Here is a 225,101-nt window from a genome sequence, read left to right as displayed (position 1 = left end):
GTCAGTGACCGGGTTATAGTCCCCACCACTTCCTCAAGTCAACACCAACTTCGCAAAAATGTCATGTTTCGAAGCGGAAAAATGCGCATCCCCTGCGCCACAAGGGTTTCGCGGCCAATTTTTTTTCAAGACCCGCAATTGATCAAACAAAACAACATATCACAATGCGGGAAGCCGGAGCGCAAGGACACGCCCCGGCGGTATTTGCGATCGGAAACCGGTCTTATTTCTGCCAGCTCTTCACCAGTTCATCGTAATTGACAGTGATCGGCTTTTCCTTCTCGTTGGCGATCTTCAACTGTGGCGCCAGATTGCCCTTCGAGACGGCATCCTTGTTCCAATATTCAAGATCGTGCTCCTCGGCGAGTTTCGGGCCCATCTCCTTCTGGACACCGGCACGCTCCAAGCGCTGCAACACCTTCTCCTGCTCGGCGCATAACGAATCCATCGCTGCCTGCGCCGTCTTGGCACCCGACGACGCGTCACCGATCGCCTGCCACCACAGCTGCGCCAGTTTCGGATAGTCCGGAATGTTGGTGCCGGTCGGCGACCACTGGACACGGGCGGGTGAGCGATAGAACTCGATCAGGCCGCCGAGTTTCGGCGCACGATCCGTAAAGCTCTTGTGGTTGATCGAGCTATCGCGGATCAGCGTCAGGCCGACATGGCTCTTCTTGACGTCCACGGTCTTGGACACGACGAACTGCGCGTAAAGCCACGCGGCCTTGGCGCGATCGTCTGGCGTCGACTTGAGCAAGGTCCAGGAACCGACGTCCTGATAACCGAGCTTCATGCCTTCCTTCCAGTAGACGCCATGCGGGCTTGGTGCGAAACGCCATTTTGGCGTGCCGTCGTCATTGACCACCGGCAGCCCCTTTTTCACGAAGTCTGCCGTGAAGGCCGTATAGGTGAACATCTGCTGGGCCACTTCGCCCTGCCCCGGGACCGGCCCGGATTCGGAGAAGGTCATGCCGTTGGCCGCGGCTGGCGCATAGGCCTTCATCCAGTCGAGATATTTCTGGATGGAATAGACGGCGGCCGGACCATTGGTATCACCGCCACGGGCGACGCAGGAACCCACCGGCTGCGACTTTTCGTTGACCTTGATGCCCCATTCATCAACCGGCAGGCCGTTCGGCAGGCCCTTGTCGCCATTGCCGGCCATGGAGAGCCACGCATCGGTGAACCGCCAGCCGAGCGACGGGTCCTTCTTGCCATAGTCCATATGGCCATAGACCTTCTTGCCGCCCACTTCGCGGCCGGTGAAGAACTCGGCGATATCCTCATAGGCGGACCAGTTGACCGGAACGCCGAGGTCGTAACCATACTTGGCCTTGAAATCCGCCTTGTTCTTGGCGTCGTTGAACCAGTCGTAACGGAACCAGTAGAGGTTGGCGAACTGCTGGTCGGGCAACTGGTAGAGATCGCCATCCGGTGCGGTGGTGAATTTCAAGCCGATGAAATCATCGAGGTCGAGGCCGGGATTGGTGACATCCTTGCCTTCATTAGCCATCCACTTGGTCAGCGAGCGCGCCTGCTGGTAACGCCAATGGGTGCCGATCAGGTCTGAATCGTTGACATAGGCGTCATAGACGTTTTCGCCGGACTGCATCTGTGTCTGCAGTTTTTCCACCACATCACCTTCGCCGATCAGGTCGTGGGTGATCTTGATGCCGGTGATTTCAGAAAAAGCCTTGGCCAGAACCTTGGATTCATATTCATGCGTGGTGATGGTTTCGGAAACCACCTTGATATCCATGCCGGCAAAAGGTTTTGCCGCATCGATGAACCATTGCATTTCCTTTTCCTGCTCGGCGCGCGAAAGCGACGACTGATCGCCGATTTCCGCATCGAGGAATTTTGTGGCAGCCGCCATGTCGGCGAAAGCCGAACCCGTCATTGCCAGCAGCATGGCTGCCGTTGTCGTCATAAGATGCCGTCGCATATCTCGTCCTCCCGGTTGATGCGATGCAGTCACTTTGGCTTGCGACGACCGGATCTCCTCCCGTCGCCGTATGTCTTTGACCTCAGACGAAACGGAATACGCCGATTGCGTAAACCACCGACAAGGCCAGAGCCCACCACAGGCTGGGGCCTCCAAGACCCAGCCATGCAAGATGAATAAAGGCCGATCCGAGCAGTGACACGAACAGGCGGTCTCCGCGTGTCGTCTCGAACCGCAGGATGCCGACCCGCGGGCCACCGCCCGGCGAAAGATATTCCCAGACACCCATTGCCGCGATCAGCGCAAAGATGGTGATGAAGAACAGGGCCGTCGGCAGCGTCCAGGCCATCCATGAAAATGTCATCGGCTTCTCCCCTTCCCTAGACGCGGCCTAGGGCAAAGCCCTTGGCGATGTAGTTGCGGACAAAATAGATGACGAGCGCGCCGGGAATGATGGTGAGCACGCCAGCGGCCGCCAGCACGCCCCAGTCCATGCCGGAGGCCGATACCGTGCGGGTCATGGTGGCTGCGATCGGCTTGGCGTCGGTGGTCGTCAGTGTGCGGGCGATCAGCAGTTCCACCCATGAGAACATGAAGCAGAAGAAGGCGGCGACCCCGATGCCGGAGGCGATCAGCGGCATGAAGATTTTGACGAAGAACCGCGGGAAGGAATAACCGTCGATATAGGCGGTCTCGTCGATCTCCTTCGGCACGCCGGACATGAAACCTTCCAGGATCCACACCGCCAGCGGCACATTGAACAGGCAATGGGCGATGGCAACGGCGATATGGGTGTCGATCAGGCCGAAGGCGGAATAAAGCTGGAAGAAGGGCAGCGCGAAAACGGCGGGTGGCGCCATGCGGTTGGTCAGCAGCCAGAAGAAGAGGTGTTTGTCGCCCAGAAACCGGTAGCGCGAAAACGCATAGGCCGCAGGCAGCGCCGCAGCAACCGAGATCACGGTGTTCATCACCACATAGATGATCGAGTTCAGATACCCGTTATACCAGGCCGGATCGGTGAAGATGACGGTGTAGTTGCGAAGCGTCGGATTGGTCGGCCACAGCGTCAGCGGCCCCAGAATCTCGCCATTGGTCTTGAAGCTCATATTCACGAGCCAGTAGATCGGCAAAAGCAGAAAGAGAATGTAGAGCGTCGGAATGAGGAAACCGAAGCGGGCGCCGGAGCTGTTGTTGACCAGACTGTTGTTCATGGCGCTCTCCTTATCCTTGCTCGGCATCGCTCTGGGTCATGACGGTGTAGAACACCCATGACAGCAGAAGGATGATCAGGAAGTAGATGATCGACATCGCCGCCGCCGGCCCGAGATCGAACTGCCCGACGGCCATTTTCACGAGATCGATGGACAGGAAAGTCGTCGAATTGCCCGGCCCGCCGCCGGTGACGACAAAGGGTTCGGTATAGATCATGAAACTGTCCATGAAGCGCAGCAGTACGGCGATCAGCAGCACCCGCTTCATTTTCGGCAGCTGGATGAAACGGAAGACCGACCAGCGCGAGGCGCCATCGATGCGGGCAGCCTGATAATAGGCGTCGGGGATGGAGACGAGACCCGCATAACACAGCAGCACGACAAGGCTCGTCCAGTGCCAGACATCCATGACGATAACGGTTGCCCAGGCATGTGCCGGGTTCTGTGTATAATTGTAGGCAAAGCCGAGCCCGTTGAGAATGTATCCGAGCAGACCGATATCAACGCGGCCAAACACCTGCCAGATCGTGCCGACCACGTTCCAGGGGATGAGCAGCGGCAGGGCCATCAGCACGAGGCAGACCGGCACGCCGACGCCGTGTTTGGGCATGTTGAGCGCGATCAGGATGCCGAGCGGCACTTCGATGGCGAGAATGACGGCGGAAAAGATCAGGTTGCGCCAGAGGGCATCCCAGAAGCGCGGGGATGTGAGGATTTCGGTGAACCAGTCCGTTCCGGCCCAGAAGAATTCGTTGTTTCCAAACGTGTCCTGGACCGAATAATTCACCACCGTCATCAGCGGAATGACGGCGGAAAAGGCGACGAGCACCAGAACCGGCAGAACCAGAAACCAGGCCTTGTTATTCCAGGTCTTGTCCATGCTCAGCCCTCCTGCCCTTCAGTCACGGTTCTGGCGCGCCAGCTATCGACAAAAATGCCGATGGCCTGTTTGTCGAACGACACTTTTGCATCCGCTGGAATGTCGTCATCTTCGGCCAGCACGATCGATATCGGCTGGCCGCAGAACGTGGCGCGCACGATCTTCTGGCGGCCGATATCCTCCACCTTGTTGATGGTGACCGGCATGCCCTCGCGGCCAAGCCTGACGAATTCCGGGCGGATGCCGAGTTCGATCCGGCCCTGCCCCTCCAGCAACGGAGCGCCTGAGAGCGCAATCGTCTGGTCGCCGACGCGGGCCGTTGCCCCGTCGATTGTGGCCGGCATGATGTTCATGCCCGGCGAGCCGATGAAATAACCGACGAATGTGTGGCTTGGGCGCTCGAACAGTTCCGCCGGCGTGCCGATCTGGACGATCTGCCCGTCATGCATGACCACCACCTTGTCGGCAAAGGTCAGCGCCTCGGTCTGGTCGTGGGTGACATAGACCATGGTGACACGCGACTGCCGGTGCAGCCGTTTCAATTGCGAGCGCAGCACCCATTTCATATGCGGATCGATCACCGTCAGCGGCTCGTCGAACAGGATGGCGTTGACGCTTGGGCGCACCAGCCCGCGGCCGAGCGAGATCTTCTGTTTCTGGTCGGCCGTCAGCCGTTGCGCCCGGCGGTTTGCCATGCCGGCGAGATCGGTCATGTCGAGGATTTCGTTGACGCGTTTTGCGACCTCTGCCTCCGGCACCTTGCGATTGCGCAAGGGGAAAGCGAGATTGTCGAACACCGTCATCGTGTCGTAGACGACGGGGAACTGAAAGACCTGGGCGATATTGCGCTCTTCTGTCGAAAGCTGCGTGACATCCTTGCCGTCGAACAGGATACGGCCGTCAGACGGCTGCAGCAGGCCGGAAATGATGTTGAGAAGCGTGGTCTTGCCACAGCCGGAAGGTCCGAGCAGAGCATAAGCACCGCCATCTTCCCATTCATGATGCACTTCCTTCAGCGCATAATCTCCGGCAGCCTTGGCGCGCGGGCTGTAGGCGTGGCGGATATGTTCGAGTGTGATGCGTGCCATCCCGGTTCTCCTCACGCCGCCAGCGGCGCGGCGACAAGCGCCCGGCCGGTGTGCTGGTCGAATGCCATGAGATGGCGGCTGTCGAGATGGACCTCGATCTCGCGATCCTGCTCGATGTCGTGGATGCCATGCGCCAGCATCACCCAGCGACGGCCGGCGAAATCGAGATGAATGAAACTTTCCGAACCGGCGATTTCCGAGACCAGCGTGCGGGCTTTGAGCGGTGTGGTGTGGCCGTTTGCGGCATGCAAGAAAAGATGGTGCGGCTGGAAGGCCAGCACGATTGGTCCATCGGGCACAGACGACAGGTGCGGCGCCACCGGAATGACAGGTTGCCCTTCGAACAGGAAGGCATTGCCGGAACGCACAAGCTCGATCGTGTTAAGCGGCGGATCGGCAAAGATGCGCGCGGTAACGAGATCGGCAGGCTGACGGTACACGTCGACCGTCCTGCCGAACTGCGTCACGGCTCCCTCGTGCAGGGTGGCGGTATAACCGCCGAGCAGCAGTGCCTCGGACGGTTCGGTGGTGGCGTAAACGAAGATGGCGCCGGAGGCCGCGAAGAGTTTGGGCAGCTCCTCGCGCAATTCCTCGCGCAGCTTGTAATCGAGGTTTGCGAGCGGCTCATCGAGCAGGACGAGATTGGCGTTCTTGACGATGGCACGGGCGAGCGCCGTGCGCTGCTGCTGGCCGCCGGAAAGATTGAGCGGGGTGCGATCGAGATAGGGCGTGAGTTTCAGAAGGTCTGCCGCCTTCTTCACTTCGCGGTCGATTGTGGCGGCATCCTTGCCGGCAATGCGCATCGGCGAGGCGATGTTTTCATAAACGGACAGCGCCGGATAATTGATGAACTGCTGGTAGACCATGGCGACATTGCGCCTCTGCACCGGCAGACTGGTCACGTCGGCACCGTCGAAATGGATAGTGCCTTCAGTCGGCTTGTCGAGACCGGCCATCAGCCGCATCAGCGACGTCTTGCCGGCAAGCGTCGGTCCCAGCAGGACATTCAGCGTGCCCCGCTTTAATGTCAGGTCGGTCGGACGAATATGATATTCGCCCGCCACCGTCTTCGACACGTTGCGCAATTCCAGCATATGAACCTCGGGCCTCCCAACCCTCGGATACATGCGGTGATTTCGATGGCCTCAAGCGGCCCGGCGAACTCCCGCCATGTATTCCTCCAGTTCCCCGGCCTCCTCCGCCGTCAGGAACAATCCCTGCTTGGTGCGGCGCCAGAGCACATCCTCTGCCTTCAGCGCCCATTCCTTTTCGATCAAAAAGCGGACTTCCGCCTCATAAAGCGTGCCGCCGAAATGCTGGCCAAGTGCTTCCACTGTCTTGGCATCGGCAAGGATTGCCTTTGCATCAGTACCGTAACATTTCACCAGCCGTGCCGCGTGGCGCTTGGACAAGAACGGATAGGCCGACAGCAGTTTCCGCTCCTCACCGGCGGCACCCGTCACGGCGAAATCACCGCCCGGCAACCGGCTTTTTGCCGTCCACGGTGCGCCCTTGCTGCCGATCGCTTCGCCGATCTTTTCCAGCGCATGTTCCGAAAGCCGGCGGTAGGTCGTCAGCTTGCCGCCAAACACATTGAGCAGCGGCGCGCCATCGGCATCGACTTTCAGCACGTAATCACGCGTTGCTTCCTGCGCCTTGGAAGCGCCATCGTCGTAAAGCGGGCGCACGGCCGAATAGGTCCAGACGATATCATCCGCCTTCACGGGTTCGGCAAAATATTCGCTTGCCGCATTGCACAGATACTGGATCTCTTCCGCACTGATCTTAACGTTCTTCGGGTCCTCCGAATAGTCACGATCCGTGGTGCCGATCAGCGTGAAATCGGTCTCGTAAGGAATGGCGAAGAAGATGCGATTGTCCGGGTTCTGGAAGAAATAGGCGCGCGTATCATCGAACTTCTTCTTCACGATGATATGGCTGCCCTGCACGAGCCGGACATTATGGACATTGTTGCGGCCGATTGCGCCTGACAGGACCTGATCGACCCAGGGGCCACCGGCATTGACCAGCATGCGCGCCTGATGGTTCGTGGTGGCGCCGGAGACTTCGTCGCGAACCTCGATCTGCCACAACCCGGCCTCGCGACGCGCGGACACCACTTTCGCGCGGCTCATGATCTTTGCGCCGCGCTCGGCGGCATCGCGGGCATTCAGCACGACCATGCGCGCGTCATCCACCCAGCCGTCGGAATATTCGAAAGCCTTGCCGAACACCGGCTTCAACGGCCGGCCGGCCGGATCACTCTTCAGGTTCAGCGTTTTCGTCGCCGGCAGCAGCTTGCGGCCGCCGAGGTGATCATAAAGGAACAGGCCAAGCCGGATCAGCCAGGCCGGGCGCACGCCGCCCTTCTGGTAAGGCAGCACGAAACGCAGCGGCCAGATGACATGCGGCGCCATGGCCCACAGAACCTCACGCTCCATCAGCGCTTCGCGCACCAGACGGAATTCGTAATGTTCGAGATAACGCAGCCCGCCATGGATGAGCTTGGTGGCGCCGGAAGACGTGCCGGAGGCAAAATCGTTCATTTCCGCAAGTGCCACGGAATAACCACGGCCGGCAGCATCACGCGCAATGCCGCAGCCATTGATGCCGCCGCCAATCACGAAGAGATCGAAAACCGTATTGCCTGACATTGCCTTACCGATCTTGCGTCATCATTTTCGCATCGCACAAAATCACGCAGTTGCGAAACCAATGACAGTCTAAAATGAAAGAAAAACGAATGTCAAATGAAGATTGAGGAAAGCCAAAATACGGTGATTTCAGCCGGTCTCGACAAGTCGAACATCATTCTCATTGCAGATCCGCCTTATCTCAGGGGACGGACAGGAATCCGTTATAAAAGTATGGACCTGCGAGATATGCCCCATGCGAACCGGTGCGGTTCGCTCGAATTTGCTGGCATCGGAAACCAGGATGACATGACGCGCATTGGCCATGATCGCCTGCGCCACTTTCACCTCCCGAAAGTCGAAATCGAGAAGCGCGCCGTCAGCATCGATGGCGGATACACCGATGACCGCATAATCCACCTTGAACTGGCGGATGAAATCGACGGCGGCCTCGCCGACAATGCCACCATCGGACCCGCGCACCACGCCGCCGGCAATGATCACCTCGATCGACGGATAAACCCTCAAGCGATTGGCAACATTGATATTGTTGGTGATCACCATCAACTCTCGATGATCCACCAGCGCTTCGCCAACCGCTTCCGTCGTCGTGCCGATATTGATGAACAGCGAGGAATTGTCGGGGATGACATCGCCGGCTGCCTTGCCGATCGCCTGCTTCTGGGCGGCAGCCATCAGGCGGCGCGCATCATATTTAACATTCTCATTGCCGCTCGGGAAAACGGCGCCGCCATGGATGCGGTTCAGGGCCTTGCCGTCGCAGAGATCATTGAGGTCCTTGCGGATCGTCTGGGGCGTCACCTGGAAAAGGTTGGCCAGATCCTCGACCAGAACCTTCCCTTGCGCTTTCGCAATCGCCAGAATTTCCTCTTGCCGACCTGATAGCTGCATGACCTGCCCCGATTTTCGTTTTCCGCCATTTTAAAGAAAAACGAAACCGCAACAAGGAAATTCGAACGCATTTTTCAGCGCCGAAAATGCCTGCAACCCCCCCGTTGACAAGCCGTAGAATCAGGCGCATTTATCCTGTCATGATCACGAACCTATCCACCGCCCGCTCGTATTTTTGGTCGTACCTTTAAAGGGCGGCCAGACAGATCATATTGTCAAAAAAGCCGCCGTCAGGCGGCTTTTTGATGAAAACAGCGTCCTGATGGCAAACCTCTTAAAAGAAAAGCCAAGGACGAACACAATGCCCACCACTTCCGCCATCGCACTGGACCCGCTGAAATCAGCGGGCCATATCAATCTTGCCGAGGCAGTCATTGCCCGCCCGCCGGTCGTTGCCATTCGTGCCGCCCGCCGCGCCGACCTGCCGCAACTTGGCGAAATGATCACGGCTCTGGCCACGCACCACAACGATGCCGCCGCGATCACCCCTGAAATTCTCGAGCGCGATCTGTTTGGGCCCGTGCCATGGATCACCGCACTGGTGGCAGATGGCGGCGAAGGCCTGATCGGCTACGCCATTCTTGTGCCGCTCTACCGCGCCCAGGAAGGCCAGCGCGGCATGGACCTGCACCACCTGTTCGTGCGTGATGGCCACCGCGGCCATGGCATCGGCCACCATCTGGTCACGCGCGCACGCGATCTCGCTCGCAATGCCGGCTGCGATTACCTCTCGGTCGGCGCTGCCACCGGCAATTTTGCCGCGCATCGATTCTATGAACACATGGATTTCAAGCCGCGGCCGGTCACCGGCATGCGCTATACGCAGGCGCTGGCTTAAAGATTGCGCAACCGGCGATCCCTACCTTGGCTGGGATCGCCGGATGGCACCATCAGCGTGACGCGGCCTTGGCGAGAACTTCGCCGGCCCATTCGTTCAGGCTCTTTCCGGAAAGTTTGGCCGCCCGGGCGACATTGGCATGCACCTCGGGATCGATGCGAAACATGACGCGGCCGGAATAGGGCTTTTGCGGCTCTCGCCCGAGCTTTACACATGTTGCAAGATAGTCATCGACAGCTTCGTGGAATGCGGCTTTGAGATCACCAACATTATCTGCATGAAAGCCTATGACATCATTTATGCCTGCGATATGGCCAGTGAACAGCTCGTCGTCGGCATCGAACTCGATACGAGCGGCATAACCGTTGTAGTGCATGGCGTTCATGGCATTATACCCAGTTCTTTCAGAAACACTCTGGCGTCACGGACCTGATACCGCTTGGCCTCCTTGTCGGGATGCGGGCGATGAAAAGACGCAACCGCACCGTCCTTTTCAAAACGAACGCGTGAACCGCTGCCTTCGAGCAAGCGGCAACCAATAGAAATCAGCAGCGCTTCGATATTCGCCCACTCGATCGCAGGGGAAACCGGATCTCTGAAAATCGCCTCTAAAGTTTTCCGCTGTTTGGCGTTCATTCCGCAATATGGCCAACGCTAGCATTTTTTGCAAGCATCACTCTTTGCTCAAAACCTGACACTGTGCGCCTTTCCCCTCCCCCGCACCCACCTCAAGCTTGCCGAGCGCACGGCGAATATCGCGGCTGTTGAGATTGAGGCTGCGGCCCGGCGGGATCGACTGGCGATCGATCTTTTCCCATGCGGCCGCCTGAAAGGCGTGGGCGTGCTCTGCATGATAGGCAAGACAATCGGCACCGACAGGATCGGCGCCGATCAGAATGCGAAAGGCGCGGCGATGCACGAAGCAGGCCGCGCCATGGTCGTGACGACGGTCACGATCATCGGCAAGGACGGCGAAGCTGAGCGCATCGACATCATCACGCCAGATCGCCACCTCATCCATGACAACCTCAGGCCGACGGGCTGAGGCGTTTCAGGAATATGCCGCTGAGTGCGCCCAAGAGAGCCCAGAAGACAAAACTGGTGACGGTGGCGACAATGATGAAACGGCGCTCCAGTTCCAGCGGTGCCAACGGCTCTTCCCCGGCCGGCGGCAGCGGCGCGCCGATGACATGCGGGGCCGCGATCAGCACGATGGCCAGCACTGCTGCCCAAGGTTCGCGGCGCAGAAGCAGAAGTCCGATGCCTGCGGCGGTGGCCAGAGCCGTTGCAATCCACCATGTCTGGCGGGCGGCGAGTTCGGCAGCGGGGCTGCCCGGCAGTTCCGGTGGCAGGCCCACCATCGGCGCCAGCATCACCGAGGCAAAACCGGCAACGCCGAAAAACAGGCCGGTGCGCCAATTATGCTGGAGATTGGTCATCGACAGCAAAGCCGTCAGGACGAGCGAATAACCGATGGCGGTCAGCACATTGGCACCGAGCGTATAGGCTGTGCGCTCGAAACCGTCGGCAGGCGCCCAGCCATCGCCGTGGTCATGGCCTGCGGCTTCATCTGTCGTGGCGGCATGATCATGCGCGGCCACGCCGGGCGCGTGGGCATGCTCGGCAGGGGCAGCAGCTTCCGCCACGGCGGGAGCGGCATTTTCATAGGTTTCGGCCTTGAGGATCAGCGGTTCGGTCCCGACCATCTGCATCAGCGTGATGGCAATACCGGTTATGATCCCCACCGGGACGGCGGAGAAGACAATAGCTCTGAACATGTAAGATTGCTCCCCTTAGTGGCAGGGGAAAGCATTGGCATGACGGACGTCATGCGCAGCATTATGGACGACTTCCAGATGGGAAAAACCCACGAAGCCGATCACGAAAACCCCAAGGCAGGCTGCCATGGCGGACTGGACAAGATTGGAAGCCTTGGCGGAACCGGATGCCTTGGCCGCGGTCGTAGCGGTGTTATTCTGCATGGTGAAACCCCTCGTTGCACATGCGTTGCACATAGTCGCAATGGCAGGTCTCCTGGCTCGCAGGTCGTCGTCGCAGGGCGGGCCTTCCCGGTTTCCCAGTGGCCTTGATCGTCCGGACTCGCCGCTCACAGTTGCGGGGGCAGCCGCGAATGAGGAAAACTCCCTATCGCGTTCCCTTTTCATCCCCCAGCCTTCAAAGACAAAAACGAGGGGAACCATTGCGGGTGCAACTTGTGCGCCCGGCTTTTGCGAGTGTCAAGACACGGCTGCGCTGCAACCGCCGCGCAATACATGGTCATTTGCTGGCACCGTTCAGCGGCCCGGCACAGCCTTCAGATAAGCGGCGATCGCCTCAAGGTCGCTTTTCGGCAGATGCGCGATATTTTTCTGCACCTCGACCATCGAGCCGCCGACACTGTCGAAATCAGGCGTAAAACCGGTCTCGAGATAGTTGACGATCTCGTCTTCGCTCCAGGCACCGATCGCCTCCGAGCCAGAGGTGATGTCGGGTATGCGGCCCTCGCCTTCCGGGTTGGGACCGCCAGCCAGCCAGGCACCGGCCTCGAAACCGCCCAGAGCATTGCGTGGTGTGTGACATTCTCCGCAATGACCCGGCCCTTCGACCAGATATTGGCCACGCTTCACCTGCTCGGACGGATTGGCAAGAGCAACACGCGGGGTATCGTCGAAATAGAGAAACTTCCAGCCGCCGACGGCAAGCCGGATGTTGAAGGGGAACGGCAGATCATGAGCCGGCGCGACATTGGAACTCGCTGGCAGTGATTTCAGATATCCGAACAGGTCGTTGACGTCCTTCGGGGCGAGACGCGCATAGGAACCGTACGGGAAGGATGGATAAAGATGTTCGCCCTTTGGTCCGACGCCACGCGTTATCGCGTTGCCGAACTGAGCCAGGCTCCAGCTTCCTATCCCCGCCTGTGGGTCGGATGAAATATTGGGGATATGAAACGTGCCGAAATCACTCGGCAAAGCGCGTCCACCGGACATGATTTTCAGCGCATCGCCTTCGGCACCCGGTGCCGCATGGCAGCCGGCGCAACCACCTGCCCAGAACAGTTGTTCACCATTGGCGAGATCCGGATTGCCGAGATTGGCCCAATGGCTTTCCGGTTGCGGATCGGGCGCTGTCAGGGCGTAAGCCGCGCCAAGACCAGCCGCGCCTGCGACCACGACTGCCGCCACGATCTTCGTGAAGGTCGATGCCATTCCACTCTCCTGCCACAAGGCGTCACGGCAGCCGGACGAAAGACCGGCCGCCGTTTTACATCAACGCTTCAAACGGTAGGTCTGGTGGCACTGGCCGCATTCGGCACCCAGCGTCTGCATGGCGTTCATGACGCCGGCAACATTGGTGGGCGCAGAAGCCAGAACGGCATCCGCGTCAGCCGCGAGCTTCAATGCCTTTGCGCGAAAATCCGATGGATTTTCCCAGATCTTTGGCGAAGCCTCGGTGTCGTGACCGGTTTCACTGCCGACCGGGAACTGGTCCGGGAAAGCCTTGGCGGATGTGCTGATAGTGGTCAGCGCAGCCTTCACTGCTTCAGCATCGAACGGCTTCTGCTCCTTGGCGATGGCGGCAAGCGCGCCCATGGAGCCGCCGATGGCCTTCATACCGGCCTGACGGTCAACCTGCGGCTCGGCAGCAAAAGCCGAACCGAAGCCAAGACAGAGCGCCACGGCCGAAGCGGCCAGAATTTTGATACGCATTTGAAATCTCCCGGTTTTATCGGCCCGCATCACACGCAGCCGAAAGATCTGCGCCGGGAGAATGACAAGCTCAAGCGACGGAAAGAAGTCACGTTTCCGTCAGGTCTGCGCAGATACATGCCGTCTTCGACGACACTGCGTTCACCATCTGAATACGCCCAACCCACTCAAGTTAGCCGGTCAGCCGATTTCGACAGCCTCCCACAGCGTGAGGGCAGACACGACGACCAGCAGAAGACCGGAAATACGCCCGACCCAGATGGTGACGGCCGGATTGCCGACCAGCGCCGACTGCGCCCGGCCCGCAACAATGGCAAGCCCACCGTAAACGGCAAGCTGCGTTGCCGCCGTCATCGCCGCCATCACCGCGGCCTGTGGTGCCAACGGCCCGAAATCGGGACGAAGAAACTGCGGATAGATGGCCAGCATGAAAAGATAGGCCTTTGGGTTCATCAGGCAGGTGACGGCACCACGCCTGAAAGCCTCCCATTGCGAACGCGTATCGGCAGGACCGACATGGTCGACGGTGATGGCGCTGCGGATCAGAGTGAAGCCGATCCAGGCCATGTAGAGCGCGCCGACGATCAGCAGCGGCTTGAATAGCACAGGCAGCAGATTGGCCAGAAGCCCGACACCGAGCGCGCCATAAAGCGAGTGAACGAGGCCACCCAGCATGATGCCGGCCGTGGCCGCCAAGCCCGATGCCCTACCGCAGGTCAGCGAATTGGCAAGAACGAAGATCATATCCATGCCCGGCACGACGATAATGCCAAACAGAAGCGTGAAAAAGAGCCAGAGGTTTTCCGTATAGGTCATGTCAGTAGCCACCCTTGTACCTGTGCAGCAGAGGCTTTCAAAAGCCTTGTCTCACCGTGCGATTTTCGGCTCTATACGATTTCGCTCCTGACAGCGTTCTGTCAGGAGCGACGGGGAGAGGCAGAAAAATGCGCAAGGCGTCGCGCCTGTTCGAGATCATCCAGATCCTTCGGCTTGCCAAGGGACCGGTGACGGCGGCAACGATTGCCGAACAGCTGGAAGTGACGGTGCGCTCGATCTACCGGGACATCGCCGCATTGCAGGGCATGCGGGTGCCGATCGAGGGCGGACGCGGTATCGGCTACATCCTGCGACCCGGCTTCACTTTGCCGCCTTTGATGCTGTCGATCGAGGAAACCGAGGCGATCGTGGTGGCGCTTGCGCTGCTGGAGCGCACCGGCGACCAGGGATTGAGACAAGCGGCACGGCAGGTGAACCGCAAGATTTCGGCAGTCGTGCCGCAACCACTTGCCGGCACATTCACCACCAATGCGCTTCATGCCTGGGGCAGCTCCGCCCCTGCGCCGGAAGGAGTGGATCTGGCCCTGCTGCGGCAGGCCATTCGCACCGAACAGAAGCTGCATCTTTGCTATCGCGACGAGCACGGACAGCAAAGCGACCGGACGATCCAGCCGATTGCGCTGATCTATTATTCGCAAACCGCCAATATCGTTGCCTGGTGCGAGTTGCGCGCCGCGATCCGCAATTTTCGCACCGACCGGGTGGCGGAGTGTCGCCCGGTCGATGCTTTCTTTATCGGCGAAGGTGACCGCTTGCGAAAACTCTGGACCGATGGCTGGCAAAGCCAGTGATCCGTCGCAGGCGCCACGTCAGCGGTCGTGCCATCAATCCTTCGCGTGATTGTTCGGCATCATCGATTCGATCGTATCGTCCTTGTCGATGAAATGGTGCTTCAGCGCGAAGGCAAAGTGACCGGCGACGACGATCAGCAGCGCCCAGGACAGGAACCAGTGCGCCGTGACGAGGTAAGGCGTCAGCTCCGGATTTTTGCCGCCGAGGCCCGGAATGGTGAACAGGCCGGCGACCGGGATCGGATAACCTGCCGACGACGAATTCCACCAGCCGGAAAGCGGCACTGCCACCATCAGGAAATACAAGGACCAATGGCCCATATGCGTGGCGAGCTTCATGATCGACGGCATTTCGCCAAGTGGCGGCGGGCTGTGGAACAGCCGCCAGACGATGCGCAACGCGATGAGGAACAGCGTCGTGGTGGCAATATTCTTGTGCAGCGTAATCGCCCAGACTTTCTGTGCGGTCTCGATGTCGTTGACGCCGTAATGCAGCATGGCGCCGCCGTAATAGCCGATGACCCACGCGACGATGATGATCGCCGCCATCAGCCAATGAAAAAATTTCGAAGTCGGATTGAAGTTGCGGACCTTTGGAGCGCGGGCGGTCGCCGTTCTTTCGATGGTCCCCGTGTCTAGCGTGCTGGCCATATCATGCCTCTCGGACAGAGTGATAACGTCATCAATAAATCTCTTGCTCAGGCACCGCGAATGAATTGATCTTTGATAAAATTCACAAAAATCAATATTGATGCCATTTATTACTTACGAAATCAAAATAGCATTATATCTAGTCTCTCGACAACGGTGTCAAAAGGTCGCTGACATCTGTCAATTACATTAAAGAACGGTCGGAGGGCAGATTACATACACAAGCGATGACAGATCCGCTCATTCAGGCAGATGGAATCGGTCATTGCAGGCCAAAATCTGGCGTCATGAAGCGATAGCGAATGCGCTCGCCTGTTAGAGCGGCAGGATGCGGCTTTCTTCGCGGCCGTGGCCGATGATTTCGATGCGGTCGGCAAAAATTTCCATCACCGCAAACGCGTTTTCGTCAGGCGTGTCGACCATGCCCTTGAAATTGACGAACCAGCTTTTCCCGAGTTGACCGAGATTGCCGGTATGTTGATGGCCGTTCAGATAGGCCACGACATTGCTGTAGGACGCAATCAGCGCCGCCACTTCGGCACTGTCCCAGAGATTGTGGTCACCATCCGGGTAAAGCGGATAATGCCCCATGATCACGACCTTCTCGCCATCCCAGGCGGCATGATCGAGAACATTGCGCAGCCATTCGAACTGGGTGCGACTGATACCGGCATTCCAGTCCTTGGCATTGATCGCGCCATCTGCCTCAAGCCGCGCCAGACGATCACCTGCCTGCGCCCGCCGATCGGGATCATGCGCGGTGGCAAACAGACTTTCCTCGCAGCTATCGAGGATAACGAAACGAAAGCCATCGCGTGCAAAGTGGTGATACGGCGCTGGCATGCGCAGCTTCTCGTGAACCTTCGGCAGATGTTCCGGCTCGACAAGAAAATCGTGATTGCCGGGCAGGAAAATGCAGTCGTGTCGTGAATTGTCAAAAAGCGGCAGGACCTCGTCAAAATTCTCCCAGCCGCGATCGATCAGATCACCGAGTGTCACGATGAAGGCCAGATCCTCGCCATCCAGAACATCAAGCGCCTGCGCGATCTTGGCCTTGCTCGCCTGATAGTGGCGGTTCAGCGTGGGACGTGGCGGAAGCGGTGCATATTGGGGATCGGCCAGAACACCGAAGCGGATGAGAGGATTTTCACGGGACATGCGCGGGAGATATGACGAACGCATGACAGGCGTGTGACGGCGGCGATTTGCGGCCGGCAAGCGAACATCCCGACCAATAAAAAACACCCGGCACCTTGCGGCACCGGGTGTCCATGAAACTCAGAAATCCGAAAACTTACTTAGTGGCAGCTTCGTAACGCTCCAGGACGTAGTCCCAGTTGATCAGGCTGTCGACAAAAGCTTCGAGGTACTTCGGACGGGCGTTGCGGTAGTCGATGTAGTAGGAATGTTCCCACACGTCGACGCCGAGGATCGGCGCTGCGCCGTGAACCAGCGGGTTTTCGCCGTTCGGGGTTTTGGAGATTTCAAGCTTGCCATCCTTGACGGACAACCAGGCCCAGCCGGAGCCGAACTGCGTGGTGCCGGCAGCGATGAAATCAGCCTTGAACTTGTCGTAACCGCCGAGGTCGGAAGCGATCGCGCTTTCCAGCTTGCCGGGCAGCTTGTTGCCGCCGCCATCCTTCTTCATCCACTTCCAGAAATGGACGTGGTTGTAGTGCTGGGCCGCGTTGTTGAAGAGGCCGGCATTGGTGCCGAACGACTTCTTGACGACTTCTTCCAGCGAAAGGTCGGCAAGACCGGCTTCAGCGGCCAGCTTGTTGCCGTTATCGACATAGGCCTTGTGGTGCTTGTCGTGGTGATACTCGAGTGTTTCCTTCGACATGAAGGGCACGAGAGCCTCGTAATCATAAGGGAGTTCTGGAAGTTCAAAAGCCATGATCTTACTCCTTGGGCAAAAACAAGCTGGGTGAAGGTGAGCGGGAACATAGGTGTCTGGCGGCACCGTGGCAACGGTTGCGAGACCAAAATTCTGGCAAAAATCAATGCTCCGGCGGTGTATCGTTCTTTCGTAACGCCCGTTCGTGGAACATCGTTCCCGGCTTTGTCGGTGCGGCCGCAATCACCGCCAAAATCCTGCACGCCGCCACGTGATTGCCGCACAGTCATGGCAATGACGGCAACCCGAATGGAGGATGTGATTCGATGAAAATTGCCTTTTCGGCTTTGTCTGTTCTGGCCGCCACGCTGGCCTTCACCTCGCCCGTCCATGCCTCTTCTGACGGAGCCTGGGCCGAGTTTGCGGCCTCGGTCGAAAAGGCCTGCATCAAAACCGCCGCCAGCCAGATTGAAAAAGGCCGCGCCGTTGTCGATCCCTATGGCAGCGAGAAATACGGAATGGCCATCGTCACAGGCCGCCCCAGCGGCGTGCCGAAAACAAAGAAAATCGCCGATATCAGCGTCATTTGTGTCTACGACAAGAAGACAAAACTGGCCGAAGTCGGTGGTGAAATCGAGATCGGCAAGGTGACGGCAGCGCCCAAGTCGCGCTGACCGGCCTGTGATCAGCTGATCAGATGGCGCGGCATCTCGACGTACCGCTCTCCACGCGGTAGGTCGGATTGCATGATCGCCGCATATGAAAAAACCGCCAGACCACTCTTTTCCGCGTTCCTGTTCCCGGCGGCGCTGGCATTTTCCCAGCCAGCGTCGGCACAGGACGCAGAACACGGTCGACAGGTCTATCGCGTTTGTCTGCCCTGCCATGTGCCGGACGCCTATACCAACAAGCTCGGCCCCTCTCTGAAGGGCGTTTTTGGCCGCACAGCCGGCAGCGTCGCAGGGTTCCGCTATTCTCAGGCGATGCGCGACGCCGGTGCCGGCGGGCTTTTCTGGGACGAAAAAAACCTGTCGGAATTTCTATCAAGCCCGAAGGGAAAGGTGCCGGGCACCAGCATGCGTTTTTGGGGCTTTTGGAGTCAGTCGGAAATCGACGACGTCATCGCCTATCTGAAAACCATCCCCTGACGACCTTCAGCTTTTCGGCAAATCAAAAAAGGATTAGTAGTCAGCTTTGCGCATGGTTGCGCACTTATCAAAGGCATCATTGATTTTACGACTGGCGATTTGAATTCACGAAGGATATTTCAATGCTGGACGGAATGCATGATGACGCACATTTCCGAAGCGATCGTGCTGACGATCATTTCGATGACGCCGATGCGCTCCCCTCATCCGGATCGCTCGATGACCTTCTGGCCGAGTTGATCTCGCAAGCTCCGGAAATCTCGCTCTCCTCCATCACCCCGGCATTCGATAATCCGAGCGCAGGCTCGAATGATGCGGTCTTTCCCGAGGCCATGATTGTCGAGGCGGTGCGAACAGGCAGCGTATTGGCCGACGCAACCGTTGGTGAGCCGCTCGCAGCGGTGACACCGAAGCGCACGGAACCGGTAGCAATCGACGTTGCCGACACAGCTTTGCCTGAAGAACCGGAGCCGGTTTCGCAGGTGACCGCGGAGCCAATGCCAGTCCGCGTCTACAGCATCAGCGACCTGATGCTGTTCGAGCGCCTGACAAGCTATCGGCTGGTGGCACAGCGGCAGCTCTGGCGCTCGGTCGACAAGGAAGGCAACCGGGCAACGGCCGGCGACCGGCTTTTCACCGTTCTCGCCGAAGAAGCGTTTCAGCTGGCCGACAGACAGCGCCGCAACGGTCCCTCACCACATGCCGATCTGACTGTCAGGGATATTGCCGAGGCCATGAAGCCAATGCGCGCCATTGCTGCGCATCTGGGCGAACGCGGCCACCAGGCGGCTGACCGCCTTGAAGCCGTGCTGACGGCAGCGCTGAACTGGCACCGGCGCGCAGCCTGATCCTACTTCCGTGCCGCCGACGCTGAGCAGCCATCTTGAGCTGTTCGTTTGGCCTAAATTATTATATGCCTATTGCCTAATGTTTAAATTGTGCAACCTAGGATGTGGTTTCGTTCCGGGAGCATGGCACGGGCGACAAGGCGAATGAACATCCCTCCAGCGTGGCGACGCTGGCGGCTCTCGAAATGGCAATGGAGAATTTGCCGGTTGCCGTTGCGATCTTCGAGTTCGAAGGCAAGCCGGTTTACGCCAACCGTTGTTTTCGGCTGCTTCATGACATCGATAATCGCTGGGTCACCGGGCTTGAGACATTTACGGATCTGGTCGAAACAGACCGTATGTCCGACTGGAAGCAGGACCCCAAAACCTTCTTCGAAAACGTCCAGCGAGAACTGGCCGCGGGACGTAGCGTGCAGGCGCAGATCGAGGTTGGCGACAAGATCATCGCCGTGCATGACACGCTGCTCGATGGTCGCTACATACTGACCACGCAGCAGGATATTACCGCCCGCGTACAGGCGGAACAGCGCGTTTCCTATCTCGCGCATCACGATCCGCTCACCGATCTTCCGAACCGAACGCATTTTTCCGCGCGGCTGGCAAACCTGATCGAGGAAAGCCGGGTAACCCGGCGGAGCTTCGGCGTGTTGAGCTTCGACGTCGACCGTTTCAAGGATATCAACGATCTGTTCGGTCACAATGCCGGCGATATTGTCCTGACCGAACTGGCACTGCGGTTGAAACGCGTCCTTGGGCAGCAGGACATGGCAGCACGGCTGGGCGGTGACGAGTTTACGGTCATCAGCGCCGGCGAAGGCCAGCCGGAAGCGGTGACACGGCTGGCAGAAAATCTGGCGCAGGCGATGGAAGAAGAAATAGAGGTTGATGGCCGTTCGATTCGCGTGGGGTTGAGCATCGGCATCGCCATGTTTCCGCAGGATGGTGACGACGCCGTGACCCTGCTTGCCAATGCCGATGCAGCACTCTACCGCGCCAAGGCGGAAGGGCGTGGACGCTTCTGCGCCTTCAATTCCGGCATGGACCGGCGCATGCATGACCGCCGCGTCTTGCAGCAGGACCTGCGCCACGCCATAGGCCGCCGCGAACTGGCACTTCATTATCAGCCGCAGGCTTCGGTTTCAGGCGAAATTTTTGGCTTCGAGGCTCTTTTGCGTTGGCATCACCCGACCCGGGGTCTCATCACGCCAGACCATTTCGTGCCGTTGGCCGAAGAGAGCGGGCTGATCGTGGAAATTGGCCGCTGGGTGCTGCGCGAAGCCTGCCGGGAAGCCGCAAGCTGGCCGAACAGGCTGAAGATCGCCATCAACATTTCGCCGATCCAGTTCCGTCAGGAGGATCTTGTCAGCGATGTTCACACGGTTCTGCTGCAGACGGGCCTTGCGCCCGAGCGACTGGAACTGGAGGTGACGGAAGGGGTGCTGGTGCAGGATTTCGCCCGCGCCTTACAGATCCTGCGGGGCCTCAAAAGCCTCGGCGCACAGATCGCCATGGATGATTTCGGCACCGGTTATTCGTCGCTCTCCTACCTTCAGGCATTTCCCTTCGATACCATCAAGATCGACAAGTCCTTCACCGCAAAGCTCAACGCAGATTCGAGTGCCGATGAGATCGTTCGCGCGGTCATCGGGCTCGGCCGCGGGCTGAACATCCCGATCGTTGCCGAAGGCGTGGAAACGGAAGAACAGCGCGCCTTTCTGGAAGAGGCACAATGCCAGCACATCCAGGGTTATCTGATCGGCAAGGCCGAACCGATTGCCGAATATTCCGGGCTGACGGGCGCCGACCAGACCGCCGCTCCACCCGCTCCGCAGACGACATCGGCCACAATCACGCACCTGCGCCGTCGCTGAGCGCGGATCAGATCACCTCATGATGCGTTATCGTTGAACGGAGTGGTCACTGACCGCTCTCTATCGCGCGCCTTGCCTTTCATCGTAAACCACTGGTCAGGCAAGGTGCGGGTAGTCCGCCTCGACTGCACACAAGGTTTTATCATGACGGTTTCAAACAGCTCCTTCCTCGTCATCCTGCTGCATGGTGTCGGCTCCAACGGTGCCGACCTCGCACCACTCGGCAAAAGCTGGGCGCCGAGACTGCCCGGCGTCACCTTTGTTGCCCCGAATGCGCCCGAACCATCGAATTTCGGCTCCGGTTATCAATGGTTCAGCGTTGCCGGTGTGACCGAAGAAAACCGCCCTGCCCGCATCACATCAGCGCGCCCCTCTTTCGATGCGGTGATTTCCGGCATCGTTCAGGAACATGGCTTTGGCGACCGCCTTGATCGGGTCGTGCTGGTCGGTTTTTCGCAAGGAACGATCATGTCACTCGATGCCGTGGCGAGTGGCCGTTGGCCCGTTGCAGCCGTGATCGGCTTTTCCGGCAGGCTCGCAACCGAGAAGCCACTGACACCGGCAAAGGAAACAAAAATCCTGCTCGTGCACGGCACGTCGGACGGTGTCATCCCCTCATGGGAAACAGAGAAAGCGCAGACGGAACTGACTGCCGCGGGTCTCGACATAGAAACAGTGATCGAGCCCGGACTTGGACACACGATTTCGATCGGCGGTGCGGATCGCGCATGCGACTTCCTCGAAAAGCTGGTGAAGGGCTGAAGGCTGTCCGCTGACTTTCTGGTGTGACGAGATCGCAGCACGGAAATCAAAACATGACAAAAGCAGTAATATTTTGATTTTGCGAGATTGCCTTGGTCAAATCGGCCTGATAGTCGCTCGATCATGCAATCGGCCCTTACACCGGACCTGCTTGGCACTTTTCTAAGTCTGCGCAAGCGCCTGCTCTCCACCATTTCGCGGCTGGTGCATTCGCACGCGACCGCGGAAGATCTGGCACAGGATACGTTCCTGCGGCTATGGGAACGGCGCGCGGTATCCATCGATCCGGGGCATCTGCAGAATTACGTCCTGCGCACCGGCCGCAACCTCGCCATCGACTTCCAGCGCCGAGAACGGATCGCACCATTCGTGCACGGGATCGAGCATCTGGAGTTTGTCGCCGATACGGTGCCGACGCCTGAAGATACGGCAATAGCGCGACAGAAAGTGCAGGCGCTGTCTGCAGCCATCGAAGCTCTCCCCCCACGCGCGCGTCAGGTTTTCACCATGGCTCGTATCGATGGCCTGACCTATGTCGAAATCGGCAAGGCGCTTGGGATTTCACCTAAAACCGTGTTCAGCCATATGGTGACCGCCCTCGAAAAGCTGGATTCTTCCTGCCATCCGGATCAGGAATGACAAAGATCGGATAGCGACCAAGGTTTTTGGCATCGCTGATCGTATTACAGGCATGGATGGCTGCGGCGGGTGACGCACGGAGGCGCAATGGGCAACAGCACGCAGACGGAAATGCCGGACGGTGTCAGCGACAGCGTGGCGCACGAGGCCGCGACCTGGTTTGCACATCTGCTCGATCCGGCCACCCCGCAATCGGATTACGCCCGTTTTCGCCAGTGGCTGCAAGCGGACGAGCGCCACGCCATGGCCTATGCCCGGATAGAAAGCCTGTGGGGACAGGCGGCAGCGGAACCACGGCGGGCCAACGCCGGAGGCAATCGCCGTACATTCATAAAAACGGCCGGCGGGGTTCTGTTGCTGGCCGGTATCGGCACGGCCTGGACCTCGGGTGGCAGGCGGCCCGATTTTTCGACCGGAAAGGGTGAAATTCGCACCGTATCACTGCCCGACGGCTCAACCGCGGAACTGTCGGCCGGAAGTGCCATATCGCTGGATTTCCGCCCATCCGAACGCCATGTCATCCTGCATGCCGGCGAAGCCTATTTTACGGTGACACCGGACGCCGGGCGGCCTTTCGTCGTGGAAGCCGGCTCGCTGGAGGCAACCGCGCTTGGCACAGCCTATTCCGTTTCCATCGCGCCAGAACGGCTGAGCGTCGCCGTCACCGAGCACGATGTCCGCGTCGAGGCCGCCGGCCAGCGGCTGGAACTGCATGAAGGCGATGCCGTCGACTACGAAAACGGCAGGCTCGGCAAGGTCGTCAGGGAAGAGACGGAAGGGCGCCTCGGCTGGCGCAGCCGCCAGCTCGTTTTTCTGTCCCGCCCGCTCGGCGAGGTTATCGCGGAACTCAATCGCTGGCGTTCGGGACGCCTCATGGTGCTGGATCCGACACTTGCCAACCGACGCGTGACGGCGATCATCGACGTCAACGATATCAGCCGCATAGACCGCACGCTCGAACAGGGGCTGCCCATCACGCTGACGAGCTACACACCGCTGCTCACCGTCGTCTCCGAGCGCCGTTAGGGCATCTCATTTGACCTTCGGGGAATGAACCGCCGGCGAAATTTCCGCTGGAATTGGACATATATAGGCCTGTCCATCCGTCTTTTCCGCCCATTCCGCCTTGGCTGCCGCCAGAAGCTCCGGGGAAGTCATCAGCGAAAGGCCTGTCGTGGCAATCGCCTTGGCGGCATGCGCCATGGCCTTGTGAGCGCCGGCGCTTTTGCCCTGTGCCACCACCTGCCACGTATGCGGGTTGGTGCCGATCGCCCAGGTCGGCGTCCAGCATTGCGCCGTCGGCGTCACCCAGCTGACATCGCCGACATCCGTCGAGCCGGCACGAAAATGCGAATGGCCCTCGAACTCGCGCAGGCCCAGATGCAGCGGCGTCGCGCCATCGACCCTGGCATTGGAAAAGACGTCGCCCTTGATCTGGTAAAGCCGGATGCTGCTTTTGATCGCTTCTTCGGTAAACGTGTCCTGGATCGATTTGGCAAAATCGAGATCAGCCTCATCGAAAGCGATTGGTCCCAGCGCTACCATGTTTTCATGCATCGCGGTTTCGAGCGTGATGTTGGGCAAAAGATTGGTGGAAGCGGTGTCGAAGACGATCTCCACGTCCGTTTCGGTCATCATCGCGGCGCCGCGTGCCACCTTGTCGACGCGTTTGACGAGATCCAGTGCCTGCGGCATTTCAGGCGCCCGGATCAGATAGACCACTTCCGCCTGGGCCTGCACGACATTGGCGGCGCGTCCACCGGTATCGGTAATCGCGTAATGGACGCGGCAATCCTGCGGCATGTGCTCGCGCAGAAAATTGACGCCAACATTCATCAGTTCCACCGCGTCGAGTGCCGAGCGCCCGAGATGGGCCGCGTTCGACGCATGGGCGGCAACACCCTTGAAGCGGTAGAAATATTCGAGAACCGCAAGATTGTTGGTGGAGCGTACGCCGTTGAACGGGGCGGGATGCCAGGTCAGTGCCGTATCGACATCATCGAACAGGCCAGCGCGCACCATGAATGTCTTGCCGGAGCCGCCCTCTTCGCCGGGGCAGCCGTAATAACGCACGGTGCCGGCAATGCTGTTATCCTTCAGGTGGCGGGCAAGGGCGATGGCCGCCATCAGCGAGCCGACGCCCAGAAGATTATGGCCGCAGCCATGGCCGGTGCCACCGGAGGCAAGCGGCCGATGTTCGGCAATGCCGGCTGCCTGGCTCATGCCGGCCAGCGCATCGAACTCGCCGAGAATGGCGATCACCGGCTGGCCTTGGCCGAATTCGCCGATGAAGGCGGTCTCCATGCCGGCAACGCCACGCGTTACAGCAAAACCGTTGGCCTCCAGAGTTTCCGCCAGAAGACCGGAGGATTGTTTTTCGTCGAATTTCAGTTCGGCGAAATCCCAGATACTGTCGCTGAGGCTGGTAAATTGCGGTTTCATCTTCTCGATCGCCTCGGCGATCGAGGTCACGGCGTCGCGGTTCATGGGCGTCCTCGCGGTCTGTTTGCGCCCGTTTCAAGGCGCGTTTTTCCTGCCGGCAGTCAAACGGCCGGATCAGATATCGATTTGGGTTTGTGTGCCGCGCCGGCATTCACCGCCGGCGCGGTAAAAGCGATCAGTTGTCGACCGAAACTTCCCAAAGACGGGCGTTGGACTGCCAGACAGGCTGGCCTTTCAGCTTCTTCGTCGCGCCCCAGACATCGACCATGTCGTAAAGGAAGATGCCCGGCATTTCCTTCAGCATCAGTTCGTGAAACTCGTCAAAGATCTTCTGGCGCTTTTCCTGATCGGCCTCCGCGTAAGCGGCATTCATCAGCTCGACGGCCTTCGGATCGTCCCACATCAGCGAGGCGTTCTTGTCCTTGTTGCCGACATAGAAAGCATACATCAGGGCCGGATCGAGACGCGGCGCGACCGACTGCGAGATCACCTGATAATTGCCGAAGCGACGGCGATCGACCTGCGTGGCATAATCCAGCACTTCGATCTGCACGTTAAGGCCCGCCTGCTGCATCATCGCCTGCGCCATGACGGCAGCCGGGAAGCTCGGCACGTTGCCGCGCTTGTTGGCGATGATCGAGATCGGCTCGCCCTTATAACCGGCAGCCGCCAGTTCCTTCTTGGCCGCTTCGATATCGTAAGGCAGGCGCGTCTTCTGGGTGTCGTTGAAATAGACACTGTCCTGCGAAACCATCGAGCCATTCGCCTCGCCGGTGCCGTTGGATGCGGCAGCGACCAGTTCATCGAGATCAAGCGCCATAGCCATGGCGCGACGGACGCCCGGATTGCTGAGCAACTTGTCGCGCGTCTGGATGTAGAAGAGGTTCTTGCCGTTGTTGCGCGACACGATCAGCTGCGTCTTGTCGTTCGACTTGAATTCGGGGATCAGATCCGGCGAGATTTCGGCCGTATCGAGCACGCCGGATTCGAGACCGGCCTTCACGGTCGAGGCATCCGGGATGACCATGAACTTGATGCCGTCGGCCAGCGGCCGTTTCGAACCGACCATGCCATCCGGCTTGCCATCGTTTTGCGGAGAAACGTAATCAGCGAATTTTGCGAGGTGGATATATTCGCCCTTCTTCCATTCGTCCCACTGGAACGGGCCGGTGCCGATCGGCTTGACGAAGCTGCCATCGGCGGCAATCGAGTCCGGCGAGATCATGCCGGTATAACCGCATTCAGGCCGCGACATCAGGCCAAGGAAAACGGCGGAGGGCTTTTCCAGTGTAATAGAAACCGTTGACGCATCGACAGCCTTCACCTCCGATACCGGTGCAGCGCCGCCCTTGGCGAAATCGTTGAGGCAGGTCCATTTGGTCTCAGGCTTGAGATAACGCGTCCAGTTCCAGACGACGTCATCAGCCGTCAAAGTCTTGCCGTTGTGGAATTTCACATCCGTGCGCAGCTTGAACGTATAGGTCAGGCCATCGGCAGAGGTTTCGAAACTTGCGGCCAGAAGCGGTTTCACCTCACCGCTGTTGTTGTAGCCGACCAGACCTTCAACGATGTGCAGGATGACGCCATCGGTATTGCCGTCGCGGTTCACTCCGGGATTGGCGCTGCGCAGGTCGGAACTCTGCGCGATGGTGATGTCGCGCGCAGCAGAAATACTGGTCATAACAAGCAGAGCGGTGCCTGCCAGAAGAAGCTTTTTCATTGTTCTACCCTCTTTTGCTATTGTTGATTTTTATGACTGGAAACCGTTCCAGCAGGCCTGCGCCAGCCGGCCGATCGTTTCGAGCGAAACCGTATATCCCGGCGTACCATCGGCCATGACCTGCGGCACATCATCGGTATAGGCGGTGATGATGAAAAACGGCGCGCCCTTGTTGTAGACGATGCCCGCATCCATGCGCCCACGCTTGCCGCGACCGCTCTTGCTGGCAACGACAGCCTCGAATGGCAGGCGCGAGCGGATGCCGTATCGCAGAATCTGATGCTTCAACGTTTCCATGGCAAAGGCACACAGTTGCGCGCTGCATCCGAGTTTGTTCTGCGCCTCGGCGGAGGATTGCGCATCGAGAATGGTCTGCAGCAGAAGCACCTGATCGGCAGCAGAGGTGGTCGTCACCGTCGTCAGCGCATGATCGGCCGGCAGGGCAAGCGGCGGAATGAGAAAACGGTGATGGGTGTTGGCCATGCCAAGCGCCTTGCAGTAGCCGTCCACCTCTTCCAGTGTCAGCCGCTCCAGCACCATTTTCGTGCAGACATTGTCGCTCAGCGTCATCATGCCGGTGATCGCGTCGCGCAGCGAAATGACGATGCCCGGCGTCATGTAGCGGAACATGCCGCTGGCGACTTCCTTGGACAACCGCTCCTCATAGGTGACCGGCTCGTCCAGATTAAGCCGCCCTTCATGAGCCGCCTTGAGTGCAGCCATCATGATCGACGTCTTGCGCGTGCTGCCGGAGGGGGTCTCCTCATCTGCGCCGCGGCGAATTTCCTCGCCGGTCAGCAGATTGCGCACCATAAAGCGGGTGACAAAGGGCTGTGCATCGCAGATCGCGTACAGTTGCTCGGAAATGCTCATCGTGTTCATCCTGTTAAATGTCCTTTTCCAGACGCCATTTGAGCGTCACGCCACCACGCTCGTTCTGGTCGAGCGCCGGGATGGCCGAGAGGAGACGGCGGGTATAATCCTGTTGCGGATTGTCGAAGATCGCATCGCGATCCCCCTCTTCGATGATGCGACCGTCCTGCATGACAACGACACGATCGGCCACCTGCTCGACGACGCCGAGGTCGTGACTGATGAACAGGCAGGAAAAGCCGTAACGCTTCTGCAGATCGGAAAAGAGATCGAGCACTTGCGCGCGTACCGTCACATCGAGCGCCGATACCGGTTCGTCGGCGATCAGGAAACGCGGCCGGCGGGCGATCGCACGGGCAATGGCCACGCGCTGCCGCTGGCCGCCGGACAGTTCGTGCGGATAACGGCTGGCATAATCGGCGTTAAGGCCGACCTCCTCCAGCGTTTCCAAGGCACGTTTGCGCTTGGCGGCGCCATCCAGATCCGGCACGAGACGCAGGGCTTCCTCGACCAGCGCAAGGATGGTCATGCGCGGATCGAGCGAGGAATACGGATCCTGAAACACCATCTGGCAGTTCATCCGGTAATCCTGCCAGTCCTCGTCACGCGCGCGGCCCTGGAAACGGATCTGGCCTTCGTTTTCCTTCACCAGTCCTGCGATGGTGCGGCCAAGCGTCGTCTTGCCCGAGCCGGACCCGCCGACAAGCGCAACGACCTCGCCTTCATGGATATCGATGCTGACGCCGTGCAAAGCGCGCTTGGGCTTGGCCTTCTTCAGCAGCGACTTGCGGCCCGCATAATCGACGACGATGTTCTGGGCCGAGACCATGGGCTGTTTCGACATGTCGAGCGCACGGGCTTCACCGCGGAAGGGCAGCGAGGAGAGCAGCTTCTTCGTATAAGGGTGCTGCGGGGCATCCAGCAGATCTTCGGTGCGCCCCTGTTCGACGATCGCGCCTTTTTCCATCACGACGATGCGGCTGGTATAACGTGCCACCATCGGCAGGTCGTGGCTGATCAGCAGCACGGCTGTGCCTTCGGCGCGCGTCAGCTCCACCATCAGTTCCATGACATCGCGCTGGATGACGGCATCAAGCGCGGTGGTCGGTTCGTCGGCAATCAGCAGCGCCGGCTTCAAAAGCATGACGGAAGCCAGCATGATACGCTGGCGCATGCCGCCGGAAAACTCGTGCGGATAGGCGGCAAGCGCGCCTTCCGGCTCGCGGATGCCGACACGTTTGAGCATGTCGAGAATACGGGCGCGACGCTCCTCGGGCGAAAATTTCGTGTGGAGGATCAGTCCTTCCTCCAACTGCCGGCCGATCGTCATCGATGGGTTGAGCGAGGTCATCGGCTCCTGAAAGACCACCCCGACCTCGGCTCCGCGCAGGCGGCGCAAGTCCCTGTCCTTCATCTTGAGGACATCCTGCCCCTTGTAACTGACCGCTCCGCCGGTGACCTTGATGGCGGGCGGCAGAAGCGAAATCAGGGCGCGGGTGGCCAGCGTCTTGCCAGAGCCGCTTTCGCCGACGATCCCGAAAATTTCGCCCGCCGCGATGTCGAAGGAAATGCCTTTGACCACTTCGAGGCCTGTGTGGGCGACTTCGAGCGAGAGACCGCGAACGCTCAGCAGTGTATTGTCTGTCATTTCAGGCCTCTCATGCGCGGGTCGAGGCGGTCGCGAAGGGCGTCGCCGAGGAGGTTGATGCCGAGCAGGGTCAGCGCGATGCAGATGCCGGGGAAAAGGCCGAGCCAGACGGCCTGCTGGATGAACGGCCGGCCGGCGGCCAGCATGTTGCCCCATGTGGGCGCCGGCGGCGGCACGCCGAGACCGAGGAAGGAAAGCGCGCTTTCCGACAGGATGGCCCAGCCGAACATAGATGTGGCCAGCACCGTGATCGGCGCGAGGCAGTTGGGCAGGACATGACGGAACAGCGTGAACAGTTCGCCATTGCCCATGACCCGCGAGGCTTCGATGAACTCGCGCTCCCGCAGCGAGAGCACGGCACCGCGCACCACGCGGGCCATCGACGGCGTGTAGGCGATGCCGAGCGCAAAAATGATGCCGTACTGGTTGGCGCCGAAGACGGCGAGCAGGCCAAGCGCCAGAAGAATGCCCGGAAAGGCCAGAAGCGCGTTGTTGATGGCCATGATGACGCCATCGATCCAGCCGCGTGCATAACCGCTGACAAGGCCGATGAGTGTGCCGAAGATAGTGGCGAAACTGACGGTCAGAAAGCCGATCCAGACGCTGGCCTGCGCGCCGACCATCAGGCGGCTCAGCACATCCCGACCGAATTCGTCGGTTCCGAGCAGATGCAGGGCGCTCGGTGCGGCAAGACGGGCGGTGAAGGACAGCTTCATCGGATCGAACGGTGTCCAGACGAGGCCGAGGGCGGCACTGGCCAAAAGCACGGCGATCAGAATGCCGCCGATGAGGCCATTGAGACTGATCTTTTTCATTCGGCAACCACACGCGGATCAAAGAGAGGATAGAGCAGGTCGACAAGGAGATTGACCAGCACGTAGGACAGGGCCACGAACAGCAGGCAGCCCTGGATCACCGGGTAGTCGCGGGCAAAAATGCTGTCGACCATCAGGCGGCCGAGACCCGGTATGGTGAAGACCGTTTCGATCACCGCGATACCGCCCAGCAGATTGCCGAGGATCAGGCCGATCATCGTCCATGTCGGTCCAAAGGCGTTCTTGAAGGCATGCCGCCACAAAACGGCGCTTTCCGAAAGGCCCTTGGCGCGCGCGTGGGTGATATAGTCGAGCCGCAGCACTTCCAACGTTGAGGCGCGCGCCATGCGGATCAGCACGCCCGCCTCATGGATGACCAGCGTCATTACCGGCAACACGAGATAAAGCAGACCACCGACAACATTGTCCCCGATCGAGACATAGCCGAGAACGGGTAGCCAACCGAGCTTCAAGCCGAATAACAGCAGCAGCAACAGGCCGAGCCAGAAGGTGGGGATAGACAGGAGCACCGTTGCGGTGCCCACCAGCGCCAAGTCCGTCGCACTGTTCTGGCGCCACGCGGCGATGACACCGGCAGGCACGGCGATCAGGCTGGCCAGCAGCACGGCAATCACGACGATTTCGGCGCTGACCATGAAACGCGAGACGACGAGCGGCAAGACCTCCTCGTCATTGACGATGGAACGCCCGAAATCACCCTGCAGGACGTTACCGGCCCAGATGACGAATTGCTGCGGCATCGACTTGTCGAGACCGAGTTCGGTGCGCATTGCGGTAATCTGCTCCGGCTGCGCCATATCGCCCAGCATCAGGGCTGCGGGATCACCGGGAATGAAGCGGATCAGCGCAAAAACCGTGATCGAGACAAGCACGATCGTCGGCAGCGCCATCACAAGACGGCTCAGGATAAATCTCAGCATGTTTTCCCCACGATTGAAGGCGGACTTTCCATTTCCGCCAGCATCGGTTTCGTTATGCGAGACTATGATTGGATGACGACTGAAGCGCAATACTATGCGTTTTCGTCATACATCTATGCGCATCGAGAGATATGAAAGCACAATGAAAAATCGCATTCTCTAGGCTTAGATATCTGTTATTATTCGATTTTTTGCGAAAGCAGAATTTGCCGCTGGAGAGCATCACTCAAGGCCTGCGCCGCAATGGACAGCGGAACCCCGGCCGCTCGTGCCAGACCGAAATCCTGAGTGGCTTGCGGAACGAACGGCCTTTGCACGACCGGAAGATGCCGATAGAGATTGGCGTAAAAACTGCTGATGATGGACACACCCAACCCTTGCGCAACATAGGCGCAGGCCGAGCTGTTGGTATGAGTCTCGATCTTCACCATCTGTTTCACGCCCGCACGCGCAAATGTCTGGTCGAGCGCCATGCGGTTTGGCCTCTGCCGACCGATCAGCACCAGCGGCACATTGCGAAGATCCTTTGCGGAAATTTCATCGCGTTCCGCCAGCGGGTGATCCTTCGGCACGACGCAGACGCTTTTGCCGCTCGCGACCTTTTCCACCACGATGCCCGGTCCCGTCTCTCCCTCCATACGAAGGAAGCCGATATCGATCACCCGCTCGCCGACCAATTTGTTGATTGCAGTCGTCGTTTCGAAAAAGGTTTCGATGCGCACACCGGGGAAATCGCGGATGTAATCGACCAGCATGGCCGGGGCAAAGTTTTCCCACATGCTGCTCGGCAGGCCGATACGCACGATTTCCGGCCCCGACGCACCGCTGCGCAGGTCTTCCGCATGGCCGGACATGCGGTCGACGGCAAGCAGGATGTTTTCCGCATCACGACCGAGCGCAAGTGCTTCCGGCGTGGCGATAAGGCGTCCCTTGTCGCGCGCAAACAGCGTGATCGAGAGGTCCTGCTCCAGCTGCTGTAACATACGGCTGACACCGGACTGGCTCAACCCCATAGCCTTTGCCGTTGCGATCGTCGAGCCGGTGGCCAAAAGCGTGCGCAGCACTTCGAGTTGCTTGATGTTCATGTGGCGGATGCTCTTGCAGGGGTGGGCATTGGCCGGAGAGAGTAGTGCCGGGCGACGACGTCCTCAAGCCCGGCAATACGCTCTTCTCGCCCCCCCTATGCCCGCCACGCTTCAGGCATCGACGGCAGTTCGCGCCAGAAATTCGCGAATGGCGCCAATAACCTGTTCATGCGCTTCCACATGGACTGCATGATTGGCGCCAGGCACTTCGAAAAACTCACCCTTCGGAACGCTTTCGGCAATCAGCCTCGAATGATTTGGCGGGCAGATCCAGTCTTCGGCGCCGCAGACGACCAGCGTCGGTACCGGAATATCCTTCAGCCGGTCGCGCAGATCATAGAGCCGTTCCTTGAAAAGCGCATTATGCGTTTCGGCATGCAGGTGCATGGTGCGGGTGCGCTCAAGTGCTGCATCGGGATCGAATTTTTCGTAATAGAGCGGCTGCAAGGCCAGCCAGATCAGCCGCAATTCGGTATCGTCGATCACCTTGTCGGAAAACATCTTGTCGAGCATGCCCAGCGACGCGCTCGGTGCCTTATGGATGCGCTCCTTGAAGACGACCATGGCATCGTCCTCGTGGTGATAGCTGGCCGCCGTGCCGCGCAGGATGAGACGCGAGAGATTGTGCCCGTATTTGACCGCATAGGTGAGCGCGATCATGCCGCCGAAGGAACCGCCTTCGAGGATGATCTTCTTCCCCCCGCAGAGATTGACGCGAAAGGCCTCGACGTCATCGGCCAGCTGCTCGAACGTATAGGGCGGCGTCAGGCTCGTCTCACCGCAGCCGCGCTGATCATAAGCGATCACCCGATATCTGTCCGACAGCACCTTGTAGGCGTTAAACTCGCCCTTGCGATCGCCGATGCCGCGGCCGCCATGCAGGGCGATGATGGTTTCGGCGGCCGGATCGCCGGCCTCGTCGTAGACAAAGGTTGCGTCGTTGAGGGTCACTGTCGGCATGGGATGCGTCCTCTTTGTGCTGTCATGCGAGTTTGGATTGAGCGTCGAGCTGTTCGGCGATCATCTGGTCGATACTGTTTTCGACCACCGTCATCGGAACCGGGCCGAGTGCCAGAATGCGGTCATGGAAAGCGCGGATATCGAAGGCCGGTCCAAGCAGTTTCTCGGCTTTTTCGCGGGCACGCTCGATCGCCATCATGCCGAGATAATAACCCAGCGCCTGACCGGGCCAGCTGATATAACGCTTCAGTTCGGCTTCGATGACCGGCAGCGGCAGGCCGGTCTTCTCAGTCATGTAATCGCGGGCGCGGTCATAATCCCACCCCTTAGCATGAACGCCGACATCGACGACCATCCGCACCGCGCGCAGGGTCAGCAGGCTCCACATGCCGAACAGATCATAAGGCGTCTCGTAGATGCCCATCTCGACGCCGAGCCGCTTTTCGCAATAAAGCGCCCAGGCATTGCCATAGGCGATGGCGTAGGTCTGCGAGCGGAAGGCCGGCCGTGCATCGTTTTCGGCGGCAAGCGACATCTGGAAGCAATGGCCGGGCACCGCCTCGTGCAGGGTCAGCACCGGCAGGATGTAAAGCGGCCGGGCGGCAAGATTGTGGGTGTTGAGCAGGTAAAGGCCCGGCGCGCCGGTGCCCATCGGATAGGTCGGTGCAATACTGTCCGGCACCGGCTCGATGGCAAAACGGCGACGCGGCAGAAGGCCGAAAAATCGGTCGAGTTTTGCCTCGACCTTCTTGGTGATCCAGGCGGCCCGCATCAGCAGATCCTGCGCCGAGACCGGATAAAATTGCGGATCGTTCTTCAAGAAGGCCAGAAATTCTGGCAGCGTTCCGTCGAAACCGCTGGCGCGCATTGCCTGCAGCATCTGGGCACTGCAGGTTTCGACTTCGGCAAGCCCGAGGTCGTAGATATCGTCCGCCTGCATGTCGAGCGTGGTGAACTCGCGCACCTTGGCGTCATAATAGGCCTGTCCATCCGGCAGTTCTGTCGCGGCGATCGGCGTGACTGCACCAGCCGCATAGACATCGCGCATGAAAACCAGAAGCCGCGCATAGGCGGGCAGAACGGCGTCGGCTATCGCGACGCTGGCCTGCTGCGCGAGGTCATCCCGCACAGCGACCGGCACGGACTGAGGAAATGCACGGAATGGCTGAAAATAATCGGTGTCATCCAGGGCCTGCGCGAGCACCGCCTCGATCGTTCGGATGGCCGCCGGCAGGATGATCGCCGGTTGGCTGAAACCACGCGCCAGCCCGGCCTGCATATTGGCGATCGCCTCGTCGAAATAGCGCGGCATGTCGCGCATCAGGCCAATCGCGTCCCGATATTTGCGCTCGCTGTCAAAAGCCTCCTCGCGGATGGAGGCAGCGGTATCGTCCCAGAAACTGGTAGAACCGTTGAACGGCCGCTCGTAATCGCGAAACACCTGAGACAGCCGCAGGGCTTCCACCTGCTGGCGCAGCACAAGCCGGTCCTCGCGACCGGTCGGCGACAGTGCATCCGCGTCCAGTTCATGCAGCTCGCAGAGAACCGACGTCCAGAATGCCAGCTTTTCCGCTTGGCTTGCCGGATCAATGTTTGGAAGCACGCCCCTCAGTGGGACATATGCACCGAGTTCACGCACCACATGCTGACGCCGGAACGACCATTCGCGCGCTGCAATATCGGCAAGCATCCGGTCGGCGGGAAAATCGACAGTCGGCATGGCATTCTCGGAAGTGATGGAATGGCCGCCCAAATATTGACGGCAGAGAGGCACTCCGCGCCACTAGGCGCGAAGTGCCGGTTCCGTTAGTTGGCAGCCGGCTTCATGTCGAAGGCACGAACCCAGTCGTCGCCACGCGCCGCCCAGGTGATCTTCTTCGACAGGCCATAGGTGGTCGGCTGGGTGTAGAGGAAGAGCGCCGGCGCATCATCGCACATGATTTCGGTTGCCTTCTTGTAGGCGTCCTGACGCTTGGCCTTGTCCATGGTCGAACGGCCATCGGCAAGCGCTTTGCCGAAATCGGCATTGTCCCAATAGGCATACATGTTGCCCGGTGCGAACAGGGTCAGCAGGCCATCGGCATCGATGGTCGGCCATGCCTGGCTGAGCAGGCTCATGCGGCCAAGATCCTTCGCCTTCAGATACTTGTCCATATAGGTGCTGAACTGCATCTCGGTGATCTTGGTTTTTACACCGATCTCTTCCAGCTGGCTGGCAACCGCCTGAACGACTTCCTCCCCGTTGAGATAGGTGCCGGTCGGCACTTCGATCTCGATCGGATCCTTCGGCGCGCCACCAGCCTGTTCGAGAAGTTCGATGGCCTTGTCGGGATCGTAAGAATAGGCCTTCAGATCCGGGTTGAAGCCAAAGTAGCTCTTCGACGTGACCTGGCAATGCGCCACTTCCGCCTGATCGTTGAAGATCGCCTTGACGATGCCTTCCTTGTCGACCGCATAGTTCAGCGCCTGACGCAGCAGCTTGTTGTCGAGCGGCGCCTTCTGCGTGTTGAACTTGATGAACACGGTGCGCGTGCTCGGCACGGCGCCAGCCTGTGCCTGGCCGCTGGTCTTGATGCGCTCGATTTCGGTGGTCGGGATCGAGTTGATGAAATCGACTTCGCCGGCCAGAAGGGCCGCAACGCGGCTCGCCGCATCCGGAATGACGCGGATGACATATTTGTCGAAGGCCGGCTTTTCACCCCAGTATTTTGGGTTGGCTTCAAGCGTGACGCTGTCGCCCGCCTTGACCGACGAGATCACATAGGGTCCGCCCGAGGTGGTTTCGGTGGCCGGCTTGTGTTCGGCGGCCCATTTCGGCGGCAGCAGGAAGAACATCGACATCTGGTCGATCAGCGCCGGATAAGGCGAGCTGGTCTTGATCTCGATTTCCGTCGGGCTGACGACCTTGACGTCGCTGATCAGCGTGAACCATGCCTTGATTCGGGCATTGACCGCCGGATCGCGGACGCGGTCGAAATTCCACTTCACTGCTTCCGCGTCGATCTTTTCGCCGTCGTTGAATGTCGCGTCGGAACGCAGCTTGATGCGCCATGTCAGGTCATCGACATTGCTCCATTCGGTGGCAAGCGACGGCGCGATCTTGAGGTCCGGGCCGCGCAGGACGAGCGACGGATAGATGTGGCTGAGCAGGCTCAGATCCGTGCCGACCGAGGCGGTCATATGCGGATCGAACGTGTTCATCATGTTGGTGACGGCAATCGTCAGGGTCTTTTCCTGCGCCAGCGCCGTGGAAGAAATCAGTGTGCCGATCGACAAGGCGGCAATTGCCGCCAAAGGCAGTTTACGTGTCATGTTTCGTCTCCTAATGACCCTGAATTGTCTTGTCTTTTCATGCTCTTGTATGCACTCGCAAGGAACGGACTTCCCTCTTTTCCGCCCCCTTGAGAATAAGCATTTCGCAATTGCCGATATCGTGGAAGCGGTTGTGGCGCTTCCACGATATTTCCATCACTTGGTGTCCACCGGCTCCGCGTGGCCGAGCGTATGCATCAACCGGTTGGCCCAGCCGAAGATGGCCGCCGAATGGATGAGGTCGACGATGTCAGCCTTAGACATGCCGTGGTCGCGCAGTGTCTGAACCTGCTCCTTCGTCACCTGCGACGGCGTCTGCGACAGCGTCTTGCAGAAATCGACGATGGCTTTCGTCTTCTCGTCGAAGCTGCCTTCGAGACCGCGGACATAGATTTCCTCGACCACCTCGTCACGGCCGGAAAGCTCGACATACCGGCGCGCATGCACAGATGCGCAGTAGACGCAGCGATTGACCGCCGAGGCCACCAGCGCACCCAGTTCCCGTTCCGCCCGGTCGAGACCACCCTTGGCATACATGATGGCATTGAACAGTTTTGTCCGCGCCACATAGGATTCCGGGTCGTGCGCCAGAGTGCGCACATAGGGCGAAACCTTTGTGTTGGACGGTGTCACCTGCATGGCGGCAAGCTGTTCTTCCGTCGCGGTCGTCACGTCGACAGGCTCGATATAAGGCGACCACGAGAGAGCCTTGACCTTGAAACGCGCGCCGCTCATGCGACCTCTCCCAGAGCAGCCAGACCAACGATGACGCGGGCCTCGAAATTGACGAAGGCGATCAGTTCGGACAGCGCGATGATCTGCGGATTGCTGAGGCCCGCCGCTTCCAAGGCCTCGATATCCGCCTTGGTGTTTTCGCGTGGTGTCTTGGTGACGAGGTCTGCATGGCGCAGGATGGTGCGCAGAAAACTGTCTGCCTCGGCAGGCAGTTCACCGCCAGCAGCGATACCGGAGAGAAGCGGCGTCGCGCCGGCCTGCGCCAGCATCTCGTCATAAGTTTTCGCCAGTTCCTCGTGACCGAGAAACCGCGCCATACGGGCGGCAAGCGCCGCGCGCAAATCGTGGCCGAGATCGAACCCATGGGTCGGCGTCAGAACCGTCTGGCGGCAAAGCTCTGTGCCATCGACGAAATCCGGCCTTTGTCGCCGGATGTCGTAGAGTTCGGAACCCGGCGCGATGCCGGAAAGACGGTCGATCTGGTCCATATCCTTTGTCCTCATGCTGCCTGCTGGCCGATCCGTCTCCACAGACGAACCGAGACCAGACAGGAATTGGGGGCCGTCGCCTGCGACAGTGTCGAGGCCGGCGCGATATCGGTGAGCGTGTTGGGGTTGCCGCCGTGGTCCAGACCCTCGGCATCGGGAGAAAACCAGCCGCCCGCCGCCAGCACGGCCACGCCCGGCATCAGGCCGGCATCGATGGCCAACGCCGCGATCGCCCGGCCGCGATCGTTGTAGATCTCGCAGAGGTCGCCATCACCCAAGCCGAGGCGCGTGGCATCGGCGGTGCTCAGCGAAAACTGTTCGGCCCCGTGGCGTTTTGCATTCTGGCTGGCCGGTCCATATTCAAGCTGGCCATGCAGGCGGTGCGCCGGTTGCGGCGACAGCAGATGCAGACCGTGTTTTGCTGAAAGCGGTGCACCCAGCCATTCGGCGGGCGGCATCCACACCGGATGGCCGGGCATGTCGCCATATCCGAATGCCGCAATCGCGGCTGAGCCGATCTCGATACGACCACTCGGCGTCTTCAGCGGTGCGGCGTCAGGGTCACCCACAAAACGGCGGAAATGGTCGGCCGGCGCCGGCGCATCCTCGCCTTCGTCCAGCGCCGCGAAACCACGCAACCGAAACCGCTGGAAATCCGGCAGTTCCGGATAACGGTCGCGATAACCCTCGTAGATTTTCGCCAGCCACTCATCGGTGGTCAGTCCGCCATCGAACTGAGCGCGACAACCCAACCGGTCGGCGACGAGGCAATAAAATTCATGATCGCTGAGAATACCGCCCAGTGGCTCCATCGCCCGGCGGCTATAGACCAGCCAGTTATCGCGCGAGGATGCGGCGATATCGTCGCGCTCGAACGGAAAGGCGGAGGGCAGAACGATATCGGCCATCTTCGCCGTTGCCGTCCACATCGGCTCGGCGACGATGATCGTTTCCGGCCGCCGAAAAGCATCTCTCAGCCGGTTGAGATCCTGATGATGATGGAAGGGATTGCCACCCGCCCACCAGATCAGCCGGATATCCGGCAGGCTCAGTACCTGTCCGTCATAATCGATCGTGCCGCCGGGATTTTCGAGAAGCTCGGTAATCCGCGCCACGGGAATATAGTGCTCGACCGGGTTGCGGCCCTGCTCGAAAGCCGGTCCCTTCAGACGCCGCACCGGCTGGCCGACGGAGTTGACCGCCGTCAGACCGAAAGCGAAACCGCAGCCTGCCTTGCCGACATGGCCGGCCATGCAGGCAAGCGCGATGGCCGCCCAGAACGGCTGCTCGCCGAACTGCGCCCGCTGCAGCGACCATGCGACATTGATTAGGCTCGGCATGTCATGCAGGTTTTCGGCGATCTCGATGATCGTCCTGGCCGGCACGCCGGATATCCTCGAAGCCCATTTGGCATCCTTGGGGATGCCATCGATTTCGCCGATCAGATAGGTTTCGAGTTCCGAAAAACCGACCGTGCAGCGCCTGAGGAAAGCACAGTCGAACAGGCCCTGTGTCAGCAGCGTGTGGCACATGCCGAGCATGACCGCCGCATCCGTATTGGGACGCAGCGGGATATGCCGCACATTGTCGCCGGGAGGTGCATCGCTGCCTGCGGGGCTGAAGACGACGATCTCGACGCCCTTCTGCTGGCAGCGTTTCAGCCATTCCGTGGCGCGGTGACTGCCGGTGCCGCCGGCTTCAACCTGCGCATTGCTCAATCGAAAACCACCGAAGGCGACGAGCATTCGGCAATGATCGGCGACGTCATTCCAGGATGGCGACGTATCGCAGGCATCCTTGTAATCGGCACCAAGCACATGCGGCAGCAGCACGCCGGCCGCGCCGTAGGAATAGGTATTGACCGAAGAGGTGAAACCGCCGGCGAGATTGAGCAGACGCTTGAGCTGGCTTTGCGCGTGGTGGAAACGGCCGGCACTCGCCCAGCCGTAGGAGCCGCCAAAGATCGCCTGATTGCCATGGATGGAGGACACGCGCCTGACTTCGCCGGCAATCAGATCCGCCGCTTCATCCCAGCTGACACTGACGAATTCATCGTCACCACGCAGCCGGCCGGTGCCGGCCAGCGGGCCGTTTTCCAGCCACGACTTTCGTATCATCGGCGTGCGAACCCGCTCAGGATGATCGGCAAGCGCCAGATATCCGAGCCCCATCTGTGATGGATCCGGGTCATGCCGAAACGGCAGAAGGCAGGGTTTTCCGTTCGCGTCCGCGCCGACTTCATAGGTACCGAAATGCGTGGCGAACAGGTGCATCGCTCAGGCCCTTAACACGAAGTGACCACCACCGAGCGGCTGCAATTGCGCCGTCTCGGGGGGCAGGTTTGCATTGACGTCAAAAAGCATCGGCTTGCGGTCGCGCTCGATATCGGGATCCGGCACCGGGATGGCCGAGAGCAGTGCCTGCGTATAGGGGTGTTGCGGGTTTTCGAAAATCGCCTCACAGGGTCCGATCTCGACAATGCGGCCGCGCAGCATGACGGCGACGCGGTGGCAGAGATAACGGATCATCGACAGGTCATGGGCGATGAACAGGTAGGTCAGCCCCAGCTCGTCCTGCAGGTCCTGGAACAGGTTGACGATTTGCGCCTGGATCGACACGTCGAGCGCGGTGATCGGCTCGTCGGCGACGATGAAGGCCGGATCAAGCGCAATCGCACGGGCGATGTTGACCCGCTGGCGCTGTCCGCCGGAAAACTCATGCGGATAACGCTTCATGAAGGACGGATCGAGCCCGACTTTTCTGAGAAGGCCGGCTACCCGATCCTGCCGTTCGCTGCGATTGCCGCTGAGGCCATGTACGTCCAGCGGTTCGGCGACGAATTCACCCACCGTCATGCGCGGATTGAGCGAGGCATACGGATCCTGAAAAATGATCTGCATGTCGCGCCGATACGGTTTCAGCAGCGATTTCGAGAGGCCGGTGATGTTCTGGCCCTTGAATAGAATGTCACCGCCGCTCGGCGCTTCCAGCTGCAGCAGAACGCGACCGGTCGTGCTTTTGCCGGAGCCGGATTCGCCAACGAGACCGAGCGTTTCACCCGGCGCGATGTCGAAGCTGACATTGTTGACGGCCTTCAGCACCGGCGCATTGCCGCCGAGAAAACGCTTCTCGCCACCATAGATCTTGCTCAGGTTCTGAACGGAAACGAGGGGTGGTACACCGGCAGAGGAAACCTGCATGTCGCTCATGGCTGGGCCTCCTGTTTGGCAAGTTCCGCTTTCAGATCGTACCAGGCGGCAACCTTGTGGCCGGGTATGCTGCCGGCGACATCGACCAGCGGCGGCACCTCATCCAGGCAGCGCGGCGTGGCAAACGGATTGCGTGGCGCAAACGGATCGCCGACCGGCGGCTTGCTCATGTCGGGCGGATTGCCGGGGATCTGGTAAAGGCGGGTGACGCCGCGCTTGCCGCCATGCGGCAGCGATTTCAGAAGGCCCCAGGTATAGGCGCTGCGCGGATCGTGGAAGACAGGGCGCACGGGGCCGCGCTCCATGATACGGCCGCCATACATGACCTGAACCGTATCGGCGAGACCGGCGACCACACCCATGTCATGGGTGATCCAGATCACGGTCGTGCCGATGCGGCGCTTGAGATCACGCACCAGATCGAGGATCTGCGCCTGCACGGTGACGTCGAGTGCGGTGGTCGCCTCGTCAGCGATCAGCAGTTTGGGATTGCAGGAAATGCCAATGGCGATCATCACCCGCTGGCGCATGCCGCCGGAAAACTCGTGCGGATATTGTTTGGAACGGCGGGCGGCATCGGGAATGCCGACCAGTTCCAGCAGTTCGACCACCCGGTCGCGTGCTGCCGTGGCGGACATGCCGAAATGCCGGCGCAGCGGCTCGGCGATCTGCCGCTCGATGGTCAGCACCGGGTTGAGCGAGGTCATCGGGTCCTGAAACACGAAGCCGATCTCCTTGCCGCGCACTTCGAACAGTTCGCGTTGCGACAGAGCCAGCAGGTTGCGGCCCTGAAACAAAACCTCGCCTGCGACGACACGGCCCGGCGGCGAGGCGATCAGCCCGACCATGGACAAGGCATGCACGCTCTTGCCCGAACCGGACTCGCCGACAATGCCCAGCGTCTCGCCTTCTTCCAGCGTATAGGAGACGTCATTGACGGCATGCACCGTGCCGGACGGTGTGTCGAATGCGACGGTCAGATTGCGGACTTCGAGCAAGGGCGCCATGTGTGCCTTCAGACCTCCAGATAACCGCCGGCCGAGCGCGTCAGATATTCGCGGCCGTCCTGCGTGATGAGTACGGTGTCGGAAATCTGGGTGGCGCAGACGCCGGGAACGCGAATATTCGGCTCGAAGGTGAACAGCATGCCGGGTTCCAGAACCAGCGTCGAAGCGGCATCGAGCGAGGAATGCTCATGCGCGCCAAGGCCGATACCGTGGCCAATGCGGCCCGGAATATTGGCGCCGTAACCGCGCGCCTGCAGGCCCACACGGGTCTTTTCGAACAGGTCCTTGTAGGGTGTGCCGGGCTTGATCAGCTGGTCGACCTCGTCGCGGATTTCCAGAATGGCATCGAGTGCGCGGCGGTTGGCATCCGGCAGCGGACCCATGGCGATGGTGCGCTCGTTTTCCGCATGAATGCCGTTGGCGATCGTCCAGATCAGCACCGACACGGCCTCGCCGCGCTGCGGCTTGCGCTGGGTGGGGTTGTCGCAATTGAAGAACATGCGCGGGCCGGACAGGACCCAGGTGGCCATGCCGTTCTGCACGCCGCCTTCCAGCGAACCGAAATCGGCCACTTCCACATCGGGATATTCTGCCGCCCAAAGCTTGTTCATCTCGTGCATGGAGGCGATCGCGACTTCGCGCTCGTTGCCACCGGCAGCGAGGGTTGCAACAGCCGTATCCATGCCGAGATCGGCGACGCGCGCGGCAATGCGGGCATGCGCAATCTCATCCGGATCCTTGATCAGGCGGCAATGGTCGACCAGGTGGCTGGCATCAGTAAACTTTGCATCGGGAAGCGCTGCCTGCAGCTGCTTCATGCGCTGGATCGAGATGAATTCCTCCTCGAGGCCGATGGTTTTGCCGGCAAGGCCGAGATCACCGAGAATGGAGGCAAGCGCGCCCTGCCAGTTCGGTCCCATCGTCACCTTGGTCGACCAGGAACCGTAAAGACGGATATCCGGCACCCAGGCGCTGGCGCGGCCATGGTCATCGCGCAGCGCATGTACGAGCATGATCGGATCATGATCGCGCGTCAGAATGGCGATGACCGGGTGCGAATAGATGATCGGGTTGAAACCGGTGAAATAAAAACTGTTTTCCGGCTTGAAGGAGACGATCACGTCGATGTCGCGTTTCGCCATGCCGGCTTTCAGACGGCCGACACGCGGAGGCAGGGAGGAAATCTGGGTCATCGCATGGTCCTCAATTTTGGATCGAAATAGTCGCGCAGCCAGTCACCTAAAAGGTTGACGCTGAGCACGGTCAGCACGATGGCGACACCGGGGAAGGTGACGATCCACCAGGCCGTCGAGATATAGACGCGGCCATCGGCCAGCATGCGACCCCAGCTCGGATTGGGCGGCTGCACGCCAAGGCCGAGGAAGGACAGCGCCGCATCCATGATGATGATGCGCGCGAGTTCCAGCGTGGCAATCACCAGCGCCGGCGTCATGACGTTGGGCAGAAGATGCTTGAGCATGATCCGCCAGGTGCCGGCACCGATCGCGTGGGCGGACAGGATGAACTCGCGTTCCCTGAGCGCCAGAACCTGCCCGCGGATGATGCGGGCGTAACGAAGCCAGCTGGTCAGCGCCAGAACGATGATGAGGTTGCGCGTCGAGGGGCCGAGGGCTGCCACGACCAGCAGAGCGAGCAGCATCAGCGGCAGCGCCAGCTGGATATCGACGACGCGCATCAGCACGCGATCGACGACGCCACGGTAATAACCGGCGACGATGCCGAGCAGCGTGCCGACGATACCGCCGAGGATCACCGAGGCCGCGGCAATCGCCAGTGTGATGCGGCTACCGTGGACGATGCGCGAGAGAATATCGCGGCCGAGTTCATCGGTGCCGAGCGGATGCGCGCCGGGCGAGAACAATCCTGTCCATGTCGGCGCCGCCATGCGGGCAACGAGGTTGGAACGGGTCGGCGACGGCAGGCCTAGATAGGGCGCAAACAGCGCGGCCAGCACGAAAACGAGGACCAGCAGGAAGCCGAACAGGCCGGCGCGGCTTTTGATAAGTGCGAGGAAAAAGGATTTCATGGCATCGCCCCTATCGCCGACGGATGCGCGGATCGAGCACGCCGTAAAGCAGATCGACCAGCAGGTTGACGACGATGAAGATCGCGGCGATCAGCGCCACACCGGCCTGTATCACCGGAAAATCCTGAGACTGGATCGCCTGCATGATGACGCGGCCGACACCCGGCCATGCAAACACCGTTTCGATGACGACCGAACCACCGAGCAGTTCGCCGGCAATGATGCCGATCATGGTGACGACCGGGATCAGCGCGTTGCGGGCGATATGCCAGAAGAACACGGTGCGCGGCAGAAGCCCTTTCGCGCGGGCGGTGCGGACATAATCCTCGCGCATGATATCGAGCAGCGAGGAGCGCAGCAGGCGCGCGATCGAAGCGGACACGAAGACGGACAGCGTCAGGCCCGGCAGAATCAGATGCGCCCATGTTCCGGCGCCACCGGTGGGCAGCCAGCCGAGATCGACCGAAAAGATGAGGATCAGCATGATGCCGAGCCAGAAGACAGGCGTTGCCTGCCCCAAGAGAGCGGCGACCATGACGATGAATTCGGAGACGGTGCCGCGCTTCAGGGCCGCGATTGCACCGCAGACGGCACCGATGATGGAGCCGAACAGCAGGGCCGTGCCCGCCAGAAGCGCCGTATCGGGCATACGCTCCAGCACGATGTCCATGGCAGGCCGGCCCTGTTGGAACGACATGCCGAAATCACCGCGCAGCGTGGACACAAGCGAAACGACATATTGTTCAAGGATCGGCCGGTCGAGGCCGAGCGAGGCGCGGATCGTATCGATATCCTGCTGGCTGGCGCCGACCGGCACCAGAAGCACTGCGGGATCGCCAAGCACACGGCTGACGAAAAACACGATCGTCACCACGCCCCAGATGGCCAGCGCGGATTCGCCAAGTTTGCCGAGAAGGTAACGGCTCATGGCGTCCCTCCTGCCGCTACTGCTGCGGTTGCGGCCAATCTCATTCCGCGGCACCTTTCATCAGGGTCGGGATCAGATCGGCAGAATCGGTCCATTCGTCGCCCTGCAGTTCCGGCGTCTCATAGGCGACGAGATTGTCGAAATGGATCTGTCGATCGGCAACGAACAGGCTGCGGGCAATGCCGCGCGCCAGCCGGCGTCCGCCATCGCTGACGGCGGGGATATCGCCCGACAGTTTGCCGTGGCTGAGCGAGGCAGGGTAGTTGAAGCAGTGGATCAGCCGCAGCGCCGGGCTGCTGCCGGGCACTTTTTCGGTGAACTCGAAATCCGGACCGAGATAGGGCGAGGTCGCCAGTTCACCGTTTTCCATCCCCTCCTCCGGGCGATAAACATCGCTCCAGAAGCGGATCTCAGAGGCAAAATTCTTCAGTTCCGGCCGCTCGGCCAGATCGACATTGAAGCCGGTGGCAAAAATTACGAAATCATAGGCCATGTCGCCGCGCGCCGTTTCGAGAACGACGCGATCGCCCTCTTCGCGAACGCCGTTGACGCCAGTGCCGAGGAAGAAGCGGCCATTCGGATGACGCGACACGCGCAACGTCGAATCGCGCGGCGGCGGCGTCTGGGCGCCCAGCGTGTGCTGCAAAAATTTCCACTTCCAGTCATCGCTCAGGCCGGCAAAGCCGTGCACGACACCGTGGCTGGAAATGCCGGTGAACTTGTTGATGCGCGGCAGATCCTTGCGGCGGATGATCATGTCGACACCGGCGGCACCGGCTTCGAGCGCGGTCGCGGCATTGTCCATGGCCGAGGCACCTGCGCCGACGACGGCCACACGTTTGCCCTTCAGGGCGGCAAAATCGATATCGTCGGCGGAATGCGCCCAGAAGCGGCGATCGAGCTTTTCGACAAAGGGCGGCACGTAACCGCTGCCGAGACCGTCACGGCCGGTCGCCAGCACCACATGCCGCGCGTAAAGACGCTCATTCGAACCGTTTTCAAGATCGGCCGCCGTCAGCGCGATCAGATCATCGCTGACCGCTTCGAGGTCGGTGACGGCAACGCGGTTGCGCACCGGAAGGTCGAGCGCCTTGCGGTACCAGACCAGATAATCCATCCACTGGCCCTTGGGAATTTTTCCAAGCGCCTCCCAAGCCTGCGCGCCGAACTGCGCGACGTACCAGGCACGGAATGTCAGAGACGGCAGGCCAAGCGCCGGCCCGGTCAGTATTTTCGGAGACCGGAGCGTTTCCATGCGGGCATAGGTGACCCACGGCCCTTCCAGTCCCCGCGGCGCGCGATCCAGGCACAGCACATTGCGAATGCCGAGCATTTTCAGCGAAGCAGTCGCCACCAGACCACACATGCCGGCACCGATCACCACCGCATCGTAAACGCGCTGACCGTAATGCTCGCTGACCGGCACCCATTCCTTGGGCGGCAGTTCAAGCAAGGACAGGTCTTCGGCGAGCCTCTGCTCGAGATTGGCAAGACCGGCGGCCGACAGGGTGGGCTGGGCGTTCACGTCAAGGCTCCTGTGCATGCTTGTCGACACCGAATGTGGCATCGGCGACCCGTTCGATATGCCGCGGATCGTGCGCAACGAAACCGGGCATGCGGGCGGATGAAATGCGGATAATCAACTGGATCAGTTCCCGCGCGCTTTCGGGCAGCGGCTTGGAAGCCGCCGAAAAAATGCCCCATAGAAACGGGATATCGACATCGAGCGGCCGGATCTCGATGTTCTTCAGCTGCACGCCATAAGCCGTCGCCGGCTCGACGATGGCGACACCAAATCCCGTCGAAGCCAGTTGCAGCGCATTGATGGCGGCATTGGTATCGACCAGCCGGGCGGCCCGGACATTCGCGGCAGCCAGCGCCTGATTGACACGGCGGCGCAGCCGGAACGGGTTCGCCATGGTGATGACGTTACGGCCCGCCAGATCGCCGATGGAGATCGTCCGGCGTTGCGCCAGCGGATCATCCGATGAAACGGCAGCGACGCATGGTGCCTGGAAAAGCCCGTGAATCTCGAGGCCGGGGTGCTCGACGGGAAGCGACGCAACGCAGAAATCGGCGGTGCGACCGAGAACCGATTGCACCGCAGCCTCGGCCGAAACACTGCGCAGGTGGACACTGCGCGGCACGATATCCTCCGGCATTTCCGCGAGCGCCAATGGCACAAGACCGCTGGCAAAGGCAGGAATGGCGGCGATCTCAATCGGCGCGGCCTCCTCGGAAAGGATCGTCTTGGCCCGCTCCTGCAGCTGGCCGATGCCACTCAAGAACCGCTCTGCCTCGGAGTGAAAGGAAATCGCCTTGGCGGTTGGCGTGATCCGTGGCCCATTGCGTTCGAACAGCGCAAATCCGACCGATGCTTCCAGTTCCTGGATCAGCCGCGTGACCTGTGACTGCGAACGATCCATCAGCCGGGCGGCCGCAGTGATGCTGCCTGCCGACATGACGGCGAGGAACACTTCGAGCTGCTTTATTTCCATGGCGCCGGCCTATGATGCATATTTTGCAGGATTGGCATTTATCAATTCAAATATTGCATGATTTAGAAAATGCGCAATAGCTGCCCATGCTCATAAATTGAGCTATATTAGCCGATTTTTCTTTGTGACGGCATTTCTTTGGAAAGTCGTTCCCGGTCGCTAGATCGAGCGACCGTATGGCTTCCGGAACGACGGGGCGTCTCGCTTCGGCGAGAGCATTGTCGGTAACGAACTGGCGCAAAACACAGACGGCACCCGTGGGCGCCGTCGTCGTTATCTCATTCGGTAGGCTACACTCAGGCAGCAGCCTTGCGGCCGGCATTGGCCCAATCCATGTAAAGCTCGAGCGCCTTGGCTGCGACCGGACCCGGCTGCAGTTCGCGATCCTCGAACTTGTTGACCGGAACGATCTTGGAATAATTGCCGGATGTGAAGATCTCGTCGGCATTGGCAACGTCTTCGACCGTGACAGTTGCCTCACGCACATCGTAACCGTCCTGCCGCAGCAGGCCGATGACGCGCGAGCGGGTGATGCCAGCAAGGAAGGTGCCGTTGGCGATCGGCGTGAAGACAACGCCGTCCTTGACGATGAAGATGTTGGACGAGGCGGTTTCGGCAACATTGCCGTTCATGTCGCGCGCCAGCGCATTGTCGAAGCCGCGGTTGCGGGCTTCGATGATCATGCGGCCGCTATTGGGGTAGAGGCTGCCGGCCTTGGCGGCGGTCATGGCGACTTCCGGGTTCGGGCGGCGGTAGGGCGAAACCGTCAGCGACGACGGCATGGCGGTGTTCATCGGTGCTTCGAACAGGCAAATCGCAAAACGGGTCGATTCCGGATCGGGGGCAACAACGCTGTAGGACGTGCCGTGCTCGGACCAGTACATCGGCTTGATGTAGATGGCGGTCTTGCCGTCGAACTTCTTCACGCCTTCGAGCGCCAGAGCCTCGATCTCTTCCGCGGTCTTGGTGGGCTTCATGCCCATGTTGACGGCCGAGCGGTTGATGCGCTGGCAATGCAGGTCGAGGTCGGGCGAAATGCCATCGAACCAACGCGCACCATCGAACACGGTGGAGCCAAGCCACATGGCATGCGAGGTGGGGCCGATCAGCTTAGGGTTGCCGGAAAGCCACTCGCCATCGACGAAGGTCCAGGTGGTGCTTTTTGGCGATGTATCAACAGACATGGCATTCTCCTTGCAAATTTCGTGCGCGGAGTGAAGGCGCGCTGAGGCGCCGAGGTCAAGGACATTTTTGCCGAAAAAAGCCTTCCAATACCAAAAATCGCACACCTGTGACGACATGCGCAGCAATCCAGTTCCGACATAAATGGGTGCATCAGCTTCTGTGATAGAAAGTCCGCTCTGCCGGAGAAAACGGGATCAAAGGCCTTGTCCCCGTTTTCCATACCGTGTCCAATACTGGCTTTCGTGAAAGGAAGACGACATGGCATGGTCCTCGCAGCAATACCTGAAATTCGAGGATGAACGCACCCGCCCTGCCCGAGATCTGATGGCGCAGGTGCCGCTTGCCACCGCCAGCCGAGCCTTCGATCTCGGTTGTGGACCGGGCAATTCCACCGAGCTTCTGATTGAGCGTTTTGGCGCGGGCAACGTCACCGGGCTCGACAGCGATGACAACATGCTGGCCGCCGCACGCCAACGCCTGCCGGCCGTGACATTCGACAAGGCCGACCTCGGCAACTGGGTGCCGGAAACGCCGGTGGACCTGCTTTATGCCAATGCCGTGTTCCAGTGGGTGCCGGACCATATTTCAGTACTGGCAAAGCTGATGGACCATTTGAAACCGGGAGGCGTTCTGGCCGTGCAGATGCCCGACAATCTTTCCGAACCTTCCCACCTGATGATGGAGGAAAGCGGACTTGCCGGACCATGGTCGCAAGCGTTCGAAGGCGGCAAGGTGCGGCGCAAGCCACTGCCGGCACCCGCCGCCTATCTCGACAGGCTGTCATCCAAATCCTTGCTCGTCGATGTCTGGCATACGGTCTATTACCACCCGATGGCGGATGCGGCGGCGATCGTCGAATGGGTGAAGGGTACCGGCCTTCGCCCCTATCTCGACGCCGCCGGTGCTGACCACAGGGAGGCTTTTCTGGCCGATTACGAAGCCCGCATCGACAAGGCCTATCCGCCGATGGCGGATGGCCGAAGGTTGCTGGCCTTTCCTCGCTTCTTTCTGGTCGCGGTCAAAGGGCAGGACTGAAACGTCATTGTTGCGCAGGCGGCGGCGCCAGCGGGTTGGCCGGAGCCGGCTCGGTCTGGCCCGGCTGCACACCCATCGGCGCCGGCTGACGCGTGTCGATCAGCAGAATACTCAAAACCATGGCCACAAGAATGGCCACCAACAGAAACCATGTTATCCGCATTTCCCCAACCTCCAGTCAGCATCGACCGCCTGCCGGCGGTTCATTCAAATCTGCTTTAATATGAGACAGAGACTTGGGCCGTGATGCGATCAAAAAAAGGAATGTGACGCCTTTTTTATTAACAACCGTTACATCCCGTGAATTGCCGCCTCTGCCGCAGCCTTGACGCAGCGCCGCCAAAACATCATTTTGATGCGATGCGAAAAGATGTTCTCGACACCTTGCCGCGCAGCACGTCGCCTCTGGGAAAACGTGGCGAAATGGCGCTGACGGCCGAGCTTGTGAAGCTGTGCTTCCGGGAGGAATGCGACCCCGGGCGTGAGCCGCTCTGGACGGCATTGACCGACGAAGACTATGCCGCCATTGCGCAGAAGCTGAGTGACGAAGCGGGAAGCGAGCCGCTTTGGGTATTCGCTTATGGATCATTGATCTGGAAACCCGGCTTCGACAGTGATGCACGCCAGCGCGCAACTGCTTATGGCTGGCACCGCGCGTTCACCCTCAAGATAAACCGCTGGCGCGGCTCACCCGTCCAGCCGGGCCTGATGATGGCGCTGTCGCGCGGCGGACGCTGCGACGGCATGATCTACCGCATGCCGCAGGAAGACCGACTGGTCCAGATAGAGCGCGTTCTTCGCCGCGAAGTGGACAGCCACGAGATGCTGGCGTCGATCCGCTGGCTGAAGGTCAAAACGCCGGACGGCGAAAAGAAAGTCCTTTGCTTCTGGGTCGGACACACCGAGCGCAGCACCCTGCCGCTGCTGCCACTTCCAGAGGTCGCCAAAATTCTGGCGCGCGCCTGCGGCCATGGCGGTTCCGGCGCCGAATACCTTTACAATACGGTCGTTCATCTGGAGGATTTTGGTATCCGCGACCGCAATCTATGGCGTCTGCAAAAGCTTGTTGCTGAAGAAATCCGCTCTTTGCACGGCCTGACAAACATCGCGACTGTATAAATCCAATTCTTGTGCGCTGCAGCAATGGTCGCCGCCTGCAGCTGCCCTATATGCGCCTCCTCAATACAATCGAGGCGGGCCGGACAACATGCACGATATTCTCAAAGAAGGCGAAACGTGCTGGCGGATCGCCAAGGCGGAGCGACTGTCGATCATTGTCGATGCTGCCGATTTCTTCCGTTCCGCCAAAAGCGCCATGATCAAGGCGCAGCGCTCGATCTATCTGATCGGCTGGGATTTCGATACCCGCATCAGGCTGGAACCGGACGGCGAAAAACATGGCGAATGGCCGGATCAGCTCGGCTCGTTCATCAATGCGCTTGCCCGCCGCAACGACGATCTCGATGTCCGCATTCTCAAATGGGATATCGGTCTGATCAATTCGTTTACGCGTGGCGAAACGCCGTTTTATCTGCTGAAATGGATTTTTGACAAGCGCATCCACCTGAAACTCGATGGTGCGCATCCCGGCATGTCGGCTCACCACATGAAGCTTCTCGTCATCGACGATCGCGTGGCATTCTGCGGTGGCATTGACATGACTGTCGGGCGCTGGGACACACGCGACCACGCCGAAAATGCACCGGGCCGCCGTTCGCCGATGGGATTTGCGCAGGAGCCCTGGCACGACGCGACCACCTGCCTTTCCGGCCCTGCCGCAGCAGCTCTGGGTGAGGTGGCACGGCGCCGGTGGAAACTCGCAACGGACGAGGACCTCGAACCGAAGGAGTGCGACGGCGATCCCTGGCCGGACGGTCTTGAGGTCGGGTTCGAGGATGTCGATATCGGCATTGCCCGCACGGCCCCTGAATATGATGATCGCAAGCAGATCGTCGAAATCGAGACAGCCAAGCTGGCAATCATCGCCGCAGTGAAAAAGACGCTTTATGTCGAGAGCCAGTATTTTGCCTCGCGCCGCGTGGCCGAGGCGATGGCGGAACGACTGAAGGAAGAAGATGGTCCGGAAATTGTTCTGATCAACCCGGAAGGCTGCGAGGGATATCTCGAGGCCAAGGCGATGGACAGCGCCCGCATCCGGCTCATGAAACTGGTGCAGGATGCCGACCGGTTCGGCCGTTTTAGGTTATATTATCCGGTCAACGATGCCCGCACGCCGATCTATGTGCATGCCAAGATGATGTTTGCCGACGACCGCGTCATCAAGATCGGCTCCGCCAATCTCAACAACCGCTCGATGGGGTATGACACCGAATGCGACGTGATCCTTTCAGCGCAGGAAGGTCAGGACGTCTTGCGGGAAAAGATCATCGCCACGCGTGACGACCTTCTGGCGGAACATCTGGGCTGCTCACCGGAGGAGGTCAGCGAAGCGATCGCCGCGCATGGCGGCTCGCTGATCGGCGCAATCGAGGCTCTCAACGCCAAGACCGGGCGAGGACTTCTGCCCGTGCCGATGCGGGACCTGACGGCGGACGAGGAGATTTTTGCCGAAAGCGACATCGCTGATCCGGAGCGTCCAAGCGGCGTACGCTATCGCGCCTCGCGTTTTCTCAAGCATCGGTTCGGGCACAAGCTGAAAGCCGCCATCTGAGCGCCAACAGCTTGTAAGGAGCAGACGCGATGTTACGATCGAACCGATTTCACTTCGCAATCGGTTCGGGAGGCCTGACATGCGACCTGTTCTCTATTCGCATCCGTTTTCGTCCTACTGCCAGAAAGTGCTGATCGCGCTTTACGAAAACGGTACGGATTTCGAGGCCCGCATACTGGGCGAGGATGAAGGCGCCTATGAGGAACTGGTGGCGGCATGGCCCGTCAAACGGTTTCCCATGCTGAGGGATGGCAAGCGTCTGGTCCATGAGGCCACGAGTATTATCGAATATCTTCAGGTCCACTATCCCGGCCCGGTGCGCCTGATCCCCGTCAACGAAGCCTTTGCAGTCGACGTGCGCATGTTCGACCGCTTCTTCGACAATTACATCTCGACACCACAACAGAAGATCGTGTTCGACGCCTTACGGAAATCGGAAAACCGCGATCCCTACGGCGTCAAGGAGGCGCGCGACATGCTGGATGCCGCTTATGGCTGGCTGGATCGCCATATGGAAAACCGCCAATGGGCCGCCGGCGAGGTTTTTACGCTGGCCGATTGCGCGGCGGCGCCATCGCTATTTTACGCCGACTGGTCACATCCGCTAGAAGATCGTTTCCCGCACGTCACCGCCTATCGACAGCGGCTTCTGGCACGGCCATCGTTTGCGCGTGCCGTCGATGAAGCGCGGCCTTACCGCAAGAACTTTCCGCTCGGCGCACCGGATCGCGACTAGAAAGTCGGCGGGGTGCAGGCGCTGATGACCTCGCACGGCACCGGGCCGACACACCGGAACCTGTGCGGCCTGCGGCTTTCGAAATAATAGGCATCGCCCGGCCCCAATATCCGACGCTCGTCCTCGACCGTCACCTCCAGCCGACCGGACAGGACGATACCACCCTCCTCTCCCTCGTGAACGAGCGGCACTTTGCCGGTGTCGGCACCTGGCTGGTAACATTCCTTGAGGATCTGCAGACTGCGACCAAAGAGGTTTTCACCGACCTGCCGGTAGGAGATCGGGCCCTTGCCGATCTCGACCAGATCTTCGGCCGCATAAAAGGCCTGCCTGGATTTTTCCGGTTCGAAGGCAAAAAACTCCGCAAGCCCGATCGGCAGGCCGTCGAGAATGCGTTTCAAGGCCCCCACGGAGGGATTGGCGGAGTTCGACTCGATCAGCGAAATGGTCGAGTTAGTAACGCCTGCGCGCTTCGCGAGCTCGCGCTGGGAAAGGTTGCGCGCCATGCGCAATTGCCGCAAACGGCTTCCGACATCGAGCGACATGACCACCTCCTGTTGTCCATGTTCGAAATATCGAAAACAAGTTGCCAGCTGTCAACAAAATCAGTTGCTTGACGAGCACAAGAAAACGACTTGTTCAAAACAGCCAAATAGCCAAACTCGCCTTCACTCAATGGAGGCAATCATGGATCACGCCAGCAAGGCAAACACGGTCAATCTCGAAAACTTCTGGATGCCGTTCACGGCCAACCGGCAGTTCAAGGCGGCGCCTCGCCTGCTGGCTGCGGCCGACGGCATGTATTATACCGATGTCGACGGCAACAAGGTGCTTGATGGCACAGCAGGCCTGTGGTGCTGCAATGCCGGCCACGGCCGCAAGAAAATTTCGCAGGCCGTCGAACGCCAGCTGGCGACACTGGACTTTGCCCCGACGTTCCAGATGGGCCATCCGATCGCCTTCGATTTTGCCGCCAAACTGGCGGAGCATGCCCCCGGCGGTCCCGGCTCGAAGCTCGACCGCGTGTTCTTCACCGGATCCGGTTCGGAATCCGTCGATACGGCACTGAAAATTGCCATCGCCTATCAGCGCGCCATCGGCCAGGGCACACGCTCACGCATCATCGGCCGTGAAAAAGGCTATCACGGCGTTGGTTTCGGCGGGATTTCCGTGGGCGGCCTCGTCAACAACCGCCGCGTTTTTCCGCAGATCCCGGCGGATCACATGCGCCATACGCTGGATGTCGAACGCAATGCGTTCACGAAGGGGCTGCCGACGCACGGTGTCGAGCTTGCCGAGGATCTGGAACGGCTGGTCCAGCTTCATGGCGCAGAAACCATCGCCGCCGTCATCGTCGAACCGATGTCCGGTTCGGCCGGCGTTATCCTGCCGCCCAAGGGCTATCTGGAGCGGCTGCGGGCAATTGCCGACAAGCACGGCATTCTGTTGATCTTCGATGAAGTCATCACCGGTTTCGGTCGTCTGGGCACGCCGTTCGCCACCGATTATTTCGGTGTCGTGCCAGACCTGATCACCACGGCCAAGGGCATCACCAACGGCACCATTCCAATGGGTGCCGTCTACGCCAGCCGCAAAGTTTACGATAGCCTGATGACCGGGCCTGAAAACGCCATCGAACTCTTCCACGGTTACACCTATTCCGGCCATCCGGTGGCCTGCGCTGCCGGCCTTGCGACGATGGAGATCTACGAGGAAGAAGGACTGCTGACGCGCGCTGCCGATCTGGCAACGGATTGGGAAAATGCGCTGCATTCCCTGAAGGGCCTGCCGCATGTGGTCGATATCCGCAATCTCGGCCTGGTCGGTGCGATCGAGCTCAGCCCCCGCGACGGTGCTCCCGGAACACGCGCCTATGACGTGTTCGTCGATTGCTTCGAGAAGGGACTGCTGATCCGCGTCACCGGCGACATCATTGCCTTGTCGCCACCATTGATCATCGAACGCGAGCAGATCGGCACGATCGTCTCGATGATCGCCGACGCGCTGAAACGCGTGGCCTGAGCCTGACAAGCAAAGCGGGCCGGAGAACTGCCGACGGCCCGCTTTTCCAAAAGGCGCAATCCAGATACCACAGCTCGATTGTATTTGCAGGCAAGCGGGGTTTTATGGGCCGAAAGTGCCTGTATTGCGATGGCGTTGCTCACTCACCTCGTTTAAGTATGGCGGCACATCGCAGGTCACACGCACGCAGTAAAAAGCCATGAACGATAACGTCATCAAGTTTCGCAAAAAAGAAACGCCAAAGCCGCCGCGTCAGACGCCTCCGTGGATGCGGAAGGCGCTGATCATCGCCGGTGCGATCGGCGCATTCCTGGCCGCGTTCGCGTATTTTTACATCACCGGCGACCAGACCGGCATGACGAGCGGTGTGCCACAGTTGAACTGAGGCCTCTCTGATCGCAGCCCTCCTGTCAACGTGGATAACCGCTGCTTCATGCTGCTCGCGGGCATCCCCACCATCCATTGATACAGACCAGACTCATTAAGCTCCCCGTGTCCTCCGTCATGCAGGCTGGAGCAGCAGGCGGATTGACACGCACATCATTAGTAATGTTATAACATTTTATCGTTATCGACATATTGGTGTCAGGCATGAACTCGAAACTTCCCGTCACAGTCCTTTCCGGCTTTCTGGGCGCCGGCAAAACAACGCTTCTCAATCATATTCTTGGCAACCGCGACGGACTGCGCGTGGCGCTGATCGTCAACGATATGAGCGAGGTCAACATCGACGCAGCGCTGGTGCGCGATGGTGGTGCGAACCTGTCCCGCACGCAGGAACAACTGGTCGAGATGACCAATGGCTGCATCTGCTGCACATTGCGCGACGACCTTTTGAAAGAGGTGCGGGCGCTGGCCGAACAGGGACGTTTCGACTATCTGCTGATCGAGTCCACCGGTATCGCCGAACCTTTGCCGGTGGCCGCGACGTTCGATTTCCGCGATGAGCAAGGCCGCAGCCTCTCGGATGTCGCGCGTCTCGACACGATGGTAACGGTTGTCGACGCGGCCAACCTGCTCAAGGACTACGGTTCCGCCGACTTCCTGTCCGACCGCGGCGAGACGGCGGGCGAAGGCGACGAGAGAACGCTTGTCGACCTGCTCGTGGAACAGATCGAATTCGCCGATGTGATCGTGCTCAACAAGATCAGCCAGGCAAATCCAGCGGAGCGTGACGCGGCCCGAAAGATCATCGTCGCCCTCAACCCTGACGCACATCTCATCGAAACAGATTTCGGCAATGTGGACCTCAAGAACATACTCGGCACCGGCCGTTTCGACTTTGCCAAGGCCGAAACCCACCCGCTGTGGTTCAAGGAGTTGCACGGTTTTGCAGACCATGTGCCGGAGACGGAAGAATATGGCATTCGCAGTTTTGTCTACCGCGCCAGACGGCCTTTCGACCCGACGCTGTTCAAAGCCTTTATCGACAGGTCCTGGGCGGGCGTCGTCCGTGCCAAGGGCTTTTTCTGGCTGGCGACCCGACCGCAGCATGTCGGGGAAATGAGCCAGGCCGGCGCACTGGTCCGCACGCAAAAGATGGGGCTTTGGTGGTCAGCTGTTCCGCAGCAACAATGGCCGCAGGACCCCGGCTTTTCGGACATGATGAAGCCCTATCTTGATCCGGTCTGGGGTGATCGGCGCCAGGAAATCGTCTTCATCGGGGCTGATCCCATGAATGAAACGGCGATCCGGGCAGAACTGGACGCCTGTCTGATAGATAGCGGCGCGTTCCGGCCGGAGTTGTGGCGCGGTCTGCCCGATCCGTTTTCCAGCTGGGACCGGGCCGCAGCCTGAGAAAACCCGAAGAACAAAAAGACACGCGGCCGCCCATCCGGACGGCCGCGTGTTTGCTGAAAATTCAGGATCAGCTCTTCGCCGCATCCAGCGCCATGTTGAGCGCCAGCACGTTGACGACGGGTTCACCGAGAAAGCCGAGCTGGCGACCCTCGGTATGGTCCTCAACCAGCGCCTTCACCACCGCCTCATCCATGTTGCGTGCGCGGGCGACGCGAGCGACCTGAAACAATGCCGCTTCCGGAGAGATATGCGGATCAAGGCCACTGCCCGAGGCGGTGACGAGATCAATCGGCACTTCGGCATTCGGATTGGAGGCCTTGGCAGCCTCGTAGTCGGCCTTCACCCGGTCTATCAGCTTCTGGCTGGTCGGGCCAAGATTGGAGCCGGAGGACGAGGCGGCATTGTAACCATCACCAGCAGCCGATGGACGGCCGTGAAAATACTGCTCGCCGGTGAAGGCCTGACCGATCAGCGCCGAGCCGACAACCTGACCGTTCTTTTCGATAAGGCTGCCATTCGCCTGGGCGGGAAAGACAGCCTGCGCGATGCCGGTCATGGCGAAGGGATAGATGAGGCCGGTGATGGCTGTAAGGCTAAGGATCATCACCAGAGCCGGACGGATTTGCTTCAACATTTTGAAAACTCCTCAGGCAAGACCGATGGCCGTGATGACCATGTCGATCGCCTTGATGGCAAAGAAGGGAAGGACGATGCCGCCGAGGCCGTAAATCAGCAGGTTGCGCGACAGAAGCGCACCGGCGCCGACGGCGCGGTATTTGACGCCCTTGAGCGAAAGCGGGATCAAGGCGACGATGATCAGCGCATTGAAGATGATCGCCGACAGGATGGCGCTTTGCGGCGTGGCCAGCCCCATGACGTTTAGCACGCCAAGCTGCGGATAAAACGCCAGGAACATCGCCGGGATGATGGCGAAATACTTGGCGATATCGTTGGCGATCGAAAACGTCGTCAGCGCACCACGGGTCATCAGCAACTGCTTGCCGATCTCGACGATCTCGATCAGCTTGGTCGGGTCGCTGTCGAGATCGACCATGTTGCCGGCCTCGCGGGCGGCGACCGTGCCGGTGTTCATGGCGACGCCGACATCGGCCTGCGCCAGCGCCGGCGCATCATTGGTGCCGTCGCCGCACATGGCGACCAGCTTGCCCTTGGCCTGCTCGTCGCGGATCAGTTGCAGCTTGTTTTCCGGCGTTGCCTGAGCGAGGAAATCGTCCACACCGGCTTCGGCAGCGATTGCGGCCGCCGTCATCGGGTTGTCGCCGGTGATCATCACCGTGCGGATGCCCATGCGCCGCAGTTCGGCAAACCGTTCGCGAATGCCGCCCTTGACGATGTCCTTGAGCTGGATGACGCCGAGCAGCTTTCCATCGCGAGCGACGGCAAGCGGCGTGCCGCCGGCCTTGGCGATTTCGTCGGCGATCGACTGCAACTCGCGCACCGTCTCCGATTGTGGGCTGACGGCGATGGCCGCATTGCCGGCGACCGGAAGCGAACCGCCGCCGACATAGGCAAGGATCGCCTCCACGGCCCCCTTGCGGATCTGCGAACCGTCGAGATCGACACCGCTCATACGGGTCTGGGCGGTGAACGGCACAAACGTCGCCTTGAGGCTGTTCATGTCGCGGGCGCGGATCGCGTATTTTTCCTTGGCAAGCACCACGACGGAACGGCCTTCCGGCGTCTCATCCGCAAGCGAGGCCAGTTGCGCGGCATCGGCGAGATCCTGCTCGGACACGCCGCTGACGGGGCTGAACGCAGTTGCCTGACGGTTGCCGAGCGTGATCGTGCCGGTCTTGTCGAGCAGCAGCGTGTCGACGTCACCGGCTGCCTCGACGGCGCGACCGGACATGGCGAGCACGTTGAAGCGCACCAGACGGTCCATGCCTGCAATGCCGATGGCCGATAGCAGCGCGCCGATCGTAGTCGGGATCAGCGTCACGAACAGCGCGACGAGAACGAAAATCGAGATCGAACCGCCGGCATAGGCGGCAAAGGCCGGGATCGTTGCGACGGCGAGCACAAAAATCAGCGTCATGCCGGCCAGCAGGATGTTGAGGGCGATCTCGTTCGGGGTCTTCTGGCGCTCCGCGCCTTCGACAAGCGAGATCATCCGGTCGATGAAGGTGGAGCCGGCGGCAGCCGTGATGCGCACACGGATCCAGTCGGACAGAACCTGCGTGCCGCCTGTGACAGCCGAGCGGTCGCCGCCGGATTCGCGGATGACGGGGGCGGATTCGCCGGTGATCGCCGCTTCGTTGACCGAGGCCACGCCTTCGATAACCTCGCCATCCGACGGGATGATATCCCCGGCTTCGACGAGCACGATGTCGTTCACCTTCAGCGACGTGCCCGGCACCATACTGTAATTGCCGCGATCGTCTCCCGATAGCAGCTTGGCCTGGGTTTCCGTGCGCGCCTTGCGCAGACTGTCCGCCTGCGCCTTGCCGCGGCCTTCAGCGACGGCTTCGGCGAAGTTTGCGAACAGCACGGTAAACCAGAGCCAGAGGTTGATCTGGAAGGAAAAACCGAGACTGTCGCTGCCGATGGCGAGATCGCGCAGGAACAGAACCGTCGTCAGCACCGACACGGTGGCCACGACGAACATGACCGGGTTTTTGACCAGCGTTTTCGGGTTCAGCTTCAGAAAAGCGCCGCCGATTGCCGGAACGAGAATGCGACTATCCATGATACTCGCGGAATTTGACTGGCTCATGAGAGACCCCAGCGTTTGGAAGGAGGCGACCGACGCGCGGTCAGCCCCACAGGATTTCGACGAAGCAGACGACGGCGAAAAGCGCCGCCATCATCGCAAGAATGGCGTTCGAGCCGTTGCACCAGCGGGGCACCTCCCCGCCTCGCGGATGCGCGGCAAGGCGTGACTGTTTCTTTAGTGCCTGACGAATGGTCATGATGTTCACCTTCAAAAAACCTGGCCGGCGATCATCGCCAGATGTTCGACCACAGGCCCGAGAGCCAGCGAAGGCAGGAAGGTCAGCCCCCCGACGATCAGGATGGTGCCGACCAGCAGGCCAACGAAGAGCGGGCCATCGGTCGGGAACGTGCCGGCAGACGCTGGAACCGTTTTCTTGGAGATCAGCGAGCCGGCGATGGCGAGTGCCGGCACGATGACCAGGAAACGGCCCATCAGCATGCCGATGCCGAGCGTGATGTTGAACCACGGTGTATTGGCCGACAGTCCACCGAAGGCAGAGCCATTGTTGGCCGCAGCCGAGGTATAGGCGTAGAGGATCTCCGAGAAACCGTGGGGGCCGGCCGTGCCGATCGAGGCGACTGCCGAAGGCAGAATGCTGGCGACCGCGGTAAAACCGAGCATGGCGAGCGGCAGGCAGAGAATGGCAAGGACGGCCATCTTCATTTCTTTCGCCTCGATCTTCTTACCGAGATATTCCGGCGTGCGACCGACCATCAGACCCGCAACGAAAATGGCGATGATGACGAACAGCACGATGCCGTAAAAACCCGCACCGACGCCGCCGACGATGACTTCGCCAAGCTGCATGTTGATCAGCGGAATGAGGCCGCCAAGCGCCGTGAACGAGCCGTGCATGGCATTGACCGCACCGCAGGAGGCCGCCGTGGTGATGACCGCAAACAGCGACGACATGACGACGCCGAAGCGCACTTCCTTGCCTTGCATGTTGCCGCCGGACAGGCCCATCGCATGCATGATCGGGTTGCCGGATGCTTCCGCCCAGTAAACGATGCCGACACCGACGATGAACAGGATGCCCATCGAAGCGAGGATCGCCCAGCCCTGACGCTGGTTGCCGACCATGCGCCCGAAGACATTGGTGAAGGCGGCGCCAATCGCGAAGATCGACAGCATCTGGATCATGTTGGAGATATTGTCGGGGTTTTCGAACGGATGCGCCGAGTTGGCATTGAAGAAACCGCCGCCATTGGTGCCGAGCATCTTGATCGCCAGCTGCGAGGCGACCGGGCCGACAGCAATGGTCTGCTGTACGCCTTCGAGCGTCGTGGCATTGACATAAGCGCCGAAAGTTTGCGGCACGCCGAGCCAGACATAGACCAGCGTCAGCACAACGCAGATCGGCAGCAGGATATAGAGGGTGGCGCGGGTCATATCGACCCAGAAATTGCCGATCGCTTTTCCCGAGGCGCGCGAAAAGGCGCGGATCAGGCCGATGGCGATCGCCATGCCGGTCGCGGCGGACACAAAATTCTGCACGGCCAGCCCGACCATCTGGCTAAAATAGGACATCGTGCTTTCGCCGCCATAACTCTGCCAGTTGGTGTTGGCGACAAAGCTGATGGCGGTGTTGAACGACAGTTCCGGGCCGGGTGAAGCCAGCCCCGCCGGGTTCATCGGCAATACATCCTGCAGACGCAGGAGGCCGTAGAGCAGCAGCAAGCCTGCGAGATTGAACATCAGCATGGCGAAGGCGTAGGCCGTCCAGTGCTGTTCTTCACGCTCGCTGGTGCCGGCCAGCGCATAAAGGCCACGTTCAAGCGGGCCGAAAATGATCGAAAGAAAGGTGCGTTCGCCGGAAAACACCCGCGTCATATAGGCGCCGAGCGGTTTGACGAGAATGATCAGGATCCCGCAGAAGACGAGGATCTGTAGCCATCCGTTGAGGGTCATGGGAGGAAACTTTCGAGCAACCCAAAACTTCTTTTAGAAGCGTTCAGGGCGAATGAGAGCATAGGTCAGGTAGACCGCGAGGAAAGCGGTCACGCCGCCGGCGAGGACATAGTCGATGATCATTGCGTCCTCCTCACAGCCTGTCGCAGGCGCGGGTATAGGCGAAGCACAGGCCGAAAAAGGCCAAAGCCGCGGCGAGTAGAATGATATCCATCATGGGTGTGGACTCCTGTCGGTTCATGGAGTCAGACAACCTGAAAGGCGCCATCCGGGCGGAAGGCACCTGTCATGTTTTCTGGCCGGGAATGCTTATCGGCATCCCGACCATCAATATGAGCCCGCAGTGCATAGGCTTTCGAGACGAGCCGACGCGCAAAGAAATAGGATTTTTATAGGAATTTTGGCCGGCAAGCCGGCAAGGCCGCGTTACTGCGCGCGGTCATCCCACGAGGTCGCATCTTCCCGCACGCCGGCATCGATGGCGAAGGTTACCTGGCAGCGGACACCGGAGCGGGCAAGCACATGATCAAGCCTGCCGCGCAACTGCCGTTCGACCAGGCGTTTGATCAGGCCCGAACCCTGATTGGCCAAGGCACTTTCGGCAACGGCCGGACCATTCATTTCTGCCCAAAGCAAAGTGAGTTCGGAACCGGCAACCAGCCAGGCAACCTCCACCCTGCCGCTCGATACCGACAGCGCGCCATGTTTGAGCGCATTCGTTGCCAGTTCGTTGATCACCAGACCAAGGGCGGTGGCGCGCATGGGCTGAAGCTGCACGGATGGGCCAGTGAGCGAAAACGGCTGCCAATCGGGTGTGGTGTAAGGTTCGATCTCGATTTCGATCAGGCTGCGCAGATCAATGCGGGCATTGTCTTCCGCCTGCTCGTCCAGCAGTTCATGCACCCGCGCAAGCGCCGAGATGCGACCGTTGAACTGGTCACCGAGATCGGATGGCAGGGTCAGCCGGGCAAGGCTTTGCGCCCCCATATAGGCGTTCTTGACCCGGTGGCGAAGCTCGTCACGCATCAATTCGGCATCGGACACGGCATCCTTCAAAGCCGAAATCAGGCGGACATTTTCAAGCGCGGTGGCGGTAGCGCTTGCCAAAGCTTCCAGAACCTCGATCTCTTCCTCGCTCGGCTCATAGGTCGATGCCCAATAGGCACCGATGGCGGCGAGCGGATCGTCACGCCGCACCGGCGTCATCAGCACGGCGCGCACAAAAGTTTCTTCGTAAAGTTCATAAGGAATGCGGGGATCGAGCGCGATATCGGGAACCACGACCGTCTGCTTGTTGAGCATCGCCCAGCCGCTGATGCAGGCAGACATCGGAAATTTCTGCCCCTTCCAGAGCGGGCCGATCGCATCCTCTTCGATATAATGGCAGAGATCGCCGTCGCGACGGATAATGGCAATCCCTTCGCAGCCCACCAGAGCACGCGCCGTTGTCCGTACGATTTCAACGACTTCGTCAACCGACTTTGCTCCTGCCAGCCGAGCGACAGCCCGGGTCAGCTGACCGAGAGGTGTATAAAGCCGGTTCCGATTTTTCCCATCCATCATGATACCAGTCCCTTGCCCGCACAGGGATCGAAGCACATATCCAAGAATCGCACAGATCCGTGCATTAGCAAGACAAAACATTGAACGATCGGCAAGTGCCATTCGCGTGAATGGTAAGCAGAATCTTGCCAGCAGACTTGACGTTGACAAGCCGCCGCGATTTTCTCCGCGCAGTTTCAAGGAAGGATCAGCATAACCATGTCGACAGTGCAGACAGGCAAGGCATTTCGCGGCCCGGTGATCGTGATGGGCGTTTCGGGCAGCGGCAAAAGTTCGGTCGGCATCCTGCTCGCGAAAGCGCTCGACCTTCCTTATGTCGAGGGTGACGAGTTGCACCCGAAATCCAACGTCGAAAAGATGTCGAAAGGCACGCCGCTGACCGACGAGGACCGCTGGCCGTGGCTGGACCTGATCGGCGAACGGCTGACTGACGGCGCTTCGACCGGCATTGTCATCACCTGCTCCGCCTTGAAGAAAAGCTATCGCGATCGCTTGAGAAACGCTGCCGGTGGAAAACTCGCCTTCGTTTTCCTCGATGGATCGAAAGAACTGCTGACCGACCGCATGGGGCACCGCACCGGCCATTTCATGCCCATCAGCCTGCTGGAAACCCAGCTCGCAACGCTGGAGCGCCCCGAGAAGGAGGACGGCGTGGTGACAGTCGATATCGACGCGACGCCGGAAGCGATTGCGCAGGCGTCAGCCGAGGGCCTCGCTGAATTGAAATTGGCGTGATGCTGGTGCGCGCGACGCGTTCCGGCCTATAGTGCGGCACATATTGCGAGTCACTTCATGCCTTTTCGCTTCGTCCACACCGCCGACATCCATCTCGATTCCCCGCTTCGTTCGCTGGCCTTGCGCAATGGCGAGCTTGCGGAACTGATCGGCAATTCGACCCGGCAGGCACTGATCGCCATCGTCGATCTCTGCCTTGAGGAACAGGTGGATGCGCTGGTGATTGCCGGCGATCTCTACGACGGCGACCAGACGTCGATGAAGACGGCGCGGTTTCTGGGCGGGCAGATGGAGCGGCTGCATCAGGCCGGCATTGCCACCTACACCATCCGTGGCAACCACGACGCGCTTTCCCGCATCACCCAGGAACTGGTTCTGCCGCCGAGCGTCAAGATTTTTGGCGGGCGTGCGGAGGTAATCGAGACGGAAGCGAACGGCCTTGCCGTCGCCATCCACGGCCTGAGCTTTGCCAAACCGCAGGCGCCCGATCCGCTTCTGCCGAAATACAGGCCGCCGGTCGCAGGCGCCGTGAATATCGGCATCATGCATACCAGCCTTGCCGGCGCGCCCGGCCATGATGTCTACGCCCCCTGCAGCACAGCCGACCTGCATGCGGCCGGTTTCGATTACTGGGCGCTCGGCCATATCCATCAACGCACCCAGCATGCCGGCACCCGCACGGTGATCATGCCCGGCATGCCGCAGGGACGCGACATCAACGAGGCCGGAGCAAAAACCGTTTCGCTGGTGACGATCGCCGATGACCGCAGCGTCACCGTCGAGGAGCGGCTGACGAGCATTGCGCAGTTCGAGCGTATTCCCGTCGATCTGGCCGGTCTGACCGAATGGCGGGATGCAGCGGCGGCTATCGAAACGGCGCTTGCCGACCAGCGGACAAAAACAGCCTCCACACATCTGGTGGCGCGTTTGCGGCTGACCGGCGAAACGCCGCTGTCCTTCCGGCTGCGGCGCGATATCGACCTGATGCTGACAGAGGCCGAACAGCGCGGCGAGCGGCTGGGTGATACATGGATCGAAAAGCTCGAACTTGATGTGAGGCCACCCGGCGAGGCCGAACAGGCGAGCGCCGATCCGGTGATCGAGCTTGGCCAGCTGATGCGCTCCGACGTGACTGCCCGCCCCGGTTTTCGTGACGACATTCGCGACATGGTGCGCGAGATGTTGGCCGACCTGCCGGCCGAAAGCCGCCATTTTGCCGGTGACGACGAAGCGGCGTTCGATCGCTTTGTCGATCACCTGCTGGTCAGCGGCACCGACGATATCACCGCGCGCCTGAGCGGCGCCGAGCGAGACGAAAACTGATGCGCCTCAACCGTCTGGACCTCACCCGTTACGGCAAGTTCACCGACCATGTGATCGATTTCGGGAAGGCGGCCGACGGCCAGCCGGACCTGCATATCGTTTACGGCCTCAACGAAGCCGGCAAATCCACCACGCTTGCCGCCTATCTCGACCTTCTGTTCGGCATGCACGCGCAGACGCCATACAATTTCCTGCATCCCTACGGTTCGATGCGGATCGGTGCGCAGCTCGACATCGACGGCGTCGAACACGAACTGGCGCGACTGAAACAGCGCACTGGCAGCCTGATCGATGGACGCGGTTCGCCGGTCAACGATGCGCTGCTGGTGGGCGCGCTGGGTGGCGTGACGCGCGATGCCTATCGCACGATGTTTTCGCTGGACGACAAATCGCTGGAGGAAGGCGGCAATGCCATCATCCAGAGCAAGGGCGAACTGGGCGAATTGCTGTTTTCCGCCAGTTCCGGCCTTGCGGGCTTGAGCAAGGCGCTGGCAGCGGCCGGCGACGAGGCGGCGAGCGTTTACAAAAAGCGCTCTTCGACCTCGAAAATGGCCGAGCTGAAACGTGCACTGGAAACACTGAAGGCAGAGCGCAATGCCATCGACACGTTTGCGGCGGCCTATGCCAGCCTCAATGCCAGCCATGAAACAGCGAAAACCAATTATGATGGCGCTGCTGCCGAACTGGCACAGGCACGCACCCGTCATGCCGGCCTGAACCGCATCCTCACGGCCCTGCCACTGTCTCTGCAGCTTGCCGGACTTGAAACCGATCCAAACACCCAGGCCGAACTGCCGCGGCCGCCGGCCGAATGGTTTGCGCTTCTGCCGCAGCTTGTGCGCGACGAAACCCGCCTGCAGGCGCTTTTGCAGGAAAAGGATCGCGGCCTTGAGCAGCTACAGCGCGAGATCGAAGCGATTGCGGTGGACGAACAGGCATTGCTGATCGCCACCCATGCCGAAATGCTGGCCGATGGCATTGCCCGCTTCCGTTCCGCGGAAAGCGACCTGCCGCGGCGCCGGCAATCGCTGGCGGAACAGGATGGCGCACTGGCGCGGCTGCTGGCCGATCTGGAGCGCCCGCCCCATGACGATGCCGAGGCTCTGCTGCTGCCGGCCTCGACGACGGCGATCATTCGGGACCTGATCGAAAAACGCTCCGGCATCGACGTGCAATTGTCGACCGCCGAACGCGAGCTGAAGCGCAGCCGCGATGCACTGGACCGCCTGCAGGACAATCAATCGGCACAGAACGGCGCCGGAGAAGACGTCGACGACGTCGCTCTGGAACGGCTGGAAGCGGCCCTTGCGCGCCTGACCGGTTCCGACCTGCCATCACGGCTTTCGCTGGAAGAGCGCGGCCGTATCCAATTGCAGCGCAATCTCGAAAACCGCATCGGCATGCTGGCGCCATGGTCCGGCGACATGGAGGCGCTTGCCGCAACGCGCTCGGCCGACACCCGCCAGATCGAGACATGGCGCGGACAGGCCATGGCCATCGACCGGCGTTTGAACGAACACCGCACCCGCCTGCGCGAGACGGAAACCGAACAGGTGACGACACAGGCACGGCTGGCCGCCTTTAATGCCGGCGGCGCGATCGATGATGGCGAGGCGCAGGCCGTCCGTGGCGAGCGTGATGCCGCATGGCAGGCGCATCTGGCAGCCCTCGACGGGCAGACGGCCAAACAGTTCGAAGAGGCGATGCGCCGCGATGACGGCGTTTCGGCCGGCCGCCTGTCCCGCGCCCATGAGCTGGCCGAGTTGCGGCAGTTGGCCCGCAAGACGGCGGAAAACGAGGCCGCCATCCACCACCAGCGCGATCTGCTGGCCGAGGCGGAAACCGAACATGCGGCACTGGCGGAAAAGATCGGCGCGCTTCTGCCAGATACATCCGACATCGACACCGATGCGATGGAGCGTATCGCCGCCCTCGAAAGCTGGGTGACCCGCCGCAGCGAGGCACTGTCCGCGTGGACACAGCTTCAGCAGGTGCAAACCGACATTGCCGACATCCGCGACGAACTGGATGGAGTGAGCGCCGAATTGCAGCGCGCTCTTTCCGAGGCGGGAGCGCGTGGCCTTCACCAGCTGAACCCAAGCGAACTGGCGCGCGGTGCGGCCGATTTCATATCGCGCATCAAAGCCGGCGCGCATGCGCGGGCAGCGCTTGAAAAATCCATCACCGATCTTGCACGCGATATCACCGAGCGCGAACGTGATCGGGAAGAGGCGCAGACCAGCGCAGATGCCTGGCAGGATGCCTGGCGGCAGGCACTTTCGAAGACGTGGCTGGCGGACAAGGCCGACTCCGTTGCGGCGATCCGTGAAATCCTCTCTGTGCTGTCAAAACTGCCGGTCATCCTCAAGGACCGTCAGGACCTTGCCCAGCGGGTAACCGCCATGGAGCGTGACCAGACGCAGTTCCGAGACGACATTTCCAGCCTGCTGCGCAAGCTGGATGATGACGGCAGCGTCGATGACCCGCTGGTGATTGCCAGCCAGCTGCTCGACCGGCTGAAGGCCGCAACGCGCGAACAGCAGGCTCGCACCACGCGGCATGAAAATCTTGAAAAACTGCAGGCCGAACGCGCCGAACTGGCGGCCGAACTGGCCGTGCATGAGGCCCAGAAAGCAAAGATCACCGCCTATTTCGGCACCGATACGCTGGCAGCCGTCGAAAACTTTCTGGAACAGGCAAAAGAGCGCGACCGGGTCGAAACGCGGATTGCCGAGTTGAAGGCGCAGATCGCCCAGAGCATGCAGGTGGTGCGTTTCGAGGATGCCGCTCAGGCGTTGGCGGAGATCGACGCCGGCAGCATCGAGCGTGAAGCGGAAGAGCTTTCCACCCGCATTGGTGACCTGACCGACAGGACGCGCGAGCTTTACGCTGAGATGACCCGCGCCAAGGACAAGCTGGACGCTGTCGGCGGTGACGACGCGGTGGCGCAGATCGAAGCCAAGAGACGCACGATCCTGCTGGAGATCGAGGATCTGGCAACCCGCTACCTGATACTCAGGACCGGCATTCTGGCGGCCGAACAGGCCCTGCATATCTACCGCGAAAAACACCGCAGCTCGATGATGAACCGCGCTTCGGAAGCGTTTCGCCTGATCACCGGCGGTAATTATTCCGGCCTTGCCACGCAGGTTGATCGCGACAAGGAGATCCTCATCGGCGTGGCGCGCGACGGCAGCTCCAAACTGGCCGACAGCATGTCCACCGGCACGCAATTCCAGCTTTATCTGGCGCTGCGGCTGGCAGGCTACGAGGAGTTTGCAGCGGTGCGGCCCTCGGTTCCCTTCATCGCCGACGACATCATGGAGAGCTTCGACGACCAACGCTCGGAAGAGGTTTTCCGTCTGCTGGGCGAGATGTCGAAAGTCGGCCAGGTGATCTATCTCACCCACCACAGACATCTTTGCGACATTGCTAAAACTGTGGTGCCGCAAGTAAAGATTCACCAGCTGCCCTGACGGCCTCGCGGTAGGCCGAAACGACGGCCATCCACACGCAATGCGTGCCATCGCATGCGCCCGGCATCTTCCAGGCGCGTCAAAACCGCACGCCAAATTGCCTGCTTCGCGGCATGGCCGCGCCGGCCGGAAACGCCTATGGGGCAGTGACTTCCGCCCGATGCACCGCGAAGAAGATCGGCTCCATAACCCATCCGTGATTACGTCAAATGGGATTTTTTTATGGACACTTTTCGTATAGCGCCCTACATAGATCTCGTCTTCGACATATTTCCTGATCGACAGATCGGAAAATCTCACGGCATGCGCGGAATTACTTTCCGGGCCTTTGCGAATGTACATGATGTATATTCTGACGGTCAGAATTTCTGCTGAGAAATTCACAATCGTATGCGACAAAGAAACACATAAGACTTCCGGAAAGGCTAGCGCTGCTGTCCTTTTCGGAGGATTTATCATCAAGGAGTATGTCCGTGCTATCGAGCACGGGCCCAGAAATGTATGGCTTTTACAACTGAAAATGACGCGTCGGCCGAGCCGGCTTCGACCAAGATCAGTATCAACAACGTCTACAAGATTTTCGGCGAACGTCCCGAAAAAGCGCTGGAAATGATCCGCGCCGGCAAGACGAAATCGGAAATCCACGCCCAGACCGGCTGCTCGGTGGGCGTCAACAATGCCACATTCGACATCAAGGCCGGCGAGATCTTCGTCATCATGGGCCTGTCGGGATCCGGCAAATCCACTCTTCTTCGCCTTCTGAACCGGCTGATCGAACCGACATCCGGCTCCATCGAGATCGATGGCAAGGACATCACCAAGATGTCGCGCAGGGAACTGATCGACGTGCGCCGCCGCGAGATCAGCATGGTGTTCCAGTCGTTTGCACTTCTGCCGAACCGCACGGTGCTGAACAACGCCGCTTTCGGCCTCGAAGTTGCCGGCATCGGCGAGAGCGAGCGCCGCGAAAAGGCGATGGCAGCACTGAAGGCGGTTGGCCTTGAAGGTTATGCCGACAGCAAGCCGGACCAGCTTTCCGGCGGCATGAAACAGCGTGTGGGCCTTGCCCGCGCATTGGCCAGCGAACCGACCGTGCTTCTGATGGACGAGGCGTTTTCCGCGCTCGACCCGCTGATCCGCACCGAAATGCAGGACGAACTTGTCCGCCTGCAATCGGAACACAGCCGCACCATCGTGTTCGTCAGCCATGACCTCGACGAGGCGATGCGCATCGGCGACCGCATCTGCATCATGCAGAACGGCAATGTCGTGCAGGTTGGCACGCCGGACGAAATCGTCATGAGCCCGGCCAATGACTATGTGCGGTCGTTCTTCCGCAATGTCGACGTCTCTCAGGTCTTCAAGGCCGGCGACGTGGCCCGCAAGACGCAGATCACCATCATCGAGCGTCAGGGCACGACGGCGGCCGCCGCTCTTGAGCGGATGAAGAACTTTGACCGAGAATACGCGATCATCCTCGGCCGCGACAAGACCTATCACGGCGTCGTCAGCCAGACCTCGCTGGTCGAAAAAATGCGCGAAAAAGTGGCCGACCCCTATCGCGGCGCCTTCCTGTCCGAGATCGAGCCGATTGCCGCCGACGAGCCGTTGTCCAACGTGCTTGGCAAGGTGGCGGCCAGCCCCTGGCCCGTGCCTGTGATCGATGACAACAAGCGTTATCTCGGTTCCATCAGCAAATCGACACTGCTCGAAACGCTCGACCGCGCCTCCTGATCGCGCCGCCACTTCCTTTAACCGGCCCATAACCGGAGACAGACATGAATTTCGATATTGGTGACGGCATCGATGCAGCCGTCAATTACGTCCTCGACAACTTTTCGCCCGCCCTCGATTTCATCGCAGCCATGATCGGCTTCGTGACGACCGGCATCCAGAACATCCTTCTTTCGACGCCCATGCCGGTCGGCATTGCGATTTTCGTAGCGCTGTCCCTGTGGCGTGTCGGCTTCGGTTTCGGCGTCCTGACCGGTGTCGCCCTCTGGCTGGTCAGCCATATGGGACTTTGGGACGCCATGATGGAGACGCTTGCTCTCGTCATCGCCTCGACGCTGATGGCGATGATCATCGGCCTGCCGCTCGGCATTGCCATGGCACGCCGCGATTCCGTTGCAGCCGTTGCACGCCCTATCCTCGACCTGATGCAGACCATGCCGGCCTTCGTCTACCTGATCCCGGCTGCGATGTTCTTTGGTCTCGGCGCGGTGCCGGGCGCCATCGCCACCGTCATCTTCGCCATGCCGCCGGTGGTGCGCCTCACCAATCTCGGCATCCGGCAGGTGCATGAGGAATTCATCGAGGCCGGCAACGCCTTTGGCTGCACCTCTTCGCAGCTTCTCTTCAAGGTGCAGCTGCCGAACGCCCTGCCCTCGATCATGGCCGGCATCAACCAGACGATCATGCTTTCGCTGTCGATGGTGGTGATTGCCTCGATGATCGGCGCCGGCGGTATCGGCAACACGGTTCTGACGGGCATCCAGCGCCTCGACGTCGGCACCGGTTTCGAAGGCGGCCTTGCCGTCGTCATTCTGGCGGTCATTCTCGACCGCATCACCCAGAGCCTCGGAAAGCCGCGCGCCGCATTCTGGAGCCTGCTTTTCAAGAAGACCGAGCGCGAGGAGCTGGCAACGGCGAACGCCTGATCCAGTCCCGCGCCACCCATGCGGGTGCTGAACCCGCGATCACAAACCTCCCGTAAGGAGAACGCATGTTGAAGACGCTTTTCACCACCGGCACCACCCGCCGTGCCACTCTTGGCGCAACGCTTGGTCTTGCAGCCGCTCTGGTTGCAGGCTCCGCCCTGCCAACCATGGCGCAGGAAACCAAGACCGTTAAGCTCGGTTATGCCGCATGGTCCGACGCCGAATTCGTGACCAAGCTTGCCGCCAAGCTGATGACCGACAAGCTTGGCCAGAAGGTGCAACTGGTGCAGACCGACGTGGCGCCGCTCTATCAGGGTGTGAGCCGTGGCGATATCGACGCGATGATGATGGCCTGGCTGCCGGCCACCCATGCCGATTATTTCGACAAGGTGAAGAACCGCGTCGAAACGCTCGGTACCGTTTACGACGGCGCCAAGCTCGGCTGGGTCGTGCCCGCCTACATTCCGGAAAGCGAGATTGCCTCGATCGAGGATCTGAAGAAGCCGGAAGTGCAGGAAAAGCTTTCCAAGGCGATCCAGGGCATCGATCCTGGCGCCGGCCTGACCCGTCTTTCGCAGCAGGCGGTCAAGGATTATGCGCTCGACGACTACAAGCTGCAGATTTCCAGTGAAGCCGGCATGCTGACCACTGTCGACCGTGCGATGCGCGGCGAAAAATGGTTCGTCGCCACCTCGTGGAGCCCCCACTGGATGTTCGGTAAGTACAAGCTGCGTTACATCGCCGACCCGAAGAAGTCGCTTGGTGAAGCCGAACATGTCGACATTCTCGCCTCCAAGGATTTCAAGACCGAAAACCCCGAGGCCGCCGCATTCCTGTCGCGCATGAAGCTGCCGCTCGGTGATCTTGAAGCTGCGATGTTCAATGCGCAGGAAACCTCCTACGACGAGGCCGTGACAAAATATATCGCGGACCATCCGGATCAGGTCAAAACCTGGGTCGGCGAGAAGGGCTGATTTTTCTCGTTCACGACCGTGCCATTCACCGGCGCGGTCGTGAACGCTTTGCGGCCACCAGTCCTTAACTTCCACATTGGAAGCCAGAAATTTAAGGCAATCTGCTACCTCCACGCCAAAACCGCGTGGATGCAGCGCTTGCCGACCTCCCACAAGGAGAGCACATGCTGAATATCTTTTCCAAGACCGGCCTTACCCGCCGCACGACACTTAGCGCCACACTCGGGCTTGCTGCCACCCTCCTTGCCACATCCGCACTGCCGACCATGGCGCAGGATGCCAAGACGGTGAAACTCGGATACGCCCCATGGTCCGATGCCGAATTCGTCACCAAGCTTGCCGCCAAGGTGATCAACGACAAGCTCGGCCAGAAGGTCGAACTGGTGCAGACCGATGTGGCACCGCTTTATCAGGGGGTCAGCCGCGGTGATCTCGACGCGATCCTGATGGCATGGTTGCCGGTGACGCATGCCGACTATTACGGCAAGGTCAAAGACAGAGTCGAAACGCTTGGCACGATCTATGACGGCGCAAGGCAGGGCTGGGTCGTGCCGGCCTATGTTCCCGAAAGCGAAATCGCCTCCTTCGAAGACCTGAAGAAGCCCGAGGTTCAGGAAAAGCTGTCCGGCACCATTCAGGGCACGGAACCGGGTGCGGGCCTGACGCGCATGTCGCAGCAGGCGCTGAAAGACTATGCACTCGACGGCTACAAGCTGCAGATATCCAGCGAGGCCGGCATGCTGTCGTCGGTCGATCGTGCGTATCGCGGTGAAAAGTGGTTCGTCGCAACCGCCTGGAGCCCACATTGGATGTTTGGCAAATACAAGATGCGCTACATCGACGATCCGAAAAAGGCGATCGGCGGCACCGAGCATGTCGACATTCTTTCCCGCAAGGATTTCAAGTCCGACAATCCGGCTGCGGCCGAATTGCTGTCGCGCATGAAAATACCGCTCGCGGATCTCGAGGCCGGCATGTCGGACGCGCAAGCGACCTCCTACGACGCGGCAGTGGCAAAATATATCACGGATCACCCGGACCAGATCAAAAACTGGGTCGGTGACGAAGGCTAATTCTGTCTTCGAAAAAATTGATCGACTGGGGCTTCGCCGGACGACCGGCGAAGCCTATCTGACTATCGGGCGACATCGGATCGCCGACGGGAGTGCCTGATGCACCGAGACCAGATCGAACCGGATTTTTCCGCCGACGACACGATTGGCGGCCGCATGTCGCTTGCTCGCGACGCGATCGACCTGACGGTCGATGAGGCAGCGGATTTCCTCACTGTGCCCTCCGAGACATGGACCGCCTGGGAAAATGATCGCGCCGAACCGCTGGGAAACCGGCTGCCTCTGATAGCCCGGCTTCTGGAAGTGAGCCTGTCATGGCTTCTGACGGGTCGCGGTCAAGGCCCTCACTGGGCGTGACATACAGGTTCGAACATTAGACAGGCGCCACCGCGAATGATCCGAGGTGTGCAATCAGCACTCGCCTTCAGTTTCTTCGCGCGCGCATTTTGTGGCTTCCGACACGGCTCTCCAGACCACTCGCCGGACAATGTCGGCTAGTGCAAATCAGACTTCGGCGGTTACCCGCGCGTAAGCACCGAGGATGAAACGTTCGGCGCGCAGCAGATAGGCTTCCAGCAATTCGGAGGCGGCAGCCGCCCTGCCCGCCTCAAGCTCCGTGACGATCTCGAGATTCTGGTCGATGAATGGTCCGTGCAGGAATTCCGGATCCTGAAGCAGGCCGAAAACGAGGCGCAATTCCAGCGAAATCTGGGCATAAAAGGCGGAAAGTCTGGGGCTGTCGGCCAGTTCGACGACGGCGGCATGAAACGCGATATCGGCACTGCCGACACCGAGCCAATCCTTTTCCTCGCGGCAGCGACGGGCCTTTTCCACAGCCATGCGCATCCGTGCAACGCCGGGATGGCGCGGATGGGCCTGCGCCAGCGCCGGGCATTCGATGAAACGCCGGACACGGTAGATATCGATGATCGTCGACATGCTGGGCGTGGAAACGAACACACCGCGATTGGCCTCGTAGCGCAGCAGCCCTTCCTTGGTCAGCATGCGGAAAACTTCCCGCAACGTGTTGCGCGAGACCTGCAATTCGTCGCTCAGCGTCTGTTCCGACAGGTGACTGCCGGGCGTCAGATGGCCGGAGATGACCTGTTCCCGGATACGCTCCGCGACGGTTTCCGCCAGTGTCTGCACCGCTTCCGGCGCGCGCGAACCCGCCTGTATCCGGCCATCGGCCGTGACGGAGCCCCTTGCTTCATCAACCTGCGGTTTGCGTGCAGCCAAGCCGTTTCCCCTTCATCCGCGGATCAGATTCATTACTCCGGTAGAATGCCCGTGGCCTCTTCACAAGAGGCATGATGCAGAACTCCTGCGGCAGCGGGAATAAAACCGTGCAAAATTTTAATCATGCCTATTTTGCGAGCAATTGATACTTTGTAGGGCAATAGATAAAAATTGTTCAACACTATGGACAGCATTGTTCTCCTTTGTTAGCTTTTGTTCAAAGTAAGGCGGGAGAGAAACGTTCATGATGAACATCGACATCAACAGCGACCTGGGCGAAAGTTTTGGCGCATGGGCGATGGGCGATGATTCAGCGATGCTTGATATCGTCAGCAGCGCCAACGTGGCCTGCGGATTTCATGCGGGCGACCCGGCCGGCATTCTCAGGACTCTCCGCGCTGCCGCCGAGCGTGGCGTCGCCATTGGCGCGCATGTCGGTTACCGTGACCTTGCCGGTTTTGGCCGCCGCAATATGGACCCCACCAGCGACGAACTGATCGGCGACGTGATCTACCAGATCGGCGCCCTGCAGGGCCTCGCCAAGGCGGCCGGCACACGCGTCACCTATGTGAAGCCGCATGGCGCCCTCTACAACACCATCGCCATCGATACGAGGCAGGCCAAGGATGTCATCGACGCCATCCTTGCGATCGATCCTTCGCTGGTGCTGATGGCGCTGGCAGGTTCGCAGCTTGTCGAACAGGCGCGCGCCGCCGGCCTGACCGTCGTTGCCGAAGCCTTTGCCGACCGCGCCTATACGGCCGAGGGCAATCTCGTCTCGCGTCGCGAAAAAGGCTCTGTCCTGCATGATCCCGATCTGATTGCCGCCCGCATGGTGCGCATGGTCAAGGAGGGCGTGATCGAAGCGATCGATGGCACGCTGACCAAGGTGGATGCGCAATCGATCTGCGTGCATGGCGACAGCCCCGGTGCGGTTGCCATGGCCCGGCGTCTGCGTGACGTGTTCGAACAGTCCGGCCTTGCCATCCGCGCCTTTGCCGGGGCGGCCTGAGCAACCATGCATTCCCTCATGCCAATAGCGACCAGAGACACGTCGATGCGCATCCTACCGGTGCGTGGCGATTGCTTTCTCGTGGAGCTCGCCGATCTCGGCGAGGCGCTGGCGCTGTTCGATGCCCTGAACAACAATCCGGTCGAAGGTATCAGCGAAATCATTCCGGCTGCCCGCACGCTGCTGATTTCGTTCGATCCCTACACCATTTCCGACGACGCATTGATCGAAACCGTGACTGCGCTGGCCGGCGGCGAACGCAAGGCCGCATCCGGCGCATTGGTGGACATTCCGGTTCGCTACGATGGCGAGGATCTGGCCGAGGTTGCCGGCATTCTCGGCATGAGCGCCGATGAGATCATCCGCCGGCATGGCGAAAGCGATTATGTCGCCGCCTTCACCGGTTTTGCGCCGGGTTTTGCCTATCTGTCCGGCGGCGATCCACGTCTCAATGTGCCGCGCCGCAAATCTCCACGCACACAGGTTCCGGCCGGCGCTGTCGGCCTTGCCGGCGAATTCAGCGGTATCTATCCGAAAACCAGCCCCGGCGGCTGGCAGCTGATCGGCACGACGCCGCTTGCCATGTTCGATATCGACCGTGTGCCGGCTTCGCTGCTGCAGCCGGGCAGCCGCATCAAGTTTCGTGACATGGCGAAAGACGCGGCCTACGAGATCAAGGCTTTGAGCACGCCGGCGGCAAAGCCGGCAGCACGCGTTCAGACGGATACCGGATCATCGATCGAAATCGTCTCGTTCGGCCTGCCGCCCGTCTTTCAGGATCTCGGCCGCGCCGGACAGGCCGGCCAGGGTATCAGCGTATCGGGTGCCGCAGATCGCGCGAGTTTCAAGGCCGCCAACCGTATCGTCGGCAACCCGGCAAACACCACGACGCTTGAGATCACACTGGGCGGGTTCAGCTTTCGCATGCACGGTCAGGGCGTCATGGCTCTGACGGGCGCGACGGCTGCGATCTCGATCACCGGCGCCGATGGCACCAGGATCTCGGCCCCGCACCACACGGCAATCGCGCTTGATGACGGCGATGTGGTTTCGCTCGGGATGCCGGAAGCCGGCATGCGTTCCTATCTGGCACTGCGCGGCGGTTTTGATATTGCTCCGGTTCTCGGCAGCGCCGCCACCGATACGCTGGCGCAGATCGGCCCCGCCGCTCCTGTTGCCGGTGACGTCGTCGCTATTCGGCCGGCAGCAGCCGGTTCGCTGGTTGCCACGGACGAACCGAGCTTTGCGATGCCGTCCGCGACAGAAACCGTCGTGCTCGACGTGGTGATGGGGCCTCGTACCGACTGGTTCACCGATGCCGCCGTCGAAAATTTCCTTTCGCAGGAATGGTCGGTCACGCCGCAGTCGAGCCGCGTCGGCATCCGCCTTGCCGGTGAAGCACTTGAGCGCGCCAACCCCGGCGAACTGCCGAGTGAGGCGACCATGCGTGGGGCGCTGCAGGTGCCGGCCAGCGGCCAGCCTGTTCTGTTTCTTGCCGATCATCCGCTGACCGGCGGTTATCCGGTCATTGCCAATGTCGCCGGCCACCATCTCGATCTGGCCGGCCAAATTCCCGTGGGCGCAAAAATCCGCTTCAACGCGATCAGCCACTTTTCGCCCCGTTTCATTGCAGGAAAATGCCCATGAAGAAGGTTCTGATAGCAAACCGCGGCGAGATCGCGGTGCGGATCATCCGGGCCTGCAAGGATTACGGCCTGACTTCTGTCGCCGTTTACGCCGATGCCGACGCTGACGCGCTATTCGTAACGCTGGCTGACGAGGCTTTTGCGCTCGATGGCGTGACCGCCAAGGACAGCTATCTCGATATCGACAAGCTGATCGCCATCGCCAAACGTTCGGTCGCCGACGCCGTGCATCCGGGTTATGGCTTTCTGTCGGAGCGCAGCGAGTTTGCGCAGGCCGTCATCGATGCCGGCCTGATCTGGATCGGTCCTGATCCGCAGGTCATCGAAGCACTCGGCGACAAGCTGCAGGCGCGGGCGATTGCCCAGAAGGTCGGCGCGCCGCTGGTGGCCGGTTCCGATGGCGCGATTTCGTCGCCCGCCGAAGCGCTGGCGTTTGCCAAGAAATTCGGCCTGCCGATCGCCATCAAGGCGGCGCATGGCGGCGGTGGACGCGGCATGAAGATCGCCCGTCAGCTGGACGAGGTCGAAGAAATGTTTTCATCGGCGACCCGCGAGGCTGTCGCCGCTTTTGGTCGCGGCGAATGTTATGTCGAGCAGTTTCTCGACCGCCCGCGGCATATCGAGGCGCAGGTGCTGGCGGACCGTCTAGGCAATGTTCTGGTGGTGGGGACCCGCGATTGCTCTTTGCAGCGTCGCAACCAGAAACTTGTCGAGGAAGCACCTGCGCCTTTCCTCTCCGATGCACAGCGGGAAAAAATCCATCAGGCATCGCGCGATATCTGCGCGGCCGCCGGTTATACCGGTGCCGGAACTGTGGAATTTCTGCTCAGCGCCGATGGCGTCATCTCCTTCCTCGAGGTCAATACCCGCCTGCAGGTGGAACACCCGGTAACGGAAGAAACGACCGGTCTCGATCTCGTCATCGAACAGTTCCGCATCGCCGAAGGTTTGGCCGTCAGCGTGACCGAGATGCCGGAACCGCGCGGCCATGCGATCGAGTTCCGCATCAACATGGAAGATCCGGGCCGTGGCTTTCTGCCCTCTGCCGGTGAGATTTCCAGATTTGCCGCTCCTTCCGGCCCCGGTGTGCGTCTGGATTCGGGCGTCGTCTCCGGCTCGGCCATTCCGCCGATGTTCGATTCCCTGTCGGCCAAGCTGATCATCTGGGGCGCAACCCGCGAACAGGCGATTGTACGGTCGCGCCGAGCGCTGGATGAATTCGCCATAGATGGCGTGCCCTCCGTGCTGCCCTTCCATCGCGCCGTCATCGCGCATGACGATTTCGCCAAGGATTTCCGCGTTCACACGCGCTGGATCGAGACCGATTTTGCCGAGACGCTGGAAGCAGCCAGCCGCCCTGCCCCGGAATCAGGCACCGGCTTGTTGCGCGGCCATGTCGAAATCGACGGCAAGCGTGTCGAGATCGGCATTCCAGACAGTTTTCTGCGCCTGCTCGGCCCGCTTTCGGCGGCACAGAACAACAGCGACAAGAATGATGAAACCGATATCGGCGCGGTTCTCGCCCCGGTTCCGGGCCTGCTCGTTCACTGGAATGTTTCCGATGGCGCACCTGTCGAAAAGGGTGACGTGCTGGCAATGATGGACGTGATGAAGATGGAGACAGCGGTCAGCGCACCGATTGCCGGCACCATCAGGATCCTTGCCGAAGCCGGTTCTTCACAGACGGCAGGCGCCGTCATTGCCCGCATCGCCAGCGGCACCATTTCAACGACCGAACAGGCCAAGCCGGAGACACGGACATGACCATGAGCGAAAACAACAAGCCGCTTCTGTCGGTCGAAAATCTGAGCGTCGAATTCGGCTCCAGCCGTGTCGTCGACGACCTGTCGTTTACGGTCGCGGCCGGCCAGACGGTTGCCGTTGTCGGCGAATCCGGTTCCGGCAAGTCGGTCACATCGCTGTCGACCATGCGGCTTGCCGACATGATGGGCGCGAAATACGCGAGCGGCCGCATCCTGTTCAACGACCGAGACCTCCTGAAGGCCTCCCAGAAGGAGATGCGCTCGATCCGCGGCAAGGAGATCGCCATGATCTTCCAGGAGCCGATGACGTCGCTCAACCCGGTCTTCACCATCGGTGACCAGATCTGCGAAGTGCTGATGCTGCACGAGAAGATGGGCAAGCCGGCTGCCATGGCAGAAGCCGGCCGTCTGCTCGACATGGTGCGCCTGCCCGACTCGGCCGAGCTTCTGACGCGCTATCCACATCAGCTCTCCGGCGGCATGCGCCAGCGCGTGATGATCGCTATGGCGCTTGCCTGCCGGCCAAAGCTGCTGATCGCCGACGAGCCGACCACGGCGCTCGACGTCACCATTCAGGCGCAGATCCTCAACATCATGCGCGACCTGCAGAAGACGCTCGGCATGGGCATGGTGTTCATCACCCATGACATGGGCGTGGTTGCCGAAATGGCCGACCATGTCGTCGTCATGTGGAAGGGCAAGAAGGTCGAGGAAGGTCCGGTTCGCGAGATTTTTGCCAACCCGCAGCATCCCTATACCAAGGCGCTTCTTTCCGCCGTGCCGAAGCTCGGCAGCATGACCGGCGAGGATTTTCCAAAACGCCTGCCGCTGACCGTTTTGCAGGACGGCGAGCCGGCGCTGGGCGGCGAAGAGCGCATTCAGGACACGGCCAAATACGACGAAAAGCCGCTTCTGTCGGTCAAGGACCTGTTTGTCCGTTTCGACATCAAGAAGAACATTTTCGGCAAGGCGACGCATCGCTGCAGCGCCGTGCAGAAGGTTTCCTTCGATATCCATCCGGGCGAAACGCTGGCGCTGGTCGGCGAAAGCGGTTCCGGCAAATCGACGATCGGCCGCACGATCCAGCAGCTGCAATCGTCGATGGGCGGCGAGATTTCGTTCAACGGCCGCACCTTTTCCTCGATGTCGGCGGCGGAACGCTTTCGCATGCGGCAGGAAGTGCAGTATATCTTTCAGGACCCGTTCGCTTCGCTCGATCCGCGCAAGACGGTCGGTTTCTCCATTGCCGAGCCGATCAACACCCATTCGCTGATCTCCGACAGCAAGGCAGTCAAACGCCGCGTCGATGAACTGCTGGAGCGTGTCGGCCTGTCGTCCGACGTTGCCTCGCGTTATCCGCACGAGTTTTCCGGCGGCCAGCGCCAGCGTGTCTGCATTGCCCGCGCGCTTGCCTCCGATCCGAAGCTGATCATTGCCGACGAAGCGCTGTCCGCGCTCGACGTCTCCATTCAGGCGCAGATCATCAACCTGTTCATGGACCTGCAGGCCGAACGCGGTCTCGCCTATCTGTTCATCAGCCATGACATGGCGGTGGTGGAAAAGATGAGCCACCGCGTTGCCGTGCTCTATCTTGGCCAGATCATGGAAATGGGTTCGCGCCGGCAGGTGTTTGAAACGCCGGGCCATGACTATACCCGCCGCCTTCTTTCGGCCGTGCCGGTCGCCGATCCGACGGTGCCGCGCCAGTCGGCTATGATCGAAGGCGAAATCCCCAATCCGGTGCGCCGCGTCGGCGACGAGCGCCCGGTCCTCGTGCACGAGGAAATCAATCCAGGCCACTTCGTCGCGAAGAGCGCCTGAATAAACGCGAAACAATCGCAGAGCATCTGAAGAGGAACAGGTAATGACAACGTTCAAACGGGGAATGGCAGCGACCTTCATGGCGCTTGCCCTGTCTGGTACGGCAATGACGGCGACGCCCGCTCTTGCCGCCGGCAAAATGACGATTTCGAGCCCGCAGGATCCGGGCAGCTGGGATCCGATCGATACGTTTCTCGTGCAATGGGCAGCCGTTGCCACCAACATTTTTGACGGCCTGACCTATCGCGGTCCCGACCTCAAGCTGGTGCCGGGTCTTGCTGAATCGTGGACCGAACTGGACGAAGGCAAGCGCATCCGCTTCAAGCTTCGCCAGAACGTCAAGTTCCACAACGGCGAGCCCTTCAATGCCGCGGCCGTAAAATTCACCTTCGAGCGCCTTCTCGGCGAACAGGGTGCCAAGGGTCCGCAGCGTTCCAACTACATCTCGATCGAAAGCGTTGAAGTGATCGACGACTATACGGTCGATCTCAAGCTCAAGGCCCCGGATCCGGTTCTGCTGACCAAGCTTGCCGGTTATGGCGCCATGATCGTGCCGCCGAAATACATTCAGGAAAAGGGTGAGGACAATTTCAACCTCAACCCGGTTGGCACAGGCGCGTTCAAGTTCGTCTCCTACCAGCCCAAGGTCGATATCAAGCTGGAAGCCAATGCCGACTATTGGGGCGGCGCTCCAAAACTGTCGGAACTGGAATTCCGCTTCATCGCCGAGCCGGCAACGGCTGTCGCCGAACTGCAGGCCGGCCGCGTCGATCTGGTGATCCCGCCGACCATCCCGATCGGCATGCTGCCGGTCATCCAGGGCGACGACAAGCTGGAAATCGTTTCCGTTCCCGGCCCGACCGTCGATGCCCTGCGCTTCAACACCCGCGACGGCATCACTGCCGATCCGAAGGTGCGCCAAGCGATCATCATGGCCGTTGATCGCGCCACGATCGTTCAGTCGATCCTTGCCGGTCAAGCATCCGAGATCACCAGCTTCCAGAGCGCGCTGTCCTTCGGCTTCGACCCGGACCTCAAGGCAATTCCTTACGATCCGGCCGGTGCCAAGAAGCTGCTGGCGGAAGCCGGCGTGAAGGCCGGTGCGACGCTGCAGATCGACATCCGCGGCAATGACGCGACGATGAACGAAGTGGCGCAGGTCATTTCCAGCTATCTGTCGATGGTCGGCATCACCGCCACCATCAAGCCCTATGAGACCAATGTTCTGCTCAACGACATCATCCCGCAGGGCAAGACCGGCGCGATGTTCCAGCAGAAGTGGGGCGGTTGGACCTTCGATTACGACAACACGGCGTATTCGATGTACCATTCCGGCGAAAAGTGGAACCCCTACGACAAGGACGAAAAGCTGGACAAGCTGCTGGAATCGCAGCGTCCGCTGACCGACCGTGCCGCGCGCGAAAAGATCCTCAAGGAAGTTGCCGCCTACGCATCGGAACGCGCTCTTGAGCTTCCGCTGTACAACAGCAACGCCATCTTCGGCATCAACAAGCGCGTCAAGGGCTTCATCGCTCCCCCGGACAACCGCCTGAAGCTGACCGACGTCACCGTCGAGTAATCGGCCTTAACGACCGACAAATCGCCTCGCCCGCATCAGCGGGCGGGGCAGGACTTCTCTTTTAGGAACTAGAACGTGGCCGGTTTCCTCATCAAGCGATTGCTACAGGCGATTTTCGTCGTCATCGCCATCACGCTCGTCGTCTCTTTCGCCATTCGCCTGACCGGCGATCCGGCCGTCACGATGTTTCAGGGTGGCGGCAGTATGACGGAGGATGACCTTGCGCGCATTCGTGCGTCGCTCGGCACCGATCAGCCGTTCCTCGTCCAGTACTGGAATTTCATCAAGGGTCTGGTGACGCTCGATTTCGGTCGCAGCTTTTCCGGCGGCACCTCGGTTTCCCTGCTGATCGGCCATGCCCTGCCGGCAACGCTGCTGCTCGCCTTCATCTCGATGTTCGTGTCGATCGTGCTGTCCATCCCGCTCGGCATCAAGGCCGCCACCTCGCGTGGCAAGGCCGCCGATCAGGCGATCCGCATCTTTTCGCTGATCGGTCTGTCCTTCCCGAATTTCTGGCTCGCCACCATGCTGGTGCTGCTGTTTGCCATCACGCTGGGCTGGCTGCCGCCGAGCGGCATGTCGGGCTTTGCAAGCTATGTGATGCCGGCCGTCACCATGGGTGTCATCTTGACCGCGACCAATGTCCGCCTCGTGCGCACCTCGATGCTGGAAACGCTGCAGTCGCAATATATCATGGTGGCGCGCGCCAAGGGACTTTCCGAAAGCAAGGTTCTCTACAAACACGCGCTGCGCAACTGCGCCATTCCGCTGATCACCTATTTCGGCCTGCAGTTCGGCGGCCTGCTCGGCGGCATCGTCGTCATCGAGCGCGTGTTCAACTGGCCGGGCATGGGCACGCTTGCCTTCGACGCCGTCGGCGCCCGCGATTTCCCCGTTCTCCAGGCCGTCATCACCGTTTTGTCGCTGATGATCGTCGGCATCAACCTTCTGGTCGACATCGCCTATGGCCTCGTCGATCCCCGCATCCGCACGGAGTAAACGACAATGGCTGCAAAAACCTCCCGCCTGTCGCGCTTCGCGAGCCTCGAATTCATCCTCGGCACGGTGCTGACGGTCGTCATCTGCCTCGCCGTGCTGTTCTCCGACATCCTGTTTCCCGGCGGCGCCGACAAAATCAATCTGATGGCGCGTCTGGTCAAACCCTTCACCAACGCCGCCTTCCCGTTCGGCACCGATCCGCTCGGCCGTGACGTGCTTGCCCGTGTCGTTGCCGGTGGCAAAATCTCGCTTCTGGTCGGCTTCACCTCGGTCATCGGCGCCGTGATTTTCGGCGTGCTGATGGGCCTGATTGCAGGTTATTACCGTGGCTTCTGGGACATGCTGGTCATGCGTTTCGCCGACCTGCAGCTGGCCATGCCATTCATTCTGCTCGCCATCACCTTCATCGCCATCGTCGGCGGTAGCCTTACCAACACGATCATCCTGCTGATCGTGTCGCAATGGGTGCAATATGCCCGTCTGGTGCGCGGCTCGGTGCTGACGCTGCGTGAGCGCGAGTTCATCCTTTCGGCGCGCGCGATCGGTGTCAAAGACTGGCGCATCATCTTTCAGCACCTGCTGCCGAACCTGATCGGCCCGGTGATCGTGTTGATGACGCTGAACGTCGCCAACAACATCCTCCTGGAAAGCAGCCTGACCTTCCTCGGCCTCGGCGTCGATCCGACCATCCCGAGCTGGGGCGGCATGCTGGCCGACGGCCGCACCTATCTGCAAACGGCATGGTGGGTCAGCGTCTTTCCGGGCCTCGCCATCCTGCTCACCGTGCTTGGCCTCAACCTGCTCGGGGACTGGCTGCGCGACAGCCTCGACCCGACCGGCCGCACCTCCAGATAACCTCTTCGATTACAGCAAGGCTTAGCACCATGACTTCGATCTTCGAGACTTCCGTTCCGCGCACTCTTGAAACTCTGGTCACCGGTGCCAAGCCCGGCCTCTCCTTCGAAGCCTGGACTTTCGACGATACGAAGAGCCGCCGCGCCACGGAAGCGGCGCTGAAGGACAAGGGCATCACCGCCCGCATCCGCAGCGCCTACAAGCCGCTTCTCTTCACCTTCCTTGAAGAGATCGACCTTCCCGGCGTGACGGAAATCGAGGTGCGTTATCCCGTGCATGCCAATGCGCCGGCCAATCGTTTTCGCCTCGAAGCCTATCCGCTGGCAGCGCTGGTCGGTGACGCAAAAATCGCGTTCATTGCCCGCGAGGATGGTGAGCTCTTTTACGACGTGGCACTGACGCGGAATGGTCAGACGGAAACGCTGAAGGTTCTGGTGCCGAACCGCGTGCATGAAGATGTCGTTGGCGAAACCAATGTCTCACCGACAGGCTGGTATCGTGCAGACGGCGACGAGGCGGGAGAACGTCTCGAAACAGATTACGAGCGACTGTTTCATGGCGCAATCGATGCCATTGCCGGTTACGACTGGGGTTCGACCGAACCTTATTTCGAAGAACTGAACATCCGCGTTGCGCATCCGGCCGAAGACATGGAACTGCCGGTCGGCGACGAGGTGGTGAGCCTGCGCGAGGCCCTGCACGAAGACTTTTATTTCTCGCTGCTGGAATTCTTTCAGAAGAAATCCGGCCGTCCGCTTGGCGATCGTGGCCTGAAGCCCGGCCAGATCGTGCCGGAAATCGTTCAGAGCACTGGTGAAATCAGCATCCGTGTCGAAACCCGTCCGCTGACGACCGGTTTCCTCGACGGCGCAGAACAGGCGATCGATACGGCCATCGAACCGCCGGCAGCCAGCCAGATGGCAAAGCTGCTGGCCGAGATCGGCGGTGAAGAGTTTTCCGCCAATTCCCGTTCCGGCCGCGCGCTCTCTGCCCGTTACGTCAAGGGCAGCGATGCCGCCGTGATGATCAGCGGTGGTCAGCACCCGAACGAGACGACAGGCATTGTCGGTGCCATCCGCGCCGCGCGTGCCCTCAAGGAACGCAGCAACGCGCATTTCACCATCTCGCCGCTGGAAAACCCGGATGGTTACGCGCTGCACCAGCGTTTGCGCGTCGACAACCCGCGCCACATGCACCACGCCGCGCGTTACACGGCGCTGGGTGACGACCTCGAATACCGCACCCGCGAAAACTCCGGAAAACACCTGAACGAAAAGGCCATCCGTTTCGCGGCGCAGGACCTGAGCGGCGCAAAGCTGCATGTGAACCTGCACGGTTACCCGTCGCATGAATGGACACGCCCGCTCTCCGGTTACGTGCCGCGCAATTTTGCCATGTGGACGCTGCCGAAAGGTTTCTTCCTCGTCATGCGCCATCACGCAGGCTGGACGAGCCAAGCCGAAGCTATGCTCGACCACGTCACCCGTCACCTCGGCGCCATTCCGGGCATTCTCGATTATAACAACCGGCAGATCGCGCTTTATGAAACCCATGCCGGCGAGACGGGTTTTCGCATCATCAACGGTTTCCCATGCCTGTCATCGGTCGATGACCGCCACACCGTGCCGCTGACGCTGATCACCGAATATCCGGACGAGACGATCTACGGCGACGATTTCATTGCAGGCCATACGGCGCAGATGGAGACGGTGATCTCGGCTTACGACGCGTGGCAACTGTTGCAGGCAGACGCACCGACCGTCTGATTCAAAGCCTGATTTTTCGACATTCTGTTACCGCCCTCGCCTTCGGTTTCGACACCGATGCGGGGGCGAATGCGTTGCTGCGGGCTGGTCCGCCCGGCCTGAACCTGTCCATCATTTAATGTGCTATCGCGTTGACACCCGCTTGGCAGAACCAATATCGGTACTCTCAAGTTCCAATAAGGTCGATACTGCACATGCGCCTCAAGACGGCCCTGCCAATTATCATCCTCGCCATCGCGACCATCGGCGGCGTCGCAGCCTTTGCCCTGTCGTCATCGGCATCGACGCCGACCACGCTGACGGCACCGGTGATGCGGGCCAATGTGGAATCGACGGTGCTTGCCACCGGTACGTTGAAACCGTCGCGCCTTGTCGCAGTTGGTTCGCAGGCGACCGGCCGCGTGACATCGCTGAAGGTTGCCGTCGGTGACACCGTCAAGGCAGGCGATCTGATCGCGGAAATCGATTCCACCACGCAGAACAATGCGCTGCGTACCTCCAAAGCAGCCCTGGCAAATGTGCAGGCCCAGCGCGCCGAGCGCGTCGCCCAGCTGGAGAACGCCCATCTGACTCTGGAACGCCAAAAGGCCATTTATGAGAAGCAGGCAGGTTCACGCGCCGATCTTCAAACCGCGGAATCAGAGGTGAAGGTGATCGCGGCCCAGATCCAGGCATTGGATGCGCAGATCACCGAAGCGGAAGTGGCCGTTGAGACAGCTGAGGCCGATGTCGGTTACACCCGCATCAGCGCGCCGATGGATGGCACGGTGCTTGCCGTGGTCAATCAGGAGGGCCGCACCGTCAATGCCGCGCAGTCTGCCCCCACCATTGTCGTTCTGGGTGATCTCACCCGCATGACGGTGCGCGCCGAAATTTCCGAGGCCGACATCACCCGCGTCAAGGCCGGCCAGGCGGTGCGGTTCAACGTGATCGGCGACCGTGCAAAGACCTATGAGGCAAAACTGACGACCATAGAGCCGGCACCGGAATCGATCACAGAGGACAGCAGTGTCTCGACATCCACCACGAGTTCGTCTTCGTCCTCATCCTCCAGTTCGTCATCGGCAATCTACTATATCGGGGTCTTCGACATCGCCAATGATGACGGTCGTTTCCGCACCTATATGTCGGCAGAGGTCAATATCATCCTCGGCTCGGCCGCGAATGCGCTGACGATCCCATCCTCTGCCCTGCCGGAAACGGCCGCGACCGGCACCTCGCAGGTGCGCGTCGAAAAGGACGGCCAGCTGGAAACCCGCAAGGTGGAGATCGGCCTCAACAACAAGATCACGGCGGAAGTGAAATCCGGCCTGGAACAGGGCGAGCGCGTCGTCATCGGCGAGGGTGCGGCTGCTGCCTCGGCCTCTGGCGGCGGCAGACGCGGCGGCCCGCCGCCGATGTTCTGATGGAGGTGTGCTCATGACCGAACCTCTGATTTCACTGTCCGGCCTGCGCCGTGAATATGCTTCCGGTGACGGCACGATCACCGTGCTGAAAGACGTCGACCTCACCATCGAACGGGGCGAGATGGTCGCCATCATCGGTGCTTCCGGCTCCGGCAAATCGACGCTGATGAACATACTCGGCCTGCTCGACCGGCCGACAGCCGGCACCTACAGGATTTCCGGCCACGAGACGTCGGCGCTCGACAATGATGACCGCTCTGCACTTCGGCGCGAACACTTTGGCTTCATCTTTCAGCGTTACCACCTGCTGGACGAGATTTCGGCGCTTGCCAATGTCGAGATCCCCGCCGTTTATGCCGGACGCGACCGTGGTCAACGGCGGGAGCGGGCGGCGGCACTTCTCGGTCGCCTCGGCATGGCGGATCGCACCGACCACCGACCCGGCCATCTGTCCGGCGGCCAGCAGCAGCGCGTCTCCATTGCTCGCGCCCTGATGAACGATGCCGAGGTGATCCTGGCGGACGAACCGACCGGGGCACTCGACAAGACGAGCGGCGAAGAGGTGCTGCGGATTCTCGACGAACTGCACGCCGAAGGCCGCACGATCATCATCGTCACGCATGATGCCAGCGTCGCGGCACGGGCCGAACGGATCATCGAGATATCCGATGGCGAGATCATTTCGGACACGCGTTCCGAAACGGCAAGGCATGCTCCCGCGAAGACCGAAACCGAAACACCGACGAAAACCAACCGGGTCGGTGCCGGCATGGAACGCTTCCGCGAAGCCTTCCTGATGGCCTGCAAGGCGTTGACGGCGCACCGCATGCGCTCCTTTCTTACCATGCTCGGCATCATCATCGGCATCGCCTCGGTGATTTCGGTGGTGGCGCTCGGCACCGGCAGCCAGCAGAAGGTGCTGGCCAATATCAGCAGCCTCGGCACCAACACGCTGGAAGTGTTTCCCGGCGCCGGTTTTGGCGACATGCGCTCCGGCCGGGTGAAAACCCTGCTTGTCTCCGATGCGGAAGCGCTGGCCAAACTCTCCTATGTTGCCGCCGCCACGCCGACCGTATCGACGAACACCACGGCCCGCTTTGGCGCAACCGAAGCCAATGCGCTGGTGAATGGCGTCGGCAGCCGGTATTTCGAGGTCAAGGGATCAAAACTGCTGGCCGGTCGACTGTTCGATGATACTGGCGTTGCCGCCATGGAACAGGACGCCGTCATAGACGAGAACACCGCCAAGACCCTGTTTGGCACGGATGTGACCCAGGCGATCGGCCAGGTCGTGCTGGTCGGCAGCGTGCCATGCCGGGTGATCGGCGTCATCTCCGCACAGCAGGGCGGCTTTGGCTCCAGCGACAACCTTTCGATCTATCTTCCCTATACCAGCGTCCAGACGCGCTTTACCGGCGACCAATCGCTGCGCAGCGTGACATTGCGGATCAGCGATGATGCGGAAACCAGTGTTGCCGAGCAGGCCGTGACCACCTTTCTGACAGGTCGCCACGGAACCAAGGATTTCTTCATCCTCAACACCGACGACATCCGCCAGACCATTACCAGCACGACACAGACGATGACACTTCTGATCGGTGCAATTGCCGTGATCTCGCTTATCGTCGGCGGCATCGGCGTGATGAACATCATGCTGGTTTCCGTATCCGAACGGGTGAGCGAGATCGGCGTGCGCATGGCGGTTGGTGCAAGGCGTCAGGATATCCTGCAACAGTTCCTGATCGAGGCCGTGCTGGTCTGCATGATTGGCGGCGTGCTGGGCGTGGCACTTGCCTTGCTGTTCGGCTTCACCTTCAGCCTGTTCGGCTCCAGCTTCAGCCTCGTGTTCACCACCGCACCGATCGTGCTCGCCGTGCTGTCCTCCTGCCTGATCGGCATTGCCTTCGGATATCTGCCGGCGCGCAATGCGTCTCGACTGGATCCGGTGGCGGCGCTCACGTGACAGGAAAGGAGGGGTCGCAGGTTTCCTGAAAAGACCCCTCCAGGATGTGCAACGTTCAAACCGCATCATATCGGTTTCGCCATGCACAAAAGCTAAGCACAGCTCATCATACTCAAGAGAAAAATTCCCTGACGAACGCTCACGAAGGCGCCACCCAAAGGCGAATGTTGCTGCAATGCAATGTTCTGCTTGCGGGAAACCTAAAAATACTACGCCCTCACAGATTTTTGACGTCCACCTTAGCATTTTATCTACGATCACCCGCTAGTGAACTGACAAACAACGATTTTTTCCGGACGCCCACTAATGACATTTTTACTGTAAAATCGATTTATAGCGATTACTCCTCATATTTCACCTCCCCACATGTCAGCCAATTGTCATTTTCGCATTGCTAATGTTGCGGTGCGAAATGATCGCTTCACTTAACCCGCCGGACTGAGGGAAATCCTCCGTCATTACAGGTCCGGCAAGAGAGGATACGACCATGGGCGACCTTCTGAAGGGCATCTCCAGTTTTCGCGGCGCCGTTTTCCCGGATCACTCGGCGCTTTACCGCAAGCTCGCACATGAAGGCCAGTCGCCGCAGGCACTAATGATCTCCTGTGCCGACAGCCGCGTCATGCCGGAAACCATCACCCAATCCGGCCCCGGCGAACTGTTCGTATGCCGCAATGCCGGCAATATCGTTCCGCCATTCCAGACCATGAATGGCGGCGTGTCTTCAGCCATCGAATATGCGCTCGTGGCTTTGGGCGTGCGTGACATCATCGTCTGCGGTCATTCGGACTGTGGCGCCATGAAAGGCCTTTGCCAACCCGACCTGCTCGGCAAGATGCCCAATGTCGCCGCCTGGCTGAAACATAGCCATGCCGCTCATTCGATCGTCTGCGAGGCCTATCCGCCGAACATGGACGAGAAGGAAAAGATCCGCGCCGTTGCCATGGAAAACGTGGTCGTGCAGCTCGATCACCTGCGCACACATCCCTCGGTCGCGTCCAGACTGGCGAAGAGCGAAGTCACCTTGCACGGCTGGTTTTTTGACATCGAGACCGGCGAAGTACTTGTTTATGACGGCGTCGAAAAACGTTTCATCGAGATCGAGGATGGCCAGCCACTGCCGGTGGCGGTGACCGGCCGCGGCGTGCCGCATGTGATCCCAGCGACAGCGCAGATAGCGGCGGAGTAACGCATATGGCGAACGACGGCACTGTCCAGCATATACCGCCCTCCTCGGGGCAATCACCATCCACCTTCGCGGCAGATTTCGCCTCCTCGGTGGTGGTCTTTCTCGTCGCCATCCCGCTTTGCCTCGGCATTGCGGTGGCTTCGGGCGTGCCCGTCGCCATGGGCCTGATTTCCGGAATCGTCGGCGGCATTGTCGTCGGCGCAATAGCCGGCTCTCCGTTGCAGGTTTCCGGACCTGCGGCGGGTCTTGCCGTCATCGTTTTCGGGTTTGTCGAACAATATGGCGTAGCAGCGCTTGGCCCGGTTCTGGTTGCGGCTGGCATGATCCAGATCCTTGCCGGGTTTCTGCGGATCGGCTCGTGGTTCCGCGCCATTTCCCCGGCAGTCGTTCATGGCATGCTGGCCGGTATCGGCATTCTTATCATCCTCGGCCAGATCCACGTTCTGATGGATTCCAAGCCGGCGGCCGGCGGCATCCAGAATGTCGTCGCCATCGAAAACAGTGTCGAAAAACTCTGGCATGACGGCATCACCAATCAGACACTGGCGCTGATGGTGGGCGTGGCGTCGCTGCTCGCCATGATCGGCTGGGAAAAATTTCGTCCGGCCAAGCTGAAACTGGTACCGGGCGCGCTGATCGGCGTTGCCTTCGGTACGCTGCTGGCCGTCGGCTTCAGCCTTCCGATCGCCCGCGTCGATCTGCCGGCGTCCCTGCTGGATGGCATCTCGATCCCCGGCGTCGGCGATTTCATGCGGCTGTCGGAACCGGGCATTTTCATCACCGTCCTCGTCATCGCCGTGATTGCCAGTGCCGAAACGCTTCTTTCCGCAGCGGCGGTGGATCGCATGCATGATGGTGAGCGCACGAAATACAACAAGGAGCTTTTCGCCCAGGGCATCGGCAACGGCATCTGCGGCATGCTCGGCGCGCTGCCGATCACCGGTGTGATCGTGCGTTCCTCGGCCAATATTCAGGCCGGTGCGAAAACCCGCCTTTCAGCGGTCATGCATGGCGCATGGGTTCTGGCGCTGGTGGCACTGCTGCCGCAGCTTCTCGGCGTGGTGCCGATGACGGCGCTGGCGGCTGTGCTGCTGGTGACCGGCTGGCGTCTGGTAAGCCTGCACCATGTGCGCCACCTGTTCGACCATCACGGCTGGGTGCCGGTCGGCATCTGGTTCGCCACGGTCTCGCTGGTGGTGACGCAGGATCTGCTGATCGGCGTCAGTGTGGGCCTTGCGCTGTCGATCGCCGAGATCGTGCCTTATCTGCGCCGTCGCCTGCATATCGAGACGGCGGAGACCGAGGACGAGATCTATCTCAACCTGACGGGTGCGGCGACCGCCAAGGACATTCCGGCACTGCTGAACCTGCTGGAAAAACTGCCGGCCAGCCAGCCGGTGCGCCTGACTGCTCCCGATTTGCATTATCTCGACCACACCTGCGCCGAGACCATCAGCGAATGGGTGCAGCGCGAGACGCGTGCGGGCCGCCGGGTGCATGTCGAATATGCTTCCGCGACTTCCGCCGAACGGCATCATCGTGTCGATCCGCAGTTGCGGCGGTTTTATGCCGAAGCGGCCGCGTAAGGCGGCACCTCAAGAATGCGAAAGGGCCGGAGCAGCGATGCTCCGGCCCTTTGTTGTTACTTGATCATCGGCAGAAGTTCGGAGACCGACTTCTTGGCGTCGCCGTAGAACATCCGCGTATTTTCCTTGTAGAAGAGCGGGTTCTCGATGCCGGAATAACCGGTGCCCTGACCACGCTTCGACACGAACACCTGCTTGGCCTTCCACACCTGCAGAACCGGCATGCCGGCGATCGGCGAATTCGGGTCTTCTTCGGCCGCCGGATTGACGATGTCGTTGGAGCCTATGACGATGACGACGTCGGTCGTGGGGAAATCATCGTTGATCTCGTCCATTTCCATGACGATGTCATAGGGGACCTTGGCTTCGGCGAGCAGCACGTTCATGTGGCCCGGCAGACGGCCGGCAACCGGATGGATGGCGAAACGGACGGTCTTGCCGGCCGCGCGCAGCTTGCGCGTCAGTTCGGAGACAGCCTGCTGCGCCTGCGCCACCGCCATGCCGTAACCGGGAACGATGATCACCGAGTCGGCGTCGTTGAGCGCGTTGGCAACACCTTCGGCATCGATGGCGATCTGTTCGCCCTCGATTTCCATGGCAGGGCCCGTGGTGCCGCCGAAGCCGCCCAGAATGACCGAGACGAAGGAACGGTTCATCGCCTTGCACATGATGTAGGACAGGATCGCACCGGAAGAACCGACCAGCGCACCGGTGACGATCAGCAGATCATTGCCGAGCGTGAAGCCGATAGCAGCGGCCGCCCAGCCGGAATAGCTGTTCAGCATCGACACCACGACCGGCATATCGGCGCCGCCGATGCCCATGATCAGGTGATAACCGATGAAGAAGGCGAGCAGCGTCATCAGCACAAGCGTCCAGACGCCCGAACCATTGGCGTACATGACCAGCAGGATCAGCGACAGGATGGCCGCGCCGGCATTGAGGAAGTGACCGCCCGGAAGCTTCTTCGCCTTGCCATCGACCTTGCCGGCCAGCTTGCCGAAGGCAACGACGGAGCCGGTGAAGGTGACAGCACCGATGAAGACGCCGAGAAAAACTTCGACATTCATGATGGCCAGTTCGACCGGGGTCTTGTGGGCGAGAATGGCAGAAAAGCCTTCGAGCGTTGCGCGGGTCGCCTCATCCATGCCGGCAACACGCCATGCCTCGATATGGGCGTTATAGCCGATGAAGACGGCGGCAAGGCCTACGAAGGAATGAAGGGCTGCCACGAGCTGCGGCATTTCCGTCATCTGCACGCGGGCAGCGACGGTATAGCCCATGAACGAGCCGCCGGCGATCATCACAAGAATGATGAGCCAGTTGCCGAAGGTTCCCGGCACCTGCGGGCCGAGGATGGTGGCGATGACGGCGAGCGCCATGCCGACAATGCCGTACCAGACGGCACGCTTGGCGCTTTCCTGGCCGGAAAGGCCGCCGAGCGAAAGAATGAAGAGAACAGCCGCAGAAATGTAGGCGGCGGAAACGATACCGATCGTCATATGATTATACCCCTAACCGATCACGACTTCTGGAACATGGCGAGCATGCGCCGTGTGACGAGGAACCCGCCGACGATGTTGATGGTGGCAACCAGAACCGACAGTGCGCCCAAGATGACGACGAGCCAGTTGCCGGAGCCGATCTGCAACAGGGCGCCGAGGATGACGATGCCGGAAATGGCGTTGGTGACGGCCATCAGCGGCGTGTGCAGCGAATGCGACACATTCCAGATGACCTGGAAACCGATGAAGCAGGCGAGCACGAAAACCACGAAATGGCTCATGAAGCTGGCAGGTGCAAACGCACCGACGAGCAGCAGAAGTGCGGTGCCGGCTGCCAGCAGAATGCCCTGGGTCTTGGTCTGCGACTTGAAGGCGGCCGTTTCCCTGGCGCGCTTTTCTTCAGGCGTCAGTTCCTTGACCTTTTCCTTCGGCTTCTGGGCAGCGATCGCCTTGATCTTCGGCGGTGGCGGCGGGAAGGTTATCTCGCCTTCCTTGGTGACCGTCGCACCACGGATGACGTCGTCTTCCATGTTGTGAACGACGACACCGTCCTTGGCCGGCGTCAGGTCGGTCATCATGTGGCGGATGTTGGTCGAATAAAGCGTCGACGACTGGGCAGCCATGCGGCTCGGAAAATCCGTGTAACCGATGACGGTGACGCCGTTGTCCGAAACCACCTTCTGATCGGCAACCGTCAGATCGCAATTGCCGCCGCGTTCGGCCGCCAAGTCGATGATGACCGAACCGGGCTTCATGGCGGCGACCATATCGGCGAGCCACAGTTTTGGCGCATCGCGGCCGGGGATCAGCGCCGTGGTGATGACGATGTCGATCTCAGGGGCCAGTTCGCGGAATTTTTCGAGCTGCTTTTCGCGGAATTCCGGCGAAGACGGAGCGGCATAACCACCGGTGGCGGCGCCATCCTGGCTGTCGCCCTTGAAGTCGAGATAAACGAACTGCGCACCCATGGATTCGATCTGTTCGGCCACTTCCGGGCGAACGTCGAAAGCATAGGTGATGGCGCCGAGCGAAGTGGCGGTGCCGATGGCGGCAAGGCCGGCCACACCTGCGCCGATGACCAGAACTTTTGCAGGCGGGACCTTGCCGGCGGCGGTGACCTGACCGGTGAAGAAACGACCGAAATTGTTGCCGGCCTCGATGACGGCGCGGTAACCGGCGATGTTGGCCATCGACGACAGCGCATCCATCTTCTGCGCACGCGAAATGCGCGGCACCATGTCCATGGCGATGACGTTGACGCCGCGGGTTTTGGCTTCTTCCAGCAGCGCAGAATTCTGTGCCGGATAGAAGAACGAGATCAGCGTCTTGCCGGGACCGAGATCAGCGAGCTCGGCGCTTTCCGGCGGGCGGACCTTTGCGATCACGTCAGCCTGAGACGACAGTGCGGCGGCAGTGTCGGTTACCGTCACACCGGCGGCGCGATAGGCATCGTCCAAAAAGCCGGCGGCTTTGCCCGCACCGGTTTCGATCAAACATTCATAACCGAGCTTCTGCAATGCCAGCGCAGAGTCGGGCGTCATCGCGACACGCGCCTCGTTCTCTGCGCGTTCCTTCAACGCTCCAATTTTCATAGTCCCTGTACCCTTCCCCGTTTCCTCGCGGGTTTCGGCGTTGCCGCCGTTTTGTTGTTGCCGCAAGCACCGCTGCCGTTTGACCGGTTCCGTCGAGCAACGAAACGCCGCCGGCGGCTGAAATGAATCTTTAACCGATCAATCATGCTGCCTCTTTTTCGCCGCGACAAGCCGACAGGCCTGCGATCGGACACGCAATTATGCGGCGTATTGCCGCGAAACGCCGGATTTCCACAGTCGAGTGAGATGAGGACAGACTCATGCCTTGGCGATCTGAGGTTTTTCATTTTTGTCCGGCTGTCGTTTGCGGGTTATGCGGCCGGGGCACGTCCTGTGCCTCCTAATTAAATTTTATAATGGCGCACGACGTGCCCCGTTCGGTGGTTTTTCCGCGCAACTCCGGTCCTTCTGCGGCGGTTGGTCTTCATTTGCGAACACCAACCGGTTTGTGTGCGACACACGCACGCCCCGCCGCTGTTTCAGGCAAGAGGAAGACCATTTTCTGCGCAGCCCCGCATGGATCACCTGCATCAGGGCGTCCCATGCGATCACCGGCCCGTCCTTCGCATCGCCGGCAATGCAGACCGGTGTAGCCGAAACAGAACGCGATGAGTGTCGCACAGTCTGGAAATGCGTGGATGAGATTCGAGACAAGATATTGATATCGTTCACGCGACGTCTCGAAACGTCCACGGAATTTTGTCAATTTTCGAGGTTTTGGGGGCGGAGCCCCCTCACCAAGCGCGTCCAGCGATCGGCTAAGCCTCTCGCGGACTTGCTATCCTCTCCCGCAGGGGGAGAGGAAAAGACGCTGCGATCTTATCTCTCCCCTTGCGGGAGAGAAAGCGATTTCAACATCTTAGCCAAAGGCTAAGTGTTAGAAATCGCAAGTGAGGGGCAGTTTTCATCCGCGAGGAAAATCCTCAGGCCACCCCATCCACCAGCAGATAAGGCTCGCCACGCGAACATGTCTCGATACGGGCTTCGACCTTGTAGACATCGCGCAGCATGTCCGGCGTGATGACTTCGGCCGTCTTGCCGCTGACGATCATGGTGCCGTTCGCAATGACGATCGTGTGGTGGCAATAGCGCAGAGCATGGTTGAGATCGTGCAACGCGATGAGCACGATCATGCCGTTTCTGGCGGCCAGTTGACCGACAAAGGCAAGTACCTCGATCTGGCGATGCAGGTCGAGCGCCGAGGTGGGCTCGTCCATCAACAGCACTTCCGGCTTGCGCACCAGCGCCTGCGCCAACGAGACCAACTGACGCTGGCCGCCCGACAATTCGCCAAGACCACGAAACGCGAGGTCCTCGATGCGCAGCGCCTTCAGGATCTCGTCGATCTCGTTGAGTTCGTCATCCTGAACGCGCCAGCCGCCGCCCTGCTTGGCCGACAGGAGAACGGATTCGTAGACGGTGAGGACGGCGTTGGCGCCGGTATCCTGCGGCATGTAGCAGATCGAGCGGTCGCCACGGTCGCTGTTCGAAAGCTCCACGAGGCCGGGGCCGGAGATCAGCGAGGCGATGCGCTTGAACAGGGTCGACTTGCCGGCGGCATTGGGGCCGATGACAGCGGTCATGCTGCCGCTTTCCAGCGTGTCGATGCCGATGTTCGACAGAACCGTGACACGACCGTAATTGGCGCCGACCTGCCTGAGGGCGAGGCTTACCATGAGCGCCTCCTGTTTCCGAAAATAAGCGCGAAGAAGAAGGGCACGCCGACCAGAGCGGTAATGACGCCGATCGGCAGGATGGCGCCGGGGATGATGACCTTGCTGACAACCGACGTGACCGAGAGCAGCAGCGCGCCGCAGATGACCGAACCGGGCAGGAAGAAACGCTGGTCTTCGCCGACAACCATGCGGGCGATATGCGGGCCGACGAGACCGACGAAACCGATCGTTCCTACGAAGGAAACCGGGATGGCGGCGAGCAGGCTGACGATCATCATGGTCTGCAGGCGTAGCGAGCGGACATTGACGCCCATGCTGGCGGCCTTGTCATCGCCCAGACGCAGGGCGGTCAATGCCCAGGCATTGCGCATGAACAGCGGCACGGTGACGACCAGCACTGCGGCGGTGACGAACACCTTCGACCACGTTGCCTTTGTGAGGCTGCCCATGGTCCAGAAGACAACGGCAGCAAGCGCCTGTTCGGAGGCCAGATATTCGAGCAGCGACAGGGCGGCATTGAAAGTGAAGACCAGCGCGATGCCGAGCAGCACGATGGTTTCGACACTGACGCCGCGCATGGTGGAGGCGAAATAGATGAACAGCGAGGCGGCCATCGCCATCAGGAAGGCGTTGATCGGCACCATATATTGCACGGCAGCCGGAAAAATGGCGACACCGGCGACAAGCGCCAAGGCTGCGCCAAAACTGGCGGCGGCGGAAATGCCGAGCGTGAAGGGGCTGGCCAGCGGATTGGCCAGAATGGTCTGCATCTGCGCGCCGGCGACCGAAAGTGCGGCGCCGACGGTGACCGCCATCAGGGCGATCGGCATGCGGATATCCCAGATGACGACGCGCAGCTGGTTGCCGGCGGTGGAGGGCGAAAAGATTGCCTGCAGGACTTCCGCGATGGTGTAATTGGCCGGGCCGAGCGCCATGTCGGCGGCGATGCTGATGGCGAGCGCCAGCACCAGCAGACACAGGATGAGAATACGCCGGAAGGCGAGAGCGCGATAGCGCTCCCGCCCTGCTTTGCTGGAACCGGCGGCAGTGGATTGTTCCAAAGCCAGGTTGGTCATCAGATCATTCGTCCTTCAGAGATACGAAGAAGCCCTGCTTGTAAGGAAGCGGCAGGAAGCGGGCATGCAATTCCTTGAAGGTCGCTTCCGGATCGAGATCCTTGAAGAGATCCGGGTGCAGCCACTTGGCGATCTCCTGGATGGCCACGAACTGATAGGGGTTGTTGTAGAACTGGTGCCAGATGGCGTGCACGTTCTTGTCCTCGACCGCCTTGACGCCGGTGAAGGCCGGACGCTTGGTCAGCGCTTCGAGCTTGACCTTGCCTTCCTTCACATCCGCACCATAACCGACGCCGACCCAGGCGCCGCCGGGAACGAAAGCTTCCCACATGCCGCCGGTAACGATGATCTGATCCGGGTTGGAGGCGATGATCTGCTCCGGGTTCACTGTGCCGAACGTGCCGGGAATGATGCCATTGGCCATGTTCTTGCCGCCGGCAATCTCGACCATCTTGCCAAAGTTTTCATTGCCGAAGGACATGCAGCAATCATCGGAATAACCGCCGGCCCGCTCGACGAAGACGACCGGGATCTTTGGCTTTTCGGCAGCCAGCTTGTCGGTGACGACCTTGATGCTATCCGCGCGGAACTTGATGAAATCTTCGGCGACCTGTTCCTTGCCCATCAGCTTGCCCATGATGCGCATGCTCGGCTCGGTGTTTTCCATCGGCTTTTCGCGGAAATCGACATAAACCAGCGGAATGCCGACCTTGGCGAGCTTTTCGATATAACCGGCTTCTTCGGTGGCGGTCTTGGCATCGATGTTCATAAGGATGACATCGGGCTTCAGCGCCACTGCCTGCTCGATGTTGAACGTGCCGTCCTTCATGCCGCCGAATGTGGGCAGCTTGGCGATCTCGGGAAATTTGGCCAGATAGGCCTGATAGGTTTCCGGATCGGCCTTCGGCAGGTCATCGCGCCAGCCGACAACGTGCTGGAACGGATTTTCCTTGTCGAGTGCGGCCAGGAAATAGATCTGGCGGCCTTCGCCGAGGATCACGTGCTTGACCGGGGTCTCGATCTCGACGTCACGGCCAGTGACATCCTTGATGGTGACCTTTTCGGCCAGGGCCGGCCAGACGGAGGCCAGAAGAAGGGCTGCCGAAAGGCTCGCGGCTTTGATAGGAAGGCGCATGGTTCTCTCTCCCGTGGAAATCGAGGGGGCTCTATTCTTTTATGACTGGATCGGTCAAGTTTTATCTTTTAGAGCAATTCTTGACTATGTAAGCAGCGGACAACCAAAGACTGCAATGAGCGAAACACACGGCAAGAACTACAATCTGCGGGATGAGATAAAGGCCTATTGGTCGGCCCGCGCCGCCCATTTCGACCTGTCTCCTGGGCATGAAATTTTTTCCGAAGACGAGCGGCAGGCATGGCGGGCGCTGATCGAAAAGCATCTCGGGGCGGGCAATGGCCGCCCTGCCCTCGACCTTGCATCCGGCACGGCAGTGGTTTCCCACCTGATGGACGATGCCGGTTTTCGGGTCACGGGGCTGGACTGGTCGGAGACCATGCTGGCGCTGGCCCGGACAAAGGCAAAGAAACGCGGCCGCGACATCACCTTCCGCACGGCCGATGCCGAAAACACCATGGAGCCGGATGGCGCTTACGACGTCATCGTCACCCGGCATCTGGTATGGACGCTGGTCGATCCGGCCGCCTGTTTTGCCGAGTGGATGCGGGTGCTGAAACCCGGCGGAAAACTGCTGATCGTCGATGGCGATTTCGTCAATGTCGGTTTTGCCGAAAAGCTGGTGAAGCGGCTCGCCGCCTTTGCAGAGCGGATCGGACTGATCAGGCCGGAGATTTCGCATGCGCCGGCGGAACTCGCCGGAAAACACGCGGAAATCCTGTCTCAGGTGCATTTTTCGCAAGGCGCGCGGGCGGGGGATGTCGCGGCGATGCTGCAGCAAGCGGGTTTCGAGAGCGTGACGATCGATACTGAGCTGCAAAAGATCCACCGGGCACAGGCAAAGCACCTGAGTTTCTTCAAAGCAACGGCGCGCGGCTTGCAGCATCGTTACGCGATCTGCGCCCAAAAGCCTCTGTGAGGAAATTGTGATCTAAAAGCCGCACCGGCTTCACGTCCTTGGTCCGATGACGACAATAGGCGTCGCTTACATTTGTGAGCGATGCACAAAAATGCTCTTCATGATCGCAAGCGAATGATTTGCCGGGCCTTGAAGAGATGACGGACCACAAAGATAACCAGCCGCGCGTGCTGCAGCTCGTGACCCACGACAAGATGGGTGGTGTGCGCACGCTGGTGGACATGGTGACAGCGGGGCTGGAAGAGCGCGGCTTCATCGTCGAGAGCCGCGGCCTGCGGCAGGGCGGTGCGGCCGAAACCGTCAGGAACATGGCTTCGCTGGCGCGCGATATTCTCAAGGGTCGTTATCAGGCGATCCTCACCTACCAGATCGCCGCCTCGATCTATGGCAACTTTTTCGGCTGGCTGGCACGCGTGCCCATGCGGGTTTCGCATCACACCGCCTCGCCGGAAGGCTTGAGGCCGCAATGGCGGGCAATCGACAAGCTGTTCGGTACAATCGGCGTCTATACGCATATGGTGATGAATTCGAACGCCACCCGCGACGCCTTCAGCAGCTGGCCGGCTGCCTACAGGAAACATTTCATCGACATCATCCATGGCGTCGATCCCCTGCCCGTTTCCACGGGACGGAGCGACTGGCGGGAGAAGTGCAAAATTCCGGCAAGTGCAACGGTGCTTGTGGCAACCGGGCGGCTGGTGGCGCAGAAGGATCATGCCACGGCGGTCGCCGCTCTGGCGCTTCTGCCGGGCATGCATCTGATCATTGCCGGCGACGGGCCGGATCAGGCCGCACTTGAGACGCGGGCGCAGCGGCTCGGCGTATTCGACCGGCTGCATCTGATCGGCCCCGTGGATCGCTCGGAATTGGGCGATGTGCTGGCGGCCGGCAATATCTATGTGTTTCCGTCCGTGTGGGAGACATTCGGTCTTGCCGGCGTGGAGGCGACGATGGCCGGGCTGCCGGTGGTGGCCGCCGATCTCGCCGTGCTGCGCGAAGTGCTTTCCACAGGTGAGCCCGCCGGGGTGCAGGCCATGACGCGTTTTCATGAAGTGCGCAATGCCGACGAACTGGCGCTGGCCGTGCAGGATCTGGCTGCCCATTATCCTTCGCCCGAAATGCGTGCGAACTACGCGGAAATGCAGAAAGAACGGCATGGCCGCGCACGCATGCTGGAGCTTTACGGCGAGTTTCTGGCGCCGTTGAAGGCTTAAGCCTTCGACAGCTTGCCAATCAGCTTTCCGGCGACCTCGCCGATATTGAAAATGTTCCAGCGCAGCGCGAAGAAAGCACTGACCACGCCGATCAGCAGGATATTGGTGACATTGGCCCAGACGGTTCCGATCAGGAGCGGCAGTTCCAGACCTATGACCGTGAGGCTGAAACCGACGGCAAGCAGCATGCCAGCGCTGACCCAATCGATGGGCATGCGCGACGCCTTGGGCGCGCCGATGATCAGGATGAGCAGCGCGACGGCCTGACCGATGGCAAAAGCGAAGGCAGCCCCCTTGGGTCCCATGTCCGGCACCAGCGCAAAGGCGGCGGCAACGGCCGAGACGACCATCAGGACCGAAGCGACCAGTTCGAGCATGGACGATGCGCCGAGATAGATGATCTGCCCGAAATAATGGGCGCGCATGATCAGGATGGCGTTGCCGATCAAAAGGAAGGGCATGATTTCGAGCGCCGTATCCACATAACTTGGCGCCAGAATGATGCCGAATACCAGACGGCCGAGCACGATGAAGGAAACGGTGCCGAACACGACGATGAACAATTGCGAGACAAAACTGCGGCGCAGAACCTGACCGACCTCGTGCTCATCCGCGTTCAGCATATGCCGGCGGGCATGGGCAATGTAACCGGCGCTGATCGCTTCGGCGAGAACCAGAAAGGTCTGCTTCATCAGGTCCATGACTGCGCCGTAAGGGGCGACCGAGGCGGCATTGGTATAATGCTCGAGCACGATACGGTCGATATTCATGGCGCCCGCCGAGGCCCCGAAGGCAAAAATCAGCGGCCAGCCGTATCGCAGCATGCCCAGAACATCGCTTTTCAGCGGCCAGATGAAACCGGATGCCCAGCTGGTGCGGCGCAGGTAAACGAAGATCGGGATGGCACCCAGCGCATAACCGATGCCGATCGCCATCAGCAACGCCGTCGGGCTGTCGAACATGACGAGCGCGATGCAGCCGAGCACCATGGAAAGCGCGCTGCGCAATATGGTGGCGATGGCGACAAGGCCGGGACGCAGCCGGGCGCGGGCGATTTCCGTGGAGGCGAAATAGGCGGTGAAGCAGACGGCAAGGAAGGCCGAACCCCAGGCGATGTGGATTTCCAACGTGCCGAGTGCGGCAAGAAGGGCGATGACCAGTACGGCCGGGACGGTCATGACGGCGGAGATGACGAGAAGCGAACCGGCAAAACGGTCTGCGGCTTCCTGCGTATAGGTGCCGAAATGCGCGAACACCGCCCATTGAACGGTGAGGCTGTAAACGATGAAGCAGATCGAGAACCCGATCAGGTATTCGCCGTAAAGATGCGCATCGGACAAACGGGTAAACAGCGCCACGGCCACGATATTGAAGATCGCAGCGGCTACCCGGCAAAGCAGATAGACGAGAACATCGCTCTCGCCTGATTGCGTTTTTCCTGATGTGTGGGCCATTCGCCTCGCATTAATGATTGCCGCCTAATGTATATAGGCTGCGATCTTCGAAGGGCATTCTCCTCCGAGGAATGTTCAATGCTCACTATGGCGGGTCAATGGTTACCAATCCCTCTCGTGGCGTCGAGAATGCTAATAAACGGCTGTGTTTTCTGGTTCGCGGGCTGGATGGCGGCGGCGCGCAACGCGACGCCATTCTTCTGGCCAATGAATTGCAGAAGAACGGCATCGACACGGCGATCGTGACGCTTCAGAGCACCGGGCCGCTGAACGCGCTGATCAGCCCGGATGTTCCGGTGATCGATCTTGGCGATGGCGCCAAGGTAAGGCTTGCCTTTGCCGGTCCCGCCATCCGCAGATTGCTGGTCAAGGGGCGGCCGACGGGCGTGGTTTCGGCAGAAGCGGCACCGAATGCCTTGCTCGCTATGGCTTCCCGCTTCGTGCCGAAAAGATCCCGGCCGTGGATCATCCTGCGCGAGGCGGCAAGCCCGGTGCAGGCACGGCTGAACGATCCCTACTGGCAGAACCGGCTGGCTTACCGGCTGGCGCCAAAACTTTATCCGATGGCCGATGTGGTGATGACGCTGACCGAGGGGGCGCGCACCGACCTGATCCAGCAATTTTCGGTGCCCGCGGAAAAGATCGTCAATCTCGGCACCAATGCGGTGATCACGCCGGAAATCCGGGCAGAAATCGAAGGCGCCATCCGCACGCCTGAACCCGGACATATTTTTTCGGTAGGACGGCTTTCGCCAGAAAAGGGTTTTCTGACGCTGATCGAGGCGTTTGCGCTGTTGCGCAAACAGCGGCCGGTAAAGCTGACCATTGTCGGAGAAGGAGCCGAGCGGCAGAATCTCGAAGCAAAGATTGCCGAGCTTGGCGTTTCCGGTGATGTTGACCTGCCCGGTCACCATCCGCACCCGATCAAAGCGCTATCACGGGCGGCCCTGTTCGTCTCCTCCTCCAGCCATGAGGGGCTGGGCAATGCCATTATCGAGGCGATGGCATGCGGCATTCCTGTGGTCTGCACCGATGCGCCGCATGGGCCGCGTGAAATTCTTGAAGGCGGCAGGCTTGGACCGCTGGTGTCAGTGGGGGATGCGGGAGCCCTTGCCGAAGCAATGGCCAGAACTCTCGATGATCAGACCGACATCAATGCGCTGCGGCAAAGGGCGATGCAGTTTTCGGTTGAACGGGCGGCACAGGCATTCGAAGATGTGCTTTCTCGCATGGGGCTTAAGCTTCGAAGTAACCATTAACAGGGAATATACTTACCCAATGCCGCAATCTGGATTAAAGCAACGGCATCATTCTACTGGGGGCGGTATGACGGATAATGGTGCGGGCCGTGGGATGCGGTCGAATTCACCGCAGGAAATTCTCTACGGACTTTCCCGCAAGATCGGCAGGCATGTGCATTTCAGGCCGTATAGTCTGAAGCTGGACGAGGCTGTCGTCGCTTTTACTTTCGACGATTTTCCCGTGTCCTGCTACCAGAACGCGGCACCGGCGCTGGAAGACGCGGCCATGCGCGGCTCATTCTATCTGGCAAGCGGGCTGATGGGCCGCTACGAAAACGGCCAGCTGATCGTCGACGAAGCCATGGTGCGCGATCTTTTCGACAAGGGCCACGAGATCGGTGGCCACACGCATAATCATGTCAACGTGCAGCGCACGCCGCTTGGCGATCTCAAGGAAGATGTCCGTCGCAACGACCGGATCATTTCGGAAATCGTCGGTCATTCGAAGCCGGTATCGTTTGCCTATCCGTTCGGGATGGTTTCGGTGATGTCGAAACTGACGCTGATGCAGCACTATCCGGCCTTGCGCGGCATCAAGGTGGGCACCAATCACGGCATTATCGATCTGGCCCATCTGAAGGCGCAGGAGCTTTACGACTGTTCCAACGATTCACATTCGATCGACACCATGCTGGACGATGCCCAGCGCCGCAAGGGGTGGCTGATCTTTTATACGCACGACGTGAGGCCTGACCCGACCAATATCGGCTGCACGCCGCGCTTTTTCGCCGAGGTGGTGGAAAAGGTGCGCCAGCGCGGCATGAAGGTGGAAACGGTGATCGATACGATCAACCGACTCGGGATCGCCTGATACGGGCTATTTGCCGGTCAGCGCGTCGCGCAGTTCGACGCGCCATTTTTTGGCGAGATAATCCCACGGGCCGAATTCGTCGGACGAAAAATCCCAATAGGCCCAGCTGAAGCCGCGCTTTTCCGCTTCATCTCGCATGATGCGGGCATAACGCACCCGATCTTCGTAACCGGCGATGGAATTGGCCCCGAATTCGCCGAGAAAGATCGGGCGGTTGTTCTTGCGTGCCCATTCGACGGCGATATCGAGTGGTTCGTTGATCTTGGCGATCTGCGCCTTCGAGCAGCATGGCGTGCCGACCCAACCGGCGGAATTTTCGATCCAGCTGGCGCCCTGCATGGTGAACTCGAACGGCGCGTAATTGTGGACCGAGACGATGAGATTGCGATCCGTTTCCGGCAGCTTCAGCGTTTCCAGACCCCATGCGGTGGCCCAGTTGCCGGCATCGACGATGACGAAACGATCGGGATTGCTTTTGCGGATGACGGACAGCGTCTCAGTGGCAAGATCATTCCAGACGGCACCATCGGTCTTGCCGTGCGGTTCGTTATAGATCTCGAACAGGACGTTTTCGACCGGTTGCGACCGGTAACGCTCGGCGATCTGCTGCCAGATCAGCTTGAAACGGTCGCGCAGGCCATCATCGGAAAGATCGGCGCGGGCTTCGCCTGTATCGAGCGGATCACCGTCCATCTGCCGGTAATGGTGGAAATCGATGATGATGGTGAGACCTTCCGCCAGTGCCGATGCCACGGCGTTATCGACATGGCGCATGAAGGCTTCGTCAAGCGTGTAGGGTGCAGTCAGGCCGGCGTGGTTGCTGAAGCGCACGGGTAAGCGGATGGTGGAAAACCCGCCCTCCTTCACGGCCGTGAACAGGCTGCGATCGACATGTTTTGCGCGCTCTGCGGCGTCAGGCGCTTCGAGAATGCCGCCGAAGTTGACGCCGCGGGCAAGGGCTGCGGTCTGCTGTTCGGCTGTGCGCGGGGATTGGGCGTTGGCCGCACCGCCAAGCAGCACGAGGCAGATAGTGAGACAATAGTGCAGCGGCAACGACAAAAATCTCAAGCGTTCTCACCCTTCCGGCGCAACATTCAATGCCCGCAGCATACAGCAAGCCCGTACTGATCGCCGGCACATCGCCGGTCTTGGTTAAGCCGCCACAAACCGCAGCGAAACAGCCTTGGCAAAATCTTAATGCGACATCGCTAATCTAATCGGCCTGACGGGAAGGTGCCCAATGGAGGGCGCCGATGAGACGGAGCCCGCCCAAGTGCCGACAGACAGCGAAATCGCCACCGGCAAACCCGCCGCACCGAGATCCAGCCTCGGCGTGCGCATGCTGTTCATCGGCGTTTTCCTGCTTTACTGGGTGACGTTGACGCCGTTTACCGATCTGAGCGTCGATCTGTCGACGTTCAAACCGCCGGGCTGGACGCAGGGCATCATGGTGCTGCTCACACTGATGCTGGTGATCTATGCCGCAGTAAACGAACAGGCACGAAAACTGGTTCTGCAGCCGCGCATCGTGTTCGTCACCCTGTTCTTCTGGCTGCTTTTCACAGCAATCCTGTCCGTCGATCCGGCAGGCGCGCTGAAACGCTCGATCATCGCCATCATGGTGACGCTCAGCGCCGGCATTTTTCTGCTTCTGCCGGCAAGCGAGGAGGAGTTTGCCCGCCTGCTCGGCAAAAGCGTGCTGATTGTGCTGGGGCTATGTTATTTCGGTGTGGTCTTCGTTCCCTATCTCTCCATCCATCAGCTCAACGACTTTCTGGAGCCGGAACATGCCGGCCTGTGGCGCGGTCTGTACGTGCAGAAGAACGAAGCCGGCGGCGTGATGGCGATGTTCTGCTTCTTTGGACTGTATCTGACCAAATCGTGGTCGCGCGTCATCGGGCTTGCCATTTTCGCCGCAAGCGCATTTTTCCTGCTCAAGACGGGCGCCAAGACATCGACCGCGCTGATGCCGGTCATTCTGGTTCTGGCCTTCATCTTCGAGCGCTTTCGCTGGTCCCGCGTGCTGATCGTGTTCGGCGGCGTCGGCCTCATCAATTTCTCCACCGTCGGTGTCGTGGCGCTGCCGGCAGTGCGCGAGTTCGTCACCTCACTCGGCATCGATGCGACGTTTACGGCGCGTGCCGACATCTGGAACCTGGCGCTGGCGGCAATCGGAAACAACCCCGTTTTTGGTTACGGCTTCGACAGCTTCTGGGGCACGAGCACACTGGTAAACAGTGACCTTGGCGCATTCACCTGGGCGGTAAAAGCAGTCGATGCGCACAATGCCTATGTAGATGCCATGGTTAACATGGGGTTACCTGGTCTTGCTATTCTGATACTTGCTGTACTTTACGTCCCGCTAAATAGTTTTAACATTCAGAGCGATCGAAACAATTCTAACGATATTTCCCGGCTGTTCTTAAGAATTTGGCTCTACGGTATTTTTCTGGCCTGCTTGGAGAGTGTCTTCTTGGCGCGCTCCGGCCCATTTTGGTTCACGCTGTCGGCAGCAATGTTCGGCCTGGCTTACCAGGCTCGCTGCAGCATCGTCAGAGATACGGAGTCTGGGACAGTTCATGACCGAGCTTTTGCCCCGAGGCGTCCCATCGCAATGGGATAACGACAACAACCATACATCCGCCGAGCATAACCTGCTGGGCTTCAATTTCACGACGTGGAATGAAGACGTGATGCTGGCAGCGCTGATGGCTCCCGCACCGCGCGGCGAAGGCCTGCAGCTGCTGGTGACCGCCAATGTCGATCACATCGTGCGGCTGACCAAGGACGCCGAGTTTCGCGAAGCTTATCGCTCCTCGTGGAAGGCCGTCGTCGATGGCATGCCGGTGCTGCTTTACGCGAAGCTGCGCGGCGCCCCCATTCCCGGCCGCATCTCCGGTTCAGACCTGTTTCCGAAAATGCTGGACAGGCTGTCGCCCGACCGGCACCGGCTTCTGTTCGTCTGCCCCGACGAAGACACGGCGATCAAGCTGAACGAGCGGGTGCGCACCCTCGGCTTCACCGACCATCTGTCGATCACCGCGCCGATGGGCTTTGAAAAGAACGAGGCTTTTGGCACCTGGCTGACCACGCTTGCCCGCAAGCAGCAGACGACCCACCTGTTTCTCGGCCTCGGCGCGCCGAAATCGGAAAAATGGATGGCGCAGCATCGCCACGAGCTGCCGGATTGTTACGGTCTGGCATTTGGCGCCGCCCTGCAGTTTTATGCCGGCACCAAGCACCGTGCGCCCCGCATCATCTCGAAAGTGGGCCTGGAATTCCTGTGGCGGGCTGCCAGCGAGCCGAAACGGCTGGCAAAGCGCTATTTTGTCTCTTCCTGGCCCTTCCTGCTTGCCGTGGCGCGTGACCTGAAGGGCAAGCCGATCGCCGGCATCGAGGATCCGGTCGTCGTTGCGCAGGAAATTGAAAAGAAGCGGGCCTCCTGAGGCAACGCACGCGAGACATCACAGACATGACACGGCCGGGCCACCAAGCCCGGCCGTTTTTGTTTGCCATCGTCTTTGCGACATTCGGTGTGGCGCATCAACGTTGGTGCGTGTCGTAATCTGAAGAGGTGACGTCTGTTACTCCTCATAAGATCGCCGGACATTTCGAAGCACGAGGCATGCAATGGCAGAATTTCCGAGCAAGGCTAAAGTCGTCATCATCGGGCTCGGCGGGATCGTCGGCGCCTCGATCGCCCATCACCTGATCGAGCGCGGCTGGGACGACATTGTCGGCATCGACAAGTCGGGCATCCCGACCGATATCGGCTCCACCGCCCACGCCTCGGACTTCTGCTACACGACCAGCCACGATTACCTGTCGGTCTGGACCACCCAGTATTCCATCGATTTCTACGAGAAGATGGGGCATTACGCCCGCATCGGCGGCCTGGAAGTGGCCCGCACCGGCGATGACAGCTGGATGGAAGAAATCAAGCGCAAGGTCACGTCCGGCAAGGCTTTTGGTACGAATGTCCGCCTCGTCACGCCGGCCGAAATCAAGGAAATGTTCCCGCTGATCGAGGAGGATCAGGTTCAGGGCGGCATGTTCGATCCCGATGCCGGCCTCGTCATTCCGCGCAGCCAGACGGTTGCCGGAAAACTGGTCGATGCCGGTGAGAAGGCTGGCAAGCTGAAAGTGTTCGGCAATACGCCGGCGACATCGCTGATCGTCGAGGGCGGCCGCATCAAGGGTGTGGTTACTCATCGCGGCACGATCATGGCCGATCACGTCATCGTCTGCGCCGGCATCTGGGGGCGCCTGATCGCCGAGATGGTGGGTGAAGACCTGCCCGTCATGCCGGTCGACCATCCGCTGACCTTTTTCGGCCCCTATAACGAGTTCGAAGGCACCGGCAAGGAGATCGGCTTTCCGCTGCTGCGCGACCAGGGCAATTCCGCCTATATGCGCGATACCGGCGATCCGAAGACCACCGAGGGCGGCCAGATCGAGTGGGGTTATTACGAGACCACCAATCCGCGCCTCTGCCACCCGCGCGATATTCTCGAAAAACACGAGGCACGCCTGTCACCGTCGCAACGCGATCTCGACATGGAACAGATCCTCGAGCCGCTGGAAAAGGCGATCGAGCTGACGCCTATTCTCGGCGAACTGGGTTATAACGAAGGCCATTCCTTCAACGGCCTGTTGCAGGTTTCGGCCGGCGGCGGTGCCTCCTGCGGCGAAAGCCAGAAGGTGCGCGGCCTGTGGTATTGCGTCGCCATCTGGGTCAAGGACGGCCCGGCCTATGGCAAGCTGATCGCCGACTGGTTGACCGACGGCCGCACCGAGGTGGACCACAACTCCATCGATTATGCGCGTTTCTATCCGCATCAGCTGGACGAAAAATTCATCGAGGGCCGCACCTACGAAGCGGCGCAAAAGATCTATTTCCCGGCAGTGCATCCGCGCGAGCCTTATTCGACCGGTCGCGGCGCAAAGCAGTCGCCCTTCCATGAGCGCGAAAAGGAACTCGGCGGTCACTTCATGGAACTCGGCGGCTGGGAGCGTGCCCATGGCTACGCCGCCAACGAGCACCTGCTGGAAAAATACGGCAATCAGGTTCCGGAACGCGAAAACGAATGGGACAGCCGCCATTTCTGGCGCGTCTCGAATGCCGAACATCTGGCGATGAGCGAGGATGTCGGCATCGTCAACCTTTCGCATTTCCACATGGTCGACATCGAAGGCCCGGACCATGTCGAGCTGTTGGAATGGCTTTGCGCGGCAAAAATCGGCGGCGACGGCAATATCGGCAAGGGCATCTATACCCACTTCCTCGATGACGAGGGCATGGTGCGCGCCGACTTTACCGTGTTCCGCATGGAAGACCGCGGCCGCCTTGTGAACGGCGCCGATGCCGGCCCGCGCGATTATCATTACATGAAGCGCGTGGCCGAGGATCGCGGTCTCGACGTGACGATCACCGACGTCTCGGAAAAATTCATCACCATCGGCATCTGGGGCCCGAATGCCCGTGAGACGCTGAAAAAGGTGGTGGCGGATCCGGCAGGCCTCGACATCGAAAATTTTGCCTTCGCGGCCATCAAGCTGATCGAGATTGCCGGCAAGCATGTCTCCGCTTTCCGCATTTCATATGTGGGCGAACAGGGCTGGGAACTGCATATGAAATACGAGGACGGCCTTGCCGTCTGGGACGCTCTTCGCGCCACCGGCGTGATGGCCTTCGGCGTCGAGACCTATGCCAATTCGCGCCGTATGGAAAAGAGCCTGCGCCTGCAGAACGGCGATCTGCTCACCCAGTACAACCTGATCGAAGCCGATCTGGCCCGACCAAAAGTCAAGGAAGCCGATTTCCGCGGCAAGCAGAAGCATCTGGAATACAAGGCGCGTGAACATCAGCCCGCCATGCTGTGCACGCTGGTCATGACCGAAAACACCGACGCATCGGGTGTGAAACGCTACCCGGTCGGCAACCTGCCGGTCATGGACCCGGAAACGGGTGCGGTTCTGGTCGACGAACTCGGCCGCCGCTCCTACACGACCTCGATCGCCTATGGTCCGACGGTCGGCAAGAATATCGCCCTCGTCTACCTGCCATGGGAGTATTGCCAGGTCGGACGCAAGCTCAATGTCGAATATTTTGCCGATACCTACCCGGTCGAGGTGGTGAGCGTTGGTTACAAGCCGATCTATGATCCGGAGAACCTGAAGCCACGCAGCTGATCTGTTCGAAAGCCTACGCCCCTCACCTGCCAAATAGGGTGAGGGGTGGCTGTCGTGCTCTATGACGCTCACATGCGCGGACGAAAATCCCCGTCTCCCCAATGGTGCCGCCGCCTGCCATCGCGCATCGGCGGCGCATAATGCCGGGCCAGCGCCAGAAGTGCTGCCCGCAGCATGAGCTTTGCCGAACGCGCCGGCCACAGGCGTTCACGCTCCACCGTCTCAAGCCCTTTTCCGAAACAGCAGACATCCATTGCCACACCGGACAATTCCGGCCCCATGGCCTCTACCGCGCGGGCGAAGCGGTCGCGGGCCGCCATGGCGCTATCGCTGATCTCGCCACCGCCGGCGGCGCGCACCGCCCCACTCGTTTCCAACCGTGGCTCCCAGGAGGCGGTGATGCGCGGCTGCATCTGCCCGCGGGTAAAATCATTGGCCAGCCTGTCCCCGGCATCGAAGGCGGCCGCGGACAGATACGGTTCGCCGGCGCGATCCTTCAGCCTTGCGAGAGGCGCCAGCGGCGATTCCTTCAGATTTCGCCGCACCCGCTGATGCACCCCCTCCACCATTGCCACATCGTCCACCATCTCGCGGTGCTGCTCTGAAAATTCGTCATCGCCAGCCGCCAGCATGCGACGCAGAAAGGCCGGTGCAGCCGTGGTTGCCGCCACGGACGAGCCGCTGCGCATCACCAGCCCGCGCGATACGGCAAAGGCAAGAATAGCGGGTGTGAAATTCGCGCTCTCCCCATCCCGTTCAAATCGCACATTCTCACTGTCACAAGCTGCAATCCTGCAATCGCCGCGCAAAAGCATGCGCAGCAGCTTCAGCAGCGCCTTCCGTCCGGTTTTGTGTTGATCCTTGCCACCGCGCTCAGTCATGCTCAAAACCCTCCTGCCGCCCGAAAGCCGCCAGCGCCATGCGCTCCACACAGGCAATGAAAGCATCGAACAGCGGGTCGTCCCGCCTGTCTTCGGTCACATGGCAGGCATGGCTGACAGTGCTGCGGTCGCGCCCGCAGGCATCGGCAATATCGGCCATCGGTACGCGCAGCGCCACGTGGCAGACATACATGGCAATCTGGCGCACATGGCAGGCAGTGCGTCGTCGATCCCGCAATTCAGCCAGTTGCCCATTGGCCAGTACCAGCGCTTCCCACACCAGCAGGCGAACCCCGCGGCAGATGCGTGAAAGCGATATGCCGATCCAGGCGGGATCCTGGGGCAGAATTTGCGGACGAACCGGGCATGTCCCGGCGATGCGAATGGAAAATCCGGACTGCATGAATACCTCCCACCATAAAATAGGAATTTATTCACATATTCATAACAGACAAACAGAAAAATGCAAACCAATACGGCGGGAGGTGATTTGTTGTTTTATCGAACATATTTCGGTTATCGACAAAACATAAAGGATTATTTTCCTTTCTTAAAACTGCAGACATTAAAAAACCGGGCCCGGATCCATCGATCCTGCCCGGTATCTTGCTTTTTTAAAAGAGCACAATGCTCACCACGAGCCGGATCGCACCCCAGCGATCCCGAGCCCGCAATGCTCAGATCAGATCTTATTTGCCGCGCTTGCGGCGCTGTCCGAGGCCCATTTCCTTGGCGAGGCGCGAACGCGCTTCGGCATAGGCAGGCGCGACCATCGGATAATCTGCCGGCAGGCCCCACTTTTCGCGGTATTCTTCCGGCGTCATGTTGTAATGGGTCATCAAGTGGCGCTTAAGCGACTTGAACTTCTGACCGTCTTCCAGGCAAATCAGGTAATCGTCTTCGATCGACTTCCTGATCGGAACCGGCGGCTTCGGCTTTTCTACAGCAGCAGCAACCGGTGCGGGCGAAGAAGTATTGCTCAATGCGGAATGCACGTCAGAGATCAGGACGGTGAGATCACCAACCTGAACTACATGGTTGCTGACATAGGCCGAGACGATATCCGCGGTCAATTCCACGAGAAGATCCTGGCCCTTGTCGGATAGGGTTTCTGTCATACTAGTCTCCTGTTCCATCCATAGACAGTCGCGACCCGCGAACTGCCTTCGTAGAGACGCGATGGCTACTTTTCATTGTCCGCCGTGTCCGCAAGGACTGAGATCCACCCCTAGATCTCCGACAGACAATAAAGCCATGCCACCTGAAATTGACACGTTCTCACATTTTCTCCTCAGAGTAGAAGATCACCGGCCCATCCGAGAAAGACAACGATAATATTCGCGATATACTGAGGGAAAGCGAGAGTTAAACCAAATTCAGCGCTCTACTGATGTAGGAATTAGCACTGTTTTTTGAGAAGTCCAATTGCATTTTGCATAATTGGACTACAAAGGAAGTTATCCTTCGTTTTTTTAGCCTTTACTGAAGGAGCAAAAGGAACGTGCGGCCGCAAACGACCAAAATGCGGCGAAATTCTGTCACCGCTTGGCGCTTAACTCTGCTTAATCCGCTTAATTTCCTGATTAACCCAAAATTCAGCCTATGGATGGCACCTCAGACAAGTGCTCATTCCCCCAACATCCCCTCCGGCTGCACTGAACATTGCCTGATTCGCAGGCAGCACACACCTTTTTTTGATCTGCCCGCACCGTCGGTGTTACCCGCGCCATTTCAGCACAGGCTTTTTCGCTGCCGGCACACAAAAGACGCGCACTTTTCTATTGGTCGTGATGCACCTATCTAAGGATAAAACAGAAAGGAACCGGCATGTCCGATGTCAAAAACCCGAAAGTCGAAAAAAGCGATGCCGAGTGGCGTGAGCAACTGACGCCGGAGCAATATTACATCCTGCGCCAGGCCGGCACCGAACGCCCTTTCACCGGCCCTTACTGGGACAGCAAGGAGAAGGGCCTCTACCGTTGCGCCGCCTGCGATGAACCGCTGTTCGTCTCCGACACCAAGTTCGACAGCGGCTGCGGCTGGCCGAGTTACTTTGCGCCGGTCAAGGAAGATGCGGTGATTGAGCTGCGCGACAACACGCATGGCATGGTGCGCACGGAAATCCGCTGCGCCAGCTGCAACGGCCATCTCGGCCACGTTTTTCCGGACGGCCCGCCGCCGACTGGCCTGCGTTACTGCATCAACGGCCACTCGATGGTGTTCGAGGCGATCTGAAGGCGTACCGGCATAGAATGCGGCAACGGCTCCCATCGGGAGCCGTTGTCGTTGAGATTACGCGACGCCGAGAGCCTCGGCGGAAATCCAGAACACCGCATCTTGCGATTCTGCCGTTTCCACCCAGAAAAACTCCAGATGCGGATATTCTTCCTCAAGAATCTCGCGGCCCGAGCCGATCTCGCACAACATGCCGCCCTCAGGGTTCAGGTAGTTCGCCGCTTCATCGAGAATCTTGCGCACCAGATCGAGACCGTCCGCACCACCATCATGCGCCATGGCAGGCTCTGCACGATGCTCGGCCGGGAAACCAGCCATCGCGGCGTGATCGACATAAGGCGGGTTGGTGATGATCAAGTCATAGGTTTTGCCGGCAAGCGGCGCAAAAAGATCGCCCTTGAACAGCGACACCTGTTCTGAAACCTCGTGATCGGTGACATTGATCTTCGCAACTTCCAGCGCATCGCCGGACAGATCGACGGCATCGACTTCCGCATTCGGGAAGAACTTTGCAGCCAGAACCGCCAAGCAACCGGACCCAGTGCAGATATCCACGGCACTCGTCACGGCAAACGGATCGGGCAGGAAGGAAGAGCCGTTTTCACCAAGATATTCGGTGAACAGGATTTCGCCGATATGCGAACGCGGCACGATCACCCGCTCGTCGACGAAGAAACGCACGCCCTGAATATAGGCATGATTGGTGATGTAGGAGGTTGGCTTGCGGCTCGTCACCCGCAGTTCGATGCGCTCGGCCAGCAGCTGACGCTCGGCCGGCAGCAGGCGGGCATCGAGAAACGGATCGAGCGTATCGATTGGCAGGTTGAGGCTGTCGAGCAGAAGGAAGGCGGCATCGTCGCCGGCGGTCGTCGTGCCATGGCCAAAACCCAGTTCGGCGGCATTGAAACGGGAGATCGCGTAACGCCAGTAGTCGCGCAGGGTCACGAGTTCTCCGGTCACGTTTTGGGGTGTGATATCGGCCATGGTCACGTGGTCTCTCGTTGGGAAGTGGCAAATGTTTTGTCGTCCCTACCCACTGGAGGCTGGACGGAACCGGCATTAGAATGGCAAGGGCCGCAAGGTCAACCACTCACGCAAGATTGCCGGGCAGATGAAGACGGCCCGGCGCGCCGAAGGACAATCGAATTGGATCAGCTATCGCGGCATCGCCGCAGTCATCTTCTCCCCAGCGGGGAGAAGTGCCGGAGCGAAAGCGAGGCGATGAGGGGGCCGCAAGGCATAACGTTCACGATGGCTCCCCCCTCATCCGGCCCTTCGGGCCACCTTCTCGCCCGAGGGGAGAAGACAATCGGCATAGGCCGCTTCCGAACCATTCCAAGTTTGCAGGCCTTTGCCCCCGGACCATTCTCCCAATGAAACCCACCCGCCAGCGCCCCAAACCTGCTGCCAGATCGTCGTCGAGGCCGCTCTGCAAGGCAGCCAAAGCCCTTGCCCCTGCTCAAAAACCAGACGGCCAGCGCGTCACCCTTCCGCGCGCCCTCTCCAAACTCGGATTCTGCTCACGCACGCAGGCCGAAGAGCTGATCCGCACCGGCCACGTTTCGGTCGGCGGTAAAACCGTCACCGATATCGAAGCCTGGATCGACCTTGCCACCGCAAAGATCAGCGTCGATGGCCAGCCGGTGACGGCGGAAAAATTCGTCTACCTGATGCTCAACAAACCGCGGGGCCTCGTCACCACCCGAAACGACCCGCAAGGCCGCCCGACCGTCTATGACTGCCTGAAGGAATTCGACAACGCCCACCTTTCGCCGGTCGGGCGGCTGGACAAGGCCAGCGAAGGCCTGCTGCTGTTTTCCAACGACACGCAGTTTTCCAACGCTCTGCTCGACCCGAAAACGCATGTGGCGAAAACCTATCACGTGCAGATCGACCGCCTGCCCGACGCAGCCATGCTGGACGCACTGCGCAAAGGCATCACCCACGACGGCGATTTCCTGTCCGCCGGCCGTGTCACGCTTCTGCGCGAGGGCGACAAAAACGCCTGGCTGGAGATCGAACTCGACGAGGGCAAGAACCGCCAGATCCGCCGCATGCTGGAAAGCCTCGAGATCACGACGCTGCGACTGGTGCGCGTGGCGATCGGCGAGCTTTTGTTGGGCGAGCTGGAAAAGGGAAGCGTCCGGGCTTTGACGGAGATGGAACTGGCGGGGTTGAAGCGGCAGAGCGGTGGACGCTAAAACCGTTCACTACGCATCGACATGCAACATCCCGATCCGGCAGAACGACACGTTAAGGCTGATTTGAGTATTCACGCTCCCGCATGTCGACACTGCTCGGCAAAAATGGAAACGTGACCGGATCATCAATCATGTTATGAGCGGGTAGAAATATGGTTTTGCGCAATGTTGCTTATGCGAGCGTCATCATGTTGGCTGGCACCGGCGCACTGGATGCACAATCGGTCACACAGATCACCTCTCCCAATCCCAGACCAAATTTTCCGGCCAGACCTCAGGCAGATCCGTTACGCGTCCATCAGCAATATCGCGAAGCACATGTGTCGGTGATCCTGCAGCAATTGCGGCAAGCCGCTGCCGACAGAAAGACGCTGACCCGAGCCGATATCGACCGAAAGATCGCGCAAATGAGAGGAGCCCGCAAGGCGGGGCTGCTCAACGGTTTCTTTGCGATGGATCTCAATGGCGACAATGTCCTCGACAAGGAGGAGCTCGCCGCCCCCCAGATGGACGAAACCAATTCTGTTTTCAGGAACATCGTATCGACGGCGGATACGGATGGTGACGGCACGGTTAGTCTCATCGAGGCCAGCAACCATACTGCAACCCAGGTTGACGCACGCGGCACGACACAGAGCATAGCCGCCATATACGAACAGCTTCTGGCGCTGGATCCTAACAAGGACGGCAAGCTCACGGCAGCGGAGCTGGAGACCCTTGCCCTGGAATCCTTTGCTAAGGTCGACACGGATGGCGACGGTGTCATCAGCAAGGAGGAAAGTGCCGCTGCGACCCCCGCCGCTGTGATGGCCGCGCGCCCGAATCCGGCCGCATCCATGGGGGCTCGCTGCGCATTTCCCAAGATCGAGGGCGATCAGAGGCTTTACGTGGTCACCGCCTATGAAGGCGGCACGCTCTCTAACACCACAGTTGCCGGTCAGGACGAGGGAACGGAAACATCAACTATCGAGATCGCGGAAGGTACCGATCCCGTCTATCTTGCGGTCTCATCCTACACCCCGATGATCTGGCGTATTACCGGACACACTGAACGTATCGCCCGCTTTTTCGGCGCGGCGCGCAAGGGTGTCGGCGTGGTCGGCCTTCCGAAGGAGAAGGTCACACTGGTTGGTGATCGCGAATGCCTTACGCGCCTCGAAAACGCGTCTCCGGAAATGGAGCAACGGCAGCTTTCCCAGCTTTTCAATCGGCTGCCGGAAGGCATTTCCTCGATCTACACATCCGGCAATCTCAGCCTGCCGAGCGATTTCATGCAACGAAACAGCAAAAGCGCCGCCGCTGTCATGGCGAGACGATCAGTCAATTTCACACTGGACGGGCTGCCACAGAAAACCATCGACAAGGAGATCGAACCGACTGTGAAATCCCTCCGGCACTTCAGTCCCGGCGGTGTCGCCGATATCGATCCCGCTGAGGTCGTGTCATCGGGGAAAGCGGAGCGATATCAGGTCCTGCCGCAGGAAGCCGGTCTTGTTCAATTGCTGCAGAACGGGTCGCTTAAGGCAGCAGATCCACGCCCGCCCGGCCATCCCGGCTACGTTGCCCTCAAGGAATTCCCCCGTTTTCCGGCAGGACTAGCCGGCGCCCATTCGGTTTCGTTCGAGTTTCCGTCGAACATGAAACTGCCTGAGGGTAGTCCCGGCCATTCCTCGGTGATCGTTCAGCCGGCAAGCGAAAGCGCCAAGCCATAGGGGGGTGAATTTGCGGGAGGGCGATTGCCGCCACTCACTCCATCGCCATTGTCACCGCCTTCTGCGCCTCCAGTTCCGCCAGCCTTTCCTGCAAGGCTTCGCGGATCGCAAAATAGCTGCTGGTGCCAAGCGCCAGCCTTTTGGGCGCCTTCTCCTGCCCCGCCACCGCGATCATTGCGTCGGCCATCTTCTCCGGGTCACCCGTGATCTCGAAACTGCCATCGGCGACGCCGCGGCGCACGGCACCCGCCGGCGTATCCTCGTACTCCGCCATCGGTTCGGCACTCACCAGACCCCGGGCAAAATCGGTTTTGGTCGGCCCCGGCTCGACCAGCGTGATGCCGATGCCGAAAGGCGCCACTTCCTGCGCAACGGACTCGACAAAACCCTCGATGCCCCATTTGGTGGCGTGATAAAGCGAAAAATTCGGATAGGCGATCTGCCCGCCTTCCGACGACACCTGCAGGATGCGTCCGCCGCCCTGACCGCGAAAGTGCGGCAGCACCGCCCGGATCAGTTCGATCGAGCCGATCAGGTTGGTATCGATCTGGTGGCGGATCTGTTCACTCGTGACCTCCTCGCCGGCGCCGAACAGGCCGTAGGCCGCATTGCTCACGACCACATCGATACGGCCCAGTTCCGCAAAGGCGCGATCAACCGTCGCCTTCACCGCTGCGATATCGGTCAGGTCCATCGAGCCAATCCACAGCCGGTCACCATGCTCTCGCTTGAGATCGTCCAGCACGCCCGGCTTGCGCAGGGTGGCGGCGACGCGATCACCCCGTGCCAGCAGTTTTTCGGTGAGGATGCGGCCAAAACCGGAGGACGTGCCTGTGATGAACCATGTGCGCTGTTCAGTCATGATCTACTCCATCGTTTTGCGGCATCATTGCCGCCTTGAAGGCATAGATAGACCAGCATGATTGATGCTATAATCCGTGCAAACCTGCATGAACCGGTGAAATATACCCATGAATGAGCGCCCATCCCTGTCCGACCTCGACGCCTTTCTGGCTATCGTTGCGCATCGCAGCTTTCGCAAGGCCGCCGACGAACGCGGTCTGTCGCCCTCCACGCTCAGCCACATGATGCGCAGCCTTGAAACCACGTTCGGCGTGCGTCTGCTCAACCGCACCACTCGCAGCGTCGCCCCCACCGAGGCCGGCGAGCGGCTGGCCCTGCAACTGCGCCCCGCCCTGTCGGGCCTCGACCGGGCGTTGGAAACCATCGAGGATTTTCGCGGCCGGCCGAGCGGCGTGTTGCGCATCAATGGCGGCGAACCGGCCATCCGGCTTCTGGTGCGCAGTGTCGTGCCGGAATTTCTCGTCCGCTATCCCGAAATCGCCCTCGACCTCGTCAGCGACGGTCGGCTGACGGATATCGTTGCCGAAGGTTTCGATGCCGGCATCAGGCTCGGATATGCGGTGCCGCAGGATATGATCGGCGTGCCGTTTGGTGGCCGCGCCCGTTTCATCACTGTCGCCTCCCGAGACTACCTCGAAAAACGCGGCACGCCCCAAACCCCGGACGACCTGAAAACCCATGCCTGCATCCGCCTGCGCATGCCGAGCGGCAAACTCTATCGCTGGGAATTCGAACGCCACGGCCAGGAAGTGGTGGTGGATGTGCCGGGCGCCTTGACGCTCGATCATCTGGAGACGATGGCGGAGGCGGCACAAAACGGTCTCGGCATCGCCTATCTGCCGCAGATCGTCGCAAGACCGTATCTGGAGCACGGCGCACTTCTGCCCGTGCTGGAAGACTGGTGCCCATGGATCGACGGACTGATGCTCTATTACGCCGGCCACCGCCACGTGCCGCCGCCGCTGAGGGCATTCATCGACATGCTGAAAGAGATCGATCGCATAACAGCGGCAGATCGATAGTTTTCTGCAGCCAAGCGTTTGCTTACAATCAGTCAATCTAATGCAAGTATAGAGAAAACGTCACAGTCAATTCTTGCCAGAAACTGTCAATGGAAGGATCAAAAGCATGGCGGTTCTCGTCACCGGCGGTGCGGGTTATATCGGCAGCCACATGGTCTGGTCGCTTCTCGACAGCGGCGAGGATGTGGTCGTGCTCGACCGCCTGTCCACCGGCTTTCGCTGGGCATTGGCGCGGGAAGCAAAACTCTACGAAGGCGATATCGCCGACCCCGCGCTGCTGACAAGAATCTTCGAGACACATGCGGTCGATGCCATCATCCATTTCGCCGGCTCCGTCGTGGTGCCGGATTCGGTGCGCGATCCGCTATCCTATTACGAAAACAACACCATCAAATCACAGGCGCTGATATCGGCCGCCATCGAGGCCGGCGTCCCACATTTCGTGTTCTCTTCCACGGCTGCCGTCTACGGCACGCCGCAGGATTCGGCACCGGTGGTGGAAGATGCGCCGCTGAAGCCGGAATCGCCCTATGGTTCATCCAAGCTGATGACCGAGATCATGCTGCGCGACGCCGCCGCAGCCCACGCCTTCACCTATACGGCACTGCGCTATTTCAACGTCGCCGGCGCCGATCCGCGCGGCCGCACCGGCCAGTCGACGGCCGGCGCCACCCATCTGATCAAGGTCGCATGCGAAACGGCGCTGGGCCGCCGCGAAAAGCTACAGGTTTTTGGCAACGATTATCCGACGCCGGACGGCACCTGCGTGCGTGACTATATCCATGTGAGCGATCTCACCGATGCCCATTTGAAAGCGCTGCAGCGCCTGCGCACCGGCGGCACCTCGCTTGTCGCAAACTGCGGTTACGGCCGCGGTTTTTCGGTTCTGGACGTGATCGATTGCGTGCGCCGTATGTCTGGCCGCGACTTTGCCGTCGAGCAGGTCGGCAGGCGTCCGGGCGATGCCGCCTTCGTGGTCGCCGATGCATCGGTGGCAAACCGCGAACTTGGCTGGAAACCGGCGCACGACGATCTCGATTTCATCATCCGCACCGCGCTCGCTTGGGAAGATCATCTGGGCAAACGCAACGAGCGGTGAACTACCGCACCTTCAAGCCCAGCTCTGCCAAAATCTGCCCTGCCTGATCTTTCGAAATCGTCGCGCCTCGAAACTTTTTCGCATCGATCAACCGCAGGCCGCCGAGATCGGCGCCACGCAAATCCGCACCGTCAAAACGGGCATCGACAAGGCCGGCATCCCTCAAACTGCAGCCGGAAAACACCGATTTGCGGAAATCGCAGCCGGTGAGATCGGCCATGCCGAAATCCAGCTTCTCCAGCCGCGTATTGTTGAAAGAGATGCCGCGCAATCGCGCCGCAGACAGGAGCGTTTCCCTGAACGAAATGCCCAGCGAACGCACGCGCGAAAAATCGGCGCCGGTCAGCTTGCAGCCCTCGAAAGCCGTATCGTTGGCTTTCGCTTCGACAAAGGAGGCATTGTTGAAATCGCAGCCGGAAAATGTCGCATCCGTGAGGTCTGCCCCGGAAAAATCCGCATGCGCGCCACGGCAACCGGAAAATCTTGCGCCCTCCAGGCCGGCGCTGCGCAGATCCGCATTGGCCATTTTGCAGTCTGCGAATGTCCAGCCGGGCATGTCGAGACTGGCGAGATCGGCGCCATCGAGATTGCAGTTTTTGAGCGAGACGGTGAAGCCGCCCGCCACCCATGATCGCATGTCACCGGCGGAAACATCTCGGTCGGAGATTTCGAGGGCGGATTGTTTTACGGCCATGCTTCTCTCTGTAAATTACCGATGAACGAGGCGCTGCGGCTGGTATCTTCTCCCCGCCGGGGAGAAGTGCCGGAGCGACAGCGAGGCGATGAGGGGGCAGCACGGAAGCACGTTCGGCCTTGGCATTCCCCCCCTCATCCGGCCCTTCGGGCCACCTTCTCCCCGCAGGGGAGAAGAGAACCAGAGCAAGATTCACCCTTATCCGATTCCATCTGCGCCCTCCAGCCTTGCACCCTCGCCCTCCCCACCCCACCATGCTAGACCGCCATCACAAGCATCTCGGAGACGGACATGGCCGACGACACCCGGACGGAAGACAGCACGCCGTCGACAGCCGACGACGTCACCTTCGACCGCGCATTTGTGCCCGCCCATGGCACCGCCGTGCCGATCGCAACCGGTGTAGAGCGCATCACCTGCGGCAATGCCTCGCCCTTCACCTTTACCGGTACCAACAGCTATATCGTAGGCAGTGGCTCGACCGTGGCGCTGATCGACCCCGGCCCGGAGGACGATGCCCATTTCGAGGCGCTGATGCAGGCGCTTGGCCCGCGAAAACTCTCGCATATTTTCGTCAGCCACACCCACCGCGACCATTCTCCGCTGGCGCGCCGCGTGAAAGAGGCAACCGGCGCGCTGACGGTGGCGGAAGGCCCGCACCGGGCGGCACGGCCGCTGCATGCCGGCGAGGTCAATCCGTTCGCCGAAAGCGCCGACACTGATTTCATCCCCGACATCGTGGCTGCCGATGGCGCCACGATCGATGGCGACGGCTGGTCGCTGACATCGGTCCACACACCCGGCCACACCGCCAACCATTCAGCCTTCGCGTTGGAAGGCACCGGCATCCTGTTTTCCGCCGATCACGTCATGGCCTGGGCCACGACAATCGTCGCGCCGCCGGATGGTTCGATGGGCGATTTCATGGCCTCGGTCGAAAAGCTGCTGACCCGCGACGACCGCATCTATTTTCCGGGCCATGGCGGCCCTGTCACCGAACCGAGGTCCTTTTTACGCGGGCTGCGCACCCACAGGCGCATGCGCGAACGGGCAATTCTGGAGCGCATCCGCGGCGGCGACCGGCTGATACCGGAGATGGTCAAGGTGATCTATGCCAGCACCGATGTGCGGCTGCATGGCGCGGCAGCCCTGTCGGTTCTGGCACATCTGGAGGATCTGGTGGAAAAGGGTTTTGTGGCAACCGATGGCCCGCCGTCATTGGTCGGGGAATACCGGCCGGGGTGAACCTCAATCCACCGCCAGCCCCAGCAATTCCGAATCCAGTGACCGCAAAAATCCTTGCGCGATATCGGCGCTGAGGCCAAGATCATGGCCGCCATAGCGCGCGGCGACGCGCAGGTCGACCATGGTGGTTTCCGCTTCCTCGCGCAGCCGGATCACCACATCGAAACGCAGGCCGAGAATCAGCGTACGAGTCTGCCCCTGCAGGATGACGTCGCCCGGCCGGCCAATGTCTTCCACCAGAGATTTGCCGGGCCGCAACTGTTCCGGCCGCGGCAGAGGGATCGGAATATTGTCTGGCACGGCGCCGCTTTCAGCACGCGTCTTCGGCGCCGGCCTTTCGGTAATGTCGGGCTCCACCAGTTCCATGCCGTGCTTGCGATCAACAGAAATACGCGTCGATTTGGCAACCTTGGCCACCGCCTCGTAAATTCGGTCGACGGCACCTTCATAGCGGCGGCCGGTGAGTTCGGGATAGGCGGTCAACTGCACCTGTCGGTCGGAGGGGGTAACCATGCTTGGGCGCTGCAACCATTGCTGGTCGGCGCTCGGCTGGCGGATCCACACCGGCGGATCCTCGACATCGGTGGCAACCTCATAAAGCGGTGGCGTTGTGAAATAGAGGATCGCAGCGAAACCGACGAGAACGATCGGCGGCGCGGCATAAACCAAGCCCCAAGCGGAAGCCAGACCACCTTGCGCGCCCACCCGCCACAACCGCGCCAGACCGATCACCGCAAACAGCACAGCGACCAGGGCAATGGCTGCGGAAAACAGCACGATGGCGATAAAGTCCGGCCCTGTCAGCGGCCCGAACCGGTGCGCCGCCACAGCGATCAGAAACAGCACGAGCGCAGACAGGCCGATGCGCCGGGATGCAAAGGCCGACTGGGAAACGGGACGAACGAAACGGACGGTCATGCGGGCTTTCCGGTTGAAGGCTTGGCGACTTATAAGCCAGACCGGCCCTCAAGGAAATCGCAAGCGCGCAACAGAAGCGAACGGTGAGGTAAGCCGTGATCTCAGCCGGAAAAACTGCGATGCGGCTGGCTGGCACCCGTCGGCCAGCCCTGCAGCGAACGCATGTGTTTTGCCTCGCGCAACATGGGAATCGATACGACAAGCATCACGAGAATGGCGATATACACGATACCGGGACGGGTTTTGAATGCATTCACCAAGCGCCAACTCCTGCTGTGACGATACCATCGATGACCGGTGAAGCTGACATGCACCTGAACGATGATCATTCACCGGATCGATTCATGACATTCAGGTGACTGTCAGGATCAGATGCGATTTCGCCGGCAATCGAAACTGCCGGGAGCTTTCCCTTGTCCGTAAATAGCCTATCGTCATCTGTTCCCCGTTCGTCAGGACGCATTGCCCGCCCGAAGATCGACAGCATCACCCTTGCAATCCTGACGGCGCTCTATCTGATTGCCTTCACCAACCGCACGTTCTTTTCGCGGGCTTTCGAGTATTTCGACAATCATCTGGCACTCCTCGCCTTTTCGTTCGGATTGACCTGCCTGTTTGCTGCACTCGCGATCGCTTTCTCGGTCAAGTATCTGATCAAGCCCGTGCTGATCCTGATGATCCTCAGCGCCGCCTCTGCGGCATGGTTCATGGATCAGTTTGGCGCGATCATCGATGTCAACATGATCCGCAATGCGGCCATAACCACTTCCTCGGAAGCCGGCCATCTGATCACGCCGGCATTTCTCCTGCATATGGCTGTGTTTGGCATCCTGCCGTCGCTTCTTGTCTGCTGGGTAAAGGTGCAGCACCGCAACTTCCTCGCCAAGCTGCGCTGGAATCTCACCGCCATCGTGCCGCTTGTCCTGATCGGCATTGCGTGCGGCATCAGCAGCGCGCGCAGCATCGCTTCGGTAACGCGCATCCACAAGGATCTGATTCTGACATTCAACCCGCTGCTGCCGATCGGCAACGCCGTCGGTTTTGTTTTGGCGTCCGAGGCCGACAGAAACATCGTCGCCGCCCCTCTTGGCACCGATGCCAAGGTGGCAGGGCCGACGCCATCCGGCAAACCGCGGGTTCTCGTCATCGTGACCGGAGAGACGGCGCGTGCCGAAAACTTTTCGCTCGGCGGGTATGGCCGCGAAACCAATCCGGAACTGAAGAAACGCGACATCACCTACTTTTCTCAGGTCTCCAGCTGCGGCACGGCGACGGCCGTCTCCGTGCCCTGCATGTTCTCCAACCTGAAGCGCAGCGGCTATTCGCATCGTGCCGGCCTCGCCAGCGAAAACCTGCTCGATGTGCTTGGCCATGCCGGCATCACCACCGAATGGTGGGAAAACAATACCGGCAGCCAGAACGTCGCCAACCGGACTGTGATGCGCTCTTTCTCCAACGCCAACGATCCGCGTTTCTGCAAGAGCAATGAATGCCTTGACGATGCCATGATCGACCAGCTCGACACATGGCTCTCGAACATCAAGGGCGACAGCGTGCTCGTTTTGCACCAGCTCGGCAGCCATGGCCCGGCTTATTACCAGCGTTACACGCCGGAATTCGCCCGCTTCACGCCAGAATGCTCGACCGCGGAAATCGGCAACTGCGATCGCCAGTCGGTGGTCAATACCTATGACAACACCATCCTCTATACCGACCACATCCTCGCCTCGGTGATCGACAAGCTGAAGGCACGCGAAAACAGCATCGATCCGGCGATGATCTACATGTCGGACCATGGCGAATCGCTTGGTGAAAATGGCCTCTACCTGCACGGCGCGCCCTACATCATCGCCCCCTCGCAGCAGACACATGTGCCCTTTGTCCTGTGGCAGGGCGCAGAAATGAAGGCCTCCGTCGATGCCGGATGCCTGACCAAACGCGCCGGCGAGGAAGCCTCGCATGACAACCTGTTCCACACGGCGCTCGGCATGATGGCGGTCAAAACCTCGGTCTACACGCCACAACTCGATGTGCTCTCCGCCTGCCGCACACCGGCCAGTGGAGCGAATTCATGACCCTTCCCGATTGCAGCTCCTTCGGGAAGGTCAGAAAACCGGTCACCGAAAGAAGCAACGGTCCCGTCCCCAGCCGACCCGCTTCTTCTACTCCTCCGATCGGCACCCGCCCGCCGATCGGGAAGGTGACCGGCAGCCGGCACCTTGCGGCAGCACTCGGCTATTCGCTGGGTGGTGCCGCAAGGCTGCTCGGAGAAACCGCTTTTCGCCATGAACTCGTGGCCGCCACCGGCATTTTTGGCGGTTTCGCCTTCGTCGGCGCCAGCCTCTCCGATTACGTCTCGATGGCCGTGCTTTTCCTCGCCCTCATAGCCGCGGAAGCCCTCAACACCGCAATCGAGGAAATCATCGACCGCATCTCGCCGGAATGGTCGAAAACCGGCAAGAATGCCAAGGATCTCGCATCGTTTGCGGTGTTCTGCCTCCTGGTCGCCAACGGACTGATGGCGGCTTACGTCATTTTTTCCCGACTTTTATGACCATGAACCCTGCCAACGCTCCATCCCCACTCGAAATTTTGCCGTCTTCTCTGCTAGATACGGGTTACAGGATATCGTCGTACCCGAGTGGACGCCGTAATGCGGGCTGGGATGGAGCAGGCAGCTTGAGAGTTCTTCTAATCGAAGACGATGCGACGCTCGGTGAAGCGGTGCGTGACCATGTGGCATCAGGCGACCATGCTGTCGACTGGATGAAAACGATCGACACCGGCGGCGCCGCGCTCGCCACCACCGCCTACGCCCTGATCCTGCTCGACCTGCGCCTGCCCGACGGCAGCGGCATCGATCTCCTCAAAAAGTTTCGCGGTCAGGGCGGCACCACACCGGTGATCATCCTCACCGCCCATGACCAGATTTCCGATCGTATCGAAGGTCTGAACAGCGGCGCCGACGATTATCTCGTCAAACCCTTCAACCTCGGCGAACTGACCGCCCGCATGCTGGCCGTCAGCCGGCGCTACAGCGGACGTCCGGTGTCGCTGGTGAAGGTCGGTGATCTCGAGATCGACGCCGCCGACCGGCGGGTGACGCTGGCCAGCGAACCGGTGACGCTCTCCGGCCGCGAATGGGCGGTGCTGGATGCACTGGCCGCCCGCCCGAATGCGGTCGTCTCGAAGGCCCAGATCGAGGAAGCGCTTTACGCCTTCGGCTCGGAAATCGAGAGCAACACGGTGGAAGTCTATGTCAGCCGGTTGCGCAAGAAACTCGGGCGCGACCATATCGCCACGCTGCGCGGCGTCGGTTACCGGCTGGGACGTGAACAATGAACCCGTTTGCGCGTGCCACCGGCCCGTCGATGACACGCCGGCTGATCTTTTCCATCACCGCCATGATGGCACTGCTATGGCTGCTTGCCGTCGGTCTCGGCCTCGTGGTGATGGAGGAGGAATATGCCGAAATGTTCGACGGCACATTGCAGGATACCGCCGAAAGGCTGGTGCCGCTTGTTGTCGACGATCTAGAACATCGCGGCATGCTCGGCGGGCCCGACGACAATCGCCCCAGCACCGCCCCGCAACAGCTGCAGACCGGCAATTCCAGCGGTGACCGCGAATACCTGATCTATCAGGTGCGCGACGCATCCGGTCGCGTGCTGATCCGCTCCCATGACGCGCCGGAACAGGCGTTTGAAACCCCGCTGAGAGCCGGTTTCTGGAAGGATGCCAGTTACCAGTTCTACACCGCCACCGATGACGAGGCGCAGGTGTTCATCCAGGTGGCCGACGCGTTCGAAAACCGTGAGGAAGCCCTGCACGAAGGCGCAATCGCGCTGTTTTTGCCGCTCGCCTTGCTGATCCCGGTCAGCGGCATCGCCATCTGGCTGGTGGTGCGCCGCGCCGTGCAGCCGGTGGGCGATCTGCGCCGTGACATCGAAAGCAAGGACGGCGGCAACATGGAGCCGATCGATCCTTCCAACCTGCCGCGTGAATTGCAGCCGATCGCCACGTCGGTCAACTTCCTGATGACACGCCTGCGCACGGCGTTGGATGCGGAACGTGAATTCACCTCCAACAGCGCCCACGAGCTACGCACGCCGATCGCCGGTGCGCTTGCCCAGACGCAGATGCTGATCTCTGAACTTCGCGATCCGACCAATCGCCACCGCGCCAGCCAGATCGAAGCCTCGCTCACCCGTCTCAGCCATCTTGCGGAAAAACTGTTGCAGCTGTCGCGCGCCGAAGCCGGCATCGGCATCAGTGAAAAGCCCGTCGACCTGAGCCTGGTTCTCGACATGGTACTGACCGATTTCTGGCGCGGCATGAACGCACCGCAACGCCTCATCCTGCATCACGCTAAGGGAGCAGAACTCACCGGCCCGTTCAGCGAGGACGCCTTTGCCATCGTGCTGCGCAACCTGATCGAAAACGCGCTGGTGCACGGCCGGCCGGGCACGCCGGTCGAAGTGTTTCTCGACAATGGCGGCCCGGTGCGCATCGTCAACGCTTCGGCGGTTATGGGTGAAGGCGAGCTTGCCACCATCCGCAAACGCTTTTCGCGCGGCAGGACGGAAGCCGCCGGTTCGGGACTTGGCCTCTCCATCGTCGAACGACTTCTGGGGCAAATGGGCGGCAAGCTGGTGTTGTTGTCGCCGGCGGAAGGGCGTGCGGACGGGTTCGAGGCGCGGGTGGAATTGCCGAAAGCAGGTTGAGGAAATACGTCGCATTCCCATAGTGCATTACGCTTGACCGCCTCTCATATGAGATACATATTTGCCGGAACTGATGCCACGCTAGGAGCATAAGCCGATGGCTACGAAAATGCTGCATGTCCGCGTCGATGACGATATCCGCGAAGACGCTTCCGAAGTGCTGGATGCTCTGGGCATGACCATGTCGGATGCCGTGCGGATCTTCTTGCATCGTGTTGCCGCGACCCAAAGCTTTCCGCTGGAACTGAAAGCCCCGAACGAAGAAACGCGTGCCGCCCTTAAGGAAGCACGGGAAATCCGGAAGGCACGCAGCGCACGCTTTAACGCTGCGGACGAGCTTTTCGCCGATCTAAAAGACAAGTAGATCTGGCTGCGTCTTATGGCAAAGGATGCGAAAATGGATAGCGGTGCCCGGCGTGTGTCGCGCCCACGCGCCTGCGATTATACACAGGCCTTCCGAAAAGATTGGGATCGATACAACAAGGCCGGCAAGGCAGACATGAACCGCGCCATTGAACTGATGGTGCTGATCATTCTGAAAAAGCCGCTCGGTCCCGAATGGCGAGACCATGCCCTTTCCGGCAAGGAATGGCACGGCGCCCGCGAAGCCCATATCGGCGGCGATTTTCTGCTCGTCTACACCTGCGATGACGATTATGTCGAATTCGTCCGGCTAGGTTCGCATTCGGAACTTTTTGGACGCTGACTGCCCCTCACCGCGCCAGCCATTTCCCGACCACACCACGATCTGCTTCCACGAGGTCGTGCCCAGCCTCGACCGTCATCATCGTCACCTCCACCGAACGTGCCGCCAGGATTTCCATCAGCTTCAAGGCATCCGCTGCATGCGCATCCCTGTCGCCGGCAACGATCAACACTTCGGCTGTGGCGCTGGAAACATCGACCGGTGGAATGTCGCTCAGCACCGACACTGGCCGCATCAGAACGGCTCGGCGGATGACACCGGGGTGCAACACCATCACTGCGGCCAGAAAATTGGCACCGTTGGACTGGCCGACAAAGGTCGTTTTCTCCAGATCCACGCCATAGGCCTGTTTCAACTGGCCGACCATCTCGACAAAGGCTTCCGCTTCTGAGGCGATATCCTTCTGGTCGAAAGAACCATCCTCGAAGCGACGGAAGAAACGCGGTACGCCCTCTTCCGTGGCACGTCCACGCAGCGCCAGCAGCATCGTATCGGGTGCAACTGTGCGGGCAAACGGCAGAAGGCTGGTTTCGTTGCCGCCGCTGCCATGCAGCAGGACCAGCGTCTGGTCGTCGGGCGCTTCCGGCATAAAGATGCGGTGCACGAAGGGCAGTTCGCGGTAGCGGATGCGTGGTTCGCCCGGCAGGCTGAACTGCGGCAGCATGGCGCGGCTATCGGCTTCCCGACCCTGCCAGTGCGGCGGGATGAACAAGGTTGTGCCGAGTTCCTCCTCCGTTTCATCCAGCATGAAACCCGGCTCGCCCGTGGCATATTCGATCAGCGAACCACCCGGCTCGCGGACATAGAGCGAATAGAAGTATTTTCTGTCATGTGCATTTGTTTCCGAGCCATCTGCGGCGGCTATCTCGTCGGCAACGCTGTGCACTGTGTCGATATCCGGGGCGTTGAGCGCTATATGGTCCATCGTGCCGGTTCCGGGTGCCGCCGTCCAGAAACCGGTGGCGTCGCGCACATCGACGACACCGCCGGTCGCAGAGGTCAGCCGCGTCTGGCTGCCTTCGACCGGGCCGCTTTCCAGCCCGAAATTTTCCGTCAGGAAGGCGATGGTCTGCGCCGGTTTTTCGGTGAGGATGGTGCCGCTGCGCAGCGCAACAATGGCAAATTCTGCCGGGATGCCGTCACTTGCCCACGGTTTGCCGCCAAAGACGGAAAGATCCTCGACGCCGATCAGTTTGATGATGATGCCGTCCGGGTCCTTCAGGCGCAGCACCGGCTCACCGAATTCCGGCGCCGGCCCTTGCGTTGCGATGCCAAATTGCAGCGCGCGCGTCAGCCAGAAGCCGATCGCATCACATGAAACGGCAAGACCGATCTCGTTCGGCGCACCGTGACCGACGCGACCCGGCGATCCGTCTTCCCAGGCCAGGAACGTCACGAGCGAACCGGGAGACGCAACGGCATCGCCATAGAACAGATGCAGCTGGGTGGCATCCTCGAAACCGGCAGTGCGTTTGACCAGCCGCAGGCCGAGAAAACCGACGTAAAAATCGATATTCGCCTGAATGCTGCGGGTGATTGCCGTGATGTGATGCAATCCGCTCTTTGCTTTCGTACTGGTATTGCCCCGGGTCATTGTCCGCCGCCTCCTGTGTCTCTATTTGACGGTTGTTATAACCAATCGGAGCGAAGACACATGATCAAACTTGTTGGAATCTCGGGCAGTCTCAGAAACAGATCGTTCAACACTTCGCTCTTGAATGCGGCTGCGGAAAATCTGCCTGAGGGCGTGACACTCATCAAGGGCACGATTTCTGGCATCCCGCTTTACGACGGCGATCTCGAAGCGTCCGAGGGTATTCCCGAAGCGGTGACCGTGCTGAAACGCCAGATGGCGGAGGCCGACGGCGTCATCCTGTTCACGCCGGAATACAACAATTCCATTCCTGGTGTGTTCAAGAACGCCATCGACTGGATTTCGCGCCCGCATCCGGAGATTTCCGACGTTTTCAAGGGTCGCCCCTTTGCCATCGCCGGCGCTTCGCCCGGCAATTACGGCACGCTGCTTTCGCAGAATGCCTGGCTGAGCGTGCTGCATACGCTGGGGGCCGAAGCGTGGTCGGGCAAGCGGCTGATGGTGGGTAATGCCGGCAAGGTGTTTGATGCCGATGGCAGGATTACGGATGAAGCAATTGCCAAACGGCTTGGTGATTTCGTGGCGGGATTTGCGGAGTTTGTGAGGGCGAAGGGGTAGGTTGCTGCGCCGATATGGCGTTTGCCATCAAGGCTGAATGATTTAGTCTTCCAAGCACTGCGTCGCCCGGCGACATCATCATGGAGTGCCACTCATGCGTCCCCACCATCTCGTGCTTCTGGCCGCCCTTGCCGGCCTGCTTGCCTCCTGCCAGACGATGACACCGGAAGAGCGGCGTGCGGCCGATGAGAGCCGCTGCGTCGGTTACGGTTTCAAGCCCGGCACCGAAGGCATGGCGCGCTGCCTGCTCGACCTCGATCTCGACCGCCGCGCCGACCTGCGTCAGTGGCAGGATGAAATCAACAACCGCCCGCGCTTCTATGGTCCGGTGATCGTGCAGCAGCCGGTCGTGGTGCGGCCGCGCTAAACACCACGAAAATCAATCCTTGGCTGTATTGCTCTCGATGACAACGATGTTCAGTGCTGTTATGGTCGCACCATGAAGACGCAACCTGAAGCCATCTCCTTTGATGACGCTGTTTCCCCGGCTCAAGACGAACCGGCTCCAGACGTTGTTGCGTGGCAGACGGAGCAGCTGAAGCAGCGCCACAAGGACGCCGACGAAGGTCGGTTTGCATCCCCGGATGCGGTGAAAGCCGTTATTCGAAAATTCGTCCCCAATGGATGAGATTGTCTGGCTGGATAAAGCCTTGCGGGACATGGACAGCATCGGTTCCCATATCGCACGGGAGAATCCTGCGGCAGCCGAAACAATCATACTCAGGATTGTCGGCGCAGTATCCGTCATGTCATGGCATTCAAAACTGGGCCGCGTTCTGCCGGATGGCATAACACGCAAGCTGACGATTTCCGGCACGCCATATGTTGCGTTTTATCGCATCAACTCACGCATCGAAATTCTGGCAATATTCCATACATCCCGGCGCTGGCCGCAGCATTTAAGCTGAATTCCGCATCCGGATCGTCGCCTGCGCCGCCGCCAGCCGTGCGATCGGCACACGAAACGGCGAGCACGAGACATAATCCAGCCCTGCATCCTCGCAAAAACTGATCGAGGCCGGGTCGCCGCCGTGTTCGCCGCAGATCCCGAGTTTCAGGTCGTTACGCGTGCGCCGGCCGCGCTCCGCCGCCAGCTGGATCAGTTCGCCAACCCCTTCGAAATCGAGCGACACGAACGGATCGTGCTCGATGATGCCCTTGCGCTGGTAGGTCGGGATGAAGGTCGCCGCATCGTCTCGCGAAATGCCAAACGTGGTCTGGGTGAGGTCGTTGGTGCCGAAGGAGAAAAACTCCGCCGTTTCGGCAATCACATGCGCGCGGAGCGCTGCACGCGGCAGTTCGATCATCGTGCCGGCCAGATAGGTGGTTGCATTGCCCGTTTCCTTGGCGACGGCAGCGGCAACACAATCGATCACGCCCTTCACGTAATCCAGTTCGGCGCGAAGCCCCACCAGCGGCACCATGATTTCCAGCGCCACCGGCGCACCTGTCTCGGCAGCTGCGGCCACCGCGGCTTCGAAGATGGCGCGCGCCTGCATTTCGGCGATCTCGGGATAGGAAATCGCCAGACGACAGCCGCGATGGCCCATCATCGGGTTGAACTCGTGGATGGCATCGATACGGCGGGCAAGGAAGCCCGGCTCCATACCCATCGCCTCGGCCACATCGGCAATCTCGGCGTCTGTCTTCGGCAAAAACTCGTGCAGTGGCGGATCGAGCAGACGGATTGTCACCGGCAGGCCGGACATGATCGAAAACAGCTCGAAAAAGTCGGAGCGCTGCATCGGCAGCAGCTTGTCGAGCGCCGCGCGGCGGCCGCCCTCGTCTTCGGCGAGTATCATCTCGCGCATGACATGGATGCGCTCGCCTTCGAAAAACATGTGTTCGGTACGGCAGAGGCCGATGCCTTCGGCCCCGAAGGCGCGGGCGGCGCGGGCATCCTGCGGCGTATCGGCATTGGTGCGCACGCTCATGCGCCGACACTGGTCAGCCCATTCCATCAGGCGGCCAAAGTCGCCGGAAAGCTCCGGCTGGATCATTTGCACGGTGCCGGCCAGCACCTGGCCGGACGATCCATCCAGCGTAATGATATCGCCACGCTTCAGCAGCACACCGCCGACACCCATCAGCGTCTCGTTGCGGAGATCGACACGGATCGAACCTGCCCCGACGACGCAGGGAATGCCCATGCCGCGGGCAACGACGGCCGCATGGCTGGTCATGCCGCCACGGGTGGTCAGAATGCCTTCGGCGGCATGCATGCCGTGAATGTCTTCCGGGCTGGTTTCGGTGCGCACCAGAATGACCTTGCGGCCTTCGGCTTCGGCGGCGATCGCCTCTTCCGAGGTAAACACAATCGCGCCACTGGCGGCCCCAGGCGAGGCCGGCAGGCCGGCACCGATCACGCGTCGCTGCACTTTGGGATCGATGGTCGGGTGCAGAAGCTGGTCGAGCGATGGCGGCTCGATGCGACAGATGGCATCTTCGTGGGTGATCAGCCCTTCATCGACCATATCGACGGCGATCTTCATGGCGGCGCGGGTGGTGCGTTTGCCGTTGCGGGTCTGCAGCATGAACAGCTTGCCGCGTTCCACCGTGAATTCGATATCCTGCATGTCGCGGAAATGCGCTTCCAGACTGTTGCAGACGGTTTTGAACTCGGCAAAGGCTTCCGGCATCAGCTTTTCCATCGACGGCTTTTCGCCGCCGGTGGCGATGCGCCCCTCTTCGGTGATGGATTGCGGCGTGCGAATGCCGGCGACGACATCCTCCCCCTGCGCATTGACGAGAAACTCGCCATAGAGCGCCTTTTCGCCGGTGGACGGATTGCGGGTGAAGGCAACGCCGGTGGCAGACGTCGAGCCGAGATTGCCGAACACCATGGCCTGTACGCTGACCGCCGTGCCCCATTCGGCAGGAATATTATGCAGTGTGCGAAAGGTGACTGCGCGCGGGTTCATCCAGCTGGCAAACACCGCGCCGATCGCCTTCCAAAGCTGTTCGTGCGGATCCTGCGGAAAGGTCTCGCCGAACTCCTCCTCGATCACCTGCTTGTAGAGCGACACGACATGCTGCCATTCGACGGCGCTCATTTCGGTATCGTATTCATGACCGCACTGGGCCTTTTCGTCTTCGAGAATTTCCTCGAAGATCTCGTGATCGACGCCGAGCACCACATCGGCATACATCTGGATGAAACGACGATAGGTATCCCAGGCGAACCGCGCATCGCCGGCATCATGGCCGAGAGCCTGTACGGTTTCGTCGTTGAGGCCGAGATTGAGGACGGTATCCATCATGCCGGGCATCGAGGCGCGCGCGCCGGAGCGGACGGAAAGCAGCAGCGGATGCGTGGCGCCGCCAAATGTGCGGCCGGTTTCCGCTTCCATGGCGGTGATGCCTTCGAGCACCTGCGTGCGCAGTTCCTCGGGCAGAGAACGACCGTTGGCGTAATACCATGTGCAGACGTCGGTGACGATGGTCAGCCCCGGCGGTACCGGCAGGCCAAGGCTTGCCATCTCGGCAAGGTTCGCCCCCTTGCCGCCCAGAAGTGCACTATCGGCGGCTCTCCCTTCCGCCTTGCCCCCGCCGAAGCGGTATACCCATTTCGCCATGCCTGCTCTCCACCCGACGCGGCCCATTCTTGTCTTTTGCCAAAGACTTACAGCATTTCCGGCAACAAGGAAACGCAAGGCACGCTATCGATTGCTGCGCCGCAATAGAAAAAATGTCCGGAAGCGGCGTCGATACGAGGATGTGATATGCTTCTTACAGGGGAAAGCATTAGGCAAAAGCAGCAAAATCAATTCGGAAGCTTTCCATGCCTGTGACGAGACGACACATCCTAGCGCTGGCGGGCGTCACGTCCGCTGCAGCTGCCCTTCCCGGTGCGCTTGCAGCCGAAGGCATTGCCGCCGGCACGACGCCTGCAGCATCCGCCCTGCCCTTTGCCCTGACGACCCCGATCCATTGCGGCGAAGTGGCGATCCGGGTGCGTGATCTCGACAATATGTTCGCCTATTACCGCGAAGTGCTGGGGCTTTCCGAACTGTCGCGCAGCAAGGACGGCGCCACGCTCGGTGCTGGAAAAACGCCGCTTCTGCATCTTATTGCCGTTGCCGATGCGAAGATCGAGCCCTTAAACAGCGCCGGCCTGTTCCACGTCGCCTATCTGATGCCGAACCGCGCGGAACTCGCCCGCTGGCTGGTGCATATCGCCATGACCGGCGTACCGGTCAGCGGTTTTGCCGATCACAATGTCAGCGAAGCGGTCTACATGATGGACCCGGAAGGCAACGGCATCGAGGTCTATTCCGACCGGCCGCGCGAAAGCTGGCAATGGAGTGACGGTGTGGTGACGATGGGCACCGAACCGCTCGATGTCGACGGCATTCTGGCGCTGGCAGACACCAAGAAGGACACGTTTACCGGCGCACCCGATCTCATGCGTATCGGCCACATGCATCTCAAGGTCGGAGATCTGACAAAGGGCGACGCGTTCTACGTGGCATCGGCCGGGCTGGTGCATACCCGCAAGGGCCGGCAGGATGCCGCCTTCCTATCATCTGGCGGTTATCACCACCACGTCGCGATGAATGTGTGGAACAGCAAGGGTGCGGGCATGCGTGAAAGCGGTCAGACCGGGCTTGCGTGGTTTTCGCTTGAGGTGGCTGATGAGAAAATGCTCGCTGCACAGCGCGAACGTTTCGAAGCCGCGGGTTTTGCCCCGAAAGCGATTGCCGATGGCAAGGGTTTCGAGGTCATCGACCCCTGGGGCACCGGCCTGCGGCTGCTGACGGTGTAAGCGACACCGAAAGAATCGCCGCCCTGGCCGCGCATATTTCTCATAATGGATTGTAAAATGATCGGCGCCCGGCCAAAAAAATAGGCTTTGCGGGGCCGCCTGCTCCGGCCCCGCAAAGCCTTCCGACCAGGACAGGAAAACCCGGTCGGGGGGTGCTTACAGACAAGTCCGGTTGCATTCGATACGCGCCCCGGTGGTCCGCCCTTGTTGAAATCATTAATAAACTGCTAACGCGTTTTCGTCCTCCCACAAATGGGTGAAACAACGCAAATCAAAAAACCTTTTTTGGGAATATCGGAAAAATCAGGGTAGATTTACCTTTCCGATTTCGCTTGACGCCCTAAGCACTGTCACCAAAAAGTCATAAATAACAATGGCTCAGATGCCGGGCGTCATCAAAGCCTGCAACTGATCGGCGCTTGGCTCGCCCAAAACCTGTTGGCCATCCTTCGGATCGACCAACCGCGCCCAGACCTTTGACCCATCCGCCGAGAACAGGATGCGGATGTGGCTGTTTTGGCAATTGCGCGGATCGCAGGCGCCGAACAGTTCGAACGCCCCCTCCGGCAATGCGACGATACGCGATACGCCGGTGACATAACGCGCGTTGGTGATGATGCTGTGCGCCCATTCCGGCAGGTCGCGGCGACCGCGCAGAAGCGCGACGAGAGATTTTTTGTGTTCGGGCGAGGTGGCGATGACATGGTTGAGGGCACGGTTGCCGGTGGAGGCGGGAGCGGCCGGGGTCACGGACTGGGCGCCGCCGGAAGCCGTATCAGCGAATGAGCCGGCCGGAAGCAAGGTCGCAACGATCACAAACAACGCTGAAAATGTTCGCCTGAGCAAATGAGGTCCACATGAATTGCCAGCCGCCAACCTGATCACCCGAACCTCACCATTGCGTCCTGTCCGACCCGACGTTGCCGGGCTGGTCAACTTCCTGATCGGATGGCTGCCGTCCTGCTTCCCTGATGGATTGCCAGATAGCAGCAGCATCATCGATCAGCTTCCTGTTTTGAAGGCCATAGATAAAGCTTTTGGTCGATACAACATGCACGTTGTCGGGGATGATGATCCGCCTGCGCGTGAAATCGGAATCCTCATAGATCAACAACGCGGCCGTATCGGCAAAGCGCGCTTCAAAACCGGTCAGGAACTCGGAAATGGCCGCCTCTCCCAGACTGGACTGCCGCTTGCCGACGCGTCCCGCCTCCCTGGCAAACCGGGCATTTTCACCGGTCTCCGTTTCGGCGATGTGAACAAGGTCGGCATTCGCTTCAACAAAGCCAATAATGGCAAGCGCATCCGGCTTATCCTTGTTGCGCGTCGCTTCCCAGTAGACCTGATCCATCACATAGACCGGAAGCCTCAATGCGATCAGCAGGTCGAGACGCTTTGCCTTTGCAAGGCTGATCAGGGGGCCGGCATCCGGCACCACGATAACGACCTGGGTCATATGCCTCTTGCAGCCAGAAAATCCGCCATTCTATGGCCTTCGGAAGCGGCTTCCAGATCGCTCAACTCCGGCAACCAAAGATCATGCGCCACCATCAGATCCCAAAGTTCGGAATAGTCGACATCCAGCACAAACATCGCCCGCTGGCGTGAAATGCGCCCTTCGGAAAAATCCAGCAATGTCTTTTCGATTGTCGGCTGCGACGGCCGTGGGTTCAGCATGTGGCATCCTCCGCTTGACTGTCTTTGTTACAGGCCTGTCGCGGATACCCTTCAATTCCAATCATCGGGGCCGGTTTGCGATTGATCAACGACATCAGGGAACCGGCGCGTTGGTTGCAGCCACCGGATAATGCTTCAGCTCGTAGTTTTCGATGGAAATAGCAAGCGCATCGAAATGCGCTGCTTCCAGAGTTTCGGGGGCCGGTTCGCTCTCGAAATACGACCGCACTTGCTTCAATGCAGCTTCGTATTCCTCCTCGTTTTGAAGGGATTGCAACGATTGAGGCTGCTGCATGCGTTATCCTCCGTTTGACCCGCCTTGTTATACGCCTGTCAGCGTCAGCGTTCAAATGCCGAATAACCGACCTCAGCTCGCCTCGGCCAGTTGCTCGGCCGCCTGCAGATCCACCGAGACAAGCTGACTCACACCCTGCTCGGCCATGGTGACGCCGAAGAGGCGGTTCATGCGGGCCATGGTGATAGGGTTGTGGGTGATGATGACGAAACGGGTGGCGGTCGAGGCCGCCATTTCGTCCATCAGATTGCAGTAGCGCTCGACATTGTGGTCGTCGAGCGGCGCGTCCACTTCGTCCAGCACGCAGATCGGCGCGGGATTGGTGAGGAAGACGGCAAAGATCAGCGCCATGGCCGTCAGCGCCTGTTCGCCGCCAGAAAGCAGCGTCATCGTCTGCGGTTTCTTGCCCGGCGGGCGGGCTAGAATTTCGAGACCGGCTTCGAGCGGATCATCGCTTTCGATCAGTTGCAGTTCGGCCGTGCCGCCGTTGAAGAGATGGGTGAACAGTCGCTGGAACTGGGTGTTGACAACATCGAAAGCGGCGATCAGGCGTTCGCGGCCCTCACGGTTGAGGCTCTGGATGGCGCCGCGCAGTTTCTTGATGGCGTCGATCACGTCATCGCGCTCACGTGTGAGGGCTTCGAGCTTGTCGGAAAGCTCTTTCTGCTCTTCTTCGGCGCGCAGGTTGACGGCGCCGAGACGCTCGCGCTCGATCTTCAGGCGGTCCAGTTCACGCTCCACCTGCGCAATATCCGGCGGTGGCGCCTCGTGGCCGAGACCCGTCAGGCGCCATGCCTCGTGTGGTTCGCAGTTCAGCGCTTCGCGAATACGAATTTCCGTCTCGTTACGGCGCTCGGCGGCGGACACCAGACGTTCCTCGGCGCGACCACGGCGTTCGCGGGTTTCCGCCAGTTCCGACAGCGCGATCGTGGCGATGCGGTCGGCCTCGCGCTGGCGGGTTTCGGCCTCGACCAGCACGTCGGAGGCGGCCTTGCGGGCATCCTCGGCCTTCTGCAGTTCGGAGAGCAGCGCCCGGCGCTTGTCGTCGAATTCTTCCGGCGCGAGGTCGAGATCGACCATTTCCTCGCGCGCCTCTTCCTCGCGTTCGCGCAGCGAGGCGATATGGTCTTCGGCGCTCGCGGCTCGGCCCTGCCACGTGGCGCGTTCCTGACCGATGGCGGCGACACGGCGGCGGCGGGCATCGGTTTCGCGGGAAAGCCCTTCGTAACGGGCACGCGCTTCGGCCAACAGGCCGCGATCGGTGGCGACGGTTGCCTGCTGTTCGCGCAGGCGGGCATCGATCTCATCGACCTCGGGCGCGTCTTCCAGCTCGGCGCGGGCGGCTTCGTCCTGCTCGGACACTTCCGTGATCTGTTCGCGCAACTGTTCCAGCGCTGCGGCCGCCACATCACGACGGCGCATCAGGTCACCTGAGGCGCGCTCAGCGGCGGCCAGTGCATCGCGGGCCTCCGCCAGCTGGCGCTGGGCGATACGGCTGCGCTCGCGGGCATCGTGAAGGCGAAGTTCCTCAGTGGCGATCGTATCGATGGCGGCAGCAGCCAGCGTTTCGGCTTCCGACAGCGCAATCGCGGCTTCGTCGATTTCAGCTTCCAGTTCCGACAGGCGGTTTTTCTGGGCAAGACGCAGCGCGGCCGCACTCGGCGCTTCCGAACCGGTGACATGGCCATCCCAGCGGAAGACAGCGCCTTCGCGGGTGACGAGCCGTTGGCCGGGCTTCAGAAGCGGCATCAGGCGGTTGGCGGTTTCGAGATCGGCGACGCCGATCTGCGACAGGCGGCGGGCGAGCTGCGGCGGCGCGATGACATGCGCAATCATCGCCTCGACGTCATCGGGCAAAGCCGGATCGGAACCCGCATCACCGGCACCTGACCAATAGGAAGGTGCTGCCGCATCCAGAGCGCTTTCCAGATCATCGCCCAGAACGGCACCAACGGCTGTTTCGTAACCGCGATCGACCCGGATGACTTCTGCGACCGGCGGATAGGCCCCGGACGTATCGCCTGCGGCCAGCATGCGACGGATGGTCTTGCTTTCCGCTTCCAGCCCGTTCAGATGCGAGCGCGCTGCAACGACCGGCGCACGCGCCTCCGTCTCCCTGCGGCGGGCAAGACCAAGCGCCTCCTCTACGTCCTCGATCAGGACCGCTATATCCTCGACGGCAATTTCCGCCGCCTCCACCGCTTCGCGCCGTTCGGATGGATCAACCAGACCGGACAGGCGTTCATCGATTGCGGCAAGCTCCGCTTCCGCCTCACCAAACGAGCGCTCCAGACGGCCACGACGATCGGCCAGATCACGGATCACGCGTTCCAACTGCTGGCGACCGGCGGCGGCTTCGGCGCGCTCGGCGGTGATCTGGGCAAACACGCGTTCACTGTCGGCAAGGCTGGCGGCGGCACCCTCAAAAGTTTCGCGAAGTTCTTCGGCTTCCGAACCGGATTCGGCCAGCAGTTCCGCAAGTTCCGCCTCTTCAGCATCAAGGCGGGCCAGCACCTCGGCATTTTCCGAAACCAGCCGCTCCTCGCGGCGGATATCCTCGCCCAGTTGGGCAAGACGACGGGTCAGCTCATCGCGACGGCGCAGCAGTCGGCCCGCTTCTTCCTCCAGCTGGCCACGGGCGATCTGGATACGCTGCAGGGCGGCACCGGCGGCGGCTTCGGCTTCTCGCAGTTCCGGCAGCTTGTGGGCAACGATCGCCTGGTTCTTGGCCGCCTCCATCTGCGCCTGCGCCTTTTCGGCTACGATGGCAGTAGCCTGGTTGAGCGTGCTGACAGCCTCGCCCTCGGCCTCCTTGGCCTGCACCCAGCGGCTATGCAGGAGCATGGCCTCGCGGGCGCGGATATCGGCGGACAGGCTCTTGAAGCGGTTGGCCTGACGCGCCTGCCGTTTCAGGCTTTCGATCTGGTTTTCCAGCTGCGCCACGACGTCTTCGAGACGTTCAAGGTTGCCCTCGGCGGCGCGCAGGCGCAGTTCGGCTTCGTGGCGGCGCGAATGCAGGCCGGAAATGCCGGCGGCCTCTTCCAGCAACTGGCGGCGCGCCTGCGGTTTGGCCGAGATCAGCTCGCCGATGCGCCCCTGCCCCACCATCGAGGGCGAACGCGCGCCGGTGGAGGCATCGGCGAACAGAAGCTGCACGTCTTTCGCGCGGGCTTCCTTGCCGTTGATGCGGTAGACCGAGCCCTGCTCGCGCTCGATACGGCGCGACACCTGGATCTCGTCGGCATCGTTGAAGGCGGCCGGCGCGGTGCGGTCTGAATTGTCGAGATAAAGGCCGACTTCGGCGGTGTTGCGGGCCGGGCGGTTGCCGGAACCGGAAAAGATCACGTCGTCCATGCCGGACGCACGCATGTTCTTGTAGGAGTTTTCCCCCATCACCCAGCGCAGCGCTTCGACAAGATTGGACTTGCCGCAGCCGTTCGGGCCGACAACGCCGGTCAGGCCCGGTTCGATGATGAATTCGGTGGGTTCGACAAAGGATTTGAAACCGACGACGCGGAGGCGATTGAACTTCAATGGTTCGGCCTCCGGTCATGGTGGGTCAGTGCGTGACTAAACGATGGAATGAGAGCGGTGCAGCGGGTGTTCTTCTCCCCGTTATGACGGGGAGAAGGTGCCGGCAGGCGGATGAGGGGCAAAAGCCTCAAACTCAATGCCCGCGACCGCCCCTCATCCCCTCGCTGTCGCTCCGGACCTTCTCCCCGCAGGCGGGGAGAAGAGGCAAGCCGCGCCGTTATTCGGCCCAAATCCGCGGACACGCGCAAAAACCCGCCCGCGATCATTTCGCGATGGGTCCTAGAGCAGGGCGTCGATGACCGCCGACATTTGTGCAACCGACAGGTCTCCAGCATATTTCTCGCCGTTGATGATGAAGGTCGGCGTCGAGTTGACTTCGAAGTCCTTGGCGCCGCGCTGCATCGTTGCGTTCACATCATCGAGAAGCTTCTGGTTGGTCAAGCAGGCGTTGAAGCTTTCCTGTGAAAAACCGGCAATCTTGACGGCCTGCGTCAAACCGTTGCGGACATTGCCGTCTGCAGGTGCCGCCCAGGCACGCTGCTGCTTGAACAGCATCGAGATCATCGGGAAATACTGGTCGGCAGTGGCGAGCTCGCTCGGCTTGGACGGATTGCAGCGCGCCAGCATGAAAGCGGCGGTGGCGGCCGGGTCGAACGGGAATTCGCGCACGATGAAGCGCACCTTGCCGGTGTCGACGTATTTTTCCTTGATCGGATCGAACGTATTGGCGTGGAAGGCGGCGCAATGCGGGCAGGTCATCGACATGTATTCGACGATGGTGACCGGCGCGTCATCCTTGCCGAGCTGCATTTCCGGCAGCGGGCCGGGCTTCAGTACTTCGGCCATATCGACCTTGCCGGAGGATTCCGGCTTTTCCTGTGCCTGTGCCGAGGTCATGGAAGCGGCAAGCGTGAGGCCGAGGGCAGTGGAAGCGGATCCGGCGAGAAGCGCGCGGCGGCTGAGAGCTGCGGCAAAGGTCTCGTTGGTCATCGTCTGAATGGTCATGAAGACACCTGTTGAGAGAAAGTAAAAACTGTCGCGATTTCCGTAACCTGCCGCTTGGCGTCCGACAAGCGCGGCTTTCGTTACTCTTTTCAAACAATTGTGACGAGGAATGGACAGGGCAAGCCTGTAACGCACCTGTGGACGAAAGATCGCAGGGGACGAACGCAAGGTTAGCGCCGGATCGTCCGCTTTTTCTGCATCACCGCAGTCCCCAGCCGCGTCACGGCATTGCGCAGCGCATCGTTGTCGATGCCCTCCATCATCTCGTCCAGTTTGCGCGCTGCTTCGCCTTTCAGCGGCGGCGGCTTGGGGCGATGGCGCGGTGCCTGAACGACCGGTTTCTGCACGATGCGGATCTGGCGGATGGCGGGAAAGCCGAAAAACGCATTGATGCGGCCGATCAGCTCGCCCTGCGCATGGCTCAGGAACAATGCGCGCGCGCCTTCGCAGGCGATTGTCAGCGTGCCGGCCTGATAGCCGCTATCTGTACCGGGTTCGCGACGTGGCCACGCGATTTTTTCCGGGCGCGTACATTCGGCAAAATCCTCGCCGGCGATTTCATCCCAGGAACCGAGCAGGGCCGTGGAAATACCGGCGCGCTTGGCCAGCACCGGATCGATGATGCGGTTCGCCACCTCGGCGATCTGGTGGGCGCCGCGACGACGGAATTCCTTCTTTTCCGGCTGGCTCATTGAACATGCTCGGCTTTATGCGCCGCCGGCGCGACTGTCGTGCCGGGCGGCAAAAGAATCACTTTCTGTGATAGTGGCACCGCCACGATGATCACCAACCACAGGAACAGGCTATCATAGATATCCTGGAAGAACAGGATATTGGTGCTGCCGGCGATGAAGTAACCGATGGGCACGAGCAGCGCCATGAACAGACGTTTGCGGCGCGCGATAGTGGTCGGATTGCGCAGGACATTAAGAACCGGCGAAAACAGCATCAGCAGCGTTGCGATCAGGCCGATCAGGCCGGCATCCACGGTGGCGCTGATAAAACCATTGTGGAAATGGGTGAAGGTGTATCCGGCCTGCTCGATCAGCTCGGAGCGGTTCTGCACGCCATAACCCAGCCACGGGTTTTCCGCGATCAAGCCGCTTGCATATTTCCACAGGCCGATGCGGGCGGTGTAGGATTCGTCGGCCCCGGTATCGTTGGCGAAATACCCGAGCATTTCGATCAGCCGCTGCGAATGTTTGAACCCCATGGCAAAAACTACAACGACACCGATGACAAGAAGTACAGCGCCCTTCCAGTTGTAGAAACGGCGCAGTTTCTGCGGAAACAGCGCAAACAGCATGACCAGCGCGATGGCGGGGATGGGCAGCACACCACGTGATTGCGACAGCAGCACGCACATAATGCCGGCAACGAATCCGGCCCAGCCAAGCGCCTGCCGACGTGGCCGCGGCGACACCGTATTGAGCAGCGACACAGACGCCAGCATGGCGCAAACCATGCTGAACGGCAGCGCATTGCCGATGCCGCCGGAAGCGCGGATCTGATAAAATTCAACTTGCACAAAAGCGAGCGGCAAGGCCAGTATGCCACACACGGCCGCACCGACCAGGAACGCATCGATGAGCGAGGAACTGGACCCGACGCGCAGGCGCGGCAGGATCAGCGGAAAAAAGATGAAGGGCAGAAGCGCCGCGCCGCGGCTGAGCAATCTGTCGGCTGTCGCCGGGTCGTAATTGACGAAAGCCGCAAGAAGGATTGTCGCGGAATAGAGCAAGGCCGGCCCGATGACATAAAGATCACTGCGCTGGAAACGGGCCGGATAACGTTTCAGCGCCAGTGAAACCAGCGCCCAGACCATGGATATGCCAAGAAGGATGGTAATGATTGAACCGGCTATTGCGGCGGCGGCGCTGACGATGGCCAGACAGACCACATTATTCCGTTGCATCGACGGCAGTTTCATTCCGGCTCTTTTCATTGATGTAGATTACGCCGAATACATAGGAGAGTGATTCTCCAAGGGAAGCGCTATCTTGCACGGCAGCATGAAAATATCCAATCTTTACAGTGTCGCATTGCTGCATTGGTACGATCGCCACCACCGCGAGCTACCTTGGCGTGTCAGCCCTGTGGCAGCAAAAGCAGGCATTTTTGCGAATCCGTATCATGTCTGGTTGTCGGAAGTCATGCTGCAGCAGACCACGGTGCAGGCCGTCAAACCCTATTTTGCAAAATTTCTATCGCTGTGGCCGAGGGTGGAAGACCTTGCCGCCGCCCCGACGGATGATGTCATGGCCGCTTGGGCGGGGCTCGGTTATTACGCCCGCGCCCGCAACCTGAAAAAATGCGCCGAAGCGGTGGCCCGCGATCATGGCGGCATTTTTCCCGACACCGAGGCTGGCCTGAAGGCCCTGCCGGGCATCGGCGATTACACCGCAGCAGCCGTCGCCGCGATCGCCTTCAACCGGCAGGCCGCCGTGATGGACGGCAATGTCGAGCGGGTGATCTCCCGCCTTTTTACGATCGATGCCCCTCTGCCCGGCTCCAAGCCGCTGATGAAGGAAAAGGTGGCGGAACTGACGCCTTCCGACCGGCCCGGCGATTTCGCGCAAGCGATGATGGATCTCGGTGCCACCATCTGTACGCCAAAACGTCCCGCCTGCGCGCTCTGTCCGTTCAGCAGCCACTGTCTGGCGCTGGCAAATGACGAGCCCGAGCGTTTTCCGGTGAAGGCGCCGAAAAAGACGAAACCGGTGCGTTATGGCGCCGCCTTCGTGGCGGTGACGCCCGATGGCGAAATTCTCCTTCGGCGCCGCATTGAGACGGGACTGCTCGGCCGCATGACGGAAGTGCCGACCACCGGCTGGACGGCACGCATCGACGGCGGCACGACGCCCGAGCACGCGCCGTTTGCCGGCGACTGGCAGGCTTGCGGCCAGATCGTCCACGTCTTCACCCATTTCGAACTCCGGCTTTCAGTCTACCGGCTGAGCCACGAAAAGATCGACACGGATGGCGGCGGCTGGTGGGAGCCGGTGACCAATCTTGAGGCACAGGCATTGCCGACCGTCATGAAAAAGGCAATCGTACAGGCGATACCGCTCGCGTTTTCAAAACTGTAATACTGATATCAGGAAGGTTTCATGGCCGCTCACATCGACCACATCGTCTTCGACATCGGCAAGGTGCTGATACATTACGACCCGAACATTCCGTTCAGCCGCATCATTCCCGACGATGCCGAGCGCAAATGGTTCTTCGACAATGTCTGCACCCATGAATGGAACCTCGAGCAGGATCGTGGCCGCACATGGGCAGAGGCAGAAGCGCTGCTGATCGCACAACATCCCGACCGCACCGACCAGATCCGCGCCTTCCGACAGCATTGGCACGAAATGGTGCCGTATGCCTATGACGGTTCGGTTGCGATCATGGAAAGCCTGATCGCGCAGGGCCGCGACGTGACCATGCTCACCAACTTTGCCTCCGACACGTTTCGGCAGGCACAGGAGATCTTTCCGTTCCTGAAAAAGCCACGCGGCGTCACGGTGTCCGGCGATATAAAACTGATCAAGCCGGATGTGGCGATCTACGAAAAACACGCCCGCGATTTCGGCCTGAAACCGCAAGCCACCCTGTTCATCGACGACAGTTTTCCGAATGTCGAAGGCGCGCGGAAAGCCGGCTGGCAGGCGGTGCATTTTGTCGATGTCGAGACGTTGAAGACGGATCTGGCGGCACTGGGCGTGGCGTTTTAGGCCCAGCCGACGCGTTTCCGCGCGTCGAAGTGATGACGGTTAGAACTCCTGCAACGCTTTCGGCACAAGATAGGCACTATCTTTGAAACGCAGGCGATGTTTGATCGTAATCACCTTTTCGGTGTCCCTGCATTCGTCCCAAACCGCTTCGTGGAGGATATTGGCCCGCTTTTCCGAGACCAGAAGATCGGCAATTGCGCCCTTTGACGACGGAGCCATGGACAGTGTGCGCGTTTTCTCCTCGAATTCACCGTTGCAATTGGTGTCCGTCTCACCGCGGTACTGATAGACCGTGAAGTTTTCCAGGATCGGCTTCAGCTGATTTCCCTCGGCGAAAAACAGCCATAGACTGGTGTCGCTGAAGGGATTGGGACGGGAGCTGCCGCGGGTCATCTTACGCAGTCCGAAGGCAACGTTTTCAGGTGCCAGCTGATAGAACGCCGTGTCGAATGTCAGCTCCTCGATAGAAATCGCATCATCGCTCGTCAGGCCTTCGACGCGATGCCTCTGTTTCACATCGAAACTTTTGCTTTCGAGCACGAGCATGTCGAGATCGCCCTCGTTCATGCCATCCTGCTGCGGCTCGTTCATCAACGGCACCGCCAACAGCGTCAGTTCCGGCCGGGCGGGCCAGGTACGGCAAAGCATGGCCTGCGGATTGCGGCCCAAATAGCCACTCTCCGGCAAGGTCAGCTTCCGTCCCTCCACCTCGAATTTGTTGTCCGGTAATGCCTTGGCCTCTGGATAGGCCTTGGTGACAATCTCCGCCAGTCTTGCCGCGCACACATCCTCCGTCGCATGCGCCGCCGGGCCGGTCGAGACAAAGCCGCTAAGAACGGCGAAAGCAAAAACCGTCCGGCGCGTCATGGTCACTCCCCCGCCGAAACACTGCCGCGGATCGCGCCGCCGGTGACGTCAATCATCGGCACGGCACCATTCGGCACCATCGTCGTCGGCAATTGCCCGTTCCAGCGTTCCGCCTGGGTCAGCGACACGAGGCCGGGATTGTCCTTCAAAGCATCGCCGCGCGCCTTGATGGCGTCGGCTTCCGCCTCACCGCGCACGCGGATGGCTTCGGCATCGGCTTGGGCCTGCAGGCGCACCGCATCGGCCTGCGCCTGCGCATCGGCACGGCGGGCATCGGCGTTTGCATTGGCGCGGGTGACGGTGATTTCCGCCTGCACCTTTTCGCGCTCGGCATTCTGGCGCAGACGCTGCACCTCGACCTCGGCCAACATGCGCTGCTCGATACTCGCCTCGTAGGCGTCAGAAAAATCGATATTTTCGATCTGCACACTGTCGACGATGACCGGCCCCTTGACGCCGGCCTGGATGGCATCGGCGATTTCCTGATTGAGGCGGCCACGCTCCTGAATGGCGGTAACGGCGTTGAAGCGGCCGAACACGGTTTTGCTTTCCTCGAAGACGCGACGCTCGACCAGACGGCTCAACAGGCCTGCTTCCGAACCGAACTGTTCGTAGACGGTGGCCACCTGATCGACTGGGATACGGTAGTTGACCGAAAGCTTCATCGTTGCCGGCTGTTGGTCGCGGCTATAGGCATCCATGTTCGAATAGATCGCGGCCTGCGACTGCACGGAAATGCGCACGATGCTGTCTATGATCGGCAGCTTGAAACCGAGGCCCGGTTCGGCGGTGCCGGCAATCGCGCCGTAACGCAGCACGACGCCACGCTCGCCCTGGTCGATCGTGTACCACGAGCCGAACACGATGCTGAGCACGACAATGGCGACGGCGCCGAAAATCAAGGTTGGAACAGTCGAAACGAAACGCATATTTCCCCCACATCCTAAAAGGATGAACACTCAGAACATAAGTCATCATCGCAATTTTGCGACGACGGTGCAGCCGGCTTGCGCCGAAATCCGCATTCGGTGTCGCAACTAACGACAACGCGCTCTGAAATCGAGGGTAGAAACCACAAATAAAAGACGCCAGATCTCGATGGGAGACCGGGCGTCAAGGATCCTCTTCCGGGACTAGAGGTACATGACCGGAAGAAGAATATCGCGATAGGGCGGCCACCGGTTCATCCTGCGGCCTCTGAGCTGGTGGATCAGCCTGCCTTTGCCATATCGTTTCTGATGACGGTCCGAAGATCGTCGATGGGTTTCAGCACACCGTCTTCCTCGTAGTGCCAGAAGGTCCAGCCGTTGCAGGCGTCAAACCCCTGCACCTTGGCGCCGAGGCGGTGGATCGAGCCGGCGGAACCGCCGGATGCCAGCGTGCCATCGGCGCGCACGATGGCGCTCCATTTGCGTTTTGCGTCGGTCAGAACCTGACCGGGACGGATGAGGCCCGATTCGACCAGCGTGTTGAAGGCGACGCGCGGTTCGGCCTTCTTGCCGGTCATGACGGTCAGTTCCGCGCCACCGAGCGGCTCGACGGCTTCGATACGGGCGGATGCGGCGTCGATATAATCCTGCTCGCGCTCGATGCCGACAAAGTTGCGGCCGAGGCGCTTTGCGACAGCACCGGTCGTGCCCGAACCGAAGAACGGATCGAGGATGATGTCGCCCGGCTTGGTGCAGGACATGATGATGCGGGCGAGCAGCGCTTCCGGCTTCTGGGTCGGATGCACCTTCTTGCCATCGTCACCCTTCAGGCGTTCGCCACCCGAGCAGATCGGAAACAGCCAGTCGGAGCGCATCTGCACGTCGTCGTTGGAGGCCTTGAGGGCATCGTAATTGAACGTGTAGCCCTTGGACTTGGCATCGCGGCTGGCCCAGATCATGGTTTCGTGGGCATTCTGGAACCGGCGTCCCTTGAAGTTCGGCATCGGGTTGGTCTTGCGCCAGACGATGTCGTTCAGCAGCCAGAAGTTCAGGTCCTGCATAATCGCGCCGACGCGAAAAATGTTGTGGTAGGAGCCGATCACCCAGATCGTGCCATTCGGTTTCAACACGCGGCGGCAGGCGAGCAGCCAGGCGCGGGTGAAGGCATCGTACATTTCGAAGGAGGCGAACTGGTCCCATTCGTCATCGACGGCATCGACGACGGAATGATCGGGACGGTGCAGCGTGCCGCCGAGCTGCAGGTTATACGGCGGGTCGGCAAAGATCGCGTCGACCGAATGATCCGGCAGAGCATTGAGCGCGGCGACGCAATCGCCCTTGATGATGGAGTTCAGCCAGTTTTTCGGCTGATGGCGGGTCGATGTGATGTCGGCCAGCGGGAATACGAACGCCATTTTGATACTCGCCTCTACGCTTACTCGGATACGTGTTTAGTGTCTGTTATGGTTACCTAGTTTGGTTACCAAACACTGAACGGGCGGATGATTTCGGGAAAAGAATGCGCGCTGGCCGGCCGCATTGATGTTTTCCGGCGATGGCATATTCTTAACAGGCAGCCACGGCGCATGATTGGAAAGCGAACATGGTGAAAACGCTGCGCACCACCCCCAATTGCAGCAACGCCTTGGATTACGAACGTTGGCTTGAGGAGAGATGACGGCACGCGCTCAGGAGCTTTTAAAGACCCATCGATAGAGATTCCCGCCGAACTCGTGCGGGCTCGTTTCGAAGAAAAGCGGCGTATCCAAAAAACGAATGCGGGTCGGGCGTAGTTCGTCACATCAGTTATCGGCCTGCAAAGTCACTACGCTTAAAGAAGGCCGCGTTTTTCTCGGTATTTGAGATAAGCGATCAGAGCACCGACAATAATGATGCCTACGATCGGCGTGATCAGTTAGAGAAGTTCAAACGTCGACATCGATGTCATCATCTGACCTGATCCTTTTCAGTAAAAATGCACCAAGTGAATGTAGCATGATTGCGAGGGAAGCCAAAAAAGCGCACTGACGAAAATGGTGAGCGTCAGTTGAAAGCTCAAGACGGCGGCCATGAAAGGAACGATCGCGCCCGCAGCCCCTACTGCCGTCGCCAGTTGATTGCACCAGGCGGCGTGATGCTTGCTGAGTTCATTAAAGACCGCCAAATCACGCTTCGATCTGATTTTCATATCTGGACCGCCCGTTCACCCCAACCCAAATGCAACTATACGTCGCATCACATTGCAATCCCTCACCCCGCATGCACCGCCCGGCTATCCTCCGGCACCTCCTCCCTCTCGTTCATCCCATAGTCCCGCAGCACATGCGCCACCCGCAGCCGGTAATCGGCGAATACCCCGCCTCTTCCCGCCTTCTGGGCGGCGCGGTGACTTTCGAGATTGCGCCATCGCTTCACCGCCGCCTCGTCGCGCCAGAAGGACAGCGACAGAATCTTGCCGCGGTTGGTGAGGCTTTCGAACCGTTCGATCGAGATGAACCCGTCGACCGTGTCCAGTTCCTTGCGCAACTCCCCCGCAAGGTCGAGATAATGGTGTCTTTCGCCCATGAAAGGCATGACTTCGAAAATGACGGCGATCATGGTTTTCCTCCCAAAGCATGCGGCAGCGACAGGTTTTTCAGAAAGATGCGGTCTTCCTTGAGAATGAACCGTTCCCGCTTCGCGAATTCGTAATTCTGCCGCCCGAGTGGGTCGCTCGCAAGGTTCTGGCGATAGGCCTCATAGGCGGCGAGGTTTTCTATATTGTAGATGCCGTAAGCCGTGGTCGCCGAGCCCTCGTGCGGGCCGAAATAGCCGATGAGGTCGGCGCCGTTGCGCGGAATGCACTGGCCCCATGTCCTCGAATACTCAGCGAATTCCTCACGTTTGAACGGATCGATCTCGTAGCGGATAAAGCAGGTGATCATGATGCGGCTCCTTCTGTTGGCACGCCTCCTTCTGCCATGCCCGTTTTCACCGATGCTTCGGTCCAGATCGAAGCATGAGCGGAAATTGTGTGCTAAAAGGCTGGTCATGAAAGAAGGACCGGATATCGCCCGTCTGGGCATGCTGATCGGCGACCCCGCCCGCGCCAACATGCTGACCGCCCTGATGGGCGGCCAAGCCCTCACCGCAAGCGAACTGGCGCAGGCCGCCGGCGTGTCGCTGCCGACCGCCAGTTCACACCTCTCCAAGCTGGAGGATGGCGGGCTGCTCTCACAACGCAAGCAGGGCCGGCATCGTTATTTCGCGCTGGCTGATACCGCGACGGGCGCCATGCTGGAAAGCCTGATGGGTTTTGCCGCCAGCCGCGGCCATCTGCGCCACAAGCCCGGCCCAAAAGACCCGGCTTTGCGCAAGGCGCGTGTCTGCTACGATCATCTCGCCGGCGATTTTGGCGTGCGCATGCTGGACAGTTTTTTGTGCGAAGGGACAATTGTCGCTGATGGTGAGGAACTGACCCTGACGGATGCGGGCCACGCGCGCGTTTCTGCCCTTGGCATCGATGTGACAAGCCTGCATTCGCCGCGTCGGCCTCTCTGCAAATCCTGCCTCGACTGGAGCGAACGGCGCTCGCACCTAGCCGGCTCGCTCGGCAAGGCACTGCTTGGCCATTTCATCGATCAGGGCTGGGCGCGACGAGTGGCCGATAGTCGCGTCATCACCTTCACACCGGAGGGCGAACGCCGTTTTATGGCCGTTTTTCCGGTCGATTGAGCCGTTTCGCATTGTTCGTCCGGCCCGCCTCGTGTAGAGCCGGCTTACCCATCAGTTTTGAGAGAATTTTTGCTCATGAGCGGTTTCGACCTCATCATCTTCGACTGCGACGGCGTTCTGGTCGATTCGGAAATCATCGCCGCGCAGGTGGAATCCCGCCTGCTGACTGAAGCCGGATACCCGATCAGCACGGAAGAGATGGGCGAACGTTTCGCCGGTCTCACCTGGCGCGACATTCTCCTGCAGGTGGAAAAGGAAGCCGATATTCCGCTGTCCGCTTCGCTGCTCGACAAGTCGGAAAAGCTGCTGGACGCGCGACTGGCGCGTGACGTCAAGGTGATCGATGGCGTGAAGTTCGCGCTGGCGCGGCTCACCACGCAACGCTGCATCTGCTCCAATTCCTCCTCGGCACGGCTGGAGATGATGCTGACCAAGGTCGGCCTGAAGCCATATTTCGAAAACCACATCTATTCGGCAAAGGATCTTGGACCCGACCGCGTGAAGCCCAAGCCGGATATCTTTCTGCATGGTGCTAAGCAGTTCAATGTCGCGCCGGAGCGCTGCCTCGTGATCGAGGATTCGTCGCATGGCGTGCACGGCGCGCGTGCTGCCGGCATGCGGGTGATCGGTTTCACCGGCGCGTCGCATACCTATCCCAGCCACGCCGACAAGCTGACCGATGCGGGCGCCGAAACGGTGATTTCCCGCATGATCGAATTGCCGGCCATGGTGGCGGCATTGGCGGAATGGGAAGTGGTGTGAGGCAGGCCTTAGGGTACGCCACGACCTTCAGCGACCACGCCGCTCCTTATTGCTATCGCACATCAAAAAGTGGCTCTGGCCTGCCGACCATCAAAGTGGCAGAGGCTCAGCGACGATAGGGGCGCAGCTAATCTTCGCCATTCTGTTGGCTTGAACGGAGTCGGATATTCGTTCGGCCGGCGCGTCGTAGTCACAGCATGAGGCAAAGCCGGCCGAACGAATAGGCGGCCCGTTTAACTGTGACTGCTTTAGATCGTCGTAAAGACCGGTTCGTAGCTGACCGGAAAATTCACCGATCTGGCGATGAAGCACACCTCATGGATCCGGTGGTGAATTTCGTGGGCAACGGTGAGATCCGCGCCTTCTTTTACGGTGATACGCGGGCGCAAAATAGCAGCAGTGAATTTTCCGGCGCCATTTCTGGATATCTCGCCAACTCCGATCGGCGCGTCGTCATAGGCCGTCACAACGATGTTGGCCTCCGACGCATAGTGGAGATACCAAAGCATATGGCAGGCGGACAGGGCTGAAATCAGCAGGTCTTCGGGATTCATCTTGCTCTTGTCTCCGCCCAGAAGCGGATCATTGGAACAATGTATGGGGGCCTTGCCGTCGATGGCGATGTCCCAGGTGCGGTCATAGGCGCGATAGCTCGAGGTCCCCTCGCCCCGGTTTCCCGTCCAGATGATGCGTGATGAATACTCGTGCCCCATGATCTTGCCAAAGCTCCGCTTAAATATGTATACGCGTATACGACATATATCGGAGTTGTAAATGGCCCTTGTCGATCAGATCCGCGCATCCATCCTGAATGGTGAAAGCGGACCGGGAACCGTGCTCTCGCAGACGGACCTTGCTGCCGCCCACGGCGTGAGCCGGATACCGGTACGCGATGCCTTGCAGGCGCTGGCCGCTGAGAAAATCGTCGAAATCCTTCCGGGCAAAGGCGCGCGCGTCATCACGCTCAGCGCGGATGAGCTAGACGAGATTTTTGACCTTCGCACTCTTCTGGAATGCGACCTGCTGCGACGCGCGACGGCCCTCGCCGACGCAAAGGCGCATGCCGAGGCCGAATACATGCTGCAAAAGTCATCTCTGGAAGCAGAGCGCCCTGGCTGGCATGCCGGCGACTGGGATTTCCATCGCACGCTTTATCTTCCAGCGGGACGGCCGCGTCAGCTTTCGATCGTCGAAGAACTGCGAACCAGCTGCGTTGTCCATGCGGCGGGCTACGCAGGCCTTGCATCGGAAACACAACAATGGCTGGAGGATCATCGGCGGATGGTGCAGGCCTATGTAAACGGGGCTGCCGACGAAGCGTGCAAACTGCTTCACAGTCATATTATCGCCGCCCGAAACGCGCTGACCAGTGTCGCAATGTAACGCCCGGCACCACTAAACCGCGAGGCAAGCTGCGACATCGACAATACAAGGCGCTTCGCCTTATTGCCCGTACCGGGTCGGCGTATCTCGAAATCCTCGCCGGGCGATTGACCAAAAGCCGGAGGGCGGCAGGGCTGCCGTCAGAACCTGTTCTCCGCGCAATCCCGCCGTTTTCTTCATCGGGCAAAACCGCTCCATGCAATCCGCGCCGTGAGAAACGCAGGGATCAGCAGGAAGAGCACTGCCCAACCTAAAGACCATGTTCCGAAGATGGTGAGCAGCACCCCTCCGACAAATCCGCCACAGCAGCATAGGCCGTGACGAGTTGTCCGGCCATGCTTTCATCGATCTTCAGTCCGGCGCTGATATGCGGCAAGAGCCCAGCCGGCATCACTTCGGTCATCAGAGTGATGAAGCCTGCCATGGCCAAGGCCAGCAATCCGCCGACCGGCAGGCGGTCAGCCACTGGCGCTGCGTTCTCTATCGTCATGTCAGGCAAGCTTTTCGAGCGTTTTTGCGCCGGTCGGTCTTGCTCCGGCCACAACGCAGACTAGCACGATGGCGGCCCCCAATATCTGGAACGGCGTCAGCGCCTCACCGAGAACCAGCCAGCCCAGCAGCACCGCCGTCAGCGGGCTGAGGAAGCCGAGCCCGGTGACCGATTGCGGGCCAACACGCTCAATCCCGCGAAACCACAGAAAATAGGTCAGCGCAGCGCCGAACAGCCCCAGCCATGCGAAACCCGCGATATTCAACGCCGTCAGCGGTGGCAGCGCCGGTTCAAGCAAAGAGGCAACGGGCACCAGCAGGATGCCGCCCGCAGTCAGTTGCCAGCCGGTAAAGGTCAGGGCAGAAACAGGCGGTTTCCACCTGCGTGTCAGGACCACGCCGCAGGCCATGGACAGCGCCCCGATCAGCGCCGCCGCAACACCGACCATGTCGAGCTTTGCCGTCGGCCCCAGCACAAGCAGCGCGACGCCGCCGATGCCCGCAACGGCGGTGAGCAGTCTTGTTGCGTTCAGTGGCGTTGCGAGTACGAAGCGAGCCAGAAGCAGCACGATAAGCGGCTGGATCGCGCCAAGCGTTGCCGCAACACCGCCCGGCAAGCGGTAGGCAGCAACGAACAGAGCGGCCCAGAAGACAGAAAAATTCAGAGCACCGAGAATTACGAGACGTCCCAGCCATGCTGCCGGCGGTATCTGCCGCGTCAGCGCCATCAGCAGGAGACCGGCGGGCAGCGCCCGCAACATTGCATCGGTCAGCGGATATCCCGGCGGCAACATTTGCGACGTCACGATATAGGTCGTGCCCCAGATCACCGGCGCAATGGCGGCAAGAAGCAGATCGACGGCTTTGGACATGGCGCCCTCCATTTATCTTGACGTCGAGATATTCCGATGATTTCTTGACGTCAAGATAAAACCGGGTATCAAATCCGGCATGGACCATGTCGACCGAATCCTTTCCCAGTGGAACCGCGAACGCCCCGATCTCGATGTCGGGCCAATGGGGACGTTTGGACGGCTGAAGCGCTTGGCAGACCATCTGTCCTCCGAACTCGGCCGCGTCTATGAAGCGCATGACCTGACAGCCGCAGGGTTCGATGTTCTGGCGACGCTGCGGCGTTCGGGCGCCCCCTATACACTCAGTCCATCGGCCCTGATCTCATCGACGATGGTGACATCGGGAACGATGACCAATCGCCTCTGCCGCCTGGAGGCAGCCGCGCTGATCACCCGCCAGCCCGATCCGGAGGATGGCCGAGGACAGGCCGTAACGTTGACCCCACGAGGTTTCGAACTGATAGACCGCGTCGTGACCGAGCATGTCGCAAACCAGCATCGACTGATCGCGGGCCTGCCGTCCGAACTGCGTGATCATCTGGACGCAGGATTGCGGGCATGGCTTGCCGCGACCGAAGCGGAATGATGTCGGTGCAGGGTCGTTTAATATGGCGATGAACGCGGTCTCGATCTCCCGTGCTGACGCATTTGGCGGCTTCGATGTGCTGGAAAGCCGCGTCCGGCGGTTCGAATATGCACCTCACCGCCATGCCGAGGTCGTTATCGCCGCCTATACCGCCGGCCGCAAACTGGCGCGTTGCGAGAAACAGGAATTCGGCATCGGTCCGGGCGATCTGCTGGTCATCGGTCCCGAGACCCTGCATGCGGCCGCGACGGTGGACGATGCCGGCTGGCATTATCAATCTATATACCTGCAAATGGAGCAGATCGCGGAAGCGACCGGCCTTGGGCTTTCGGAGGTTGATCGCCGCGTCGGCGGGTATCGGCTGTATTCCGACGACACTCCTGCACTGCGGTTCCGGGAAGCACTGGAGGACCCGCTGGCATTGGCGGATTTTCTGCTGGAAATCTTTCCGGCAACGCCCCTCAGGCAAGGCGCGACCGCCTTGCATGGCAAATCCACCACACTCTCGTCCATCAGGATTGTGCATGATCTTCTGGCCGACGACCCCGCAGCAACGCCGACGCTACCGCAGCTCGCGGTTCTTGCGGGCGTTTCCCCGGAACATCTTTCACGCCGTTTCCGCGCAGCTTATGGCCTGTCGCCGTTCCAGTTCCTGTCAGTGACACGAGCAAGGGTGGCAAAGGACATGATGGCCGGTGGGAGCCCGATCGGCGAAGCGGCCCATGCCACAGGTTTCGCCGATCAGAGCCATCTGACACGCTGGTTCAAACGCGTCTATGGCGTGACACCCGGCGAATTCGCCCAATGTCAAATGCGTTCAAGACTTTAGGATGCGATACCGCTACCCAGCAGCAAAAGCTGAAGGGAAACGATCATGTCACGTCCGCTGCAACAGAAAACCATCGGCCTTCTGGGCGGCTGCTCGAACGTCGCCACCGAACACTATTACCGCATGCTCAATGACGGCGTGAATGCGCGTCTCGGCGGTTGGGATATCGCCGAGACGCTGATCGCCGGCATGAACTTCGGCAATATCGAGGCCATGGTTCGCGAGGACGATTGGGACGGGCTGGCCAACTATATGCGCAGCAAGGTCGAGGGGCTGATCGCTGGCGGGGCGGATCTCATTCTGTGCGTGTCGAACACGCTGCACAAACCGCTTGAGGCGATCATGGCGGAAAGGCATGTCCCGATGCTGCATATCGCCGATCCGACCGGGCAAGCGATCCGAGATGCGGGGCTGAACCGCGTTGCGCTCTTCGGCACCCGGCCTGTCATGCAACTGGATTATCTCAAGGCACGCTGGCGCGATCGCTTCGGGATCGAGACCATCACCCCGACCGACGCCGAGCAGGAGGAAATCGACAGGATTATCTTCGACGAACTCGTCAAGGGCGACTTCCGCGACGCATCCCGGCGGCGCTATATCGAAATCGCCGAGAGGATGCGGGCAGACGAGCAGGCCGAAGGACTGATTCTCGGATGCACCGAGATTTTTCTGTTGATCGACCAGCCGGACATGCCGGACTTTCCGATGTTCAACACTGCCAGCCTGCATTGTGATGCTGCCGTGCGCTTTGCGCTGGAAGCTGAATGATCGCGCCAACCGTGTCCAAAGCCCGCTTGGGTGTCCGGGCTCGATAGATTGGGAGATTCTGGCCATGACAATGGTTTCGACGAAAAGGCAGGATGCGATCTATCATCTCCTCAGCGAGACGGAGAACGAAAAGCGTCACAGACCTGCCTGCATGGGGTACTCTTGGCATGACGCGCCGGTATCCTCGGCAGAGGACTGCAGGGTTATCGTTGCGAAGATCCACATGTCCCTGGCCGACCACGCAAGGCTTTCCAACAACTGACAAAGCCCTTGATAATGCGCACCAACCACAGGAGGCACGAAAGCGGAGCGTTCGGCAGGCTTGTAATTCAGAATTATCCGCAACATCGTTTTGGGAAATAAAAATGGATCCAGTGCTTATCACCATTCTGACGACACTCGGCCTGTATGCCGCCGTTGTCATAAGCCCCGGCCCCAACTTCGCATTGATCAGCAGGCTCGCCGTTTCCGGGGCGCGGAGAACCGCCTTTGGCGCAACGTTCGGACTTGCGTTGGCCGCGACGTTTTACGCCATCCTGAGCATGACCGGCCTTGCGCTGCTTCTCACGCGCGTCGCCTGGCTTGCCGGCTTCGTACAGATCGTCGGCGGCATTTATCTCATCTATCTTGGCGTGATGGCATGGCATGCGAACGGTGCTGCAACAACCACGCACCAGCAGGTCGATGCCGGCAGCCTGACGCGCGGCCTGCGGATGGGAGCGTTGGTGAACCTGTCCAACCCCAAGGGCATTGCCTTCTTTATCGGTCTCTATGCCGTTGCGGTTCCTCCGGAAACCGCCCTGTGGGCCAAGACGATCATCCTGTGCGGCGGTTTCATGCTCGAAATTGTCTGGTACGGTCTAACCGTCATGCTTCTGTCGAGCCGCCCTGCCCGCGCGGCATATGAGAAGTTCGGTCGGTGGATCGAGCGTTCAATCGGCGCCTTGCTGGCAGCATTTGGTTTGAAATTGATCGTGGAGAAGCTGCCATGAGCCGCGGCGAGGATCGGCCAACCGACCTCCAGACATGAGGTTCGCGCGCTCACAGGCGGAACTTGTTCTGATGTTTCTGTTCCAAAAAATGAACCAATGATTGAATGCTTTTGGAAGGACATACCGGTTGATCTACGCCATGCTTGTCAGGCCTGTATCATCAGCCCCTTCTTTCTCTCGAACACGAGGACGATAGGGCGCGTGTCAGACCGTGCCCGAGGCACGTGCTTGCCACCAATCCTCAATGAACCGTGAGACGAATGACCGAAACGCTTGAACTTCCCTACACGACGACGATCGATGGCAATGCCGTGAAATGGGGACGGATCGGCAACGGTCCGGCTCTGGTTGCGATCCATGGAACACCATTCTGTTCGCAGGTATGGCGCAAGATCATTCCTCACGTGGCAGACCGGCGGACTGTCTTTTATTTCGATCTTGTCGGCTATGGACAGTCTGAAATGCGGGACGGGCAAGATGTGTCTCTTGCGGTGCAGAACAGCGTGTTATGTACCTTGTTCCGGGAATGGGGGCTGGAACGGCCGGATGTGCTTGCGCATGATTTTGGCTGCGCGACGGCACTGAGGGCCTATTTCCTCGACGGGCTGCGTTATTCATCCCTCACGATTTTCGACGCGGTTGCCCTTGCCCCATGGGGATCTCCTTTCGTTCAACACGTAAAAAGTCATGAGGCCGCATTTGCCGGAATGCCGGACTATATGCACCGAGCACTGTTGAAGGCTTATCTTCAAACATCCGCCCATTATCCGCTTTCGGAAGAAGCGCTGCATGTCTATTCGCAGCCATGGACAGGCGCGGTTGGACAGGCGGCTTTTTATCGGCAAATCGCACAAATGGATCAGCGGTATACAGACGAGATAGAACCGCTTTATCAAAAGCTGGACTGCCCCGTCAGCATGTTGTGGGGTGAAAACGACCAATGGATTCCGCATGAAAAAGGCACCGAACTTGCCGGTTTGATCTCCGATGGTTCGATCGAGATGTTAACCGCCTGCGGTCACCTCGTTCAGGAAGATCGACCGGAAGCCATCGTTGCGGCTCTTTTGAAAAGGTTGAGCTGACAAGTCGCCATCTCAGATGCTTTCAGGCAAGCCGATGCCGATGATAGGCTTGGTGGCCAACGTCAGCATTCCGCGATCTCCTGCAGGGCTCCATCGGGATTGTGGAGCCCTGTCCCGCCGCCAGGGAGAATTTCAGGGCCGCTGATGTCGAAGGTCAAAGATCGAGATGAAGGTCTCCGCCTTCCGCGGGAACCGAGCAGCAGATCAAGGCCTCGTCTTTTGCCACCGGGTAGACGGGGTCCGACAGATAACTGACCTTGCCCTTCACGACCTTTGTCCGGCAATCGCCGCAATGGCCCGCCCGGCAGCCGAAAGGCGGGGTTACCCCTCGTTGCTCGGCAAGTTCCAGCAAGGGATCGTCACCAGGCTTCCAGCGCGCCTCCTTTGCCGACTGTGTGAATATCACGCGGACTGGCTCGCTGGCCGCCTGCACGGCAGCAATTGCGATCGCGGCCGGTGTCAGGTCACGCTTCAGGCTGGATGGCCCGAAAGCTTCGGCATGGATCCGGTTATCGGCAATATTCAGCCCCCGCAAGCCATCATAGACCGCCTGCATGAAGGAACCCGGCCCGCAAAGATAGAAATCATGATCGCCAAACGGCAGATGCGCTTTGAGAAGCCTCATATCGATGCGCCCTGCCCAATCGTAACGCCCCTCGTCATCGCAGGCCGCCCCGCTCAGGATACGGATATCCCTTACAGACCCCTGCCCCCGCTCGACCAATTCGGCGATTTCGACGTCGAACCCTCTCTCTTCAAGTGTTCGCGATGATCTGAACAGCCACACGGGACGCCGATGACGCGTCCGGTCACCTTCATGGACGATATGGCGTATCATCGACAGAAACGGCGTAATGCCGATGCCGGCGGCGAGCAACACGGCGGGCCGGCTACGCTCCATCGCATCGATGGTGAAGGCTCCGGTCGGCGCCAGCGCCTCAATCTCATCACCATCCCGCATGTCGTGCAGAAGGCAGGACGCCCTACCCTCGCGCTTGATGCTCAGCCGGTAATAACCATCGGAAGGCGCACTCGACAGCGTGTAGCTGCGGCGGATGAAACCGTCGCCGTCGGCCACCCGGATCGGCAGATGCTGCCCCGCCAGATGCGGAATGAGCGCCTCGCCGCCCACCGGAGCCAGATGCAGCGAGCGGATCGTCGCGCTTTCATCCACGATCCGCTCGATGCGGAACCGCCGCCATCTGTTCGCCTTGGCGGCCGCCTCAAGGCGGGCCGCCGCCTCCTGCCAGGTGCCTGTCATCAGAACGCTCGGCGACATTCCGTTTTCCGCAAACGTCCATCGCAGCGGCAACGCATCCGGCCTCAGCACCACCTTTTCAGGAAAAACCCTCCAGAGCCGCTCGGCGCCTTCGAAAGCCGCAATTTCCGGACTGTCGAGAATGACGTCGGTTCGACCGGCAATCTGCAGCATGTCGCCTGTTTCATGATCGATAAACAGCAGGCCGGCGCGCGGATTGACCAGAAAATTACCGAGGGTGTTGAAGAACAGGTTGCCGTTGAAATCCGGAATGGTGAGCCCGCCATCGGCATCGATGCGCACAAAGCCCGGCCGGCCGCCTCGATGGGATATATCGACCTGTCGACCCTCATCGTCGCGGTCGTGGTAGGAGGCCACGAAGAATGTATCGGCCGCGTTTATGATCCGCCGCGCGCGATCGTTCAGCTTATCCGATATCAGCGGCACGGATGACGAGAACTCGGATGGATCCCTGACAAATCTGAAATGGCGGTTCTGGATGTAGCGCGGGCAGTTCCCGTAGCTGTGATCGACGGCGACGGCAAAGCCATCGCTGCCGCTGCGGACAATCCTGCCGTTCATCCGGTTGCGTCTGCGGGTGATGAGATCAATGCCGAGCAGCCCGACAGGGTCGCCGTCATCCATCCCCTCCTGCGCCGGATCCTCGGGATCGCGGATTGCGTTTATCATCAAGGTCTGCGGGTCGGGAGACTGCACAAAGCCGGGCTCACCACAGCGGATCGTCGCCCAGGGAATTTCCTGACGGTCGACGGCTCCGACGGCAATGAACGGGATGAGCGGAAAGAACTCGCGATGCTGTTCGAGCAGGAAACGTCGCACGAATTTTCGGCCCACCGTATCCATCTGCTCGACCACGCCCGTATGGCGTTGTAATTCCAGCTCGCCCTCATGCCAGGGGGAAGGCGATGCGGCGGCCTCGATCACGTCTGATTTTTGCGGCATGATTACCTCCATCTGCAACGAGGATGCGGCCGGAGACGGACGGCCGCATCCTCCCGTCAGGCGGCCAGCCCGACTGCCGTCCTGGGGAAAGGCACAAAACCCGGCAGAGCCTCGATGCGAGCAAGCCAGTGACGAACCTGCGGATGCGGCGCGAGATCGACATTTCCTTCAGGGGCACTGACGATGTAGCTGTAGAGCGCGATATCGGCGATCGTCGGCGTTTCGCCGATGATGAAACGCCGCTGTTCGAGCTCGGCGTTGATCAGGCCAAGGATCTGGTGTGCGCGAGCAATCACCTCGTCTGCACGGAAATCGGCTTTGAACACCGTAATCAGACGCGCCGCGGCAGGCCCGTAGGCGATTTCGCCGGCAGCAACCGACAGCCACTTCTGGATTTTTGCGACGGACTGGAGATCATCCGGCAACCAGTCCTTGCGGTCAAACTTGCTGGCCAGATAGACGAGGATCGCATTGGAATCGGAGATGACGATGCCGTCATCGTCGAGAACCGGCACCTGTCCGAAGGGGTTGAGCTTTAAAAAATCCGTTGCCTTGTGTGCGCCCTTGGCAAGATCCACGTCGATAACATCTGCCTTGATGCCGAGAAGCGAAAGGAACAGCAAAGCGCGATGTGCATGACCGGAAAGCGGGAAATTGTAGAGTTTCATGGAAGGCTCCCTTGAAAGGCCGAACGAAAGCGTCGGTGACGTCCATGAAGCTATTTGCATCCGTATTTCTGTAGTAGACAGATAATAGAAAAGGTATCCTCTCAAATTCTGGAAGGGTCTATGGATCGTCTTGACGCCATGTCCGTGTTCATCGCCGTGGTTGAGGCCGGCAGTCTCTCGGCTGCGTCCCGCACCCTGCATTCGCCTCTACCGACCGTCAGCCGCAAGATTTCCGAGCTCGAGTCGCATCTCGGGGTGCGCCTGATGACGCGCACCAGCCGTAAAATTCTGCTGACGGAAGCAGGGCAAAGCTATGTGGGGGCCGCGCGGGAAATCCTCGGGCGCGTCGAGGAAGCGGAGCGGCGCGCTTCGGGCGAATACATCGCACCGCGCGGAGATTTGACGATGACAGCGCCGATCGTCTTCGGCCGCCTGCATGTATTGCCTGTCGTCGTCGATTTTCTGAAGGCATTTCCCGATATCAATATCCGCCTGACCATGAGCGACAGGTCCGTCAGCCTCGCCGACGAGCAGATCGACGTGGCGGTCAGGATCGGCCATCTTGCGGACAGCAGCCTGATCACAATTCGCCTCGGTTCGGTCCGCACGACCGTTTATGCCAATCCGGATTATCTGAGGCGCAACCCGGCTCCAACCCAGCCGCGCGATCTGGCGGACCATGACTGTCTCGCCTTCGAGGGAGTGCTTTCGCCTCGGTTCTGGACGTTCCGAAATGGACGGCAGGAAATATCAGTGCCGATCCGGACACGCCTTTCCGTCAACACGGCAGAGGCAGCCGTGGATGCCGCCTCTGCCGGTCTGGGCATTACCCGTCTCATGGCCTACCAGGCCAAGCGCGCGGTGGATGCCGGCCTGCTTGTGCCTTTGCTCGAAGATTTCGAGCCGGATCCGTCTCCGGTACAATTAGTATATATGTCGCAAGGTTTGATGCCGCTGAAGCTTCGAACTTTTCTGGATTTTGCTGCCTCGCGGCTGAAAGCAGTCATGGCAACGACCGTTCGGTCAGCGTCACATTGATCGGAGCGGTTGGCATTTCGAGCGTTATCGGCCGATTGCTCTTCGGAGGTCTTTCCGATCGCCTGGGTGGATACCACTGAAGTATCATCCGGCTGCAATTATAGCGCCGGCGGTTTTGACAGGCCAAAATGTCGGCTGCTGCAATGATCCCAACATTGTTCGTCGGGGCTGGTATCAGAGCCATGCGTGCGACAGGAAATTGAAATTGTTGTAACCGTCGCCTCATTCCGCAATGGCGCTGCGCGTATCAGCGGTGCCTATTGGACAGATGTATTATTTCGACGGGGCAAGCTCAGGACTCAAACGTCAAGATTGGTATTCAAATCGGGGCTAAATCAAGCCTATATATACATCCAGAGTATCGCGACAGACGCGCGCAATATCAAAAAATTCCAGCCGATTGAGTGATGAAATGCGACTGTCCTGGAGGGCTTTCTCATTGTTCAGAAGCGACAAAAGTGCGGAGGCGATCGCGACTGGTTCATGCGGCGGAAACATTATTCCGGCATCGCCAATGGCAAGGACTTCCGGAATTCCGTCTACATTGCTGGCAGCAATGGCGCAGCCTGCCTCGCGCGCCTCGGTCAGCACCAGTCCGAATGGTTCGGAGTGTGAGGCCAGGACAAATATGTCGGTGGAAAGAAGATAAGGATTTGGGTCGCGCAACTGGCCGAGAAAATGCACTCGATCACTGTGCTCCAACGCCGCCGCCTGTTTCTTATAGAGATCTTCACAAGGCCCCTCGCCAATGATGAAGAGATTGGCTGTGGCATGCTGTTTCGAAATGATGTCGAAACCCGCTATCAAATCATCGATACCTTTGCGCGGATGAAGTCCGCACACCGTCGTTATGGCAGGGCGGGGCAAATCCGAAGGCTTTGCCGACTGCCGACCTCGCCGGGCGGCACCCAGAGTGCCGTTCAGAACGGTCCGTATCTTTTTTGCCGAGACGCCGCGATCGCGCATAATTGTGGCAACCGCCTCGCTCACCGCGATAACACGATCACCAAGACCCATGACGATGGCATGCTTGTCGAAAGAGTTATGCACCGTTGTCACAAGTTTCGGGCGATTGAAGCGGGTAAACGGATAGGCGATGACAGCGCCGGTCATCATATGCGCATGAACGATGTCAGGCTTGAATTCGGCTATCAACCGACGGAGTTTCAACAGGCCTTGCAGCAAAACCTGTGGGCTTCGGCTATGCTGTGGCACACAGACATGGCGCACGTGATTTTCTGAAAGCAACTCCACGAAATCGCCGCCGGAGCTGCCATAAACTATCTCATGCCCCTCCTTGGCCTGCGCACATGCCAGATCGACCGCCGCATGGACATTGCCGTTTCCAAAATGGCAATGATTGGCCAGATGTAATATCTTCATCGATTGTTCCGAACTTGAATACTTGTGGCGGGTGAATCGAGTTGACAGAATTTTATGACCAGTCGGGAGACGGATAACCGATACCACGACGGAGCAAGAGCGTTCGATCTGAGCTAAATCCAGCAGAAAATCGTGCACGCGCATGAGTTGCGCGAATTTAAATTGACCGCTTGTTGGACCATTGGACGCATTGGACTAAGACGAAAATCCAGACTTCGCAGATTCCAGTGAGTAAAGATGCGAGTGCAATACCAATAGTGCGCGCACAAGCATTTACAGCAAGTTACAAGACCAGGTTACATCTGCAAAACTCGTTTCCAAGCCATGCAATAATACATCTTATTCCGAATTTCTACCATGTCTATACAAGTCGCCCCACTCCCTTTCAAATAGTTCGAAAACGACAGGAAATCATTCATCCGCGGCAGAAAGCGTATCAATTCCAGCAGTCCGCTGGCCTGGTCGAAACGGTCACCCTAATCTTCGGCCACGTCGCTTGTGGCCACTGCATGTGGATTTCCGACGCTTCGTGATCAGGTGAACTTGTTTTCAAGAGTGGGATTGAGACGGCGGATCTGCCTCAACAATCTGTATGTCATTGATGACCGGCCGACGATGTAACGTGGCACAACGTTGCCGCCGAATCCGGCATAAAGCAAGACGGCGCCGGCGCTGCCTATGCCGTCGAAATCGAAAACCAGTTCCATTGAGGCCGCCGATTTCATGGCGTGCCAGAGCAACAGGGGTATGGCACCGTTGCCGCTATCGGACGCTCTTGTTGACATGATGTAGTAGAAGGTCGTGCTGTCCCAGGCGCAAAAAATGGCTGATTTCGCGTCGCCATTTTTATCGCGTGCGACCCAGATACGCCCGCGGCCAAGGTCGAGTGCCTTGACGACGATTTTCTCGCATACGTCCAAATCGACGTTGCTATCGGCATTGGCCGCCTTGAGGTTCTTGGTGGTCAGGTCAAAATATATGCCGGGATCAACCGAGACCTCAACATTCAACGTTTCTTCGGCTCGCCTGATGACGTTGCGCGTTTTGTCTCGCATCGCCTTCCACATGACGGTCGCGGGTGCAGGATGCACCTCGAAGGTGAACTGGACGCCGACGTTGAACCCCTCCGCCTGGAATGACAGCGTGTCATTGACGCCGCGATGCATCTTCTGCCGAAACGCTGACAGCGGCGGCAATTTTTTGATCAGCTCACGAGCAATGGAATGGCGTTTGATGAAACGGTTCGGCGCACTTCCCGTGCCGTCGTTGATGCCTGGCCCCAGGAAATGGGTGAGCGTCGGCATGTTGCTGCTAGACAGGCCGAATCTGGTGGTGACGATGTAGGGCATGCGACCAACGACCCGTCCGCCATCGGTGACCTCGACATAGTCTACGGTGCCCTTTGTCGCGATATCAAGCCACCATGGCTCATGAAAAATTGTAGGAATCAAAGGATCGGAAGAGAAGTTCGGGCGAGCGCCGATATGATCAGGTTTCATTTCGCCAGGCACGATCATCCAGTACAACCTCTCTATAGATGCGAACCAATGTGAAAAATTACGCGGAAATCCCTGCACACGATGATATAATCTGACCTTTCCAAGTCAAATTCGGCTTTCAATATAGAGAAGTTATTTTTGCATATAAACTCTCTCTGAATTTCAGTTTCAATTATTTTATTGTCGGTGTCGATATCTGAACTTATTTTTTATTACAGACTCCGAATAATGCCGCACGTCCAAACGCATCGGATAGAACCAGTCTTGCCGATTGGAGAAAATTAGTGTTGTCTGCTCTTATAAGAGCCGGCAGAGACAGCGCCCATGTGAACAGTTATTCCTTTTACAGCCGGGATTACCAATACTGATCATTCTATCGCAGTCGACATGCTGATCATCGACGATGTCCGGACCCTGCATCATCCAAGATTCAGTAACGGGCGTCCGACGTACCGGAAACGGTCCCGACAGTCGGAAGCAGCGATTGTTGCAAGCTCAAGAGATGGGACCGTGCATGCTTGCACTTGCAATGCTGAAAGGGACTGGCTGGCTGATTTTCTCGCGTCTTTTCGGGCGCGCAATCGATTTTCTCAATCTTCTGATCTTGGCACGACTGCTTTCCCCTGCCGATTTTGGCTTGACTGCGTTGGCGATGGCGCTGGTCATGCTCCTCGACACCATCCTCGACGTACCGGTAACGCAGGCCCTGATCCGTCTGGACGAGATCAACAAGCAGCATCTTGATACCGGCTTCACGCTTGCCGTTTTAAGAAGCTTTGCAATTACCGGCGCGGCGCTGGCCTGCGCGTGGCCGTATGCGTGGCTGAACAATGACCCCGCGTTAGTTCCCGTCGTCTGCGTGCTGGCGATCGGGCCTGCCGTCAAAGGCCTCTACAGTCCGGCGATGGTGCATCTTGCACGGATGATCGATTTCCGCCCGACATTCCTCCTGGAAGTCATCAGCAAGATATGCGGTCTCGGCTGCGCGATGCTCGTGGTCTTCAACGGTGGAGGCTATTGGGCAATCGTGACCAATTATATTGGCGCCGCGGTGGCCGCCACGATCATGTCCTATGTTTTCGCGCGCTATCGACCGGTCTTTTCGTTCTCCCGCATCAAAGATTTTGCTGGCTTCATGGGCTGGTTCACGTCTGCTCAGGTCATTTCTGCCCTGGCTTGGCAATATGATCGCTTGTTGATCGGCACCTATGCCGGGGACAAGGCGGTGCTTGGCCGCTACACGGTTGCAAGCGACATATCCCTCATTCCGTCGCAGAGTTTGATCGCACCGGCCTATCAGCCGATGATGTCTGCCTTTTCCCAGATGAGCACCGACCGCGTCCGGCTTGCCGCCGCTTTTCTCAAGGCGGTTAGACTGGTGATGCTGATCTCCGTCCCCGCCAGCATCGGCATCGCGTTGACTTCCGATCTGCTGACACAGTTGCTACTGGGAACAAAGTGGCTTGGTGCGGCTCCATATCTGGCCTTGCTCGCAATATCAGTCATGCCTGCTCCATATTATCAGACCATCAATGCCGTCAGCCTTGCAACAGATCGCCCCTCCGTGGTCTTTCGTATCAGCATTGTCGAATTGGTTTTACGGGTCACGAGCATCGCGATCGGTTTCTATCTGGCTTCCATCGAGGGCGTATTGTATGCGCGGCTTTTGCTGTCCCTATTGATGTTCGTGGTATATCTCGATGAAGTTCGAAGACTTCTCAGCATAAGCATAATGCGGCAGTTGCTAAATCTCTGGAAAATCGCAGTCGCAGGCCCGTTGATGGCCATCGTCGTGTCATTCGCGCGGCTTTACATAAGTGAATTGCAATTTCCTGACATTCTGCAAATGGGACTAATCGCCTCGATCGGTGCAGCGACTTATTGTTCCCTGCTACTGATGTTGCGCGTGCGACTTCGGCTTACAGGCGGGCGCTTTGAGATCGCCGATATAGGTTGAACACTGGCGTTGAGTTCATGAAGACCGGCGGCAAACTGTCTTTCATCTATTGTTCATGAGATCGGTGTTGCCGTGTTACGTTCAAGGGCTGGGCACAAAAGCCTCATTGAGCTTCCGTTCGCGCGGCCCGCGCGCCCCTCACCCTTCAAACGGCGACAATCACCAGCCTGCCGTGAGCATGATTGCTTGCAACGGACTTGAAAGTAAGTGCCTCAAGCTTTGCTACGGGTTATCACGTACCCCATGATCTGCAGGCCCGCCTTTTTGAGGCGGCTTTCCGCAGCAATGACATCATCCCTGCTGGTACGGGCAAACTGCGTCACGATGATCACGATATCGGCATATCTTGCGAGCGCGATAGCATCCATCGAGATATCCATCGACATGACGTCGAGGATCACATCCCCATTGAGCCTGGCAACGTCGATTGTTTCCCGAGCCTTCGGACTGCAGAAATCAATCGCCGAATTAATGCGCGCATCACGCGAGTGGATTGCCAGCGTGGCGACGTTATCACCGTACTGTGGCACCAACGGGGATACGGGCGATGACGAGCCAAGCACGTCTGCCAACGACGACGTGGATTGCGCACCATCCAGCTGCTGTGCTCGGTTTGTCGTGAATATTGTCACCGTACGGCCGCTATCGCCCATGACACGTGCCAGGTCCTGGCCGAGTGTCGCCGCCCCCATAGGCTTCGCGCACCCCACCAGCGCAATGACTGCATGCCGTCCTTCTCTTTTTGACGGGGCCAGCAGATCAATCGACGTTCTGAGATCACGTACGCTCGCAGAATAGGCTTGGTGCGATCCACGACGAAACAGTCTTCTCAATAACGACTTTTCGTTTCTTTTGATCGGCACTGCGCCAAGAAACGACAGGTGGCTTTCGTTTGCGAGATCTTTTGGCTCTCGCAACTTACGATCGAATGCAACGCCCAGTGCCAAAATCATTGCACCGAGGGAGAGACCGACGACCCCGCCAAAAGCCGTGATCAAACTTATGCGCGGGCTCGAGGGGCTGAGCGGATAAAGAGCCGCGCCGGTGATTTTTGCATCAGCGTCAGGTGTGGGCTTGTCGGGCAACCGTCCCGCCTGCATCGCATCACTGGCGGCGGCGACCTGTGCGGCGAGCGCATCCAGCCGTCCCTGCAGCGTGTCTATGCCGGCACGCGCCAACTGTTCCTTGGCTGTCACCGACTGCAGAATATACGCCGACACGATTGCATTGGCGACCTTTGCGGGGAGTGCCGGATCGGACGACGCGTACCCCACATCAACCACATAAGATTGCCCAACACGACGCGCGCTGACACGCTCGACAAAATTGGCGAATGCCACTCGGTCGCGGTTTTCCTCCGTGCTGGGCGCCGGTTGATCATTCGCATCCCGCATGGTTCCGGTATCCGCGGTCGCGATGGCGAGCATGTTGACTACACTCGATGTCGCCTTCTTGATCAGCCCGGGCGGCTGTGGCGCCAGTTCGGCATTGTTGGTCAGTCGCAGGCTTTGAAAAACCGATGACAGCAGACGTTCGGAAAGAATGATCTGCAACTCGCTTTCGGCGCTGTTAAGATCAAGACCTTGCGGCATGGCGCCATTGGCACCCGAGACATAACGGGGCTCAAGCAGCATGGTTGCCGACGCATGGTAGGTGCGCGGCAGCGAATAGGCGTAAGCAAATGATAGGATAGCCCCGACAACGGCGCTCAGGAGCAAACGAATCCGGTAACGCCAGGTTACGGTCAGAATGGTTCTGATGAGCGCGAGTGGACCGTCGGCATGAGTATCTTTCGGCGGCTCTTGATCAATCGGCCATATCCGGGCTGCTCGTTCGACCATCCCAACACGTTCGAGGGTCATCGTGCCAAACCTTTGGTAAGAGGATCTATCTTGCTGGCCTGCTGGCTTAACGCGGAGGCCCGCTCCGGCTGGATCCGGCCGCGAACAACGTCCAGAACAGCGAGGAGATTGCCTTTGACGCGCCCTCTGCGATCGATGAATGGCTCGGGCGCAAGAAAACGCGCGAAGTTGATCGATGTGTTACGCCATATCTGGCCAACCATCTGCATCGTCGTCATGGTGCCCTTGCCACGCATATAGATGGGATTGACGATCTGCGAATAGCCAAGCCGGTCTCCTGGCATTCGGCCCGATTTTACGCCCATATGAACGCCGTAAGTGTCCGAACACCGAACGAGACGCCCACCTTTTTTTGCTAGAGAGGCGCCAAAATCACGGTCTTCGAGCCAGCCGTACAGGACGAGCCTTTCATCGAACCGGCTGTCGCCGATCGCAGAAACCCGGAAGGCCATGTTGCAACCATAGGGACTGAACGCCATCTCCCAACGCGCACCTTCATGACGCGGCGGATCCTGGAGCGCCTGAACGGCGTCGCTGAATGGAATTCCCGGGCCTTTAATGCCGTCCTGGATAACACGTCCGGTAAAACCGACTACGCCGCTTTCGTCAGAAAAGACCATTGCTGCGGTTGCCAGCCAATTCGGCTCGGCAACAAAATCGTCATCGAAAAAAACGAGCAGGTCGATATCTTTCGCCAAATGCGTGATTGCATTGTTGCGTTGCGCGCACAAGCCTGCCCTACCTGCAATCACCGTGACGCGCTCATCGCTCGTAAGGTCCCCGGCATCCTTCATGTCTACGCAGGAGACGATAATCTGGCGCGGGATCACCGTCTGCGTATTGATCAGGTGGGTAACGGTCTGGTTTACGATATCCGGCCGGCCGCGGGTCGCGATCGCAACGGCTATCCGCATTTCGGGCACCATCACATTCTTTTTGCCGACTGGCTGAGGTCCCGGTCGTTCGATGAGTTCGCGGTAACCTTCGGCCGAGCTATTCCATGAATAATTCGTCACTTGCCTGAGACCACGCTCGCGCAAGTCGTCGACAAGCGACGGAGAGGACGCCAGGGCAGCGATATGCTCCACCCATTGGCGCCCATCGAACGGGCAAGCAAGCAGAGCAGCGTTGCCGCAGACCTCCACCATGCTCGAACAGGACGCCGACACCACCGGACATCCGAGCGCCATGGCCTCGACAATCGGCAAGCCGAACCCCTCATTGAGTGACGGGAAGACGAGGCAGAGGGCATGTTTGAAAAAGAAGGCGAGATCATCGTCGGACACGCGCCCGGCCATGATTACGTTCGGATGCCGCGCTACGTCGACGGAAGAAAAGATAGCAGCATCGCCACCGGCTATAACAAGATCCACGCCGAGCGCATCAAGCGCGTGGGCTATGCCAAACATGAGCGTGAGATTCTTGTGGCGCGCGCTTGAACCCAACGCAAACACGTATTTGCGCGAGCGCGCCACTATAGCGGAGACGATCGCCGGGGCACTAACCGCCGCCTCTGCATTCCAGCCAAGGACATGTTCGTGACCATTGGGCAGGACTACGATGTCCTGCGCTTCGATCGGGAGATAGCGCGCGATCTGCCGCGCAGACGCGTGCGAAACGGTTGTGACCCTTGTCGACCCTCGGACAATTAAGGGCTGCAAGCTCTTGTATAGCATTCGGAAGGAACGACTGTAGCTATCCGGTGCTGCAAAGACGTTGGCATCGTGGATGCATACGATCTGGTCGGCCTTGAAGACCGGCGCGGTGTTGCAAAGGTTGAGCAGCAGACCGGAGGCGTGCTGCGGCAACTTTAATTGTTCCCATGCATGCCCTTTGAAGATGCTCGACAATGTCTTGGGGGCCATGGCCCGAAAGGCGGGATCGGCAACACCTTCCGGCACCAATAGCGGAACGGGCTTTTCAGCGTCCAACATGCCATCCAGCGCGGTCAGAACATTATGGGCATATCGCTGAACCCCGGTCGGTGATTGTGTCAGATAGCGCCCGTTTACCGCGAATTGATGTGAAACGCTCATGGCATGTCTCTCCGATGAAACCTGCCGAACTGGGCGGTGTAGCTGGCATTCATGCGATTACTCCCAATATCTGGACCGATGCGCAAAAGTGACGATCCAACTTCAAGACGCGGAATGACCTCACAGCAAGCCATTGATTTCAAAGCTAAACGATCTATCTTGATCAGTAGCTGCCGCGTGCCTTGAGTACGGCGGGCAGCGTTTTCGCCATGATAACAAGGTCTCCTGCGAGGCTGCGGCCGGCGACATACGCAACATCCAGTTGGACACGCTCGTTATAGGCGGTGTCGCTTCGCCCGCTGATCTGCCACAAGCCGGTAAGCCCAGGGCGAACCTTCTTGTAATCCGCGAAATACGGGCCGTAATGCTCGGCTTCTGCCGGCACTATCGGCCTGGGACCGACAAGGCTCATGTGCCCAAGCACGATATTCACGAGCTGCGGGACTTCATCGAGGCTGCTCTTGCGCATAACCGCCCCGAATGGCGTCACTCGCGGGTCATTTCTGAGCTTTCGCGTCGCTTCCCATTCCATCCGCTCTGCTGGATTGGTCAGGAGATAGTTGGCCAGTACTTGATCATTATTATTCACCATCGTCCGAAATTTGAAACACGGGAACATCCGGCCGTACCTGCCGACACGATGGTGGGCGATAAAGATCGGACGCCCTTGCAACACCAGCAATGTCAAAATGACCATCGCAATGACGGGCAAAAGAACGACAAGCGCGAGAGATGCAATAACAAGGTCGCTTGCGCGCTTCCCTCCCCGCGAGAGGATGGAAGGCAACGAAATCTTCGGTCGCGCACCCACAAAAAGGTGATTGGCGCTGCGATCGGCAGCGTCCGCCTCAACGTCAGTCATTGACGTACTCCAAACCAAAAATGTGATGGGTGATCAGATGGATGCACTGCACTTCCGAGGAAATTGCTAACAAACAGTTAAGCGTTTGACAATATATTTGTTGCGTGCAGTATATGAATTACAACGCCAGTGCAAAAATACCGCAATACCAAAAAAGACCAGAGATAGACCGCGACAATTCCTCGTTAGCGGTTGCGAAATTATTGCAATTGGTCGGTATAAAATGAAAATCTCTTATAAATTTCGTCGTGTAAACAATGAGGTATAGGCGTGCGTGTTGCAATCGTTCACTATTGGCTAGTTGGCATGCGCGGCGGGGAAAAGGTTCTGGAGGCTCTCTGCAGGATTTACCCGCAAGCCGACATATATACACACGTCTATGATATTAATGCTGTATCGCCTCTTATTAGGCGGCACAATATTTACCCGACCTTTATCAACGGGCTGCCCTATTCAAAAAACCTCTATAAGAAATACCTGCCGTTGATGCCTATGGCGCTGGAACAGCTGGACCTTTCCCGCTACGACCTCGTCATCAGCAGTGAATCCGGCCCGGCCAAAGGTATAATTCCGAACTCACCGGCCGTGCATATCTGCTATTGCCATTCGCCGATGCGCTATATCTGGAACATGTATCACGAATACCACGCGAAATCCGGCTTCCTGACCCGCCTTCTCATGCCACCGCTGGCTCATTATCTTAGGTCATGGGACGTCAGCACCGCCAGCCGCGTCGATCGGTTCGTCGCAAATTCCGATACTGTCGCAAAACGCATCAATAGCTATTATCGGCGCGAGGCGAGCATCATCCATCCGCCCGTCGATACGGAGGCATTTGCGCCCGTCTCTTCTGCAGAATTGGGCGATTATTATTTGATGGTGGGAGAACTGGTTGCCTACAAGAGGCCAGAGCTTGCTGTCGAAGCGTTCAACCGCTCGAAGCGCAAGCTCGTGGTGATCGGAGGCGGCGAGATGCTTAACCATCTGCGCCGGATCGCCGGCCCAACGGTCAGCATACTTGGATCGCAGCCATTCGAGGTTCTCAAGCACCACTACGCTCGCTGCAGGGCTCTCATCTTTCCCGGAGAAGAGGATTTTGGGATTGTCCCTCTCGAAGCCATGGCCAGCGGTCGTCCCGTGATCGCGTTCGGCCGCGGTGGCGCCACCGAAACGGTCGTTGCCGACAAGACGGGCTTGTTTTTCTTCGAGCAGGAGATTGAGCCGTTGCTTGATGCCCTCGAGCGGTTCGAAAAGATCGAGTTTGATCCGGCTGCCGCCGTGTCGAGAGCCCGAGAATTTTCAACCGGGGTGTTCATGGACAAGTTCGAGGCATTCACAATGTCTGCCCTCGGGCATCCACCGGCGCGCCGCACTTTTCCCGCACAGGTCGCTTGAGCGGGCCAACGTGGCGCTTTGACGTTGATAGCAGGAGTACCGATTGTGACGAAACTGTTTGGCTTTCCATGTCCTGCTCCCGTTGCAGAAGGCAACGCGCGATACGCGCATGCTCACCGCAGATGGCGCCAAGCTGTTGCCGGGCTGCTTTGCTGCGTGGCGATGCTCGTTTCCGGCCAGCTTCATGCTGCATCATCTTATCTGCTTGGTCCGCAGGATGTTCTGAAGATCAGGGTGTTCGAATGGCGTCCAAGCGCCGGAGTAGCGTTCGAATGGGTGCCATTGACGGGTGAGTTCACGGTGTCGGCGGCTGGCACCCTTTCGCTTCCCATCGTTGGTACGATAGCGGTTGCGGGGAAAACCCCGGAACAGATCGCTGACATTATCGGCGAACAGTTGCAGAACCAGATCGGCCTGCAAAAGCGTCCGACCGCATCGATCGAAGTGTCGAGTTATCGTCCGTTTTTCGTAACCGGCGCCGTGGCGACACCGGGAAAGTATAATTACTTGCCAGGACTTACCGTCATGCAGGCATTGAGCATGGCTGGCGGCACGGGAACGATGGATCCGAAGATCATGGAATTGCAGCGTGAGGCGCTGGTAAACCACGGAACGGCTCGTGAGCTTGAAGTTGAACGATTAAGTATTCTTGCCAAGCGGGCGCGGGTCACAGCAGCACTTTCCGGCTCCGACAAGGTAACAATGCCTCCTGAACTGAGCACGACGGAAGATCAGGAAACCGTGTCTCAGATCGTGATTGCGGAGCAGGAACTGCTGGATAGCCGTGCCAGATCGATAAAATCCGAGATTGCTGCCGTCCAGCAATCAAAAGCACTTGCCAAAAACCAGATTGAAACCCTCAAGCTCAAGGAAGCATCGCTCGACAAACAGATTGATCTCGCCAACAAGGATCTCAATTCGGTCAATAAGCTGGTGTCGCAGGGACTGACTGTTTCCGCCCGACAGCTCGGCGCAAATCAGAATGTCGCCGATCTGGAAAGCCGCAATCTCGACGTATCGCTGGCCATCCTGACGATACAACAGGATCTGGCGAAACTTGACCAGGATGCCTTGACCATTGTTGAGAAATACAAGGCGGCGGCGCTGGCCGAGGCGACTGAAATCCGCGATCGTCTCGCCGCAAACGAAGAAAAAACCCGAACTGCGCACGCGCTGTTGCTCAATATCGAAATGCGCGCTCCTGTTGCCGTATCGATGCCATCAGCGGATGGACGAGTCCGCACGACCACAACGATTACCCGCGCCACTGGCAGTGCCAATAAGACCTATGTTGTCGCAGACGATGATCCGGTGTTGCCAGGCGACGTTATCAAAGTCGAGCCGCAGGATCAGAAAAGTGGCACAAGGGCGATGACGAGCACTCAATGACTGCAACTTTTCAGCTGGGCTGCAAACAAGAAATAGAGCCGATATGCAGACAACTTGATATAAAGGCGACGACATGCGATAGTATTGTCAGCTTTTACGACAACGAGATGGTGCACTGCATACTATGGGCTGGGCTTTGCTGATTTGCGTGGCACTCGGCGCACTTTCTGGATTGTGGATTCATATCGTCGCCTTCGCGCTGCTGACCGTTGTCGTTTTGGCTGCCTATGTGACATCGCTTGTTTTTGCAGGATTGCCTCTGGCGCCGGCTATCATGACTGGCGTGTATTTATGGTGGGCACTGGGTGCTGGATTTGTGGTCGGTCATCTCTGCCGCCACGCGTTACGGTTTCGGCGTGCAGCATCGAAATCAACAGATGGCAAGCTGGACCAAGTTCAGAAATACATGAAAGACTGATCGGCTTTGCATCCGACGCCGTGATCATCACATGGATATCCTGCGTGATGCCGAGGTGATTTGACGATCGCGCTTGTGGCCTGATGTCCAAGCACCGCAAACCGGGAAATATCCGGCAAGGCAATTCTGCCCATCGTCAGGCCCCAGATGTTCAACATCAAACTTGAGCTCCGGACTTGCACGTCAACCGTGAGGGCGGCCACCGATATCGGTGCGCGCAATCGCTCGTGAAGCCAATTGCAGGCTTAGAGCGGTTCATTGTTAAATGGAAACGGTTCTGCCGGAGCAGGTTTTCGTCGGGGCAGTGGCGATTGGCGAAGGGCATACCACCGGGTACGTGCGAGCCGATCGCCGCTGATCCCGGCGGAAAGATGTCCGGCCCTTACGGGTTGGCTGAAACGGGCCGGCTGATCGCATGGCCGGCTTGGCCGTATGCTGTGGCTACGACACGCGCCAGCCATGCGACCATCCAACTCCGTTTGAGCCAACAGAACCGATTCCATTTAACAATGAACCGCTCTAGAGCGTGTCGCAGCTAATCTGCGTCATTCTGCCGGAGCAGGTTTTCGTCAGGGCAGAGGCGATTGGCGAAGGGCCTACCCGAAGGTACGTTCGAGCCGATCGCCTCTGATCCTGGCGCAAAGATGCCCGGCCCCTTCGGGGTTGGCTGATACGGGCCGCCTATTCGTTCGGCCGGCTTGGCCGTATGCCTTGGCTACGACGCGCGCCGGCCGAACGAATATCCGACTCCGTCTAAGCCAACAGAATGGCGCAGATTAGCTGCGACACGCTCTAGGTTCTTCGCGATTATTTTTCATGCAGTTCGGCAGGTCGGACAAGCAGCGTTATCACGCACACTCAAGCATACAACGGCCTGACCGGCAGTGCCCTGCGTGAATCGACGGGAACGGAACTGGCCAATCCCGCCATTATAAAAAACAGCAGGCCCAGATCAACTGTCGAGGCAGATACCGCCGCACCCACAAGCAGACAAACGCAGCCTACTCGCGCCGCCAACCGGGTGTCCGCCTCAAAATTGCGTTGCTGCCCGCGGGGCATAATGATCGCAGAAAAAAAGAAAAGAAGAAAAAACAACGTGCCGGGTATCCCGACATTCGACAGCAGCGCCACCACGAAACTGGAGGTACGCGAGGTACCGAGACCGACACCGAGACCAAAAGAGTCGATGAAGTTGGCGATGCCGTAGCGGTTCCACATACCGCGCTCTATCCCCGAGGATGTGGTGCCTTTGCTGAAGACCAGAAGATCGAAATAATCGTAGATCTGCCTGAACAGAGTATCGTTCATGACGATCGCCATGCCGGTGATTATTATGGCCAGCGGCGCAAATATCACAATTCCTGCACTTGTCTTGGTGCCGGACGGGCCACCGCAGCGCAGGAGGCACGCCAAATAGAGAAGCACCAGGCAAACTGGCAATCCGAACAGCCCGGTTGATGAGGTCGATCGCACGACAAGGATTGAGGACATGAGAAACAGAATGAAATTGATCCGGCTATGCCGTTCGCAGATCCACATTGTTCCTGTGAAACCGATCGCACCAAGGCTGACGCCGGCAAATGTGGAGGCCTCTGGCCACGAGCCCACGACACGTTTCACACCGGCAACGATGTCTTCGTCGTGAAACGCATACGGTGCATTACGAATATAAACCAGCAATTCCTGCACCGGCGTACCATAGCTGACCAGATCTATGATCCCGAATGAAATATTGGCCGCGACGAAACACATGACGCCCGCACAGACGGCGCGAAAACCGGCAGCTGTCGATCCAAGCGCAACAACCATGACGAAAGTCACGAGATCGGCGATCAGATAGACGGCCTGGGTAAAATTGCTCGACACCGGCCCGAGAGGAACCGCACCCAGGGTCTCGGGATATTCCGTAGAACCGAGAGGAATAATATCCATGGTTCGCGCAAGCAGTCTCGGTGCGAAATAGCCGGCCAGGATCCCATATACGATCAGACAAGCAAGCCAGAATGCTGCTTTCGGAAATGCCATAGCATCAAAAACCGCCGCCAGCTTCTCGCGATATGAAACGGTGGTCAGCACCAAGAAAGCAACGAACAGATGACCAGGCTGGATGCCGGCCGAACCGATCAGAAACGCCGCCGCACCTCCAAAAACCGTCATCATCGAAAACGCGATGAAGGTTGCCCGATAGCCCGCCATCATACAGGCAAACCCAACGATCAGGGTGAAAATCCCGACGGGCTCAAGGCTCATGCATGCCACTCGGCGAATGGTTGCACACGATCGCCCTGCATCGGTTTATGGCGTGTGGTAGTGCGGCGTCGATAGAAGTGAAAAGATTACGCAATCTGAGATCAGCCCTCTCGCAACAATCCGAAAATCAGCCCTGACACCACCGTGCGCAGTACGAAGTGGCGCAATTATTCCTTGCCTGTGGCCCGATTTCCTGCACGCCCGACGGCACCGTCATCGCGCATCTTAAGCTTGTGACGCCAATTCAGCATACGTCGAATAGCGTCTCGTTGCTCAAGACTGAGGGTTGACCGCAAGAGGCTTCGAAGCGCGTGTAAAAGGTAGTCGGGCAATAGGCTTGCCGTACCTCTCCAGGTGAGCGAGGTGCGGTACTTAAGCTGCGCACTCGTGGAATTGCCCCATCGTTCCTTGTAGTCCATATGGAGCGGCCGCATGTCGAAGTCTAAATTCCGCTCAAAACACCAGCGTGTCACATTCTCCATGAGCAACATGCCGGGCGAGGATCGTGCATGCTCGGGATCGAAACTCATAATCATCCCCTCTACGCGTGTTCTGTCGACCGTTGTGACGAACGCCGCAACAATTTTTCCCGACAACATCAGGCGAAAAATGCCAACTCGCCCGAACTCAGTGTCTTCCGTCGAGATCTGAGAGAAAAACAGGGAAGCCTCGATTTTTTGAAGCCATTTGCTTTTCTTATTATGTTGCAACAGCCATCGCCGTTTCTCAGCAAGGACCCACTCAACGGTTTCTTTGCAGGTTCGGCTATCTTGAGGGCATTCAAACGAAACGTCCCCAAGTGACTGAAGGCGTTTACGGTTTTGTTTCAGCTTTGCGCGAAAATTTCCAGAATAACCACGCATCAGTGCTTCAAAGCCCTCGAAGCCTTTTCTTTCGACGACATAGGCATCGAACGGCTGCACAACATTCAGAATGCCCGCCTGCGCAAGCGCAACCTGCATCGGGGCACCGATTTTCACAAAGGGGATCTCAATTAAGTCGGCACGAGGCACCAGTAGTTGCAGGAGTTCACTGCATACGCGCGCCTGATCAACATCTGGCGCCATCAGAGGATCGCCATATTCCTCGTGCATTCCGCATCCCAACGGTTCAAGTCGGGATGAGAAACCCAATCGGGTGCGTTGAAATGGCCAGACGGCTATCAGCCGGTCGCCGGACCAGACCGTGGCGCAAAGGATCATGTCCCCGCGAAGAGGCGTCTTAACCGCCCATCCCAGCCGCGCCCATTCGAATGTCTGCGTGAAGCGCACGCCATCAACCGATCGCGCCAAGTCATTCCACGCGCTTTCCAGCTGAGCAAAATCATCGATGCCTTCAAAAAGAACGGCGCGCAGCATTCGCTTTCCCTTCGGCGTTTCTTGATCGAGTATGAGAGGCACTGCTAAAATTAATCTAAGATTGAAAATATTGGGAAGTCAATTGCCCTGCATTCATTATATTATTCTCGGGATATGTTGGTTTCCTTGATCGGAATATTATTCGGATTTGAATATACCGAGCAACGAATACCCATACCTAGAAAAAAGGGCGGCGACGTATTTATCGATCCCGATTGCCTTGCACGGCAATTTATTTTTACGGACATTCATACAAACGGTTTGAACAAAATTTATAATTCATTAATGTGTAATCTGTGTGTTACTAGGGTCGCGATCCATGAATAGTCAGTGCATCGCCTATGTTTCGGATGAAAATTACTTCTTTCCCACAGCCGTATCAGCCTTGCAGGCAAGGGCACATGCAAAGCCATCGACAGATGTGGTCATTGTGCTGGCTGACGCATTCAAGAATGCCGAAAATGCCCGGAAATTCTGCGCGGATCATCGCATAAGGCTGATCGACGCATCTGCATTGCTTTCGGAGCACTTCAAGCGGCTCAATGCCGGTTCCTTCTCTCATCGCATCACAGTCTCCGCCATGGGCCGGCTACTGTTGTCCGAAGTGCTGGCGTCGGATTATGATCAGGTGATCTACATAGATGGCGACACCCAGATCAACGGAAGCCTGGATTACCTCGAAGAATTGACGATCGAGCCCGGCAAGCTTGCAGCCGCTCTCGATTATCTTTCGCTTGTGGAACGATTTAATGGAACCGAGCAGACGGTAATTTTCAACTCTGGTGTCTTGAAGTTCAATCCTAAAGACTGGATCGGTCATGCCGCCTTCGATCACTTCGTCGCGCATGGTGGACACTTGCATGATCAGGGAGCATTGAACGCCGTTGTCGGCGATGCTCTGGTCCTGATATCGAATAAGTGGAATTTCCCGAAACAGTTCCTCCATCTCATCGACGGTTACCGCCCGACGATCGTGCATTTCATGGCTCACCCGAAGCCATGGGACGGGCGCTTTTTCCCGTGGACCAATGCCGAGACACAGGTTTATCGCGCCGCTTTGCACGCCAACCCTTGCCTGAAACCTTTTGCATCCCGGATCTCGGCATTGCGGTATTGGACCTACAGGTTCCGCTCGCTTCGTGACGAATTCCGATTTCGGTTTGGCTTCGATGGCCTCCCGTGGAACCGAAAAAACATCCAGAAAGTCCTCTCCAGTTGACCAGGCCGGGGCCAAGCAGAGCACCGATCGGTCGTGGCAGGGGCGCTGTACGCTGTAGTCTTTAATCCAAGCGAAGACATGGACTGCCCCCACGGTTCAAAACAGGTGCGACAACATTAAGCGAGGCGCCACAGGTGGGTATGATGTTCAGGAAAACCACTCTTGCCAAACTAACATTCCTTCCAATGGCGCTGCATCTGGCCCTTGCATCACCTGGGCGCACGGAACCTGTTCAAGCGCAGGCCACTTTGGATTTTCTTGAAAGCGTCGGTGTCGTTTCGACATTTCCAGACCGCGGACAGCCGATCGAACGTACTATCGAGATGCTGCGATACGTCGGTTTTCGCTGGGTCAGAGCCGGAATCGAGGGCGTGACGGAGACCGGGCCGACCACGATGGACACTTTCCTCGAATTGCACCGTTTGCTCGGTGTCAAGTTCGCATGGGGCCTGGTGAGCGGCGGGAGCGATCTCGATCAATTGATCCGAACTGGTGGCATTCTGGCGCAGCACGATGCCCTGCTTGCCATTGAGGGCAATAACGAACCGAATAACTGGCCGATCCGGCACAATGGCGAAGAGGGTGGCGGCACAGGCTCATGGCTCCCTGTCGCACGACTTCAAGCCGACCTCTATAAACGGGTGAAAGCGGATCCGCTTCTGGCGGCATACCCGGTATGGTCCCTTTCCGAGCCCGGTGCGCAAACCGACAATACAGGCCTGCAATTTCTTCAGATTCCGGATAATTCGGAAACACTGATGCCGGCGGGCACGCGCTTTGCCGATTTCGCCAATGTTCATAATTATATCTATCACCCCAACTCTCCGCATCCTGCTAACAATAAGACCTGGAACGCGGCAGACCCAAGCAAGGACTCGGCGGTGGATGGCCTCTATGGCAATTTCGGTCGCACCTGGAATAAACATTTTCGGGGTTATACGGATGAGCAGTTAGCCGTTTTGCCGCGTGTCACGACCGAAACCGGGGTTACCATCGGGGGTAAGATAACAGAGGAACTCCACGCTTCCCATCTCGTCAATATTTACCTTTCACAGTTCGCGCGCGGATACGCCCATACCTCGGTCTACCTTCTCCGAGATCGCGAAGATGAAGAGGGCAATCAGGCATTCGGCTTTTTTCGGCCAGACTACACGCCGCGAAAGGCTGCCATATACCTGCGACACCTGATGCGCGCACTGGAGGATAACGGGCGCCGCAACAGCTATGATACGCTGGATTATTCGATCCCGTTCAAGGCCGACACCGTTCATGACCTTCTGTTGCAACGAAGCGATGGGAAGTTCCAACTCGTACTTTGGGCAGAGCGTCTGGACGGTGATGAAACCGTGGAAATAATGCTGGCCCAGCCCGCTTTGCAGGTCACAATCGATGATCCCGCGACCTCCGACGATGCCGTTCGGATACTGCAGAACGTTGACGGCATCACCGTATCTTTGCGTGACAGGCCGATTGTTGTCCTTATTGAGTAGTGTTTGACGCCAAGCCGGTATCCTCGCTACTCGCGGCAATGAGCTCGCTCCCAAGTTTATCCAGTTTCGATTTCGCTCCAGCGGTTTTGGCGCTGCCGTGAAGAAATTGGCCCATAGAGTGTCCCTCTGTGATCGCGACAATAATACGCCATTACACTGTGGGACTAAACACCTCACAGATGCGTTGGCCTATCGTTCCGTGAGGAACGGGCCCATTACTCGACCTGCGCGTGCAATCTCAAAAAAGTGGAACGACCTACTGTTGAAGGCAGCTCATCTTCAGGGCGTTGCCTTAAGGCCCCTCAATCCTTGCCCCAACAAAGGGGGACTATGTGTCTTCCGATCAAAACAAGCCCTATGATATCTCATCGAGAGTTTTTTTCTGCAAACTAAAAGACTTCAAGCGCATCGCAATGAGAGCAGACAAGACAGACGAAAGCTTCTCAGCAATCATCCATCTCGCGGCAGCCGTCATAAATTCAAGATGAATACCCACAGACGTTAGATAACCTACGGAAATCGCCAATCGGGCGTCGGGTCAAGATGATGGTCGGTGGCATTGCATAGCTTCATTCGTAAAGAACGCCGGTGATCTTCCTGTTATCAATCAAGCGTATGCAGAAGGTCGGCGATAGGGATCGTCGAGAAACTGGAAAACGTATCACACACGGCATAGGGCAGAACGATCAGATCGCCGTGCCGCATACCTCCGCAGGTATAGACCACATTGGGAACGTATCCTTCGCGTTCGGATGGTTCAGGCCGAACCAGCGGCTCTCGTGAGCGAGCGATGACCCTGGAGGGGTCATTCTTGTCGAGCAGCGCCGCTCCGATGGCGTATCTGCGCACCGGTCCCACACCATGTGTGAGCAGCAGCCATCCCTCATCCAGCTCGATGGGCGAGCCGCAATTTCCCATCTGCACGAATTCCCATGGGTATTTCGGCCGCAGGATCGGCTCTCCACCATTCCACACATGAAGATCATCAGAATAGAGAAGATAGAGGTTTTCGTTATCCTGCCTGCCGATCATCGCGTATCGCCCGTCAAATTTTCGCGGGAAAAGCGCCATCCCCTTGTTATGGGAGGCCGTACCGGTCAGCGGCGTCATCGTGAACGTCAGGAAATCGCCGGTCTGCAACAGCTCTGAGCGGATCGCCTTGCCGTTATAGGCCGTGTAGGTCGCATAAAACGTCGTCTCCCCCTCGTCTTCGAACGCAACGAAGCGGGCATCCTCGATGCCGTTCGACTGCGCAAACGTAATGGGAAAGATGACACGTTCGCTGATATGCTGACCAGCACCAAAGCTCAGCCTCACCGGCTCGTCGGCCAAAAGGGGTAACGGCGTGTGAATTGTAGGTGTCGCCGCAAGCCTTGCTGTAGGCTCGATCTCGACACTGCCATCGGCGTCGATCACACCCGTTCGGAATGTCAGCGAGGAGACATGCCCCTCCCCCACCGCGCGCAGGCTCAACACGAAACGCCGACTGCCTGGTGCCACGCCGGACTGATCCGGATGCGCAACGATGCTCGGATTGAAAAGAGCAGACGCCTCGAAAGAATATTCATTAAGGAAATACGCGCCGACCAGTTGCCGTTGCGTTTTACTGAATTCTGCATGCGCCGAAAAAGCTTCTTCCATCTCGTCAGCGCGCGCTTCAAAGGTCGCCAGCAGGTTACGGTGACGCCCCTCGAAGTGTTCAAGCACATCCGCCAGCAGCGCTTCGGCTATTTGCAGATCAAGCGCCAGAACCCGGTCAGCAATATGGTTGGCCCGTGTCTTGTCGGTCGGATTGAGGTCGCGTGGCTCGGTCGCAGGTTTGAATGGTCTGACGACCACGCGTGAGGGGTCTGGACGCAGCAAGAGTGACTGACGGTTGACGATTGTGCCCTTTGACAAAGCGATCTCATTTCAATTTGATTGGAGACGAATTTCAGGCGCTCAACGCGTGCGATGGCGACGCTGTCGTCAAATGACTGTTCGCCCGCATCAGCTTGCGGAACTCAACAAGTCCAAGAAGGTAGGAAAGCAGGGATTCGGCCCCTCTGTTTTCGTTGGCGCGCGCGCGGTGCAACCCGTCCCGGCAGCTTCCGGTCTCTGTATCCACGAGCGACAGAGACAGATCGTTTTTTCCGAGGAACCAGGCCAAAGCGAGTTCGGCATGATCTTTCCATTCGGGGTGACGATCGGCGTACGAAGCGACAAGGCATGCCGAGATCGTTGCCGCCGCTTCCAGTGGCTGCTGGTCGAAACGTTGTGGCGGCATGCCAATATCACTGAACCCGTCACTCCCGATTGGACGGAAATGACCTTCTTTTGCTGTCTGGATAGTGATCAGCCACCGCAGCGTCCTCAATCCCGCAGACACGTAGTCCGCCTTTCCAGCCGCGAGGCCAGCCACCAGCAGCGCCTGAGGCAGACGCGCATTGTCGTAGGACAACCCGTCTTCGAACCATGGCCGACCCGGCTTCTCCACCTTCGCGAGAAGCGCCATCAGCCGTTCGGCAAGGCGCAATCGGACCCGCCTTGCATTGATGTCGTCAACACGATGAGCGCAGTAGCCGTCGAGCCCGAGGAGTGTAAACGCCCAGGCTCGCGGCGATGAAAAGGTCTCGACCACCGGCATGGCTTCGGCAAACAGCGCTCCAGCCCAGTTGCGGACGGAGGCTTCAGCAGCGCCCCGCGCGCATTCCCCCAGCGCCCACAAGGTTCTACCATGACTGTCCTCCGAGCCCGTGTCTTCAAGCCAGCGCCGATCAAAACTCATGAAGTTTCGAAACCGCTTGGTGTCAGGATTCCAGGCATGCTGAACAAAGGCGGCAAAACGCGTCGTTAAAATCCCAGGCAGCGGAATCTCCCCGCCGGCATCGAGCGTCACCGCCAGCAGCAAACCTCGGGCATTGTCATCGACGCAATAGCCATGTGACCGATCGGGTATTGAATGCACCGCATGTTGAAACAATCCGGTATCGTCACACATCGCAATGAAGGCGTCGAAGTTTGGCGCTGGTGATGTGTGCGTGACAAGGGCAGATAGCGCGCCTCCAACGGGGGCGATTTCGCCGGGACCGGTTCGTGGGTGGACGGCCTGCTCGAAAAGTTCCAGATAATGCTCGGCTGTGCGCTCCCAGGTCATCGATCGACTTGCCGCGTAAGCCCGAGCGCGGATAGCGTCTCGCCGAACATCGTCGGTCAGAAGTGCCGCGATCTCCGAACCGATCGCCTTCGCATCGTTGAACGGCACCAGCACCCCAAATCCGTCCACCAAAAGCTCGCGCGCATGCCAATAGGGCGTGGAAACCACCGCCTTTCCTGACCCGAAACTGTAGGCAAGCGTGCCGGAAGTCATCTGCGCCTCATTCAGATAGGGCGTCGCATAGACATCGCACATCGAAATGAAGTCCAGGAGGGTTGGCAGATCGACGAACTGGTCGAGAAAAACGACGTGGTTCTCGACGCCCAGGTCTCTGGCGCGTGTCGCAAGACGGTGCCGATAGGCTTCGCCTTCGTTGCGAACGAGATTGGGATGCGTCGCACCAAGGACCACATAGACCGCATCCTGCTGACTTTGCAAAATAAGCGGCATGGCATCGATCATCACCTCGATGCCCTTGTTCGGTGACAACAGGCCGAATGTCAAAATGACCGATTTCCCCTGAAATCCAAGCTTGGCCTTTGACGCTTCCGGTTCGCAGAAGGCGATATCGGGAATGCCATGTGCGATCACTTCGATTTTTGCGGCTGGGACTTCATAGATGTGGCGTAAAAGTTTTCGTCCATGTTCGGCCATCACCACAACTTTCGAGGAAATGTCGATAATGGTATTGAGGACACGGCGCTGCAAAGGAGTGGGCTCAGCCAGAACGGTGTGAAGAGTGGTGACGACCGGCATTTCCAGCCGTGACAGCAGTGCAAGGATATGACTGCCGTCGATGCCGCCGAAGATACCGAATTCATGCTGAAGGCAGACAAGGTCGAATTCCTCGGCATTCAGCGTGTTGGCCGCCGCGACATAGTCATCAATGTCCTGATCGGCGATCTCGATATGCACGACCTTGGGATATTGATAGGCATGTCCATGATCGGTCATGGCAACGATGGCGGTTTCGACGGATGCAGCGGAGGCCGAGACGGCCTGCTGCAAATCGGTCGTGAAGGTTGCGATGCCACAGCGGCGCGGCAGCGAGTTTCCTATAAAAGCAATTTTCCTAAGGTGGGTCATGACATCTCCTGCATTGAGCGGGACGTCGAGGCGACCGGCTTTGATTGAGTTACATCCGTCTGCCGACGGTCTCCCGCATTCCAGCGGGACGGTTGCGAGCCAAGATCGCGCATCATTCCAACGTCGCCCGTGTAGGCCAGCAGAACGACCAGCTCACCATCTCCCACGGTGAAAGAGGTTCGTCTTTCATCGAAAAAAAATGCGTCGCCGCGTTTGGCCCATGGTTTTGATGCTGTGTGCACGCTGGCATATTCGAGCATACGATATCTCCCGGATCTGCCGCTAAGACCGGAGCGATCTGAGGTCGGAACAGCGAGTGCCTTGAGGATCGAGTTGGCCGGATCGAGGCTGCAAGGAGTAGAATTTCGAGCGCTCTCGAACAAAAATCGGCGAACAAATTTTATTTCTGAAATATTTTCTATACAATTATAAATACAAGATGGTATTTACAGATCTAAATTCAACAGATTAACGATATAATAATAAATTATCGAACGTTTTTTATTCTGAATAATCGATTTATATCTCATGATATCAACGATACGGAGATGAATAATTCTCCCGATAATGGCGTCAATATTGAAATTTATTATATCGTAACGACATGAGGGCGAAGCGGTTGGCTTTGAACGCTGCAGCTTGGCGGTGCCTTGGCATGCCGCGCTAACGCCGCCCAGCCAACGAGAGTATGTTCATGACCCTGGCCTTCCCCAACAATGCGCGAAGCTATGACGAAGCGCGAAAGCGCGTACGCTTTTGTGGCCACGACGGAATGTTCGAAGTGTATTTTTTCGTGGCGGGAGAAGTGCTTGGAGGCAACTTCACCAGTCGGACGGCCAGCGAGGCGGAGTATCTTGCATCATTTGATGCCCTGAAACCGAGAATCTTAAAGGCTGCCCAAGCGGCCTACAAGGCAAACCGCAGCCAGACGATCCATCTGGATCTCGACAACTTCCGCTGAATTGACCGCAGTTGCCGGGAGGCCAAGAACGCGCATTTCACTTTGCCTCCCGAGATCTTGTTCCCAGGTACAAGACAGAGCCATGAAGTGCGTGGCGGTCCTCCATGACCGCAGCTCCGTTTAGCACTCGCCGGTGATCTTGAGGGCGAGCGAGGAGCCCAGGCCGTAAATCTGGATCAAATCTGTTCCCGTGAGGCCGCATCCCCCTGACAGCATTCGTTTGAGATCCCTTGCCATAGGTTCGGGCTCTAAGCTGTTTGTGGCTTCCGCTCCAGCCGCCCTGAAAGCCGAACTGCCGGCAGAAGGATTACGAGATAGATTATCGCCGCCAGTGTCAGCGACGAGGTGTTGAACGTCACCGAGCGTATGGTGCTGGCCGAATAGAGAAGGTCGTAAACACCAACAATCGAGACGAGTGAAGTCGCCTTCACAACCTCGATCGTATTGGACGCAAGGTCCGGCAACACGTTGCGCAACGCTTGCGGCAGGACGACATAGCGGAGGGAATCCCTGTATCCGAGGCCGGTCGAACGGGCAGCTTCCATTTGCCCTGGCGAAACCGAGCCGAGACCCGCTCGAATTATCTCGCAATAATAGGCCGTGTTGTTGAGCAGCAGTGCGATGATCGCGCACATGATTGCTGGCAGCCTGACGCCCAGAAATGGCAGAGCGGAAAATGTCACGATGATCAGCACCAGCGGCGGCATGGTGCGAAAGACGTTTACCCATGTCCTGACGATCCAGCGCAGGACCGGCGAGTGTGATTCAGACACGAGCGCAAACCCGAGGCCGATAACGAAACCGACGGGCGCCAGAACGGCCGTCAGTACGAGGGTGATCATCAGTCCGCTCATGAGATAGGGGAGCGCTTGGCTCATGATGTCGAGATTGAAGAATTGTTCGATCAGATCGTTCATGTCCGCGCCCCCCAGGCCATGCGTTTTTCAAGACTGCCTGCCAGAGCCATCAGCGGCATGAAGATGATCAGGTAGAGGATCGCCGCCATGATCAGCGGCGTCGCATTGCCGGAAAAGGACAGTGCGGTCTGCGCTTCGTTCAAAAGCTCCGGCATGCCGATTGCGGTCCCAAGCGCTGTATTCTTGGAAATTGCCAGCGCGCGGTTGGTCAGCGGTGGGATACAAAGCCGCATCGCCTGCGGCAAGACCACGTAGCGAAGGGTCTGAGCATTGGTCATGCCGGTCGAACGGGAAGCCTCCCATTGCCCTGGGCCGACCGCCGAAATCCCCGCCCAGAAAATCTCCTCGGCAAAGGCCGCAAGAATAAGGGAAAGCGTCAGCCAGAGAACCCACGGCGCAGAAAGATTGATACCGACACTTGGCAAGCCGAAATAAAGCAGCAGCACGACCGAGAGTGGCGGAACAGCACGGAAGCAGTCGACGAAAAGCCGCAGGAACCAAACGACTGCCTTGTTCGACACAAGACGGATCAGCGCCAAGGCGAGCCCGAACACGAGGCCTGCGATCACGATCGCCAACGATAGATAGATCGTGATCCAGGCGCCTCGCAGCAGATCGGGCAGATATGTTTGCGCGACCGCCCCGTTGAAGAAGAGATCGACGAGACCGGTTATATCCATCGCTCAGTGTCCGTGCGAGAGGAATTGACAAGCGCGGCTTTCTGGACCCCGGGCCAGAATTTCGGCGGGCGTTCCGATCTCGACGATCTGCCCCGCCTCCATGAAGGCGACCCGATCCGCAGCCTCGCGGGCAAAACGCATCTCATGGCTGACCACCAGCATGGTCATGCCTTCCTTTTTCATATCCATCATCGCCTGCAGAATTTCGCCGACAAGCTGTGGATCAAGCGCGGAGGTTGGCTCGTCGAGAAGCATGACCTTCGGCCCAAGCGAAAGCGCCCTTGCAATCGCCACGCGTTGCTGCTGGCCGCCGGAAAGCTGCGATGGATAATGGGTCAGGCGGGCGCCGAGCCCGACACGGGTCAACTCGCGGTGTGCGATCTCCCGCGCCTCGGTCGCGGATTTCTTCTGCACCCTCTGCAATGCCAGCATCACATTCTGTTCGGCCGTCATGTGCGGATAAAGATTGAACTGCTGGAACACCATGCCGATGCGCTGGCGCATCTTGTTGATGTCTGTCGCCACCGCTGTGATATTGATCCCGTCGACAATGATCGCGCCGTCCGATGGCTCTTCCAGCCTGTTGCAGCACCGCAGAAGCGTGGACTTTCCGGATCCCGAGGGTCCGATCAAGAACACCAGTTCACCCGGCATGACACGCAGGTTGATGTTGTTGAGAACGTTCACGCTGTTGAAAGACTTATACAGAGCATGAATGTCGAGCATGGGCTGCGCGATCGATTGCGACATGGTTCTAGGCCTTAATCAGTCTGTCTTTTTCACTTGCAAGCGAGTTCGTGCGGCGTCGCATCGTAATTTCCAAGGCCGACCGGGCCGAAACCTGCCTGCGGGGTCACTTCCAGCGATCCAGCCTCCGGCGTCACGCCAAGCCATTTTTTGTAAAGCGATGCCGCCGTGCCGTCCGACTTTATGCATTCGATGACGGTTTCGATCTGCTTGCGCAGTTCCGGCGAGGACTTGGGGATCGTATAGGCGAAATAGCGGCCTGTGGTTTCCTTCAGGTCTGCAGCCTTCAGCGCTGGGTTCCGCTTGGCGAAGGTCAATGCAGTCGGCACATTCATGATCGCAGCATCCGCCCGTCCGGCCTGAACCGCCTGTGCGGCATCGCTCAGCGACGCATAGGATTCGATCGTCCAGCCGATTTCACCGGCCTTCTCACGCGCCCACTTCTCGTCGGCATTTCCCTTGTTGGCGGCAATGACCTTGCCTTTCAGCTGGTCATAGCTTGTCAGTGCCGGCGCGCCCTTCTTGGTCACAAAGGCCAGATCAGCGGACCAGATGCCTTCCGTCAGGAGAAAGATATCAGAGCGTTCCTGTGTCACCGTCATCGGAACCGACAGCATGTCGTAAGTGCCTGCCTGCAGGGCCGGGATCAGCGCCGAAAATGCCATGGCGTCGACGGTAATCTGGCGGCCGAGGCGCTTGGCGATTTCTGCCGTCATGTCGACAGTCAGACCTTCGATGGAACCGTCCATCTTCGGTTGGGCGAACGGCGGCGCATTGCCGTCAAGCGCACTCTTCAACGGTTCCTGAGCGAAAGCGGACCCACCCAAAATGGCGAGCACGGCAGTGATGGCGTAGAGTTTCTTCATGGTCGTTCCCCTTTATATTTAGACAGGCTACAGAATTCGAATGGACATTTCAAATGGATGTTTCATCCGTCTTTTGTTATTTTTTAGAGTTCCAGATCGCGGCGCGGTCCGACCAGCGGCTGGAAGGTTTTATCCGTGACGCGTGGGATCTTGCGCCCCACTTCGAGCGCCTTGCGAAAGGTAGTCGCGGCTGCGGCCAGTTCATCGCCGGCCGGCGCCGTCTCGCCGCAAGCGGTCCAGAGGGCCTGCACGGCAAGGCTCAAATCCGTGGTATCCTGAGACATGCGACTTACTCCCCTGCCCTGGCGGCGGTTGAAAGAATATGCTGTGGCTCTGCCCGCATCGGGTTGGGGGTCAAAACCTGTTCCAGCGCCCATGCCGCCCGCATCAGCAGCGCCTCATTCTTGAAACCGGCCGCCAGCTGCACGGACAGCGGCAAGCCCTCCGGCGAAAATCCTGCTGGCAGTGCCAGCGCCGGATGCCCGGACAGCGAGAACGGGCTGCCGGCAGAACCCGCCGTATAGGAAACCACCGCCGGATTATCGTGAATAGGCGGCGCCACCCGGTAGGTCATCGGCAACAGGAGGACATCGACTTCCGCAAAAATCTCATCCGTGCGGGCAACAAGCGCACGCCGCTGGCGCAGTGCAGCCAGATAGTCCGCGGCCCGCAGATACATTCCCATGTCGAGCTTTTCGCGCAGCGAACGGCCCATAAGATGCCGATGCTCCAGATAGTCGCGCTCGTGAATGGAAAAACTTTCCGCGCGATTGATCGGCATGGCGATGGCGCGATATTCGGATGGCGCGATCGGCAGGTCGATTTCGATCACTTCGGCGCCAAGCTCGGCAAACGCCGCAGCACTTTTGGAGAGCGCATCGAGAATGGCCGGCTCCGGCGCCGCGCCACCCGGATCGAGATTGCGCACGAAGCCGACCTTCAGGCCTTTGACTCCGTTTTTCAGGCCCGGCAATGTCGGCTCCACCGGCGCGGAAAGACTGACCGGATCGCCGTCGTCGAACCCGGCAATCGTATCATAGATGAGCGCCGTATCTTCAGTGCTCAGCGCCAGCGGGCCGGGCGTATCGAAACTCCAGCAGTTCGGCATCACGCCATGACGGCTGATGCGACCGAAGGTCGCCTTCAGCCCGACCAGACCGCAGGCGGCGGCCGGGAGGCGCACAGAGCCACCAGTGTCTGTGCCGATTGCAAACAACGCGGTACCGGCCGCAACGGCTGCAGCCGAGCCGGTCGAAGATCCGCCGGTAAAATGCGCGACATTCCAGGGGTTGCGGCTCGGCGGCGCATCAAGGTCGAAGTGTACGGCACCGGTGCCGGTGCCGTATTCCCAGGTATTCAGCTTGCCGACGAGAATGGCGCCGGCCGCTTCCAGCCGTGTCACCAGCGTCGCCGTCATGTCGGGATCGTGGTGCTGCGGCACACGCGAGCCGCCGGTCGTTTCCAGCCCAGCCGTATAGATGTTGTCCTTGACCGCAAACGGAATGCCGTCGAGCGGCCCAAGGAGCGTACCGTTTGCCGCCCGCTCGTCCGATGCGGCAGCGTGTTTGCGCGCGGCATCCCGATCCATACGCAGATAGGAATGGATCACGCTGTCAACAGCGTCGATGCGGGCAAACACGGCATCCAGCAGCGCCGATGGCGTGATCTCGCCACGGGCAATCCGCCGCGATGCTTCAGCCACCGACAGCGCGGCAGGATCCGTGCCTGCCTCTGCCAAAGCTCCCATCTCTTCTTCATTTTGCATTTGCGTCAGCTCCTTGCACTGTATGCCTTGTGGCGGCTGACGTCAGCGCCATCGGCATGTTGTAATCCGAGGAAGAACAGGCCGGACACCGCAGTCAGGCCGGCAATGATGAAGATCGAAGCCGAGATCGCCTGCGCGGGCACACTCACGCCCATCGCCTGGATCTGCGCCACCAGCACCGCCGCAACGGAGATGCCGAGGCCCATCGACAATTGCTGGCCGACGCCGCCAAGCGAAGTACTGGCGCTTTGCCGCACTCTTGGAATGTCGGCGAACAACAGCGTGTTGGTCGTGTTGAACTGAAGCGAGCGCACGACGCCGAACAGGAAGACGACGCAGACGGTGATCGCAATTGGTGTATCCGGTCCGATCAGGCCGATCAGCGCGATCATCACTGCACCCAGCATGGCGTTGCCAAACAGCGTCACCTTGAAACCGAATTGCGCCAGCACCCTCCGCATCATGGGTTTGAGAGCAATCGCGCTTGCGGCGACAATAAAGACAACCCAACCGGCATCCGCAGCGCTCCAGCCAAAACCGATCTGCAATTGCAGCTGGAACAGAAAAGGCAGGGCATTGAAGCCAAGGCGCGACAGCCCTCCGCCAAAGAAACCGACCCGGAACAGACGCAGCTTCAAGAGCGTCAGGTCGAGCGCCGGCGCTGCGCGGCGGCGCATATGGCGCGCATAGGAGAACGCACAAGCCGGCAGGAGTGCCACCATGGCAATGATGACAGGCATCGGCAGGAAGACGTGAACCAGCTGATCGAGCAACAGCTGTGCCGCGCCGAGAAACGCGGCACAGACCACGAAGCCCCAGAGATCAAAATTGTAGCGTTCTCCCGGCTCGTCGGGCGGCAGCAGCCGCGCCGCGAAAAACATGCCGACAATGCCGAAGGGCATTTTCACAAAGAAGATCCACTGCCAGGACAGGTAGGTTACCACATAGCCGCCGATCAACGGACCGAGCACCGGACCGATCAGTGCCGGCGTCGACATCCAGGCGATCGCCGAGGCCAATTGATCCTTCGGCGCGGCGCGAATGAGAAGCAAACGTCCGATCGGCGTCATCAGAGCGCCGGCCACCGCCTGCAATGCGCGCATCGCGACAAGCGTCGGCAGGTCCTGCGCCAGTGCAGCGCCCACCGACATCAGCATGAATGCGCCCATCGCCCACAGGAAGATGCGTTTCGCGCCGAAACGATCGGCCAGCCATGCGCTTGCCGGGATCACGGCCGCCAGCGTCACCAGATAGATAGACAGCGCCAGATTGATGCGCAGAGGCTCGATACCGAAGTCCGCGGCAATCGCCGGGATTGCCGAGACCATGATCGTGCTGTCGAGCCCTTCCATCAGAAAGGCGGCCGAAATCGAAAGGGACAGCAGCATGAGGCTGCGCTCCCCTGAAAGGCGAGGCGTTGAGACCATCTGAATCTATCCGTTGCGTGGCGTAATGGTCGGGCGTTAAAGCCCGATCGTCGCCTCGATAATTTCGGGAACGGTGACGCTCCTGGCGCCCTCGATCGCGAAAATTTCGTCAAGTATCCGTTCGAAGGCGGCTATTCTGTAAGGTTGCCCCATGATCCAGGGCGAAAGATTGATCGTCAGAAGGCGGCCATGACCGCTTTCCTTCGCCTCTTTCGCCAGACGCCTGGCCGCTGCCACAAAGCTTGTTTCCACATCCTTGAGAGGCTGCTTGCGCACGGCAAGCATCTCACGGTCGGAAAGCTCCATCGTGGAGGGCAGAGCGATGATGGAACCAGCACCGGTATCGAAACGATAGGGCACTTCGTCATTGACCCAATCGGCCATTGCCGTCATGCCCGCTTCGAGCAAAAGACGCGGCGTGCGCGTCGATTGCGACCACGACGGCGAATGCCAGGCGACCGGCGTCACACCGAAGCCATCGAAGATGGCCAGTGTCTCGGCGATCATCTCGGCTTCGGTTTTTTCGTCCAGTCCTTCGTGGTGGATCGAACCGGCATCAAGGCTCGCCGCCACGATTTCCCAGCCTTCGCCTAAAATCTCGCGCATCAGGATCGGATAACGCTGTGCCACACGGGCATTGAGGAACGCGCTCACGCTCACGCCCCTTGCCTTCAGCGCATCCATCATCCGGTAGATGCCGATACGGTGACCGTAATCGCGCTGGGTATAGGTCTGCGTGTCCGGCCAGGCCCGGTTCGGTGCACCGACCGGCAGGAAAGGCTTGCCGGAGATATTGAGCGGAAACCACTCGACGGCGATCTGGATCCAGACACCGAGCGTGGTGTCGCCAGACCATTCAAGCCTGCGCTCGCTCCAGGTGTCGCGCCAGGCGTAAAAATCCTGGTCCATCTGCCGGTGGCGGCGCAGCGGCGTTTCGAGATAGGCGGGACCGGTCGGATGGATCATCACTGCTCTCCCTCAAGCCCGGAAAGCCAGGCGGACATCCAATCGTAATGGTTCTCGTAATACCAGTCGGCGATTTCGCGCGCCGTCGGATACCAGACCTGATCATGCGATTTGACGTAATCAAGGAATTCGGCGAATGCGTCGATGCGGTGCGGATGCCCCAGAACCAGAGGATGGATCGCAAAGCACATGACGCGGGCGCTGTCGGCGCCTTCGATATAAAGCCTGTCAAACTGCGCCTTTAGTGAAACGAACATTTCGTCCACCGACGTATTATTCCAGGCGACCATCGGAATGTCGTTCATCTCGATGGAATATGGCACCGAAATCAGTTTGCCGCTTTTCAGGTTCAGCGGCATCGGCTGCTCGTCATGGAAATAGTCGAGCGTGTAGCGAATGCCTTCCTGCGCCAGGATCTCCTGGGTTTCGAGACTCGGCGTGATGGCCGGCGTCAGCCAGCCGTCCAGCCGCTGACCGACCTTTGCCAGCGTTTCGCGGGAGTCGATGACCACCTGGCGCTGCTCTTCCGGCGTCATGCCGTAGAAATAGCGACTGTTGTAGACCCCATGGCTGAACAGCTCCCAGCCGAGATCGTTACAGCGCTGGATGATGTCCGGATAGTGGTCGCACACGGCCACCGAAAGCGAGACCGATCCGCGAATGTCGCGCTTGGCCATCTCGTCTGCAAGACGGCGGAAGCCGATGCGGTTACCGTAATCACGCGACGAATAGTAGAGAACGTCCGGCAGGGTACGGAACGGATAGCGATTGGGATTGATTGGCGGCTGCCATTCGTAGTGCTCGATGTTCGGCGCCAGCCAGAAGGCGAGGCGCGCTCCGCCCGGCATGGAAATTTTCGGCCTGCCCCGCATCGGCGCATACCGATACTGTCCCGTATCGACGCTTGCTTCCATCATGTTTTTCCCGTCACGTTCCCAGCCTCTTGGACAACATGCTTGCATCAAACATATTGTTGAAACATTTGTTTTGAACGTTATATTCAAACATCTGCTGGTGCAAGCCTGTTTTTTTCGCTAGAGCATCCCTTAACAAAGAAGACAGAGGAGACAGGGATGGAGACCTTCATGGACGAAGAAGACGCGACGAGGCGACCGAGCGAAACGCGCGATGCGATCCTGAGCGTTGCCAAAGAACTCGTCGCGCGCAAAGGCCCCAAGGGTACGACCGTGCGCGACATCACCGAGGCGTCTGGCGCCAATACGGCAGCGGTCAATTATTATTTTCAGTCGAAGGATGCGCTTGTCCGTCTTGCCACGCAGGAGATCACCGGCGACGTCAATCAGCAGCGCCTTTTACGCCTTGCCGAAATGGAAGAGGCAGCGGGTGGCACGGCTCTGACACCCCGCCAGATCCTCGAGGCTCTGATAGAGCCGATCCTGACCGCCTCCCGGTCCAACGACGGCGGCAGCCTTTACGTTCGAAACGTTTTCCAGATGCGCGTCGATGCCCGCGCCGGATATAACAATTTCACGATCAACAGCCATGCTGCACATCGCTTTATCAACGCGATGCAGAAAACCTTTCCTGAACTCGACCTGGAAGATGTCATCTGGAATTACGAGTTCGCCCGTGGCACGTCCGTCCATCTTCTAGCGAACCTCGATCCCGTCTCGCGTCGCTTCGAACAACTGATGACGCCACCCGGTGAAACCTTGCCGCAAACACCTCGGTTCGAACTCAACAAAAGCGCGGTAGAGCGCGTAATTGCAGTCATACTGCGCGGCTTCGGAAAGCCTCTCTGAGGCCAAACGAATATAGACGCGCCTAGTCTGCCTGCTTGGGCGAACCTGCTACCCTGGCGCGTGGCCGGTTGCATTCGATATATCGATAAGCTCGGGTGCAGGGGGATGATTTGGTCAACCACAGATGCGCTTCCCGCAGTGACAACGAAGCCGCCACAGACCGACCACTCGCACCGATGACGGCTTAGCTCTTGATGGGAGGAACCATAGTTCTCATTGGCAGCATCTACAACCGAGGCCGAAAATACCGCCAGAACCGCCACGCTCAGCGCGCACGCCAGTCCGATTAGCTTGTTGAATTTCATTCTAAAAAAATGCTTTTCTGTAGAGACTTGTCCTCGAAGCTGGAATCGAGTGCGACGGCCATCACATTATTCGTATCGATCGCTAAAAATCGGCGACTTGCTTTTTGATGTCAACTGCCCTTTAGTGATCACTATGGATAAGATTGTTCGGAAGCGGCGCGGCGGTCCCCGCACCTTTGACAGGAACGAGGCGGTCGATACCGCCATGCGCCTGTTCTGGCGCAACGGCTACGAGGGGGTGTCGCTCAACGACCTGACCTCGGCAATCGGCATTGCTCCGCCGAGTCTCTACGCCGCGTTCGGCAGCAAAGCAGGACTGTACCGTGAGGCGCTGGACCATTACTTCCGGATGCAGGGCGCACTGACCGATCTCGGCCTCGCGACAGATATACCACAAGCTGTCGAAACCATTCTGCGCAATGCAGTCGACGCTGTGACATCAATTGAGGGGGAACGAGGCTGTATGGTGTCGAGTGGAATGCTGCAAAGTGCGCCAGCACATTCCGAGCTGGCGAGGGACTTGACCGCGCGGCGGGATGATATGCGGCACTCAATCTCCCAAGCCCTGCTTCGCTGGATCGATACAGCTCGCGCTGAGACTCTCGCACGTTATCTCGTGACCGTCCTGCAGGGCCTTTCCGTGCAGGCTCGAGACGGTGCGACACGTGACGAATTAGAGCGGGTCGTCGATCAAGTCATAGCAGGTATCCGCGCGACGTTGCTATCCGAGCGTAGCAATCAAGCAGCTGACTGCTGAGTTGATTGGAAGCCGTGCGGGCTTCGATTTCGGCACGAATGTGCCGTTACCGCCTCCCGCCAGCCTGCAGTCGAACTAGTGCTTCTTGTTGGTACTGACATTCCAGAAATATGGCCATGGAGACGCATGCAGGCCTTGAAGCATCTTTCCCTTGGAGGCCAGGGCATTGAAATCTCCAACCTTGAAGACAGGCGCCTCCTCGTAGAAGGTCGTCTGCACATCTGCCCAAAGCGCCTTGCGCTTTTCCGGATCGGATTCCGTCAGAAAAGGTTCAATGACCTTCGCCTTGCCCGGTGTTGCCCACCAGCCAGGATAGCTGTCGGACATCCAACCGTTCAATGCGGGTTCCGGCGGGAATGGACCATGGGTGATGAAAATATCCCAGAGCGCCGGATCGGCACGGCGGGTGGTAAGCGTCGCCCAGTCGAAAACCTCCAGCTCGACCTTGAACCCTGATGCCTTTAGATACTCGGCGGCGACTTGGGCCATCTTGTAATGGAACTCGTATTGGCGGCTTGTCAGGATGCGGATCGGCCTGCCGTCATAGCCGCCTTGCTTCATCAACTCGGCAGCGGCTTCCGGATCGCCTGTACCGTATCGGGCAACGCCGGCGTCCGTGTGCCAGGCATACCCCTCGGGATAATAGGCACCCGTCGCCGTGAAGAACTCCGGATTACCGAAAGCGGCCAGCAACATGTCTTCGGGATTGAGCGCAACCTGAACGGCCTGTCGCAATTCTTTCGTGCTCAGCACCCCCTGTTTGGTGTTCATCTGCAAAATCGGCGTACCAAAGGGCTTCAGCACGACGGGGTCGGATGCCGTGGACGCGCTCAGCCGGCCGTACCCCTCAGGCGCCAGCGAGTCGGCGTAGTCGAACTGCCCGGAAATCGCGCCCTCCAGACGGGTATTGGCATCCGGAACGGGCACGAAACGGATTTCGTCGAGGATTGCCTTTCGGGCTCCGCCCAGACCGTTCGCGGCTTCCTTGCGGGGCGTGTAGCCATCGAAGCGCACCACCTGGATATACTGGTCGGCCTTGCGCTCCTTCAGCATATACGGCCCGCTACCGATGATCTTTGTCAGCGGATCGGCGAGATTGGCTTTAGGAATGATAACTGCTGCAGAATTGTTGAAAGCAAGAAGCGACAGAAGCGGCGCATAGGGCTTCTTCATCGTGATGCGGATGGCATTGTCGCCCTGCGCCCTCACGCTGTCGATATAGGCCGCTACCTGCTTGCCGCGCGAGGCAATCGCGATCCAGCGCTCGATCGAGGCGACAACATCGGCGGATGTCATCGTTGACCCATCGTGAAATTTGATCCCCTGACGCAGGGCGATATCATAGATCTTGCCGCCATCGGAGATGGCCGGCATCGTTTCCGCCAGAAGCGGCACAACGTTCCATTGCTCGTCGAAGGTGAAAAGCGTTTCGAAAATATGCTGCGTCGTCATGCCGACGATGTCCACTGTCGACGCCATCGGATCGAGTGTCGGCGGCTCGCCGATGGTAGCGACATCTATGACGCCACCGGTCCCGGCACCGAAGGCCATGCTGCTCGCTGCAATGAGCGCGGTCGACACAAGAAATGCAAGTCTGATCTTCATGAACGTTCCCCTGTTTGTAGTTCCATGGCTCTGTAATTTCGGCATTGCCATTTGGACTGCCGTTCCTTCGCCAGACCTTGTCATTCCGGTCTGGTCGTATTCATGGGAAGTCGCCGCACACCGGTTCGGCGCATGCTTGTCCACCTTTCCCGGTCAGATGGTGACGAGAGACAGCTGTTGTGGCTCAAACCGCGGCGACGAAACCGTCACCGCCACCTCACCCGCCTGCCCCGTCGATTCCAGCCAGAATCCGACGGTGCCACCATTCAGCACGATCGTTTCGGGTCCTAGCAACCGGGCCGCGCCGGAGACGGTGACATTCACGGGCTCATCGAGATAGGGCAGGATATTGCCGGCCTGATCGAGCGCGCGGACGATGACGCGGACCTGATCCTTGGTGGCAGCCGGCAAGGTATGCTCGTCGGCCACGACCTCAAGCAGAGTTGGAACCGGATTGGCCAGCAGCCTCAAATACGCAACCTCGCGGCCATCGATGAAACCACGCAGCTCTCCATGCTGCAGTGCCATGCCCCACATGCCGAGTTCGTCTTTTGAAAAATGCCGGTGGTCGATAACGACGGGTGGGTGCGGCAGATGCAGAAAACGTTCACGGTCCGGGCCGACACGTTTGCGCACGGATCCGTAGGAGATCTCAACCTCGTCGCAATTGGTCAAAACGATAAACGGTAGGATGCCGCCGATATCGCGCTCCCCCCGCGACCAGACCGAAACAGGCTTCATGACGATCTCGTCAGAGGGATCGCACTGGCTTTTGTAGGCATAGGCAGCAAATTTCGGCTCACGAAAAATGTCCAGAACGCCATGGTGACAAATGCGATCGCCGGAACCAAAATCCTTATGGGTATTGTAATCGAACATGCACCAGCCGATCGCGCCGGATATCGACGGATCGCCGTACATGGCATCGAGAACCTCAAGATGCCGGATCGAATGCTCGCCCTGTCGCTGTTCCTGATCGTGGCGTTTGGTTGGATACATATGGCCACCGAATTCGGTGACGAGGTATGGCACCTTTTTCTCCAGCCCTGTGCATTCCCGCTGATCGCGCAGGGCAATACGGCCGTGATTTGCACCGGCCAATTCTTCAGAACCCAGCACGAAATCGTTCATCGTGTAGACGTCTTCGAGAAATTCGCTGTCGGTGATGCAGCGCACACCGCCAGTCTGGCGGGTCGGGTCGAGCGCCCGCGCGACCTTGTTGGTCTCAGCATAAAACGCATGATTGTCCGGCGACTCGTTGATACGCACGCCCCAGATGACGATCGAGGGGTGGTTCCAGTCGCGGCGGATCATGCGCTCCGCATTGCGCACGCTTTCGACCTGCCATTCCTCGCCGCCGATATGCTGCCAGCCAGGGATCTCCTCGAAAACCAGAAGCCCTATCCGATCGCAATGATCGAGAAACCACGGCGATTGCGGGTAATGCGAGGTGCGCACCAGATTGCATTTCAATTCGTATTTGAGGATCTCGGCGTCACGCTCATGCGCGCGGCGGCCCATCGCGTATCCGACATAAGGCAGGCTTTGGTGGCGGTTCAGCCCGCGGATCTTGAGCAACTTTCCATTCAGGAAAAAACCTTCCGGCGTGAAATCCGCCGTGCGGAATCCGAAACGCGACGACATATTGTCGGTGCCGCTGGCGGTAGAGAGGACAACCTCGACCTCGTAAAGAACAGGATTGTCCAGTTCCCACAATGACAGGCCAGGAATATTGACGAAAGAGACCGTTTCCGAGGTGGTGCTCACCGCCTGATCGATAGAAGCGACGACGTCACCCGCTACTCCCTTCAAGGAAACCGTCAGTGTGCCATCGACGACGCTATCCGTCGGGGCACGAAGATCGATCCTCACAGTCACCGTCTTTTTGGTGTCCAAAACAACCGGTGTTTCGATTTTCATGTTCTCGATGGACACCGGACTCGTCACCTTCAGCCATGCATCGCGATAGATGCCGGCATAGGTCAGGTAATCGATGCGACCGCCAAAGGGCGGGATAAGCGGGTTTTCCGCCCCGTCGATACGTACGGTGATCAGATTGTTGCCTTCGATCAGGTGACCGGTCAGCCGCGCTTCGAACGGTGTATATCCGTCCTTGTGGGCGACGACCTCAACACCATTTACCCAAACGACAGCATCGGCCATGGCGCCATCGAAGACGATGGAGACATCCCGGCCGGCGAATTCAGGCCGCCAGGCGAAATAACGCTGGTAGGTATAGCGCTGCTGATAGGCCTTCTCGTCAAAGTAGTTGAGCGGCAGATCGCAGGCATTATGCGGTAGGCGAACGCTCTCGCCCGAAATAAGACCGGTAGGAAATGACTGATCGAAACCTTCACGAAAAATCCAGTCGTCGTTCAAGAGATAAATGGAGCGCATCAAAAAACCTGCTTGCGTAAACGCCTGCCATACGGCGCGGCGGTCGAATCCCAGTCGCCAAAACAGCGAAGTGACTCCAGACAGCTACAGTGTGGCAGCACTGGTCATCCGCCGGGACCAGGGCAGACTATCGCAACAAGAAAAAACAACAAGATATTTTAGTAAATATTTACTTCGGAGACAAAGTCCGGACCGAACTGGTAATCACAGTTATGGATGGCGGCAGCTTTCTCGCCAAATCATGCGAGTGGGGATGATGACGCGTTTGGTGTAATCCCTGCCAGCAAGGCGTTCGACCAGCAGCTCAACAGCTGCCTCGCCGATATGCTCTCCCCGAATGCGCACACTGGAGAGGGGAGGATTGAGAAACTGCGCCACAGGAATGTCGTTAAACGACACGACGGCGATATCATCCGGGATCGAAAGACCGGCCTCCTGAAACGCCCGGTACGCGCCGATTGCCATATTGTCGTTGGCGACAACGACGATGTCCGGCCTCGTCCCCTGTTGAAGGACGTGTTTTGCGAGAGAATAGCCGGCTTCAAGGCGAAGATTTTGCCCGGTGTCGGCGACATCCCCCAGCATCAGGAGTTCGGGAGAAAACAGACCCCGGCGCTTATGCCAATCGACGTAAGCTTGACCGCGCGTGCCGTAACGGGGGATAGATAGCCCATCGGCGGGTCCACTGATGCCAATGAACCCGATGCGGCTGTAACCAAGTGCTGCGATGTCATCAAGCAGCATATGTGTGGATTCGTTCAGATCGCTGTATACACAATCCAGGTCATTACGCCTGGGTTTGAAATCGGCGAAGACGATGTTGCGGCAATTATTCTGCAGCCAGTCAATTTCGTTCTGCTTGTGCTGGCCGATGGCAATCACGCCCGACGCGCCCTGCAGGAGGATCTGATCTGGCAATTGTTCACCGTGATAGATCTTGGCGATCTCGGTGCCCATATCCTTACAGCGATTCTCGATGCCGAGACGGACGCCGACGTAATAGGGATCGGCCAATTCCTCTGTCGATTCCAGGAAATGCACCAGGACGAGGCGTGAAAGCGATGGGCCACCCGCATGGGAAGACCCATTCCCGCGATTGCGATTGCGGGGCGTCTCGTAGTTGAGCGCTTCGGCCGCCTCGATAATCGCCTGACGTTTGGTGGCGGAAACAGACAAGGTCGGATCATAATTCAGGACGCGTGAAACCGTGCCGGATGACACGCCGACGGCGTTTGCGATTTCCTTGATGGTAACCATGTCTGCCCCCCACCTGAATGTTCCTGCATCAACAATGTTTAGTAAACGTTTAATCTGCTGGCGAGGTGATAACGCGTGGCTTGACGATTGTCTGCCAGCTTGGCCAACCGTCCCAGGAAAAGACCAAGACGTGGCAGATGTTTGCGCGGATGTTTCCGGATGAGCCCGCGGCGGGACATGGCCGCGCCAATGTTGCCACACTTGGCCGCGAGCGTTAGAGCAGGTGAAATGTATCCCGACAGGAGACCTTCGCTGTGGCAGATGTCAGACCGATCCGGCGCAAAACGCTCCATAGCGAAATTGTCGACCACCTGCGCGGCATGATTGTCGATGGGCAGCTGGAGCCGGGCGCGAAGATTTCCGAGCGTGACCTTTGTCTGCTGTTCGACATATCCCGCACGCCACTGCGCGAGGCGCTGAAGGCTTTGGCTGCAGAGGGCATGATCGAACTTTTGCCCCAGCGCGGCGCCCGCGTGGTGATGATCTCCGACGAGGAACTGCATGAACTGTTTCCGATCATAGCAAGCCTAGAAGCGCTTGCCGGCGAACTGGCGTGTGAAACCATCTCACCGGAACAACTGGCAAACATCCAGGCACTGCATGTGGCCATGATTGCGGCTTACGAGCGGGCTGAGCGGCTGGAGTATTCACGCCTCAACAGGCTCATCCATTTCGCGATTTTCGAGGCCGCGCAAAACACGTCACTGACGACACTGTATGGCAATCTGGAACTGAAGATCCGCAACATTCGCCATACCGTGCGCCAGCGCCCACAGGACTGGCGGCAGGCTGTCGATGACCATGAAAATATCATCTCGGCGCTTGCCGCACGCGACAAGATACGACTGTCCGAAGTGATGCGACGGCATGTGATGAACACTGCCGAAATGGTGCGTCACTCCGTGAAGGATCTCGGCGAGGTGGTCGTGTCCGATATCTAATCGTCAGACCCAGCGCGGCTCGGGCGCCCAAAAAATCGTCTTGGACAGCACATCATACAGGCATTCGGCGACAATCTGCCCATAAAACGATCTCAAAAAATGAATTCATTATTCATTATGCAATTTCTGTTGACCGGTTTGCTCGCTCTCGTCATTTTCTCCTCGAATGTCCGGGCCACCGCTTCTAGCCGGCCAGTCAGGTCCATCGGGCTTCCAACAAAAGGGGATGACAATGAAGAAACTGACGCTTTCATTTCTTGCCGTAATGATGTCCGCGGCAACGGCAACAGCCCAGGACAGCGGCACGCTTGCCAAGATCGCGGAGCGCGGCGAGATCGTCGTCGGTCACCGCGACGGCTCCGTGCCATTCTCCTATTACGACGACCAGCAGAAGCCGATCGGTTATGCGATGGACCTCTGCGCGCAGGTCGTGGAGGCGGTCAAAACCAAGCTGGGCAAGCCCGACATCAAGGTCTCCTACATGCCTGTTACCGGCACGACGCGCATTCCGCTGCTGGCCAACGGCACGATTGACATGGAATGCGGCACCACCACCAACAATGCCGACCGCCAGAAACAGGTCACGTTCTCGACCACCAATTTCGTCGCTGGCGTTCGCATTCTGTCGAAGAAAAACGCTCCGATCGCCAGCATGGCCGATGCCAAGGGCAGGACGGTCGTCACGCTTGCCGGGACCACCAGCGTCAAGGTCATCAATGCCGCAAATACCGCCGACGGCCTCGGCCTTACCATCCTGTCTGCCAAGGATCTGGCTGAGGGCATGCTGACGCTCGAAACCGATCGCGCCGTGGCCCTGATCTTCGACGACGTCTCTATCGCCGGTGCAGCTGCGACCTCGAAAGCACCCGCCGATTATCAGATGTCGACCGACCCGCTTTCGGTCGAGCCTTACGGCATCATGCTTCGTCGCAACGATGATGCGTTCAAGAGCCTCGTCAACGCAACGCTGGAAGGTCTCTACAAGAGCGGCGAGATCAACGCGATCTATGACAAGTGGTTCACCCAGCCTATCCCCCCACGTGGCATCAACATGAACTTCCCGATGTCCGCCCAGCTCAAGAACGTCATCGCCAACCCGACCGACGATCCGAACCCGGATCTCTATCGCTAAGCGACAGAACGATGTGACGATCCGGCCCGGCAACAGGCCGGGTCGTCATCCAGCCTGCGAGTGACGGATACGGCAATGAATTACAACTGGAATTGGTGGATCTTCTTCGAGCCCTCGCTCGACGGGACAAACACCTATCTGACGACACTGTTCTGGGGGCTGGGCTGGACCATCGCCACCGCGCTCTGCGCTTTTGCGATCGCGCTCGTGCTCGGGTCGGTCGTCGGCGTGGGACGCACGGCGCCCTCTCCGTGGATGCAGCGGAGCGCGACCACCTTCGTCGAGATCTTCCGCAACATCCCGCTGCTCGTGCAGATGTTCCTCTGGTATTTCGTCCTGCCCGAAATCCTTCCGCGCGATGCCGGAATGTGGATGAAGCAATTGCCGAACGCGCAGTTCTACACGGCCGTCATCTGTTTGGGCTGCTATCACGCGGCGCGCGTCGCGGAAGTCGTTCGCGCTGGTCTCGAAAGTCTGTCCAAAGGCCAGAAGATGGCCGGACAGGCGCTCGGCCTGACTTTGCCGCAGACCTATGCCTATGTGCTTCTGCCCATGGCATACCGCATCGTGGTGCCGGCCATCACCTCCGAATTCCTCAGTTGCACCAAGAACACGTCCGTTGCGCTCGCCATCGGGCTGATGGAACTGACCGGCGCCGCCCGCGCCATGCAGGAAAACAGCTTTCAGATCTTCGAAGCGTTCACCGCCGCGACGACGCTTTATCTGGCTCTCAATCTCGTCATCGTCTTCGCCATGCGGGCTGTCGAGGGGTTGGCCGTCGTGCCGGGCTATGGCAACCGCCGCAACGCCGTGAAGGGACGCTGATCATGCTGACCGGCTTCGACCTGCAAACCGTCATCAACGCCCTGCCCTATCTGTTTTTCACGGGCATGAGCTTTACCCTGACGCTGACGGTGCTTAGCACGATTGGCGGCATCCTGTTCGGCACGATGCTGGCGATCATGCGGCTGTCGCGCTACCGCGCAATGTCGGCAATGGCCGCCGGCTATGTCAACGTGCTGCGCTCGCTGCCGCTGGTTCTGGTGATCTTCTGGTTCTACTTTCTGGTGCCGTTCCTCGCCCAGTGGCTGACGGGTGCGTCCAGCCCGGTCCGTGTCGATCCGTTCTGGTCGTCCGTGATCACCTTCACGCTTTTCGAGGCCTGCTATTTCTGCGAGATCGTTCGCTCGGGCATACAGTCGCTGCCGAAGGGCCAATCGCTGGCATCACAGGCGCTCGGCATGACCGAGAGACAGACGATGATCTATGTCGTTCTGCCGCAGGCCATGCGCAACATGCTGCCGCTCTTCCTCACCCAGACGATCATCCTTTTCCAGGACACCTCGCTCGTCTACGTGCTGTCGATCACCGATTTCCTCGGCGCCGCCGCAAAGATCGCCCAGCGCGATGGCCGCCTCCTGGAAATGTATGTGTTCGCGGCTGCCGTCTACTTCGTCATCTCGCTTCTCGCATCCCACGCCGCCCGCCGCCTTCAGAAGCGCGTTGCCATCATCCGTTAAGGCCAGAACCATGATCACACTCAACGACGTCAGCAAATCCTACGGCGACTTTCAGGTCCTGTCCCACTGCACCACATCCGTCTCGAAAGGTGAAGTCGTCGTCGTCTGCGGCCCGTCGGGGTCGGGCAAGTCGACGCTGATCAAGACTGTCAACGGTCTGGAGCCGATCGACAGCGGCGAGATCCTGATCGACGGCACCAGCGTTTCTTCCGCGAAGACCAATCTGCCGATGCTGCGCGCCCGGGTGGGCATGGTGTTCCAGCATTTCGAACTGTTTCCGCACCTGTCGATCATCGACAATCTCGTGCTTGCCCAGCGCAAGGTGCTCAAACGGCCACGGCCGGCGGCTGAAAAGAAGGGCATGGTGCTGCTCGAGCGTGTCGGTCTCATCGATCATGCGCGAAAGTTTCCCGGTCAGTTGTCGGGCGGGCAGCAGCAGCGCGTCGCCATCGCCCGTGCGCTCGCCATGGACCCGATCGCCATGCTGTTCGACGAGCCGACATCGGCGCTCGATCCGGAGATGATCAACGAGGTTCTCGACGTCATGGTGGAACTGGCGCGGGAAGGCATGACGATGATGGTCGTCACCCACGAGATGGGCTTTGCCCGCAAGGTTGCCAATCGGGTGATCTTCATGGATCGCGGCGAGATCATCGAGGATGCCGCCAAGGACGATTTCTTCGGGAAGCCGCGCAGCGAACGCGCTCAGCAGTTTCTGTCGAAAATTCTCGTCCACTAACCGCCACATGCCCGTAATGAAGGATATCGGAATGGAAATGCCCAACGAGCAGCACTTGCTGACGATGGCGGCCGCGCGCGGCGATGTGCTGGCGAACGACAGGCTGGTTCTTTATGCCGGCGCCAATCTTCCAAGTGCTGCGGCGCAACTGGCCTACACGCCGGCACTCAGCGCCTATCCTGCCATGGGGCCGAGCTTTTCCAAGGAGCAGCCGGATACGGATCTGGTCTCCGACCTGGAAGTCGCGATCCGCGCCGAGATCTGCCAGCTGTTTGGTGCGCAATGGGCCGAGCCGCGTCTGCCAAGCTGCACGATCGCCAATCTCGCCGTGTTCCACGCCTTTTCTAAGCCAGGCGACCTGCTGCTGGCACCGGCCGCCGCCCATGGCGGTCATCTCAGCCAACGGCGCGGCGGCACGCCCGAACTTGCCGGGCTGGAGGTCGAGGACCTGCCCTTCGATACAGTCAACGTCTGTCTCGATGCCCGGGCAGCGGCCGATCTCGTTCGCGAACGGCATCCCACACTTGTGATGCTTGGCCGCTCCGTGATGATCAAGCCGGACGATATCGGCCCGGTCGTCGAGGCTGCCCGCTCCGTCGGCACGAAGACGATCTTCGATGCCTCGCATGTCTCCGGCCTGATCGCAGGCGGCACTTTTCCCAACCCGCTGACGCTGGGCGTCGATATCATCACCAGTTCCACCTACAAGACCCTGCCCGGCCGGCCGCATAGCCTGGTAGCAGGCCGCGATCCGGTTGACGGCGAGCATCTGGCCCGGTTCATCGACCGCACTCTGTCGGCCAATTACGATGCAGGCAAACTGCCCGCATTCCTGACCACCCTGAAAGAAGCCACGGCGAACGGCCGGGATTATGCGCAACGAATCTGCGCGAATTCGAAGGTCCTCGCAGCCCGGCTCGCCGCCAACGGCGTGCCGGTAATCGCACCAAAGGAAGGCGAAACCTTTACCCATCAGGTTCTGGTTCCCATCGATCCCGCCACGCCGCCTGCGCAGGCGATGCTGGCGCTCGAGCGACAGGGCATCCTTGTCGGCACCTGCGCCGACCCGACAAGACCGGGCGGATATGCGCTCAGGATCGGGACTCAGTTCGTGACGGCGCAAGGCGGCAATGCCGGTACGATGACCGCAATCGCCGATCGTCTGGCTGCAGCATTGCAGCCTCATTTCAGGACCACGTAAGCGGATCGAGAACAAAAGCCCTAGGTCGGCATAATTTCATCAAAAGGCGTCCAGTAGCAACAGGTTTCGGACGACAGGACGCCGCATTGCCCGCCTTGAGGCAGGACATATCCTACAGCTGTCGATAGGTTTGAAACGGCGAGCACAGTCTTACGACCTTATCTGACCGCCATTATGCAACTCAGCTGTTGGTGCCCCGGCTCAACAAAAGGGCCTTCGAAAGAAGGGTTCCATGTCTTGTTATTCCGTTGCTCGCCACTCGCGGACTTCAATTGCGCCGCTCTCGGCCAATTCGGTACAAAGGAAATGTGAGAGCGCATCTTCGGTTATTACGGCAGCGCTCAGGCGTCCTGAGCGATATGCTCCGGTATCCAAGGCGATACGATTTGAATAGACTTCCGGCCGAAGGGATTGCGTGATTGTGTGACCATGCAAAACGATGTGGTCATGAGCGTCGACGTGGTCAAGAAAACCTGCACGGATCCACCGCAAGTCATAGGCATCTTGATTTACGAGCTGAATGCCGGGACGTATGCCGGCGTGAACGAAGCAGAAGCGCCCGATCTCGGTGAATGTCCGTGCATGATCCAGCAAATCCACATGGTGCGGAAAGGTTTGGCGTATATCTGCGGCGATGTTTTCGAATGCGGGCACTGGGTGACTGGAATATGCGCTAACCGTCGCGGTACCTCCCCAATCCATCCAGTTGACGGCATCCTCATCCCTGAGCGTCCCACGAAGGAGCTCACGTAGGTAAAAGTCATGGTTACCAAGGATCAGGCAGGACCCAGGATAGAGGTCGAGTGTCGAACAGACCTGATCCAGGACCTTTGGACTATGAGGGCCACGATCAATCAGATCGCCCAGGAAGATCACAACCGGTTTGGATTGGAGTTTATTCGATTCCTCGGCGATGTAATCGAGCATCGCGCCGAGAAGATCGGCGCGTCCATGGACGTCGGCGATAGCGTAGACAACGGGCGGAAAGTTTTCGGTGGCGCTCACAATTATTCCTGCAAATGAATGTTGAGGCCAGCAACAGCCCCTGACGTTTTCGGCCCGTCAAACTCGGAGCGGTCAGATCGGCACCAAGTTCGAGTTTGCCGGGCTTATCCCTTAACTTAGTTAGACCAAGGCGCTCCATCAAAAGGTCAGCAAGAGACTCTTCAAGACAACCAAGCTGCATATAGCTTATGTCGGGGTCACCTCAAAGACCCGCCGACATCAGCTCCAAAAAACTAGATCGGGCAGCCCGGCATGCAGCTGCCGATGGCGTCCCGCTGCAAATGTTCGTCGGGTCAGTCCGAAGAGAGTACTGGTTTCTATCAGGAAGTTTTGGACACTTATCGGTGCATAACCATCAGGATGATGGACTTTGATAGACGTAGGCTGCAACATTCGCTGCGGCTTGCGTTTTCGAGCACTCGTCGTCACACACATCTTTTTGTTTGTGATGATCATTCGACACAAGCGCTCCTTAGAACGTCGCGCATGACTTAATTAAACGCGATTGGCTGCGGCGTGACGTCTGATCCGGTCACCAGCACCGGCACCCGTTCGCGGGTATGGTCCGTACCAGCCCAAGTCGGATCATTGCCGTGATCGGCAGTGATGATGAGAAGATCGCCTTCGCGCAGGCGGCTCGTCTTCAGGGCGCTGTCATCAAAGGCGCAAAACCTTGCCCCAACTAAGGATCGATGTCCTCGTCTCCGGAAACGCCTCTCGAACCCATGCTGTCAAAGTCCCGCGACCTGGATAACCCAACGCCCTCATCGCTGCAGAGATAAAGCGATCCTGAGTGCGGTAGTGCTCAATCGCCGCCCCCTTCTGGGCCTCGGAAAACTTCGGTGCGCGAGCCGCACAACGAACGCGCAGGTCATGATGCTGCTGGTATTCGCGATACCAGTTCCTCAGCGAATTCTGTCAGCGTGGGAATACATGAACTAACTCCTGGTGATCCAGGTTTTAGTCCGCATCCCCTTATGCGCCTAACCGGCTCAGTTCGGCGCGGAGACCAACAGGTTGGACTTTCGAGCCAGTCCACCAAACGCCGGGACCAAACACTTAGATTGCTTTCTTTAGCAGCCTCTCGAAGGTGATCAGCCGGGACGGCGACGTTGACCCAAAAACAGTCATTCCGACAGACGCATAGTTGGAGAAGTAACAAAAAATACTACCTTTAGTAGAAAATAGCTTACCGCACTGGTGATTTTTTGATAGGACAACCTCTGGTGGTTTTCTCACATTTTGGAGGTTCGCAATGTTTGGAAAGATGTTGATTCTATCGTCAGCCATTCTCGCTTTAGGCGGCACTGCACATGCCCAGTATAACCCGGCAGCGAGCTGTTCCATCGGGCCCGCAGAGTTTCAAAGTTGGTTTGCAAACAATAAGATCGCCAAGGATGGCCCGATCGTTTTCGCCAACAGTTTAGCGTTCCCCCAAAACAATACCAAGTGCGACTTTTATAAATGGGGTCAGCAGATGTTTCTCTGGCTGACCTCGCCATCCGGGAGCGGCGTCACGATAACATCTCCACAATTCTATAACGTCAACTTCAACCAGCAGGGGCAAGGCATCTATATCCAGGGCGACAACACCGGATTTTTAAGAAGCGACAAATCCGGTGAGATCACCTCGTTTCGCTCAACGGTCAATAACATGGTGGTAAAGGGTCTGCTGGCCGAGAATATTCAGCCGGGCGGCCAGGCTGGTGGCGGCGATGCTCTCATGTCGCTGAACGGCTCACTTGTCTATTATGCCGTTCACACCAATGACGTTTACGCCTGGTTCAACACCGCTGTTACCAACGGCGCTTTGCCTCAAACGTCGGAATTCCCGAATTCCGCGGCAGATTTGAATGCGTTGCTGAACTATGTGACCAGCAAGGGTGCCGCCGTAAAAGACGCTGAAGCGCTGACCATGGAGATCAAGACGTCCTGGATTGATGCCGCGAAAGTCAATGGCAGCCTGACGGACTATGTCACCATTACCGCCGACGTTCCCAATTATCAGGGTGCAATAGGCGCAGCCAAATGGACAATTGGCACGCCTGCCACTGTCACCAAACAGCTCGCACTGGTCGGCATGCATGTGGTCGGCACGGTTCAGGGGCACCCGGAAATGGTCTGGGCAACATTCGAGCACAAATCGAATGCACCGGACAATACCTATTATCTGTCGTTCATGCCTCCGCTCGACCAGCCCATTGAAGCGCCAGCCGTTCCTGTGCCCTATAACTCTGCCGGGCAGTGGAATTTCATGCAGCCCAACGGCTCGCAGGACGGGGCGCTGGTGCCTCAAATGACGGTCGATAACGCTGGCAATGTCGTCGCAACCCAAGGCAACGTCGTTGGCCCGAACAATACCTACCGTGTCAACCCTTGGGGGAGCCTGCCTGAGCCAGCGTCAGCCAACAACAACACGCAGCTTTTCACATTGAATACCAATATCGACTACATGCTCGCCAACACGCCAACCGGAAAGGACCTGCGCTCCAATTATATACAGGTTGGAGCGGTCTGGACCCGCAATGGTTCGATACCCTCCGCACCGGCCGACAATAGTCAGCAGGTCGGCTCGCTCCTTCTCGCCAATACGACGATGGAAACCTATCACCAGAAAGTAGGGCAAGGCATACGGCCCGCATTCCAGAATGGCTGTTTTGGCTGTCATAATACGTCTAAGAGCGCAAGCAATCCCAATCCGCTTCCGACATCGACCAGCCATTTGTTTTCGACCAGTAACGTTCCTCTCGTCGGAAAATGACCTGTGGCCCAAGATCTTGCCACCACGTCTAATCCAGCTGCAATGAGCGCCTTGGCGGTTCTGGATACCCCAGATGGCGAGGTTGGAGGTTCGAAACACGGCGGAACCGCGACGTTCGCACAATGCGCGGCGTTGAGCCAGTCGTGGCGCAGACCCCGGCATAGTTTGCCGGGGTCCGGTATCCGAGCGATGAGTGCGGCCGGGAAACTGTTATGATTGTCGACCATTCTGCAATCGCGCTGCAGGCATGATCCTGTCCGAAGAACAGGCTCTCACGGAGCAGGTCGTGGCGCATACGGCCGTTGAAGATCTCGCTACAGCCGTTTCGCATTCGCCTCCCTGCCGCGCGTTAGGCGTCGTCAGTTCGGGCGCGACACCCGGCCTGATGTCGATATGTTTGGCGATGCCGTATCCTCGAGGACGAGGGACGCGCTGACAATTAAGTCGGCGATGCTCTAACCCAAGTTGAGATGCACGGCGACCATGGTCGCCACATCCGCGAACGCGATGATGCCCAGCGGCGATGCCGTGACGCCCGGCCCGGTGACAAGCACGGGCACGCGCTCGCGCGTATGATCCGTCCCCGGCCAGGTCGGATCATTGCCATGATCGGCGGTGATGATGAGAAGATCGCCTTCGCGCAGGCGACGCGTCAGTTCCGGCAGGCGGGCATCGAAGGTTTCGAGTGCACGGGCATAACCGGAAACGTTGCGACGATGGCCCCAGAGGCTGTCGAACTCGATGAAATTGGCGAATACCAGATCACCGTCCTTCGCCTTGCCCGTCCAGTCAAGGACGTGGTCGAACAGGGCCATGTCGTCCTTGCCCTTGGAGACGCCGGTAATGCTCTTCATCGCAAAAATGTCGCCGATCTTGCCGACTGCATGCACGCAACCGCCGGCAGCAACCACCCGGTCGCAGAGCGTGCCGTCAGGCGGTGCGATGGCAAAATCCTTGCGATTGGCGGTGCGGGTGAAACTGCCCGGCGCTTCACCGACGAACGGCCGCGCGATGATGCGGCCGACATTGAGCGGATGGAAGATGTCCGCGGCGATCCGGCAGGTTTCCAGCAGTCGGTCGAGCCCGTAATGGGTTTCGTGCGCGGCAATCTGCACGACGCTGTCGGCAGATGTGTAGACGATCGGCTTGCCGGTCGCGATATGGTCGAGACCAAAGGCGTCGATGACTTCGGTGCCGGAGGCGTGGTTGTTGGCAAGCGTGCCGGCAATGCCGGCGCGTGACACCAGTTCCGCCATCAGATCGGCAGGGAAAGCCGGCTCGGTACGCGGAAAATAATGCCAGTCACGCTCGACAGGCACGCCCGCCAGTTCCCAATGGCCGGACTGGGTATCCTTACCGGCCGAGATTTCCTGCGCTGCGCCGTAGCGACCGGTCGGCACGGCCGACAGGCCAGGGGCTGTCTTGCCCGAGGCGCGCGTGATCGCCGCGCCAAGGCCAAGCGCATCCATGTTCGGCACCGTCAGCAGTCCGCTCCTGCCATCCTGCGCACGGCCTTCGGCGCAGGCTTCGGCAATATGCAGCAGCGTGTTGGCGCCCTCGTCACCATAACGTGCCGCATCGGGCGCACCGCCGCAACCGACGGAATCGAGAACGCAGAGGAATACGCGTGCCATTTTTTATCTCACGAAAGCTGAAACCGGCCGAGCGAACGGCGGCGGATCAGTTCGATGACTTCGTAGAAGGCCCAGCCGATCAACGACAACAGAATGACCATGCCGATGACCACCGACGTGTCGCTGTTCTCCTGACCGGACGACAGAAGATAACCAAGCCCCTCATTGGCGCCGATCAGCTCGCCGATGACAGCGGCGGTCATGGCCAACGTGGTGGCGACCGCCATTCCGGCGAGAACCGACGGCAGCGCCGAGGGCAGTTCGATATGGCGGAACCGCTGCCAGGGGCTGAGTTTCAGCACGGCGGCGAGATCGCGGAAACTGCCTTCACCATAACGCAGGCCCGTCACCATGCCGGACATGACCGGGAAGAACGTCACGATGGCGATCAGCACGATTTTGGGAGTCGGCCCGATGCCGAGCCACAACAGCAGAAGCGGCGCGATGGCGATTTTCGGGGCGGTCTGCAAAAGCAGAATGAGCGGCGTGGCAAAGCGTTCTGCCCGCGGGAAACGTGCGAAAACCACGCCGGCAAAGATACCGGCGGCGGTTCCGAACACGAAGCCCGCGACGATTTCCGACAGCGTCACCCAGATGTGGCGGGCGAGCTTGGCGTTTTCGAACAGGAAGACAATACGGTTGAACACTTCGACAGGGCCCGGCAGCAGAAATGCCGGGACATCCAAGAGATAGACGATTGCCGTCCACAGGACGAGGGTCGCGATCAGACCCGCAATGCCACGCAGAATCATCAGGCTTACTTTCCGATCATGGACGGATCGACGACGAAGTCTTCAGCCTTCGGCGCGCTGTCGATCACCTTGAACTGCACCAGGATATCGGCGTTCTTCTGCCAACCGGCGATATCGGCTGCGCCGAGACCCTTTTCCTTGGTCAGCGCGCTCTGCCAGACCGACGGAACGAAGGTCTTTTCGAAGGCGGTGGTGAGGATCGGCTTCTGATCCTTCGGCCAGGTCGGGGCGTATTTTTCGAGCGCGATGTCGAGGGCTTCCGGCACGTGGCCGTCGATGACCCATTCATAGGACTGGGTGACGGCGGTGGTGAAACGCTTCACGACGTCGGCGTTTTCGGCAAGCTTTGTGTCGCTGGTGACGACGACATTGCCGAAGGACGGCAGGAAGTCGTTGGACAGGATCATGGTGATCTTGGTGCCGTCGGCTTCGAGATTGTACTTGCGAAGCTCGGAGAAGACGATCGCATCGACCTGACCGGCCTGCAGCGACTGGACGATGGCGCCGGTGGCGACGACTTCGACGGTGACGTCATCGAGCGTCAGGCCCGCCTGCTGGAGGCCGACCTGCAGCTGCAGGTAGTTCGGGCTGGCAAGGCTGGTGACGGCGATCTTCTTGCCCTTCAGGTCCTTGTAGGTCTTGATACCGCTTGCTTCCTTGGCCAGAAGCGCGCCGATGCCGCGCTGGTAGGTCGTGTGGACGACCTTGACCGGCAGACCATTGGCGGCAGCGGCAACAACGGCATCACCGTTCGGGAAACCAAAATCGACATTGCCGGCGGCGATGTTGGTGAGGATGTCGGCGGCGGCGGCATAGATGAACTCGACCTCGATGCCGTTCTTCTCGAAGATGCCCTTCTCGACGCCGGCATAAAGCGGCGCATAAAACGGTGCGGCGGCGCCGTCGATCTGCAGGATCACCTTGTCGGCGGCTTCCGCCGTCGTGGCGAAGAAGGGCGAGGTGATCAGGGCGGCAAGGCTTGCTGCCGTGGTGACGCGGAACTTGAACATTGTTGTGATCCCCTTTTTGTTCATTGTTTCGAGAAGGCACGTCCTGCAATGCGCAGGAGATTTCGCTGGGTGGCTTCGTAATCGTCGAGCCATTCGTCCGTGGCGCGGTTTCCGTGGACGCCGAGCAGGCAACCGGTTTCGAGCCCGATGGCGCTGCCGACCGTCATGATGATCTCGCTCTCCATCTCGACGCCGATAGCGCCCTGCGCCAGAAAGCCGTCGATGAAGGCGCCGGACAGATCCTGCCCGTCATCGACGGGGCGATAACGGCGGTCCTGGCCGAAATAATAGCTGTCGGTGGAGGCGACCATGCCGGGACGACAGGTCAACCCCAGCTCGGCCGCGGCATCGACCAGACCGGACACGAGCGCGGGCGAGGCCTTGGCTTCACCGCCGGCGGCGCGGTAGGTGCGCGCGGTGCCGGTATCGCCGAGGGCGCGATCGACGGCGACAAACGAGCCGGGTGCATAATTCGCCACCAGCGCCGACATGCCGCCGATGCGCACGACGCGTTTTGCGCCGAGCATGGCCAGTTCGACCAGCGCAATCTCGGTCGAGGGACCACCGATGCCGGTGGAGCAGATCGTCAGCCGCTGACCTTCAAACGTGCCGGTGATGAGCGCGAATTCGCGCTTGCGGCCGAAATCGGTCACGTCTTCCAGCATGTCGGCCAGCAGGCGCACGCGATCGGGATCGCCGGGCGTGAGAACATTCTCGGCGATATCGCCGGGACCGCAAGGCAGATGCGGCGGGCGGCCGTTCTTCCAGGGAAAGGCTGCACTTGTCATCGCTTGGCACCCTTCCAGGACAGAAGCCGGTTTTCGAGCATGGTCAGGACGACATGCATGAGCAGGCCCAGCACAACCGTCAGCAGGACTGCGGCAAACAGCAGCGGCGTCTTGTAGGTCGCGCCGGCATAGGTCATCAGGTAACCAAGGCCGAGCTTGCCCGACATCCATTCCGCCAGCACCGCGCCGACCAGCGCCTGAACCGCGCCGATCTTGAGGCCGACAAAGATTTCCGGCATTGCCGACGGCAGCTCGATCTGGCGGAACCGCTGGATATGACCGAGACCGAGAAGTTTGGACAGATCCTTCATCTTCGGATCAAGCGTGCGGAAACCGGCGACTGCGCCGATGAACACCGGAAAGAAGACCAGCGAGAAGATCAGGATTATCTTCGCCAGGATGCCGAAACCGAACCAGACCACGAACAGCGGCGCCAGCGCGATTTTTGGGGCGGTCTGAAGGATGACAAGCGGGCCATCGACCCAGATGGCGAGCTTGGGAAAGCGCGTCATCACATAGGCGAGCGCGATACCCGTGACGAGGCCGAGGATGAGCCCCAGCACGATGTTCTGCACGGTGAAACCGAGATGCAGCCAGAGCTCGCCGCTCATCGCGATACCGGCCAGCGCATTCCAGGTGCGCAGCGGCGACGGCAGGAGATAGGTCGGCATGGCCATCGGGCCGGTGGCGAACCACCAGGCGCCGAGCAGCACGGCCAGTGCCAGCGCATAATCGATCCAAGCGGTGAAGCGCCTGATCATCAGTGCGCCCCCTCGCCCTGCGCCACACCCGGCGTGCGCAGATCGCGACGAAGCTGGGCAACCAGCGCATGATAGGCAGGATCGAGCTTGGTGTCCTCGCCGCGCGGGCGGGCCAGATCGACGTCGTGAACGCATTTCAGCTTGCCGGGACGCGCAGTCATGACCATGACGCGGTCGGCCAGATAGGCAGCCTCATCGACACTGTGGGTGACGAGCAGGATGGTCTTGCCGGTCGACTGCCAGATGCGCAGCAGCTCGTCGTTGAGCGTATCACGCGTCATCAGGTCGACGGCCGAAAAAGGCTCGTCCATCAAAAGGATCGGCGGATCGTCCGAGAGCGAACGGGCAATCGCGGCGCGCTGGCGCATGCCGCCGGACAGCTGGCGCGGCAGCGCCTTTTCGAAGCCGGCAAGTCCGACCATCTTGATGAGATCGAGCGCAACCTTGTCGGCCTCGGCGCGGGAAACGCCGGCGGTATCGAGGGGGAAGCGGACGTTTTCGAGAATGGTTTTCCACGGCAGCAGGACGGGCTCCTGGAAAACGAAGCCGACCGGGCGCTTGCGACCGGCGGTATCGAGCGTGATCGTGCCGCCGCTGGCGTGATCGAGTCCGGAAATCAACCGCAGTAGCGTCGACTTTCCGCAGCCGGAAGGACCGACAATCGAGATAAACTCACCCTGCTTGATGGTGATCGTGACCGGCTCGAGCGCCGTCACCGTTCCGTGGTCCGCGACGAATGTCTTGTGGACACCCGCGATATCGATCATCCGCTCAGATTGCGACACCCAAAAACTCCGTATCTCAGAAACGGGAAGATCAATGGCGATATCAAGAGGACCCTGCCCTCTCGTGTCGCCAGTTTTCCCGGGAAAGGCCGCAAGCTTTCACAAAACATTCACCCACGCAACAAAAATTCTCAAAGATGAGATTTGTATCAAAAGAATATCTTTTTACGCGCAATGCGAGAAAGATTCATATCTTGACCTGGCGTTGTAAAACGGTCTTTTCGATAAAATCCGCCGCCTGATCGCCCTTGAGACTGCGCCGCCACAACTGGTCGGTCATGCTACCGTAAAGCTGCACCGCCTCAGTGGCGGCAGTGACGGTGGCGACGCCGACACGGATATTGGCGAAGGAGCCAAGCCGGAACGGACTGACGGCGACCTGCGCCCGGTCTGCCCGCTTGAACACCTGGAAACTGGCGCCCGGCATTGAATCGATCACCACGCCGATCTGCACGCCGATCGGCTGTTCGCGCAACATGCGGACGATGTTGCGGATCTCTTCATGCGCCGCCGCCTGCCGCTTGGCCAGATCGACATCGGGCGGATTATGGGCGCCGACAAAGCCGACGCGCGCGAATTCCTCCAGTTCGGCGGCCGATACGAGGCTGACGATATTGGGGCTGCGGCGACGAAAATTCTCCTTGCGGGCCTTGAGGATATCCATCAGCGCGCCGATATCGCGCAGCGCCGCCGGCCGGTTGTCGACATCCTGTGGGATGCTTTCATCGAAAATCTTCGGTAGCAGTTCGTCGTATCGGTCCGTTGTCAGCAGGTAGGAAATCGGCCCGAACATCACGGTGATCTGGTCGACATCCTCTTCCATCTGGCGCATGCGCTCGAAGAAGCTGATGGCGGATGCGATATATTCAACCCCGACGCCCAACAATGTCGGCAGGGAAACACCGAGGAGATCGGCAATCTTGCCGAGTGTATCGACCTTCGGAGGTTTTCCGGATTCGTATCGATAGATGGCGGCGCGTGACACGCCTGCCCTGATTGCCAGGTCTTCGGGCGTGAGGCCGGCCCCCATACGAAAGGCGCGCAGGCGACGGCCGACATCCTCGGTGGAACTCACAAAGTCCATGGCGATTCCCCCGTTCGCGGATTGATAAACCTTCGAATGCCTAAACAAACTCGGGACAATTCGCAATGCGGATATTTTTCATGCGAAAAATCTCATTTTTGAGAATCATCTTGACAGCATCCGCGGTTCCAAAATAGGCTTTGTTTTTGAACGCATGGAGAGCCCTATGACGTCCGATCGCCTTTTCGCCCGACGCTGATCCTCAGCCACCGGCCGCGCGCGACGACGGGCATGCCCCAGCTGTCGCAAGCCTCTTTCCATGACAGAAACGTCCTTGAGCAGCGGTCAACCGCTGCCGGGCATCCCATTTCCCCTTTTCTTTCCGGAACCGCCATGTCAGCCAGCCTCCGTGCCATTTCCGATTCAGCCTTTGCGCCCGCTGGCCTTGTGCGGCAGCCTTCCATTCATGAGCTGGAGGCCCGCATCAAAAGCCACGAATGGGTGAACGGCCAGTACCGCCTGATGGTTCTTGCCGCGCCCGATTGCGTGCTCGATTGCCGGCCCGGCCAGTTCTTCCACCTGCTCTGCCCGCAGACGGATCGTTTCCAGCCCTATTTCCGCCGGCCGATGAGCATCTACGGCTATGACCGGGAAAGGGGCGAACTGTCCTTTCTCTACAAGGTCGCAGGCACCGGAACCGGGGCGCTGGCCGAACTCGAGGCGGGCGACACACTGAATATCGTCGGCCCGATCGGCCAGGGTTTCGAGATCCGGCCGGAATGGCAAAGGCCGCTGCTCCTGGCCCGTGGCGTCGGACTGGCAACGCTTGCGCCGTTGGCAAAGGAATGCGCCAGCCTCGGACGGCCACTGACGGCGATCTGCAGCGCCCGTTCTCCCGATCTGCTGATGTCGACCGACCTTTTTCGAGACTGCGGTGCCGAGGTCATCACCGTCACCGACGAAGAAGGCAATTCCGGCGTCGAAAGCCTGACGGCCTTGATCGAAGGGCTGATCGCAACGCGCGGCATCAATGCCTTTTTCACCTGTGGTTCCGCGCGCCTGATGCGCATGCTGCAGGATATCGGCACGCGCCACGGCATCGGTGGACAGGTGGCGCTCGAACAGCACATGGCCTGCGGCATCGGCATGTGCCAGGCCTGCGTGCGCCCCTTCCGGCGCGCCGATGGCGCGGTCAACCTGCGGGTCTGCCGCGAAGGCCCGGTTTTCGATCTGCAGGAGGCGATGTGATGGCCGACCTTTCCACCCGGATCGGCGCATTGACGCTGAAAAACCCGATCATGCCGGCCTCCGGGACGTTTTCCGAGGAACTGGCCGAGGTATTCGATCTCGACTGCATCGGCGCGCATGTCACCAAGACGATCACCCGCGAAAAACGCTCCGGCAATCCGGTGCCGCGCGTCTGCGAGGTCAATGGCGCGATGCTGAATTCGATCGGCATTCCGAGCAAGGGCGCCGACTTGTTCGTGAAAAACACCATGCCGTTCTATGCCGCTTACGAGGCTCCGCTGGTGATCAGCATCTCCGCCAATACCGCCGACGACTTTGCCCGTTTTGCCGAAGAGGTGAGCGCGCCGGGCGTGGCGGCGATCGAGGTCAACATTTCCTGCCCGAATATCGAAGACCATGGCAAGGCCTTTGCCATACGCCCCGGCTCCACCGAGGACGTCATCCGCAAGATCCGGTCCGCCACCCACCTGCCGATCTGGGCAAAGCTGTCTCCCAATACAGGCGAGGTGGTGGAAGTGGCGCAGGCGGCGGAAGCTGCCGGTGCCGATGCGCTGGTGACTGCCAACACCATGCTGGCCATGGCGATCGACAGCCGCAGCGGCGAAATCAGGCTGGGCAATGTCATGGGCGGCCTGTCCGGCCCGGCACTGAAGCCGATCACGCTGCGCATGACCTATCAATGCGCCAAGGCCGTTGCTATCCCGGTGATCGGCTGCGGCGGCATTTCCAGCGTCGATGACGTCATCGAATACCTGATGGCCGGCGCCCGCGCCGTGCAGGTGGGCACCGCAACCTTCATCAGCCCGAACACCATGCCGCGTCTGGTGGCAGAGCTTGAGGCAACGCTTGCCGCACGTGGCCTCGCCTCGCTCGACGCGCTGATCGGCGCGGCACGACTGGCCGACGAAACCATCACCCTTGCGGAGTATGCCTGATGCCTGCCGCCCTTCTCAAGACAGCGGAAGCTTTCGACCTGTTCGCCGTGGCCGAGCGCCTGTTTGCCGAGATCGCCGCCCACACCGCCGACGTCGACGGTGTCAGCCGCCCGGCTTTTTCAGAGATCGAAGCGGCCACACTGGAATACCTGATCGATTTCGCGCAATCGGAAGGCCTGGTGGCGGAATGGGATGCCGGCCGCAACGTCGTCTTCAGCCTGCCCGAACACCGGGCAGCACCGCGTTTCACGCTGGTCGGCTCGCATGTGGACAGCGTACCGCGCGGCGGCAATTTCGATGGTCTCGCCGGCGTTATTTCGGGCCTTCTGTGCCTGGTACGCGCTTGCCGGGAAGGATTTATCTTTCCCGCTCCCGTCAAGGTGATTGCCATGCGCGGCGAGGAAAGCGCCTGGTTCGGCCCCTGCTATATCGGCTCAAAAGCGCTGCTCGGCGCCCTTTCTGCCGATGAGCTTTCTGCACGCCACCGGGCAGACGGCCGCACGCTCGACGAACACATGCAGGCCACCGGCATCGACATGGGACCGGTGCGCGCAGGCAAACCGCTTCTCGATGGCGCGACGGTCAGCGCCTATCTGGAAGTGCATATCGAACAGGGCCCGGTGCTGATCGAGCGCAATCTGCCGGCGGCGATCGTTTCGGGCATCCGCGGCAATTTCCGCTACAGGAAGATCGCCTGCTTCGGCGAGGCCGGTCATTCCGGCGCCGTTCCGCTGGCCTACCGGCATGACCCGGTTCTGGCCATGGCCGAACTCCTCAATGTGCTCGATGCCGCTTGGCACGATTTCGTCGCCAAGGGCCGCGACCTCGTCGTGACCAGCGGCATGGTTTCCACTGACCAGCAGAAACACGCTCTTTCCCGCATTCCCGACAGTGTGGAATTCAGCCTCGACATTCGCAGCCAGGACAGCGCGATGCTGGAGACGATGCACGCGCTTGTGCTCTCCCATGTCGGGCGCATCGAGCGTGAACGTGCCGTCCGTTTCGACCTCGGCCAGGCGCTGTGGACCAGCCCCGCGCTCTGCGACGAAAGGCTGATCGCCATGCTGCAAACGGCATCGGAGACCACCGGCGTGCCGGCAACGGCCATTCCCTCGGGCGGCGGCCATGACGCGGCCGTGTTTTCCAAGGCCGGCATTCCCTCGGCGATGATCTTCATTCGCAACCGCAACGGCTCGCACAATCCGCAGGAAGCGATGGAGATCGACGACTTTGGCCTCGCAACCGGCATTCTTTATCAATTCCTCGGCGGCTTCACAGGTACGGCCGAGCGGGCAACAGTTTCAAACCAGACAGGAAAGGCGAAAGTTTCCATGTTCAGCAGCATCACCGATATCATCCGCGAGAAGGGCAATGGTGCACGTGCCTATCAGGCAGCGGCAGTTGCAGCACGGCAGGCAGCCCTGGCGGAACCGGATCGAGCCGCCGGCTATTTTATTCTCGCCACCGCAGCGCAGGAGTTCGGCGATCTGCATTACGACGGGGGGTCTCATGCGAGCGTATTCGAGCAGGAACTCGAACGTTTTCAGAGCTACGTTGATATGCTCGACGAGGCCTTCGAAGATTCTGACACTGAGCAGCGTCTGAACGTAGTCTCGAAGATTGCAACCGGCTTGATCAAAGACAGGACTACCGAGCATCGATGGTAGAACGATCAATGGGAGCGCCGCTCGATATCAGCCGCCGGTGTTGAGTCCAGCTGCTTTTACCTTGGATTCACGGGATCACCGCTGGATAGGCATGACTGAACGCGGATCCCGCCCCCACTACGGCAAGCGCGCGTGCCCATGTAAAAACGTCTTTCAGCACTTTTCGACTTGTTCGCCGCAGGTCGAGGAGCGGACGACGTACGGTCTGGGCCAAGCGGCTAATTAGGAAAATCATCGCTTTCCGCCTTGGTTGCTGTTCGCAGCAACCTTCGCCACAGCAAGTTTTGCCGCCGGCGGACTGTTGAAGGGGGACACTCGTCTTGCTCGACCAGTCGCCTTGCATCCGGTCATTTGCATTCCGTCGCATATGTTGGTGATGCGATGCTTGGCAGCCTACCGGGGCGAGAAAGCTCGCCCCGAAGCCGATCACTTTGCGTACGGGATAGATTTCCGGAATTCTGAGAGATCTCTGTTGAAGCGGGCCGCTTCTTCTAAAAACGGTGCATGGCCCGAATTCGGATAGATCTTCGCGACAATGCTAGGATTGAGGTCTTTTGCGCGCGCGATACTGGGGCCTGTCATGACCAAAGTGTCTTCACCGCCATATAGCAACAAGACAGGCACCTTGGCTTTGGGCAGGCCGGCCGCAACAGCGACCGTCATGGAAGGAACCGTTTTTGTCATAACCCAGGACGCCATCGCGGCATTCGACAGAAGTCGCTCGAAGGTTGCCGCATCGGGTTGCGTCTGGAAACACAAGGCGAGAAATGTTCGAACCGCATCAAGGTGCGTTTTCAGATCGTCGGATGCAAGACCGGCATAGACGTCACGATGTGGTGTGATGAGAGCGGAATTGAGCTCGATAACACCATCCACATAGACGACACCTCCTAGATTTTCGTCGCCATATGCAGCAAGGTAGTTCGAAATAACGACACCGCCGAGCGACCACCCGACAACCACCGGCTTTTTGGCGTCGCTCGCCTTCAGCACCGCCGCAAGATCATCGGCCCAGAGCCGCCCATCTCGATAGGATTCCGCATTATCCGGCTTGTCCGATTGCCCATGGCCACGCAGATCATAGGTAATCATCCTGTACTGTTGCAGTTCCTCACTGCTTGTTTGCTCTGCCCAGTTGAGGCGGCTGCCGAGCAGACCATGGATGAAGACGATCGGTTTGCCTTCAGGGTTTCCGCTTTCCTGAACCGCGATTTCGACCCCATCCGGCGACTGTACGGTGTAGGTCTTTTCGGCAGCATTTGCCGCCGACGCCAAAAACATCATCAGAACCAGGACGCCTAGCGCGTGTACCAGTCCGGTAAACTTCTTCAATCTCATCCAATGGAATCCTTGGCTGGTTGCCGGGACCCCTTTCCATGAAGCTGGAATCAGGGGCCACGACGGACGAAAAACGGGCGCGACGGCCATCGCCTTATTTGTATCGATCGATAAACACTAACGGCTTGATTTTCGCTGTCAACTAATCTTTAGTGATCACTATGAATAATCTCATTGGGAGCCGGCGCCGCGGTCCGGTCAAACGCAAAAAGCTCCTCGGCTATTTTGCTGAGGAGCTCGAATGTAAAAAGCTGGAGTGGGGTAATTTACAAGTGTCGGTGGTTGCGGTGGCAGGACTTGAACCGTCCTTCGAACCCTTCAGGTTATGGACCTTGAGGACGATGAGCTACCATCACTAGGGAAGATGAAGTCTTCCCGCCAGCGATCACCCTTGGCATTTCCTTGGAATGTTTGGTTGCGGGGGCAGGATTTGAACCTGCGGCCTTCAGGTTATGAGCCTGACGAGCTACCGGGCTGCTCCACCCCGCGACGAGCACAAACCGAA

At 59.4% G+C, this 225,101-nt stretch carries 207 protein-coding genes, 1 tRNA gene, 5 pseudogenes and 1 riboswitch; of the genes and pseudogenes, 90 read left to right on the top strand and 123 right to left on the bottom strand.

Annotated features, from left to right (window positions below):
- Positions 1-223 precede the first annotated feature (223 nt).
- The 8 genes from EDF70_RS23355 to EDF70_RS23320 form a co-directional block, all read right to left on the bottom strand.
- Entirely contained in the window at positions 224-1,945 is a 1,722-nt protein-coding gene (locus EDF70_RS23355) for an ABC transporter substrate-binding protein (protein ID WP_132278449.1), read from the bottom strand.
- Positions 1,946-2,027: 82 nt separating this feature from the next.
- Positions 2,028-2,309: a DUF2160 domain-containing protein gene (locus EDF70_RS23350; protein ID WP_132278447.1), complete on the bottom strand. Its 282-nt coding sequence runs from the start codon at positions 2,307-2,309 to the stop codon at positions 2,028-2,030.
- A 16-nt stretch (positions 2,310-2,325) separates the two neighbouring features.
- Positions 2,326-3,156, bottom strand: a complete 831-nt coding sequence (locus EDF70_RS23345; RefSeq protein ID WP_132278445.1) for a carbohydrate ABC transporter permease — start codon at positions 3,154-3,156, stop codon at positions 2,326-2,328.
- Positions 3,157-3,166: 10 nt separating this feature from the next.
- The gene (locus EDF70_RS23340; RefSeq protein WP_132278443.1) at positions 3,167-4,036 is read right to left on the bottom strand and encodes a sugar ABC transporter permease; all 870 of its coding nucleotides are present in this window, start codon (positions 4,034-4,036) and stop codon (positions 3,167-3,169) included.
- A 2-nt stretch (positions 4,037-4,038) separates the two neighbouring features.
- The gene (locus EDF70_RS23335) at positions 4,039-5,124 is read right to left on the bottom strand and encodes an ABC transporter ATP-binding protein (protein ID WP_132278441.1); all 1,086 of its coding nucleotides are present in this window, start codon (positions 5,122-5,124) and stop codon (positions 4,039-4,041) included.
- Between the two features lie 11 nt (positions 5,125-5,135).
- Positions 5,136-6,218: an ABC transporter ATP-binding protein gene (locus EDF70_RS23330; protein WP_132278439.1), complete on the bottom strand. Its 1,083-nt coding sequence runs from the start codon at positions 6,216-6,218 to the stop codon at positions 5,136-5,138.
- Positions 6,219-6,269: 51 nt separating this feature from the next.
- Positions 6,270-7,778: a glycerol-3-phosphate dehydrogenase gene (glpD, locus tag EDF70_RS23325; RefSeq protein WP_132278437.1), complete on the bottom strand. Its 1,509-nt coding sequence runs from the start codon at positions 7,776-7,778 to the stop codon at positions 6,270-6,272.
- 129 nt (positions 7,779-7,907) lie between these two features.
- Positions 7,908-8,669: a DeoR/GlpR family DNA-binding transcription regulator gene (locus tag EDF70_RS23320; RefSeq protein WP_132278435.1), complete on the bottom strand. Its 762-nt coding sequence runs from the start codon at positions 8,667-8,669 to the stop codon at positions 7,908-7,910.
- Between the two features lie 301 nt (positions 8,670-8,970).
- Between EDF70_RS23320 and EDF70_RS23315 the strand changes: the two genes are divergently transcribed.
- Positions 8,971-9,507, top strand: coding sequence for a GNAT family N-acetyltransferase (locus tag EDF70_RS23315; protein WP_132278433.1), 537 nt, complete (start codon positions 8,971-8,973; stop codon positions 9,505-9,507).
- A 52-nt stretch (positions 9,508-9,559) separates the two neighbouring features.
- Here the strand turns inward: EDF70_RS23315 and EDF70_RS23310 are convergent, their stop codons facing one another.
- From EDF70_RS23310 to EDF70_RS23275, 8 genes are all read right to left on the bottom strand, one after another.
- Positions 9,560-9,892 (bottom strand): type II toxin-antitoxin system HicB family antitoxin, encoded by a 333-nt coding sequence (locus EDF70_RS23310; RefSeq protein WP_132278431.1) that lies wholly within the window; start codon positions 9,890-9,892, stop codon positions 9,560-9,562.
- A complete protein-coding gene (locus tag EDF70_RS23305) occupies positions 9,889-10,143 on the bottom strand; it encodes a type II toxin-antitoxin system HicA family toxin (RefSeq protein WP_132278429.1) in 255 nt (84 codons plus the stop codon). The genes EDF70_RS23310 and EDF70_RS23305 overlap by 4 nt, the downstream gene beginning before the upstream one ends.
- 37 nt (positions 10,144-10,180) lie before the next feature.
- Positions 10,181-10,528, bottom strand: a complete 348-nt coding sequence (locus EDF70_RS23300) for a hypothetical protein (RefSeq protein WP_132278427.1) — start codon at positions 10,526-10,528, stop codon at positions 10,181-10,183.
- A gap of 7 nt (positions 10,529-10,535) precedes the next feature.
- Complete coding sequence (locus tag EDF70_RS23295) at positions 10,536-11,285, bottom strand: CbtA family protein (protein WP_132278425.1); 750 nt, start codon at positions 11,283-11,285, stop codon at positions 10,536-10,538.
- Between the two features lie 15 nt (positions 11,286-11,300).
- Positions 11,301-11,489: a CbtB-domain containing protein gene (locus tag EDF70_RS23290; RefSeq protein ID WP_132278423.1), complete on the bottom strand. Its 189-nt coding sequence runs from the start codon at positions 11,487-11,489 to the stop codon at positions 11,301-11,303.
- Between the two features lie 24 nt (positions 11,490-11,513).
- Positions 11,514-11,724, bottom strand: a riboswitch (cobalamin riboswitch).
- 77 nt (positions 11,725-11,801) lie between these two features.
- Complete coding sequence (locus tag EDF70_RS23285) at positions 11,802-12,716, bottom strand: cytochrome c (protein WP_132278421.1); 915 nt, start codon at positions 12,714-12,716, stop codon at positions 11,802-11,804.
- A 60-nt stretch (positions 12,717-12,776) separates the two neighbouring features.
- A complete protein-coding gene (locus EDF70_RS23280) occupies positions 12,777-13,217 on the bottom strand; it encodes a cytochrome c (RefSeq protein ID WP_132278419.1) in 441 nt (146 codons plus the stop codon).
- A 180-nt stretch (positions 13,218-13,397) separates the two neighbouring features.
- Positions 13,398-14,033, bottom strand: a complete 636-nt coding sequence (locus EDF70_RS23275; protein WP_132278417.1) for a LysE family translocator — start codon at positions 14,031-14,033, stop codon at positions 13,398-13,400.
- Between the two features lie 128 nt (positions 14,034-14,161).
- Between EDF70_RS23275 and EDF70_RS23270 the strand changes: the two genes are divergently transcribed.
- Positions 14,162-14,845, top strand: a complete 684-nt coding sequence (locus EDF70_RS23270; protein ID WP_132278415.1) for a YafY family protein — start codon at positions 14,162-14,164, stop codon at positions 14,843-14,845.
- A 33-nt stretch (positions 14,846-14,878) separates the two neighbouring features.
- Here EDF70_RS23270 and EDF70_RS23265 read toward each other — a convergent pair whose 3' ends face one another.
- The 3 genes from EDF70_RS23265 to EDF70_RS23255 form a co-directional block, all read right to left on the bottom strand.
- Complete coding sequence (locus EDF70_RS23265; protein ID WP_132278413.1) at positions 14,879-15,496, bottom strand: cytochrome b; 618 nt, start codon at positions 15,494-15,496, stop codon at positions 14,879-14,881.
- A gap of 315 nt (positions 15,497-15,811) precedes the next feature.
- A complete protein-coding gene (locus tag EDF70_RS23260) occupies positions 15,812-16,678 on the bottom strand; it encodes a metallophosphoesterase (protein ID WP_245519306.1) in 867 nt (288 codons plus the stop codon).
- A gap of 112 nt (positions 16,679-16,790) precedes the next feature.
- The gene (locus EDF70_RS23255; RefSeq protein ID WP_132278411.1) at positions 16,791-17,393 is read right to left on the bottom strand and encodes a superoxide dismutase; all 603 of its coding nucleotides are present in this window, start codon (positions 17,391-17,393) and stop codon (positions 16,791-16,793) included.
- An 11-nt stretch (positions 17,394-17,404) separates the two neighbouring features.
- On the opposite strand from EDF70_RS23255, the gene EDF70_RS23250 reads away from it, so the two are divergent.
- The 8 genes from EDF70_RS23250 (at position 17,405) to EDF70_RS23215 (ending at position 23,627) form a co-directional block, all read left to right on the top strand.
- Complete coding sequence (locus EDF70_RS23250; RefSeq protein ID WP_132278409.1) at positions 17,405-17,608, top strand: hypothetical protein; 204 nt, start codon at positions 17,405-17,407, stop codon at positions 17,606-17,608.
- Between the two features lie 51 nt (positions 17,609-17,659).
- Entirely contained in the window at positions 17,660-18,007 is a 348-nt protein-coding gene (locus EDF70_RS23245) for a hypothetical protein (RefSeq protein WP_132278408.1), read from the top strand.
- Between the two features lie 72 nt (positions 18,008-18,079).
- Positions 18,080-18,481, top strand: coding sequence for a cytochrome c family protein (locus EDF70_RS23240; protein ID WP_132278406.1), 402 nt, complete (start codon positions 18,080-18,082; stop codon positions 18,479-18,481).
- A 122-nt stretch (positions 18,482-18,603) separates the two neighbouring features.
- Positions 18,604-19,329 carry a hypothetical protein gene (locus EDF70_RS23235; protein WP_132278404.1) on the top strand — a complete coding sequence of 242 codons (726 nt, stop codon included), beginning with the start codon at positions 18,604-18,606 and terminating at the stop codon, positions 19,327-19,329.
- A gap of 104 nt (positions 19,330-19,433) precedes the next feature.
- On the top strand, positions 19,434-21,200 hold the full coding sequence (locus EDF70_RS23230) for an EAL domain-containing protein (protein WP_207908303.1): 1,767 nt from the start codon (positions 19,434-19,436) through the stop codon (positions 21,198-21,200).
- A 144-nt stretch (positions 21,201-21,344) separates the two neighbouring features.
- Entirely contained in the window at positions 21,345-21,962 is a 618-nt protein-coding gene (locus EDF70_RS23225) for a prolyl oligopeptidase family serine peptidase (RefSeq protein ID WP_132278402.1), read from the top strand.
- Between the two features lie 123 nt (positions 21,963-22,085).
- Entirely contained in the window at positions 22,086-22,601 is a 516-nt protein-coding gene (locus EDF70_RS23220; RefSeq protein ID WP_132278400.1) for an RNA polymerase sigma factor, read from the top strand.
- An 87-nt stretch (positions 22,602-22,688) separates the two neighbouring features.
- Positions 22,689-23,627 (top strand): FecR family protein, encoded by a 939-nt coding sequence (locus tag EDF70_RS23215; protein WP_132278398.1) that lies wholly within the window; start codon positions 22,689-22,691, stop codon positions 23,625-23,627.
- A 6-nt stretch (positions 23,628-23,633) separates the two neighbouring features.
- Here the strand turns inward: EDF70_RS23215 and EDF70_RS23210 are convergent, their stop codons facing one another.
- The 21 genes from EDF70_RS23210 to EDF70_RS23110 form a co-directional block, all read right to left on the bottom strand.
- Entirely contained in the window at positions 23,634-25,088 is a 1,455-nt protein-coding gene (locus tag EDF70_RS23210; RefSeq protein ID WP_132278396.1) for a M20 family metallopeptidase, read from the bottom strand.
- A 130-nt stretch (positions 25,089-25,218) separates the two neighbouring features.
- Positions 25,219-26,763 carry an ABC transporter substrate-binding protein gene (locus tag EDF70_RS23205; protein WP_132278394.1) on the bottom strand — a complete coding sequence of 515 codons (1,545 nt, stop codon included), beginning with the start codon at positions 26,761-26,763 and terminating at the stop codon, positions 25,219-25,221.
- 30 nt (positions 26,764-26,793) lie between these two features.
- The gene (locus tag EDF70_RS23200; protein WP_132278392.1) at positions 26,794-27,636 is read right to left on the bottom strand and encodes a serine hydrolase; all 843 of its coding nucleotides are present in this window, start codon (positions 27,634-27,636) and stop codon (positions 26,794-26,796) included.
- Between the two features lie 13 nt (positions 27,637-27,649).
- On the bottom strand, positions 27,650-29,284 hold the full coding sequence (locus tag EDF70_RS23195) for an ABC transporter ATP-binding protein (RefSeq protein WP_132278390.1): 1,635 nt from the start codon (positions 29,282-29,284) through the stop codon (positions 27,650-27,652).
- A complete protein-coding gene (locus EDF70_RS23190) occupies positions 29,281-30,099 on the bottom strand; it encodes an ABC transporter permease (protein WP_132278388.1) in 819 nt (272 codons plus the stop codon). The genes EDF70_RS23195 and EDF70_RS23190 overlap by 4 nt, the downstream gene beginning before the upstream one ends.
- Complete coding sequence (locus EDF70_RS23185) at positions 30,096-31,040, bottom strand: ABC transporter permease (RefSeq protein ID WP_132278386.1); 945 nt, start codon at positions 31,038-31,040, stop codon at positions 30,096-30,098. Before EDF70_RS23185 ends, EDF70_RS23190 begins: the two co-directional genes overlap by 4 nt.
- 179 nt (positions 31,041-31,219) lie before the next feature.
- Positions 31,220-32,125, bottom strand: a complete 906-nt coding sequence (locus EDF70_RS23180; RefSeq protein ID WP_132278384.1) for a LysR family transcriptional regulator — start codon at positions 32,123-32,125, stop codon at positions 31,220-31,222.
- A 111-nt stretch (positions 32,126-32,236) separates the two neighbouring features.
- A complete protein-coding gene (locus EDF70_RS23175; RefSeq protein WP_132278382.1) occupies positions 32,237-33,085 on the bottom strand; it encodes an alpha/beta hydrolase in 849 nt (282 codons plus the stop codon).
- 22 nt (positions 33,086-33,107) lie between these two features.
- Positions 33,108-34,805, bottom strand: coding sequence for a DUF885 family protein (locus EDF70_RS23170; RefSeq protein WP_132278380.1), 1,698 nt, complete (start codon positions 34,803-34,805; stop codon positions 33,108-33,110).
- Positions 34,806-34,891: 86 nt separating this feature from the next.
- Entirely contained in the window at positions 34,892-36,397 is a 1,506-nt protein-coding gene (locus EDF70_RS23165) for an ABC transporter substrate-binding protein (RefSeq protein WP_132278378.1), read from the bottom strand.
- 156 nt (positions 36,398-36,553) lie between these two features.
- Positions 36,554-37,132 carry a peroxidase-related enzyme gene (locus EDF70_RS23160; RefSeq protein WP_132278376.1) on the bottom strand — a complete coding sequence of 193 codons (579 nt, stop codon included), beginning with the start codon at positions 37,130-37,132 and terminating at the stop codon, positions 36,554-36,556.
- A complete protein-coding gene (locus tag EDF70_RS23155; RefSeq protein ID WP_132278374.1) occupies positions 37,129-37,620 on the bottom strand; it encodes a hypothetical protein in 492 nt (163 codons plus the stop codon). Before EDF70_RS23155 ends, EDF70_RS23160 begins: the two co-directional genes overlap by 4 nt.
- Positions 37,621-37,631: 11 nt before the next feature.
- The gene (locus EDF70_RS23150; RefSeq protein ID WP_132278372.1) at positions 37,632-39,893 is read right to left on the bottom strand and encodes a molybdopterin-dependent oxidoreductase; all 2,262 of its coding nucleotides are present in this window, start codon (positions 39,891-39,893) and stop codon (positions 37,632-37,634) included.
- 3 nt (positions 39,894-39,896) lie between these two features.
- A complete protein-coding gene (locus tag EDF70_RS23145) occupies positions 39,897-40,829 on the bottom strand; it encodes an oligopeptide/dipeptide ABC transporter ATP-binding protein (protein WP_207908302.1) in 933 nt (310 codons plus the stop codon).
- Positions 40,826-41,836 carry an ABC transporter ATP-binding protein gene (locus EDF70_RS23140; RefSeq protein ID WP_132278370.1) on the bottom strand — a complete coding sequence of 337 codons (1,011 nt, stop codon included), beginning with the start codon at positions 41,834-41,836 and terminating at the stop codon, positions 40,826-40,828. Before EDF70_RS23140 ends, EDF70_RS23145 begins: the two co-directional genes overlap by 4 nt.
- Before the next feature lie 8 nt (positions 41,837-41,844).
- A complete protein-coding gene (locus EDF70_RS23135) occupies positions 41,845-43,029 on the bottom strand; it encodes a Xaa-Pro peptidase family protein (protein WP_132278368.1) in 1,185 nt (394 codons plus the stop codon).
- A complete protein-coding gene (locus tag EDF70_RS23130) occupies positions 43,026-43,883 on the bottom strand; it encodes an ABC transporter permease (protein ID WP_132278366.1) in 858 nt (285 codons plus the stop codon). The genes EDF70_RS23135 and EDF70_RS23130 overlap by 4 nt, the downstream gene beginning before the upstream one ends.
- Positions 43,884-43,893: 10 nt before the next feature.
- The gene (locus tag EDF70_RS23125) at positions 43,894-44,811 is read right to left on the bottom strand and encodes an ABC transporter permease (protein WP_132278364.1); all 918 of its coding nucleotides are present in this window, start codon (positions 44,809-44,811) and stop codon (positions 43,894-43,896) included.
- Between the two features lie 40 nt (positions 44,812-44,851).
- A complete protein-coding gene (locus tag EDF70_RS23120) occupies positions 44,852-46,336 on the bottom strand; it encodes an NAD(P)/FAD-dependent oxidoreductase (protein WP_245519304.1) in 1,485 nt (494 codons plus the stop codon).
- A gap of 1 nt (position 46,337) precedes the next feature.
- On the bottom strand, positions 46,338-47,309 hold the full coding sequence (locus EDF70_RS23115; protein WP_132278360.1) for a LysR family transcriptional regulator: 972 nt from the start codon (positions 47,307-47,309) through the stop codon (positions 46,338-46,340).
- 296 nt (positions 47,310-47,605) lie between these two features.
- The gene (locus tag EDF70_RS23110) at positions 47,606-48,493 is read right to left on the bottom strand and encodes a branched-chain amino acid aminotransferase (protein ID WP_132278358.1); all 888 of its coding nucleotides are present in this window, start codon (positions 48,491-48,493) and stop codon (positions 47,606-47,608) included.
- 259 nt (positions 48,494-48,752) lie between these two features.
- Between EDF70_RS23110 and tam the strand changes: the two genes are divergently transcribed.
- The gene (gene tam, locus EDF70_RS23105; protein WP_132278356.1) at positions 48,753-49,529 is read left to right on the top strand and encodes a trans-aconitate 2-methyltransferase; all 777 of its coding nucleotides are present in this window, start codon (positions 48,753-48,755) and stop codon (positions 49,527-49,529) included.
- Positions 49,530-49,533: 4 nt separating this feature from the next.
- On the opposite strand, the gene EDF70_RS30055 is transcribed toward tam, so the two are convergent.
- The gene (locus tag EDF70_RS30055) at positions 49,534-49,692 is read right to left on the bottom strand and encodes a hypothetical protein (RefSeq protein ID WP_165932109.1); all 159 of its coding nucleotides are present in this window, start codon (positions 49,690-49,692) and stop codon (positions 49,534-49,536) included.
- 260 nt (positions 49,693-49,952) lie between these two features.
- Here EDF70_RS30055 and EDF70_RS23100 point away from each other — a divergent pair, with 260 nt between their 5' ends.
- The 3 genes from EDF70_RS23100 to EDF70_RS23090 all read left to right on the top strand — a co-directional run bounded on the left by EDF70_RS23100 (position 49,953) and on the right by EDF70_RS23090 (position 52,936).
- Positions 49,953-50,648 (top strand): gamma-glutamylcyclotransferase, encoded by a 696-nt coding sequence (locus EDF70_RS23100; protein ID WP_132278354.1) that lies wholly within the window; start codon positions 49,953-49,955, stop codon positions 50,646-50,648.
- 88 nt (positions 50,649-50,736) lie between these two features.
- Positions 50,737-52,200 (top strand): phospholipase D-like domain-containing protein, encoded by a 1,464-nt coding sequence (locus EDF70_RS23095; protein ID WP_132278352.1) that lies wholly within the window; start codon positions 50,737-50,739, stop codon positions 52,198-52,200.
- A 79-nt stretch (positions 52,201-52,279) separates the two neighbouring features.
- The gene (locus EDF70_RS23090) at positions 52,280-52,936 is read left to right on the top strand and encodes a glutathione S-transferase family protein (RefSeq protein ID WP_132278350.1); all 657 of its coding nucleotides are present in this window, start codon (positions 52,280-52,282) and stop codon (positions 52,934-52,936) included.
- Here the strand turns inward: EDF70_RS23090 and EDF70_RS23085 are convergent.
- Entirely contained in the window at positions 52,933-53,481 is a 549-nt protein-coding gene (locus EDF70_RS23085) for a cupin domain-containing protein (protein ID WP_132278348.1), read from the bottom strand. The two genes, EDF70_RS23090 and EDF70_RS23085, sit on opposite strands and share 4 nt — an antisense overlap.
- A 142-nt stretch (positions 53,482-53,623) precedes the next feature.
- Here EDF70_RS23085 and EDF70_RS23080 point away from each other — a divergent pair, with 142 nt between their 5' ends.
- The 3 genes from EDF70_RS23080 to zigA all read left to right on the top strand — a co-directional run bounded on the left by EDF70_RS23080 (position 53,624) and on the right by zigA (position 56,755).
- Positions 53,624-54,958: an aspartate aminotransferase family protein gene (locus tag EDF70_RS23080; protein ID WP_132278345.1), complete on the top strand. Its 1,335-nt coding sequence runs from the start codon at positions 53,624-53,626 to the stop codon at positions 54,956-54,958.
- Between the two features lie 199 nt (positions 54,959-55,157).
- Positions 55,158-55,343 (top strand): hypothetical protein, encoded by a 186-nt coding sequence (locus EDF70_RS23075; RefSeq protein ID WP_132278343.1) that lies wholly within the window; start codon positions 55,158-55,160, stop codon positions 55,341-55,343.
- A 206-nt stretch (positions 55,344-55,549) separates the two neighbouring features.
- Positions 55,550-56,755: a zinc metallochaperone GTPase ZigA gene (zigA, locus tag EDF70_RS23070; RefSeq protein ID WP_132278341.1), complete on the top strand. Its 1,206-nt coding sequence runs from the start codon at positions 55,550-55,552 to the stop codon at positions 56,753-56,755.
- Positions 56,756-56,825: 70 nt separating this feature from the next.
- On the opposite strand, the gene kdpC is transcribed toward zigA, so the two are convergent.
- From kdpC to EDF70_RS23045, 6 genes are all read right to left on the bottom strand, one after another.
- On the bottom strand, positions 56,826-57,392 hold the full coding sequence (kdpC, locus tag EDF70_RS23065; RefSeq protein WP_132278339.1) for a potassium-transporting ATPase subunit KdpC: 567 nt from the start codon (positions 57,390-57,392) through the stop codon (positions 56,826-56,828).
- A 12-nt stretch (positions 57,393-57,404) separates the two neighbouring features.
- On the bottom strand, positions 57,405-59,492 hold the full coding sequence (gene kdpB / locus EDF70_RS23060; RefSeq protein WP_132278337.1) for a potassium-transporting ATPase subunit KdpB: 2,088 nt from the start codon (positions 59,490-59,492) through the stop codon (positions 57,405-57,407).
- Positions 59,493-59,532: 40 nt separating this feature from the next.
- Positions 59,533-59,688, bottom strand: a complete 156-nt coding sequence (locus EDF70_RS30050; RefSeq protein ID WP_165932108.1) for a hypothetical protein — start codon at positions 59,686-59,688, stop codon at positions 59,533-59,535.
- An 11-nt stretch (positions 59,689-59,699) separates the two neighbouring features.
- The gene (kdpA, locus tag EDF70_RS23055) at positions 59,700-61,403 is read right to left on the bottom strand and encodes a potassium-transporting ATPase subunit KdpA (protein WP_132278335.1); all 1,704 of its coding nucleotides are present in this window, start codon (positions 61,401-61,403) and stop codon (positions 59,700-59,702) included.
- A 33-nt stretch (positions 61,404-61,436) separates the two neighbouring features.
- Entirely contained in the window at positions 61,437-61,526 is a 90-nt protein-coding gene (gene kdpF / locus EDF70_RS23050; RefSeq protein ID WP_132278333.1) for a K(+)-transporting ATPase subunit F, read from the bottom strand.
- Between the two features lie 303 nt (positions 61,527-61,829).
- On the bottom strand, positions 61,830-62,966 hold the full coding sequence (locus EDF70_RS23045) for an HWE histidine kinase domain-containing protein (RefSeq protein ID WP_132278331.1): 1,137 nt from the start codon (positions 62,964-62,966) through the stop codon (positions 61,830-61,832).
- A gap of 246 nt (positions 62,967-63,212) precedes the next feature.
- On the opposite strand from EDF70_RS23045, the gene EDF70_RS23040 reads away from it, so the two are divergent.
- From EDF70_RS23040 to EDF70_RS23005, 8 genes are all read left to right on the top strand, one after another.
- Positions 63,213-63,701 carry a gluconokinase gene (locus tag EDF70_RS23040; protein ID WP_132278484.1) on the top strand — a complete coding sequence of 163 codons (489 nt, stop codon included), beginning with the start codon at positions 63,213-63,215 and terminating at the stop codon, positions 63,699-63,701.
- 57 nt (positions 63,702-63,758) lie between these two features.
- Positions 63,759-65,024, top strand: coding sequence for a DNA repair exonuclease (locus tag EDF70_RS23035; RefSeq protein ID WP_132278329.1), 1,266 nt, complete (start codon positions 63,759-63,761; stop codon positions 65,022-65,024).
- On the top strand, positions 65,024-68,500 hold the full coding sequence (locus EDF70_RS23030) for an AAA family ATPase (protein ID WP_132278327.1): 3,477 nt from the start codon (positions 65,024-65,026) through the stop codon (positions 68,498-68,500). The genes EDF70_RS23035 and EDF70_RS23030 overlap by 1 nt, the downstream gene beginning before the upstream one ends.
- 501 nt (positions 68,501-69,001) lie before the next feature.
- A complete protein-coding gene (gene proV, locus EDF70_RS23025; protein ID WP_132278325.1) occupies positions 69,002-70,234 on the top strand; it encodes a glycine betaine/L-proline ABC transporter ATP-binding protein ProV in 1,233 nt (410 codons plus the stop codon).
- A 44-nt stretch (positions 70,235-70,278) separates the two neighbouring features.
- On the top strand, positions 70,279-71,160 hold the full coding sequence (locus EDF70_RS23020) for a proline/glycine betaine ABC transporter permease (protein WP_132278323.1): 882 nt from the start codon (positions 70,279-70,281) through the stop codon (positions 71,158-71,160).
- Positions 71,161-71,225: 65 nt separating this feature from the next.
- Positions 71,226-72,134 carry a glycine betaine ABC transporter substrate-binding protein gene (locus EDF70_RS23015; RefSeq protein ID WP_132278321.1) on the top strand — a complete coding sequence of 303 codons (909 nt, stop codon included), beginning with the start codon at positions 71,226-71,228 and terminating at the stop codon, positions 72,132-72,134.
- A gap of 164 nt (positions 72,135-72,298) precedes the next feature.
- On the top strand, positions 72,299-73,207 hold the full coding sequence (locus EDF70_RS23010; RefSeq protein ID WP_245519303.1) for a glycine betaine ABC transporter substrate-binding protein: 909 nt from the start codon (positions 72,299-72,301) through the stop codon (positions 73,205-73,207).
- A gap of 99 nt (positions 73,208-73,306) precedes the next feature.
- Positions 73,307-73,564, top strand: a complete 258-nt coding sequence (locus tag EDF70_RS23005; protein WP_132278319.1) for a transcriptional regulator — start codon at positions 73,307-73,309, stop codon at positions 73,562-73,564.
- A gap of 147 nt (positions 73,565-73,711) precedes the next feature.
- On the opposite strand, the gene EDF70_RS23000 is transcribed toward EDF70_RS23005, so the two are convergent.
- Entirely contained in the window at positions 73,712-74,386 is a 675-nt protein-coding gene (locus tag EDF70_RS23000; RefSeq protein ID WP_207908306.1) for a GntR family transcriptional regulator, read from the bottom strand.
- A gap of 304 nt (positions 74,387-74,690) precedes the next feature.
- Between EDF70_RS23000 and EDF70_RS22995 the strand changes: the two genes are divergently transcribed.
- The 12 genes from EDF70_RS22995 to EDF70_RS22940 all read left to right on the top strand — a co-directional run bounded on the left by EDF70_RS22995 (position 74,691) and on the right by EDF70_RS22940 (position 92,031).
- A complete protein-coding gene (locus EDF70_RS22995; protein ID WP_207908301.1) occupies positions 74,691-75,458 on the top strand; it encodes a 5-oxoprolinase subunit PxpA in 768 nt (255 codons plus the stop codon).
- Positions 75,459-75,503: 45 nt separating this feature from the next.
- Positions 75,504-77,105, top strand: a complete 1,602-nt coding sequence (locus EDF70_RS22990) for an urea amidolyase family protein (protein ID WP_132278317.1) — start codon at positions 75,504-75,506, stop codon at positions 77,103-77,105.
- Positions 77,102-78,868 carry a biotin carboxylase N-terminal domain-containing protein gene (locus tag EDF70_RS22985; RefSeq protein ID WP_132278315.1) on the top strand — a complete coding sequence of 589 codons (1,767 nt, stop codon included), beginning with the start codon at positions 77,102-77,104 and terminating at the stop codon, positions 78,866-78,868. Before EDF70_RS22990 ends, EDF70_RS22985 begins: the two co-directional genes overlap by 4 nt.
- The gene (locus EDF70_RS22980) at positions 78,865-80,688 is read left to right on the top strand and encodes an ABC transporter ATP-binding protein (protein WP_165932107.1); all 1,824 of its coding nucleotides are present in this window, start codon (positions 78,865-78,867) and stop codon (positions 80,686-80,688) included. Before EDF70_RS22985 ends, EDF70_RS22980 begins: the two co-directional genes overlap by 4 nt.
- A gap of 43 nt (positions 80,689-80,731) precedes the next feature.
- Positions 80,732-82,267, top strand: coding sequence for an ABC transporter substrate-binding protein (locus tag EDF70_RS22975; RefSeq protein WP_132278313.1), 1,536 nt, complete (start codon positions 80,732-80,734; stop codon positions 82,265-82,267).
- 75 nt (positions 82,268-82,342) lie between these two features.
- Positions 82,343-83,266, top strand: coding sequence for an ABC transporter permease (locus tag EDF70_RS22970; RefSeq protein ID WP_132278311.1), 924 nt, complete (start codon positions 82,343-82,345; stop codon positions 83,264-83,266).
- Positions 83,267-83,272: 6 nt separating this feature from the next.
- Positions 83,273-84,121, top strand: coding sequence for an ABC transporter permease (locus EDF70_RS22965; RefSeq protein ID WP_132278309.1), 849 nt, complete (start codon positions 83,273-83,275; stop codon positions 84,119-84,121).
- Positions 84,122-84,150: 29 nt separating this feature from the next.
- Positions 84,151-85,887, top strand: coding sequence for a M14 family metallopeptidase (locus EDF70_RS22960; RefSeq protein ID WP_132278307.1), 1,737 nt, complete (start codon positions 84,151-84,153; stop codon positions 85,885-85,887).
- A gap of 194 nt (positions 85,888-86,081) precedes the next feature.
- Positions 86,082-87,293 (top strand): efflux RND transporter periplasmic adaptor subunit, encoded by a 1,212-nt coding sequence (locus tag EDF70_RS22955; RefSeq protein ID WP_132278305.1) that lies wholly within the window; start codon positions 86,082-86,084, stop codon positions 87,291-87,293.
- Between the two features lie 13 nt (positions 87,294-87,306).
- Entirely contained in the window at positions 87,307-89,256 is a 1,950-nt protein-coding gene (locus tag EDF70_RS22950) for a MacB family efflux pump subunit (RefSeq protein ID WP_132278303.1), read from the top strand.
- A 487-nt stretch (positions 89,257-89,743) separates the two neighbouring features.
- Positions 89,744-90,445, top strand: a complete 702-nt coding sequence (locus EDF70_RS22945; RefSeq protein ID WP_132278301.1) for a carbonic anhydrase — start codon at positions 89,744-89,746, stop codon at positions 90,443-90,445.
- Positions 90,446-90,450: 5 nt separating this feature from the next.
- Positions 90,451-92,031 (top strand): SulP family inorganic anion transporter, encoded by a 1,581-nt coding sequence (locus EDF70_RS22940; RefSeq protein ID WP_132278299.1) that lies wholly within the window; start codon positions 90,451-90,453, stop codon positions 92,029-92,031.
- Positions 92,032-92,087: 56 nt separating this feature from the next.
- On the opposite strand, the gene EDF70_RS22935 is transcribed toward EDF70_RS22940, so the two are convergent.
- From EDF70_RS22935 to EDF70_RS22910, 6 genes are all read right to left on the bottom strand, one after another.
- Entirely contained in the window at positions 92,088-93,533 is a 1,446-nt protein-coding gene (locus EDF70_RS22935; RefSeq protein ID WP_132278297.1) for an NAD(P)(+) transhydrogenase (Re/Si-specific) subunit beta, read from the bottom strand.
- A gap of 20 nt (positions 93,534-93,553) precedes the next feature.
- Positions 93,554-95,128, bottom strand: coding sequence for a Re/Si-specific NAD(P)(+) transhydrogenase subunit alpha (locus EDF70_RS22930; RefSeq protein WP_132278295.1), 1,575 nt, complete (start codon positions 95,126-95,128; stop codon positions 93,554-93,556).
- A gap of 351 nt (positions 95,129-95,479) precedes the next feature.
- Complete coding sequence (locus EDF70_RS22925; protein ID WP_132278293.1) at positions 95,480-95,800, bottom strand: hypothetical protein; 321 nt, start codon at positions 95,798-95,800, stop codon at positions 95,480-95,482.
- Positions 95,801-96,051: 251 nt separating this feature from the next.
- Positions 96,052-96,804 (bottom strand): ABC transporter ATP-binding protein, encoded by a 753-nt coding sequence (locus tag EDF70_RS22920; protein ID WP_132278291.1) that lies wholly within the window; start codon positions 96,802-96,804, stop codon positions 96,052-96,054.
- A complete protein-coding gene (locus EDF70_RS22915) occupies positions 96,798-97,880 on the bottom strand; it encodes an iron ABC transporter permease (RefSeq protein WP_132278289.1) in 1,083 nt (360 codons plus the stop codon). The genes EDF70_RS22920 and EDF70_RS22915 overlap by 7 nt, the downstream gene beginning before the upstream one ends.
- Before the next feature lie 4 nt (positions 97,881-97,884).
- Positions 97,885-99,015, bottom strand: a complete 1,131-nt coding sequence (locus EDF70_RS22910; RefSeq protein WP_132278287.1) for an ABC transporter substrate-binding protein — start codon at positions 99,013-99,015, stop codon at positions 97,885-97,887.
- A 115-nt stretch (positions 99,016-99,130) separates the two neighbouring features.
- Between EDF70_RS22910 and EDF70_RS22905 the strand changes: the two genes are divergently transcribed.
- Positions 99,131-99,934: a class I SAM-dependent methyltransferase gene (locus EDF70_RS22905; protein ID WP_132278285.1), complete on the top strand. Its 804-nt coding sequence runs from the start codon at positions 99,131-99,133 to the stop codon at positions 99,932-99,934.
- 137 nt (positions 99,935-100,071) lie between these two features.
- Positions 100,072-101,148: a glycosyltransferase family 4 protein gene (locus tag EDF70_RS22900; protein ID WP_132278283.1), complete on the top strand. Its 1,077-nt coding sequence runs from the start codon at positions 100,072-100,074 to the stop codon at positions 101,146-101,148.
- Here the strand turns inward: EDF70_RS22900 and EDF70_RS22895 are convergent.
- Positions 101,145-102,602, bottom strand: a complete 1,458-nt coding sequence (locus tag EDF70_RS22895; RefSeq protein WP_132278281.1) for a hypothetical protein — start codon at positions 102,600-102,602, stop codon at positions 101,145-101,147. The two genes, EDF70_RS22900 and EDF70_RS22895, sit on opposite strands and share 4 nt — an antisense overlap.
- Before the next feature lie 98 nt (positions 102,603-102,700).
- On the opposite strand from EDF70_RS22895, the gene EDF70_RS22890 reads away from it, so the two are divergent.
- Together EDF70_RS22890 and EDF70_RS22885 are read left to right on the top strand one after the other, a co-directional pair.
- Entirely contained in the window at positions 102,701-103,861 is a 1,161-nt protein-coding gene (locus EDF70_RS22890; RefSeq protein ID WP_165932106.1) for a glycosyltransferase, read from the top strand.
- A gap of 94 nt (positions 103,862-103,955) precedes the next feature.
- On the top strand, positions 103,956-104,714 hold the full coding sequence (locus tag EDF70_RS22885; RefSeq protein ID WP_165932105.1) for a polysaccharide deacetylase family protein: 759 nt from the start codon (positions 103,956-103,958) through the stop codon (positions 104,712-104,714).
- Between the two features lie 6 nt (positions 104,715-104,720).
- Here the strand turns inward: EDF70_RS22885 and EDF70_RS22880 are convergent, their stop codons facing one another.
- Positions 104,721-105,782: a glycoside hydrolase family 5 protein gene (locus tag EDF70_RS22880; RefSeq protein ID WP_132278275.1), complete on the bottom strand. Its 1,062-nt coding sequence runs from the start codon at positions 105,780-105,782 to the stop codon at positions 104,721-104,723.
- 205 nt (positions 105,783-105,987) lie between these two features.
- Between EDF70_RS22880 and EDF70_RS22875 the strand changes: the two genes are divergently transcribed.
- From EDF70_RS22875 to EDF70_RS22865, 3 genes are all read left to right on the top strand, one after another.
- Positions 105,988-107,337: an O-antigen ligase gene (locus tag EDF70_RS22875; RefSeq protein ID WP_165932104.1), complete on the top strand. Its 1,350-nt coding sequence runs from the start codon at positions 105,988-105,990 to the stop codon at positions 107,335-107,337.
- Positions 107,294-108,160 carry a WecB/TagA/CpsF family glycosyltransferase gene (locus EDF70_RS22870; protein WP_132278271.1) on the top strand — a complete coding sequence of 289 codons (867 nt, stop codon included), beginning with the start codon at positions 107,294-107,296 and terminating at the stop codon, positions 108,158-108,160. The genes EDF70_RS22875 and EDF70_RS22870 overlap by 44 nt, the downstream gene beginning before the upstream one ends.
- A gap of 184 nt (positions 108,161-108,344) precedes the next feature.
- Positions 108,345-110,906 (top strand): FAD-dependent oxidoreductase, encoded by a 2,562-nt coding sequence (locus EDF70_RS22865; protein WP_132278269.1) that lies wholly within the window; start codon positions 108,345-108,347, stop codon positions 110,904-110,906.
- A 68-nt stretch (positions 110,907-110,974) separates the two neighbouring features.
- On the opposite strand, the gene EDF70_RS22860 is transcribed toward EDF70_RS22865, so the two are convergent.
- From EDF70_RS22860 to EDF70_RS22850, 3 genes are all read right to left on the bottom strand, one after another.
- Positions 110,975-111,787 carry a DUF6456 domain-containing protein gene (locus tag EDF70_RS22860; RefSeq protein ID WP_132278267.1) on the bottom strand — a complete coding sequence of 271 codons (813 nt, stop codon included), beginning with the start codon at positions 111,785-111,787 and terminating at the stop codon, positions 110,975-110,977.
- Positions 111,780-112,190 carry a helix-turn-helix domain-containing protein gene (locus EDF70_RS22855; protein ID WP_245519302.1) on the bottom strand — a complete coding sequence of 137 codons (411 nt, stop codon included), beginning with the start codon at positions 112,188-112,190 and terminating at the stop codon, positions 111,780-111,782. Before EDF70_RS22855 ends, EDF70_RS22860 begins: the two co-directional genes overlap by 8 nt.
- A gap of 286 nt (positions 112,191-112,476) precedes the next feature.
- Positions 112,477-112,905 (bottom strand): MucR family transcriptional regulator, encoded by a 429-nt coding sequence (locus EDF70_RS22850; protein WP_132278265.1) that lies wholly within the window; start codon positions 112,903-112,905, stop codon positions 112,477-112,479.
- A gap of 709 nt (positions 112,906-113,614) precedes the next feature.
- On the opposite strand from EDF70_RS22850, the gene msrB reads away from it, so the two are divergent.
- Complete coding sequence (gene msrB, locus EDF70_RS22845; protein ID WP_132278263.1) at positions 113,615-114,022, top strand: peptide-methionine (R)-S-oxide reductase MsrB; 408 nt, start codon at positions 113,615-113,617, stop codon at positions 114,020-114,022.
- A gap of 57 nt (positions 114,023-114,079) precedes the next feature.
- Here the strand turns inward: msrB and prmB are convergent, their stop codons facing one another.
- On the bottom strand, positions 114,080-115,006 hold the full coding sequence (gene prmB, locus EDF70_RS22840) for a 50S ribosomal protein L3 N(5)-glutamine methyltransferase (RefSeq protein ID WP_132278472.1): 927 nt from the start codon (positions 115,004-115,006) through the stop codon (positions 114,080-114,082).
- Positions 115,007-115,395: 389 nt separating this feature from the next.
- On the opposite strand from prmB, the gene EDF70_RS22835 reads away from it, so the two are divergent.
- Positions 115,396-116,223 carry a pseudouridine synthase gene (locus EDF70_RS22835; RefSeq protein WP_132278261.1) on the top strand — a complete coding sequence of 276 codons (828 nt, stop codon included), beginning with the start codon at positions 115,396-115,398 and terminating at the stop codon, positions 116,221-116,223.
- Positions 116,224-116,375: 152 nt separating this feature from the next.
- The gene (locus tag EDF70_RS22830) at positions 116,376-117,935 is read left to right on the top strand and encodes a hypothetical protein (RefSeq protein WP_132278259.1); all 1,560 of its coding nucleotides are present in this window, start codon (positions 116,376-116,378) and stop codon (positions 117,933-117,935) included.
- A gap of 34 nt (positions 117,936-117,969) precedes the next feature.
- Here EDF70_RS22830 and EDF70_RS22825 read toward each other — a convergent pair whose 3' ends face one another.
- Complete coding sequence (locus EDF70_RS22825; protein WP_132278257.1) at positions 117,970-118,797, bottom strand: SDR family oxidoreductase; 828 nt, start codon at positions 118,795-118,797, stop codon at positions 117,970-117,972.
- 109 nt (positions 118,798-118,906) lie between these two features.
- On the opposite strand from EDF70_RS22825, the gene EDF70_RS22820 reads away from it, so the two are divergent.
- Positions 118,907-119,821 carry a LysR family transcriptional regulator gene (locus EDF70_RS22820; protein WP_132278255.1) on the top strand — a complete coding sequence of 305 codons (915 nt, stop codon included), beginning with the start codon at positions 118,907-118,909 and terminating at the stop codon, positions 119,819-119,821.
- A gap of 106 nt (positions 119,822-119,927) precedes the next feature.
- Positions 119,928-120,920, top strand: coding sequence for a UDP-glucose 4-epimerase GalE (galE, locus tag EDF70_RS22815; protein ID WP_132278253.1), 993 nt, complete (start codon positions 119,928-119,930; stop codon positions 120,918-120,920).
- 1 nt (position 120,921) lies between these two features.
- On the opposite strand, the gene EDF70_RS22810 is transcribed toward galE, so the two are convergent.
- Positions 120,922-121,614 carry a pentapeptide repeat-containing protein gene (locus EDF70_RS22810; protein ID WP_132278251.1) on the bottom strand — a complete coding sequence of 231 codons (693 nt, stop codon included), beginning with the start codon at positions 121,612-121,614 and terminating at the stop codon, positions 120,922-120,924.
- Between the two features lie 291 nt (positions 121,615-121,905).
- On the opposite strand from EDF70_RS22810, the gene EDF70_RS22800 reads away from it, so the two are divergent.
- Positions 121,906-122,859, top strand: a complete 954-nt coding sequence (locus tag EDF70_RS22800; RefSeq protein WP_132278247.1) for an MBL fold metallo-hydrolase — start codon at positions 121,906-121,908, stop codon at positions 122,857-122,859.
- 3 nt (positions 122,860-122,862) lie between these two features.
- Here the strand turns inward: EDF70_RS22800 and EDF70_RS22795 are convergent, their stop codons facing one another.
- The gene (locus EDF70_RS22795) at positions 122,863-123,777 is read right to left on the bottom strand and encodes a DUF1499 domain-containing protein (RefSeq protein ID WP_132278245.1); all 915 of its coding nucleotides are present in this window, start codon (positions 123,775-123,777) and stop codon (positions 122,863-122,865) included.
- 101 nt (positions 123,778-123,878) lie between these two features.
- Positions 123,879-124,106 (bottom strand): hypothetical protein, encoded by a 228-nt coding sequence (locus tag EDF70_RS22790; RefSeq protein ID WP_132278243.1) that lies wholly within the window; start codon positions 124,104-124,106, stop codon positions 123,879-123,881.
- 84 nt (positions 124,107-124,190) lie between these two features.
- On the opposite strand from EDF70_RS22790, the gene EDF70_RS22785 reads away from it, so the two are divergent.
- The 6 genes from EDF70_RS22785 to EDF70_RS22760 all read left to right on the top strand — a co-directional run bounded on the left by EDF70_RS22785 (position 124,191) and on the right by EDF70_RS22760 (position 129,207).
- Positions 124,191-125,852 carry a phosphoethanolamine--lipid A transferase gene (locus tag EDF70_RS22785; protein WP_132278241.1) on the top strand — a complete coding sequence of 554 codons (1,662 nt, stop codon included), beginning with the start codon at positions 124,191-124,193 and terminating at the stop codon, positions 125,850-125,852.
- Positions 125,849-126,331: a diacylglycerol kinase gene (locus tag EDF70_RS22780; RefSeq protein ID WP_132278239.1), complete on the top strand. Its 483-nt coding sequence runs from the start codon at positions 125,849-125,851 to the stop codon at positions 126,329-126,331. Before EDF70_RS22785 ends, EDF70_RS22780 begins: the two co-directional genes overlap by 4 nt.
- 125 nt (positions 126,332-126,456) lie before the next feature.
- Complete coding sequence (locus EDF70_RS22775) at positions 126,457-127,119, top strand: response regulator transcription factor (protein ID WP_132278237.1); 663 nt, start codon at positions 126,457-126,459, stop codon at positions 127,117-127,119.
- Positions 127,116-128,501, top strand: a complete 1,386-nt coding sequence (locus EDF70_RS22770; RefSeq protein ID WP_245519301.1) for a histidine kinase dimerization/phospho-acceptor domain-containing protein — start codon at positions 127,116-127,118, stop codon at positions 128,499-128,501. The genes EDF70_RS22775 and EDF70_RS22770 overlap by 4 nt, the downstream gene beginning before the upstream one ends.
- A 97-nt stretch (positions 128,502-128,598) precedes the next feature.
- The gene (locus tag EDF70_RS22765; RefSeq protein ID WP_207908300.1) at positions 128,599-128,865 is read left to right on the top strand and encodes a type II toxin-antitoxin system RelB/DinJ family antitoxin; all 267 of its coding nucleotides are present in this window, start codon (positions 128,599-128,601) and stop codon (positions 128,863-128,865) included.
- Between the two features lie 33 nt (positions 128,866-128,898).
- Positions 128,899-129,207, top strand: coding sequence for a type II toxin-antitoxin system YafQ family toxin (locus EDF70_RS22760; RefSeq protein WP_207908299.1), 309 nt, complete (start codon positions 128,899-128,901; stop codon positions 129,205-129,207).
- 7 nt (positions 129,208-129,214) lie between these two features.
- On the opposite strand, the gene EDF70_RS22755 is transcribed toward EDF70_RS22760, so the two are convergent.
- Positions 129,215-130,801, bottom strand: coding sequence for a VOC family protein (locus EDF70_RS22755; protein WP_132278233.1), 1,587 nt, complete (start codon positions 130,799-130,801; stop codon positions 129,215-129,217).
- 60 nt (positions 130,802-130,861) lie between these two features.
- Between EDF70_RS22755 and EDF70_RS22750 the strand changes: the two genes are divergently transcribed.
- Positions 130,862-131,419, top strand: coding sequence for an NADPH-dependent FMN reductase (locus EDF70_RS22750; protein WP_132278231.1), 558 nt, complete (start codon positions 130,862-130,864; stop codon positions 131,417-131,419).
- 94 nt (positions 131,420-131,513) lie between these two features.
- Complete coding sequence (locus EDF70_RS22745; RefSeq protein ID WP_132278229.1) at positions 131,514-131,786, top strand: hypothetical protein; 273 nt, start codon at positions 131,514-131,516, stop codon at positions 131,784-131,786.
- 12 nt (positions 131,787-131,798) lie between these two features.
- Here the strand turns inward: EDF70_RS22745 and EDF70_RS30395 are convergent, their stop codons facing one another.
- Both EDF70_RS30395 and ppdK read right to left on the bottom strand, forming a co-directional pair.
- Positions 131,799-132,167 carry a hypothetical protein gene (locus EDF70_RS30395; protein WP_245519300.1) on the bottom strand — a complete coding sequence of 123 codons (369 nt, stop codon included), beginning with the start codon at positions 132,165-132,167 and terminating at the stop codon, positions 131,799-131,801.
- 151 nt (positions 132,168-132,318) lie between these two features.
- Complete coding sequence (gene ppdK, locus EDF70_RS22735) at positions 132,319-134,994, bottom strand: pyruvate, phosphate dikinase (protein WP_132278225.1); 2,676 nt, start codon at positions 134,992-134,994, stop codon at positions 132,319-132,321.
- Between the two features lie 206 nt (positions 134,995-135,200).
- Between ppdK and EDF70_RS22730 the strand changes: the two genes are divergently transcribed.
- Positions 135,201-136,184 carry a VOC family protein gene (locus EDF70_RS22730; protein WP_132278223.1) on the top strand — a complete coding sequence of 328 codons (984 nt, stop codon included), beginning with the start codon at positions 135,201-135,203 and terminating at the stop codon, positions 136,182-136,184.
- A gap of 378 nt (positions 136,185-136,562) precedes the next feature.
- Here EDF70_RS22730 and EDF70_RS22725 read toward each other — a convergent pair whose 3' ends face one another.
- The 8 genes from EDF70_RS22725 to EDF70_RS22690 form a co-directional block, all read right to left on the bottom strand.
- Complete coding sequence (locus EDF70_RS22725; RefSeq protein ID WP_245519305.1) at positions 136,563-137,000, bottom strand: Ivy family c-type lysozyme inhibitor; 438 nt, start codon at positions 136,998-137,000, stop codon at positions 136,563-136,565.
- Between the two features lie 76 nt (positions 137,001-137,076).
- Entirely contained in the window at positions 137,077-137,640 is a 564-nt protein-coding gene (locus EDF70_RS22720; RefSeq protein WP_132278219.1) for a hypothetical protein, read from the bottom strand.
- Positions 137,637-137,861, bottom strand: a complete 225-nt coding sequence (locus tag EDF70_RS22715) for a hypothetical protein (RefSeq protein ID WP_132278217.1) — start codon at positions 137,859-137,861, stop codon at positions 137,637-137,639. Before EDF70_RS22715 ends, EDF70_RS22720 begins: the two co-directional genes overlap by 4 nt.
- Positions 137,862-137,955: 94 nt before the next feature.
- On the bottom strand, positions 137,956-138,156 hold the full coding sequence (locus EDF70_RS22710; protein ID WP_132278215.1) for a hypothetical protein: 201 nt from the start codon (positions 138,154-138,156) through the stop codon (positions 137,956-137,958).
- A gap of 72 nt (positions 138,157-138,228) precedes the next feature.
- Positions 138,229-141,690 carry a chromosome segregation SMC family protein gene (locus tag EDF70_RS22705; RefSeq protein ID WP_132278213.1) on the bottom strand — a complete coding sequence of 1,154 codons (3,462 nt, stop codon included), beginning with the start codon at positions 141,688-141,690 and terminating at the stop codon, positions 138,229-138,231.
- A gap of 279 nt (positions 141,691-141,969) precedes the next feature.
- Positions 141,970-142,695: a DsbA family protein gene (locus EDF70_RS22700; RefSeq protein ID WP_245519299.1), complete on the bottom strand. Its 726-nt coding sequence runs from the start codon at positions 142,693-142,695 to the stop codon at positions 141,970-141,972.
- A gap of 170 nt (positions 142,696-142,865) precedes the next feature.
- A complete protein-coding gene (locus EDF70_RS22695) occupies positions 142,866-143,387 on the bottom strand; it encodes a DUF721 domain-containing protein (RefSeq protein ID WP_132278211.1) in 522 nt (173 codons plus the stop codon).
- Positions 143,384-144,610 (bottom strand): O-antigen ligase family protein, encoded by a 1,227-nt coding sequence (locus tag EDF70_RS22690; protein ID WP_165932102.1) that lies wholly within the window; start codon positions 144,608-144,610, stop codon positions 143,384-143,386. Before EDF70_RS22690 ends, EDF70_RS22695 begins: the two co-directional genes overlap by 4 nt.
- A 97-nt stretch (positions 144,611-144,707) precedes the next feature.
- Between EDF70_RS22690 and mutY the strand changes: the two genes are divergently transcribed.
- Both mutY and EDF70_RS22680 read left to right on the top strand, forming a co-directional pair.
- Positions 144,708-145,784: an A/G-specific adenine glycosylase gene (gene mutY / locus EDF70_RS22685; RefSeq protein WP_132278207.1), complete on the top strand. Its 1,077-nt coding sequence runs from the start codon at positions 144,708-144,710 to the stop codon at positions 145,782-145,784.
- 21 nt (positions 145,785-145,805) lie between these two features.
- Positions 145,806-146,420, top strand: a complete 615-nt coding sequence (locus tag EDF70_RS22680) for an HAD family phosphatase (RefSeq protein WP_132278205.1) — start codon at positions 145,806-145,808, stop codon at positions 146,418-146,420.
- A gap of 39 nt (positions 146,421-146,459) precedes the next feature.
- Here EDF70_RS22680 and EDF70_RS22675 read toward each other — a convergent pair whose 3' ends face one another.
- The 6 genes from EDF70_RS22675 to EDF70_RS22650 all read right to left on the bottom strand — a co-directional run bounded on the left by EDF70_RS22675 (position 146,460) and on the right by EDF70_RS22650 (position 151,140).
- On the bottom strand, positions 146,460-147,287 hold the full coding sequence (locus EDF70_RS22675; RefSeq protein WP_132278203.1) for a hypothetical protein: 828 nt from the start codon (positions 147,285-147,287) through the stop codon (positions 146,460-146,462).
- Positions 147,288-147,289: 2 nt separating this feature from the next.
- A complete protein-coding gene (locus tag EDF70_RS22670; RefSeq protein ID WP_132278201.1) occupies positions 147,290-148,216 on the bottom strand; it encodes a prohibitin family protein in 927 nt (308 codons plus the stop codon).
- Between the two features lie 281 nt (positions 148,217-148,497).
- Positions 148,498-149,631: a site-specific DNA-methyltransferase gene (locus EDF70_RS22665; protein WP_132278199.1), complete on the bottom strand. Its 1,134-nt coding sequence runs from the start codon at positions 149,629-149,631 to the stop codon at positions 148,498-148,500.
- A 551-nt stretch (positions 149,632-150,182) separates the two neighbouring features.
- The gene (locus EDF70_RS22660) at positions 150,183-150,404 is read right to left on the bottom strand and encodes a hypothetical protein (RefSeq protein WP_132278197.1); all 222 of its coding nucleotides are present in this window, start codon (positions 150,402-150,404) and stop codon (positions 150,183-150,185) included.
- A 62-nt stretch (positions 150,405-150,466) separates the two neighbouring features.
- Positions 150,467-150,814: an antibiotic biosynthesis monooxygenase gene (locus EDF70_RS22655; protein ID WP_132278195.1), complete on the bottom strand. Its 348-nt coding sequence runs from the start codon at positions 150,812-150,814 to the stop codon at positions 150,467-150,469.
- Complete coding sequence (locus EDF70_RS22650) at positions 150,811-151,140, bottom strand: NIPSNAP family protein (protein ID WP_132278192.1); 330 nt, start codon at positions 151,138-151,140, stop codon at positions 150,811-150,813. The genes EDF70_RS22655 and EDF70_RS22650 overlap by 4 nt, the downstream gene beginning before the upstream one ends.
- A 106-nt stretch (positions 151,141-151,246) precedes the next feature.
- Here EDF70_RS22650 and EDF70_RS22645 point away from each other — a divergent pair, with 106 nt between their 5' ends.
- Entirely contained in the window at positions 151,247-151,930 is a 684-nt protein-coding gene (locus EDF70_RS22645; protein WP_132278190.1) for a winged helix-turn-helix domain-containing protein, read from the top strand.
- Between the two features lie 75 nt (positions 151,931-152,005).
- Positions 152,006-152,692 (top strand): HAD family hydrolase, encoded by a 687-nt coding sequence (locus EDF70_RS22640; protein WP_132278188.1) that lies wholly within the window; start codon positions 152,006-152,008, stop codon positions 152,690-152,692.
- Between the two features lie 248 nt (positions 152,693-152,940).
- Here EDF70_RS22640 and EDF70_RS22635 read toward each other — a convergent pair whose 3' ends face one another.
- Positions 152,941-153,405: an OsmC family protein gene (locus tag EDF70_RS22635; protein WP_132278186.1), complete on the bottom strand. Its 465-nt coding sequence runs from the start codon at positions 153,403-153,405 to the stop codon at positions 152,941-152,943.
- Positions 153,406-153,466: 61 nt separating this feature from the next.
- On the opposite strand from EDF70_RS22635, the gene EDF70_RS22630 reads away from it, so the two are divergent.
- Positions 153,467-154,075, top strand: coding sequence for a GntR family transcriptional regulator (locus tag EDF70_RS22630; protein ID WP_132278184.1), 609 nt, complete (start codon positions 153,467-153,469; stop codon positions 154,073-154,075).
- 250 nt (positions 154,076-154,325) lie between these two features.
- Here the strand turns inward: EDF70_RS22630 and EDF70_RS22625 are convergent, their stop codons facing one another.
- Complete coding sequence (locus EDF70_RS22625) at positions 154,326-154,565, bottom strand: MFS transporter (RefSeq protein ID WP_207908298.1); 240 nt, start codon at positions 154,563-154,565, stop codon at positions 154,326-154,328.
- A 1-nt stretch (position 154,566) separates the two neighbouring features.
- On the bottom strand, positions 154,567-155,436 hold the full coding sequence (locus EDF70_RS22620) for an EamA family transporter (RefSeq protein WP_132278182.1): 870 nt from the start codon (positions 155,434-155,436) through the stop codon (positions 154,567-154,569).
- Positions 155,437-155,515: 79 nt separating this feature from the next.
- Here EDF70_RS22620 and EDF70_RS22615 point away from each other — a divergent pair, with 79 nt between their 5' ends.
- The 5 genes from EDF70_RS22615 (at position 155,516) to EDF70_RS22595 (ending at position 159,675) form a co-directional block, all read left to right on the top strand.
- On the top strand, positions 155,516-156,004 hold the full coding sequence (locus tag EDF70_RS22615; protein ID WP_132278180.1) for a MarR family transcriptional regulator: 489 nt from the start codon (positions 155,516-155,518) through the stop codon (positions 156,002-156,004).
- A 22-nt stretch (positions 156,005-156,026) separates the two neighbouring features.
- Positions 156,027-156,833 carry an AraC family transcriptional regulator gene (locus EDF70_RS22610; protein ID WP_207908297.1) on the top strand — a complete coding sequence of 269 codons (807 nt, stop codon included), beginning with the start codon at positions 156,027-156,029 and terminating at the stop codon, positions 156,831-156,833.
- Positions 156,834-156,878: 45 nt separating this feature from the next.
- Positions 156,879-157,601, top strand: a complete 723-nt coding sequence (locus tag EDF70_RS22605; RefSeq protein WP_207908296.1) for an amino acid racemase — start codon at positions 156,879-156,881, stop codon at positions 157,599-157,601.
- 365 nt (positions 157,602-157,966) lie between these two features.
- A complete protein-coding gene (locus EDF70_RS22600; RefSeq protein ID WP_132278176.1) occupies positions 157,967-158,593 on the top strand; it encodes a LysE family transporter in 627 nt (208 codons plus the stop codon).
- A gap of 260 nt (positions 158,594-158,853) precedes the next feature.
- The gene (locus EDF70_RS22595) at positions 158,854-159,675 is read left to right on the top strand and encodes an alpha/beta hydrolase (RefSeq protein WP_132278174.1); all 822 of its coding nucleotides are present in this window, start codon (positions 158,854-158,856) and stop codon (positions 159,673-159,675) included.
- A gap of 154 nt (positions 159,676-159,829) precedes the next feature.
- Here the strand turns inward: EDF70_RS22595 and EDF70_RS22590 are convergent, their stop codons facing one another.
- Together EDF70_RS22590 and EDF70_RS22585 are read right to left on the bottom strand one after the other, a co-directional pair.
- Positions 159,830-161,896 carry a pyridoxamine 5'-phosphate oxidase family protein gene (locus tag EDF70_RS22590; RefSeq protein WP_132278172.1) on the bottom strand — a complete coding sequence of 689 codons (2,067 nt, stop codon included), beginning with the start codon at positions 161,894-161,896 and terminating at the stop codon, positions 159,830-159,832.
- Positions 161,897-161,952: 56 nt separating this feature from the next.
- Positions 161,953-162,564 carry a glutathione S-transferase gene (locus EDF70_RS22585; protein WP_132278170.1) on the bottom strand — a complete coding sequence of 204 codons (612 nt, stop codon included), beginning with the start codon at positions 162,562-162,564 and terminating at the stop codon, positions 161,953-161,955.
- A 120-nt stretch (positions 162,565-162,684) separates the two neighbouring features.
- Here EDF70_RS22585 and EDF70_RS22580 point away from each other — a divergent pair, with 120 nt between their 5' ends.
- The gene (locus EDF70_RS22580) at positions 162,685-163,602 is read left to right on the top strand and encodes a LysR family transcriptional regulator (protein WP_132278168.1); all 918 of its coding nucleotides are present in this window, start codon (positions 162,685-162,687) and stop codon (positions 163,600-163,602) included.
- 330 nt (positions 163,603-163,932) lie between these two features.
- Here EDF70_RS22580 and EDF70_RS22575 read toward each other — a convergent pair whose 3' ends face one another.
- Together EDF70_RS22575 and EDF70_RS22570 are read right to left on the bottom strand one after the other, a co-directional pair.
- Complete coding sequence (locus EDF70_RS22575) at positions 163,933-165,129, bottom strand: glycosyltransferase family 4 protein (RefSeq protein ID WP_245519298.1); 1,197 nt, start codon at positions 165,127-165,129, stop codon at positions 163,933-163,935.
- Positions 165,130-165,518: 389 nt separating this feature from the next.
- Positions 165,519-166,502, bottom strand: coding sequence for a hypothetical protein (locus tag EDF70_RS22570; protein WP_245519297.1), 984 nt, complete (start codon positions 166,500-166,502; stop codon positions 165,519-165,521).
- Positions 166,503-166,998: 496 nt separating this feature from the next.
- Between EDF70_RS22570 and EDF70_RS22565 the strand changes: the two genes are divergently transcribed.
- Positions 166,999-168,441, top strand: coding sequence for a lipopolysaccharide biosynthesis protein (locus EDF70_RS22565; RefSeq protein WP_132278166.1), 1,443 nt, complete (start codon positions 166,999-167,001; stop codon positions 168,439-168,441).
- A 212-nt stretch (positions 168,442-168,653) separates the two neighbouring features.
- Here EDF70_RS22565 and EDF70_RS22560 read toward each other — a convergent pair whose 3' ends face one another.
- The 3 genes from EDF70_RS22560 to EDF70_RS22550 all read right to left on the bottom strand — a co-directional run bounded on the left by EDF70_RS22560 (position 168,654) and on the right by EDF70_RS22550 (position 173,201).
- Complete coding sequence (locus EDF70_RS22560; protein WP_132278164.1) at positions 168,654-170,303, bottom strand: Wzz/FepE/Etk N-terminal domain-containing protein; 1,650 nt, start codon at positions 170,301-170,303, stop codon at positions 168,654-168,656.
- Positions 170,300-172,339, bottom strand: a complete 2,040-nt coding sequence (locus tag EDF70_RS22555) for a glycosyltransferase (protein ID WP_132278162.1) — start codon at positions 172,337-172,339, stop codon at positions 170,300-170,302. The genes EDF70_RS22560 and EDF70_RS22555 overlap by 4 nt, the downstream gene beginning before the upstream one ends.
- 163 nt (positions 172,340-172,502) lie before the next feature.
- Complete coding sequence (locus EDF70_RS22550; RefSeq protein ID WP_132278160.1) at positions 172,503-173,201, bottom strand: sugar transferase; 699 nt, start codon at positions 173,199-173,201, stop codon at positions 172,503-172,505.
- A gap of 306 nt (positions 173,202-173,507) precedes the next feature.
- Between EDF70_RS22550 and EDF70_RS22545 the strand changes: the two genes are divergently transcribed.
- From EDF70_RS22545 to EDF70_RS22535, 3 genes are all read left to right on the top strand, one after another.
- A complete protein-coding gene (locus EDF70_RS22545) occupies positions 173,508-174,596 on the top strand; it encodes a glycosyltransferase (protein ID WP_132278458.1) in 1,089 nt (362 codons plus the stop codon).
- A gap of 45 nt (positions 174,597-174,641) precedes the next feature.
- Positions 174,642-175,985 (top strand): polysaccharide biosynthesis/export family protein, encoded by a 1,344-nt coding sequence (locus tag EDF70_RS22540; RefSeq protein WP_132278158.1) that lies wholly within the window; start codon positions 174,642-174,644, stop codon positions 175,983-175,985.
- Between the two features lie 148 nt (positions 175,986-176,133).
- A complete protein-coding gene (locus EDF70_RS22535) occupies positions 176,134-176,403 on the top strand; it encodes a hypothetical protein (RefSeq protein ID WP_207908295.1) in 270 nt (89 codons plus the stop codon).
- Between the two features lie 274 nt (positions 176,404-176,677).
- On the opposite strand, the pseudogene EDF70_RS30730 reads toward EDF70_RS22535, so the two are convergent.
- The 3 genes and pseudogenes from EDF70_RS30730 to EDF70_RS22520 all read right to left on the bottom strand — a co-directional run.
- A pseudogene (locus tag EDF70_RS30730) lies at positions 176,678-176,872 on the bottom strand (hypothetical protein); the annotation flags it as partial.
- Positions 176,873-177,261: 389 nt separating this feature from the next.
- Positions 177,262-178,653, bottom strand: a complete 1,392-nt coding sequence (locus EDF70_RS22525) for a hypothetical protein (RefSeq protein ID WP_132278154.1) — start codon at positions 178,651-178,653, stop codon at positions 177,262-177,264.
- A gap of 167 nt (positions 178,654-178,820) precedes the next feature.
- Complete coding sequence (locus EDF70_RS22520; RefSeq protein ID WP_132278152.1) at positions 178,821-180,011, bottom strand: GNAT family N-acetyltransferase; 1,191 nt, start codon at positions 180,009-180,011, stop codon at positions 178,821-178,823.
- Between the two features lie 319 nt (positions 180,012-180,330).
- Here EDF70_RS22520 and EDF70_RS22515 point away from each other — a divergent pair, with 319 nt between their 5' ends.
- The 3 genes and pseudogenes from EDF70_RS22515 to EDF70_RS30390 all read left to right on the top strand — a co-directional run.
- Positions 180,331-181,230: a glycosyltransferase gene (locus EDF70_RS22515; RefSeq protein ID WP_165932101.1), complete on the top strand. Its 900-nt coding sequence runs from the start codon at positions 180,331-180,333 to the stop codon at positions 181,228-181,230.
- A 143-nt stretch (positions 181,231-181,373) separates the two neighbouring features.
- On the top strand, positions 181,374-182,720 hold the full coding sequence (locus tag EDF70_RS22510) for a glycosyl hydrolase (RefSeq protein ID WP_132278148.1): 1,347 nt from the start codon (positions 181,374-181,376) through the stop codon (positions 182,718-182,720).
- A 380-nt stretch (positions 182,721-183,100) separates the two neighbouring features.
- A pseudogene (locus tag EDF70_RS30390) lies at positions 183,101-183,208 on the top strand (transposase); the annotation flags it as partial.
- A gap of 115 nt (positions 183,209-183,323) precedes the next feature.
- Here EDF70_RS30390 and EDF70_RS22500 read toward each other — a convergent pair.
- The 3 genes from EDF70_RS22500 to EDF70_RS22490 are packed head-to-tail and all read right to left on the bottom strand — an operon-like array spanning position 183,324 to position 187,202.
- Positions 183,324-184,619, bottom strand: coding sequence for a glycoside hydrolase family 130 protein (locus tag EDF70_RS22500; RefSeq protein ID WP_132278146.1), 1,296 nt, complete (start codon positions 184,617-184,619; stop codon positions 183,324-183,326).
- A gap of 34 nt (positions 184,620-184,653) precedes the next feature.
- Entirely contained in the window at positions 184,654-186,942 is a 2,289-nt protein-coding gene (locus tag EDF70_RS22495) for a glycosyltransferase family 4 protein (RefSeq protein WP_132278144.1), read from the bottom strand.
- Entirely contained in the window at positions 186,939-187,202 is a 264-nt protein-coding gene (locus EDF70_RS22490; RefSeq protein WP_132278142.1) for a hypothetical protein, read from the bottom strand. Before EDF70_RS22490 ends, EDF70_RS22495 begins: the two co-directional genes overlap by 4 nt.
- Positions 187,203-187,636: 434 nt before the next feature.
- Here EDF70_RS22490 and EDF70_RS22485 point away from each other — a divergent pair, with 434 nt between their 5' ends.
- Complete coding sequence (locus EDF70_RS22485; protein ID WP_132278140.1) at positions 187,637-187,903, top strand: DUF1488 domain-containing protein; 267 nt, start codon at positions 187,637-187,639, stop codon at positions 187,901-187,903.
- A 248-nt stretch (positions 187,904-188,151) separates the two neighbouring features.
- On the opposite strand, the gene EDF70_RS22475 is transcribed toward EDF70_RS22485, so the two are convergent.
- From EDF70_RS22475 to EDF70_RS22435, 9 genes are all read right to left on the bottom strand, one after another.
- A complete protein-coding gene (locus tag EDF70_RS22475; protein ID WP_132278138.1) occupies positions 188,152-188,820 on the bottom strand; it encodes an amino acid ABC transporter permease in 669 nt (222 codons plus the stop codon).
- The gene (locus EDF70_RS22470; protein WP_132278136.1) at positions 188,817-189,500 is read right to left on the bottom strand and encodes an amino acid ABC transporter permease; all 684 of its coding nucleotides are present in this window, start codon (positions 189,498-189,500) and stop codon (positions 188,817-188,819) included. The genes EDF70_RS22475 and EDF70_RS22470 overlap by 4 nt, the downstream gene beginning before the upstream one ends.
- Positions 189,501-189,503: 3 nt before the next feature.
- On the bottom strand, positions 189,504-190,250 hold the full coding sequence (locus EDF70_RS22465) for an amino acid ABC transporter ATP-binding protein (RefSeq protein ID WP_132278134.1): 747 nt from the start codon (positions 190,248-190,250) through the stop codon (positions 189,504-189,506).
- A 29-nt stretch (positions 190,251-190,279) separates the two neighbouring features.
- Positions 190,280-191,113 carry a transporter substrate-binding domain-containing protein gene (locus EDF70_RS22460; protein WP_132278132.1) on the bottom strand — a complete coding sequence of 278 codons (834 nt, stop codon included), beginning with the start codon at positions 191,111-191,113 and terminating at the stop codon, positions 190,280-190,282.
- A gap of 83 nt (positions 191,114-191,196) precedes the next feature.
- On the bottom strand, positions 191,197-191,397 hold the full coding sequence (locus EDF70_RS22455; RefSeq protein ID WP_132278130.1) for a hypothetical protein: 201 nt from the start codon (positions 191,395-191,397) through the stop codon (positions 191,197-191,199).
- A 5-nt stretch (positions 191,398-191,402) separates the two neighbouring features.
- Positions 191,403-192,878: an amidase gene (locus EDF70_RS22450; protein WP_207908294.1), complete on the bottom strand. Its 1,476-nt coding sequence runs from the start codon at positions 192,876-192,878 to the stop codon at positions 191,403-191,405.
- A 5-nt stretch (positions 192,879-192,883) separates the two neighbouring features.
- The gene (locus tag EDF70_RS22445; protein WP_207908293.1) at positions 192,884-194,266 is read right to left on the bottom strand and encodes an MFS transporter; all 1,383 of its coding nucleotides are present in this window, start codon (positions 194,264-194,266) and stop codon (positions 192,884-192,886) included.
- A 75-nt stretch (positions 194,267-194,341) separates the two neighbouring features.
- Positions 194,342-195,271, bottom strand: coding sequence for a polysaccharide deacetylase (locus tag EDF70_RS22440; RefSeq protein ID WP_132278126.1), 930 nt, complete (start codon positions 195,269-195,271; stop codon positions 194,342-194,344).
- On the bottom strand, positions 195,271-196,188 hold the full coding sequence (locus tag EDF70_RS22435) for a polysaccharide deacetylase (protein ID WP_132278124.1): 918 nt from the start codon (positions 196,186-196,188) through the stop codon (positions 195,271-195,273). Before EDF70_RS22435 ends, EDF70_RS22440 begins: the two co-directional genes overlap by 1 nt.
- Before the next feature lie 168 nt (positions 196,189-196,356).
- Between EDF70_RS22435 and EDF70_RS22430 the strand changes: the two genes are divergently transcribed.
- A complete protein-coding gene (locus EDF70_RS22430; RefSeq protein ID WP_165932100.1) occupies positions 196,357-197,034 on the top strand; it encodes a TetR family transcriptional regulator in 678 nt (225 codons plus the stop codon).
- Positions 197,035-197,250: 216 nt separating this feature from the next.
- Positions 197,251-198,096, top strand: a complete 846-nt coding sequence (locus EDF70_RS22425; RefSeq protein ID WP_348639731.1) for a TetR/AcrR family transcriptional regulator — start codon at positions 197,251-197,253, stop codon at positions 198,094-198,096.
- A 75-nt stretch (positions 198,097-198,171) separates the two neighbouring features.
- Here EDF70_RS22425 and EDF70_RS22420 read toward each other — a convergent pair whose 3' ends face one another.
- From EDF70_RS22420 to EDF70_RS22410, 3 genes are all read right to left on the bottom strand, one after another.
- Positions 198,172-199,701 (bottom strand): ABC transporter substrate-binding protein, encoded by a 1,530-nt coding sequence (locus EDF70_RS22420; protein ID WP_132278120.1) that lies wholly within the window; start codon positions 199,699-199,701, stop codon positions 198,172-198,174.
- Between the two features lie 153 nt (positions 199,702-199,854).
- On the bottom strand, positions 199,855-202,098 hold the full coding sequence (locus EDF70_RS22415) for a glycoside hydrolase family 2 TIM barrel-domain containing protein (protein WP_132278118.1): 2,244 nt from the start codon (positions 202,096-202,098) through the stop codon (positions 199,855-199,857).
- A gap of 210 nt (positions 202,099-202,308) precedes the next feature.
- On the bottom strand, positions 202,309-203,355 hold the full coding sequence (locus tag EDF70_RS22410) for a LacI family DNA-binding transcriptional regulator (protein ID WP_132278116.1): 1,047 nt from the start codon (positions 203,353-203,355) through the stop codon (positions 202,309-202,311).
- 254 nt (positions 203,356-203,609) lie between these two features.
- Between EDF70_RS22410 and EDF70_RS22405 the strand changes: the two genes are divergently transcribed.
- The 6 genes from EDF70_RS22405 (at position 203,610) to EDF70_RS22380 (ending at position 208,888) form a co-directional block, all read left to right on the top strand.
- Positions 203,610-204,296 carry a GntR family transcriptional regulator gene (locus tag EDF70_RS22405; protein ID WP_207908292.1) on the top strand — a complete coding sequence of 229 codons (687 nt, stop codon included), beginning with the start codon at positions 203,610-203,612 and terminating at the stop codon, positions 204,294-204,296.
- A gap of 226 nt (positions 204,297-204,522) precedes the next feature.
- On the top strand, positions 204,523-205,428 hold the full coding sequence (locus tag EDF70_RS22400; protein ID WP_207908291.1) for a transporter substrate-binding domain-containing protein: 906 nt from the start codon (positions 204,523-204,525) through the stop codon (positions 205,426-205,428).
- Positions 205,429-205,503: 75 nt separating this feature from the next.
- Positions 205,504-206,253 (top strand): amino acid ABC transporter permease, encoded by a 750-nt coding sequence (locus EDF70_RS22395; RefSeq protein ID WP_132278112.1) that lies wholly within the window; start codon positions 205,504-205,506, stop codon positions 206,251-206,253.
- A 2-nt stretch (positions 206,254-206,255) separates the two neighbouring features.
- A complete protein-coding gene (locus EDF70_RS22390) occupies positions 206,256-206,948 on the top strand; it encodes an ABC transporter permease subunit (RefSeq protein WP_132278110.1) in 693 nt (230 codons plus the stop codon).
- Between the two features lie 10 nt (positions 206,949-206,958).
- Entirely contained in the window at positions 206,959-207,687 is a 729-nt protein-coding gene (locus EDF70_RS22385) for an amino acid ABC transporter ATP-binding protein (RefSeq protein ID WP_132278108.1), read from the top strand.
- Positions 207,688-207,718: 31 nt separating this feature from the next.
- Entirely contained in the window at positions 207,719-208,888 is a 1,170-nt protein-coding gene (locus EDF70_RS22380) for a glycine hydroxymethyltransferase (RefSeq protein WP_132278106.1), read from the top strand.
- Between the two features lie 240 nt (positions 208,889-209,128).
- On the opposite strand, the gene EDF70_RS22375 is transcribed toward EDF70_RS22380, so the two are convergent.
- From EDF70_RS22375 to EDF70_RS22365, 3 genes and pseudogenes are all read right to left on the bottom strand, one after another.
- On the bottom strand, positions 209,129-209,893 hold the full coding sequence (locus EDF70_RS22375) for a metallophosphoesterase (RefSeq protein ID WP_132278104.1): 765 nt from the start codon (positions 209,891-209,893) through the stop codon (positions 209,129-209,131).
- A gap of 491 nt (positions 209,894-210,384) precedes the next feature.
- A pseudogene (locus tag EDF70_RS30670) lies at positions 210,385-210,516 on the bottom strand (phosphopentomutase); the annotation flags it as partial.
- A gap of 55 nt (positions 210,517-210,571) precedes the next feature.
- Positions 210,572-210,823, bottom strand: a pseudogene (locus EDF70_RS22365) (IS3 family transposase); the annotation flags it as partial.
- A gap of 325 nt (positions 210,824-211,148) precedes the next feature.
- Here EDF70_RS22365 and EDF70_RS22360 point away from each other — a divergent pair.
- A complete protein-coding gene (locus EDF70_RS22360; protein ID WP_132278102.1) occupies positions 211,149-212,654 on the top strand; it encodes a hypothetical protein in 1,506 nt (501 codons plus the stop codon).
- Between the two features lie 32 nt (positions 212,655-212,686).
- Here EDF70_RS22360 and EDF70_RS22355 read toward each other — a convergent pair.
- The 8 genes and pseudogenes from EDF70_RS22355 to EDF70_RS22320 form a co-directional block, all read right to left on the bottom strand.
- Positions 212,687-213,000, bottom strand: a pseudogene (locus EDF70_RS22355) (integrase core domain-containing protein); the annotation flags it as partial.
- A gap of 109 nt (positions 213,001-213,109) precedes the next feature.
- A complete protein-coding gene (locus tag EDF70_RS22350) occupies positions 213,110-214,288 on the bottom strand; it encodes a phosphopentomutase (protein WP_132278098.1) in 1,179 nt (392 codons plus the stop codon).
- An 8-nt stretch (positions 214,289-214,296) separates the two neighbouring features.
- Positions 214,297-215,040 carry an ABC transporter permease gene (locus EDF70_RS22345; protein WP_132278096.1) on the bottom strand — a complete coding sequence of 248 codons (744 nt, stop codon included), beginning with the start codon at positions 215,038-215,040 and terminating at the stop codon, positions 214,297-214,299.
- A 5-nt stretch (positions 215,041-215,045) separates the two neighbouring features.
- Positions 215,046-216,050 (bottom strand): ABC transporter substrate-binding protein, encoded by a 1,005-nt coding sequence (locus EDF70_RS22340; RefSeq protein ID WP_132278094.1) that lies wholly within the window; start codon positions 216,048-216,050, stop codon positions 215,046-215,048.
- A 20-nt stretch (positions 216,051-216,070) separates the two neighbouring features.
- On the bottom strand, positions 216,071-216,838 hold the full coding sequence (locus tag EDF70_RS22335; protein WP_132278092.1) for a nucleoside phosphorylase: 768 nt from the start codon (positions 216,836-216,838) through the stop codon (positions 216,071-216,073).
- Positions 216,835-217,599, bottom strand: coding sequence for an ABC transporter permease (locus EDF70_RS22330; protein WP_132278090.1), 765 nt, complete (start codon positions 217,597-217,599; stop codon positions 216,835-216,837). The genes EDF70_RS22335 and EDF70_RS22330 overlap by 4 nt, the downstream gene beginning before the upstream one ends.
- Complete coding sequence (locus EDF70_RS22325) at positions 217,599-218,384, bottom strand: ABC transporter ATP-binding protein (protein ID WP_132278088.1); 786 nt, start codon at positions 218,382-218,384, stop codon at positions 217,599-217,601. Before EDF70_RS22325 ends, EDF70_RS22330 begins: the two co-directional genes overlap by 1 nt.
- Before the next feature lie 187 nt (positions 218,385-218,571).
- Positions 218,572-219,468 (bottom strand): helix-turn-helix transcriptional regulator, encoded by an 897-nt coding sequence (locus EDF70_RS22320; RefSeq protein ID WP_132278086.1) that lies wholly within the window; start codon positions 219,466-219,468, stop codon positions 218,572-218,574.
- Positions 219,469-219,801: 333 nt separating this feature from the next.
- On the opposite strand from EDF70_RS22320, the gene EDF70_RS22315 reads away from it, so the two are divergent.
- Genes EDF70_RS22315 through EDF70_RS22305 form a run of 3 tightly spaced genes read left to right on the top strand, consistent with a single transcriptional unit; the run spans position 219,802 to position 223,258 of the window.
- Positions 219,802-220,656 carry a dihydroorotate dehydrogenase electron transfer subunit gene (locus tag EDF70_RS22315; RefSeq protein WP_132278084.1) on the top strand — a complete coding sequence of 285 codons (855 nt, stop codon included), beginning with the start codon at positions 219,802-219,804 and terminating at the stop codon, positions 220,654-220,656.
- A complete protein-coding gene (locus EDF70_RS22310; RefSeq protein WP_132278082.1) occupies positions 220,656-221,591 on the top strand; it encodes a dihydroorotate dehydrogenase in 936 nt (311 codons plus the stop codon). Before EDF70_RS22315 ends, EDF70_RS22310 begins: the two co-directional genes overlap by 1 nt.
- A complete protein-coding gene (locus tag EDF70_RS22305) occupies positions 221,591-223,258 on the top strand; it encodes a hydantoinase/carbamoylase family amidase (protein WP_132278080.1) in 1,668 nt (555 codons plus the stop codon). The genes EDF70_RS22310 and EDF70_RS22305 overlap by 1 nt, the downstream gene beginning before the upstream one ends.
- 426 nt (positions 223,259-223,684) lie before the next feature.
- On the opposite strand, the gene EDF70_RS22300 is transcribed toward EDF70_RS22305, so the two are convergent.
- Positions 223,685-224,596, bottom strand: a complete 912-nt coding sequence (locus EDF70_RS22300; protein ID WP_132278078.1) for an alpha/beta hydrolase — start codon at positions 224,594-224,596, stop codon at positions 223,685-223,687.
- A 412-nt stretch (positions 224,597-225,008) separates the two neighbouring features.
- Positions 225,009-225,085, bottom strand: a tRNA-Met gene (locus EDF70_RS22295).
- Positions 225,086-225,101 lie beyond the last annotated feature (16 nt).

The sequence above is a fragment of the Neorhizobium sp. JUb45 genome (assembly GCF_004343585.1).
Lineage (GTDB): Bacteria > Pseudomonadota > Alphaproteobacteria > Rhizobiales > Rhizobiaceae > Neorhizobium.
This window is presented reverse-complemented; position numbering and strand designations above follow the sequence as displayed.

Bases quoted from the DNA above. Each gene is read 5' to 3' on its own strand.
- EDF70_RS23075 (WP_132278343.1), top strand. From the start codon at position 55,158: ATGAACGATAACGTCATCAAGTTTCGCAAAAAAGAAACGCCAAAGCCG.
- EDF70_RS22310 (WP_132278082.1), top strand. From the start codon at position 220,656: ATGGCCGACCTTTCCACCCGGATCGGCGCATTGACGCTGAAAAACCCG.
- EDF70_RS22750 (WP_132278231.1), top strand. From the start codon at position 130,862: ATGATCAAACTTGTTGGAATCTCGGGCAGTCTCAGAAACAGATCGTTC.
- EDF70_RS22895 (WP_132278281.1), bottom strand. From the start codon at position 102,602: ATGGCCCACACATCAGGAAAAACGCAATCAGGCGAGAGCGATGTTCTC.
- EDF70_RS22460 (WP_132278132.1), bottom strand. From the start codon at position 191,113: ATGAAGAAACTCTACGCCATCACTGCCGTGCTCGCCATTTTGGGTGGG.
- EDF70_RS23020 (WP_132278323.1), top strand. From the start codon at position 70,279: ATGAATTTCGATATTGGTGACGGCATCGATGCAGCCGTCAATTACGTC.
- prmB (WP_132278472.1), bottom strand. From the start codon at position 115,006: ATGGCCGATATCACACCCCAAAACGTGACCGGAGAACTCGTGACCCTG.
- EDF70_RS22630 (WP_132278184.1), top strand. From the start codon at position 153,467: ATGGCCCTTGTCGATCAGATCCGCGCATCCATCCTGAATGGTGAAAGC.
- EDF70_RS23210 (WP_132278396.1), bottom strand. From the start codon at position 25,088: ATGAACCGCGACGCCGTGACCTCGATCGCCGAGGCGATCGAGAAGATG.
- proV (WP_132278325.1), top strand. From the start codon at position 69,002: ATGGCTTTTACAACTGAAAATGACGCGTCGGCCGAGCCGGCTTCGACC.
- EDF70_RS22680 (WP_132278205.1), top strand. From the start codon at position 145,806: ATGGCCGCTCACATCGACCACATCGTCTTCGACATCGGCAAGGTGCTG.
- EDF70_RS23260 (WP_245519306.1), bottom strand. From the start codon at position 16,678: ATGCGTTCGTCATATCTCCCGCGCATGTCCCGTGAAAATCCTCTCATC.
- EDF70_RS23345 (WP_132278445.1), bottom strand. From the start codon at position 3,156: ATGAACAACAGTCTGGTCAACAACAGCTCCGGCGCCCGCTTCGGTTTC.
- EDF70_RS22800 (WP_132278247.1), top strand. From the start codon at position 121,906: ATGGCCGACGACACCCGGACGGAAGACAGCACGCCGTCGACAGCCGAC.
- EDF70_RS22930 (WP_132278295.1), bottom strand. From the start codon at position 95,128: ATGAAAATTGGAGCGTTGAAGGAACGCGCAGAGAACGAGGCGCGTGTC.
- EDF70_RS23215 (WP_132278398.1), top strand. From the start codon at position 22,689: ATGGGCAACAGCACGCAGACGGAAATGCCGGACGGTGTCAGCGACAGC.
- EDF70_RS23045 (WP_132278331.1), bottom strand. From the start codon at position 62,966: ATGATGGATGGGAAAAATCGGAACCGGCTTTATACACCTCTCGGTCAG.
- EDF70_RS22710 (WP_132278215.1), bottom strand. From the start codon at position 138,156: ATGCAGCAGCCTCAATCGTTGCAATCCCTTCAAAACGAGGAGGAATAC.
- kdpF (WP_132278333.1), bottom strand. From the start codon at position 61,526: ATGATCATCGACTATGTCCTCGCCGGCGGCGTGACCGCTTTCCTCGCG.
- EDF70_RS23010 (WP_245519303.1), top strand. From the start codon at position 72,299: ATGCTGAATATCTTTTCCAAGACCGGCCTTACCCGCCGCACGACACTT.
- EDF70_RS22410 (WP_132278116.1), bottom strand. From the start codon at position 203,355: ATGGTTACCATCAAGGAAATCGCAAACGCCGTCGGCGTGTCATCCGGC.
- EDF70_RS23280 (WP_132278419.1), bottom strand. From the start codon at position 13,217: ATGCGTATCAAAATTCTGGCCGCTTCGGCCGTGGCGCTCTGTCTTGGC.
- EDF70_RS22300 (WP_132278078.1), bottom strand. From the start codon at position 224,596: ATGAGATTGAAGAAGTTTACCGGACTGGTACACGCGCTAGGCGTCCTG.
- EDF70_RS22320 (WP_132278086.1), bottom strand. From the start codon at position 219,468: ATGGACTTTGTGAGTTCCACCGAGGATGTCGGCCGTCGCCTGCGCGCC.
- glpD (WP_132278437.1), bottom strand. From the start codon at position 7,778: ATGTCAGGCAATACGGTTTTCGATCTCTTCGTGATTGGCGGCGGCATC.
- EDF70_RS22380 (WP_132278106.1), top strand. From the start codon at position 207,719: ATGGAAATGCCCAACGAGCAGCACTTGCTGACGATGGCGGCCGCGCGC.
- EDF70_RS22995 (WP_207908301.1), top strand. From the start codon at position 74,691: ATGATGAACATCGACATCAACAGCGACCTGGGCGAAAGTTTTGGCGCA.
- EDF70_RS23170 (WP_132278380.1), bottom strand. From the start codon at position 34,805: ATGCCGACTGTCGATTTTCCCGCCGACCGGATGCTTGCCGATATTGCA.
- zigA (WP_132278341.1), top strand. From the start codon at position 55,550: ATGAACTCGAAACTTCCCGTCACAGTCCTTTCCGGCTTTCTGGGCGCC.
- EDF70_RS23165 (WP_132278378.1), bottom strand. From the start codon at position 36,397: ATGACACGTAAACTGCCTTTGGCGGCAATTGCCGCCTTGTCGATCGGC.
- kdpA (WP_132278335.1), bottom strand. From the start codon at position 61,403: ATGACCCTCAACGGATGGCTACAGATCCTCGTCTTCTGCGGGATCCTG.
- EDF70_RS23205 (WP_132278394.1), bottom strand. From the start codon at position 26,763: ATGAAAAAGCTTCTTCTGGCAGGCACCGCTCTGCTTGTTATGACCAGT.
- EDF70_RS22510 (WP_132278148.1), top strand. From the start codon at position 181,374: ATGTTCAGGAAAACCACTCTTGCCAAACTAACATTCCTTCCAATGGCG.
- EDF70_RS22470 (WP_132278136.1), bottom strand. From the start codon at position 189,500: ATGGATATAACCGGTCTCGTCGATCTCTTCTTCAACGGGGCGGTCGCG.
- EDF70_RS22675 (WP_132278203.1), bottom strand. From the start codon at position 147,287: ATGACGCGCCGGACGGTTTTTGCTTTCGCCGTTCTTAGCGGCTTTGTC.
- EDF70_RS22515 (WP_165932101.1), top strand. From the start codon at position 180,331: ATGAATAGTCAGTGCATCGCCTATGTTTCGGATGAAAATTACTTCTTT.
- EDF70_RS22415 (WP_132278118.1), bottom strand. From the start codon at position 202,098: ATGCGCTCCATTTATCTCTTGAACGACGACTGGATTTTTCGTGAAGGT.
- EDF70_RS22435 (WP_132278124.1), bottom strand. From the start codon at position 196,188: ATGATGGAAGCAAGCGTCGATACGGGACAGTATCGGTATGCGCCGATG.
- EDF70_RS22650 (WP_132278192.1), bottom strand. From the start codon at position 151,140: ATGATCACCTGCTTTATCCGCTACGAGATCGATCCGTTCAAACGTGAG.
- EDF70_RS22760 (WP_207908299.1), top strand. From the start codon at position 128,899: ATGGATAGCGGTGCCCGGCGTGTGTCGCGCCCACGCGCCTGCGATTAT.
- EDF70_RS23140 (WP_132278370.1), bottom strand. From the start codon at position 41,836: ATGGCGCCCTTGCTCGAAGTCCGCAATCTGACCGTCGCATTCGACACA.
- EDF70_RS23005 (WP_132278319.1), top strand. From the start codon at position 73,307: ATGCACCGAGACCAGATCGAACCGGATTTTTCCGCCGACGACACGATT.
- EDF70_RS23315 (WP_132278433.1), top strand. From the start codon at position 8,971: ATGCCCACCACTTCCGCCATCGCACTGGACCCGCTGAAATCAGCGGGC.
- EDF70_RS22985 (WP_132278315.1), top strand. From the start codon at position 77,102: ATGAAGAAGGTTCTGATAGCAAACCGCGGCGAGATCGCGGTGCGGATC.
- EDF70_RS22860 (WP_132278267.1), bottom strand. From the start codon at position 111,787: ATGACTGAGCGCGGTGGCAAGGATCAACACAAAACCGGACGGAAGGCG.
- EDF70_RS23270 (WP_132278415.1), top strand. From the start codon at position 14,162: ATGCGCAAGGCGTCGCGCCTGTTCGAGATCATCCAGATCCTTCGGCTT.
- EDF70_RS23185 (WP_132278386.1), bottom strand. From the start codon at position 31,040: ATGCTGAGATTTATCCTGAGCCGTCTTGTGATGGCGCTGCCGACGATC.
- EDF70_RS23245 (WP_132278408.1), top strand. From the start codon at position 17,660: ATGAAAATTGCCTTTTCGGCTTTGTCTGTTCTGGCCGCCACGCTGGCC.
- EDF70_RS22455 (WP_132278130.1), bottom strand. From the start codon at position 191,397: ATGTCTCAGGATACCACGGATTTGAGCCTTGCCGTGCAGGCCCTCTGG.
- EDF70_RS22835 (WP_132278261.1), top strand. From the start codon at position 115,396: ATGAAACCCACCCGCCAGCGCCCCAAACCTGCTGCCAGATCGTCGTCG.
- EDF70_RS22545 (WP_132278458.1), top strand. From the start codon at position 173,508: ATGCGCGGCGGGGAAAAGGTTCTGGAGGCTCTCTGCAGGATTTACCCG.
- EDF70_RS22620 (WP_132278182.1), bottom strand. From the start codon at position 155,436: ATGTCCAAAGCCGTCGATCTGCTTCTTGCCGCCATTGCGCCGGTGATC.
- EDF70_RS22960 (WP_132278307.1), top strand. From the start codon at position 84,151: ATGACTTCGATCTTCGAGACTTCCGTTCCGCGCACTCTTGAAACTCTG.
- EDF70_RS22330 (WP_132278090.1), bottom strand. From the start codon at position 217,599: ATGATCAGGCGCTTCACCGCTTGGATCGATTATGCGCTGGCACTGGCC.
- EDF70_RS22580 (WP_132278168.1), top strand. From the start codon at position 162,685: ATGGATCGTCTTGACGCCATGTCCGTGTTCATCGCCGTGGTTGAGGCC.
- EDF70_RS22485 (WP_132278140.1), top strand. From the start codon at position 187,637: ATGACCCTGGCCTTCCCCAACAATGCGCGAAGCTATGACGAAGCGCGA.
- EDF70_RS22635 (WP_132278186.1), bottom strand. From the start codon at position 153,405: ATGGGGCACGAGTATTCATCACGCATCATCTGGACGGGAAACCGGGGC.
- EDF70_RS23135 (WP_132278368.1), bottom strand. From the start codon at position 43,029: ATGACCCAGATTTCCTCCCTGCCTCCGCGTGTCGGCCGTCTGAAAGCC.
- EDF70_RS23030 (WP_132278327.1), top strand. From the start codon at position 65,024: ATGCGCCTCAACCGTCTGGACCTCACCCGTTACGGCAAGTTCACCGAC.
- EDF70_RS30055 (WP_165932109.1), bottom strand. From the start codon at position 49,692: ATGCGGATAACATGGTTTCTGTTGGTGGCCATTCTTGTGGCCATGGTT.
- EDF70_RS23175 (WP_132278382.1), bottom strand. From the start codon at position 33,085: ATGCCGACAGTGACCCTCAACGACGCAACCTTTGTCTACGACGAGGCC.
- ppdK (WP_132278225.1), bottom strand. From the start codon at position 134,994: ATGGCGAAATGGGTATACCGCTTCGGCGGGGGCAAGGCGGAAGGGAGA.
- EDF70_RS22830 (WP_132278259.1), top strand. From the start codon at position 116,376: ATGGTTTTGCGCAATGTTGCTTATGCGAGCGTCATCATGTTGGCTGGC.
- EDF70_RS22385 (WP_132278108.1), top strand. From the start codon at position 206,959: ATGATCACACTCAACGACGTCAGCAAATCCTACGGCGACTTTCAGGTC.
- EDF70_RS22885 (WP_165932105.1), top strand. From the start codon at position 103,956: ATGCGGTCGAATTCACCGCAGGAAATTCTCTACGGACTTTCCCGCAAG.
- EDF70_RS23155 (WP_132278374.1), bottom strand. From the start codon at position 37,620: ATGGACCAGATCGACCGTCTTTCCGGCATCGCGCCGGGTTCCGAACTC.
- EDF70_RS22340 (WP_132278094.1), bottom strand. From the start codon at position 216,050: ATGTTCAAGTTCCGCGTCACCACGGCAGCAAGCCTTGCCGCCCTGATC.
- EDF70_RS23145 (WP_207908302.1), bottom strand. From the start codon at position 40,829: ATGAGCGACATGCAGGTTTCCTCTGCCGGTGTACCACCCCTCGTTTCC.
- EDF70_RS23110 (WP_132278358.1), bottom strand. From the start codon at position 48,493: ATGTCTGTTGATACATCGCCAAAAAGCACCACCTGGACCTTCGTCGAT.
- EDF70_RS22745 (WP_132278229.1), top strand. From the start codon at position 131,514: ATGCGTCCCCACCATCTCGTGCTTCTGGCCGCCCTTGCCGGCCTGCTT.
- EDF70_RS23255 (WP_132278411.1), bottom strand. From the start codon at position 17,393: ATGGCTTTTGAACTTCCAGAACTCCCTTATGATTACGAGGCTCTCGTG.
- EDF70_RS23220 (WP_132278400.1), top strand. From the start codon at position 22,086: ATGCAATCGGCCCTTACACCGGACCTGCTTGGCACTTTTCTAAGTCTG.
- EDF70_RS23330 (WP_132278439.1), bottom strand. From the start codon at position 6,218: ATGCTGGAATTGCGCAACGTGTCGAAGACGGTGGCGGGCGAATATCAT.
- EDF70_RS23125 (WP_132278364.1), bottom strand. From the start codon at position 44,811: ATGAGCCGTTACCTTCTCGGCAAACTTGGCGAATCCGCGCTGGCCATC.
- EDF70_RS22420 (WP_132278120.1), bottom strand. From the start codon at position 199,701: ATGAAGATCAGACTTGCATTTCTTGTGTCGACCGCGCTCATTGCAGCG.
- EDF70_RS22850 (WP_132278265.1), bottom strand. From the start codon at position 112,905: ATGACAGAAACCCTATCCGACAAGGGCCAGGATCTTCTCGTGGAATTG.
- msrB (WP_132278263.1), top strand. From the start codon at position 113,615: ATGTCCGATGTCAAAAACCCGAAAGTCGAAAAAAGCGATGCCGAGTGG.
- EDF70_RS23080 (WP_132278345.1), top strand. From the start codon at position 53,624: ATGGATCACGCCAGCAAGGCAAACACGGTCAATCTCGAAAACTTCTGG.
- EDF70_RS22790 (WP_132278243.1), bottom strand. From the start codon at position 124,106: ATGATCATCGTTCAGGTGCATGTCAGCTTCACCGGTCATCGATGGTAT.
- EDF70_RS22950 (WP_132278303.1), top strand. From the start codon at position 87,307: ATGACCGAACCTCTGATTTCACTGTCCGGCCTGCGCCGTGAATATGCT.
- tam (WP_132278356.1), top strand. From the start codon at position 48,753: ATGGCATGGTCCTCGCAGCAATACCTGAAATTCGAGGATGAACGCACC.
- EDF70_RS23150 (WP_132278372.1), bottom strand. From the start codon at position 39,893: ATGCACCTGTTCGCCACGCATTTCGGTACCTATGAAGTCGGCGCGGAC.
- EDF70_RS22910 (WP_132278287.1), bottom strand. From the start codon at position 99,015: ATGCGCCTTCCTATCAAAGCCGCGAGCCTTTCGGCAGCCCTTCTTCTG.
- EDF70_RS22855 (WP_245519302.1), bottom strand. From the start codon at position 112,190: ATGCAGTCCGGATTTTCCATTCGCATCGCCGGGACATGCCCGGTTCGT.
- EDF70_RS22810 (WP_132278251.1), bottom strand. From the start codon at position 121,614: ATGGCCGTAAAACAATCCGCCCTCGAAATCTCCGACCGAGATGTTTCC.
- EDF70_RS22920 (WP_132278291.1), bottom strand. From the start codon at position 96,804: ATGGTAAGCCTCGCCCTCAGGCAGGTCGGCGCCAATTACGGTCGTGTC.
- EDF70_RS23295 (WP_132278425.1), bottom strand. From the start codon at position 11,285: ATGTTCAGAGCTATTGTCTTCTCCGCCGTCCCGGTGGGGATCATAACC.
- EDF70_RS22905 (WP_132278285.1), top strand. From the start codon at position 99,131: ATGAGCGAAACACACGGCAAGAACTACAATCTGCGGGATGAGATAAAG.
- EDF70_RS22780 (WP_132278239.1), top strand. From the start codon at position 125,849: ATGACCCTTCCCGATTGCAGCTCCTTCGGGAAGGTCAGAAAACCGGTC.
- EDF70_RS23290 (WP_132278423.1), bottom strand. From the start codon at position 11,489: ATGCAGAATAACACCGCTACGACCGCGGCCAAGGCATCCGGTTCCGCC.
- EDF70_RS23235 (WP_132278404.1), top strand. From the start codon at position 18,604: ATGCTGGACGGAATGCATGATGACGCACATTTCCGAAGCGATCGTGCT.
- EDF70_RS23285 (WP_132278421.1), bottom strand. From the start codon at position 12,716: ATGGCATCGACCTTCACGAAGATCGTGGCGGCAGTCGTGGTCGCAGGC.
- EDF70_RS22795 (WP_132278245.1), bottom strand. From the start codon at position 123,777: ATGACCGTCCGTTTCGTTCGTCCCGTTTCCCAGTCGGCCTTTGCATCC.
- EDF70_RS22615 (WP_132278180.1), top strand. From the start codon at position 155,516: ATGGACCATGTCGACCGAATCCTTTCCCAGTGGAACCGCGAACGCCCC.
- EDF70_RS22350 (WP_132278098.1), bottom strand. From the start codon at position 214,288: ATGGCACGCGTATTCCTCTGCGTTCTCGATTCCGTCGGTTGCGGCGGT.
- kdpC (WP_132278339.1), bottom strand. From the start codon at position 57,392: ATGTTGAAGCAAATCCGTCCGGCTCTGGTGATGATCCTTAGCCTTACA.
- EDF70_RS23265 (WP_132278413.1), bottom strand. From the start codon at position 15,496: ATGGCCAGCACGCTAGACACGGGGACCATCGAAAGAACGGCGACCGCC.
- EDF70_RS22660 (WP_132278197.1), bottom strand. From the start codon at position 150,404: ATGAAAATCAGATCGAAGCGTGATTTGGCGGTCTTTAATGAACTCAGC.
- EDF70_RS23095 (WP_132278352.1), top strand. From the start codon at position 50,737: ATGCACGATATTCTCAAAGAAGGCGAAACGTGCTGGCGGATCGCCAAG.
- EDF70_RS22700 (WP_245519299.1), bottom strand. From the start codon at position 142,695: ATGACCATTCAGACGATGACCAACGAGACCTTTGCCGCAGCTCTCAGC.
- EDF70_RS22820 (WP_132278255.1), top strand. From the start codon at position 118,907: ATGAATGAGCGCCCATCCCTGTCCGACCTCGACGCCTTTCTGGCTATC.
- EDF70_RS23160 (WP_132278376.1), bottom strand. From the start codon at position 37,132: ATGAGCGGCGCGCGTTTCAAGGTCAAGGCTCTCTCGTGGTCGCCTTAT.
- EDF70_RS22665 (WP_132278199.1), bottom strand. From the start codon at position 149,631: ATGGCGTTCGTATTCCCGCTGGCCGACATCACATCGACCCGCCATCAG.
- EDF70_RS22695 (WP_132278211.1), bottom strand. From the start codon at position 143,387: ATGAGCCAGCCGGAAAAGAAGGAATTCCGTCGTCGCGGCGCCCACCAG.
- EDF70_RS23015 (WP_132278321.1), top strand. From the start codon at position 71,226: ATGTTGAAGACGCTTTTCACCACCGGCACCACCCGCCGTGCCACTCTT.
- EDF70_RS22605 (WP_207908296.1), top strand. From the start codon at position 156,879: ATGTCACGTCCGCTGCAACAGAAAACCATCGGCCTTCTGGGCGGCTGC.
- EDF70_RS22625 (WP_207908298.1), bottom strand. From the start codon at position 154,565: ATGACGATAGAGAACGCAGCGCCAGTGGCTGACCGCCTGCCGGTCGGC.
- EDF70_RS22335 (WP_132278092.1), bottom strand. From the start codon at position 216,838: ATGACAAGTGCAGCCTTTCCCTGGAAGAACGGCCGCCCGCCGCATCTG.
- EDF70_RS22600 (WP_132278176.1), top strand. From the start codon at position 157,967: ATGGATCCAGTGCTTATCACCATTCTGACGACACTCGGCCTGTATGCC.
- EDF70_RS22395 (WP_132278112.1), top strand. From the start codon at position 205,504: ATGAATTACAACTGGAATTGGTGGATCTTCTTCGAGCCCTCGCTCGAC.
- EDF70_RS22720 (WP_132278219.1), bottom strand. From the start codon at position 137,640: ATGACCCAGGTCGTTATCGTGGTGCCGGATGCCGGCCCCCTGATCAGC.
- EDF70_RS23335 (WP_132278441.1), bottom strand. From the start codon at position 5,124: ATGGCACGCATCACACTCGAACATATCCGCCACGCCTACAGCCCGCGC.
- EDF70_RS30395 (WP_245519300.1), bottom strand. From the start codon at position 132,167: ATGACGGATACTGCGCCGACAATCCTGAGTATGATTGTTTCGGCTGCC.
- EDF70_RS23130 (WP_132278366.1), bottom strand. From the start codon at position 43,883: ATGAAATCCTTTTTCCTCGCACTTATCAAAAGCCGCGCCGGCCTGTTC.
- EDF70_RS22900 (WP_132278283.1), top strand. From the start codon at position 100,072: ATGACGGACCACAAAGATAACCAGCCGCGCGTGCTGCAGCTCGTGACC.
- EDF70_RS22575 (WP_245519298.1), bottom strand. From the start codon at position 165,129: ATGCGCGTGCACGATTTTCTGCTGGATTTAGCTCAGATCGAACGCTCT.
- EDF70_RS22345 (WP_132278096.1), bottom strand. From the start codon at position 215,040: ATGATTCTGCGTGGCATTGCGGGTCTGATCGCGACCCTCGTCCTGTGG.
- EDF70_RS22475 (WP_132278138.1), bottom strand. From the start codon at position 188,820: ATGAACGATCTGATCGAACAATTCTTCAATCTCGACATCATGAGCCAA.
- EDF70_RS22610 (WP_207908297.1), top strand. From the start codon at position 156,027: ATGGCGATGAACGCGGTCTCGATCTCCCGTGCTGACGCATTTGGCGGC.
- EDF70_RS22445 (WP_207908293.1), bottom strand. From the start codon at position 194,266: ATGCTGCTGTCCCTTTCGATTTCGGCCGCCTTTCTGATGGAAGGGCTC.
- EDF70_RS23305 (WP_132278429.1), bottom strand. From the start codon at position 10,143: ATGAACGCCAAACAGCGGAAAACTTTAGAGGCGATTTTCAGAGATCCG.
- EDF70_RS22715 (WP_132278217.1), bottom strand. From the start codon at position 137,861: ATGCTGAACCCACGGCCGTCGCAGCCGACAATCGAAAAGACATTGCTG.
- EDF70_RS22305 (WP_132278080.1), top strand. From the start codon at position 221,591: ATGCCTGCCGCCCTTCTCAAGACAGCGGAAGCTTTCGACCTGTTCGCC.
- EDF70_RS23100 (WP_132278354.1), top strand. From the start codon at position 49,953: ATGGCGCTGACGGCCGAGCTTGTGAAGCTGTGCTTCCGGGAGGAATGC.
- EDF70_RS23040 (WP_132278484.1), top strand. From the start codon at position 63,213: ATGGGCGTTTCGGGCAGCGGCAAAAGTTCGGTCGGCATCCTGCTCGCG.
- EDF70_RS22990 (WP_132278317.1), top strand. From the start codon at position 75,504: ATGCGCATCCTACCGGTGCGTGGCGATTGCTTTCTCGTGGAGCTCGCC.
- EDF70_RS22730 (WP_132278223.1), top strand. From the start codon at position 135,201: ATGCCTGTGACGAGACGACACATCCTAGCGCTGGCGGGCGTCACGTCC.
- EDF70_RS23225 (WP_132278402.1), top strand. From the start codon at position 21,345: ATGACGGTTTCAAACAGCTCCTTCCTCGTCATCCTGCTGCATGGTGTC.
- EDF70_RS23085 (WP_132278348.1), bottom strand. From the start codon at position 53,481: ATGTCGCTCGATGTCGGAAGCCGTTTGCGGCAATTGCGCATGGCGCGC.
- EDF70_RS23115 (WP_132278360.1), bottom strand. From the start codon at position 47,309: ATGGAAATAAAGCAGCTCGAAGTGTTCCTCGCCGTCATGTCGGCAGGC.
- EDF70_RS22390 (WP_132278110.1), top strand. From the start codon at position 206,256: ATGCTGACCGGCTTCGACCTGCAAACCGTCATCAACGCCCTGCCCTAT.
- EDF70_RS22755 (WP_132278233.1), bottom strand. From the start codon at position 130,801: ATGACCCGGGGCAATACCAGTACGAAAGCAAAGAGCGGATTGCATCAC.
- galE (WP_132278253.1), top strand. From the start codon at position 119,928: ATGGCGGTTCTCGTCACCGGCGGTGCGGGTTATATCGGCAGCCACATG.
- EDF70_RS23340 (WP_132278443.1), bottom strand. From the start codon at position 4,036: ATGGACAAGACCTGGAATAACAAGGCCTGGTTTCTGGTTCTGCCGGTT.
- EDF70_RS23090 (WP_132278350.1), top strand. From the start codon at position 52,280: ATGCGACCTGTTCTCTATTCGCATCCGTTTTCGTCCTACTGCCAGAAA.
- EDF70_RS22570 (WP_245519297.1), bottom strand. From the start codon at position 166,502: ATGATCGTGCCTGGCGAAATGAAACCTGATCATATCGGCGCTCGCCCG.
- EDF70_RS22595 (WP_132278174.1), top strand. From the start codon at position 158,854: ATGACCGAAACGCTTGAACTTCCCTACACGACGACGATCGATGGCAAT.
- EDF70_RS22585 (WP_132278170.1), bottom strand. From the start codon at position 162,564: ATGAAACTCTACAATTTCCCGCTTTCCGGTCATGCACATCGCGCTTTG.
- EDF70_RS22555 (WP_132278162.1), bottom strand. From the start codon at position 172,339: ATGAGCGTTTCACATCAATTCGCGGTAAACGGGCGCTATCTGACACAA.
- EDF70_RS22550 (WP_132278160.1), bottom strand. From the start codon at position 173,201: ATGACTGACGTTGAGGCGGACGCTGCCGATCGCAGCGCCAATCACCTT.
- EDF70_RS22315 (WP_132278084.1), top strand. From the start codon at position 219,802: ATGTCAGCCAGCCTCCGTGCCATTTCCGATTCAGCCTTTGCGCCCGCT.
- EDF70_RS22975 (WP_132278313.1), top strand. From the start codon at position 80,732: ATGACAACGTTCAAACGGGGAATGGCAGCGACCTTCATGGCGCTTGCC.
- EDF70_RS22765 (WP_207908300.1), top strand. From the start codon at position 128,599: ATGGCTACGAAAATGCTGCATGTCCGCGTCGATGACGATATCCGCGAA.
- EDF70_RS23195 (WP_132278390.1), bottom strand. From the start codon at position 29,284: ATGACAGACAATACACTGCTGAGCGTTCGCGGTCTCTCGCTCGAAGTC.
- EDF70_RS22490 (WP_132278142.1), bottom strand. From the start codon at position 187,202: ATGCTCGAATATGCCAGCGTGCACACAGCATCAAAACCATGGGCCAAA.
- EDF70_RS23035 (WP_132278329.1), top strand. From the start codon at position 63,759: ATGCCTTTTCGCTTCGTCCACACCGCCGACATCCATCTCGATTCCCCG.
- EDF70_RS22590 (WP_132278172.1), bottom strand. From the start codon at position 161,896: ATGCCGCAAAAATCAGACGTGATCGAGGCCGCCGCATCGCCTTCCCCC.
- EDF70_RS22560 (WP_132278164.1), bottom strand. From the start codon at position 170,303: ATGACCCTCGAACGTGTTGGGATGGTCGAACGAGCAGCCCGGATATGG.
- EDF70_RS23240 (WP_132278406.1), top strand. From the start codon at position 18,080: ATGATCGCCGCATATGAAAAAACCGCCAGACCACTCTTTTCCGCGTTC.
- EDF70_RS22770 (WP_245519301.1), top strand. From the start codon at position 127,116: ATGAACCCGTTTGCGCGTGCCACCGGCCCGTCGATGACACGCCGGCTG.
- EDF70_RS22825 (WP_132278257.1), bottom strand. From the start codon at position 118,797: ATGACTGAACAGCGCACATGGTTCATCACAGGCACGTCCTCCGGTTTT.
- EDF70_RS22430 (WP_165932100.1), top strand. From the start codon at position 196,357: ATGGACGAAGAAGACGCGACGAGGCGACCGAGCGAAACGCGCGATGCG.
- EDF70_RS22525 (WP_132278154.1), bottom strand. From the start codon at position 178,653: ATGAGCCTTGAGCCCGTCGGGATTTTCACCCTGATCGTTGGGTTTGCC.
- EDF70_RS30050 (WP_165932108.1), bottom strand. From the start codon at position 59,688: ATGACCATTCGTCAGGCACTAAAGAAACAGTCACGCCTTGCCGCGCAT.
- EDF70_RS23320 (WP_132278435.1), bottom strand. From the start codon at position 8,669: ATGCAGCTATCAGGTCGGCAAGAGGAAATTCTGGCGATTGCGAAAGCG.
- EDF70_RS23190 (WP_132278388.1), bottom strand. From the start codon at position 30,099: ATGAAAAAGATCAGTCTCAATGGCCTCATCGGCGGCATTCTGATCGCC.
- EDF70_RS22670 (WP_132278201.1), bottom strand. From the start codon at position 148,216: ATGCGTTTCGTTTCGACTGTTCCAACCTTGATTTTCGGCGCCGTCGCC.
- EDF70_RS23355 (WP_132278449.1), bottom strand. From the start codon at position 1,945: ATGCGACGGCATCTTATGACGACAACGGCAGCCATGCTGCTGGCAATG.
- EDF70_RS22565 (WP_132278166.1), top strand. From the start codon at position 166,999: ATGCTTGCACTTGCAATGCTGAAAGGGACTGGCTGGCTGATTTTCTCG.
- EDF70_RS22465 (WP_132278134.1), bottom strand. From the start codon at position 190,250: ATGTCGCAATCGATCGCGCAGCCCATGCTCGACATTCATGCTCTGTAT.
- EDF70_RS22450 (WP_207908294.1), bottom strand. From the start codon at position 192,878: ATGCAAAATGAAGAAGAGATGGGAGCTTTGGCAGAGGCAGGCACGGAT.
- EDF70_RS22520 (WP_132278152.1), bottom strand. From the start codon at position 180,011: ATGCTGCGCGCCGTTCTTTTTGAAGGCATCGATGATTTTGCTCAGCTG.
- EDF70_RS22495 (WP_132278144.1), bottom strand. From the start codon at position 186,942: ATGACCCACCTTAGGAAAATTGCTTTTATAGGAAACTCGCTGCCGCGC.
- EDF70_RS23310 (WP_132278431.1), bottom strand. From the start codon at position 9,892: ATGAACGCCATGCACTACAACGGTTATGCCGCTCGTATCGAGTTCGAT.
- EDF70_RS23200 (WP_132278392.1), bottom strand. From the start codon at position 27,636: ATGAGCATTTCCGAGCAACTGTACGCGATCTGCGATGCACAGCCCTTT.
- EDF70_RS22690 (WP_165932102.1), bottom strand. From the start codon at position 144,610: ATGCAACGGAATAATGTGGTCTGTCTGGCCATCGTCAGCGCCGCCGCC.
- EDF70_RS23275 (WP_132278417.1), bottom strand. From the start codon at position 14,033: ATGACCTATACGGAAAACCTCTGGCTCTTTTTCACGCTTCTGTTTGGC.
- EDF70_RS22915 (WP_132278289.1), bottom strand. From the start codon at position 97,880: ATGACCAACCTGGCTTTGGAACAATCCACTGCCGCCGGTTCCAGCAAA.
- EDF70_RS22940 (WP_132278299.1), top strand. From the start codon at position 90,451: ATGGCGAACGACGGCACTGTCCAGCATATACCGCCCTCCTCGGGGCAA.
- mutY (WP_132278207.1), top strand. From the start codon at position 144,708: ATGAAAATATCCAATCTTTACAGTGTCGCATTGCTGCATTGGTACGAT.
- EDF70_RS22360 (WP_132278102.1), top strand. From the start codon at position 211,149: ATGTTTGGAAAGATGTTGATTCTATCGTCAGCCATTCTCGCTTTAGGC.
- EDF70_RS23300 (WP_132278427.1), bottom strand. From the start codon at position 10,528: ATGGATGAGGTGGCGATCTGGCGTGATGATGTCGATGCGCTCAGCTTC.
- EDF70_RS22645 (WP_132278190.1), top strand. From the start codon at position 151,247: ATGAAAGAAGGACCGGATATCGCCCGTCTGGGCATGCTGATCGGCGAC.
- kdpB (WP_132278337.1), bottom strand. From the start codon at position 59,492: ATGAGCCAGTCAAATTCCGCGAGTATCATGGATAGTCGCATTCTCGTT.
- EDF70_RS22935 (WP_132278297.1), bottom strand. From the start codon at position 93,533: ATGACGATCGGTATCGTTTCCGCCGCCTACATTTCTGCGGCTGTTCTC.
- EDF70_RS22945 (WP_132278301.1), top strand. From the start codon at position 89,744: ATGGGCGACCTTCTGAAGGGCATCTCCAGTTTTCGCGGCGCCGTTTTC.
- EDF70_RS23180 (WP_132278384.1), bottom strand. From the start codon at position 32,125: ATGAACATCAAGCAACTCGAAGTGCTGCGCACGCTTTTGGCCACCGGC.
- EDF70_RS22640 (WP_132278188.1), top strand. From the start codon at position 152,006: ATGAGCGGTTTCGACCTCATCATCTTCGACTGCGACGGCGTTCTGGTC.
- EDF70_RS22865 (WP_132278269.1), top strand. From the start codon at position 108,345: ATGGCAGAATTTCCGAGCAAGGCTAAAGTCGTCATCATCGGGCTCGGC.
- EDF70_RS22955 (WP_132278305.1), top strand. From the start codon at position 86,082: ATGCGCCTCAAGACGGCCCTGCCAATTATCATCCTCGCCATCGCGACC.
- EDF70_RS23350 (WP_132278447.1), bottom strand. From the start codon at position 2,309: ATGACATTTTCATGGATGGCCTGGACGCTGCCGACGGCCCTGTTCTTC.
- EDF70_RS22890 (WP_165932106.1), top strand. From the start codon at position 102,701: ATGGTTACCAATCCCTCTCGTGGCGTCGAGAATGCTAATAAACGGCTG.
- EDF70_RS22655 (WP_132278195.1), bottom strand. From the start codon at position 150,814: ATGATCGCCGTCATTTTCGAAGTCATGCCTTTCATGGGCGAAAGACAC.
- EDF70_RS22400 (WP_207908291.1), top strand. From the start codon at position 204,523: ATGACAATGAAGAAACTGACGCTTTCATTTCTTGCCGTAATGATGTCC.
- EDF70_RS22980 (WP_165932107.1), top strand. From the start codon at position 78,865: ATGACCATGAGCGAAAACAACAAGCCGCTTCTGTCGGTCGAAAATCTG.
- EDF70_RS22440 (WP_132278126.1), bottom strand. From the start codon at position 195,271: ATGATCCATCCGACCGGTCCCGCCTATCTCGAAACGCCGCTGCGCCGC.
- EDF70_RS22965 (WP_132278309.1), top strand. From the start codon at position 83,273: ATGGCTGCAAAAACCTCCCGCCTGTCGCGCTTCGCGAGCCTCGAATTC.
- EDF70_RS22870 (WP_132278271.1), top strand. From the start codon at position 107,294: ATGACCGAGCTTTTGCCCCGAGGCGTCCCATCGCAATGGGATAACGAC.